The organism is Microbacterium sp. X-17 (assembly GCF_039615055.1).
Genome location: NZ_JBDHNI010000003.1, coordinates 1 through 222706 on the forward strand (window position 1 = coordinate 1; position 222706 = coordinate 222706).

The 222706-nt window shown below is 71.5% G+C and carries 221 protein-coding genes, 1 tRNA gene and 2 pseudogenes (1 of these 224 cut by a window edge); 101 read left to right on the forward strand and 123 right to left on the reverse strand.

Features of this window, described 5'->3' with window-relative positions:
• Nucleotides 1-22 precede the first annotated feature (22 nt).
• A complete protein-coding gene (locus ABCS02_RS14290) occupies nt 23-622 on the reverse strand; it encodes a general stress protein (RefSeq protein WP_345836339.1) in 600 nt (199 codons plus the stop codon).
• A gap of 57 nt (nt 623-679) precedes the next feature.
• Here ABCS02_RS14290 and ABCS02_RS14295 point away from each other — a divergent pair, with 57 nt between their 5' ends.
• Genes ABCS02_RS14295 through ABCS02_RS14305 form a run of 3 tightly spaced genes read left to right on the forward strand, consistent with a single transcriptional unit; the run spans nt 680 to nt 3660 of the window.
• Complete coding sequence (locus ABCS02_RS14295) at nt 680-1993, forward strand: CBS domain-containing protein (protein WP_345836340.1); 1314 nt, start codon at nt 680-682, stop codon at nt 1991-1993.
• Nucleotides 1980-2504 (forward strand): DUF1003 domain-containing protein, encoded by a 525-nt coding sequence (locus tag ABCS02_RS14300; RefSeq protein WP_345836341.1) that lies wholly within the window; start codon nt 1980-1982, stop codon nt 2502-2504. Before ABCS02_RS14295 ends, ABCS02_RS14300 begins: the two co-directional genes overlap by 14 nt.
• Nucleotides 2497-3660 carry a P-loop NTPase gene (locus ABCS02_RS14305; RefSeq protein WP_345836342.1) on the forward strand — a complete coding sequence of 388 codons (1164 nt, stop codon included), beginning with the start codon at nt 2497-2499 and terminating at the stop codon, nt 3658-3660. Before ABCS02_RS14300 ends, ABCS02_RS14305 begins: the two co-directional genes overlap by 8 nt.
• A 72-nt stretch (nt 3661-3732) precedes the next feature.
• Here the strand turns inward: ABCS02_RS14305 and ABCS02_RS14310 are convergent, their stop codons facing one another.
• The 3 genes from ABCS02_RS14310 to ABCS02_RS14320 form a co-directional block, all read right to left on the reverse strand.
• Entirely contained in the window at nt 3733-5202 is a 1470-nt protein-coding gene (locus tag ABCS02_RS14310; protein WP_345836343.1) for an aspartate aminotransferase family protein, read from the reverse strand.
• Nucleotides 5189-6565 (reverse strand): MFS transporter, encoded by a 1377-nt coding sequence (locus ABCS02_RS14315; RefSeq protein WP_345836344.1) that lies wholly within the window; start codon nt 6563-6565, stop codon nt 5189-5191. Before ABCS02_RS14315 ends, ABCS02_RS14310 begins: the two co-directional genes overlap by 14 nt.
• A gap of 76 nt (nt 6566-6641) precedes the next feature.
• Complete coding sequence (locus ABCS02_RS14320; protein ID WP_345836345.1) at nt 6642-6998, reverse strand: Sec-independent protein translocase TatB; 357 nt, start codon at nt 6996-6998, stop codon at nt 6642-6644.
• Nucleotides 6999-7079: 81 nt separating this feature from the next.
• On the opposite strand from ABCS02_RS14320, the gene ABCS02_RS14325 reads away from it, so the two are divergent.
• Nucleotides 7080-7712: a class I SAM-dependent methyltransferase gene (locus ABCS02_RS14325; protein ID WP_345836346.1), complete on the forward strand. Its 633-nt coding sequence runs from the start codon at nt 7080-7082 to the stop codon at nt 7710-7712.
• A 78-nt stretch (nt 7713-7790) separates the two neighbouring features.
• Here the strand turns inward: ABCS02_RS14325 and ABCS02_RS14330 are convergent, their stop codons facing one another.
• From ABCS02_RS14330 to dapE, 3 genes are all read right to left on the reverse strand, one after another.
• A complete protein-coding gene (locus ABCS02_RS14330; RefSeq protein ID WP_021764147.1) occupies nt 7791-7964 on the reverse strand; it encodes a DUF3117 domain-containing protein in 174 nt (57 codons plus the stop codon).
• Between the two features lie 119 nt (nt 7965-8083).
• Entirely contained in the window at nt 8084-9328 is a 1245-nt protein-coding gene (locus ABCS02_RS14335) for a hypothetical protein (RefSeq protein ID WP_345836347.1), read from the reverse strand.
• Complete coding sequence (gene dapE / locus ABCS02_RS14340; RefSeq protein WP_345836348.1) at nt 9297-10379, reverse strand: succinyl-diaminopimelate desuccinylase; 1083 nt, start codon at nt 10377-10379, stop codon at nt 9297-9299. Before dapE ends, ABCS02_RS14335 begins: the two co-directional genes overlap by 32 nt.
• 17 nt (nt 10380-10396) lie before the next feature.
• Between dapE and dapD the strand changes: the two genes are divergently transcribed.
• Nucleotides 10397-11374: a 2,3,4,5-tetrahydropyridine-2,6-dicarboxylate N-succinyltransferase gene (dapD, locus tag ABCS02_RS14345; protein WP_345836349.1), complete on the forward strand. Its 978-nt coding sequence runs from the start codon at nt 10397-10399 to the stop codon at nt 11372-11374.
• Nucleotides 11375-11452: 78 nt separating this feature from the next.
• On the opposite strand, the gene ABCS02_RS14350 is transcribed toward dapD, so the two are convergent.
• Genes ABCS02_RS14350 through pdhA form a run of 3 tightly spaced genes read right to left on the reverse strand, consistent with a single transcriptional unit; the run spans nt 11453 to nt 14963 of the window.
• On the reverse strand, nt 11453-12832 hold the full coding sequence (locus ABCS02_RS14350) for a dihydrolipoamide acetyltransferase family protein (RefSeq protein WP_345836350.1): 1380 nt from the start codon (nt 12830-12832) through the stop codon (nt 11453-11455).
• Nucleotides 12832-13842: an alpha-ketoacid dehydrogenase subunit beta gene (locus ABCS02_RS14355; protein ID WP_345836351.1), complete on the reverse strand. Its 1011-nt coding sequence runs from the start codon at nt 13840-13842 to the stop codon at nt 12832-12834. Before ABCS02_RS14355 ends, ABCS02_RS14350 begins: the two co-directional genes overlap by 1 nt.
• Nucleotides 13839-14963 carry a pyruvate dehydrogenase (acetyl-transferring) E1 component subunit alpha gene (gene pdhA / locus ABCS02_RS14360; protein ID WP_345837315.1) on the reverse strand — a complete coding sequence of 375 codons (1125 nt, stop codon included), beginning with the start codon at nt 14961-14963 and terminating at the stop codon, nt 13839-13841. The genes ABCS02_RS14355 and pdhA overlap by 4 nt, the downstream gene beginning before the upstream one ends.
• Before the next feature lie 188 nt (nt 14964-15151).
• Between pdhA and ABCS02_RS14365 the strand changes: the two genes are divergently transcribed.
• Complete coding sequence (locus ABCS02_RS14365; RefSeq protein WP_345836352.1) at nt 15152-15616, forward strand: Lrp/AsnC family transcriptional regulator; 465 nt, start codon at nt 15152-15154, stop codon at nt 15614-15616.
• 163 nt (nt 15617-15779) lie between these two features.
• Here ABCS02_RS14365 and ABCS02_RS14370 read toward each other — a convergent pair.
• Together ABCS02_RS14370 and ABCS02_RS14375 are read right to left on the reverse strand one after the other, a co-directional pair.
• Nucleotides 15780-18071 (reverse strand): annotated as a pseudogene (locus ABCS02_RS14370) (polyribonucleotide nucleotidyltransferase); the annotation flags it as partial.
• A 246-nt stretch (nt 18072-18317) separates the two neighbouring features.
• Nucleotides 18318-19112 carry a fructosamine kinase family protein gene (locus ABCS02_RS14375; RefSeq protein WP_345837316.1) on the reverse strand — a complete coding sequence of 265 codons (795 nt, stop codon included), beginning with the start codon at nt 19110-19112 and terminating at the stop codon, nt 18318-18320.
• Between the two features lie 54 nt (nt 19113-19166).
• On the opposite strand from ABCS02_RS14375, the gene ABCS02_RS14380 reads away from it, so the two are divergent.
• The 3 genes from ABCS02_RS14380 (at nt 19167) to ABCS02_RS14390 (ending at nt 22455) form a co-directional block, all read left to right on the forward strand.
• The gene (locus ABCS02_RS14380; RefSeq protein ID WP_345836353.1) at nt 19167-20399 is read left to right on the forward strand and encodes a GAF domain-containing protein; all 1233 of its coding nucleotides are present in this window, start codon (nt 19167-19169) and stop codon (nt 20397-20399) included.
• An 87-nt stretch (nt 20400-20486) separates the two neighbouring features.
• Nucleotides 20487-22067: an aldehyde dehydrogenase family protein gene (locus ABCS02_RS14385; RefSeq protein ID WP_345836354.1), complete on the forward strand. Its 1581-nt coding sequence runs from the start codon at nt 20487-20489 to the stop codon at nt 22065-22067.
• Between the two features lie 4 nt (nt 22068-22071).
• Nucleotides 22072-22455, forward strand: coding sequence for a DUF779 domain-containing protein (locus ABCS02_RS14390; RefSeq protein ID WP_345836355.1), 384 nt, complete (start codon nt 22072-22074; stop codon nt 22453-22455).
• A gap of 7 nt (nt 22456-22462) precedes the next feature.
• On the opposite strand, the gene ABCS02_RS14395 is transcribed toward ABCS02_RS14390, so the two are convergent.
• Complete coding sequence (locus ABCS02_RS14395; RefSeq protein ID WP_345836356.1) at nt 22463-22900, reverse strand: VanZ family protein; 438 nt, start codon at nt 22898-22900, stop codon at nt 22463-22465.
• A gap of 18 nt (nt 22901-22918) precedes the next feature.
• Between ABCS02_RS14395 and ABCS02_RS14400 the strand changes: the two genes are divergently transcribed.
• On the forward strand, nt 22919-24097 hold the full coding sequence (locus tag ABCS02_RS14400) for a low temperature requirement protein A (protein ID WP_345836357.1): 1179 nt from the start codon (nt 22919-22921) through the stop codon (nt 24095-24097).
• Nucleotides 24098-24183: 86 nt separating this feature from the next.
• On the opposite strand, the gene rpsO is transcribed toward ABCS02_RS14400, so the two are convergent.
• The 3 genes from rpsO to ABCS02_RS14415 form a co-directional block, all read right to left on the reverse strand.
• Nucleotides 24184-24453: a 30S ribosomal protein S15 gene (gene rpsO / locus ABCS02_RS14405; protein WP_055919394.1), complete on the reverse strand. Its 270-nt coding sequence runs from the start codon at nt 24451-24453 to the stop codon at nt 24184-24186.
• Nucleotides 24454-24596: 143 nt separating this feature from the next.
• Entirely contained in the window at nt 24597-25355 is a 759-nt protein-coding gene (locus ABCS02_RS14410) for a VOC family protein (RefSeq protein WP_345836358.1), read from the reverse strand.
• 26 nt (nt 25356-25381) lie between these two features.
• Nucleotides 25382-25990 (reverse strand): TetR family transcriptional regulator, encoded by a 609-nt coding sequence (locus ABCS02_RS14415; protein ID WP_345836359.1) that lies wholly within the window; start codon nt 25988-25990, stop codon nt 25382-25384.
• Between the two features lie 88 nt (nt 25991-26078).
• Here ABCS02_RS14415 and ABCS02_RS14420 point away from each other — a divergent pair, with 88 nt between their 5' ends.
• Nucleotides 26079-26837 (forward strand): SDR family NAD(P)-dependent oxidoreductase, encoded by a 759-nt coding sequence (locus tag ABCS02_RS14420; RefSeq protein WP_345836360.1) that lies wholly within the window; start codon nt 26079-26081, stop codon nt 26835-26837.
• Between the two features lie 98 nt (nt 26838-26935).
• Here ABCS02_RS14420 and ABCS02_RS14425 read toward each other — a convergent pair whose 3' ends face one another.
• Together ABCS02_RS14425 and ABCS02_RS14430 are read right to left on the reverse strand one after the other, a co-directional pair.
• Nucleotides 26936-27310 (reverse strand): FKBP-type peptidyl-prolyl cis-trans isomerase, encoded by a 375-nt coding sequence (locus ABCS02_RS14425; protein ID WP_345836361.1) that lies wholly within the window; start codon nt 27308-27310, stop codon nt 26936-26938.
• Nucleotides 27311-27456: 146 nt separating this feature from the next.
• Nucleotides 27457-28842 (reverse strand): FAD-linked oxidase C-terminal domain-containing protein, encoded by a 1386-nt coding sequence (locus ABCS02_RS14430; protein ID WP_345836362.1) that lies wholly within the window; start codon nt 28840-28842, stop codon nt 27457-27459.
• A 79-nt stretch (nt 28843-28921) separates the two neighbouring features.
• Here ABCS02_RS14430 and ABCS02_RS14435 point away from each other — a divergent pair, with 79 nt between their 5' ends.
• The 4 genes from ABCS02_RS14435 to ABCS02_RS14450 all read left to right on the forward strand — a co-directional run bounded on the left by ABCS02_RS14435 (nt 28922) and on the right by ABCS02_RS14450 (nt 33338).
• Nucleotides 28922-30562 (forward strand): AlkA N-terminal domain-containing protein, encoded by a 1641-nt coding sequence (locus tag ABCS02_RS14435; RefSeq protein ID WP_345836363.1) that lies wholly within the window; start codon nt 28922-28924, stop codon nt 30560-30562.
• Nucleotides 30563-30634: 72 nt separating this feature from the next.
• Nucleotides 30635-31399 carry a glycosyltransferase family A protein gene (locus ABCS02_RS14440; RefSeq protein ID WP_345836364.1) on the forward strand — a complete coding sequence of 255 codons (765 nt, stop codon included), beginning with the start codon at nt 30635-30637 and terminating at the stop codon, nt 31397-31399.
• Between the two features lie 96 nt (nt 31400-31495).
• The gene (locus ABCS02_RS14445) at nt 31496-32371 is read left to right on the forward strand and encodes a fumarylacetoacetate hydrolase family protein (RefSeq protein ID WP_345836365.1); all 876 of its coding nucleotides are present in this window, start codon (nt 31496-31498) and stop codon (nt 32369-32371) included.
• Between the two features lie 64 nt (nt 32372-32435).
• Nucleotides 32436-33338, forward strand: coding sequence for an alpha/beta hydrolase (locus ABCS02_RS14450; protein ID WP_345836366.1), 903 nt, complete (start codon nt 32436-32438; stop codon nt 33336-33338).
• Nucleotides 33339-33412: 74 nt separating this feature from the next.
• On the opposite strand, the gene ABCS02_RS14455 is transcribed toward ABCS02_RS14450, so the two are convergent.
• From ABCS02_RS14455 to ABCS02_RS14475, 5 genes are all read right to left on the reverse strand, one after another.
• Nucleotides 33413-34969 (reverse strand): aspartate ammonia-lyase, encoded by a 1557-nt coding sequence (locus ABCS02_RS14455; protein ID WP_345837317.1) that lies wholly within the window; start codon nt 34967-34969, stop codon nt 33413-33415.
• A 180-nt stretch (nt 34970-35149) separates the two neighbouring features.
• Nucleotides 35150-36574, reverse strand: coding sequence for an aldehyde dehydrogenase family protein (locus ABCS02_RS14460; protein ID WP_345836367.1), 1425 nt, complete (start codon nt 36572-36574; stop codon nt 35150-35152).
• Nucleotides 36575-36584: 10 nt separating this feature from the next.
• Nucleotides 36585-37268: a tRNA (guanosine(46)-N7)-methyltransferase TrmB gene (trmB, locus tag ABCS02_RS14465; protein ID WP_345836368.1), complete on the reverse strand. Its 684-nt coding sequence runs from the start codon at nt 37266-37268 to the stop codon at nt 36585-36587.
• 35 nt (nt 37269-37303) lie between these two features.
• Nucleotides 37304-37612 carry a hypothetical protein gene (locus tag ABCS02_RS14470; RefSeq protein WP_345836369.1) on the reverse strand — a complete coding sequence of 103 codons (309 nt, stop codon included), beginning with the start codon at nt 37610-37612 and terminating at the stop codon, nt 37304-37306.
• 90 nt (nt 37613-37702) lie between these two features.
• Complete coding sequence (locus ABCS02_RS14475) at nt 37703-39151, reverse strand: NCS2 family permease (protein WP_345837318.1); 1449 nt, start codon at nt 39149-39151, stop codon at nt 37703-37705.
• Between the two features lie 101 nt (nt 39152-39252).
• On the opposite strand from ABCS02_RS14475, the gene ABCS02_RS14480 reads away from it, so the two are divergent.
• From ABCS02_RS14480 to ABCS02_RS14530, 11 genes are all read left to right on the forward strand, one after another.
• The gene (locus ABCS02_RS14480) at nt 39253-40530 is read left to right on the forward strand and encodes a solute carrier family 23 protein (RefSeq protein ID WP_345836370.1); all 1278 of its coding nucleotides are present in this window, start codon (nt 39253-39255) and stop codon (nt 40528-40530) included.
• A 94-nt stretch (nt 40531-40624) separates the two neighbouring features.
• On the forward strand, nt 40625-42019 hold the full coding sequence (locus tag ABCS02_RS14485; RefSeq protein ID WP_345836371.1) for a mannitol dehydrogenase family protein: 1395 nt from the start codon (nt 40625-40627) through the stop codon (nt 42017-42019).
• A gap of 64 nt (nt 42020-42083) precedes the next feature.
• Nucleotides 42084-43202: an alcohol dehydrogenase catalytic domain-containing protein gene (locus ABCS02_RS14490; protein ID WP_345836372.1), complete on the forward strand. Its 1119-nt coding sequence runs from the start codon at nt 42084-42086 to the stop codon at nt 43200-43202.
• A 32-nt stretch (nt 43203-43234) separates the two neighbouring features.
• Nucleotides 43235-44557 (forward strand): RbtT/DalT/CsbX family MFS transporter, encoded by a 1323-nt coding sequence (locus ABCS02_RS14495; RefSeq protein WP_345836373.1) that lies wholly within the window; start codon nt 43235-43237, stop codon nt 44555-44557.
• Complete coding sequence (locus tag ABCS02_RS14500; RefSeq protein WP_345836374.1) at nt 44554-46329, forward strand: dihydroxyacetone kinase family protein; 1776 nt, start codon at nt 44554-44556, stop codon at nt 46327-46329. The genes ABCS02_RS14495 and ABCS02_RS14500 overlap by 4 nt, the downstream gene beginning before the upstream one ends.
• Entirely contained in the window at nt 46326-46781 is a 456-nt protein-coding gene (locus ABCS02_RS14505) for a ribose-5-phosphate isomerase (RefSeq protein ID WP_345836375.1), read from the forward strand. Before ABCS02_RS14500 ends, ABCS02_RS14505 begins: the two co-directional genes overlap by 4 nt.
• Nucleotides 46778-47521, forward strand: coding sequence for a GolD/DthD family dehydrogenase (locus ABCS02_RS14510; protein WP_345836376.1), 744 nt, complete (start codon nt 46778-46780; stop codon nt 47519-47521). Before ABCS02_RS14505 ends, ABCS02_RS14510 begins: the two co-directional genes overlap by 4 nt.
• A gap of 10 nt (nt 47522-47531) precedes the next feature.
• Nucleotides 47532-47828, forward strand: coding sequence for a hypothetical protein (locus tag ABCS02_RS14515; RefSeq protein WP_345836377.1), 297 nt, complete (start codon nt 47532-47534; stop codon nt 47826-47828).
• Complete coding sequence (locus tag ABCS02_RS14520) at nt 47818-49812, forward strand: alpha/beta hydrolase (protein ID WP_345836378.1); 1995 nt, start codon at nt 47818-47820, stop codon at nt 49810-49812. The genes ABCS02_RS14515 and ABCS02_RS14520 overlap by 11 nt, the downstream gene beginning before the upstream one ends.
• A 92-nt stretch (nt 49813-49904) precedes the next feature.
• Nucleotides 49905-50507, forward strand: a complete 603-nt coding sequence (locus ABCS02_RS14525) for a hypothetical protein (protein ID WP_345836379.1) — start codon at nt 49905-49907, stop codon at nt 50505-50507.
• A gap of 116 nt (nt 50508-50623) precedes the next feature.
• Entirely contained in the window at nt 50624-51226 is a 603-nt protein-coding gene (locus ABCS02_RS14530; protein WP_345836380.1) for a hypothetical protein, read from the forward strand.
• Between the two features lies 1 nt (nt 51227).
• On the opposite strand, the gene ABCS02_RS14535 is transcribed toward ABCS02_RS14530, so the two are convergent.
• From ABCS02_RS14535 to ABCS02_RS14545, 3 genes are all read right to left on the reverse strand, one after another.
• The gene (locus ABCS02_RS14535) at nt 51228-51560 is read right to left on the reverse strand and encodes a peptidase (RefSeq protein ID WP_345836381.1); all 333 of its coding nucleotides are present in this window, start codon (nt 51558-51560) and stop codon (nt 51228-51230) included.
• Entirely contained in the window at nt 51557-52771 is a 1215-nt protein-coding gene (locus tag ABCS02_RS14540) for an inorganic phosphate transporter (protein ID WP_345836382.1), read from the reverse strand. Before ABCS02_RS14540 ends, ABCS02_RS14535 begins: the two co-directional genes overlap by 4 nt.
• 121 nt (nt 52772-52892) lie before the next feature.
• Complete coding sequence (locus ABCS02_RS14545) at nt 52893-55448, reverse strand: DUF3516 domain-containing protein (RefSeq protein ID WP_345836383.1); 2556 nt, start codon at nt 55446-55448, stop codon at nt 52893-52895.
• Nucleotides 55449-55585: 137 nt separating this feature from the next.
• Between ABCS02_RS14545 and ABCS02_RS14550 the strand changes: the two genes are divergently transcribed.
• The 9 genes from ABCS02_RS14550 to ABCS02_RS14590 all read left to right on the forward strand — a co-directional run bounded on the left by ABCS02_RS14550 (nt 55586) and on the right by ABCS02_RS14590 (nt 64224).
• Nucleotides 55586-57142 (forward strand): molybdopterin-dependent oxidoreductase, encoded by a 1557-nt coding sequence (locus ABCS02_RS14550; RefSeq protein ID WP_345836384.1) that lies wholly within the window; start codon nt 55586-55588, stop codon nt 57140-57142.
• Between the two features lie 4 nt (nt 57143-57146).
• Nucleotides 57147-58316, forward strand: a complete 1170-nt coding sequence (locus ABCS02_RS14555) for a ThiF family adenylyltransferase (protein WP_345836385.1) — start codon at nt 57147-57149, stop codon at nt 58314-58316.
• 107 nt (nt 58317-58423) lie between these two features.
• Nucleotides 58424-59638 (forward strand): gephyrin-like molybdotransferase Glp, encoded by a 1215-nt coding sequence (gene glp / locus ABCS02_RS14560; RefSeq protein WP_345836386.1) that lies wholly within the window; start codon nt 58424-58426, stop codon nt 59636-59638.
• Complete coding sequence (gene moaCB, locus ABCS02_RS14565; protein WP_345836387.1) at nt 59635-60693, forward strand: bifunctional molybdenum cofactor biosynthesis protein MoaC/MoaB; 1059 nt, start codon at nt 59635-59637, stop codon at nt 60691-60693. Before glp ends, moaCB begins: the two co-directional genes overlap by 4 nt.
• Nucleotides 60690-61103: a molybdenum cofactor biosynthesis protein MoaE gene (locus ABCS02_RS14570; RefSeq protein WP_345836388.1), complete on the forward strand. Its 414-nt coding sequence runs from the start codon at nt 60690-60692 to the stop codon at nt 61101-61103. The genes moaCB and ABCS02_RS14570 overlap by 4 nt, the downstream gene beginning before the upstream one ends.
• Before the next feature lie 58 nt (nt 61104-61161).
• Nucleotides 61162-61563, forward strand: a complete 402-nt coding sequence (locus ABCS02_RS14575) for a TOBE domain-containing protein (RefSeq protein WP_345836389.1) — start codon at nt 61162-61164, stop codon at nt 61561-61563.
• A gap of 8 nt (nt 61564-61571) precedes the next feature.
• The gene (modA, locus tag ABCS02_RS14580; RefSeq protein WP_345836390.1) at nt 61572-62366 is read left to right on the forward strand and encodes a molybdate ABC transporter substrate-binding protein; all 795 of its coding nucleotides are present in this window, start codon (nt 61572-61574) and stop codon (nt 62364-62366) included.
• A complete protein-coding gene (locus ABCS02_RS14585) occupies nt 62363-63190 on the forward strand; it encodes an ABC transporter permease (RefSeq protein WP_345836391.1) in 828 nt (275 codons plus the stop codon). Before modA ends, ABCS02_RS14585 begins: the two co-directional genes overlap by 4 nt.
• Nucleotides 63187-64224 (forward strand): ATP-binding cassette domain-containing protein, encoded by a 1038-nt coding sequence (locus ABCS02_RS14590; RefSeq protein ID WP_345836392.1) that lies wholly within the window; start codon nt 63187-63189, stop codon nt 64222-64224. Before ABCS02_RS14585 ends, ABCS02_RS14590 begins: the two co-directional genes overlap by 4 nt.
• 75 nt (nt 64225-64299) lie before the next feature.
• Here ABCS02_RS14590 and ABCS02_RS14595 read toward each other — a convergent pair whose 3' ends face one another.
• The 3 genes from ABCS02_RS14595 to moaA form a co-directional block, all read right to left on the reverse strand.
• Nucleotides 64300-64635, reverse strand: coding sequence for a hypothetical protein (locus tag ABCS02_RS14595; RefSeq protein ID WP_345836393.1), 336 nt, complete (start codon nt 64633-64635; stop codon nt 64300-64302).
• 1242 nt (nt 64636-65877) lie between these two features.
• Nucleotides 65878-66129, reverse strand: a complete 252-nt coding sequence (locus ABCS02_RS14600; protein WP_345836394.1) for a MoaD/ThiS family protein — start codon at nt 66127-66129, stop codon at nt 65878-65880.
• Nucleotides 66122-67204, reverse strand: coding sequence for a GTP 3',8-cyclase MoaA (gene moaA, locus ABCS02_RS14605; RefSeq protein WP_345836395.1), 1083 nt, complete (start codon nt 67202-67204; stop codon nt 66122-66124). The genes ABCS02_RS14600 and moaA overlap by 8 nt, the downstream gene beginning before the upstream one ends.
• A gap of 61 nt (nt 67205-67265) precedes the next feature.
• Between moaA and ABCS02_RS14610 the strand changes: the two genes are divergently transcribed.
• From ABCS02_RS14610 to ABCS02_RS14635, 6 genes are all read left to right on the forward strand, one after another.
• Entirely contained in the window at nt 67266-67859 is a 594-nt protein-coding gene (locus ABCS02_RS14610; RefSeq protein WP_345836396.1) for a sulfite oxidase-like oxidoreductase, read from the forward strand.
• Nucleotides 67856-68608 carry a ferredoxin reductase gene (locus ABCS02_RS14615; RefSeq protein WP_345836397.1) on the forward strand — a complete coding sequence of 251 codons (753 nt, stop codon included), beginning with the start codon at nt 67856-67858 and terminating at the stop codon, nt 68606-68608. The genes ABCS02_RS14610 and ABCS02_RS14615 overlap by 4 nt, the downstream gene beginning before the upstream one ends.
• Before the next feature lie 5 nt (nt 68609-68613).
• Nucleotides 68614-68868: a DUF6510 family protein gene (locus tag ABCS02_RS14620; protein WP_345837319.1), complete on the forward strand. Its 255-nt coding sequence runs from the start codon at nt 68614-68616 to the stop codon at nt 68866-68868.
• 43 nt (nt 68869-68911) lie between these two features.
• On the forward strand, nt 68912-70405 hold the full coding sequence (locus ABCS02_RS14625; RefSeq protein WP_345836398.1) for an SDR family NAD(P)-dependent oxidoreductase: 1494 nt from the start codon (nt 68912-68914) through the stop codon (nt 70403-70405).
• Between the two features lie 106 nt (nt 70406-70511).
• A complete protein-coding gene (locus ABCS02_RS14630; RefSeq protein WP_345836399.1) occupies nt 70512-72509 on the forward strand; it encodes an amino acid transporter in 1998 nt (665 codons plus the stop codon).
• A gap of 45 nt (nt 72510-72554) precedes the next feature.
• Nucleotides 72555-72968, forward strand: coding sequence for a DUF1622 domain-containing protein (locus ABCS02_RS14635; RefSeq protein WP_345836400.1), 414 nt, complete (start codon nt 72555-72557; stop codon nt 72966-72968).
• Nucleotides 72969-72971: 3 nt separating this feature from the next.
• Here ABCS02_RS14635 and ABCS02_RS14640 read toward each other — a convergent pair whose 3' ends face one another.
• Nucleotides 72972-73358 carry a DUF5997 family protein gene (locus tag ABCS02_RS14640; RefSeq protein WP_345836401.1) on the reverse strand — a complete coding sequence of 129 codons (387 nt, stop codon included), beginning with the start codon at nt 73356-73358 and terminating at the stop codon, nt 72972-72974.
• A gap of 53 nt (nt 73359-73411) precedes the next feature.
• Between ABCS02_RS14640 and ABCS02_RS14645 the strand changes: the two genes are divergently transcribed.
• Nucleotides 73412-74101, forward strand: coding sequence for a LysR family substrate-binding domain-containing protein (locus ABCS02_RS14645; RefSeq protein WP_345836402.1), 690 nt, complete (start codon nt 73412-73414; stop codon nt 74099-74101).
• A gap of 91 nt (nt 74102-74192) precedes the next feature.
• On the forward strand, nt 74193-75503 hold the full coding sequence (locus ABCS02_RS14650) for an alpha-hydroxy-acid oxidizing protein (RefSeq protein WP_345836403.1): 1311 nt from the start codon (nt 74193-74195) through the stop codon (nt 75501-75503).
• Here the strand turns inward: ABCS02_RS14650 and ABCS02_RS14655 are convergent.
• Complete coding sequence (locus ABCS02_RS14655) at nt 75500-75907, reverse strand: hypothetical protein (protein WP_345836404.1); 408 nt, start codon at nt 75905-75907, stop codon at nt 75500-75502. The two genes, ABCS02_RS14650 and ABCS02_RS14655, sit on opposite strands and share 4 nt — an antisense overlap.
• A 138-nt stretch (nt 75908-76045) precedes the next feature.
• Between ABCS02_RS14655 and ABCS02_RS14660 the strand changes: the two genes are divergently transcribed.
• Complete coding sequence (locus ABCS02_RS14660; protein WP_345836405.1) at nt 76046-77338, forward strand: alpha/beta hydrolase-fold protein; 1293 nt, start codon at nt 76046-76048, stop codon at nt 77336-77338.
• Between the two features lie 8 nt (nt 77339-77346).
• Here ABCS02_RS14660 and ABCS02_RS14665 read toward each other — a convergent pair whose 3' ends face one another.
• From ABCS02_RS14665 to ABCS02_RS14675, 3 genes are all read right to left on the reverse strand, one after another.
• Nucleotides 77347-78273: an NADP-dependent oxidoreductase gene (locus ABCS02_RS14665; RefSeq protein WP_345836406.1), complete on the reverse strand. Its 927-nt coding sequence runs from the start codon at nt 78271-78273 to the stop codon at nt 77347-77349.
• A gap of 64 nt (nt 78274-78337) precedes the next feature.
• Entirely contained in the window at nt 78338-79366 is a 1029-nt protein-coding gene (locus tag ABCS02_RS14670) for a 6-phosphofructokinase (protein WP_345836407.1), read from the reverse strand.
• 80 nt (nt 79367-79446) lie between these two features.
• On the reverse strand, nt 79447-80067 hold the full coding sequence (locus tag ABCS02_RS14675; protein ID WP_345836408.1) for a CYTH domain-containing protein: 621 nt from the start codon (nt 80065-80067) through the stop codon (nt 79447-79449).
• A 75-nt stretch (nt 80068-80142) separates the two neighbouring features.
• Between ABCS02_RS14675 and ABCS02_RS14680 the strand changes: the two genes are divergently transcribed.
• Nucleotides 80143-80538: a DUF3224 domain-containing protein gene (locus ABCS02_RS14680; RefSeq protein WP_345836409.1), complete on the forward strand. Its 396-nt coding sequence runs from the start codon at nt 80143-80145 to the stop codon at nt 80536-80538.
• Nucleotides 80539-80595: 57 nt separating this feature from the next.
• Nucleotides 80596-80787 (forward strand): hypothetical protein, encoded by a 192-nt coding sequence (locus tag ABCS02_RS14685; RefSeq protein WP_345836410.1) that lies wholly within the window; start codon nt 80596-80598, stop codon nt 80785-80787.
• Nucleotides 80788-80821: 34 nt separating this feature from the next.
• On the opposite strand, the gene ABCS02_RS14690 is transcribed toward ABCS02_RS14685, so the two are convergent.
• From ABCS02_RS14690 to ABCS02_RS14700, 3 genes are all read right to left on the reverse strand, one after another.
• Nucleotides 80822-82990, reverse strand: a complete 2169-nt coding sequence (locus tag ABCS02_RS14690) for a DEAD/DEAH box helicase (protein WP_345836411.1) — start codon at nt 82988-82990, stop codon at nt 80822-80824.
• A gap of 206 nt (nt 82991-83196) precedes the next feature.
• Nucleotides 83197-83532 carry a DUF6804 family protein gene (locus tag ABCS02_RS14695; RefSeq protein ID WP_345836412.1) on the reverse strand — a complete coding sequence of 112 codons (336 nt, stop codon included), beginning with the start codon at nt 83530-83532 and terminating at the stop codon, nt 83197-83199.
• 112 nt (nt 83533-83644) lie between these two features.
• Entirely contained in the window at nt 83645-84073 is a 429-nt protein-coding gene (locus ABCS02_RS14700) for an RbsD/FucU domain-containing protein (protein WP_345836413.1), read from the reverse strand.
• 151 nt (nt 84074-84224) lie between these two features.
• On the opposite strand from ABCS02_RS14700, the gene ABCS02_RS14705 reads away from it, so the two are divergent.
• The 3 genes from ABCS02_RS14705 to ABCS02_RS14715 are packed head-to-tail and all read left to right on the forward strand — an operon-like array spanning nt 84225 to nt 86375.
• Nucleotides 84225-84503, forward strand: coding sequence for a metal-sensitive transcriptional regulator (locus ABCS02_RS14705; RefSeq protein WP_345836414.1), 279 nt, complete (start codon nt 84225-84227; stop codon nt 84501-84503).
• Between the two features lies 1 nt (nt 84504).
• Nucleotides 84505-85032 carry an O-acetyl-ADP-ribose deacetylase gene (locus tag ABCS02_RS14710; RefSeq protein ID WP_345836415.1) on the forward strand — a complete coding sequence of 176 codons (528 nt, stop codon included), beginning with the start codon at nt 84505-84507 and terminating at the stop codon, nt 85030-85032.
• Nucleotides 85029-86375 (forward strand): M20/M25/M40 family metallo-hydrolase, encoded by a 1347-nt coding sequence (locus ABCS02_RS14715; protein ID WP_345836416.1) that lies wholly within the window; start codon nt 85029-85031, stop codon nt 86373-86375. Before ABCS02_RS14710 ends, ABCS02_RS14715 begins: the two co-directional genes overlap by 4 nt.
• A 7-nt stretch (nt 86376-86382) precedes the next feature.
• On the opposite strand, the gene ABCS02_RS14720 is transcribed toward ABCS02_RS14715, so the two are convergent.
• Genes ABCS02_RS14720 through ABCS02_RS14740 form a run of 5 tightly spaced genes read right to left on the reverse strand, consistent with a single transcriptional unit; the run spans nt 86383 to nt 91429 of the window.
• A complete protein-coding gene (locus tag ABCS02_RS14720; protein ID WP_345836417.1) occupies nt 86383-86976 on the reverse strand; it encodes an SGNH/GDSL hydrolase family protein in 594 nt (197 codons plus the stop codon).
• A gap of 52 nt (nt 86977-87028) precedes the next feature.
• Nucleotides 87029-87889: an aldehyde dehydrogenase family protein gene (locus ABCS02_RS14725; protein WP_345836418.1), complete on the reverse strand. Its 861-nt coding sequence runs from the start codon at nt 87887-87889 to the stop codon at nt 87029-87031.
• Entirely contained in the window at nt 87886-89403 is a 1518-nt protein-coding gene (locus ABCS02_RS14730; protein WP_345836419.1) for an aldehyde dehydrogenase family protein, read from the reverse strand. The genes ABCS02_RS14725 and ABCS02_RS14730 overlap by 4 nt, the downstream gene beginning before the upstream one ends.
• A gap of 17 nt (nt 89404-89420) precedes the next feature.
• Nucleotides 89421-90461, reverse strand: coding sequence for a deoxyribose-phosphate aldolase (deoC, locus tag ABCS02_RS14735; RefSeq protein WP_345836420.1), 1041 nt, complete (start codon nt 90459-90461; stop codon nt 89421-89423).
• Nucleotides 90458-91429 carry a sugar-binding domain-containing protein gene (locus tag ABCS02_RS14740; protein WP_345836421.1) on the reverse strand — a complete coding sequence of 324 codons (972 nt, stop codon included), beginning with the start codon at nt 91427-91429 and terminating at the stop codon, nt 90458-90460. Before ABCS02_RS14740 ends, deoC begins: the two co-directional genes overlap by 4 nt.
• A gap of 80 nt (nt 91430-91509) precedes the next feature.
• Between ABCS02_RS14740 and ABCS02_RS14745 the strand changes: the two genes are divergently transcribed.
• Nucleotides 91510-92469, forward strand: a complete 960-nt coding sequence (locus ABCS02_RS14745) for an ROK family protein (protein WP_345836422.1) — start codon at nt 91510-91512, stop codon at nt 92467-92469.
• Here ABCS02_RS14745 and ABCS02_RS14750 read toward each other — a convergent pair.
• From ABCS02_RS14750 to ABCS02_RS14775, 6 genes are read right to left on the reverse strand one after another with little or no spacing between them, the layout of a single operon-like run.
• Nucleotides 92466-93704 (reverse strand): MFS transporter, encoded by a 1239-nt coding sequence (locus ABCS02_RS14750; RefSeq protein WP_345836423.1) that lies wholly within the window; start codon nt 93702-93704, stop codon nt 92466-92468. The genes ABCS02_RS14745 and ABCS02_RS14750 overlap by 4 nt on opposite strands.
• Entirely contained in the window at nt 93701-94645 is a 945-nt protein-coding gene (locus ABCS02_RS14755; RefSeq protein WP_345836424.1) for a bifunctional riboflavin kinase/FAD synthetase, read from the reverse strand. The genes ABCS02_RS14750 and ABCS02_RS14755 overlap by 4 nt, the downstream gene beginning before the upstream one ends.
• Nucleotides 94642-95121: a hypothetical protein gene (locus tag ABCS02_RS14760; RefSeq protein WP_345836425.1), complete on the reverse strand. Its 480-nt coding sequence runs from the start codon at nt 95119-95121 to the stop codon at nt 94642-94644. Before ABCS02_RS14760 ends, ABCS02_RS14755 begins: the two co-directional genes overlap by 4 nt.
• 33 nt (nt 95122-95154) lie before the next feature.
• Nucleotides 95155-95523: a hypothetical protein gene (locus tag ABCS02_RS14765; protein WP_345836426.1), complete on the reverse strand. Its 369-nt coding sequence runs from the start codon at nt 95521-95523 to the stop codon at nt 95155-95157.
• Nucleotides 95520-96443 carry a tRNA pseudouridine(55) synthase TruB gene (truB, locus tag ABCS02_RS14770; protein ID WP_345836427.1) on the reverse strand — a complete coding sequence of 308 codons (924 nt, stop codon included), beginning with the start codon at nt 96441-96443 and terminating at the stop codon, nt 95520-95522. Before truB ends, ABCS02_RS14765 begins: the two co-directional genes overlap by 4 nt.
• A complete protein-coding gene (locus ABCS02_RS14775) occupies nt 96440-97078 on the reverse strand; it encodes a TetR/AcrR family transcriptional regulator (protein ID WP_345836428.1) in 639 nt (212 codons plus the stop codon). Before ABCS02_RS14775 ends, truB begins: the two co-directional genes overlap by 4 nt.
• A 72-nt stretch (nt 97079-97150) precedes the next feature.
• Here ABCS02_RS14775 and ABCS02_RS14780 point away from each other — a divergent pair, with 72 nt between their 5' ends.
• Both ABCS02_RS14780 and ABCS02_RS14785 read left to right on the forward strand, forming a co-directional pair.
• Nucleotides 97151-98647 carry a DHA2 family efflux MFS transporter permease subunit gene (locus ABCS02_RS14780; RefSeq protein WP_345836429.1) on the forward strand — a complete coding sequence of 499 codons (1497 nt, stop codon included), beginning with the start codon at nt 97151-97153 and terminating at the stop codon, nt 98645-98647.
• Between the two features lie 95 nt (nt 98648-98742).
• Nucleotides 98743-99750 (forward strand): 2-dehydropantoate 2-reductase, encoded by a 1008-nt coding sequence (locus ABCS02_RS14785; protein ID WP_345836430.1) that lies wholly within the window; start codon nt 98743-98745, stop codon nt 99748-99750.
• Here ABCS02_RS14785 and ABCS02_RS14790 read toward each other — a convergent pair.
• Nucleotides 99747-100328, reverse strand: a complete 582-nt coding sequence (locus ABCS02_RS14790) for a hypothetical protein (protein ID WP_345836431.1) — start codon at nt 100326-100328, stop codon at nt 99747-99749. The two genes, ABCS02_RS14785 and ABCS02_RS14790, sit on opposite strands and share 4 nt — an antisense overlap.
• 39 nt (nt 100329-100367) lie before the next feature.
• On the opposite strand from ABCS02_RS14790, the gene ABCS02_RS14795 reads away from it, so the two are divergent.
• Complete coding sequence (locus ABCS02_RS14795) at nt 100368-101252, forward strand: A/G-specific adenine glycosylase (protein ID WP_345836432.1); 885 nt, start codon at nt 100368-100370, stop codon at nt 101250-101252.
• A 10-nt stretch (nt 101253-101262) separates the two neighbouring features.
• Here ABCS02_RS14795 and ABCS02_RS14800 read toward each other — a convergent pair whose 3' ends face one another.
• From ABCS02_RS14800 to nusA, 6 genes are all read right to left on the reverse strand, one after another.
• A complete protein-coding gene (locus tag ABCS02_RS14800) occupies nt 101263-101556 on the reverse strand; it encodes a YciI family protein (protein WP_345836433.1) in 294 nt (97 codons plus the stop codon).
• Between the two features lie 4 nt (nt 101557-101560).
• Nucleotides 101561-102529: a class I SAM-dependent methyltransferase gene (locus ABCS02_RS14805; protein ID WP_345836434.1), complete on the reverse strand. Its 969-nt coding sequence runs from the start codon at nt 102527-102529 to the stop codon at nt 101561-101563.
• A 48-nt stretch (nt 102530-102577) separates the two neighbouring features.
• Nucleotides 102578-103015 carry a 30S ribosome-binding factor RbfA gene (gene rbfA / locus ABCS02_RS14810; RefSeq protein ID WP_345836435.1) on the reverse strand — a complete coding sequence of 146 codons (438 nt, stop codon included), beginning with the start codon at nt 103013-103015 and terminating at the stop codon, nt 102578-102580.
• 74 nt (nt 103016-103089) lie between these two features.
• Complete coding sequence (gene infB, locus ABCS02_RS14815) at nt 103090-105861, reverse strand: translation initiation factor IF-2 (protein WP_345836436.1); 2772 nt, start codon at nt 105859-105861, stop codon at nt 103090-103092.
• 80 nt (nt 105862-105941) lie between these two features.
• On the reverse strand, nt 105942-106313 hold the full coding sequence (locus ABCS02_RS14820) for a YlxR family protein (RefSeq protein WP_345836437.1): 372 nt from the start codon (nt 106311-106313) through the stop codon (nt 105942-105944).
• A 15-nt stretch (nt 106314-106328) separates the two neighbouring features.
• Nucleotides 106329-107336, reverse strand: coding sequence for a transcription termination factor NusA (nusA, locus tag ABCS02_RS14825; protein WP_345836438.1), 1008 nt, complete (start codon nt 107334-107336; stop codon nt 106329-106331).
• A 117-nt stretch (nt 107337-107453) separates the two neighbouring features.
• On the opposite strand from nusA, the gene ABCS02_RS14830 reads away from it, so the two are divergent.
• Nucleotides 107454-108236, forward strand: a complete 783-nt coding sequence (locus ABCS02_RS14830) for a DUF1206 domain-containing protein (RefSeq protein ID WP_345836439.1) — start codon at nt 107454-107456, stop codon at nt 108234-108236.
• A gap of 136 nt (nt 108237-108372) precedes the next feature.
• Here ABCS02_RS14830 and ABCS02_RS14835 read toward each other — a convergent pair whose 3' ends face one another.
• From ABCS02_RS14835 to ABCS02_RS14850, 4 genes are all read right to left on the reverse strand, one after another.
• Nucleotides 108373-110388 (reverse strand): ABC transporter ATP-binding protein, encoded by a 2016-nt coding sequence (locus ABCS02_RS14835; RefSeq protein ID WP_345836440.1) that lies wholly within the window; start codon nt 110386-110388, stop codon nt 108373-108375.
• Nucleotides 110385-112118 (reverse strand): ABC transporter ATP-binding protein, encoded by a 1734-nt coding sequence (locus ABCS02_RS14840; protein ID WP_345836441.1) that lies wholly within the window; start codon nt 112116-112118, stop codon nt 110385-110387. Before ABCS02_RS14840 ends, ABCS02_RS14835 begins: the two co-directional genes overlap by 4 nt.
• Nucleotides 112109-112753 carry a TetR/AcrR family transcriptional regulator gene (locus ABCS02_RS14845; protein WP_345836442.1) on the reverse strand — a complete coding sequence of 215 codons (645 nt, stop codon included), beginning with the start codon at nt 112751-112753 and terminating at the stop codon, nt 112109-112111. Before ABCS02_RS14845 ends, ABCS02_RS14840 begins: the two co-directional genes overlap by 10 nt.
• 74 nt (nt 112754-112827) lie before the next feature.
• A complete protein-coding gene (locus ABCS02_RS14850; protein ID WP_345836443.1) occupies nt 112828-113799 on the reverse strand; it encodes an aldo/keto reductase in 972 nt (323 codons plus the stop codon).
• A gap of 131 nt (nt 113800-113930) precedes the next feature.
• Between ABCS02_RS14850 and ABCS02_RS14855 the strand changes: the two genes are divergently transcribed.
• Together ABCS02_RS14855 and ABCS02_RS14860 are read left to right on the forward strand one after the other, a co-directional pair.
• Nucleotides 113931-114428 (forward strand): methylated-DNA--[protein]-cysteine S-methyltransferase, encoded by a 498-nt coding sequence (locus tag ABCS02_RS14855; protein ID WP_345836444.1) that lies wholly within the window; start codon nt 113931-113933, stop codon nt 114426-114428.
• Nucleotides 114425-115051 (forward strand): DNA-3-methyladenine glycosylase I, encoded by a 627-nt coding sequence (locus tag ABCS02_RS14860; RefSeq protein WP_345836445.1) that lies wholly within the window; start codon nt 114425-114427, stop codon nt 115049-115051. Before ABCS02_RS14855 ends, ABCS02_RS14860 begins: the two co-directional genes overlap by 4 nt.
• 304 nt (nt 115052-115355) lie before the next feature.
• On the opposite strand, the gene ABCS02_RS14865 is transcribed toward ABCS02_RS14860, so the two are convergent.
• The 13 genes from ABCS02_RS14865 to ABCS02_RS14925 form a co-directional block, all read right to left on the reverse strand.
• Nucleotides 115356-116156, reverse strand: coding sequence for a peroxide stress protein YaaA (locus ABCS02_RS14865; RefSeq protein ID WP_345836446.1), 801 nt, complete (start codon nt 116154-116156; stop codon nt 115356-115358).
• Nucleotides 116157-116714, reverse strand: a complete 558-nt coding sequence (locus ABCS02_RS14870) for an ATP-binding protein (RefSeq protein WP_345836447.1) — start codon at nt 116712-116714, stop codon at nt 116157-116159. It abuts the gene before it with no gap.
• Between the two features lie 2 nt (nt 116715-116716).
• Complete coding sequence (locus tag ABCS02_RS14875) at nt 116717-116977, reverse strand: F0F1 ATP synthase subunit epsilon (RefSeq protein ID WP_345836448.1); 261 nt, start codon at nt 116975-116977, stop codon at nt 116717-116719.
• Nucleotides 116978-116979: 2 nt separating this feature from the next.
• Nucleotides 116980-118443: a F0F1 ATP synthase subunit beta gene (atpD, locus tag ABCS02_RS14880; RefSeq protein WP_345836449.1), complete on the reverse strand. Its 1464-nt coding sequence runs from the start codon at nt 118441-118443 to the stop codon at nt 116980-116982.
• A gap of 25 nt (nt 118444-118468) precedes the next feature.
• Nucleotides 118469-119368, reverse strand: coding sequence for a F0F1 ATP synthase subunit gamma (locus ABCS02_RS14885; protein WP_345836450.1), 900 nt, complete (start codon nt 119366-119368; stop codon nt 118469-118471).
• A 26-nt stretch (nt 119369-119394) separates the two neighbouring features.
• Nucleotides 119395-121032 carry a F0F1 ATP synthase subunit alpha gene (atpA, locus tag ABCS02_RS14890; protein ID WP_345836451.1) on the reverse strand — a complete coding sequence of 546 codons (1638 nt, stop codon included), beginning with the start codon at nt 121030-121032 and terminating at the stop codon, nt 119395-119397.
• Between the two features lie 33 nt (nt 121033-121065).
• On the reverse strand, nt 121066-121857 hold the full coding sequence (locus tag ABCS02_RS14895; RefSeq protein WP_345836452.1) for a F0F1 ATP synthase subunit delta: 792 nt from the start codon (nt 121855-121857) through the stop codon (nt 121066-121068).
• Nucleotides 121857-122414 carry a F0F1 ATP synthase subunit B gene (locus ABCS02_RS14900; RefSeq protein WP_345836453.1) on the reverse strand — a complete coding sequence of 186 codons (558 nt, stop codon included), beginning with the start codon at nt 122412-122414 and terminating at the stop codon, nt 121857-121859. Before ABCS02_RS14900 ends, ABCS02_RS14895 begins: the two co-directional genes overlap by 1 nt.
• Nucleotides 122415-122447: 33 nt before the next feature.
• Nucleotides 122448-122669, reverse strand: a complete 222-nt coding sequence (gene atpE / locus ABCS02_RS14905; protein ID WP_179607020.1) for a F0F1 ATP synthase subunit C — start codon at nt 122667-122669, stop codon at nt 122448-122450.
• A gap of 51 nt (nt 122670-122720) precedes the next feature.
• Nucleotides 122721-123518: a F0F1 ATP synthase subunit A gene (gene atpB / locus ABCS02_RS14910; protein WP_345836454.1), complete on the reverse strand. Its 798-nt coding sequence runs from the start codon at nt 123516-123518 to the stop codon at nt 122721-122723.
• 170 nt (nt 123519-123688) lie between these two features.
• A complete protein-coding gene (locus ABCS02_RS14915) occupies nt 123689-124177 on the reverse strand; it encodes a hypothetical protein (protein WP_345836455.1) in 489 nt (162 codons plus the stop codon).
• Nucleotides 124174-125433, reverse strand: coding sequence for an MraY family glycosyltransferase (locus ABCS02_RS14920; RefSeq protein WP_345836456.1), 1260 nt, complete (start codon nt 125431-125433; stop codon nt 124174-124176). The genes ABCS02_RS14915 and ABCS02_RS14920 overlap by 4 nt, the downstream gene beginning before the upstream one ends.
• Nucleotides 125434-125437: 4 nt before the next feature.
• A complete protein-coding gene (locus ABCS02_RS14925; protein ID WP_345836457.1) occupies nt 125438-126184 on the reverse strand; it encodes an L-threonylcarbamoyladenylate synthase in 747 nt (248 codons plus the stop codon).
• Nucleotides 126185-126258: 74 nt separating this feature from the next.
• On the opposite strand from ABCS02_RS14925, the gene ABCS02_RS14930 reads away from it, so the two are divergent.
• Nucleotides 126259-126885: an HAD-IA family hydrolase gene (locus ABCS02_RS14930; RefSeq protein ID WP_345837320.1), complete on the forward strand. Its 627-nt coding sequence runs from the start codon at nt 126259-126261 to the stop codon at nt 126883-126885.
• 9 nt (nt 126886-126894) lie between these two features.
• Here ABCS02_RS14930 and ABCS02_RS14935 read toward each other — a convergent pair whose 3' ends face one another.
• Complete coding sequence (locus ABCS02_RS14935) at nt 126895-127704, reverse strand: ABC transporter permease (RefSeq protein WP_345836458.1); 810 nt, start codon at nt 127702-127704, stop codon at nt 126895-126897.
• On the reverse strand, nt 127701-128612 hold the full coding sequence (locus ABCS02_RS14940) for an ATP-binding cassette domain-containing protein (protein ID WP_345836459.1): 912 nt from the start codon (nt 128610-128612) through the stop codon (nt 127701-127703). Before ABCS02_RS14940 ends, ABCS02_RS14935 begins: the two co-directional genes overlap by 4 nt.
• 118 nt (nt 128613-128730) lie before the next feature.
• Here ABCS02_RS14940 and ABCS02_RS14945 point away from each other — a divergent pair, with 118 nt between their 5' ends.
• On the forward strand, nt 128731-129645 hold the full coding sequence (locus ABCS02_RS14945; protein ID WP_345836460.1) for a TetR/AcrR family transcriptional regulator: 915 nt from the start codon (nt 128731-128733) through the stop codon (nt 129643-129645).
• A 63-nt stretch (nt 129646-129708) separates the two neighbouring features.
• On the opposite strand, the gene prmC is transcribed toward ABCS02_RS14945, so the two are convergent.
• Nucleotides 129709-130581, reverse strand: coding sequence for a peptide chain release factor N(5)-glutamine methyltransferase (gene prmC, locus ABCS02_RS14950; RefSeq protein ID WP_345836461.1), 873 nt, complete (start codon nt 130579-130581; stop codon nt 129709-129711).
• Nucleotides 130582-130643: 62 nt separating this feature from the next.
• On the opposite strand from prmC, the gene cysK reads away from it, so the two are divergent.
• Nucleotides 130644-131582 carry a cysteine synthase A gene (gene cysK / locus ABCS02_RS14955; protein WP_345836462.1) on the forward strand — a complete coding sequence of 313 codons (939 nt, stop codon included), beginning with the start codon at nt 130644-130646 and terminating at the stop codon, nt 131580-131582.
• Between the two features lie 4 nt (nt 131583-131586).
• Nucleotides 131587-132156 (forward strand): serine O-acetyltransferase EpsC, encoded by a 570-nt coding sequence (gene epsC / locus ABCS02_RS14960; protein WP_345836463.1) that lies wholly within the window; start codon nt 131587-131589, stop codon nt 132154-132156.
• A 96-nt stretch (nt 132157-132252) separates the two neighbouring features.
• Here epsC and prfA read toward each other — a convergent pair whose 3' ends face one another.
• From prfA to argS, 8 genes are all read right to left on the reverse strand, one after another.
• On the reverse strand, nt 132253-133329 hold the full coding sequence (gene prfA / locus ABCS02_RS14965) for a peptide chain release factor 1 (protein WP_345836464.1): 1077 nt from the start codon (nt 133327-133329) through the stop codon (nt 132253-132255).
• An 87-nt stretch (nt 133330-133416) separates the two neighbouring features.
• Nucleotides 133417-135633 (reverse strand): transcription termination factor Rho, encoded by a 2217-nt coding sequence (gene rho, locus ABCS02_RS14970; protein WP_345836465.1) that lies wholly within the window; start codon nt 135631-135633, stop codon nt 133417-133419.
• A gap of 260 nt (nt 135634-135893) precedes the next feature.
• Nucleotides 135894-136856, reverse strand: a complete 963-nt coding sequence (gene thrB / locus ABCS02_RS14975; protein WP_345836466.1) for a homoserine kinase — start codon at nt 136854-136856, stop codon at nt 135894-135896.
• A complete protein-coding gene (thrC, locus tag ABCS02_RS14980; protein WP_185277986.1) occupies nt 136853-137974 on the reverse strand; it encodes a threonine synthase in 1122 nt (373 codons plus the stop codon). Before thrC ends, thrB begins: the two co-directional genes overlap by 4 nt.
• Nucleotides 137974-139329 (reverse strand): homoserine dehydrogenase, encoded by a 1356-nt coding sequence (locus tag ABCS02_RS14985; protein ID WP_345836467.1) that lies wholly within the window; start codon nt 139327-139329, stop codon nt 137974-137976. Before ABCS02_RS14985 ends, thrC begins: the two co-directional genes overlap by 1 nt.
• Nucleotides 139326-140741 carry a diaminopimelate decarboxylase gene (lysA, locus tag ABCS02_RS14990; RefSeq protein ID WP_345836468.1) on the reverse strand — a complete coding sequence of 472 codons (1416 nt, stop codon included), beginning with the start codon at nt 140739-140741 and terminating at the stop codon, nt 139326-139328. The genes ABCS02_RS14985 and lysA overlap by 4 nt, the downstream gene beginning before the upstream one ends.
• Nucleotides 140742-140881: 140 nt before the next feature.
• The gene (locus ABCS02_RS14995) at nt 140882-141706 is read right to left on the reverse strand and encodes a DUF2993 domain-containing protein (protein ID WP_345836469.1); all 825 of its coding nucleotides are present in this window, start codon (nt 141704-141706) and stop codon (nt 140882-140884) included.
• Nucleotides 141707-141710: 4 nt separating this feature from the next.
• A complete protein-coding gene (argS, locus tag ABCS02_RS15000; protein WP_345836470.1) occupies nt 141711-143414 on the reverse strand; it encodes an arginine--tRNA ligase in 1704 nt (567 codons plus the stop codon).
• Nucleotides 143415-143513: 99 nt separating this feature from the next.
• Between argS and ABCS02_RS15005 the strand changes: the two genes are divergently transcribed.
• Complete coding sequence (locus ABCS02_RS15005) at nt 143514-144125, forward strand: iron ABC transporter ATP-binding protein (RefSeq protein ID WP_345836471.1); 612 nt, start codon at nt 143514-143516, stop codon at nt 144123-144125.
• A gap of 60 nt (nt 144126-144185) precedes the next feature.
• Nucleotides 144186-144258, forward strand: a tRNA-Arg gene (locus tag ABCS02_RS15010).
• A gap of 64 nt (nt 144259-144322) precedes the next feature.
• Here ABCS02_RS15010 and ABCS02_RS15015 read toward each other — a convergent pair.
• The 5 genes from ABCS02_RS15015 to ABCS02_RS15035 form a co-directional block, all read right to left on the reverse strand.
• Entirely contained in the window at nt 144323-145228 is a 906-nt protein-coding gene (locus ABCS02_RS15015; RefSeq protein ID WP_345836472.1) for a trypsin-like peptidase domain-containing protein, read from the reverse strand.
• 122 nt (nt 145229-145350) lie between these two features.
• Nucleotides 145351-145620 carry an HPr family phosphocarrier protein gene (locus ABCS02_RS15020; RefSeq protein ID WP_345836473.1) on the reverse strand — a complete coding sequence of 90 codons (270 nt, stop codon included), beginning with the start codon at nt 145618-145620 and terminating at the stop codon, nt 145351-145353.
• A gap of 55 nt (nt 145621-145675) precedes the next feature.
• Nucleotides 145676-147742, reverse strand: a complete 2067-nt coding sequence (locus tag ABCS02_RS15025; RefSeq protein WP_345836474.1) for a fructose-specific PTS transporter subunit EIIC — start codon at nt 147740-147742, stop codon at nt 145676-145678.
• Nucleotides 147743-147800: 58 nt separating this feature from the next.
• On the reverse strand, nt 147801-148766 hold the full coding sequence (locus ABCS02_RS15030; protein ID WP_345836475.1) for a 1-phosphofructokinase: 966 nt from the start codon (nt 148764-148766) through the stop codon (nt 147801-147803).
• Nucleotides 148763-149548, reverse strand: coding sequence for a DeoR/GlpR family DNA-binding transcription regulator (locus ABCS02_RS15035; RefSeq protein WP_345836476.1), 786 nt, complete (start codon nt 149546-149548; stop codon nt 148763-148765). The genes ABCS02_RS15030 and ABCS02_RS15035 overlap by 4 nt, the downstream gene beginning before the upstream one ends.
• A 130-nt stretch (nt 149549-149678) precedes the next feature.
• Here ABCS02_RS15035 and rlmC point away from each other — a divergent pair, with 130 nt between their 5' ends.
• Entirely contained in the window at nt 149679-150809 is a 1131-nt protein-coding gene (gene rlmC, locus ABCS02_RS15040) for a 23S rRNA (uracil(747)-C(5))-methyltransferase RlmC (RefSeq protein WP_345836477.1), read from the forward strand.
• On the opposite strand, the gene msrA is transcribed toward rlmC, so the two are convergent.
• The 4 genes from msrA to ABCS02_RS15060 all read right to left on the reverse strand — a co-directional run bounded on the left by msrA (nt 150806) and on the right by ABCS02_RS15060 (nt 154104).
• A complete protein-coding gene (gene msrA / locus ABCS02_RS15045) occupies nt 150806-151318 on the reverse strand; it encodes a peptide-methionine (S)-S-oxide reductase MsrA (RefSeq protein ID WP_345836478.1) in 513 nt (170 codons plus the stop codon). The two genes, rlmC and msrA, sit on opposite strands and share 4 nt — an antisense overlap.
• On the reverse strand, nt 151318-151788 hold the full coding sequence (gene msrB, locus ABCS02_RS15050) for a peptide-methionine (R)-S-oxide reductase MsrB (protein ID WP_345836479.1): 471 nt from the start codon (nt 151786-151788) through the stop codon (nt 151318-151320). The genes msrA and msrB overlap by 1 nt, the downstream gene beginning before the upstream one ends.
• Before the next feature lie 103 nt (nt 151789-151891).
• The gene (locus ABCS02_RS15055) at nt 151892-152707 is read right to left on the reverse strand and encodes a type IV toxin-antitoxin system AbiEi family antitoxin domain-containing protein (RefSeq protein WP_345836480.1); all 816 of its coding nucleotides are present in this window, start codon (nt 152705-152707) and stop codon (nt 151892-151894) included.
• A gap of 188 nt (nt 152708-152895) precedes the next feature.
• Complete coding sequence (locus tag ABCS02_RS15060; protein ID WP_345836481.1) at nt 152896-154104, reverse strand: mechanosensitive ion channel domain-containing protein; 1209 nt, start codon at nt 154102-154104, stop codon at nt 152896-152898.
• A 172-nt stretch (nt 154105-154276) separates the two neighbouring features.
• Between ABCS02_RS15060 and ABCS02_RS15065 the strand changes: the two genes are divergently transcribed.
• Both ABCS02_RS15065 and ABCS02_RS15070 read left to right on the forward strand, forming a co-directional pair.
• A complete protein-coding gene (locus ABCS02_RS15065) occupies nt 154277-155272 on the forward strand; it encodes an SDR family oxidoreductase (protein WP_345836482.1) in 996 nt (331 codons plus the stop codon).
• A 60-nt stretch (nt 155273-155332) separates the two neighbouring features.
• A pseudogene (locus ABCS02_RS15070) lies at nt 155333-155965 on the forward strand (protein-L-isoaspartate(D-aspartate) O-methyltransferase); the annotation flags it as partial.
• A gap of 64 nt (nt 155966-156029) precedes the next feature.
• On the opposite strand, the gene ABCS02_RS15075 reads toward ABCS02_RS15070, so the two are convergent.
• Nucleotides 156030-156770, reverse strand: coding sequence for a gamma-glutamyl-gamma-aminobutyrate hydrolase family protein (locus ABCS02_RS15075; RefSeq protein ID WP_345836483.1), 741 nt, complete (start codon nt 156768-156770; stop codon nt 156030-156032).
• A 126-nt stretch (nt 156771-156896) separates the two neighbouring features.
• Here ABCS02_RS15075 and ABCS02_RS15080 point away from each other — a divergent pair, with 126 nt between their 5' ends.
• The 8 genes from ABCS02_RS15080 to ABCS02_RS15115 are packed head-to-tail and all read left to right on the forward strand — an operon-like array spanning nt 156897 to nt 163824.
• Entirely contained in the window at nt 156897-157544 is a 648-nt protein-coding gene (locus ABCS02_RS15080) for a TPM domain-containing protein (protein WP_345836484.1), read from the forward strand.
• A 16-nt stretch (nt 157545-157560) separates the two neighbouring features.
• Nucleotides 157561-158208, forward strand: coding sequence for an NADPH-dependent F420 reductase (locus tag ABCS02_RS15085; RefSeq protein ID WP_345836485.1), 648 nt, complete (start codon nt 157561-157563; stop codon nt 158206-158208).
• Nucleotides 158205-159152 (forward strand): arginase family protein, encoded by a 948-nt coding sequence (locus tag ABCS02_RS15090; RefSeq protein WP_345836486.1) that lies wholly within the window; start codon nt 158205-158207, stop codon nt 159150-159152. The genes ABCS02_RS15085 and ABCS02_RS15090 overlap by 4 nt, the downstream gene beginning before the upstream one ends.
• A 22-nt stretch (nt 159153-159174) precedes the next feature.
• Nucleotides 159175-159960, forward strand: coding sequence for a crotonase/enoyl-CoA hydratase family protein (locus ABCS02_RS15095; RefSeq protein WP_345836487.1), 786 nt, complete (start codon nt 159175-159177; stop codon nt 159958-159960).
• Nucleotides 159961-160017: 57 nt separating this feature from the next.
• On the forward strand, nt 160018-161469 hold the full coding sequence (locus ABCS02_RS15100; RefSeq protein WP_345836488.1) for an NAD(P)/FAD-dependent oxidoreductase: 1452 nt from the start codon (nt 160018-160020) through the stop codon (nt 161467-161469).
• Nucleotides 161470-161486: 17 nt separating this feature from the next.
• Entirely contained in the window at nt 161487-161852 is a 366-nt protein-coding gene (locus tag ABCS02_RS15105; RefSeq protein ID WP_345836489.1) for a Fe-S oxidoreductase, read from the forward strand.
• Nucleotides 161849-162706, forward strand: coding sequence for an SDR family NAD(P)-dependent oxidoreductase (locus ABCS02_RS15110; protein ID WP_345836490.1), 858 nt, complete (start codon nt 161849-161851; stop codon nt 162704-162706). Before ABCS02_RS15105 ends, ABCS02_RS15110 begins: the two co-directional genes overlap by 4 nt.
• Nucleotides 162707-162753: 47 nt before the next feature.
• Entirely contained in the window at nt 162754-163824 is a 1071-nt protein-coding gene (locus ABCS02_RS15115; protein WP_345836491.1) for an ATP-dependent DNA ligase, read from the forward strand.
• 85 nt (nt 163825-163909) lie between these two features.
• Here ABCS02_RS15115 and ligD read toward each other — a convergent pair whose 3' ends face one another.
• The gene (gene ligD / locus ABCS02_RS15120) at nt 163910-164929 is read right to left on the reverse strand and encodes a non-homologous end-joining DNA ligase (RefSeq protein WP_345836492.1); all 1020 of its coding nucleotides are present in this window, start codon (nt 164927-164929) and stop codon (nt 163910-163912) included.
• A gap of 96 nt (nt 164930-165025) precedes the next feature.
• Here ligD and ABCS02_RS15125 point away from each other — a divergent pair, with 96 nt between their 5' ends.
• Together ABCS02_RS15125 and ABCS02_RS15130 are read left to right on the forward strand one after the other, a co-directional pair.
• Nucleotides 165026-165754, forward strand: coding sequence for an endonuclease/exonuclease/phosphatase family protein (locus tag ABCS02_RS15125; protein ID WP_345836493.1), 729 nt, complete (start codon nt 165026-165028; stop codon nt 165752-165754).
• Nucleotides 165755-165824: 70 nt separating this feature from the next.
• Complete coding sequence (locus ABCS02_RS15130) at nt 165825-167267, forward strand: lipase maturation factor family protein (protein ID WP_345836494.1); 1443 nt, start codon at nt 165825-165827, stop codon at nt 167265-167267.
• Here the strand turns inward: ABCS02_RS15130 and ABCS02_RS15135 are convergent.
• The 4 genes from ABCS02_RS15135 to ABCS02_RS15150 all read right to left on the reverse strand — a co-directional run bounded on the left by ABCS02_RS15135 (nt 167261) and on the right by ABCS02_RS15150 (nt 169629).
• Entirely contained in the window at nt 167261-167710 is a 450-nt protein-coding gene (locus tag ABCS02_RS15135; protein ID WP_345836495.1) for an HTH domain-containing protein, read from the reverse strand. The genes ABCS02_RS15130 and ABCS02_RS15135 overlap by 7 nt on opposite strands.
• A gap of 98 nt (nt 167711-167808) precedes the next feature.
• Nucleotides 167809-168387: a hypothetical protein gene (locus tag ABCS02_RS15140; RefSeq protein WP_345836496.1), complete on the reverse strand. Its 579-nt coding sequence runs from the start codon at nt 168385-168387 to the stop codon at nt 167809-167811.
• 129 nt (nt 168388-168516) lie between these two features.
• Entirely contained in the window at nt 168517-169143 is a 627-nt protein-coding gene (locus ABCS02_RS15145) for a hypothetical protein (RefSeq protein ID WP_345836497.1), read from the reverse strand.
• Nucleotides 169144-169233: 90 nt separating this feature from the next.
• The gene (locus ABCS02_RS15150; RefSeq protein WP_345836498.1) at nt 169234-169629 is read right to left on the reverse strand and encodes a hypothetical protein; all 396 of its coding nucleotides are present in this window, start codon (nt 169627-169629) and stop codon (nt 169234-169236) included.
• Nucleotides 169630-169735: 106 nt separating this feature from the next.
• Here ABCS02_RS15150 and ABCS02_RS15155 point away from each other — a divergent pair, with 106 nt between their 5' ends.
• On the forward strand, nt 169736-170038 hold the full coding sequence (locus tag ABCS02_RS15155; protein WP_345836499.1) for a DUF1905 domain-containing protein: 303 nt from the start codon (nt 169736-169738) through the stop codon (nt 170036-170038).
• Here ABCS02_RS15155 and ABCS02_RS15160 read toward each other — a convergent pair.
• The 3 genes from ABCS02_RS15160 to ABCS02_RS15170 all read right to left on the reverse strand — a co-directional run bounded on the left by ABCS02_RS15160 (nt 170035) and on the right by ABCS02_RS15170 (nt 173159).
• Nucleotides 170035-170976 (reverse strand): MBL fold metallo-hydrolase, encoded by a 942-nt coding sequence (locus tag ABCS02_RS15160; RefSeq protein WP_345836500.1) that lies wholly within the window; start codon nt 170974-170976, stop codon nt 170035-170037. The two genes, ABCS02_RS15155 and ABCS02_RS15160, sit on opposite strands and share 4 nt — an antisense overlap.
• Nucleotides 170977-171046: 70 nt before the next feature.
• On the reverse strand, nt 171047-172042 hold the full coding sequence (gap, locus tag ABCS02_RS15165; protein WP_345836501.1) for a type I glyceraldehyde-3-phosphate dehydrogenase: 996 nt from the start codon (nt 172040-172042) through the stop codon (nt 171047-171049).
• Nucleotides 172043-172202: 160 nt separating this feature from the next.
• The gene (locus ABCS02_RS15170; RefSeq protein WP_345836502.1) at nt 172203-173159 is read right to left on the reverse strand and encodes a helix-turn-helix domain-containing protein; all 957 of its coding nucleotides are present in this window, start codon (nt 173157-173159) and stop codon (nt 172203-172205) included.
• Nucleotides 173160-173213: 54 nt separating this feature from the next.
• On the opposite strand from ABCS02_RS15170, the gene ABCS02_RS15175 reads away from it, so the two are divergent.
• Nucleotides 173214-174500, forward strand: coding sequence for an MFS transporter (locus ABCS02_RS15175; RefSeq protein ID WP_345836503.1), 1287 nt, complete (start codon nt 173214-173216; stop codon nt 174498-174500).
• Between the two features lie 4 nt (nt 174501-174504).
• On the opposite strand, the gene ABCS02_RS15180 is transcribed toward ABCS02_RS15175, so the two are convergent.
• Both ABCS02_RS15180 and ABCS02_RS15185 read right to left on the reverse strand, forming a co-directional pair.
• Nucleotides 174505-174942, reverse strand: a complete 438-nt coding sequence (locus ABCS02_RS15180) for a type II toxin-antitoxin system VapC family toxin (protein ID WP_345836504.1) — start codon at nt 174940-174942, stop codon at nt 174505-174507.
• A complete protein-coding gene (locus tag ABCS02_RS15185) occupies nt 174939-175184 on the reverse strand; it encodes a type II toxin-antitoxin system prevent-host-death family antitoxin (RefSeq protein WP_345836505.1) in 246 nt (81 codons plus the stop codon). Before ABCS02_RS15185 ends, ABCS02_RS15180 begins: the two co-directional genes overlap by 4 nt.
• Nucleotides 175185-175312: 128 nt before the next feature.
• Here ABCS02_RS15185 and hpaH point away from each other — a divergent pair, with 128 nt between their 5' ends.
• The 7 genes from hpaH (at nt 175313) to ABCS02_RS15220 (ending at nt 182404) form a co-directional block, all read left to right on the forward strand.
• Entirely contained in the window at nt 175313-176098 is a 786-nt protein-coding gene (gene hpaH / locus ABCS02_RS15190) for a 2-oxo-hept-4-ene-1,7-dioate hydratase (protein ID WP_345836506.1), read from the forward strand.
• The gene (locus tag ABCS02_RS15195; RefSeq protein WP_345836507.1) at nt 176083-176895 is read left to right on the forward strand and encodes an HpcH/HpaI aldolase/citrate lyase family protein; all 813 of its coding nucleotides are present in this window, start codon (nt 176083-176085) and stop codon (nt 176893-176895) included. Before hpaH ends, ABCS02_RS15195 begins: the two co-directional genes overlap by 16 nt.
• A gap of 80 nt (nt 176896-176975) precedes the next feature.
• Nucleotides 176976-178409, forward strand: coding sequence for a fumarylacetoacetate hydrolase family protein (locus ABCS02_RS15200; protein WP_345836508.1), 1434 nt, complete (start codon nt 176976-176978; stop codon nt 178407-178409).
• Nucleotides 178391-179071, forward strand: coding sequence for a GntR family transcriptional regulator (locus ABCS02_RS15205; RefSeq protein ID WP_345836509.1), 681 nt, complete (start codon nt 178391-178393; stop codon nt 179069-179071). The genes ABCS02_RS15200 and ABCS02_RS15205 overlap by 19 nt, the downstream gene beginning before the upstream one ends.
• A 33-nt stretch (nt 179072-179104) precedes the next feature.
• Nucleotides 179105-180601, forward strand: coding sequence for a 5-carboxymethyl-2-hydroxymuconate semialdehyde dehydrogenase (gene hpaE, locus ABCS02_RS15210; RefSeq protein WP_345836510.1), 1497 nt, complete (start codon nt 179105-179107; stop codon nt 180599-180601).
• Nucleotides 180602-180614: 13 nt separating this feature from the next.
• A complete protein-coding gene (gene hpaD / locus ABCS02_RS15215) occupies nt 180615-181688 on the forward strand; it encodes a 3,4-dihydroxyphenylacetate 2,3-dioxygenase (protein WP_345836511.1) in 1074 nt (357 codons plus the stop codon).
• 137 nt (nt 181689-181825) lie between these two features.
• Nucleotides 181826-182404, forward strand: coding sequence for a hypothetical protein (locus ABCS02_RS15220; RefSeq protein ID WP_345836512.1), 579 nt, complete (start codon nt 181826-181828; stop codon nt 182402-182404).
• Between the two features lie 24 nt (nt 182405-182428).
• Here ABCS02_RS15220 and ABCS02_RS15225 read toward each other — a convergent pair whose 3' ends face one another.
• Together ABCS02_RS15225 and ABCS02_RS15230 are read right to left on the reverse strand one after the other, a co-directional pair.
• Nucleotides 182429-183013: a hypothetical protein gene (locus ABCS02_RS15225; RefSeq protein WP_345836513.1), complete on the reverse strand. Its 585-nt coding sequence runs from the start codon at nt 183011-183013 to the stop codon at nt 182429-182431.
• A 74-nt stretch (nt 183014-183087) separates the two neighbouring features.
• Nucleotides 183088-183423, reverse strand: a complete 336-nt coding sequence (locus tag ABCS02_RS15230) for a hypothetical protein (RefSeq protein ID WP_345836514.1) — start codon at nt 183421-183423, stop codon at nt 183088-183090.
• 123 nt (nt 183424-183546) lie between these two features.
• On the opposite strand from ABCS02_RS15230, the gene ABCS02_RS15235 reads away from it, so the two are divergent.
• A complete protein-coding gene (locus tag ABCS02_RS15235; RefSeq protein WP_345836515.1) occupies nt 183547-184665 on the forward strand; it encodes a hypothetical protein in 1119 nt (372 codons plus the stop codon).
• 19 nt (nt 184666-184684) lie between these two features.
• Here ABCS02_RS15235 and ABCS02_RS15240 read toward each other — a convergent pair whose 3' ends face one another.
• Nucleotides 184685-185227, reverse strand: a complete 543-nt coding sequence (locus tag ABCS02_RS15240) for a cysteine hydrolase family protein (protein WP_345836516.1) — start codon at nt 185225-185227, stop codon at nt 184685-184687.
• Between the two features lie 39 nt (nt 185228-185266).
• Between ABCS02_RS15240 and ABCS02_RS15245 the strand changes: the two genes are divergently transcribed.
• From ABCS02_RS15245 to ABCS02_RS15260, 4 genes are all read left to right on the forward strand, one after another.
• Entirely contained in the window at nt 185267-185704 is a 438-nt protein-coding gene (locus ABCS02_RS15245) for a (deoxy)nucleoside triphosphate pyrophosphohydrolase (RefSeq protein WP_345836517.1), read from the forward strand.
• The gene (locus ABCS02_RS15250; RefSeq protein ID WP_345836518.1) at nt 185701-186735 is read left to right on the forward strand and encodes an alcohol dehydrogenase catalytic domain-containing protein; all 1035 of its coding nucleotides are present in this window, start codon (nt 185701-185703) and stop codon (nt 186733-186735) included. The genes ABCS02_RS15245 and ABCS02_RS15250 overlap by 4 nt, the downstream gene beginning before the upstream one ends.
• A gap of 594 nt (nt 186736-187329) precedes the next feature.
• Nucleotides 187330-187935, forward strand: coding sequence for an HD domain-containing protein (locus ABCS02_RS15255; RefSeq protein ID WP_345836519.1), 606 nt, complete (start codon nt 187330-187332; stop codon nt 187933-187935).
• Nucleotides 187936-187963: 28 nt separating this feature from the next.
• Entirely contained in the window at nt 187964-188851 is an 888-nt protein-coding gene (locus ABCS02_RS15260) for a 3-methyladenine DNA glycosylase (RefSeq protein WP_345837321.1), read from the forward strand.
• Here the strand turns inward: ABCS02_RS15260 and ABCS02_RS15265 are convergent.
• Nucleotides 188848-191358, reverse strand: coding sequence for a transglycosylase domain-containing protein (locus ABCS02_RS15265; RefSeq protein ID WP_345836520.1), 2511 nt, complete (start codon nt 191356-191358; stop codon nt 188848-188850). The two genes, ABCS02_RS15260 and ABCS02_RS15265, sit on opposite strands and share 4 nt — an antisense overlap.
• A 135-nt stretch (nt 191359-191493) precedes the next feature.
• Nucleotides 191494-194040 (reverse strand): ATP-dependent Clp protease ATP-binding subunit, encoded by a 2547-nt coding sequence (locus ABCS02_RS15270; protein ID WP_345836521.1) that lies wholly within the window; start codon nt 194038-194040, stop codon nt 191494-191496.
• A 111-nt stretch (nt 194041-194151) separates the two neighbouring features.
• Between ABCS02_RS15270 and ABCS02_RS15275 the strand changes: the two genes are divergently transcribed.
• The 4 genes from ABCS02_RS15275 (at nt 194152) to ABCS02_RS15290 (ending at nt 198700) form a co-directional block, all read left to right on the forward strand.
• Entirely contained in the window at nt 194152-195237 is a 1086-nt protein-coding gene (locus tag ABCS02_RS15275) for an FAD-dependent oxidoreductase (RefSeq protein WP_345836522.1), read from the forward strand.
• A gap of 120 nt (nt 195238-195357) precedes the next feature.
• Nucleotides 195358-196899, forward strand: coding sequence for a glycosyltransferase family 39 protein (locus ABCS02_RS15280; RefSeq protein WP_345836523.1), 1542 nt, complete (start codon nt 195358-195360; stop codon nt 196897-196899).
• Nucleotides 196896-197573: a VTT domain-containing protein gene (locus ABCS02_RS15285; RefSeq protein ID WP_345836524.1), complete on the forward strand. Its 678-nt coding sequence runs from the start codon at nt 196896-196898 to the stop codon at nt 197571-197573. Before ABCS02_RS15280 ends, ABCS02_RS15285 begins: the two co-directional genes overlap by 4 nt.
• A 35-nt stretch (nt 197574-197608) precedes the next feature.
• On the forward strand, nt 197609-198700 hold the full coding sequence (locus ABCS02_RS15290; protein ID WP_345836525.1) for a crosslink repair DNA glycosylase YcaQ family protein: 1092 nt from the start codon (nt 197609-197611) through the stop codon (nt 198698-198700).
• Nucleotides 198701-198773: 73 nt separating this feature from the next.
• Here ABCS02_RS15290 and ABCS02_RS15295 read toward each other — a convergent pair whose 3' ends face one another.
• Nucleotides 198774-199550 carry an SDR family NAD(P)-dependent oxidoreductase gene (locus ABCS02_RS15295; protein WP_345836526.1) on the reverse strand — a complete coding sequence of 259 codons (777 nt, stop codon included), beginning with the start codon at nt 199548-199550 and terminating at the stop codon, nt 198774-198776.
• A gap of 101 nt (nt 199551-199651) precedes the next feature.
• On the opposite strand from ABCS02_RS15295, the gene ABCS02_RS15300 reads away from it, so the two are divergent.
• The gene (locus ABCS02_RS15300; protein ID WP_345836527.1) at nt 199652-200491 is read left to right on the forward strand and encodes a helix-turn-helix transcriptional regulator; all 840 of its coding nucleotides are present in this window, start codon (nt 199652-199654) and stop codon (nt 200489-200491) included.
• A gap of 10 nt (nt 200492-200501) precedes the next feature.
• Entirely contained in the window at nt 200502-201413 is a 912-nt protein-coding gene (locus ABCS02_RS15305) for a hypothetical protein (RefSeq protein ID WP_345836528.1), read from the forward strand.
• Here the strand turns inward: ABCS02_RS15305 and ABCS02_RS15310 are convergent.
• From ABCS02_RS15310 to ABCS02_RS15325, 4 genes are all read right to left on the reverse strand, one after another.
• Nucleotides 201410-203014 carry a SulP family inorganic anion transporter gene (locus tag ABCS02_RS15310; protein WP_345836529.1) on the reverse strand — a complete coding sequence of 535 codons (1605 nt, stop codon included), beginning with the start codon at nt 203012-203014 and terminating at the stop codon, nt 201410-201412. The genes ABCS02_RS15305 and ABCS02_RS15310 overlap by 4 nt on opposite strands.
• Before the next feature lie 19 nt (nt 203015-203033).
• Nucleotides 203034-205379 carry an arylsulfatase gene (locus tag ABCS02_RS15315; RefSeq protein WP_345836530.1) on the reverse strand — a complete coding sequence of 782 codons (2346 nt, stop codon included), beginning with the start codon at nt 205377-205379 and terminating at the stop codon, nt 203034-203036.
• A gap of 80 nt (nt 205380-205459) precedes the next feature.
• Nucleotides 205460-206182 (reverse strand): Fic family protein, encoded by a 723-nt coding sequence (locus tag ABCS02_RS15320; RefSeq protein WP_345837322.1) that lies wholly within the window; start codon nt 206180-206182, stop codon nt 205460-205462.
• Nucleotides 206183-206590: a hypothetical protein gene (locus ABCS02_RS15325; RefSeq protein WP_345836531.1), complete on the reverse strand. Its 408-nt coding sequence runs from the start codon at nt 206588-206590 to the stop codon at nt 206183-206185.
• Between the two features lie 171 nt (nt 206591-206761).
• Here ABCS02_RS15325 and ABCS02_RS15330 point away from each other — a divergent pair, with 171 nt between their 5' ends.
• Genes ABCS02_RS15330 through ABCS02_RS15340 form a run of 3 tightly spaced genes read left to right on the forward strand, consistent with a single transcriptional unit; the run spans nt 206762 to nt 210207 of the window.
• Complete coding sequence (locus ABCS02_RS15330) at nt 206762-207235, forward strand: SHOCT domain-containing protein (RefSeq protein WP_345836532.1); 474 nt, start codon at nt 206762-206764, stop codon at nt 207233-207235.
• Nucleotides 207236-207248: 13 nt separating this feature from the next.
• Nucleotides 207249-208997 (forward strand): SulP family inorganic anion transporter, encoded by a 1749-nt coding sequence (locus ABCS02_RS15335; protein ID WP_345836533.1) that lies wholly within the window; start codon nt 207249-207251, stop codon nt 208995-208997.
• A complete protein-coding gene (locus tag ABCS02_RS15340; RefSeq protein ID WP_345836534.1) occupies nt 208984-210207 on the forward strand; it encodes an AI-2E family transporter in 1224 nt (407 codons plus the stop codon). The genes ABCS02_RS15335 and ABCS02_RS15340 overlap by 14 nt, the downstream gene beginning before the upstream one ends.
• Before the next feature lie 19 nt (nt 210208-210226).
• On the opposite strand, the gene ABCS02_RS15345 is transcribed toward ABCS02_RS15340, so the two are convergent.
• The 7 genes from ABCS02_RS15345 to ABCS02_RS15375 all read right to left on the reverse strand — a co-directional run bounded on the left by ABCS02_RS15345 (nt 210227) and on the right by ABCS02_RS15375 (nt 217102).
• The gene (locus tag ABCS02_RS15345) at nt 210227-210490 is read right to left on the reverse strand and encodes a HigA family addiction module antitoxin (RefSeq protein WP_345836535.1); all 264 of its coding nucleotides are present in this window, start codon (nt 210488-210490) and stop codon (nt 210227-210229) included.
• Nucleotides 210491-210634: 144 nt separating this feature from the next.
• Nucleotides 210635-211192, reverse strand: coding sequence for a hypothetical protein (locus ABCS02_RS15350; RefSeq protein WP_345836536.1), 558 nt, complete (start codon nt 211190-211192; stop codon nt 210635-210637).
• A gap of 55 nt (nt 211193-211247) precedes the next feature.
• Nucleotides 211248-212102 carry an aquaporin gene (locus ABCS02_RS15355; RefSeq protein ID WP_345836537.1) on the reverse strand — a complete coding sequence of 285 codons (855 nt, stop codon included), beginning with the start codon at nt 212100-212102 and terminating at the stop codon, nt 211248-211250.
• A 10-nt stretch (nt 212103-212112) separates the two neighbouring features.
• A complete protein-coding gene (locus ABCS02_RS15360) occupies nt 212113-213210 on the reverse strand; it encodes an ATP-binding protein (RefSeq protein ID WP_345836538.1) in 1098 nt (365 codons plus the stop codon).
• On the reverse strand, nt 213207-215039 hold the full coding sequence (locus ABCS02_RS15365; RefSeq protein ID WP_345836539.1) for a glycoside hydrolase family 15 protein: 1833 nt from the start codon (nt 215037-215039) through the stop codon (nt 213207-213209). The genes ABCS02_RS15360 and ABCS02_RS15365 overlap by 4 nt, the downstream gene beginning before the upstream one ends.
• An 82-nt stretch (nt 215040-215121) precedes the next feature.
• Nucleotides 215122-216744, reverse strand: coding sequence for an MFS transporter (locus ABCS02_RS15370; RefSeq protein ID WP_345836540.1), 1623 nt, complete (start codon nt 216742-216744; stop codon nt 215122-215124).
• A gap of 64 nt (nt 216745-216808) precedes the next feature.
• Nucleotides 216809-217102, reverse strand: coding sequence for a hypothetical protein (locus tag ABCS02_RS15375; protein WP_345837323.1), 294 nt, complete (start codon nt 217100-217102; stop codon nt 216809-216811).
• 152 nt (nt 217103-217254) lie between these two features.
• Between ABCS02_RS15375 and ABCS02_RS15380 the strand changes: the two genes are divergently transcribed.
• Nucleotides 217255-218616, forward strand: coding sequence for a DUF2252 domain-containing protein (locus ABCS02_RS15380; RefSeq protein ID WP_345836541.1), 1362 nt, complete (start codon nt 217255-217257; stop codon nt 218614-218616).
• Nucleotides 218617-218704: 88 nt separating this feature from the next.
• Here the strand turns inward: ABCS02_RS15380 and ABCS02_RS15385 are convergent, their stop codons facing one another.
• The gene (locus tag ABCS02_RS15385; protein WP_345836542.1) at nt 218705-220084 is read right to left on the reverse strand and encodes an FAD-binding oxidoreductase; all 1380 of its coding nucleotides are present in this window, start codon (nt 220082-220084) and stop codon (nt 218705-218707) included.
• Between the two features lie 154 nt (nt 220085-220238).
• Entirely contained in the window at nt 220239-221015 is a 777-nt protein-coding gene (locus ABCS02_RS15390; protein WP_345836543.1) for an alpha/beta fold hydrolase, read from the reverse strand.
• Nucleotides 221016-221056: 41 nt separating this feature from the next.
• On the opposite strand from ABCS02_RS15390, the gene ABCS02_RS15395 reads away from it, so the two are divergent.
• Entirely contained in the window at nt 221057-221527 is a 471-nt protein-coding gene (locus ABCS02_RS15395) for a GNAT family N-acetyltransferase (RefSeq protein ID WP_345836544.1), read from the forward strand.
• On the opposite strand, the gene ABCS02_RS15400 is transcribed toward ABCS02_RS15395, so the two are convergent.
• Nucleotides 221473-222318, reverse strand: coding sequence for an ATP-binding cassette domain-containing protein (locus tag ABCS02_RS15400; RefSeq protein ID WP_345836545.1), 846 nt, complete (start codon nt 222316-222318; stop codon nt 221473-221475). The genes ABCS02_RS15395 and ABCS02_RS15400 overlap by 55 nt on opposite strands.
• Before the next feature lie 130 nt (nt 222319-222448).
• Here ABCS02_RS15400 and ABCS02_RS15405 point away from each other — a divergent pair, with 130 nt between their 5' ends.
• Nucleotides 222449-222706 carry the beginning of a hypothetical protein gene (locus tag ABCS02_RS15405; RefSeq protein ID WP_345836546.1) on the forward strand. Its footprint extends 453 nt past the window's final position, so 258 of the gene's 711 nt are visible here — the first part of the coding sequence; its start codon is at nt 222449-222451; its stop codon lies beyond the right edge, outside the window.

Consider the following 222706-nt stretch of genomic DNA (forward strand, 5'->3'; position numbering starts at 1 on the left):
AACGACGTGCCCCTCGATCGTGTTATGCGGTGGGTGGGGCGGGGGGCTGGTCGTCCGCGGGCGGCACCGGAGGCGCGGGCGGCGGGTCGGACGGGTGTGCGGGCGGCGCCCAGCCGGTGGGCGCGGCCTGGACGTCCTCCACGCCGCCGAGCAGGTTGCGCGCGCGGTTGACGAGGTCCGCGTCCACCAGCACCGAGTAGCTGGTCGCGATCACCTGCATCACCGACGTGTAGTCGCGGCGGCGCCGGTTGATCGCGTACGACACGATGCCGAACAGCATCCCGAACCCGGCGCCGATCAGCACGGCCGCGATCACGAACGCGTAGCTGACCGTCGGCGAGAAGATGAGCAGCAGCAGCCCGAAGAAGATGCCGAGCCACGCTCCGGAGGCCGCCCCGGCGAGCGCGACGCGCCCCCAGGTGAGCTTGCCGGTCACGCGCTCGACGCTCTTGAGGTCGCTGCCGACGATGGAGACCTTGTCCACGGGGAAGTCCGCGCGGGCCAGCACGTCGACCGCCTGCTGCGCGTCCACGTACGTCTCGTAGGTCGCCACGATCTCTCCCCGGGGCATGGTCGGGAAGAGCATCCGGTTGCGTCCGCCGAGCGGGCTGGGTGTGGTCATCCCGCCATTGTCCCATCCTCACCGTCCGCTCGGCTGGTAGGGCTTAAGTTATAAGACGTGAGCACCCGTATCTTCGTCGCCCGCTTGGCCGGCACCAGCGTGTTCGACCCGGTCGGCGACCGGGTCGGCAAGGTCCGCGACGTCCTGGTGGTGTACCGCAAGGACGATCCGCCCAGCGTGGTCGGCCTCATCGTGGAGATCCCGGGCAAGCGGCGCGTGTTCCTGTCGATCGGGCGCGTGACCAGCATCTCCAGCGGCCAGATCATCACCAACGGGCTCATCAACGTGCGCCGATTCGAGCAGCGCGGCGGGGAGGTCCGGGTCATCGCCGAGCTCCTCGGCCGCAAGGTCGTCTTCACCGACGGCACCGGCGAGGCGACGATCGAGGACGTCGCCATCCAGGAGTCCGCGACCGGCGAGTGGGCGGTGAGCCAGCTCTTCGTCCGGCGGCCCAAGTCCGGCGCGTCGCCGTTCGGCAAGGGCCAGACCACGTTCGCCGCCTGGAACGAGGTGCGGGAGAAGCAGGCCCGCGGCGAGGCGCAGTCCGCGGAGCAGCTCATCGCGGCGTACTCCGAGCTGAAGCCGGCCGACCTGGCGAACACGCTCCTCGACCTCCCGCAGCAGCGCATGCTCGAAGTCGCGGAGGAGCTCCCCGACGACCGGCTCGCCGACGTGCTGGAGGAGATGCCCGAGAGCGAGCAGGTGCAGATCCTCGCGAAGCTCGACGACGACCGGGCGGCCGACGTGCTCGACCAGATGCAGCCCGACGACGCCGCCGACCTCATCGCCCAGCTCTCCGACGAGCGCGGCGAGCACCTCCTGGAGCTCATGGAGCCCGAGGAGGCCGACGACGTGCGCATGCTGCTGAGCTACGCACCGGAGACCGCCGGCGGCCTGATGACGACCGAGCCGATCATCGTCTCGGCCGACGCCACGGTCGCCGAAGGCCTCGCCCTCATCCGCCGCCACGAGCTCGCCCCGGCGCTCGGGGCGGCCGTCTGTGTGACCCTGCCGCCGTACGAGGCGCCGACCGGGCGCTTCCTCGGCATCGTGCACTTCCAGCGGATGCTGCGCTACCCGCCGCACGTGCGCCTCGGCACCCTGCTCGACCCGAGCCTGGAGCCGGTCACCGCCGACACCTCCGCCGCCGAGGTGTCCCGCATCCTCGCCAGCTACAACCTCGTCTCCGTTCCCGTCGTGGACGAGAAGCACCGGCTCGTCGGGGTGGTGACCATCGACGATGTCCTCGACTACCTGCTCCCCGACGACTGGCGAAGTCAGGACGAGGACGAGCCCGTCAAGGCCCCGTCCGAGGAGACCGGCAGTATCCGCATCGTGAACGGAAGGAGGGGCGGAAATGGCACGAGTTAGGCAGGACACCAGCCTGGACGCCCCGAAGGGCCTCCGCACGTCGGTGATCCCCCGGCGCGACCCGCTGGAGCAGCGGGACACCTTCGGCCGGTTCACCGAGTGGATCGCGCGTGCGATGGGCACGCCGTGGTTCATTCTCGGGCTGACCGTCTTCGTCGCGGCCTGGATGCTGTGGAACACGCTGCTGCCGACCGCCTGGCGCTTCGACTCGGCGGCGCTCGGCTTCATCGCGCTGACGCTGGTGCTGTCGCTGCAGGCCTCGTACGCCGCACCGCTGATCCTGCTGGCGCAGAACCGGCAGGACGACCGCGACCGCGTGCAGATCGAGCAGGACCGGCAGCGAGCCGAGCGCAACCTGGCCGACACCGAGTACCTGGCGCGCGAGGTCGTGGCCCTGCGCCTGGCGGTCAGGGACATGGCGACGAAGGACTTCATCCGCGCCGAGCTGCGCGCCCTCCTGGAGGACCTGGACAAGGGCGAGCCGGCCGAGAACGGACGTGCGCGTGCCTGAGGCCGGTCCCTCCGGTCCGGGCGTCGCCGAGCTGATCGGGCGCGCCCTCTCCGGCGTGCTCGACCCGGAGATCCGCAAGCCCGTGACCGAGCTGGACATGATCGGCGGTGTGGAGGTCGACGCGGACGGCCATGCGACGGTGAGCGTGAAGCTGACCATCGTCGGCTGCCCGGCCGCCGACAAGATCGAGCGGGATGTCCGGGCCGCGACGGCGTCCGTGCCCGGCGTCAGCGGCGTGACCGTCGACGTCTCGGTGATGACGCCCGCCGAGCGCGCGGCGCTCACCGAGAAGCTGCGCGGCGGCCGCACGGCGCGCGCGCAGCAGTTCGGCCCCGACTCGCTGACCCGCGTCTACGCGGTGACCAGCGGCAAGGGCGGGGTGGGCAAGTCCACCGTCACCGCCAACCTCGCCGTGGCGCTCGCGGAGCGCGGCCTCCGGGTCGGCCTGGTGGACGCGGACGTGCACGGCTTCTCGATCCCCGGGCTGCTCGGCCTGACCGACGCCGAGGGGGTCGCGGTGCGGCCGACGCGCGTGGACGACATGATCCTGCCGCCGGTCGCCTACGGCGTGAAGGTCATCTCGATCGGGATGTTCGTGGACTCCTCGTCGGCCGCGGTCGCCTGGCGCGGGCCGATGCTGCACCGGACGATCCAGCAGTTCCTCGGCGATGTGTTCTTCGGCGACCTGGACGTGCTGCTCCTCGACCTCCCGCCCGGCACCGGCGATGTCGCGATCTCGGTCGGCCAGCTCCTGCCGCAGGCGGAGGTGCTCGTGATCACCACGCCGCAGCCGGCGGCGGCCGACGTCGCCGAGCGCAGCGGCGTCGTGGCGCGCCAGACCGGCCAGCGGATCGTGGGCGTCATCGAGAACATGGCCGGGCTCGCGCAGCCGGACGGCAGCGTGCTGGAGCTGTTCGGCTCCGGAGGCGGCGCCGAGGTCGCGCGGCGGCTCTCGGAGGGCCAGGACGAGCCGGTGCCGCTGCTCGCCAGCGTCCCGCTCAGCGTTCCGCTGCGCACGGGAGGCGACAACGGAGCGCCGATCGTGGTCACCGACCCGCAGGACCCGGCTGCGGCGGCGATCCGGGCGGTGGCGGCGAGCCTCGCCGTGCGCCCCCGCGACCTCCCCCGCCGCAAGCTCCCCCTCTCCACCCGCTAGCACCCGCCGAGTACGCGGATAATCTACGTACTCGGCGCTTTTCGGCTGAGAAATCGCGTACTCGGCGGTTGGTCAGGCGGGTTCGGCGAGGCGGGCTAGGAGCTCGATCAGGAGGCGCTCGGTGACGGGGCGCGGCAGCGCCTCGATCAGCGCCAGGAGGGGGGCCTGCTCGTCCGGGAGGCCGGGGGTCTCACCCGCGATCCCGACGGCGCGCAGGAGCCCCGCGGCCGTGTCGGAGTCGAGCGGCCGGTCGCCGAGCGGCGGGAGCGCCGACAGCGCGGCGGCGGCGTCCACGGGTGGCACGCCGCGCACGTCGTCCGCGGAGGCCCGCAGCGCGGCCTCCAGCTCGTCCACCCGGTCCCGGGTGACCGGGGTGATCGTCAGGTGCGTCGTGGGCGGCAGCCGCGTCCCGTCCGGTTGGGTCAGCCCCGGCTGGAGCTGGAGGTGCCAGCCGCGCGTGCGCGCCCGGTCGGCCCAGTGGTGCGGGTCGACCCTGCGGTCCTCCGGGACGGCGTCGTCGGTCGCGACCGCCAGCAGCGGCCCCGTCGGCTCCCCCACCACGCGCAGTCCCTCGATGTCGCCCACGATGTCGGCGAGCGTGCGCGTCGCCCGCAGGCACGCCTCCGCGAGCGATGCGAACCCGCGGGCTCCGAGCGCCTGGATGATCGCCCACGACGCCGCAAGCGCGCCCGCGGACTTGGAGCCGAGCAGCGTCGGGTTCACGACCGGGTAGCCCGGCCATCCCGTCGTCGCGAAGTACTGCAGCCGCTGCCGGTCGCGCCCGCGCTGCAGCAGGACGCTCGCGCCCTTCGGCGCATAGCCGAACTTGTGGAGGTCGGCCGACAGACTGGTGACCCCCGCCACGCGGAAGTCCCACGCGGGCAGCGCCGACCCGTCCGGCTCGCGCCAGAACGGCAGGATCCAGCCGCCGATGCAGGCGTCGACGTGGAGGTCCACACCGGCCTCGTCGCACGCCGCCGCGACCTCCTCGACCGGGTCGAGCGACCCGTAGGGGTACGACGGCGCGGAGACGACAGCGAGCGCGACGTCCGGCCCCAGCCGCTCGATCAGCCGCGCCGGGTCCAGCCGCCCGGTGTCCGCGTCCAGCGGCACCAGGTCGAGCTCCAGCCCGAAATACTCCGCCGCCTTGTGGAAGGCCGCGTGCACGGTCACCGGCGCGACGATGCGCGGCACGCCGGAGCCGCCGCGCGCCCGCCACGCCTCCCGCGCGGTCTTCACGGCCAGCAGGCAGGACTCGGTGCCGCCGGAGGTCACCGACCCGACCACGTCGTCACCGCCGTGCAGCAGCTCGCGTGCGAATCCGAGGACCTCGCGCTCCATGACCGCCACCGAGGTGAAGGTGGTCGGGTCGAGCCCGTTCACGGGCTGCACCATCCGCACCGCGGCGGCGGCCAGCTCGTCGAGCTCGGCGATCCCCGAGTCGTACACGTAGCTCAGCACGTGGCCGCCGTGCGTCGGCGCGTCCGCGGCACGCAGGGCGGCGAGCCGGCTCAGGATGGCGTTCCGGTCAAAGGAGACCATCGACGTCTCCCTTCCGCAGCCGGTAGCGCGCCAGCGGCGCGAGGCTCGCCGCGATGATCGCCGCGGGGATGAGGCTGAAGCTCAGCACGATCCCGACCACGGCCTCCGCGGGCTGCGTCGCGCCCCCAGCGGCGGCGTCCGAGGCCGAGCGGGCGATGTACCCGGTCAGCGCGAGCACGATGGTGAGGACGGTCGCGCCGAGCGCCATGCCCGTCGTCTCCCCCGCGGTCCACATCCCGCCGAACGTGCCGGCACGACCGGGACCGTTGCGCCGCGCGTCGTGCGAGATGACATCCGGCAGCATCGCCATCGGGAGGGACTGCATGCCCGCGTAGGCGGCGCCCGCGACCGCGACGGGCAGGTACACCCACGCTCCGGGGAACCAGACCAGCAGCACCATCGACAACGCCGCCGCCCCGAACAGCACGCTCGCCGCCCGGAATCCGCGCTCCTTGCCGATCCGCCGCGCCACCACGCCCCACAGCGGCGTCACGACCAGCGCAGGGCCGATCAGCGCGATGAAGAGGAAGGTCACGGCGTCCTCCGAGTGCAGCACCCAGGTCGCGACGTAGTTCGCGCCGGCGAGCATCATCCCGGTCGCCAGACCCTGCAGCAGGAACGTCAGCAGCAGCGCCCGGAACGGCTGACTGTCGCGCAGGGCGCCGATCCCGGCCGCGTAGTTCGTGCGCAGCGTCGTCAGCACGCCCTCCCGCGGCGGCAGGACCGCCGCGGGCAGCTGTCGCGGCGCGACGAACGCCGACACCAGCATGCCGCCGCCGATGACGACGCCCGCGACGAGCGCCATCAGGAAGTAGCCGGCGAAGTCGTTCCCGCCGCCGAGTGACCGCAGCGCCGGACCCCCGGCGCCGAACAGGAGGATCGCGAAGGTCAGCACCACCACGCGCCAGGTCAGCAGCCGGGTGCGCTCGTCGTAGCCGGAGGCCAGCTCGGCCGGGAGGGCGATGTACGGCACCTGGAACAGGCTGAACGCGGTCGCGGTCAGCAGGAACGCCACGAACACCCACACGGCCGCGGGGACGGCGCCGGTTCCCGACGGGACCGCGAAGGTGAGCAGGAAGAACACCGGCAGCGCCACCGCGCCCAGCAGCATCATCGGCCGCCGCGACCCGCGCGCGGCCAGCATCCGGTCGCTGCGCGCGCCGATCACCGGGTCGATGATCACGTCCCACACCTTGGCGACCGTGACGACGAGCCCGGCGGCGAGGGCGGCCACGCCCAGGCTGTCGGTCAGGTAGTAGACGAGGACCAGCCCGGGGAGCGTCGCGAAGCCTCCGGTGCCGAGCGAGCCGACGGCGTAACGGGCGACAATCGCCCGGGTCAGCGACTGCTGCGTTGCGATCATTCCCGCATCGTAGGGGATGCAGGGCTGTATCGGGGCGCGGCGCGTCAGCGACGCGCGCGCAATCCTGTACGAGCGCTCAGGTCGACTCGGGGTCGAACGGCGGCACCGTCCCGGGCGCGAGGCTCGCGCGCTGACTGTACGCCGACGGCGTCACCGGCTTGATCGCCGAGGGCGCGGGAGTGTCGTCCAGCAGCGCCTCGCGGATGATGCGGCGCGGGTCGTACTGACGCGGGTCGAGCTTCTTCCAGTCGACGTCGTCGAACTCCGGCCCCATCTCCTCTTTCATGCGGTCCTTGGCGCCGTCGGCGAAGTCGCGTACCGTGCGCACGAACTGCCGGAGCTTGCCCGCGTAGAGCGGAAGCCGTTCCGGCCCGATGAGGAACGCGGCGATCACAGCCACGATGAGTAGCTTCTCGAAGGTCAGGCCGAACACACATACAGAGTATCGCGCGCGGCTGCACGAATGCTGGATCGGCTGGGCCTATTCTGGACCGAGGCCACCGACGGGAGACACGTGTCTGACAAAGACTCCAACTGGAGATTCGCCGACGACGTCATCGTCGAGAGCGAGGTGATCGCCCGCGCCCGGCAGCAGTCCCTGGAGCTCGGCGTCGACCCGATCGCACCGAGCACGGGCGCGCAGGCGGCCGTCGTGGTCGCCGCGACGAAGGCGGAGAACATCGTCGAGATCGGCACCGGCGTCGGCGTGTCGGGGCTCTGGCTGCTGCACGGCGGCTCGGAGGCCCAGCTCACCAGCATCGACGTCGAGGTCGACCACCAGCAGCACGCGCGCACGTTCTTCACCGAGGCGGGCGTCGCGGCCAACCGCGTCCGGCTCATCACCGGGCACGCGCTCGACGTCCTCCCCCGGATGAACGAGAACTCCTACGACATCGTCTTCGTCGACGCCGACCCGCAGTCGGTGATCGAGTACGTCGAGCACGGCCTCCGGCTGGTGCGTCCGGGCGGGACCGTGCTGGTCGCCCGCGCGCTCTGGCGCGGCCGGGTCGCCGACCCCGCAGCGCGCGACCCGCTGTCGACCGGGTTCCGCACGCTCATCACCGAGACGGCGGCCTCCGGCGCCGTGATCAGCGCGCTGTCGCCGGCGGGCGACGGGCTGCTGCAGATCACCAAGCTGACCCCGTAAGCACTGCCCGGTAAACGAGGAAGGGGCCCCGATCGCTCGGGGCCCCTTCTCGGGTATCTCGTTCAGTCGGGTACGTCGTCAGGACGCGCTCACGACGCTCGCGAGAGCGTCGTGAAGCTCCTTGGCCTCCGCATCGTTGACGGAGACGACCAGACGTCCCCCACCTTCGAGCGGTACCCGCACGATGATGAGCCGTCCCTCCTTCACAGCCTCCATTGGCCCGTCCCCGGTCCTCGGCTTCATGGCCGCCATGCAGCTCCCCTTTCGTGGATGTCGTGTCCTATTATCCGTCATCCACGGCTGACGGGGGAAATCGCCGGTCTACCCCACGCGCAATGGGCCGCGGGCGACACGCCGCCACGGGCGCCGGATCACGGCGGCGACCAGTCGGCCCCGTCCACACCCCAGCAGATCGCGATCCAGCCGACCTGCAGCGCCACGAACAGCACGACCATCCCGGCCCGGTACACCCGGCTCCTCGGCATCGCGACGACGCCGAGCAGGGGGAACAGCGGCATCAGGAGGCGGAACGTGCTCGACTGCGGGAAGAACACCGCGAACAGGTAGAGCGAGTAGGCCGCGATCCAGAACCGGAGGTCGACGCCGAGCCGGCGCACCGCGGGCGAGAACAGCAGCACCGCGTAGACGGCGACGAGCAGCAGGAGCGCGATCACGCCGATCCAGCCGGGCACGCCCAGCATCACGCTCGCCCACCAGTTCGCGCCCTGGAACCACGGCGTGAACGGCACGAGGTGGGTGTAGCCGATGTAGGGCGCGCGCCAGGCGAGCTCGGTGTCGGTGTAGGCGGTCCACGATCCGGTGGCGACCGCGGCGATGGCCGGCCAGGCGATCCCGCCGATGGCGCTGAAGACGGCGAGCGACACGCTCAGCACGCGCTGCCGCACGGGGAATGGGTCCTCGCGCCGGTGCAGCCAACGGTGCACGACGTGGAGGCCGACCGCCAGCGCGAAGGCCAGCCCGCTCGGCCGCGTGAACGCCATCGCGAGCACCACGGGGAACAGCCAGCCGTACCTCCGCTCGACCAGGAGCAGCAGCGCGGCGGCGAGCAGCAGCAGGTAGAGCGACTCGGCGTAGGCGAGCTGGAACAGCGGGGAGACCGGCGAGAAGCAGAACAGCACCACCGCGAACATGCTCGTGGACGCGCCCAGGCCCACGCGCAGCATCAGGCGGTAGAACACCAGCGCGGCCCCGGCCGCGCACAGCACGGACACCAGCACCGCGGCGGGCGCCCACGGCAGCCGGGTGAGGAACATCACCGCGTCCACGACCCCGGGGTAGCCGGGGAGGAACGCCCAGGCGTTCTCGGTCACATGGAGGCCGTTCGACGGCAGCGACGCCGGGTAGCCGCTGACCGCGACGATGTTGTACCAGAAGCCGTCCCAGATCGTCGCGAAGGAGAAGTAGTCGGGGTGCGCGCCGGTCCACGGGTTCTTACCCTGGTTTGCCGCGAAGATCAGCAGGATGACGGTGGTGACGACCCGGCTGGCGAGGAAGACGCCGAGGACGCGCACCCACCAGCGCGACCACCAGGGTCCGCCCGGCGTCGGCGCCGCCTCCTGGGCCTCAGCGGGCGCCGGGACCGCTGAGCCAGGCACGGAGACCAGCCTCCACCGCGACGATCTGCTCGACGTCGACGCGCTCGTCGTCGGCGTGCGCCTTCAGCGGGTCGCCGGGGCCGTAGTTGACCGCGGGGATACCGAGCGCGCTGAACCGGGCGACGTCGGTCCAGCCGTACTTGGGCTTGGCGACGCCGCCGACCGCGGCGACGAACTCCTGCGCGAGCGGGGCGTCGAGTCCCGGGCGGGCGCCGTCGGCGCGGTCCACCACCGCGATCTCGTAGCCGTCGAACAGCTCGTGCATGTACGCGATGGCCTCCTCCGAGCTGCGGGAGGGGGCGAACCGGTAGTTGACGTGCACCATCGCCTCATCGGGGATGATGTTGCCCGCGACGCCGCCCGAGACGCCCACCGCGTTCAGGCCCTCGCGGTACACCAGGCCGTCGACCTCCACCTCGCGGGCGGAGTAGCCCGCCAGCAGGTCGAGGACCGGCGCGATCTTGTGGATGGCGTTCTCGCCGACCCAGCCGCGGGCCGAGTGCGCGCGCAGGCCGTACGCCCTGACCTCGACGCGGAGGTTGCCGTTGCAGCCGCCCTCCACGACGCCGTTGCTCGGCTCGCCCAGGATGGCGAAGTCCCCGACGAACAGGTCGGGACGGTTGCGTGCGAGGCGGCCGAGGCCGTTCAGCTCGGCGTTGACCTCCTCGTGGTCGTACCACATCCAGGTCACGTCGATCGCGGGGTCGGTGAGCTCGGCGGCGAGCTTGAGCTGCACCGCGACGCCGGCCTTCATGTCGACCGTGCCGCGGCCCCAGAGGTAGCGCACGCCGCCGTCCACCTCGAACCGGGTGGGGAGGTTGTCGTTGAGCGGCACGGTGTCGATGTGGCCGGCGATCAGCGCGCGGCGCTCGCGGCCCAGGTTCGTGCGCGCGACGACGGTGTCTCCGTCGCGGATGATCTCCAGGTGCGGCAGCGGTTCGAGCGCCTCCACGATCGCGTCGGCAAGCGTTCGCTCGTTCCCGGAGACCGACTCGATGTCGCAGATCTGCCGGGTGAGGTCGATGGACGTGGCGCTGAGGTCGAGAGGCACGCTACTAATCTAGGGGCATGCCTTCCGACTTTCCTGACGAGTCCGCCGCCCGTTCCGCCTGGGGGTACGGGCTGGCCACGATCGCCGGCGACGGCACGGTGCTCGACACCTGGTTCCCCGAGCCGCGCCTGGGCCGCCTCCCGGCTGGACGCGAGCGCTGGATCGCCCCCGCCGAGTTCGAGGAGCTCGCCGGCGAGGACGCGCGCCGCAACGTCCGCATCGACATCGTGACGGTGGAGATCGACGTCGACGCCGCCCCGGCCTCCACGCCGGACGCCTACCTGCGGCTGCACCTGCTGTCCCACCTGCTCGCTCGCCCCAACACGGTGAACCTCGACGGCATCTTCGCGCACCTGCCGATCGTCGCCTGGACCAACGCCGGGCCGGTCCTCCCGACCGACCTCGACCGCTTGCGGCCGGCGCTGCAGCGCGCGGGCATCCACGTGACCGGCATCGACAAGTTCCCGCGCCTGCTCGACTACGTGACGCCCGACCGGGTGCGCATCGCGGACGCCTCCCGTGTGCGGCTCGGCGCCCACCTCGCGCCCGGGACCACCGTCATGCACGAGGGCTTCGTCAACTTCAACGCGGGCACGCTCGGCTCCTCGATGGTGGAGGGCCGCATCTCGCAGGGCGTCGTGGTCGGCGACGGCTCCGACATCGGCGGCGGCGCCTCCATCATGGGCACCCTGTCCGGCGGCGGCACCCAGCGCGTCGCGATCGGCGAGCGCGCGCTGCTCGGCGCGAACTCCGGCATCGGCATCTCGATCGGCGACGACACCGTGGTGGAGGCCGGGCTTTACGTCACCGCAGGCACGAAGGTCGTCGTGGTCGACGGCCCCGTCACCGCGGACGGCCGCCCGCAGACCGTCAAGGCCGTCGAGCTCTCCGGCGTCCCCGGCCTGCTCTTCCGCCGCAACTCCCTCACCGGCGCCGTGGAGGTCCTCCGCCGCTCCGGCACCGGCGTCGAACTGAACCCCACCCTCCACGCCTGACCCCGCCTCCATCAATTCCGGACTTATGTACGCGACACGCCGTGTGTGCGCGTACACAAGTCCGGAAGAGATGGCTGCCTAGACGAGGGTGAGGACGGAGGCGGGGTCGGCCAGGATGCGACCGATGTCGGCGAGGAAGCGGGAGCCCTGCTCGCCGTCCACGATCCGGTGGTCGAACGTCAGCGCGAGCGTCAGCACGTCGCGCAGGGCGATCTCGCCGCGGTGCTCCCACGGCTGACGCCGCACGGCTCCGACGGCCAGGATCGCCGCCTCCCCCGGCGTCAGGATCGGCGTCCCCGCGTCGACGCCGAACACGCCCACGTTGGTGATCGTGATCGTGCCGCCGGTGAGCGCGGACGGCGGCGTCTTGCCCGAGCGGGCGGTCACCGCGAGCTCACGGATCGCGCCGGACAGCTCGGCCAGCGAGTGGCCGTCGGCGTCGCGGATGACCGGCACCAGCAGTCCGCGCGGGGTCGCCGCGGCGATGCCGAGGTTGATCGCGCGGGTCTGGACGATCTCCTGGGCGGCCTCGTCCCACTTGGAGTTGACCTCCGGCGTGCGCCGCGCCGCGAGGCACAGCGCCTTCGCGACGACGGCGAGGAGGCCGGGACGGGCGTCGGAGAGGTCCGGCCGGGCGCGCAGGCGCTCGATCAGCTCGCTGGTCGGCGTGACGTCGACCGTGAGGAACACCGTCGCCTGCGGAGCGCCGAACGCGCTGCGCACCATCGCCTCGGCGGTCGCCTTGCGGACGCCCTTGATCGGGATGCGGAGCTCGCCGGGTGCGGCCTCGGCGGTCGCCTGCGGCGCAGACGCGGGCTGCGTCGCGTAGGCGTCGAGGTCCGCGCGCGTCACCAGACCGCGGTCGCCGGTGCCGGTGACGGCGGCGAGGTCGATGCCGCGCTCGCGGGCCAGCTTGCGGACCGGCGGGGTCGCGCGCGGGCGCTCGCGCACCGCGGTGTCGAACGCGGGAGCGGCGGCCTGTGCCGGCGCCGCTGCGGCCGGCGCTGTGGCGACGGGCGCCGCCACCGGGGCCGCCGTCGCCACAGGCTGCGACGCCAGCCCCGGACGTGCACGCCGGGCGGGCCTCCCCTTGGCATCCGGACGAGCGCCGTAGCCGACGAGCACCGGCTCCCTCACCGGGGCGTCGCTCGACGCCGTCTCCTCGGCGGACTCGGACGCGGGTGCAGCAGGCGCCGCGGGCTCAGCGCCCGCCGTACCCTCCACCTCGAACGCCAGCAGCGGCTCCCCCACCGCCACCGTCACCCCGGGCTCGACGTACAGCCGGGACACCGTCCCCGCGTACGGGGCGGGCAGCTCGACCAGCGCCTTGGCGGTCTCCACCTCGGCGATGATCTGGTTGAGGTGCACGGTGTCGCCCACCGCGACGTGCCAGCTCACCAGCTCCGACTCGGTGAGTCCCTCGCCGAGGTCCGGGAGCGCGAACTCCTTGACCGCCATCAGTCCTCCACTCCGCTCAGCGAGTTCGGGCGGTCCATGACCCGGTCGATGCCGTCCAGGATGCGGTCGAGGTCGGGCAGGTGCGCCGCCTCCAGCTTGGCGGGCGGGTACGGGATGTCGTGGCCGGTGACGCGCACCGGCGCGTGCTCCAGGTGGTAGAAGCAGCGCTCCGTGATGGAGGCGGAGATCTCCGCGCCGAGGCCGCCGGACAGCGCAGCCTCGTGCGTGACGACCAGCCGCCCGGTCTTGCGGACCGACGCCGCGACGGTGTCGAGGTCGAGCGGCGACAGCGAGCGGAGGTCGATGACCTCCACCGAGACGCCCTCGTCCTCGGCCGCGAGGGCCGCATCCGCCGCCATCTGCACCAGGCCGCCGTAGGTCACCAGCGTGACGTCGCCGCCCTGGGTGAGCACGCGCGCGGTGCCCATCGGACGGGCGTCCTCCAGCGCGGCCTCCTCGTCCACCTCGCCCTTGGCGTGGTAGCGGCGCTTGGGCTCGAAGAACAGCACGGGGTCGTCGGAGGCGATCGCCTGGCGGATGAGCGTGTACGCGTCCTGCGGGGTCGACGGGCTGACGACCCGCAGGCCCGCGGCGTGCGCGAAGTAGGCCTCCGGCGAGTCGGAGTGGTGCTCCGCGGCGCCGATGCCGCCGGCGAAAGGGACGCGGATCGTGATCGGCATCCGGACGGCGCCCGCAGTGCGGTAGTGCATGCGCGCCACCTGGCTGACGATCTGGTCGAACGCCGGGTAGATGAAGCCGTCGAACTGGATCTCCACCACGGGACGCAGCCCGCGGTAGGCCATGCCGACGGCGGTGCCCAGGATGCCGGACTCGGCGAGCGGCGAGTCCATGACACGGCGCGGGCCGAACTCGGTCTGGAGGCCGTCCGTCACGCGGAACACGCCGCCGAGGGTGCCGATGTCCTCACCCATGAGCACGACGCGGTCGTCCTCGGCGAGGGAGCGGCGCAGGCCGGCGTTGATGGCCTTCGCCATGGTCAGTGCGGTCATCGGTCACCGCCCACGAACGTGCGCAGGTAGCGCGAGTAGTGGTCGCGCTCCCGGGCGAGGCCGGTGTGCGGCTCGGCGTACACGTTGTCGAACACGGTCATCGGGTCCGGGTCCTGCAGCGCGACGACGCCCTGGCGCATCTCGGCGGCGACGCGGTCGGCGTGCTCCTGGATGGCGGTCAGCCGCTCCGGGGTCAGCAGGCCCTCGGACGCGAGGTACGCCTCCACGCGCGCGATCGGGTCTTTGGAGCGCCACTCGTCCACCTCCGCGGGGTCGCGGTAGCGGCTCGGGTCGTCGGCGGTGGTGTGCGGGCCCATCCGGTAGGTGACGGCCTCGATGAAGGTCGGTCCGCCTCCGCTGCGGGCGCGGTCGAGGGCCGAACGGGTCACGGCCATGACCGCGAGGACGTCGTTGCCGTCGACGCGGACGCTCGGCACGCCGAAGCCCGGGGCGCGCTCGGCGATCGGGCGCTGCGCCTGGAGGCCGACCGGCTCGGAGATCGCGTACTGGTTGTTCTGGCAGAAGAAGATGACCGGCGCGGCGTAGGTCGCGGCGAAGATCAGCGCCTCGTTGACGTCGCCCTCGGAGGTCGCGCCGTCGCCGAAGTAGGCGACCGCCGCCGCGTCGGTGCCGTCGGCCTGGATGCCGATGGCGTAGCCGGTGGCGTGCAGCGTCTGGGCGCCGATGATGACCTGCGGGGTCGCCATGTTGATGTCGTAGGGGTTCCAGCCGGACTGGGTGGTGCCGCGCCACACGCGCAGCAGGTCGACGAGCCCGGCGCCGCGGCAGTAGGCCACGCCGTGCTCGCGGTAGCTGGAGAAGACGAAGTCGTCGCGGCGAAGGGAGCGGCCGGAGCCGATCTGGGAGGCCTCCTGGCCGAGCAGCGGAGGCCAGAGGCCCAGCTCGCCCTGACGCTGCAGGGCGGTCGCCTCGGAGTCGATGCGGCGGATGACGACCATGTCCTCGTAGAGGTCGAGGAGCTGCTCGGCGCCGATGTCGGAGACCCAGGCGTCGAAGCGGACGTCGCTGAGGCGCTCGCCCTCAGGAGTCAGCAGCCGGACCGTGTCGGCGCCGGCCGGAAGGTGGACGTCGTCCAGTCGGGTGTCGGGTTGATTGTCGATCGTCACGGTTCACGCAACCTTCACTCTCGCGTCCGGCCGCCCGCTTGTGGCAGGCATGACCGGCTTCCGGCCTCCTTGCCGGAATTACTCGAAAGGCTACGCTCCACGATCAGCGCGCACAACTGACGGCGTGTCGACCGTGCAGAGTGCACTGTCGCGGGTCGCGTCGAGATGCTAGCTTTCACACTATGCGCACGTTCGACAGCACCGACAGACGCATCCTCGTCGCCCTCGCCGACGACCCGCGATCGACCAACGTCTCCCTCGCCGACCGGCTCGGCCTGAGCCGCAACACGGTGCAGGCGCGGGTGGCCGAGCTGGAGCGGAACGGCGCCTTCCTGTCGTTCGAGCGGCGCATCTCGCCGACCGCCGCCGGCTACCCGTTGGCGGCGTTCGTGACCGTGCACGTGCAGCAGCAGAAGCTGGCCGCGATCGTGGAGCACCTGGCCGGCATCCCGGAGATCGTGCAGGCGCACGGCCTGTCCGGGCCGTCCGACCTGCTGCTGCGCGTCGTGTGCACGGACGCCGAGGACCTCTTCCGGATCACCGGCGCCATCCAGTCCACCGAGGGCGTCGAGCGCGCCGAGACCTCCCTCGACATGGGCGAGCTCATCCCCTACCGCCTCCGCCCCCTGCTCACCCGCGGCCCCTAAGCAACCGCCGAGTACGCGAATAGTCTGCGTACTCGGCGGTTTTCAGCGGATTATTCGCGTACTCGACGGTTTGCTGCGGGGCTGGGACGGCGAAGGCCGCGCCGACGGAGTCGGCGCGGCCGTCGGGCAGGGGGGGCGCTCCGCACTCGACGGGCGCCACGGCGCCCTCGGCGGGGGCCGCAGGGCCCTCGGAGGCGGCGTCGCGGCCCTGGGTGTCCGCGTCCTCTGCGAGCACCGGGGCGAGCGACAGCTTGCCGCGGTCGTCGATCTTGGTGATCTCCACCAGGATCTTCTGGCCGACGCCGAGGACGTCCTCGACGTTCTCGACGCGCTTGCCGCCGGCGAGCTTGCGCACCTCGGAGATGTGCAGCAGGCCGTCCTTGCCCGGGAGCAGCGAGATGAACGCGCCGAACGCGGCGATCTTGACGACGGTTCCGAGGAACTGCTCGCCGACCTCCGGGTTCGTCGGGTTCGCGATCGCGTTGACCTGGGCGCGGGCCGCCTCGGCCGACGGGCCGTCGGTGGCGCCGATGTAGACGGTGCCGTCCTCCTCGATGGAGATCTCGGCGCCGGTCTCGTCCTGGATCGCGTTGATCGTCTTGCCCTTCGGGCCGATCAGCTCGCCGATCTTGTCGACCGGGATCTGGACCGAGATCACGCGCGGCGCGGTCGGGGCCATCTCGTCCGGGGCGTCGATCGCGGCGTTCAGCACGCTGAGGATGGTCGTGCGAGCATCCTTGGCCTGCTTGAGGGCGCCCGCCAGCACCGACGACGGGATGCCGTCGAGCTTGGTGTCGAGCTGGATCGCGGTGACGAACTCGCTGGTTCCGGCGACCTTGAAGTCCATGTCGCCGAGCGCGTCCTCCGCGCCCAGGATGTCGGTGAGCGCCGCGTAGCGGGTCTCACCGTCGACGACGTCGGAGATCAGGCCCATCGCGATCCCGGCGACCGGGGCGCGCAGCGGCACACCGGCGTTCAGCAGAGACAGGGTGGACGCGCAGACCGAGCCCATCGAGGTCGAGCCGTTGGAGCTCAGCGCCTCGGAGACCTGACGGATCGCGTACGGGAACTCCTCGCGGGTCGGCAGCACCGGCACGAGCGCGCGCTCGGCCAGGAAGCCGTGCCCGATCTCGCGACGCTTCGGCGACCCGACGCGGCCGGTCTCACCGGTCGAGTAGGGCGGGAAGTTGTAGTGGTGCAGGTACCGCTTCTTGGTGACAGGCGACAGCGAGTCGATCTGCTGCTCCATCTTGAGCATGTTCAGCGTGGTGACGCCCAGGATCTGGGTCTCGCCGCGCTGGAAGATCGCCGAGCCGTGGACGCGCGGGATGACCTGCACCTCGGCGTCGAGCGGACGGATGTCGGTCAGGCCACGGCCGTCGATGCGGACGCCCTCGCGCAGCACACGGCCGCGCATGACCACCTTGGACACCGACTTGTACGCCGCGGAGAGCTGCGTGAGCACCTCCGCGTCGAGCACGCCGGCCTCCACCTTCTCGGTGAGGGCGACCTTGACGCGCTCCTTGAGGGCGTCGTCGGCGTTCTGGCGCTCGACCTTGTCGGCGATCTGGTACACGTTCACCAGCTCGTCGTAGGCGAGGCCCGCGACGTTGTCGTAGGTCTCCTGCGAGTAGGGCAGGAACACCGGGTAGTCGGCGATCGCCTTCGCGGACTGCGAGGCGAGCACCGTCTGCGCGGCGACCAGCTCGCGGATGAACGGCTTGGCTGCCTCCAGACCCTGGGCGACGACCTCCTCGCTCGGCTTGACGGCGCCGCCCTGGATGAGGTTCCAGCTGCCCTCGGTGGCCTCCGCCTCGACCATCATGATCGCGACGTCGCCCTCGGTGCCGTCCTCGTTGGTGAGGACGCGGCCGGCGACGACGAGGTCGAAGACGGCCTCCTCCAGCTGCGAGGCCTTCGGGAAGGCGATCCACTGGTCCTCGTGCTGGCCGTTGCCGGGGATGAGCGCGAGGCGCACACCGGCGATCGGGCCGGAGAACGGCAGACCGGAGATCTGGGTCGAGGCGCTGGCCGCGTTGATGGCCAGGGCGTCGTAGAACTCGTCCGGGGCGATGCTCAGGACGGTGATGACGATCTGGACCTCGTTGCGGAGGCCGTCGACGAACGACGGGCGCAGCGGGCGGTCGATCAGGCGGCAGACGAGGATCGCCTCGGTCGAGGGGCGGCCCTCACGGCGGAAGAACGAGCCGGGGATCTTGCCGGCGGCGTACGAGCGCTCCTCGACGTCGACGGTCAGCGGGAAGAAGTCGAAGTTGTCCTTCGGGTGCTTGCTTGCGCTCGTCGCGCTCAGCAGCATGGTCTCCTCGTCGAGGTAGGCGGCGACGGCGCCCTGCGCCTGCTGGGCGAGGCGTCCGGTCTCGAACCGGACGGTGCGGGTGCCGAAGCGTCCATTGTCGAGGACTGCTTCGGCGAACTTGATTTCGGGACCTTCCAAGAGGTCTTTCTCCTTTGTTTAACGTCGCAGCCCCGTCTGGGCGCGACTCCACAATGGAGCGAGCAGGCAGTTCGACACGTCTTTTCGTGTACGCGGCATCCCATGCGGATGCGTGGGCTGAGCCCGTCTGGCCATCAGTAGAAATACACGGTTACGTCGTGGCGACGCATCCGGATACCACCACCGAGGACCAGCTCCTGCCAGCCTGCTCCAGTGATCGGCATTCGGCCGACCAGCAGAATCCTATCAGTCGTGGTGCTGCGGAGGCCGGATTCGGCGGGATCGGAGCGCGAGCGTCGCCCGCGCGGCGTCGGCCAGCTCGGCGCCGTACGACGGCCCGTGCCCGGCGGCGTGCACGGCGAGCGGGTGGAGCTGGTGCAGCGGGACGCGCTCCCGCCACCCCGCGCGCAGCGGCCGGGCGGCGTCGTACCCGGCGAGGATGTCCTCCAGGTGCGGCGCGCCGAACAGCGCGAGCATGGCCAGGTCGGTCTCCCGGTGGCCGCCGTGCGCCGCGGGGTCGATGAGGACGGCGCCGCCCGGCGACCAGAGCACGTTGCCGGTCCAGAGGTCGCCGTGCAGGCGCGCGGGAGGCTCGCCGTCGTCGAAGTCGCCGGCCTCCACGCGGGCGAGGGCGGCCTCCACGACCTCCCGCTGCTGCGCGGTCAGGTTGCCGGCCGCCTCTGCCGGATCGAGGTAGGGCCGCACGCGGTCGCGGGCGTAGAAGCGGCCCCAGCTCGTCTCGTGCGCCACCGGGAGCGGGCGGCGGCCGATGAAGAGGGGGCCGTCCCAGCCGTCCGGCGGGGCGCCGAAGGCGGCGGCGCCGGCGGAGTGCGTCACGGCGAGGGCGGCGCCGAACGCGCGCGCGGCGGAGCGGTCGGGGCGGGTCTCGGCCACCTCCTCCAGCTCGATGCGCCCGGGCGACGCGCCGACCACCCGCACGACGCGGGCGCCGCCGTCGCTCTCGGCCTCGGCGAGCCAGCGGAGGCCGGCGGCCTCCGCCTCGAAGAACGCAGGCGGCGCGTCGGGGCGTTCCTTCACGATCGTGCGCACGGGGTCCACGGTACTCAGCCGCCCGCACCGCGTACGATGCTGCGCATGGACGACGCCGTCGACGGTCTGGAAGGCACCCGCCATCCCGGGCTGCGCCCCGTGGTGGACGCCTCCTGGCGTCGTGCCGAGCAAGCGCACCTCGACCCCGCCGTCGCCGCGCCGGTCGTCCTCGACGGCCCGGGGCTGGAGGACGCCAGGCGGTCGCATCCCATCGCCGCGGCCCTCCCGGTGATCCGGCAGCTCCTGGTGCGCGACGCCGAGCCGGACAGCCGCGTGGTCGTGGCCGTCGGCGACGCGCGCGGGAGGCTGCTCTGGGTGGAGGGCGACCCGGTGCTGCGCAGGCGCGCGGAGTCGATGCTGTTCGTCCCGGGGGCCGCGTGGGCGGAGGGCGACGTCGGCACCTCCGCGCCGGGCACGGCGCTCGCGATCGGCGGCGGCGTGCAGATCCGCGGGGCCGAGCATTTCGCCCAGGAGGTGAAGCCGTGGAGCTGCACCGCTGTGCCGGTGCGCGACCCGGAGTCCGGCGACATCATCGGCGTGATCGACGTGACGGGCGGCGACCAGGTGGCGGAGCCGCACGTGCTGCCGCTGCTGGAGGCGACGGCGGCCGCGGTGGAGCGGGAGCTGCTGATCGCGCGGCTACGGGACGCGCGGGCGCCAGGAGGCCCGCGCCGCGCGCGGCCGCGGCCGGCGATCGCCGCGCTGCGTGTGCTCGGTCGCGACACCGGGGAGCTCGCCGGCGCCGACGGCCGCGCCGGGACCCTGAGCGCGCGGCACAGCGAGCTGCTCACCCTGCTGGCCTGGCATCGCGAGGGGCTGTCCGCCGAGCGCCTGGCCGAACTGGTCTACGGCGACCCGGCCTCCACCGTCACCCTTCGCGCGGAGATCGTCCGGCTGCGGAAGGCGATCGCCGCGATCGCGCCGGAGCTCGGCCCGCTCGCCCGGCCGTACCGGCTGGCGGCGCCGCTGGAGACGGACCTCGGCGCCGTGCTCGACCTCCAGCGCCGCGGCGCGCACCGGGCGGCGATCGCGTCGTACGGCGGCGGGCCGCTGCCCGGCTCGGCCGCGCCCGGCATCGAGGAGCTGCGCGAGGATGTCATCGCCCGGCTGCGGGAGGCCCTGCTCGCGTCCGGCTCGGCCGACCTCCTGATCGCGTGGGGCGAGACCGAGCGCGGCTCCGCCGACGAGGACATCTGGCGTGCGGCGCTGCAGGCGCTGCCGCCGCACTCGCCGCGGCGCGCCCAGGTAGTCGCGCGGCTGCTCGCGCTGGAGTCCTGAGCGCGCAACCGGATGCAACCTCCCGCTGCGTAACCTCCCGGACCAGAGGCGTGCGATGGGCGCACGCGACAGTCAAGGGAGACTCGCATGACTCTGAGCCCGGAACAGACCGACGGCGTGGCGGAGGCCGCCACGACCGAGAAGCCGAGCGTCTACGCCCAGCCCGGAACCGCCGGCTCCGTCGTGAGCTACGCGACCCGCTACGACCACTTCATCGGCGGCCGGTACGTCGCCCCGGCGAGCGGTCAGTACTTCGATGACATCACCCCGGTCACCGGGAGGCCGTTCACCGAGATCGCGCGCGGCACCGCCGCGGACGTCGACCGCGCCGTCGACGCGGCGTGGGCGGCGTTCCCCGACTGGAGCAGGACGTCCGTCGCCGAGCGCGCGCTGCTCCTCACGCGCATCGCCGACCGCATGGAGGCCAACCTCGAACTGCTCGCCGTCGCCGAGACCTGGGAGAACGGCAAGCCGGTGCGCGAGACGCTCGCCGCCGACATCCCGCTCGCGATCGACCACTTCCGCTACTTCGCCGGCGCGATCCGGGCGCAGGAGGGCGGCATCAGCCAGCTCGACAACGACACGGTCGCGTACCACTTCCACGAGCCGCTCGGAGTCGTCGGGCAGATCATCCCGTGGAACTTCCCGATCCTGATGGCCACGTGGAAGCTCGCCCCGGCCCTCGCCGCGGGCAACTGCGTCGTGCTGAAGCCCGCTGAGCAGACGCCGGCCTCCATCCACGTCTGGCTGGACCTGATCCGCGACCTGCTGCCGGACGGCGTGCTCAACATCGTCAACGGCTTCGGCTTCGAGGCCGGGGCCCCGCTGGCGTCGCACCCGCGCATCCGCAAGGTCGCGTTCACCGGCGAGACGACCACGGGCCGACTCATCATGCAGTACGCCAGTGAGAACCTCATCCCGGTGACGCTGGAGCTCGGCGGCAAGAGCCCGAACATCTTCTTCGAGGACGTCGCGGCGCAGAAGGACTCCTTCTACGACAAGGCGCTGGAGGGCTTCTCGTTCTTCGCGCTCAACCAGGGCGAGGTGTGCACCTGCCCGTCGCGCGCGCTGGTGCAGAAGTCGATCTACGACGGCTTCGTGGCCGACGGCCTGGAGCGGGTGAAGCGCATCACCCAGGGCAACCCGCTCGACGTCTCCACGATGATCGGCGCGCAGGCCTCCAACGACCAGCTGGAGAAGATCCTCTCGTACATGGACATCGGCCGGCAGGAGGGCGCGAAGCTGCTGACCGGCGGCGAGCGCGCCGACCTCGGCGGAGACCTGGCGGGCGGCTTCTACGTGCAGCCGACGGTGTTCGAGGGCGTCAACTCGATGCGGATCTTCCAGGAGGAGATCTTCGGGCCGGTGCTCGCGCTGACCAGCTTCAGCGACTTCGACGACGCGATCGGCACCGCGAACGACACCCTGTACGGCCTCGGCGCGGGCGTCTGGAGCCGCGACGGCTCGCAGCTCTACCGGGCCGGTCGGGCTATCGAGGCCGGCCGGGTCTGGTCGAACACCTACCACCAGTACCCGGCGCACGCGGCGTTCGGCGGCTACAAGCAGTCGGGCATCGGCCGGGAGAACCACCGGATGATGCTGGATCACTACCAGCAGACCAAGAACCTGCTGGTGTCGTACGCCGACGGCCCGATGGGGTTCTTCTAGGCCGATGGAGACCGTCGCCTCACGCGTGGACGTCACGCCGGCCGCCGCTGCGATGCTGCGGCGGCTGGCGGCGAGCCACGGCCCGCTCATGTTCCACCAGTCCGGCGGCTGCTGCGACGGCTCGTCGCCGATGTGCTACCCGGTCGGCATGTTCCGGGTGGGCGCGTCGGACGTGCTGCTCGGCGCGCTGGAGGTCGACGGGATCGACCCGGTGCGCGTGTTCATGTCGGCATCCCAGTTCGAGTACTGGAAGTACACGCACCTCACGATCGACCTCGTGGACGGCCGCGGCAGCGGGTTCTCGGTGGAGGCGCCGGAAGGCAAACGCTTCCTGATCCGCTCGCGGATGCTCGACGAGGCGGAGCTGGCGGCGTTCGGGCTCGGCTGACGGCCCGTCACAGGCTGCGGGAGGGCGTCGCATCGGGGCGCGACCGGCGCCCTCCCGCGAACACCGCCACGATCCCGATCCCGATCAGCGTCCCGACCGTGTTGGCGAGCAGGTCGCGCGCATCGCTGACCCGCGCGGGCAGGAAGAGCTGCACGAACTCGATCGTCAGGGTCATCGCGACGCCGAGCGCGAACGCCAGCCACCACCGTCCGCGGCCCAGCCGCATCGCGAACAGGACGCCCACCGGCACGAAGAGCAGGACGTTCGCCGTGAACTCCACCACCTCGAAGTCGATCCAGGCGAGCAGGGTCGTGGAGGCGAAGGTTGCCAGCAGCCCCTCCAGCAGGGTATTGCGGTGTGGGTCGGCCGGGAACGGGTCGAGCGTGATCCACGCCACCACCAGGAGGTAGGCGGAGATGAGGATGAGCAGGACGCGGCGGAGCATCCTCCTATGCTTGCGCACATGAGCATCGCCTTCCGCATCCCGATGTCCGGGCGCTCGACCGATGAGGAGCATCGCGTCTCCAGTCCGCTCGAGCTGCTCTTCGATCTGACGTTCGTCGTCGCGGTCGCCCAGGTGTCCGCGCAGCTCGCGCACGCGGGCGAGCAGGGACACGCGCTGGCGAGCCTCGGCCCCTATCTGATGGTGTTCTTCGCCATCTGGTGGGCGTGGATGAACTTCACCTGGTTCGCCTCCGCGTACGACACCGACGACGTGCCCTACCGGCTGATGACGATGCTGCAGATGGGCGGCGTGCTGGTGCTCGCCGCGGGTGTGCCTGCCGCCTTCGACCGCCAGGAGTTCACCGCCATAATCATCGGCTACGTCATCATGCGGCTCGCCATGGTGGGCCAGTGGGTCCGCGCGGCGGTCGAGCATCCGGACGGGCGGGCGACCGCCACCCGGTACGCGATCGGGATCGCGGCGGTGCAGGTGCTCTGGGTCGCCTGGGGGTTCCTGCCGGTCGAGCTGAAGCTGTGGACCTTCCTGCTCGCCGCGCTGCTGGAGCTGCTGGTGCCGGTCTGGGCGGAGCGGCCCGGGATGACCTCCTGGCATCCGCACCACATCGCCGAGCGGTACGGGCTGTTCACGATCATCGTGCTCGGCGAGTCGGTGTCCGCCTCCGCGATCGGGGTGCAGAGCGCGCTCGCGGCGCACGGCGTCTCCCCCGCGCTGGTCGTCATCGCCGCGGCCGGGCTGGTGCTGCTCTTCGCGCTGTGGTGGCTGTACTTCTTGGAGCCCGCTGCGGAGGGCCTGGCTTCGAAGCGCGAGCGGTCGTTCTTCTGGGGCTACGGCCACTACTTCGTGTTCGCGTCGCTCGCGGCGCTCGGGGCCGGGCTGGAGGTCGCGGTGCAGCGCGGCGCCGCGCACGCGGAGGTGTCGGACACGGCGGTGGAGTACGCGATCGCGATCCCGGTGGCGGTGTTCCTGCTGATGCTCTACGTGCTGCACGCGCCGCTGGTGCCGGAGGTCGTCATCCGCCCACTGAAGACGGGCATCGCGATCCTGCTGGTGCTGCTTGCGCCGCTGGCGTCGCCGTGGATCGGGCTCACGGGCGTGGTGATCGTGGTCGCGATCGCGGCGGCCGGGCTGGTCGCGGCGACGCTCATCGACCGCACGCTGGCAGCGCGCCGCGCCTGAATCCGCGCCGCAGACGCGGAACGGGCCGCCACCCGGAGGTGACGGCCCGTTCGCAAGAAGATCGCGTTGTCGATCGACGCCTGACTTTATCGACGCAGACCGAGGCGCTCGATGAGCGCACGGTAGCGGTTGATGTCGATGTCCGACAGGTAGCCGAGCAGGCGGCGACGCTGACCGACCAGGAGGAGCAGGCCACGACGCGAGTGGTGGTCGTGCTTGTGCTCCTTCAGGTGCTCGGTGAGGTCCTTGATCCGCTTGGTCAGGATGGCGACCTGAACCTCGGGGGATCCGGTGTCACCGGGGTGGGTCGCGTACTCGTCGATGATCGCCTTCTTGGTCTCTGCATCCAGTGCCATAGAGGGGATCCCCTTTCTCTCGTTGCGCGGTGCCCGGGGCCGAATGCCTGGGCTCTCTTTCTCCGCGGCCGTTCAGACGGCAACCTGAAGAGTTTAGCAGACCGGGATGCGCGCGGAGTCCGCGCGAGCGGGGCCTCCCGGCCTCACCGCGCCTCCGGTTCGAGCAGCCCGAAACCGGCGCCCTGGGCGTCGGTGACGATCGCCCAGCGGCCGACGCCCGCGGCCGCAACCGGGGCCTCCAGGATGCTCCCGCCGAGCTCCGTCAGCCTCAGCACGGCGGCGTCCAGGTCGGCCACTCCGAAGTAGACGAGCCAGTGCGCCTGCACCCCTGCGACGGCGGTCGTCGCGCCCGCCACGTTCGCCGGTCCGACGTCGAGGAGGCCGTACGGCTCGTCGTTCACCCGCATCTCGCTGACCGCGACGCCGAGCACCTCCTCGTAGAACGGAAATGTGCTCTCGTAGTCGGGCGCGGCGAGCTCCAGCCAGTCGACGGCGCCCGGCTCGTCGCGCAGCCACGGGGAGTCCTGCTCGCGCTGCCAGAGTCCGTGCACGGCGCCGGCGGGGTCGGCGACGATGGCCATCCGCAGTCCGGGCATGAGCTCGCCCGGCGGGAGCAGGACCGCTCCCCCGGTCGCCGTCGCGGCGGCCGCGGACGCCTCGAGGTCCGCGACGGCGAAGTACACCGTCCAGACCGGGCGCTCCATCCCCGGCGGGAACGGGCCGATCGCGGCGACGGGCGTGTTGCGGAGCGAGGCGACCGCGTAGCCGCCGTGGGCGGGGTCGGCGTCGGGGACGTCCCACCCGAACAGCGAGCGGTAGAACGCGGCGGCGGCGGCCGGGTCGGCGGTCTGGAGGTCGGCCCAGACGGGCGTGCCGGACGGGTACTCGGTGACGATCGGCATGCCGCACAGGCTACTCGCGCGCCGGGTCAGGCGGGCAGCCCTCGCAGCACCTCGTCCAGCGCCTCCACCGCAACCGCCGCCGGCTCGTCGCCCTCGCCGCGCGACGCCCACCAGAGCAGCGCGGAGAAGTTCGCCGAGCTGATCGCGTCGGCGAGCACCTGCGCCCGCAGCGCCTCCGCAGACACCCCGAGCCGACGGGCGATGAACTCCGCGAGGAGGTCGCGGTTCGCGCCGAGCCGGGTCAGCCCGAACCCGATGAGCGCCGGGTCGGAGGCCATCAGCCGGAGGCGGAACCGGGTCGCCTCGACGCCCTCCGGGCCGAGGTCGAGCGACTCGGTGATGGCGCGCGCGATCACGTCGCGCGGGCGCTCGTCCGCCGGAGCCGCGTCCAGGACCGCGTGCATCCGGTCGACCACCGGCTCCAGGCCACCCCAGACCAGGTCGGGCTTCGACGGGAAGTAGCGGAACAGCGTCCGCCGCCCGATCCCGGCGAGCGCGGCGATGTCGTCCATCGTGGTCGTCTCGTAGCCGTGCTCGGCGAAGTGCCGGAGGGCCAGCAGCGCGACCCGGTCGGGGTCGACGTCGGCGGGCCGGCCGCGTTTACGCGGGACGGTTCCGGCTTCGAGCGAATTCATAGTCTCCATTATGGCACTCGGTGTTATAAATGCATCGACGCCCGAAATCGAGCGCCGACGATGTCATCGACTCAAGGAGTACAGCAGCATGAGCAGCAACGGAACCGGCCGCTTCGCCGGAAAGACCGCCATCGTGACCGGGGCGGGCTCCGGCATCGGCAAGGCGACCGCCCTCCGCCTCGCGTCCGAGGGCGCGCGCGTGGTCGGCAGCGACATCTCCGCCGAGCGCCTTGCGGCCCTGGTGGAGGAGAACCCCGGGCTGGACATCGTCACCGTCGCGGGTGACGTCTCCAGCGAGAAGACCATCGCCGCGGTCCTGGAGGCCGCGGGCGGGAAGGTCGACGCGCTCGCCAACATCGCCGGCATCATGGACGGCTTCCTCCCGGCGGCGGAGGTCGACGACGCGACCTGGGACCGCGTGTTCCTCGTCAACGTCACCGCGATCATGCGCCTCAGCCGCGCGGTCCTCCCGCTCATGGTGGCGGCCGGCAGCGGCTCGATCGTGAACGTGTCCTCGGAGGCCGGCCTGCGCGGCTCGGCGGCGGGCGCGGCCTACACGGCCTCCAAGCACGCCGTCATCGGCCTCACCAAGAGCACCAGCGTCTTCTACGCGCCGAACGGCGTCCGGACCAACGCGGTCGCACCGGGCGGCGTCATCACGAACGTGGACGGCACGTTCAAGTCGCAGCTGGCCGGCGAGCGCCTCGGCCCGATCATGCAGACCAACGTGCCGCCGGTGGCCCACCCCGAGCAGCTCGCGGCCGCGATCACGTGGCTGCTGAGCGACGACTCCGCCAACATCTCGGGCGTCGTGCTCGCCTCCGACGGCGGCTGGTCGGCGATCTGACCGGCCCCGCCTGACGCACCGAACGCCGAAGGGCACGTAAACGCCCCTAAAACAGCGTTTTAGGGGCACCTACGTGCCCTTCGAGCGTGGAGCGGAGGTCAGCTCACGCCGAGCAGGTCGATCACGAAGATCAGGGTCTTGCCCGACAGGGGGTGACCGCCGCCGGCGGGGCCGTAGGCGAGCGCCGGCGGGACGGTGAGCTTGCGACGGCCGCCGACCTTCATGCCGGGGATGCCGTCCTGCCAGCCCTTGATCAGGTTGTTGAGCGGGAAGTCGATGGACTGCCCGCGGCTCCACGAGGAGTCGAACTCCTCGCCCGACTCGTACTCGACGCCGAGGTAGTGCACGTCGACCTTGGAGCCGGGGGTCGCCTCCGGGCCGGAGCCCTCGACGATGTCCACGATCTCGAGGGTCGTGGGGGCCGGGCCCTCGGGAGCGTCGACCTCGGGCTTCTCATTGGTGTTCTCTGCCATGCACCCATCCAACCGGTGGAGGGCGTCCGCGTCAAAAGTCTTGCAATCCGGGCGAGCCTGGGGCAGGCTATAGCCATAACTCGACGACCCGGGAGCGTTGCAGGCATTGCCGCACCACCGGGCGTCGAGTCTTTTAACGCCTCTGTTCAGCCGAACACTTTGCCCGGGTTCAGGATGCCGAGCGGGTCGAAGACCGACTTGAGCTTCACCTGCAGCTCGTAGGAGTCCGGTCCCAGCTCCTCCGCCAGCCAGCGGCGCTTCAGCACGCCCACGCCGTGCTCGCCCGTGAGCGTGCCGCCGAGCGCGACCGCGGTGCGGAACAGCTCGCCCGCGGCCTCCCAGACCTCCGGGCCGACCTCGTCGCCCTCCGTGATGAAGTTCGGGTGAAGGTTGCCGTCGCCCGCGTGCGCGACAGTCGGGATGGCGATGCCGTGCCGCTCGCTGATCCGCTCGATCGCCGCGAACATCTCCGGCATCCGGGACCGCGGCACAGCGACGTCCTCGATCAGCACCGTCCCGCTCGCCGCGAGCGCGGGATGGAACGCCCGGCGGATCGCGAGCAGCCGCTCGCCCTCCCCGGCGTCGGCGGCGACGCGCACCGTGCCGCCGGTCTCCGCGATCAGGGTGCTCGCCAGCGCGGCGTCCGCGGCGGCGACGGGACCGTCGAACTGGACGAGGAGGTACGCCGCTCCTCCGGTCGCGCCCAGGGCCTCCCGGATGGCCTGCTCGCCGAGGTGGGCCGAGATGCGCTCCAGCGCCGGGCCGTCGAGCAGCTCCATGATCGCCGGGCGCAGGTGCGCGGCCGTCACCCGCGCGGCGGCGTCGGAGGCCGCGCGCACGTCCGCGAACAGCGCGCCGAGGGTCACCGGCTCGCCCTGCGGCACCGGGAGGACGCGGACCGTCGCGCCGACGATCACGCCGAGCGTGCCCTCCGAGCCGACCAGGAGCGATGTGAGGTCGTAGCCGGTGACGCCCTTGACGGTGCGGTGGCCGGTGCGGACGAAGCGGCCGTCGGCGAGCACGACGTCGAGGCCGAGCACTGCCTCCCGCGTCACGCCGTACTTGGCGCACAGCAGGCCGCCGGCGTTCGTCGCGATGTTCCCGCCGACCGTGGAGATCGCCTTGCTCGCCGGGTCGGGGGCGAAGAACAGCCCGAACGGCTCCAGCGCGGCGTTGAGGTCGCCGTTGACGACGCCGGGCTCGACGACCGCGAGCTGATCCTCCGTGGAGATCTCCAGGATGCGGTCCATGCGCGCCACGCTCAGCACGAGGGAGCCGGCGGTCGCGTTCGCGCCTCCCGCCAGTCCCGTGCCGGCGCCGCGCGGCACGACCGGCACCCGGAACTCGGAGGCCGCGCGCATCGTCGCCTGGACGTGCTCGACCGTGCGGGCGTTCACGATGGCGAGCGGGAGGCCGTCCGCCACCCAGCCGGAGTGGTCGCCGCGCGCGGCGTCCAGGTGGTCCGGGTCGATCGACAGCACGTCGTCCGCGTCCTCGCCGAGCGCCGCCGTGAGCCAGTCGATGACATCCATGACCGTCATGCTAGCGCCGGTCGCGCCCATGTCCGATTTCCGCTATCGGATGTCGGTGGCCCGTGGCACGCTGGGAGGCATGAGCAGCACCACGACGAAGGCGGGAGTCCACGACACGGCGGGCGACCGGCTCGCGGACCCGGTCTTCGCGCAGCGCTACCGGGCGATGAGCGCCAGGGACGCCCGCTTCGACGGCCAGTTCATCACCGGCGTCCACTCCACCGGCATCTACTGCCGGCCGAGCTGCCCCGCCGTGACGCCGAAGGCCGACAACGTGACCTTCTATCTGACCGCCGCCGCCGCGCACGAGGCCGGGCTGCGGGCGTGCAAGCGCTGCCTTCCCGACGCCGTGCCGGGCTCGCCCGAGTGGAACGTCCGCGACGACCTCGCTGCGCGCGCCATGCGCCTGATCGCGGACGGCACCGTCGAGCGGGAGGGCGTGCCCGGGCTCGCCCATCGCCTCGGCTACACGCCGCGGCACCTCGGCCGCGTGCTCACCGCCGAGCTGGGAGCCGGTCCGCTCGCGCTCGCCCGGGCGCACCGGGCGCAGACCGCGCGGCTGCTGCTGGCAGGCACGGACATGCCGGTCACCGATGTGGCGTTCGCCGCCGGCTTCTCCAGCGTGCGGCAGTTCAACGAGACGATGGCCGAGATCTACCACGTGACGCCGGGCGCGATCCGTGCGTCCGCGCGTCGCCGGCCCGGGATCGCGCACGGGCCGATGGTGGCCGGCGCGACGGCGGGCGCGTCGCTCACGCTGCGGCTCCCTGCGCGGGCGCCGTTCGACGGCGCGCGGGTGCTGGCGTTCCTGGGCGCGCGAGCCATCGAGGGCATGGAGGCCGCGGTGGCGGGGGCGGACGGCTCTGGCATCGCGCCCTCCTACAGCCGCGCCCTCCGCCTCCCGCACGGCCCCGCCGCCATCCGCCTCACCCTGGCGGGCGACGCCGACTCCCCCGCGATCGAGTGCGAGGCGAGCCTCGCCGACATGGCCGACCTCGCCCCGCTGGTGGCGCGGGTCCGGCGCCTCCTCGACCTGGACGCCGACGCGGAGGCGATCGACACCGCGCTCGCGGCCGACCCGGTGCTCGCGCCGTCCGTGGCCGCGGCGCCCGGGATTCGGGTCCCCGGAGCGGTCGATCCGGAGGAGATCCTGTTCCGCGCCCTGATCGGGCAGCAGGTGTCCGTGCCGGCCGCGCGCACCGCGCTCGCCCGCCTCACCGCTGCGCTCGGCGAGTCCGTGGCGATCGGCGGCTTCACGCGGCTGTTCCCGACCGCGGAGGCGATCGCGGAGCACGGCAGGGAGGTGCTGCGCGGCCCGGGCAAGCGCATCGACGCGATCGTGGGCGCGGCCGAGGCGCTGGCGGACGGCTCGCTCGCGATCGACGTCGGCGAGTCCCGTTCCGAGCTGGAGGCCCGGCTGGTCGCGCTCCCCGGCATCGGCCCGTGGACCGCCGGGTACGTCGCCCTGCGCGTGCTCGGCAGCCCGGACGTGCTGCTGACCGGCGACCTGGCGCTGCGGCAGGGGGCGGCACGGCTCGGCCTCCCGGCGGACCCGCGCGAGCTCGCCGCTCGCGGCGCGCTCTGGTCGCCGTGGCGCTCCTACGCCGGGATGCACCTCTGGGAGAGCGCGCACGAGGCGCAGCGGGAGGCGCGGGAGCAGAAGGGGGCGCAGCGGGCGACGCGGCCGAGTCGCAGCCCCGCGGGCACGCGCGAAGCGTAGGATCGCCCTCACGGGGCCACCGTGACGGCCCACCATTAATACGTGCATTTCGGTCGAGGAGGGAGCGCTCTCGTGCCCTCGATCACCGTCGTGATCCCCGCGCTCGACGACGCCGGGATGCTCGCCCGGTGCCTCTCCGACCTCGCCGCGCAACTGCGTCCGGCGGACGAGATCATCGTCGTGGACAACGGCAGCTCCGACGACACCGCTGCCGTCGCCCGCGCCGGCGGGGCGCGCGTGCTGGAGCAGCCCGTGCGCGGCATCTTCCCCGCGGCCTCCACCGGCTACGACGCCGCCACCACGGACATCGTCGCGCGCCTGGACGCCGACTCGCGGCCTCCCGTCGACTGGCTGCTGCACATCGATGCCGAGTTCGTGGACGATCCGGCGATCGGCGTGCTGACCGGCCCCGGCGTCTTCTACGACGGCAACACGTTCGTCGCGGGCCTCGGCCAGCTCCTCTACATCGGCGGCTACTTCTGGTCGATGGAGATCTGGCTCGGGCACCCGCCGATCTTCGGCTCCAACTTCGCGATGCGCCGGGAGGTCTGGCAGGAGGTCCGCGGGCGCGTGCACCGCGACCTGCGCGAGGTCCACGACGACCTGGACCTCGCCATCCACCTCGACCCCGGCGTGGTAGTGCGCTACGACGAGCGCCTGCTGGTCGGCATCTCGTCGCGGCCGTTCTCGACCTGGCGCGGCTTCGGGCGGCGCATCCGCTGGGCGTTCGGCACGCTGCGCATGCACCTGCCGGAGGAGACGCCGTGGCGGCGCAGGGCGGCGCGGCGGAGGTGGGAGGCCGAGCACACCGAGGAGGCTCCGGGCGCGATCGCCTGAGCGCCACGGCGGAGGCCCGGGTTCTGCGCGTTGTGGGCGTTCTCCGCGCCCGTCCCGGTTCGTGTCGGCGGGCTCCCGACCGATAGGTTGGACAGTGTGAGATTCTCGCACCTCAGCACCACCCCGGACTCGCACCCGCGCCTGGCGGCCGTCATCGGAGACGGCGCCCTCTTCCTCGACGAGCTCGTCGAGGGCGCGCCCCGCGACCTCCAAGACCTCATCGAGCGCGGCGACGCGAGCCTGGCGGAGGTGCGCGCCCTCGTGGACGAGGCCGTCGCCGCCGGCGCCCCGCTCGTCCCCGTGCACGAGCTGCGCCACGCCTCCGCCGTGCTGCGCCCGCCGCAGGTGATCGCGATCGGCGCCAACTACGCCGCGCACGCCTCCGAGCTGAAGCTGCGCAGCGAGAAGGCGGCCACCGTCTTCTCGCTCTGGCCGAACTCGCTCGCCGGCCACGGCGGCACCACGAGCTGGCCCGAGGACCTCACCACGCAGGTCGACTACGAGGCCGAGCTCGGCGTGATCATCGGCAAGCCCGCGCGCAACGTCTCGGTGCGCGACGCCCTCGACTACGTGTGGGGCTACACGGTGGTCAACGACATCACCGCGCGCGACCTCCAGTTCTCCGAGGCGCAGTGGTCGCGCTGCAAGTCGTTCGACGGCTTCACCCCCAATGGCCCGGTGGTCGTCACGGCCGACGAGGTCGCCGACCCGCAGGACCTCTGGCTCACCACGAACGTGGACGGCGCGATCCTGCAGGACGCCTCCACGGCGGACATGGTGCGCTCGGTCGCCGAGATCATCGAGTTCCTGTCGCGGTCGGCCACGATCCAGCCGGGCACGCTCATCTCCACCGGCAGCCCGGGCGGCGCCGGCTACTCGCGCACTCCCCCGGTGTTCCTGCGCGACCGCTCGACGGTCACGGTCTCCATCGGCGGGATCGGCTACCTGACGACGTACTGCCGCGTCACCTGAGGGCCGCGCCCAGGTATTACACGCATTGCAAGCATTAGTCGGCGCCGTCGGCTAGCGTGAGGGCATGTCGATCGGCGAGCGGCGGCCAGGAGTCTCGGGCGGGGACGACGAGGCGGCCCGCCTCGACGCGGTCCTGCCGGACATCGACTGGTCGGTCGCTCCCGTCGGCGCGACGTTCTCGACCTTCCGCGCGCCCAGCGGCGAGCTCGCCGTGGTGGCGCTCGGCGACCCCGCCGACCCGCGCGTCGTGCTCGTGCCCGGCGCCACCGGCTCCAAGGAGGACTTCTACCTCCTCGCGCCGATCCTCGTGGCGGCGGGCTACTACGTGCAGAGCTACGACCTGGCCGGCCAGTACGAGTCGGCGTCGGCCGGGCCTCCGGCGGGAGGCCACTACACCTACGACCTGCTGGTGGCCGACTTCGTGGCGTTCCTGCGCGACGGCGGCCCGGCGCACGTCCTCGGCTACTCGTTCGCCGGCATCCTCGCCGAGCTCGCGCTCGTGCGGCATCCGGAGCTGTTCCGCACGCTGACGCTGCTGACCTCGCCGCCGGAGCCGGGCCAGGCCTTCCGCGGTGTGCGCGTCATCGGCTGGCTGAGCTGGTTCCTGGGCGGCCGCCAGGGCGCCGGGCTGATGATCTGGGGCATCGTCACCAACAGGAACAAGGTCGGCCCGACGCGCCTGGCGTTCGTCCGCTCCCGGTTCGCGCTCACCCGGCGGTCGAGCGTTGACGACATCATCGGGCTGATGAAGCACGTGCCCGACGTGCGCGAGCGCATCGCCGCGATCGGCCTCCCGGTGCTGGTGGCGACGGGCGACCACGACCTGTGGCCGACCCACCTGCACGCCGCGAACGCGAAGGCGCTCGGCGCGCGGCTCGCCGTCTACCGCACTGGACACAGCCCGTGCGAGACGGCCCCCAACCAGCTCGGCCGCGACATGATCGCCCTCTTCCGCTCCGCCCACTGACGCCGAGGGGCACGTCGTTGTCACTTTCCGGGCTCGGAAGTGACAACGACGTGCCCCTCGGTGGATGGGTGGTGCTACTCGCGGGCCTTCTCGGCGGCCTCGATGGCCTCGGCCTCCACGATCGGGATGGAGGTGGTGATCGCCTCCAGGCCGCTCAGGCGGGCCGGGGACAGCAGGCGGGTGACCTCCTCGCGGCTCATCAGCTTGGCCTCCACCACCAGGTCGGCGACGTTGTGGCCGGTCAGCAGCGCGGACTTGGCGAGCGCGGCCGCGGCGGCGTAGCCGATGTGCGGGGTGAGGGCGGTGATGACGCCGACCGACGAGCCGACCATCGCGCCGAGGCGCTCCTCGTTGGCGGTGATGCCGTCGACGCAGTTGACGCGCAGCGTGTGGAAGGCCTGCGCCATCCAGGTGATGCTCTGCAGCAGCGAGTGCGCGATGACCGGCTCGAACGCGTTGAGCTGGAGCTGGCCGCCCTCCGCCGCCATGGTCACCGTGACGTCGGCGCCGGCCACGGAGAACGCGACCTGGTTGACGACCTCCGGGATGACCGGGTTGACCTTGCCGGGCATGATCGAGGACCCGGCCTGGCGCGGCGGGAGGTTGATCTCGCCGAGCCCGGCCTGCGGGCCCGACGACAGCAGGCGCAGGTCGTTGCAGATCTTCGACAGCTTGATGGCGCTGCGCTTGAGCGAGCCGGAGAACGACATGAAGGCGCCGGCGTCGGACGTCGACTCGATCAGGTCGGGCGCGGTCTCCAGGTTGAGGCCGGTGATCAGGTTGAGGTGCTTGACGGCCGCGGCCGCGTAGCCGGGGTCGGCGGTGATGCCGGTGCCGATGGCGGTCGCGCCCAGGTTGATCTCGGCGAGCAGCCACTTGGTCTCGGTGAGCCGGGCGTGGTCCTCGGTCAGGGTGGTGGCGAAACCGTGGAACTCCTGGCCGAGTGTCATCGGGACGGCGTCCTGCAGCTGCGTGCGGCCGACCTTCAGGATGTGGCGGAACTCCTTGCCCTTGTCGGCGAAGGAGTCGCGCAGCAGGGCGAGCTCGTCAAGCAGGTGGCCCAGCGCGAACGTGAGCGCGATCTTGATCGCGGTCGGGTACGTGTCGTTGGTGCTCTGGCTGCGGTTCACGTCGTCGATCGGGCTCATGTACGCGTAGTCGCCCTTGGGGCGGCCCTCGAGTTCGAGCGCGACGTTCGCGATGACCTCGTTCGCGTTCATGTTCGTGGACGTGCCCGCGCCACCCTGCATGACGCCGACGACGAACTGGTCGTGGTACTTGCCGTCGATGATGAGCTGGCAGGCCCGGTCGATGAGGTCGGCTTTGTGCTTCTCCAGCACGCCGATCTCCAGGTTGGCGCGCGCCGCGGCCTGCTTGACGGCGGCGAGGGCGACGATCAGGTCCGGGTAGACGGAGATGGGCCGCTTGGCGATCGGGAAGTTCTCGAGGGCTCGCGAGGTGTGGACGCCCCAGTAGGCGTCGGCCGGGATCTCCCGGCTGCCCAGCGAGTCGGTCTCGACGCGGGTCGGGCGCCCTTCGGCGCTCGGGGTGGGGACGTCGGAGACGTTCTCGGACGCGTCGACGACCGCGGTGTCGATGACGGGGATGGGGTGAGTCTTCGGTTCGTCCATCGTTGCTGTGGAATCCACGCTTGGCTCCATTGCCTCTCGTTGTGCGTTGGCTTTTCGGGGGTGCGCCGGCCGTTCGTGGCGCCCGGCACAGCCGAGCCTACCCCTGGTGACTGCGCGGGTGATGGACACATCGTCCGGTATCCCGGACACCGTTCGACAGCCTGTCGAGACGGCCTCCGCTCAGCCCAGTTTGCGCAGCAGTCCGCGCGCGAACCGGTCCTTGCCCTCGGAGTACGGCGGGTAGATGAGCTGCAGGGTGTCCGGCGTGAGCGCCTTCGACAGCACGGCCTTCTCGTGGCTGAAGGTCTCCAGCGACCGGCGGCCGTGGTACGCGCCGGAGCCGCTCTCCCCCACCCCGCCGAAGGGGAGGCCGCCGACGGCGAGGTGCGCGGCCGGCACGCCGAAGCCGACCGCTCCGGAGCTGGTCTCGGTGAGGATGCGCCGGCGCACGTCGCGCCGCTCGGTGAAGACGTAGAGGGCAAGCGGCTTGTCGCCGGAGCGGATGAACGCGATGGCGTCGTCCAGCCCATCGACGGCGACGATCGGCAGCACGGGGCCGAAGACCTCCTCGTCCATGACCGCGGAGTCGCGTGGCACGTCCACCAGCACGGTGGGGGCGAGGTAGCGGGAGGCCGCGTCCGACCCGCCGCCGACCGCCGCCGTCCCCGAGCCGAGCAGCCCGGTGAGCCGCTCGAAGTGGCGGTCGTCCACGATCCGGCCGTAGTCGGGACTGTCGGCCGGGTCGTCGCCGTAGAGCGAGCGCACGGCGTTCGCGAGCTCGGCGGCGAGCCGCTGGGAGACGGCTTTGGTGGCCAGGATGTAGTCGGGCGCGACGCAGGTCTGCCCCGCGTTCATGAACTTGCCCCAGGCGATCCGGCGCGCCGCAGCGGCCAGGTCGACGGAGTCGTCCACATAAACCGGGGACTTGCCGCCCAGCTCCAGCGTCACCGGGGTCAGGTGCTCGGCCGCCGCCGCGGCGACGATGCGGCCGACGCGGCCGTTGCCGGTGAAGAAGATGTGGTCCCAGCGCTGGGCGAGCAACTCGGTGGTCTCGGCGACCGCGCCCTCCACGACGGCCACGGCCGAGCGGTCGAGGTACTGCGGGATGAGCCGCGCCATCGCGGCCGAGGTGGCGGGCGCGAGCTCGCTCGGCTTCAGCACGACCGCGTCGCCCGCGGCCAGCGCGCCGACGAGCGGCGCCAGCAGCAGCTGCACCGGGTAGTTCCAGGGGGCGATCACGAGCACGACCCCGACCGGCTCCAGCACGACCCGGGCCTTCGCCGGCATCAGAGCGCCGGGGACCGCGACGCGACGGGGCCGCAGCCAGCGCCGGAGGTTGCGGCGCATGTGGTCGATCTCGCCGACGACGAAGCCGACCTCGGCGATCTGCGACTCGGTCGGGTTCTTAGCGAGATCCTCCAGCAGCGCGTCCTCGAACTCGGCCGCGCGCTCGGTGAGCATCCGGCGGAGGGCGTCGAGCTGGGCGAGCCGCCAGGAGAGCGGTTTGGTGCGGCCGCTGTCGAACGTGGCACGCAGGGTCGCGACGGTGTGCGGGATGCTGTCGCCGGCGACGCTGCCGGACGTGAGCGTGGACTCCGAGGTCATGCGCCCATCATCACACGCGCGGCCGGTACTCCAGGTCGAAGATCGCGTGCCCGAGTCGCTCGCCGCGCCGCTCGAACTTGGTCACCGGCCGGTCGTCGGGCCGAGGGATGAAGCCGCCGGCGCCGGCGACGTTCACCAGGGCGGGCTCGGCGTCCAGCACCTCGATCATGTGCTCGGCGTACGGCTCCCAGTCCGTCGCGAGGCGCAGCACGCCGGCCGGCTTCAGCGCGGCGACGATGAGTCGGACCACGTCGGGCTGGACGAGGCGCCGCCGGTGGTGCCGGGCCTTCGGCCACGGGTCGGGGAAGAAGATGAGCACCTCGTCCACGCTCGCGGCGCCGAGACCCTGCTCGAAGACCTCCACCGCGTCGTGCCGGACGACCCGGACGTTCGTCAGCCCCTGCTCGTGCGCGGCGGCGAGCACGCGGCCGACGCCGGCGCCGTGCACCTCCACGCCGAGGAAGTCCCTCTCGGGATGCCGCGCGGCCAGGGCGAGGAGGTTCTCGCCGTTGCCGAAGCCGATCTCGACCACGCGCGGCGCCGAGCGCCCGAAGATCGCGTCGAGGTCGAGCGGCGAGCCGTCGAACTCCACGCCGTAGACCGGCCAGAACTCGTCGATCGCCCGCCGCTGGGCCTCCGTCTTCCTGCCACGGATGACGAAGCTGTGCGGCCTGACGAGGGGGGACGGTTCCATCCCTCCATTCTCGCAGGCCGCACGGGCGGCAGAGGTCAGAGGTGCGCACCCACGACGTGCCACGGCAGGAACGCCAGCCCGAAGCCCACGCCGACCACCGCGATCAGCAGCCCGATCAGGATGCCCGCGAGCATGACCGCGTTGAGCACGATCCCCCAGATCGCGAAGGTGCGGCCCTGCGGTTCCCGGCTGAGCGCGAGCACGCCGAGCACGAGGCCGGCGATCGGGGCGAGGAAGGTCCAGCTGAAGACGATGGACGCGAGGCCGAGCGCGAAGCTCGTGACGCTGAGCGTGCGGGCCGGAGCGGCCGGGTACGGGTTCGGTGAGGTGCTGGTGGATGTCATGGATCCAGTCAAGCGAACCGCGCGGGCCGCGCACATCCGGGTAACCCCCGGTTGCGGTCAGGGGTTACCCGGGACGTGCGACTCAGCCGCTCAGTGCGGGAGCATCGCCTCGATCGGCCCGCGCGCGAAGTACACCAGGAAGCCGGCCGCGACGATCCAGAGCAGCGGGCTGATCTCGCGCGCCTTGCCCGACAGTGAGCGCACCAGCACCCAGGAGATGAAGCCGACGCCGATGCCGTTCGCGATCGAGTACGTCAGCGGCATCACGATGATCGTGAGGAACACCGGCAGCGTGCTGGAGAACTCGTGGAAGTCGATGTGCCGGATCTGCACCACCATCAGGGCGCCGACGATGACCAGCGCGGCCGCGGCGACCTCGCTCGGGACGACGCTCGTGAGCGGCGTAAAGAACATGGCCAGCAGGAACAGCACACCGGTGATGACGCTCGCGAAGCCGGTCTTCGCGCCCTCGCCGATGCCGGAGGCCGACTCCACGAACACCGTGTTGGACGACGCCGAGGTGCCACCGCCGACGACCGCGCCGACGCCCTCCACGATGAGCGCGGACTGCAGGCGCGGGAAGGTGCCGTCCTCGTTGGCGAGGCCGGCGCTGCGGGCGAGGCCCGTCATCGAGCCCATCGCGTCGAAGAAGTTCGTGAACACGAGAGTGAAGACGAGCATGATCGCCGCGAGGCCGCCGATGCGGGCGAACGAGCCGAACAGGTCGAACTGCCCGACGAGGCTGAGGTCCGGGACGGACACGAACGAGGTCGGCAGCTGCGGGACCGAGAGGTTCCAGCCGTCCGGGTTCTTCGCCGACGAGCCGAGGTGGAAGATCGCCTCGATGACGATCGCGACGACCGTCGCCGCGACGATGCCGATGAGCAGCGCGCCCTTCACCTTGCGGGCCATGAGCACGCCCATGATCACCAGCGCGACCAGGAACACCAGGGTGGGCAGGGTGGCGATGGACCCGGCCTCCCCGAGCTGCACGGGAGGCGAGGCCGCCTTGGTGCTCCGCACGAAGCCGCTGTCCACGAAGCCGATGAAGGCGATGAAGAGGCCGATGCCGACCGTGATCGCGGTCTTGAGCTGCGGCGGGACCGCGTTGAAGATCAGGCGGCGCAGGCCCGTGGCGGCGAGCAGCACGATGATCAGTCCGTTGATGACGACGAGGCCCATGGCCTCCTGCCAGGTGAGGACCTTGACGACGTTCACCGCGAGGAAAGAGTTGATGCCGAGGCCGGCCGCGAACGCGAACGGCAGCCTGGCGACCAGGCCGAACAGCACGGTCATCACGCCGGCGCTCAGGGCGGTGACGGCCCCGACCTGGTCGAAGCCCAGCGAGTGCCCCGCCACGTCCGGCGTCGAGCTCAGGATGATCGGGTTGAGGATGACGATGTACGCCATCGTCACGAAGGTCAGCAGGCCGCCGCGGATCTCCGTGGCCCACGTGGTGCCGCGTGACGTGATCTCGAAGAACCGGTCCAGGCGACCTGTGACGGTCGGCTTGGGCGTGGAAGTCGAAGCGGAAATGATGGTCTCCCGTAGTATCGGTGGGGTTTGGTTCGAGGCGCATTCGAAGCGATGTCACAGCGCCGTACCAGCCTAATTCCCCTCGCGACACGATAAGGACACGCATGGCTCTGCCCTGGAAGCTGCACGGCGACGGAAAGAAGGTCGGAGCACGGGAGGTCGTGCTCCCCGGCGAGCGGCTGACCTGGCCGCGGACGATCGGGCTCGGCGCCCAGCACGTCGTCGCGATGTTCGGCGCGACGTTCCTCGTGCCGCTGCTCACCGGCTTCCCGCCGAGCACCACGCTGCTGTTCTCGGGCGTCGGCACGATGCTGTTCCTGCTGATCACGCGCAACAAGCTGCCCAGCTACCTGGGCTCCTCGTTCGCGTTCATCGTGCCGATCGTCGCCGCGACGAAGGCGCACGGGATGCCGTCCGCCCTGTTCGGCATCGTCGTCACCGGCCTCCTGCTCGCCGTCGTCGGCCTGATCGTGGTGGGGACCGGCACCACGTGGATCGACGGCCTGATGCCGCCGATCGTCGCCGGTGCGATCGTGGCGCTGATCGGGTTCAACCTCGCGCCCGCCGCGAAGAACAACTTCATGCAGGCGCCCGTCACCGCACTGGTCACCCTGGCCGCCGTCATCCTCTGCACCGTGCTGTTCAAGGGGATGCTCGGGAGGCTCTCGATCTTCCTCGGCGTCGTCGTCGGCTACGTCTTCGCCGCGCTCGCCGGCCAGGTCGACTTCAGCAAGATCGACAAGGCGGCGTGGATCGGCCTCCCGCAGTTCACGTTCCCGGCGAACCCGTTCACCGACGCGGCGTCGACCTGGGGCATCCTGCCCGCGTTCCTCCCCGTCGTGCTCGTGCTGATCGCCGAGAACGTCGGCCACATCCGCGGTGTCGCGCAGCTGACCGACCCGGCGGTCAACACGCTCACCGGCCGCGCGCTGTTCGCGGACGGTCTGGCGACGACGATCGCCGGCTTCTTCGGCGGCTCCGGCACGACCACCTACGGCGAGAACATCGGCGTCATGGCCGCGACCCGCGTCTACTCCACTGCCGCGTACTGGGTCGCCGGCATCGTCGCGGTGCTGCTCGGCCTCTCCCCCAAGGTCGGCGCCGTCATCAACACCATCCCGGCCGGAGTCCTCGGCGGCGTGACGACCGCGCTGTACGGCCTCATCGGCGTGATCGGCGTGAAGATCTGGCTGGACAACAAGGTCGACTTCTCCAAGCCGGTCAACCAGTTCACGGCGGCGACCGCGCTCATCATCGGCATCGGCGACTTCACGCTCAACCTCGGCCAGCTCACGTTCAACGGGATCGCGCTCGGCGCCATCGCCGCGATCGTCGTGTACCACGTCATGAACTCGATCGCCCGCGTGCGCGGCACCGCGTAGCCGCGGCGGCCGCCGCGGGGGCGGCGCGTCGCATCTGGTATTGCACACTCTCTGTCATCTGTCCTAAGCTGCACAATGTCAGCGAGAGGAACCTGTGCAGAGCATCCACACCCCCGGCTACGACCGCTCCGGCGTCGAGTGCGGCATCGCGCACCTCGGCGTCGGAGGCTTCCACCGCTCCCACCAGGCCCTGGCGATCGACCGGCTGCTCGAACAGGGCCTCGCCCGCGACTGGGGCATCCTCGCCGTCGGCGTCCTCCCCTCCGACGCCGGGATGCGCGACGCATTGGGCGTCCGCGACGGCCGCTACACGCTGGTCGAGAAGCACGCCGACGGGCACTGGGACGCGAGGGACGTCGGCTCGATCCTGGAGTTCGTGCACGCGCCGGACGACCGGAGGGCGGCGATCGAGCGGCTCGCCGACCCGGCCATCCGCATCGTCTCGCTCACGATCACCGAGGGCGGCTACCCGGTCGACCGGGAAACCCGGGCGTTCGTGCCGGGGGCGCCCGCTCCGGCGTTCGACCTGATCGTCGCGGCGCTTCGCCGTCGCCGTGAGCTCGGCCGCGCGCCGTTCACCGTGCTCTCCTGCGACAACATCCAGGACAACGGCGCCGTCGCGCGCGCCGCCGTGACCGGCTTCGCCCGGCAGACCGATCCCGAGCTCGCCCACTGGATCGACGCCGAGGTCGCCTTCCCCTCCTCGATGGTCGACCGGATCACCCCGGCGACGACCGACGCCGACCGCGCCGGGATCGCGCGCCGCTTCGGAGCGGACGATCCCTGGCCGGTGGTCGCCGAGCCGTTCTTCCAGTGGGTGATCGAGGACGACTTCCCGCAGGGCCGGCCTCCCTGGGAACGCGCAGGCGCCCAGCTCGTGGCGGACGTCGAGCCGTACGAGCTCATGAAGCTCCGGCTGCTGAACGCGAGCCACCAGGGCCTCTGCTACTTCGGCCGGCTGCTCGGGTACGAGTTCGTGGCGGACGCCGCGCGCGACCCGGACATCGCCACGCTCCTGCGGCGTTACATGCGGGAGGAGGCGATGCCGACGCTGCGCCCCGTGCCCGGCGTCGACCTGGCGGCCTACACGGAGAGCCTGATCGAGCGGTTCGCGAACCCGGAGGTGGCCGACACGGTCGCCCGGCTCTGCGCGGACTCGTCCGACCGCATCCCCACCTGGCTGCTCCCCGTCGTGCGCGAGCGCCGCGCCACCGGAGCCCGCACTCCGCTCGCCGCCGCGATCGTCGCGAGCTGGGCGCGCTACGCCGAGGGCGTCGACGAGCACGGCCGGCCGATCGACGTCGTCGACCGCCGCCGGGAGGCCGTCCTCGCGTCGGCGCGCCGGCGCACCGACGAGGCGGCGTTCCTCCGCCAGCACGAACTCTTCGGCGACCTCGCCGACGACCCGGTCTTCACGGCCGACTACCTCGCCGCGCTCCGGAGGCTCCGCTCCGAGGGGGCGCGCGCGGCGCTCCGCGCACTCCGCTGACCGGAGCCGGCGCTCCGCCGGTCCCGGCACGAACACACCTCACCAACCGATCCCGAGGAGAACCATGTCCACATCACCGTCCCCGACCGAGCAGAGTGCCGCCGCTGCGCTGCCCGAGACCATGACGGCCGTCGTCGTCCACGGCCCGGAGGACTACCGGCTCGAGACCGTGCCGGTGCCGCAGCCCGGCGCCGGCGAGTTGCTGCTGCTCGTGGAGGCCGTCGGCGTGTGCGCCTCCGACCTCAAGTGCTACCACGGCGCCGCCAAGTTCTGGGGCGACGAGAACCGGCCGGCCTGGGCGCAGACCGGCCGCATCCCCGGGCACGAGTTCGTCGGCCGCGTCGTCGCGGGCGACCCGGCGGCTCTCGGCCGCCGCGGGTTGACGCTCGGCGACCGCGTCGCGTGCGAGCAGATCGTCCCGTGCGGCGACTGCCGCTACTGCGAGCGCGGCCAGTACTGGATGTGCGCCCCGCACGCCATGTTCGGCTTCAAGGAGTTCGACGGCGCGATGGCGGAGTACGCGCTCGTCCCGGCGCGGGCGCTGACGCATCCGGTGTCCTCCGCCCTCGCGCCGCAGCACGCGGCCTACGCCGAGCCGCTCTCCTGCGCCATGCACGCGGTCGAGCGCGCCGATGTGAAGTTCGGCGACGTGGTCGTGATCGCGGGTGCGGGCCCGATCGGCCTCGGCGCCATCGCGGGCGTCCGCCAGAAGAACCCGCTGAAGGTCATCGCGCTCGACATGAGCGACGACAAGCTGGAGCTCGCCCGGAAGTGCGGCGCGGACCTCACGATCAACATCACGACGGAGGACGCCGTCGCCCGCGTCAAGGAGCTCACCGACGGCTACGGCGCGGACGTCTACATCGAGGCGACCGGCCACCCCTCGGCGGTCGGCCAGGGTCTCAACCTCCTCCGCAAGCTCGGCACCTACGTCGAGTACTCGGTCTTCGGCTCCGACGTGACGGTGGACTGGTCGATCATCAGCGACGACAAGGAGCTCGACGTCCGCGGCGCCCACCTCGGTCCCGGCTGCTGGCCCGCCGCGATCAAGCTCCTGGAGTCCGGCGTGCTGCCGATGGACGAGATCTGCACGCACCAGTTCCCACTCGAGAAGTTCCAGAGCGCCCTCGACCTGGTCGGCGACACCGCGGGCGCGTCCATCAAGGTCACCATCCTGCCCTGAGGCAGCCGACCAGACGATCACCGGAGTTCCTGATGACCACCACAGCACCAGCCGCCCGCGAGACCTTCCTCGACCGGATCGGCATCCCGCATCCCCTGCGCTGGGGATTCCTCGGCGTCCTCGTCTTCATGACGGGCAACGGGGTCGAGTCCAACTTCCTCTCACCGCACATGACGCACGCGCTGGGCGAGGACAAGTTCGCCATCGTCGCGCAGATCATCGCCATGTACAGCCTGGCCGTCCTGATCGCGTCCTACCTGTCAGGCGCGCTCGCCGACCTGTGGGGCCCGCGGCGGGTGATGACGCTCGGCATGATCCTCTGGATCGTGTTCGAGGGCGCCTTCCTGTTCTCGCTCTCGGTCGAGAGCGTCCCGCTGCTGTTCGTCAGCTACTTCCTGCGCGGCTTCGGCTTCCCGTTCTTCGCGTTCGCGTTCCTGGTCTGGATCAACCAGATCGTGCCGAAGAAGCGCAACGGCACCGCGGTCGGCTGGTTCTACGTGATGTTCACCGGCGGCCTGCCCACCCTCGGCTCGCTGTTCGCGGTCTTCGCGATCCCGGCGTTCGGAGGCGGCGCGGGCGGTGAGACGTACACGATGGTCGCCTCGGCGGCGCTCGTGCTCGTCGGCTGGGCGATCGCGCACTTCGGCGTCCGTGAGCCGCACGGGAAGCGGCGTCTCGCTCCGGCGACCGACTCGGCCGCCCGCGTGCTGACCTCGGGGATCGTGCTCACCGCTCGCAACCCCAAGGTGCTGATGGGCTTCCTCATCCGCCTGATCAACACCGCGCCGGAGTTCGGGATGTTCATCGTGCTGCCCGCGGTCATGGCCGACCAGCTCGGCTGGGGGCAGAGTCGGTGGCTGATCATGACGGTGGTGATCTTCGCGGGCAACATCGCCTTCAACGCGGTGTTCGGCGCGATCGGCGACCGGATGGGCTGGGGCCGCACGGTCCGCTGGTTCGGCATCGTCGGCTCCTCCATCGGCCTCCTGCTGTGGTGGTACGTGCCGCACTGGGTGCCGGCCGGCAGCGACTGGGGCTTCGTCGTCGCGACGATCGCGGGCACCGTCTTCGGCATCATGCTCGCCGGCTTCGTCCCGATGGGAGCGATCATGCCGGCGCTCGCCCCGAAGCAGAAGGGCGCGGCGATGGCCATGTACACGACCGCGGCCGGTGGGGCGACCTTCCTCGGCAGCGGCGTGGTCGCCCTGGTGTTCCCGCTCGCGGGCGCGGTCGGCGTGGTGTGGGCGTTCGTCGCGCTGTACGCCTGCGCGTTCGTGATGATCGGCTTCCTGAAGGTGAATCAGCACGCCGAGGACGAGCCGACGGCCGAGCCGGAGCTGGAGAGCGTCCGATGACCCGCATCGCCGACGTCCCCGCGGACTTCGCGGAGGACCAGCTCGACGGCTTCGTCGCGCTCTACGGGGACCGGCTGCGCCGCGTCCCGGGCGGCGTGGTCGCCAGAGCCGCGGGCGAGCCGGCCGTCGCCGTCGTGGTCGGCGGCGGCTCCGGCCACTACCCGGCCTTCGCCGGGCTCGTGGGCCCGGGGTTCGCCACGGGCGCCGTCGTGGGCAACATTTTCACCTCGCCGTCCGCGGCGCATGTGTACTCCGTCGCGAAGGCCGCACACCGCGGCCGCGGCGTCGTGCTGACGTTCGGCAACTACGCGGGCGACGTGATGAACTTCGGGATCGCCGCCGACCGGTTGCGCGCGGAGGGCATCGACACCCGCATCGTGGTCGTGACCGACGACGTGGCGTCCGCTCCCGCCGAGGACGACCGCCGCGGGATCGCGGGCGACTTCACGGTGTTCAAGGCGCTCGGCGCCGCAGCGGCCGCCGGGCTCGACCTCGACGCCGTGGAGCGCGCGGGGCGGGCGGCCAACGCGGCGACGCGCACGCTCGGCGTCGCGTTCTCGGGCTGCACCATGCCCGGCGCGCGCGAGCCGCTCTTCCAGGTGGAGCCGGGCATGCTCGGCCTCGGCCTCGGCATCCACGGCGAGCCGGGAATCCGGGATGTCGCGATGCCCACCGCGACCGGCCTGGCGGAACTGCTCGTGGCCGGCGTGCTGGAGGCCGCCCCGCGCAGCGGCCCCGGGCGGGTCGCCGCGATCCTCAACGGCCTCGGCACGACCAAGTACGAGGAGCTGTTCCTGCTCTGGGCGCGTGTCCTCCCGCTGCTGGAGGCCGCCGGGATGGAGGTCGTGGAGCCCGAGGTCGGCGAGCTCGTCACGAGCCTCGACATGGGCGGCTGCTCGCTGACCCTGATGTGGCTGGACGACGAGCTGGAGGCGCTCTGGAGGGCGGACGCGTACGCCCCGGCGTACCGGAAGCAGGCCGCGCCGCTCGCGGCGACACGGGCGTCCGGCGCCGAGGCGGACGACGCGGTCGTGGACGAGGCGCAGGCGTTCGTCCCGCCGTCCCTCGCCGCGGCCGGCCTGGCGGCGCGCGTGGCCGAGGCGGCAGAGCTCGTGCGCGAGCTGCTGCGCGAACGGGAGGACGAGCTCGGCGCGATCGACGCGGTGGCCGGCGACGGCGACCACGGCCGCGGGATGCTGCGCGGCGCCGAGGCGGCCACGGCCGCGATCGACCGCGCGGTCGAGCGCGGCGCCGGAGCCGGCGCGGTGCTCGCCGCCGGCGGGCGTGCCTGGGCCGAGCTGGCCGGGGGCACCTCCGGCGTGCTCTGGGGCGCGGCGCTGGAGGCCGCCGGCGCGACGCTCGACGACACGGCGACCACGTTCGCCGACGACGGCGCCGGGACCGCCATCGCCGCCTTCACCGCGGCGATCCTCGACCTCGGGCGCGCGGAGCCGGGCGACAAGACGCTCGTGGACGCGCTGCTGCCGTTCCGCGATGCGCTGGCCGACCGGCTCGACGCGGGCGCGCCGCTGGCGGTCGCGTGGCGGGACGCGGCGCAGGATGCCTCTCGCGCGGCGGACGCGACCTCCGCGCTGCGCCCGAAGCGGGGCCGCGCGCGGCCGCTCGCCGACAAGTCGGTGGGCACGCCGGACGCCGGCGCGACCTCCCTCGCCCTGATCGTGACCGCGCTGGGCGCGCAGCTGGCGCGCGGCGACCTCCCGACCGACGACCACCAGACGAACCAGCACCGGACCGAAAGGACCACACCATGACCGCACTGCGCGTCGTGATCGGCAGCGATGACGCCGGCTTCACGCTCAAGGAGACCCTCCGCGACGACCTGGAGGCCCATCCGCTCGTCGCATCGCTCGTCGATGTCGGGGTGGACGCCGACGGCCACACCGCCTATCCGGCGGTCGCGGCGGCCGCCGCCGAGCTGGTCGCCTCGGGCGAGGTCGACCGCGCGCTGCTGGTGTGCGGCACCGGGCTCGGCGTCGCCATCGCGGCGAACAAGATCCCGGGCATCCGCGCCGTCACCGCCCACGACTCCTACTCGGTCGAGCGGGCGGTGCTCTCCAACGACGCCCAGGTGCTCTGCCTCGGGCAGCGGGTCATCGGCACGGAGCTGGCCCGTCGCCTCGTGAAGGAGTGGCTGACCTACCGGTTCGACACCTCCAGTCCCTCGGCGCGCAAGGTCGAGCTAATCGGGGAGCTGGAGCGATGAGCGGGGCGTTCGAGGGACGCGTCGCGATCGTCACCGGCGCGGCGAGCGGCATCGGTCTCGCCGTCGCCGGCTGGTTCGCCGAGCGCGGCGCCACAGTGGCGGGAGTCGACCGTGACGAGCGGGTCGCCGACGCGCTCGCGGGGCTGCCGGGATCGGGGCACCTGCCGGTCGTCGCCGACCTGACCGAGCCGGGAGCGGCGGAGGCCGCTGTCGCGCGCATCCAGGCGGAGGCCGGCGTCCCGCACATCCTGATCAACTCCGCCGGCATCGCCCGCCTCTCCCCCGCGCTCGCGACGACGGCCGCAGACTGGGACGGCACGCTCGCGGTCAACCTCACGGCGAGCTTCCGGATGGCGCAGGCCGTGGGCGCGCGGATGGTGCCGGCCGGCTTCGGCCGCATCGTCAACCTGGCGTCGCAGGCGAGCGTCGTGGGTCTGGACGAGCACGTCGCCTACTGCACGAGCAAGGCGGGACTGCTCGGGATGACCCGCGTGCTGTCGCTGGAGTGGGCGCCCCACGGCGTCACCGTCAACGCCGTCTCGCCGACCGTGGTGGAGACCCCGCTCGGCCGGGAGGCCTGGAAGGGACCGAAGGGCGACGAGCTGCGCGGGCGCATCCCGGCGCGTCGCTTCGCCCAGCCGGAGGAGGTGGCCGCGCTGATCGGCTACTTGGCCTCCGACGAGGCGGGGATGGTCACCGGCGAGAACATCCTGATCGACGGCGGCTACGCGTCCGTCTAGTGGAGGGCAGATGACCAGGGTGGTCGCCGTCGATACGGCGCAGCTGAGGAGTGGCGCGAAAGCGCTGAAGGGGGCCGTCACCGGTTCTCGGCCGTCGGCGGACGAGTCCGACGGGTTCGGCTCGGCGGTGGCCCGGGGTGCCGTGAGCCGGTTCGAGGGGTATTGGGTTCGCGGTCAGTCGACGGTTGACGAACTGGTCACCGGGTTGGCCGGCGCGCTCTCCCAGGCGGCCGATGCGTATCAGCGCCGGGACGCCGAGGACGCCGAGGCGTTGCGGAAAAACCGGGACGGCTTCTATGGGTTCTAGGTGGGCGGACTGGTCACCGGTCGGCTTCGAGACGGATCCAACGCCGGGCGATCCGAAGCTGGTGGAGGCGCTCGTCGTCCACCTCCGGAAATGGTCCGGCCGGCTGGAGGACCAGTCGACCGCGGCGCGGCAGGTGCTGGACACGAATCTGGGGGCGTCCTCGTGGTCGGGACTGACCGCGGAGGTGTTCTCCGACCGGCTGCGTGAGTTGACGGCCGGGGCGCTGAAGGCCGCCGAGCAGCACAATGAGGGCGCCGTGGCGGCGATCGCGTGGTCGATGGCGCTGGAGTACACGCAGCGCGAGGCGGATCGGGCGTTGCAGGACGCCGAGGACGCGCTGGCGGACCTGGAGACGGCGGAGGCGCTGGTGGTGACGCTGGGTGCCGAGCAGGCTGCGCTGTTGGCCGCGCTGCGTGCGCTGGAGGCGGCGTATAACTCGCGCGAGAAGCCGCCGCCCGGGTCGTCGGCTCCGGCCCATGTGGATGTGACGAGTGCACGGCGGCGGGAGCAGGACGCCAGCGAGAAGCTGGCGACGGCGCGGTTGACGATCCGAGACGCGCAGGAACGGCTGGACGACGCGAAGCGGCGGGCCGAGCGGGCGAAGCAGGAGTACGCCGCAGCCGAGAGGACGTTCGCCAAGAAGCTGGACGACGCGTTGCACGGCGCCCTGGCCCCGACGCCGCAGCCGGAGCTGAAGGCTTTCGCGTCGATCGTCGGCAAGCTGTCCGGCATCTCGGTCACGGCGAGCGTGAACGCGTCGCTGATGGACACGTTGAAGCGGTTGACGCCGGAGGAGCTGGCGGTGCTCGTGGCGGAGGACCCGGACCTGGTGCAGGAGTTCTGGAAGCATCCGCCATCGCCGGACACGGTCGCGAAATGGTGGGCGCGCCTCGGGGAGGCGGCGAAGGAGGCGTTCCAGGCGGCGGCGCCGGGGGTACTGGGGAACCTGGCGGGGTTGCCGTACGCGGTGAGGCACCGCTGCAATCTGGACGTCTATCTGAGGCTCAAGGACAGTCCGGGTCATACTCCGGAACAGCAGAAGATGCTTGATGCGCTCAAGGAGGTTCTCTCCGATCCGTTGGCGTCGTTGGTGTGTTTCAACCTGGACGCATCGGTGCCGATGGTGGCGGTCGGGTACGGGGATCTGGATACGGCGGACACGGTGACGTGGGCGGCACCTGGGATGAACTCCGACGCGGCGGACGGCGCCGAAAGCTGGTCTCGGGCCGCGCAAAACCTGTATCGCGAGCAAGGCAAACTCGACAAAGGTCGTTCGCACGCTGTGGTGGGCTGGCTGGGGTACGACACCCCGGACCTGGTGAGTGTGAACACTCCTGCGCTGGCCCAGGACGGATCATGGCGGTTCGCGAACGAGCTGGACGGGACGCACGCCACCCGGGCCGCTCACCCATCGGTGCCGTTCCCGTACGTGTCGGTGGTGGCGCACTCGTATGGCACGACGATGGCCGCGGACGCGTTGACGCACGTCAAGCACACGGTGGACTCCTTCACGATGCTCGGTTCGGCGGGCATCGACACCCAGGTGGTGTCCTCACTGTCCGACCTTCACGTGAAACACGCCGGCGGGCGGCCCTCGATCTTCACGACCGCGGCCGAGTTGGACTTCCTCGCGCCGTTCGGCTCGGCGATGGGCGGACGCGCGGAACCGAACCCCGAGACGCTCTCCAACCTCGGCACAGCGGTGGCAATGCCCCTCAAAGGAGTACTGAACCAGCCGCAATCGATGGGCGGCGCCCAGTCGTTCTCCTCCGAAGGCGCCGTGCTACCCAGCGGCGAAGTGCTGAAGCAGACCAAAGGCCACAGCACCGTGGGCGAGCACATCGACGGGTTGAACCCCCTTAACGGGATCGCACCGGAAGGGTACGGCTACCTCGACACGGGCACGGAGGCCTTGCGGAACACGGGCTTCACGACGATCGGTCAGTCCGGGAGCGTCGTCGGTGGGTTGAAGGCCACCCGATGAACCAAACGTCGGGTGTCGTTGCGGGGCGAAGAGTGAGAAAGTACGCTGCGGCGGCCGTCGCAGCGCTGACGGTATCGGTATTAGGAGGATGCATGTCTGTTCCCGCTCTGAGTGATCCTGCCCCGCAAAGCCCGGGCACCCCGCAGAAGACGATCGATGAACTCCTGACCCAATGGGCGGACCTCACCAACGCCGCCATCGCCGCCACCGGCGTCACCGACGGCTGGTTCCGCGGCCCGATCCAGAATGGGAGGCCCTGGGACCCGGCCGCGGAAGAAGTGAGCCTGCCGCCATGTGGGGCTGTCGGGTCGAAGCGCGCCCACCAGGTCGACAACATGGTGACGCACGATGCCTTCGAGTACGACCCGCACCCGATCGCGGACAAGCTCACCGCGTACTGGGAGAGCGAGGGGTTCACCGTTCTCCGGACGGTCGACTCGAAACTCTCCTCCGGCTGGATGGATATCGCGATCCGCGCCACACGGCCCGACGGGGTGTTCTACGGACTCACCGCGACCAGCGACCTTGTGGCCATCGACGTCTCCTCCGAGTGCTCCACCCATCCCTCCATCGACACCTGGGCTGAAAAGCGCGTCGAGGACAGATGGAAGTCTCTGCAGCCCACGCCGAGCGAGTCGTCGCCGTCCCCGGCCGCCGACGCCGTCACCGACGACGACCGGTTCTGGGGATTCTGATCCGTGCCCAGGCCCACAGCATCGACCGGAGATCGCGCGGCTTCGTGGGTCGAACGGTGAGAATTCGCGCGGCGGCGACCGTCGCGGCCGTGACGGTATCGGTACTAGGAGGGTGTATGTCTGTTCCCGCTCTGGGTGATCCTGCCCCGCAAAGCCCGGGCACCCCGCAGAAGACGATCGATGAACTCCTGACCCAATGGGCGGACCTCACAAACGCCGCCATCGCCGCCACCGGCGTCACCGACGGGTGGTTCCGCGGCGCGATCCTCGACAACAAACCCTGGGACCCGGCCGCGGAGGATGTAGCCCTGACGCTGTGTGGGACCGTCGGGTCGAAGGACGCTCACCAGGTCGACAACGAGGTGACGCATGATGCCTTCGAGCATGACCCGCACCCGATCGCGGACAAGCTCACCGCGTACTGGGAGAGCGAAGGGTTCACGGTATTGCGCACGGTCGATTGGAAGTCCCCACAAGGTGAGATGGATATCGCGATCCGCGCCACGCGATCCGACGGGGTGTTCTACGGACTCACCGCCACCAGCAAGATCGTGGCCATCGGTGCGGCGTCGGAGTGCTCCACCCATCCCTCCATCGACACCTGGGCCGAAAAGCGCGTCGAGGACAGATGGAAGTCTCTGCAGCCCACGCCGAGCGAGCCGTCGCCGTCCCCGGCCGCCGACGCGGCACCCGACGACGACCGGTTCTCGTGGATGTAGGTCACCCGTGGAAGTACGGGATGATCAGATACAGCCCGTACAGGACCGCCAGCGCGCACAACGCGAAGCACGCGTACGCGCCGGTCAGCGCCGCGCGCTTCCGTCCCTCGCTCACCGGGCTCTTGCGCTGGGCCTTCTCGGCCTTCCGCTGGGCCTTGGCCGCCTGCTCCGGGGTGATCACGGTGATGGCGTCGGTGAACTCCGCCGGCTCCACGAACAGTGCGCGGCCGGCCACCGCGAGGAGACGGGTGCCCAGGGAGTAGAAGCCGACGACCACGCACGCGCCGAGCAGCGACGCGACGAACACCGTGAGGAACTGGAGGACGGCGCTCATGCGGGGTTCCTTCCGGTGCGCTCGCGCTTGAGCGGCTTGACCTTCCGGATCTTCACGACCCGGCCGGACTCGGCGACGTCGCTCTGACCCTGGACCGGGACGGGCTCGACCGCGTTGGCGCTGGAGACCCGGTTGCGGCGCGAGCGCCAGAAGATGAACGTGATCACCAGGGCCGCCACGACCGTGTCGATCAGGATGCCGATCGGGCCGAGCAGGCCGACGAGGGCGGCGATGGCGCCGACGATTCCGGCCGCCGGGAGGGTCAGCACCCAGCCGACGGCGATCCGTCCGGCGGTGCCCCAGCGCACCGACGCGCCGCGGCGGCCGAGGCCGGAGCCGATCACGGAGCCGGAGGCGACCTGGGTCGTGGAGAGCGCGAAGCCGAGGTGGCTGGAGGCGAGGATGGTCGCGGCCGTGCTCGTCTCCGCGGCGAAGCCCTGCGCGGGCTTCACCTCGGTGAGGCCGCGGCCGAGCGTGCGGATGATGCGCCAGCCGCCGGAGTAGGTGCCGACCGCGATGGCGAGCGCGCACGCGACGACGACCCACAGCGGCGGGCCGCTCCCGGCCGGCAGCAGGTTGGCGGAGATCAGCAGCAGGGTGATGACGCCCATCGTCTTCTGCGCGTCGTTGGTTCCGTGCGACAGGGCCACGAGCGACGACGAGAAGATCTGGCCGTAGCGGAAGCCGCCGCGGCCGTCCGGACGGCCGTCGTAGCGGCGGGTGATCCAGTACGCGAGCTTGGTCGCCGCCCAGGCGACCACACCGGCGGTGAACGGAGCGATGACCGCGGGGAGAACGACCTTCTGCACGACCACCGGGAAGTTCACGGACGCGAACCCGGCGCCGACGATCGCCGCGCCGATCAGGCCGCCGAACAGGGCGTGGCTGGAGGACGACGGGAGGCCGTAGAGCCAGGTCACCATGTTCCAGACGATCGCGCCGACCAGTCCGGCGAAGATCAGCTCCGGCGAGATCAGGACGCCGCCGGAGCCCTCGTTGATGATGCCGCCCGAGATGGTCTTGGCGACCTCCGTCGAGAGGAACGCGCCGACGAGGTTCAGGACCGCGGCGAGCGCGACCGCCACCTTGGGCCGCATGGCGCCGGTCGCGATCGGCGTCGCCATCGCGTTCGCGGTGTCGTGGAACCCGTTGGTGAAATCGAAGAAGAGGGCCAGCGCGATGACCAGCACGATGATGAGGGTGAGATCCACCGGCTTCTTTCTCGTGTGTCGACGGACGGCCGGCGAGTTCACCGGACGTTCATGCGGAGTGCCTGGCGCCGTTCAGACACCGCTGACATGTTTTCACGGCCTTCTCGGGTGCGTCAAACCGTCAGAGCCGGTCGACCGCCGTCACGCGCACGACCGCGACGCCGGTGCGGGCGGAGTCCGCCAGCAGCACCTCCGCGGCGATCCCCCAGTCGTGGTCGCCCGCCGGGTCGGCGATGATCTGCCGCACCCGCCAGATGCCCTCCGCGGCGGCGGGCGTCTCGTCCACGACGATCATGGCCGCGGCCCGCGCCGACGCGTCGGTGAGGATCTCGTCGTGCTCGGCGTAGTAGGCCTCCAGCGCCTCGTCCCACTGCAGCTCGGTGAACGACGGGGTGGCGGCTTCGGCGAGCCCCGCCGCCTCGTTCTCGAGCGCGCCGAGCTCCTGGACCTTATCGAGTGCCGCGAGCTGCACGCGCCGGAACAGCTCGTTGCGCACCAGCACGAAGAACGCGCGGCGGTTGGTGGTGACGTTCCGCGGGGCAGGCGGGGCGAGCTCGCCGCTCTCGGCCGCGTGCCGAGCGGCGTCGGGGTGCACCAGCTCCTCCCACTCGTCCAGGAGGCTGGAGTCGACCTGGCGGACCAGCTCGCCCAGCCACTCCACGATGTCGCGCAGCTCCTCGGTGCGGAGGTCGAGCGGCACGGTCTGGTTCAGCGCGCGGTAGGCGTCGGAGAGGTAGCGCAGCACGACGCCCTCCGAGCGGGCGAGCTTGTAGAAGGCGATGAACTCACCGAAGGTCATCGCGCGCTCGTAGAGGTCGCGGACCACGGACTTGGGGCTGAGCTCGAAGTCGGCCACCCAGGGCTGGCTGGAGGCGTAGGTGACGAACGCCTCGTGCAGCAGCTCGTCGTGCGGCTTGGGGTGTGTGACGGTCTCCAGCGCCTCCATCCGCTCGTCGTACTCGATCCCCTCGGCCTTCATCGAGGCGACGGCCTCGCCGCGCGCCTGGAACTGCTGGGCGGAGAGCACCGGCCGCGGGTCGTCGAGGGTGGCCTCCACGACCGAGACGATGTCGAGGGCGTAGGTCGGCGACTCGGCGTCGAACAGCTCGAACGCGGCGAGCGCGAACGGCGACAGCGGTTGGTTGAGCGCGAAGTTGGGCTGGAGGTCGACGGTCAGGCGGATCTCGCCGTCCACGACCTCCACGACCCCGGCGGTGAGCAGCGAGCGGTAGAGGCCGAGCGCGCGACGGGCGAGCGCGAGCTGGCGCTTCCAGGGCTCGTGGTTGTCGAACACCAGGTCGCGGACGTGCCCGAAGACGTCGCCACCGCGCCCGATGACGTTGATGAGCATGGCGCTCGTGATCTGCATGGAGGACGTGAGCGTCTCCGGCTCGGCCTCTACCAGCTTGCGGAAGGACGGCTCGCCCCAGGAGACGAAGCCCTCCGGCGCCTTCTTCCGCACGATCTTGCGGCGCTTCTTGGGGTCGTCGCCGGCCTTCTCCAGGGCCTTCGCGTTCTCGCTCTCGTGCTCGGGGGCCTGCACGACGACGGTGCCCGCGGTGTCGTAGCCCGCGCGGCCGGCGCGGCCGGCGATCTGGTGGAACTCGCGGGCGTTCAGCTGGCGCATCCGGGTGCCGTCGAACTTGGTCAGCGCGGTCAGCAGCACGGTGCGGATCGGCACGTTGATGCCGACGCCGAGCGTGTCGGTGCCGCAGATCACCCGCAGCATCCCGCGCTGGGCGAGCTGCTCGACCAGCCGGCGGTACTTGGGCAGCATCCCGGCGTGGTGCACGCCGATGCCCTGGCGCAGCAGCCGGGACAGCGTCCGCCCGAAGGAGGTCGTGAACCGGAACTCCCCGATCAGCTCGGCGATGACGTCGCGCTGCTCGCGGGTGGCGATCTTGGCGCTGGAGAGCGCCTGGGCGCGCTCCAGGGCGGCGAGCTGCGAGAAGTGCACGATGTAGATCGGCGCCTGGCCGGTGTGCAGGAGGTCCTCGACCGTGTCGTGGATGGGCGTCAGCTCGTAGTAGTAGTGCAGCGGCACCGGGCGCTCGACGCCGGTGACCGACGCGGTATCCCGACCGGTGCGGCGGCTGAGGTCCGCGGCGAGCGCCGTCACGTCGCCGAGGGTGGCGGACATGAGCACGAACTGCGCCCGGTTCAGCAGCAGCAGCGGCACCTGCCAGGCCCAGCCGCGGTCCGGGTCGGCGTAGAAGTGGAACTCGTCCATGACGACCTGACCCACAGGCGTGTCCGCTCCCTGGCGCAGGGCGAGGTTGGCGAGGATCTCGGCGGTGCAGCAGATGATCGGCGCGTCGGCGTTGACCGCGGAGTCGCCGGTCATCATCCCGACGTTCTCGGCGCCGAAGATGTCGACGAGGGCGAAGAACTTCTCGGATACCAGCGCCTTGATCGGCGCGGTGTAGAAGCTGCGCTCGCCGCGGGCCAGTGCCGCGAAGTGCGCGCCGACGGCGACGAGCGACTTCCCGGTCCCGGTCGGTGTCGACAGGATGAGGTTCGAGCCGCCGACGATCTCGATCACCGACTCGTCCTGCGCCGGGTAGAGGCTGATGCCGGTCGACTCCGCCCAGGCGACGAACGCCTCGTAGACGGCGTCCTCGCTCACCGAGGAGGGGCCGGCCCAGCCGGGGAGGTCGTCGACGCGCAGGGAGGCCATAGGGTCCAAGCCTGTCACAGGCCGGGATGCTCGGCATATCCACCGGATCGCGCGCTTATCCTTCCGCTATGGGATCGCCTGTGTCTGCGGGGCCGGCCCGGCCCGAAGGGTCGGGGGCCGAGGGTTCGGGAGGTGCCGTGCCGTCGCGGTCCGCGGGGCCGGTGCGGGCCGCGTTCTGGCCCTCCGCGGCCGTCGGCGCCGCGAGCGTCGTGGCCGGGGTCGGCGCCGCCGAGCTGCTGAGCGCGTTCTTCGTGCAGGACGGCAGCCCCATCCTGGTCGTCGGCGCGCTCGTCATCGACCTCACCCCCGCCTGGCTGAAGAACGCCGTGATCGGTGTGTTCGGCACCGGTGACAAGGCTTTCCTCATCACCTCCCTCGCCGTCGCGCTGCTCATCGGGGGCGCGCTGGCGGGCTGGGTCGAGCTGCGGAGGCCTCCGCTGGGCCGCATCCTGATCGGGATCGGAGGGGCGCTCGGCGTGTTCGCCGCGGTCACGCGCGGGGGCTCCTCGATCGTCAACGTCGTGCCGTCGGCGCTCGCGGCGCTGATCGCGATCCTGATCCTGGGCTGGCTGGCCGACCTGCTGCGCGGCACCCGGCCGACCCGGATCGCTCCGGAGGGCGAGGTCAGCCGGCGGCACTTCGTCACCGCGACCGCGGCGACCGCCGCTGCCGGCATCGTGGCGACGATCGTGGGCCAGGCCATCGCGACCGGCTACCGCGCGGCCTCGGCCGCGCGGGCCGCCTTCCACCTCCCGAAGCCCGCCCTCACCGCCCCGCCGGTGCCGGCCGGTGCGTCGTTCGACATCGCGGGGCTGTCGCCGATCATCACGCCGAACGCCGACTTCTACCGCATCGACACCGCGCTGCAGATCCCCGGCATCGACCCGTCGGCGTGGCGGCTGCGGATCACCGGCATGGTCGAGAAGGAGGTCGAGCTGACGTTCGCCGAGCTCCTCGCCCTTCCGCTGGAGGAGTCCATCACCACGCTCACCTGCGTCTCCAACGAGGTCGGCGGCGACCTGATCAGCAACGCGACCTGGCTCGGCTACCCCATCCGGCACCTGCTCGCCCGGGCGAAGCCGTCCGCCGACGCAGACATGGTGCTCTCCCGCAGCCAGGACGGCTGGACCGCCGGGACGCCGCTGGAGGCGCTGACCGACGACCGCAACGCGATCCTGGCGGTCGGGATGAACGGCCGGCCGCTGCCGCTGGAGCACGGGTATCCGGTGCGGATGGTCGTCCCGGGGCTGTACGGCTACGTGTCCGCGACCAAGTGGGTGGTCGAGCTGAACGTCACCCGCTTCGACAAGGCGACCTCGTACTGGACCGACCGCGGCTGGTCGGAGCGCGGCCCGGTCAAGCTGGAGTCGCGCATCGATGTGCCGGCGGACGGGCACCAGGTGAAGGCGGGCACGGTCGCGGTCGCGGGCATCGCGTGGTCGCAGCACGTCGGCGTGAGCGCAGTGCAGGTGCAGGTCGACGGCGGCGCCTGGCAGGAGGCCACGCTCGCCGACGCCATCTCCGCGGACACCTGGCGGCAGTGGAAGTACGCCTGGGACGCGACGCCCGGCTCCCACACCATCAAGGTCCGCGCCACCGACGCGCACGGGACGGTGCAGACCTCGAAGCTGCAGGACGTCGTGCCGGACGGCGCGACCGGATTGCACACCATCGGCGTGACCGTGGTTGGCTAGCGCCATGCCCTCCCCCGATCGTCCCGCCCCGCTCGTCGCGCCCGGCCCTGCGCTGCCGCCGGAGCAGCGCGCGCGCTACGCCAGGACCGTCCAGCTCCCGGGCTTCGGGGAGGTCGCCCAACGCCGCCTCCGCGCCGCGCGCGTGCTGGTGGTCGGCGCCGGGGGCCTCGGCTCGGCGGTGCTGCCCCTGCTGGCGGGGGCCGGGTTCGGGACGATCGGGATCGTCGACGACGACAGCGTGGAGCTCAGCAACCTCCCGCGCCAGACCATCCACCGCGAGCGCGACCTCGGCCGGCAGAAGACCGCGTCGGCCGCCGACGCGATCCGCGCCATCGACGCCGGCATCGAGGTGCGGGTCTTCGCAGAGCGGCTCACCTCGGCGAACGCGCTCGGCATCCTCGACGGCTTCGACCTCGTGCTCGACGGCAGCGACAACTTCCCGACCAGGTACCTCGTGGACGACGCGGCGCTGCTGGCCGGCGTGCCTGTGGTGTGGGGCGCTGTGCACCGGTTCGGCGGCCAGGTCGGACTGAGCTGGACGGCGCACGGGCCGCACTACCGCGACCTGTTCCCCGTTCCGCCGGAGCCCGGCAGCGTGCCGAGCTGCGCGGAGGCGGGCGTGCTGCCCAGCGTGTGCGGCGTGATCGGGTCGCTGATGGTGAGCGAGGCGACCAAGGTCGTGACCGGGGAGGGCGACCTCCTGCTCGGGCGGGTGCTGGTGCACGACGGGCTGCGCGGGACGTTCCGCGAGCTGCCGTACGCGTCCGACCCTGCCGCCGAGCCGGTGACGGAACTGATCGACTACGAGCTGTTCTGCGGACTGGCGCCGGTGGAGGCTGCGCCCGCGGCGGCCACCACCGTCTCCCCCGCCGACCTGGCCGCGCGGCTGGCCGCCGGGCAGCCGCACATCCTCCTCGACGTGCGCGAGCCGTGGGAGGCCGACATCGCCGAGCTGCCCGGCTCGCTGCTGGTGCCCCTCGACGTCGTGGTGCGCGACGCGCAGGGCGTGGCCGAGCGGCTGGGCGACGACCCGCTCGTGATCATCTGCCACCTCGGCGTCCGGGCGGAGACCGCGCGGAGGCTGCTGGCGGCGGCCGGCGCCCCCGGCGTGGTCCTGGAGGGCGGCCTCGACGCCTGGTCCCGCCAGGTCGATCCGTCCCTCCCCCGCTACTAGGCGCAGCGGGGACGCGACATGCCGTGTCGCCGCGCGCGGAACGGCGTGTCGCGACCCCTCGTGCGCGGGGCCTCGCACGGCTGCGGGCCGCGCGGGATACTGAACCCATGACCCCACCGCGCAGCGTCGAGGAGCACGTCGAGCACGTCAACCGCCTGCTGGAGCCGCTGTCCGCGGAGCCGGACGTGGAGACCGTCCTGCTCGCCGACGCCGCCGGGCGGGTCGCCGCGACGGACGTGCGGTCGGAGGTCGACCTCCCGCTGTTCCGCAACTCGCAGATGGACGGGTACGCGGTGCGCGCCGCCGACGTCGCCCGCGTGCCGGTCGCGCTGGAGGTGACCGGGGACGTCCCGGCCGGCCACGAGGTGCCGCTGACGCTGACGCCCGGCACCGCCATCCGGATCATGACCGGCGCGCCCGTGCCCAGCGGCGCGGACGCGATCGTGCCGGTGGAGGACACCGAGCTCGTCCTCGGCCGGGACGACGACCTGGCCGGCGCGGTGGTCGAGATCCGGCGCTCCCGCAAGCACGGCGAGTTCGTGCGCGAGCGCGGCAGCGACCTGGAGCGCGGCGACGTGCTCGTCACGGCCGGCACCCGGCTGGCCGCGCGGCATCTGGCGGCGCTCGCGGCCGCGGGCGTCAGCTCGGTGGCGGTGCGGGCGCGGCTGCGCGTCGCCGTCCTCACCACCGGCTCGGAACTCGCGGCGCCAGGCCGGGGCGTGCGCTTCGGGCAGGTCTTCGACGCGAACGGCGTCGCCCTCGCCGCGCTGGTCGAGGAGTCCGGCGCGGTCGTGTCGCTGCGGGCGAGCAGCAGCGACGATCCGGCGGCCTTCGCGCGCGTGTTCGACGCCGCGGTCGCCGCCTCCGACTTGGTCGTGACCTCCGGCGGCATCTCGAAGGGCGCCTACGAAGTGGTGCGGGAGGTGCTGCTGCCGCGCGGAGCGGAGGTCACGACGGTGGCGATGCAGCCCGGCGGCCCGCAGGCGACGGCGGTGGTGGACGGCGTGCCGGTGCTGTGCTTCCCCGGCAACCCGGTGAGCACGCAGGTGTCGTTCGCGGTGTTCTTGCGCGGGCCGCTGCGCGACGCGGCCGGGCTGCCCGCGCTGCCGGTCCGGCGCGTGCGGCTGGCGGAGTCTGTGCGGTCGGTGCCGGGCAAGCGCCAGTTCCTGCGCGGACGGGTCGGCGCGGACGGCGTCGCCCCGGTGGCCGGTCCCAGCTCCCACCTCGTCGCGGCGATGGCCACCGCGGACGTGCTGATCGACCTGCCCGCGGAGGCGGAGGCGGTCGAGTCGGGCGCGGACGTGACAGTCTGGACCCTATGAGCGAGCTCACCCACCTGGACGCCGACGGTCGCGCCCGCATGGTCGACGTCGGCGCGAAACCGGAGACCGACCGGGACGCCGTCGCCCGCGGCCGGCTGGTGACGACGCCGGAGGTGGTCCGCCTCGTCGCCGCGGACGACCTCCCGAAGGCCGACGTGCTCGCGACCGCGCGCATCGCCGGGATCGCGGGAGGCAAGCGCACGAGCGACCTCATCCCGCTCTGCCACCCGCTGGCGCTGAACTCGCTGCGCGTCGACTTCGCGCTGGACGAGGCGGCGGGCTCGATCGCGATCGAGGCGGTCGCGCGCACGCACGGACGCACCGGCGTCGAGATGGAGGCGCTGACCGCGGTGGCCGTGGCGGGGCTGACGCTGCACGACATGGTGAAGGCCGTGGACCCGGCGGCGAGCCTGTCGGACGTGCGGCTGGTGGCGAAGAGCGGCGGGAAGCGCGGGGATTGGCGGCGGGAGGGCGAAGCGGACGCGATCACCTCGCAAGCCGCCGAGGCATCGGCCGCCGCCGTACCGGTCGCCGCCGGATCTACCCCTGTCACGCCGCTCGAGCGCACGGACGCCGCGGTCGTGCTCGTGGCCTCCACGCGCGCCGCCGCCGGCAAGGCGCCCGACACCACCGGCCCGGTCATCGCCTCCTGGCTCGAAGCCCGCCACCTCCACGCCGACGTACGGGTCGTCGCGGACGCCGACATCGCGGTCGCGCTGACCGCGGCCGTCGCCGAGCGCCCCGCTGTCGTCCTCACCACCGGCGGCACCGGAGTCGCCCCCGGCGACCGCACCCCGGAGGCCACCGCCGCCGTGCTCGACCGCGAGCTGCCGGGACTCGCGGACGCGTTGCGGGCCAGGGGCGCAGCCTCCACGCCGCTGGCCGCGCTGAGCCGCGGCCGGGCGGGCGTCGCCGGACGCACGCTGGTCGTGAATCTCCCCGGCTCCCGCGGCGGCGTCGCCGACGGGCTCGCCGTGCTGGACGACGTGCTGACGCACCTCCTCGACCAGCTCGGCGGCGACACCGACCGCGGCCACGACGGAGCGCGCCGATGACCGCCGTCTTCGCCGACGTCTCGGACCGGCCGCTCGACCCGACCACGCTGGACGAGTTCGTCTGGCGCCGCGAGGCCGGCGCCGTCGTGTCCTTCCAGGGCATCGTGCGCGACCACGACGGCGGCCGCTCCGTCGTCTCGCTCGACTACCGCGCGCATCCCGACGCCGCCGACTTCCTGCGGCGCTGCTGCGAGGAGGTCGCCGAGCGCACGGGGCTCCGGGTCGCGGCCGTGCACCGGGTGGGCTCACTGACCATCGGCGACCTCGCGCTCATCGCCGCGGTCGCGGCCCCGCACCGGGCGGAGGCGTTCGCGGCGTGCGCCGAGCTGGTGGAGCGGATCAAGGCCGAGGTGCCGATTTGGAAGCGCCAGCACTTCGGCGACGGCGCGTCGGAGTGGGTCGGACTCTGAGGCGCCGACTCCACCAGGGACTCGATTTCCACGCTCCTGCCGTTCTAGAGTGGCTTTCGTGCCGCAGATACGGGTAAGAGACGCAGCGAGCTTCCTCGGGGTGAGCGACGACACCGTTCGTCGCTGGATCGACGCCGGGGTGCTCTCCAGCGCCAAGGACGACGCCGGCCGCACGGTCGTGGACGGTCTGGAGCTGGCGCAGCTCGCCAAGCAGAACGCGGTGCTGCCCGCCGACCCGTCCGGCGTCGGCCGGTCGGCGCGCAACCGCTTCGTCGGGATCGTGACGGACATCGTCATGGACAAGGTCATGGCGCAAGTCGAGCTGCAGTGCGGCCCGCACCGCGTCGTCTCGCTGATCAGCAGCGAAGCCGTCCGCGAGCTCGGCCTGGAGCTGGGCTCCGTCGCCGTCGCGGTCGTCAAGGCCACCAACGTCATCGTGGAGACGGCAGGAACGGAATGAGGAGCCGCATGCGCACGAGGATCGCCGTCGCCGGGGCCGCGCTGGCGGCGGTGCTGCTCGCGGTCACGGGATGCTCCGCCGGCGCCGGGTCGGACTCCCCGACGCAGACGCCGACGAAGCACGCCGTCTCCGGCACCGTCACGGTCTTCGCCGCGGCCTCCCTCACCAAGACGTTCACCGAGCTCGGCACGGACTTCGAGAAGGCTAACCCGGGCAGCACCGTCAGCTTCAGTTTCGGCGGGTCGTCCGACCTGGTCACCCAGCTCACCGCGGGCGCCCCGGCGGACGTGTTCGCCTCCGCGGACCAGAAGAACATGGACAAGGCCGTCTCCGGCGGCGTCGTCTCCGGCGACCCCGTCGACTTCGCGACGAACGTGCTCGCGATCGCCGTGCCTCCCGGGAACCCGGCCCACGTCACGGGGTGGGCCGATCTCGCGAAGCCCGGCCGGAAGGTGGTCGTGTGCGCGCCGCAGGTCCCGTGCGGCGCGGCGACGGCGAAGGTGGAGGCCAACACGGGAGTCACGCTCACGCCGGTCAGCCAGGAGTCGTCGGTGACGGACGTGCTCGGCAAGGTGTCGTCCGGGGAGGCCGACGCCGGCGTCGTGTACGTGACCGACGTGAAGGGCGCGGGAAAGAGCGTCGACTCGGTGGCGTTCCCGGAGGCGAAGGACGTGGTCAACACGTACCCGATCGCCGCGGTCAAGCAGGGGCAGAACTTCACGGGGGGCGCGGCCTTCATCGCGTACGTGACCGGCCCGGAGGGCAGGAAGGTGCTCGAGGCCGCCGGCTTCGGGAAGCCGTGACGCGGCGGGCGGCCGTCGGCACGGGGATCGGCACGGGGATTCCCGGCTGGGTGCTCGTCGTCGCCGCCGTCGGCGCGCTGTTCGTCCTACTCCCGATCGTCGCGATGATCACGCGGGTGGACTGGACGCACTTCGTCGCGCTGATCACGTCGCCCTCCTCCGTGGACGCACTCCTCCTCAGCCTGCGCACCTCTCTCGCGGCCACGATCGGCTGCCTGGTGCTCGGCATCCCGATGGCGATCGTGCTGGCGCGGGTGCCGTTCCGCGGGCGCGCCCTGGTGCGCGCGATCGTGCTGCTGCCGCTCGTGCTGCCTCCGGTCGTCGGCGGGCTGGCCCTGCTCGCGCTGTACGGCCGGCGCGGGCTGCTGGACGGAGCGATCCCGATCGCGTTCTCGACGCCTGCAGTGGTGATCGCGCAGACGTTCGTGGCGCTGCCGTTCCTGGTGCTGAGCCTGGAGGGCGCGCTGCGGACCACGGGCCGGCGCTACGAGGCCGTCGCCGCCACCCTCGGCGCACGGCCGTCGAGCGTGCTGTTCCGGGTGACGCTGCCGCTCGTGCTCCCCGCGATCGTCTCGGGCTCGATCCTGTCGTTCGCGCGCGCGCTCGGCGAGTTCGGGGCGACGCTGACCTTCGCCGGGAGCCTGCAGGGGACGACGCGCACGCTGCCGCTGGAGATCTACCTGCAGCGGGAGACCGACCCCGACACCGCTGTCGCGCTGTCGCTGGTGCTGGTCGCGGTCGCCATCGCCGTCGTCGCCGTGGCGCACGGCGCGGGCGAGCCGCTGCGCCGGAGGCCGCGTCCGGGGCCCGAGGCGACCTCGTGAGCCTCGACTTCGCGGCCACGGTCGCCGTGCGCGACGTCGAGGTGGAGCTGCGCCTCGGCACGGGCGAGACGCTGGCGCTGCTCGGGCCGAACGGCGCGGGCAAGTCAACGGTGCTCGGGGTGCTGGCCGGCCTGATCCGGCCGGATGCGGGACGCGCGACGCTCGCGGACGAGACGCTGTTCGACCTCCCCGCGGCCTGGCTGCCTCCGCACCGCCGCGGGATCGCACTGCTCGCCCAGGACGCCCTGCTCTTCCCGCACCTGACCGTGCGCCGGAACGTCGAGTTCGCGTCGCGGTCGTCAGGCGCGTCCCGGCCGGAGGCGCGCGCGAAGGCGGACGAGTGGCTGGAGCGCACGGGCGTCCGTGCGCTGGCCGAGCGCCGGCCGGACGAGCTCTCCGGCGGCCAGGCGCAGCGCGTCGCCATCGCGCGGGCGCTGGCCGCCGAGCCCGACCTGATCCTGCTGGACGAGCCGCTCGCCTCCCTCGATGTGAGCGTGGCGGGCGAGCTCCGCGGGGTGCTGGCCGAGGTGCTCGCGGACCGCACCGCGGTCGTCGTGACGCACGACGCGCTCGACGCCTACCTGCTCGCGGATCGCGTCGCGGTCCTCGGCGGCGGCCGGGTGGTCGAGGAGGGCGCGGCGCGCGACGTGCTGACGCAGCCGCGGCATCCGTTCACCGCCGAGCTGACCGGTCTCAGCCTCCTCACGGGACGGCGGACGGCGACGGGCCTGCTGACCGACGACGGGCTGGCGCTCGACGGCACGCCGACGACGCCGATCGCCGAGGGCCGGTCGGTGACCGCGGTGGTGCGGCCCTCGACGGTCGCCGTGCGGGTCGGCGCGCCGATGGAGGGCGCGGCCGGCATCGGCGCGACCATCACCGCCCTGGAACCGCGCGACGACCTGGTGCGGGTCCGGACGGACAGGCTGACGGCGCTGGTCCCTGCCGCGGTCGTCGCGGAGCTCCGGCTCACCGCCGGCGCGCGCGTGACCCTGACGGTGCCGCCCGCCGAGGTCCGCATCTCCCCCGCCTGACCGCAGGATTCGGCACGAATGGCGTGTTCGGCGCTGCGATAACGCACATTCGGCACGAATCTCGTGCCGCGGGACCTACGAGCCGAGCTTCATCCCCGCGGTGGAGTAGCCGCTGTCGGGGTTCGCCGACGGCCGCGGCTCGCCGAACGCCGGGTTGGGCTTGCCCGGGAGGCTCTCCGGCGCGACCCGTGCCCGCGCCGCTCCGACGATCGCGACGACGCACGCCGCCAGCAGCACGACCCCCGCGACCACCAGCGCCAGGCCGAACACCGCCCCGCGGGTCAGCAGGACGACGCCGAACGGCAGTGTCAGCCAGGTCCCGATCGCGGTGAGCACGGCCGCGACCACGAGCGCGGCGAACCTCCCCTGCCGTCGCCGTACGGCCTCCAGGTCCCGCAGATGCACGCTCATGGTGTCCCCCTTCGCCGCAGCCCCGTTCGCTGAAGCTTAGCCGCCGAGATACAGCGAGGAGATCCCCAACACTAGGAAGGAGGATTTCCCACTCGCCTCGTTCGGAAGCGGCGAGGGATCCGCCGAGGGGCTGTGTGGACCTTGGATACGAACAGAAGCCCGATAAGTGGACTCGCAAAAACCCCTATCAGTACGCCGTAGAGCGTTTGCTGGTTGGAGCGCCCTTGGACGGCTACTTGATCCTCGAAAGCCCACATTGCACTGCGAAGAGTGACTGTTGGCTGCGCATATTCGTCAGCCTCACGATCACAGCCCTCAGTTCGAATCTCACCGAGTTGAAACTGGTACTCGCGATTAGTGAGACCTATGTAGTTCCAATTTCCAGGGTGTCGAACCCGATAGCAGCGCGCTCCCCGGACCTCACGCCCCGGCACCAGGGCCGTGACGGCCGGAGTGAGTATGTTGCGTGACGTTTGAGCTTCGAGAGGAAACGGTTCCTGGTCCAGCATCTTGGCCATTGCGCGGTAACCGTTCTCGGAGTCAAGTTCGGCTGCATATCGGCCGTCCGCCGGACGTCGACATTCAATACCGCTCAGAGCGTCAGTCGTTTCGTATGGAATGAATGCCCCACTGGCGTCGACCGTTCCGGCAGTCCCCTTGGAAGGGCGAAGCGTGACATCTGACGCATTGAACACTGCGACTCCGCGCCATCCGTCTGCCGCCCACGGCATCTTCGCTTCGATGGTCTTGTGCATTTCAGCGTCAATTTTCGAGGGTCGAAGCGACTGTCCGTAACGATAAAGCGGTGCGGACGCGTCGGATTTGTCTGAGATGCTGCTTTGCGTTGGGCTGCAGAACCAGGAACGCTCCGCCTCGGTTGAATCGAACAGCACGGCTACCCGCCACAACCCGGTTGCGTCACCAATTGTGCCGACCCGCACTGAGAACCAGTCTTGGCGGGGAGCCTCGACCTCATAGTCAATGCGTGCCTCGGTTACAGGCGCGCCGTCATACCGGTACAACACGACACCAAAACCCGAGCCGGCAGGCGGAGTCGGCTTGACCAGTGCGGGAGCAAACAGACTAACGGCGTCTAGAACCGTGAACACGACAATGCCCGCCACGCATATCGACCATCCGACCAAGGCGCGGCCGGTTAGATTGTTAGATCTTAATTTCACACCTAAATCTAACTTCACCTGCACGGGCGGTCCGCAGCTTAGCGGAGCGCCTGCCGCGGAATCAGCCGCCGGCGAAGGGGGGCAGCACGTCGACGCGCTCGCCGATCGCGGCGTCAGGGTCGCGCGACACGACGCCGTCGACCAGGAAGGACCCGTTGCGCAGCACCAGCCGCATGGCCTCCCCGTAACGCGCGTCCAACAGCTCGCGGAGGGCGCCGACGGTCGGCGTGTCGAGCGAGACCCGCTCCTCCTCGCGTCCCGCGGCCTCCTCGGCGGCCGCGAAGTAGCGCACGAGGACACTGCGCTCAGCCACCGATCGCCCCCATACTCCTCACCGGCGGCACGAAGCCCGCGGCGTCCATCCCGTGCCCGGACTGCTTGCCCCACATCGCGCCGCGCCACCAGCGGGCCAGCTCGGCGTCGTCCGCGCCGCCGCGCAGCAACCCGCGCAGGTCGGTCTCGTCGTCTCCGAACAGGCACGAGCGCACCGTGCCCTCGGCGGTGATCCTGGTGCGGTCGCAGGCCGAGCAGAACGAGCGGGTCACCGAGGCGATGATGCCGACCGTGGCGGGGCTGCCGTCGACCAGCCACTCCTCGGCGGGGGACGACGGGTCGTCCGGGCGGCCGGCCTCCACCAGGTCGAACCGGGTGCGGAGGACGGCGAGCAGCTCCTCGGCGGACACCATGTTGTCGCGCAGCCAGGTGTGGTCGGCGTCGAGCGGCATCTGCTCGATGAAGCGCAGCCGGCAGCTGTTCTCCAGCGCCCAGGCGAGGAGGTCGGGGGCGCCGGCGAGGGTCTGGCGCATCATCACGGCGTTCAGCTTGAGCGGCGTCAGCCCGGCGGCGTGCGCGGCGGCGATCCCGGCGAACACGGCGGGCAGCCGGTCGCGGCGGGTGAGCGCGGCGAAGTGCTCGCGGTCGACGGTGTCCAGCGAGATGTTCACCCGGGTCAGCCCGGCGGCGACCAGCTCGCGCACGCGGTGGTCGAGGCCGATGCCGTTGGTCGTGATGCTGAGGTCGATGCCGGGGGCCGCGGCGGCCGAGAGCCCGATGATCTCGGCGAGGTCGGCGCGCATCAGCGGCTCGCCTCCGGTGAAGCGCACCTCGCGGATGCCGAGGTCGCGCACGCCGATCCCCACCAGCCGGGCGATCTCCGCCGGGGTCAGCAGGTCCTCGCGCGGGATGGCGGGCAGGCCCTCCGCGGGCATGCAGTAGGTGCAGCGCAGCGAGCACTTCTCGGTCACCGAGACGCGCAGATCGCGGGCGACACGGCCGAACCGGTCGATGAGGCCGGGAACGCGCGGGCGACCGGCGAGGCTGGGCGCGGCAGCGCTCGGCTCATCCCGCAGCGACGCGCTGCGCGGGAGTCCGAGATTGACCGCGGCCATGACCTCACCCTAGACCGACCGGCCATAGACCGGCGCACCGTGACGGGAATAAGCTCCGCGCATGGGAATCATCTCGTCCGGCTTCCTCGGCCGGCGCAGAACCGAGGACCCGCGCCTCCCACCGGGGCAGTACGTCACGGAGGGCTTCCCCGTGCTGTCCGCCGGGCCGACCCCGCGCGTGGCGAAGGAGGACTGGGCGTTCACCATCACGACCGAGAAGGGCGTGGTGCACCGCTGGAGCTGGGACGAGTTCCTGGCCCTCCCGCAGGCCGACGTCGCCACCGACATCCACTGCGTCACGAGCTGGTCGAAGCTCGGGACGTCGTGGCGCGGCGTGGCGCTCGACACGCTGTTCGAGAAGGTCGACACAGACTACGAGTACACGATGGCGCACTCCTACGGCGGCTACACGACGAACGTGCCGCTGAAGGACCTCCTCGACGGCAAGGCCTGGGTGGCGCACACGTTCGACGGCGCCGACCTCCCGCCCGAGCACGGCGGCCCCGCGCGCCTGCTGGTGCCGCACCTGTACTTCTGGAAGAGCGCCAAGTGGGTCAGCGGGCTGGAGATGCTGCCGCAGGACCAGCCCGGCTTCTGGGAGCAGAACGGCTACAACCTGTACGGGGACCCCTGGAAGGAAGAGCGCTACTGGTGAGCACCGCGTGGCGGGTGGCGGAGGTCGTGGCCGCGCACGAGGAGACCGCGACGGCCCGCACGATCCGGCTGCGCATCCCGGGGCTGGCCGGGCACCTCGCCGGTCAGCACGTGGACGTGCGGCTGACCGCGCCGGACGGCTACCAGGCCGTGCGCTCGTACTCGATCGCGTCGGCCTCCGGCGCGGGCGGACTGGCGCCGGACGAGTTCGAGCTGACGGTGGAGGAGCTGCCCGACGGCGAGGTCTCGCCGTACCTCGTCCACGGCCTCGCGGTCGGCGACCAGCTGGAGGTGCGCGGTCCGGTCGGCGGCTGGTTCGTCTGGCGGGCGGGCGACGACGGGCCGGTGCAGCTGATCGCGGGAGGCTCCGGCGTCGTGCCGCTGATGTCGATGGCCCGCGCGCACGCGGCCGCGGCGAGCGCCGCACCCTTCCGGCTGCTCTACTCCGCCCGCACGCCGATGTCGGTCTACTACCGCGACGAGCTGATGGCGCTCGGCGAGGAGACCGCGCCGCTGCACGTCGATTACGTCTACACGCGCGAGGCGCCGGCCGGCTGGCCGGTCGCGGCGGGACGGCTGACGGCGGAGGGGCTCGGCGCGCTCGTCCTGCCCGCCGCGGACGCCCCGAGGTTCTACCTGTGCGGGTCCACCCCGTTCGTCGAGGCCGTCTCGGGCTGGCTGGTCGACGCCGGGCACGACCCCGACCGCATCCGCACCGAGCGCTACGGCGGGATCGGAGGCGCAGCGTGAGCGACATGGACTACCTGGACGGCAACGCCGCGGCAGGACTCCTCTCGGAGGTCTTCGCGGTCGACGTGACCGTGGCGCGCGGCAAGTGCGCGCACTGCGGGAACGTGTCGGTGATCGCGCAGGCGCACCTCTGGCCCGACGACCACGGGATGGTGCTGCGCTGCCGGATCTGCAGCGACGTCATCGCGATGGCCACCGAGCGCGACGGCAAGCTGTGCCTCGACCTGCGGGGGCTGGACTGGCTCGAACTGGAGGTGTAGCACCCTCAGCGGGCGGTCATCCGATCCCCAGTACAATCGTCCGGTGCCAGAATCACCTGCGAGCCTCGACCCCGACGACCTCGCGACCACACTCCGCGTCCTCGCGCAGCTCCACGAGCTCGACCAGGAGCACCCCGACTTCGTCTCGGTCCGCCGCGCGACCGCGCACATGTTCAAGGCCGTCAAGCAGGCCAGGCGGCGCGAGCTGCGGGAGGCCGAGCTCGCCGCCGACCGCGCCGTGATCGCGGCGACCGCCACCGGCGCGCCCGACCGCATCGACGACGAGACCCGCGGTCGCGACCTGACCTCCCCCACCACCGGTTCCGCGACGGCCGGCACGCTGATCAACTCGCAGGCCTGCTACATCTGCAAGCAGCACTACACCGAGGTGGACTGGTTCTACCACCAGCTCTGCCCGTCCTGCGCCGCCTTCAGCCACGCCAAGCGCACCGCGCGCACCGACCTGACCGGCAAGCGCGCGCTGCTCACCGGAGGCCGCGCCAAGATCGGCATGCACATCGCGCTGCGCCTGCTGCGCGACGGCGCCGACCTCACCATCACCACGCGCTTCCCGCGCGACGCGGTGCGCCGGTTCTCCCAGCTGCCCGACGCGAAGGACTGGCTGCACCGCCTCCGCGTCGTCGGCATCGACCTCCGCGACCCGGCCCAGGTGATCGGCCTCGCCGACTCCGTCGCCTCCCGCGGCCCGTTGCACGTGCTCATCAACAACGCCGCGCAGACCGTGCGCCGCTCCCCCGGCGCGTACTCGCTGCTGGCCGAGGCCGAGTCGCACCCGCTGCCCGACGGCCCGCTGCCCGAGCTGGAGACCTTCGGCCACACCGCCGACCCGCACCCGCAGGCGCTGGAGGCCTCCGTCGCCGCGCACCCGCTGCTGTCGTCGGCGAACGTCCACGGCACCGTCGCCGAGCTCGTCGGCGCCGCGGCCCTCACCGCGAACGACCTCGCCTCGGCCGCGATGGCCGCAGGCTCGTCGTCGCTGGAGCGTCACCACGACGGCACCGCGATCGACGCGGGCGGGCTGGTGCCCGACGTCCAGCGCGTGAACACCTGGACCAGGGCCGTCGGCGGCATCGACCCGCTGGAGCTGCTGGAGGTGCAGCTCTGCAACACGACGGCCCCGTTCATCCTGATCGACCGCCTCCGTCCGTCGCTCGCCGCCGCGGGCCGCTCGTACGTGGTGAACGTCTCGGCGATGGAGGGCGTCTTCGGCCGCCGCTACAAGGGCGCCGGTCACCCGCACACGAACATGGCGAAGGCCGCGCTCAACATGCTCACCCGCACGAGCTCGCTGGAGATGTTCGAGACGGACAACATCCTGATGACGAGCGTCGACACCGGCTGGATCACCGACGAGCGCCCGCATTACACCAAGGTCCGCCTCGCCGAGGAGGGCTTCCACGCCCCGCTCGACCTGGTCGACGGCGCCGCGCGGGTCTACGACCCGGTCGTGCGCGGCGAGGCCGGGGAGGACCTGCACGGAGTGTTCTTGAAGGACTACCGCCCCTCCGCCTGGTGACCTCACCGAAACGGCGGAAAGTCGGGCCTAGAGTGCCGAGACGGCGGATTATCCGCCGCCTCGTTCGCCTATTAGACTGACGCTCGCATTGAACGAAGGGCAGCCGATGTCGAGCACCATCCCGTCGCCCAAGGAGCCCGTCCCGATCCCCGGGCAGGCGCATCCCCTCGCTGCGGCGCCACACGGCGGCCGGTTCAAGCACTGGCTGCTGCGCGGCATGGTGGACGAGCGCGGCACCCAGCAGGGCCCGCACGGCCAGAACCCCGAGCGCACGCACTCGTGGTGGCAGGTCATGTGCCTCACCGGTGTCGACTACTTCTCCACGCTCGGCTACCAGCCCGCCATCGCAGCCCTGGCGGCCGGGCTGGTCTCGCCGTTCGCGACGCTCGTGCTCGTCGCCCTGACGCTGCTTGGCGCCCTCCCGGTCTACCGCCGGGTGGCGCGCGAGAGCTTCCGCGGCTCCGGCTCGATCGCGATGCTGGAGCGGTTCCTGCCCTGGTGGGCCGGCAAGCTGTTCGTCCTCGTGCTGCTCGGGTTCGCCGCGACGGACTTCATGATCACGATCACGCTGTCCGCGGCCGACGCGACCGCGCACGCGATCGAGAACCCGTTCGCGCCCTCCTGGTTCCACGGCAACAACGTCATCATCACGCTGGTGCTCCTGGCTCTGCTCGGCGCGGTCTTCCTCAAGGGCTTCCGGGAGGCCATCGGTATCGCCGTCGTGCTCGTCGGCGTGTACCTGGCGCTCAACGTCGTCGTGGTGACGACCTCCATCATCGAGGTGTTCCAGCACCCGACGGCCGTCACCGACTGGTGGGACGCCCTCTTCGTCTCGCACGGCAACCCCCTGCTCATCGTCGGCGTGGCGCTGCTGGTGTTCCCGAAGCTTGCGCTGGGCCTCTCCGGCTTCGAGACCGGCGTCGCCGTCATGCCGCAGATCAAGGGCAAGCCGGACGACGACCCGAACTACCCGACCGGCCGCATCCGCGGCGCCGGCCGCCTGCTCACGACGGCCGCGCTCATCATGAGCGCCTTCCTCATCACGTCGAGCTTCACGACCACGCTGCTGATCCCGCAGAAGGACTTCCAGGCCGGCGGCCCCGCCAACGGCCGCGCGCTGGCGTACCTGGCGCACGAGTACCTCGGCAACGCCTTCGGCACCGTCTACGACATCAGCACCATCCTCATCCTGTGGTTCGCGGGCGCCTCGGCGATGGCCGGCCTCCTCAACCTGGTGCCGCGCTACCTCCCCCGCTACGGGATGGCGCCGCAGTGGGCGCGCGCGGTGCGGCCGCTCGTGCTGGTGTTCACCGCGATCGCGTTCCTGATCACGGTGATCTTCGACGCGAACGTCGACGCGCAGGGCGGCGCGTACGCCACCGGCGTGCTGGTGCTGATCACCTCCGCGTCACTCGCGGTGAGCCTGTCCGCCTGGCGCAAGAAGCAGCCGAAGCGCACCGTCGTGTTCGCGATCATCACGGCGATCTTCGTCTACACGACCATCGACAACATCATCGAGCGCCCAGACGGCCTCCGCATCGCGACGCTGTTCATCATCGGCATCCTGATCGTGTCGATCGTGTCGCGCATCGGGCGGTCGTTCCAGGTGCGCGCGACGAGCGTCACCTTCGACGTGTCGGCGCTGGACTTCATCCTGGAGGACGCCGAGGAGGGCGAGATCCGGATCATCTCGCACGAGCCCGACGTGGACACCACGAAGGAATACGAGGAGAAGAACAAGGACGAGCGCCGCTTCAGCCACATCCCGCAGCGCTCGCGGACCATCTTCCTGGAAGTGATGAAGTCCGACTCCTCCGACTTCGAGGAGGACCTGGTCGTGCACGGCGTCGTCAAGTACGGCTACCGCGTGCTGCGGGTGAAGAGCGGCAACGTGCCGAACACCATCGCGGCCATCCTGCTGGAGATGCGCGACATCACCGGGGTGGTGCCGACCATCTACTTCGAGTGGACGGAAGGCAACCCGATCTCGAACATGTTCCGCTATCTCATCACCGGCGTGGGCGAGGTCGCCCCGGTGACCCGTGAGGTCTTGCGCGAGGCCGAGAAGGACGTCAAGCGGAGGCCGGCCGTCCACGTGGCCTGAGCGCGCCCTCTCTCCACTGCTGCGGCGCTGTGGCACCATGTGCGCATGGACACCCACGCGGTCTTCGAGGCGGTCGGGGTCGCCTTCGAATTCGCGGGCGTCGCCGCCCTCGCGGTCGGCTTCGTCGTGGCCCTCGTGATCGCGGTGGCGGTGTGGGCGCGCACACGCAGCGGGGCCGACGCCTTCCGCACGCTGCGGGAGGCCTTCGGCGGCGTCATCCTGCTCGGCCTCGAACTGCTGGTGGCCGCCGACCTCGTCAAGACCGTGACATCCAGCCCCACCCTCACCGACGCGGTGGTGCTCGGCATCATCGTGCTCATCCGCACCATCCTGAGCTTCTCGCTGCAGGTGGAGATCGACGGCGTCGCTCCCTGGCGCCGGGCGTTCGTCACCGGGCCGGAGGTGCTGGCGCACGCCGTCAAGAAGGCCGGCTCGCTGGGGACGCCGGACCAGCCGTAGGGCTCAGTCGCGCTCGGCGCGCGCCGCCCGCTCGGCGTTGCGCTGCTTTACGCGCGCGTTCTCGGCGTGGACCTGCGCCTGCGTGGCGCGCTCGGCGACCAGCCACTCCGGCTTCTGCTCCAGCAGCGCCTTGATCTCAGCGGTGGTGAGCGGCTCGGTGACGCCGGCGCGGGCCAGCCCCGAGTTGCTCACGCCGAGCTTGTGGGCGACGACGTCGCGCGGGTGCGGGCCGTCGGCACGGAGGGCGACCAGCCAGGCGGGCGGGTTCGCGGTCAGCTCGTCCAGCTCGGTGCGGCTGATCTCGCGGTCGCGGAACTCCTCCGGGGCCGCCGACAGCAGGATGCCGAGCTTCTTGGCCGCGGTGGCCGCCTTCATGGTCTGGGGCTTCATGCCTTCAAGGGTATCGTCCGCGGGCCATCCGGCCGGACGGTAGCCTGGCGTGCATGGCCTCCCGCTTCGCCCTCGCCTTCCCGCTCGGTGTCACGATCGGCAAGTGGACCCGCGCCTTCGCTGAGCGGCAGCCTGACGTGGAGCTGGTGGTGCGGCCGTCGGCGGACCCGCTGGCCGCGCTGGCGGCGGGCGAGGCCGACATGGCGTTCGCCCGCGACGCCCCGGCCGACGACGACCGGCACCTCATCCCGCTCTACACCGAGGACGTCGTGGTCGTGATGCACCACGAGCACCTGCTGACGCTGGAGGAGAAGCTGCACCTGGCCGACCTCGACGGCGAGCCGCGGGTCGGCGGGGAGCCGTCGGAGGCGTTCATGCGCAGCGTGGCCGAGGGCGACGGGATCGCCCTGCTGCCCGCCTCGGTGGCGAAGGCCCTGCGCCGCAAGGACGTCACCGCGATGCGGCTGGAGGACGGGCCGACCTCCCAGGTCGCCCTCACCTGGCCGCGGGAGGGGCAGCATCCCCTCGTGGACGAGTTCATCGGGATCGTGCGGGGACGCTCGGCGCACAGCTCGCGCAACCCGGAGGTGGCGGCGACGGAGGCCGAGCGCTCCGCCCGGGACGCCAAGGCCGCCAAGGCGGCGAAGATCGCCGCCACGCAGTCCGCACGCGCCGCCAAGCACGCCAAGCGCGCCGCCGCCGCCAAGCGCTCCACCGGAAAACGGCCGCGCCCCAAGCGCTGACCGCGCAGCTACCTGACAGGACACGCCGTCTCGCCGCCGCGCGAGACGGCGTGTCCTGTCAGATGGATGGGGTGCGGGGCAGAATGGGCGGATGACGGCGAGCATCGCGACGAGCATCGGCCGGACGGCGCAGAGCGTCGTGTACCGCGCGGGCGTGAGCGGGCGGCGGCCGGCCGTCCCGGTCGCGTTCCCCGAGCTGGAGCGTGCGGCGCGCCGGCGGATGTCGCGCGCGGCCTTCGCGTACATCGCGGGCTCCGCGGGGCTGGAGCGCACCGACCGGGCCGACACCGAGGCGTTCGCGCGGCGCCGGATCGTGCCGAGGGTGCTGCGGGACGTCTCGACACGGGACCTCTCGATCGAACTGTTCGGCCGCCGCCTGCCCACTCCCCTGCTGCTGGCGCCGATCGGCGTCCTGGAGCTCGCCCGCCGCGACGGGGACCTGGCCGCCGCGCGCGCCGCCGCCGCGCACGGCATCCCTGCGGTGCTGTCCACCCAGGCCTCGGCGCCGATGGAGGCCGTCGCAGCCGCGATGGAGGACGTCCGGCCGGGCGCCGCGCGCTGGTTCCAGCTCTACTGGAGCTCGTCGCGCGACCTGGTCGCAAGCCTGGTGGCGCGGGCGGAGGCGAGCGGCTGCGAGACGATCGTGGTCACCCTGGACACCCATGTGCTCGGCTGGCGCCCCCGGGACCTCGACCTCGGCTACCTCCCGTTCAGCCGCGGCCTCGGCATCGCCCAGTACACCAGCGACCCGGTCTTCCGCCGGCTGGTGCGCGAGCGGATGGCGGGTGCGGGCCCCCGCGAGCGCACCGCGATCACCCCGGCTGCGGTCGCCTCCTTCGCGAGCATCCTGCGCCACCATCCCGGCGACCTGCGCGAGAACCTGCGCTCCGGCGAGCCGCTCGCGGCGGTCGAGACGTTCCTCGACGTGTTCGCCGACCCGTCGCTCGGCTGGGACGACCTGGCGTTCCTGCGCGAGCACACCAGCCTCCCGATCGTCCTCAAGGGCATCCTGCACCCGGACGACGCCCGTCGTGCCGTCGACGCGGGCGTGGACGCCGTGCAGGTGTCCACGCACGGCGGCCGGCAGATCGACGGCGAGGTCGCGGCGCTCGACGCGCTGCCCGGCGTCGTGGACGCGGTCGCCGGCCGCCTCCCCGTGCTGTTCGACAGCGGGATCCGCGGCGGCGCGGACGCCGTGATCGCGCTCGCCCTCGGCGCCAGGGCCGTCGCGGTCGGGAGGCCGTACGCATACGCGCTCGCCCTGGCCGGCGAGCGCGGCGTGAGGGAGCTGCTCCGCAACCTCCTGGCCGAGCTCGACATCACGCTCGGACTCTCCGGCGTCGCCAAGGTCGCCGACCTCGACCGCTCCGTGCTGGCTACGCCACAGCCCCGTACCGGCTAGGCGACAGCCCGGGCGATGAGCGACAGCAGCGCCTGCGCGTAGGCGGACGCGGCGTCCTCCTCCTCGAAGAAGCGCTCCACGCCCTCCAGCTCCAGCGTGACCCGGTAGCCGTCGGCCGTGCGCGCCAGGTGGCGGAAGGAGCCGCCCAGCAGCTCCCGCAGCTGGTCCTCGCGCGGGATCCAGAGCGCGTCCTCGACGGCGAGCGAGTCCAGCGCCCACTCGGTGGTGCCGTTGAAGCCGAGGATGGTGCCGGTGTCGAAGTGGTGCGGCTCGATCGTCATCTCGCTCACGGTGAAGCGCTCGCCCGCCATCCCCGGCCGGTCGATGGCGAAGGTGTCCCCCGACTCCGGCTGCCAGCGCAGGCCGGCGGCGCGAAGCAGTCGCGCGGTGTCCTCGTCGATCATGGCCGCTCCTCTCGCCGTGACGGCTCACCCCCAGTTCGGGGGAACGGCCCGAGAATACGCCCCGGTCCCGGGGTCTCGTTCACCGTTCGTTCGATTGTCAGCCATAGATTGCTCGTATGGGAATCCCGCCGGCGCGCCGTGTTTGACGCACTGCTCTCGATCGACGTGCTCGGCGGCCCCGTCCCGATCCTGGTGTTCGCCGCCTCCGCTGCGCTGCTGGCCGCCCTGCTGGCGCGCCGTCCGTCGCTCGCGCTGCTGCGCCGCCTCGGCCTGGCCGGCGCGATCGGCCTCCTCGGCGCGGTGATCACCTGGCTCGTGTGCATCCGCTGGCTGAACCTGTTCGGCGAGTCCCTGGGCGCGGGCAACTACCTCTGGGTCGCAGCGCTGTTCTGCGGGGTGGCGCTCTGCGTGGCGAGCATCGGCCGCGCCCCGCGCTGGCGCACAGCCGTTGCCATCGTCGCCGTGCCCGCCTTCGTCCTCGCTGCGGCCTTGGGCATCAACCTCAACTACGGTCTCGACCGCACGGTCGGCAACGTCCTCGCGATCACGATCCCGAACCCGATCAAGTCCAAGCCGCTCGCCCACCAGAGCACGGCCTACGACGTCGCGCTCTGGAAGGACTGGAAGGCGCCGGCCGACATGCCGCTCAAGGGCAAGACCGGCACGGCGCACATCGCGGGGACGATCAGCGGGTTCCACGCCAGGGAGGCCGGCGTCTACCTGCCTCCCGCCGCCCTGGTGGCGCACCCGCCCGCGCTGCCGCTCGTCGTGATGATGATGGGCCAGCCCGGCAACCCGGACCCGGAGCCGATCGCCTCGGTGCTGAACGTGCTCGCCGCCCAGCATCACGGCCTCGCGCCCGTCGTCGTCGTGGCCGACCAGCTCGGCGCCGGGATGCCGGACACACTCTGCCTGGACACGCCGCGGTACGGCAACGTGGCGACCTACATCACGCGGGACGTGACCGACTGGGCGACCCGGCACCTCCCGATCACGCACGACCACCGGTTCTGGTCCATCGCCGGGTACTCGAACGGCGGCCTGTGCGGGCTGTCGTTCGGCATCGACCATCCCGAGCTGTTCTCGAACGTGCTCGACATCTCCGGCGAGGAGTTCCCCGGCGCCGAGCATCCCGCCGCCACGCTGAGCGAGGTCTTCCACGGCGACCAGGCCGCCTACGACCATGCGAAGCCGCTCAACCGGCTCGCGCCCGGGGCGTTCCCCGGCAACATGATCTTCACCGCCTGCCGCGACGATCCGGGCTACCACCGCGTGGCCGAGGTGGAACTGCGGGCCGCGCAGCGCGCCGGGGTGGCCAGCACGTTCATCGACCTCCCGACCGGAGGCCACGGCATGGGCGCGCTGATGGGCGGGCTGAACGGCGGCCTCCCCTTGCTGTTCGCCACGCTGGGGCTGCAGAAGCCGGGCTGAGGCCGCGCTCAGTCGGTGACGATCACGATCTTGCCGCGCACGTGGCCGGTCTCCAGCCGCCCGTACGCCTCGGCGGTGCGCTCGATCGGGAAGATCGAGTCGATCGGCAGGACCAGCTCGTTCTGCGCGAGGAGGTCGGCGAGCTCCGCCAGCTCGGCGTTGCCCGCCGTGCGTCCCCCGACGGTGCGCGCTCCGCGGGCCGCCGGGCCGAACGCGGCGATCGTGTTGATCCGCTCCGGAGGCACACCGAGCTCGATCGCGGCGTCGATGGTGTCCGGCCCGTGGTTGTCGAGGACCGCCGTCACGCGCTGCCCGTCGTCCAGGACCTCCCGCACCCGGTCGGCCAGACCGTCCCCGTACGCGACGGGGATGATGCCCAGCGTCTCCAGGAACTCGTGGTTCTCCTCGCTCGCCGTGCCGACGACCGTGGCGCCGCACCGGATCGCGAGCTGCGCTGCGAGCACCCCGACCCCGCCGGCCGCCGCGCTCACCAGCACGGTGTCGGCCTCGCCGAGGTCGAGGGAGGCCGCGGTCGCCATCGCCGTGCGCCCGACCACGCCGAGCGATCCGGCCACCTCGAAGGTGAGCGGGTCGGGCTTCTCGACGATCTGGCCGTCCTCGGCGACGACGACGAAGTCCGCGAGCGCGGCGAACGGAGCGGTGCCGAGCACGGCCTGGCCGAGCCCGAAGCGCACGGCGCCCTCACCACGCTCCTCCACGAAGCCGGCGAAGTCCTGGCCCATCCCGCTCGGCAGGGTCACGCCCATCCGGGCGGCCGCCTTCTCGCTGCGGTACGCCTTGTAGTCCATCGGGTTGAGGCCCGCGGCCATCACGCGCACCAGCACCTGTCCCGGCCCCGGCCACGGGCGCTCCCGCCCGACGAGGTGGAGGAAGTCGCGCGAGCCGAACTCCTCCAGCTGGACGAATCTGGGCACCGTCGGGCTCCTTCCGCTCATACGGTGGAGCCTAACCCCGCTCCTCGCGGGAAGGGAGGGGCGGTCAGCCGAAGAGCAGCTCCGCCTCCTCGTACCGCGCCGGCGGCACGGTCTTGAGGCCGCCGGTCGCGTCGGCGATCGACACGTTCACGACGTCGGTGCCGCGCAGCGACACCATCGAGCCCCAGCGGCCCTCGTAGGCCGCGTCGACCGCCGCCATGCCGAGCCGGGTCGCCAGCACGCGGTCGTAGGCGCTCGGGACGCCGCCGCGCTGCATGTGGCCGAGGACCGACGCACGCGACTCGATGCCGGTGCGCTCCTCGATCATCGGCGCCAGCATCTCCCCGATCCCGCCGAGGCGCGGACGGTTGAACGCGTCCAGGCCCTTGTGCGAGTGCGCCTCCTCCATCGTGTCGAGGTGGAAGCCCTCGGAGACGACGATCACCGGCGCGCGGCCGCGGTCGCGCACCGACTCGACCCACTCGCAGATCTGCTCGATGGACTTCGGCTGCTCCGGGATGAGGATGGCGTGCGCACCGCCCGCCATACCCGAGTGCAGGGCGATCCAGCCGACGTGGCGGCCCATGACCTCCACGACCATGCAGCGCTGGTGCGACTCGGCGGTGGTGCGGAGGCGGTCGATGGCCTCGGTCGCGATCTCCACCGCGGTGTCGAAGCCGAACGAGTAGTCGGTGGCGGCGAGGTCGTTGTCGATGGTCTTCGGCACGCCGACGATCTTGAGGCCGGCGTCGGTGAGCCGGCGGGCCGCGGTGAGCGTGCCCTCGCCGCCGATCGCGATGATCGCGTCGATGCCGTTCTCGTCCATCATCCGCTGGATGTTCTCCGGGCCGCCCTTGTCGCCCTCGAACGGGTTCGTGCGGCTGGAGCCGAGGATGGTCCCGCCCTGGCGCGAGAGGCCGCGGACGCTGTGCCGGTCGAGCGGCATGATGTCGCCCTCGACCACGCCGCGCCAGCCGTAGCGGAAGCCGGCGAACTCGGACCCGTACACGCGGTCGCCCTTGAGGACCGCGCCGCGGATGACCGCGTTCAGTCCGGGACAGTCGCCGCCACTGGTCAGGATGCCGATCTTCATGCTGCTCCGTTTCTTATTGCGCCCCTGAGCATCATGCCCGAGGTATACCGGAGCACCAAAATCCCGGCCGCCCGGGAGGCTCAGAGGCCGAGCGCGCGCTGGAGCTTGGACGAGCTCGCGGAGGGCCGAGCGCCCGCCGCCAGGAGCTCCGCCTCGATCCCGTCCAGGAGCGCGGTGCGGCGCTCGCGCGAGTCGGGCGCCCCGCTGAGCAGCTCGACCTCCCACTCCCGCCAGGCGTCGGTCGCGCCGGTCTGCAGGTTCTCGCCGCGGACGTGGTCGTCGCACAACTCGGCGAGCTCGAAGCCCGCCGCGTCCTTGAGGATGGTGGTGTCGCGCCGGTTGGTCACGCGGGCGACCGGGACCAGCACGCCGTCGCCGAGCTGCTCGCGGATCACCTCGCGCAGGTCCGCCGGCGGCTCCACGCCGTCGCCGAGCGGCCAGTGCAGCTCCGGCCGCCCCTCCTCGGTGGGCGGGAGCTTGACGTGCCAGCCCTCGTCGGAGCCGCCGCGCCGCGCGCGCACCGCGACGCGCTGCCGGGCGAGCCGCAGCTCGGCCGTGTCGTAGTAGGTCGCCACCAGTTCGGCGGTCTCGGGCTCGCTCTCGACGGCGATCGCCCCGATGCCGACGAGCTGGGGTGGGCGGAGGTCGCCGTCCACGTCGTACTTGCGCTCGATCTCGAGCTGGGTATGGTGCTGCGCCATGTCCCCTGTCTAGTCCACTTCGGCGCTGTCGCGAAATTGCAAGCAGTGCGCGGGCGCACTCGTTAAGCTCCCGGCATGGACACCGGCAGCATCGTCACCGCCCGCTTCGACGTCACCGGCTGGGACCCGGAGGAGCTGCCCGGCATCCCGGGCGACTGGCTGGGCGCGGTGGTGATGCGCAAGACGTACACGGAGGGCCTGGTCGGCGAGTCGGTCGCGCACTTCATCTCGTCCGGCACGGAGGAGGGCGGCCGCGGCTACCTCGCCGCGGAGCGGATCACCGGCACGCTGCCGGACGGCCGCTCCGGCTCGTTCACGGTCCATCACGGCGCGCTGCAGCACCCGGACGACCCGTCGGCGTTCGGCTACATCGTCCCCGGCACCGGGACGGACGACTTCGCGGACGTCAGCGGCCCGGCGCGCATCCGGCACGACGACCGCGGCGCCTACTTCGAGTTCGACCTGGGCTGAAGCGGGCGCTCGCGAACCACTCTCGTGCGGGGTCCGCCTGCGCGGTACCCTCGTGGCATGAGCGAGACGGACCGCAGCCGGGAGGACGACGACGACTTCCTCGAGGCGCAGGAGGGCGACTACGAGCCCAGCGACGTCATCCGCGACGAGGACGACCTCCCTGTGGACGACGACGAGGCCGACGACCGCATCCTGCCGGACGACGAGCGCCCGGTCCCGCTCGACCCGGACGACGCCGAGATCGCCTGACGCCGAGATCGCCTGACGCCGAGGGGCCCAGCGCCTACGCGTCGAGCGCGTCCTCCAGCAGGTGGATGAGGGCGTCCAGCTGCACCGAGTCGGCCGAGCCGAGCTCCACATCGCTGCCGTCCAGTGCGCGGGCCGCGAGGCCCTGCTTGGAGTCGATCAGCTCCGCGATCTTGGAGTCGATGGTCTGCGCGGCGATGATCCGCCACGCCGTGACCGGCTCGTCCTGGCCGATGCGGTGCACGCGGTCGATCGCCTGGGTCTGCTCCGCGGCCGTCCAGGACAGCTCGGCGAGCACGACGTTCGATGCGGCCTGGAGGTTGAGCCCGACGCCCGCCGCGGTGAGCGAGCAGACCGCGACCGCGACCTCCGGGTCGTTGTTGAAGGCGTCGATCTCCTTCTGCCTGGCGAGCGCGGACTGGTCGCCGCGGATGGAGATGGTCTTCAGGTCGCGGGCGGCGAAGGCCTCCTCCGCCGCGTCCATGACGTCGATGTGCTTGGCGAAGAAGACCACCTTGCCGACCGAGCGCGCGAGCTGCGCGGTGTAGTCCGAGGCCAGCCCGGCCTTCGCCTGGCCGATCTTGCGGACCATCGTGAAGACGTTGTCTCCGATCTTGGCCGACTTCGACTCCTCCAGCTCGGACTGCGCGACCAGGCGGATGAGGTGCTTCCTGTGCGCCTCGTCGTCGCCGTCGAACGAGTCGGGACGGCCAGCGGCGGCGGCGCGGTGGAAGCGCGCGACCAGCCGGGCGGCCAGCTCCTTCTCGGCCTGCATGATCGAGCGGCCGAGGTCGTCGTCCAGCTCCACCGGCAGGTCGACCACGCGGCGGCTCGGGAGGTCGGCGGCCACGTCCACCTTGCGGCGGCGGACGATGCCGAGGTCGATGACGGACTCGCGGGCGGCGGCGTAGAAGCCGAAGTCGGCCGGGGTGAGGCCGGTCTCCTCCAGGCTCTCCATGAGCTCGGCGGTCGGCTTGTTGCCGTCGATCCAGCCGAGGAACTGCCAGATCGCCTTGAAGTCGTCGATGTCGTTGATCAGCGGCGTACCGGTGAGCGCGATGAGCAGCGGGTCGGCCGCCTTCTCCCGGATCGCCTCGGCCAGGCCGAGCACGAGCCGCGAGCGCTGCGAGTGCAGGTTCTTGATGAAATGCGCCTCGTCGACGACCATGCCCTTGAAGCCGAGCGTGCCCAGCCAGGACAGGTGCCGGTCGAGCACCTCGTAGTTGACGATGACGACGTCGGCGAACGCGTCCAGGCCCTCGCCGTCGCCGTGGATGACGGTGGCGCGGCGGTGCGGCGTCCAGCGCTCGACTTCGCGCGCCCAGTTCATCTTGACGACGTTCGGCACGACGGCCAGCAGCGGGTAGGCGCCGGCGACGGAGGCGGCGAGGACGGACTGCGCCGTCTTGCCGAGACCGGGCTCGTCCGCGAGCAGGAACCGGCGGTGGCCCTGGCGCACGCTCTCGATGAAGCGCGACTGGTGGTGCATGAGCTCAAGGCCCTGCGGCGAGTAGCGGTCGATCTTCGGGGCGGGCGGGAGCTCCATGCTCGCGGCCTGGCCTCCCGCGCCGTACTCGAACGACTTGAACAGGGGGCCGAGCAGCTCCCACGAGTCGAGCCGGCGGCGCGGCGCGGGGGCGACGGCAGCACCCTTGCTGAAGTCGGGCGCGAGGAACGGGTTGGAGAGCTGTCGCGCCTTGACCGAGGCGGGAACGACCTGCTTCTGGGCGAGCTCCGGCGGGATGATGCTCTCGGGCGCGACCACGCGCTCGGTGGTGATGATGAGATCGTCCGGGCTGAGCTCGGTGCCGGACTCCAGCAGCCAGTCGCGCCGGATCTTCTGCGCCGTCGCGGTCGGCGGGGCGGCGCTCTCCAGCAAGGAGATGAGCGACGTGTCGCGGGCCGCGGTCTTCGCCAGGATCGTGGCGATGCCGTCCAGCCGCTTGAGCTGCTCGGCGCGCGCGGCGTCGCTCAACTCCGGATCGGCCTTGGCTCGGGCGCGCTCCTCGCGCATGAGGAACGCGATGACCTGGAATTTGGTGCGGTTCGTCGGGCCGAGCTTCTTGCCGTCCGCGGCCTTCGCCTCCACCTCGCGCACCTTGCGCGCGAGGACGGGGATGAGCCCGTCGTTGTTGGCGTGACGGTTGCGGCGCTGCTGCTGCTGCGGCCGCGACGAGGCGCGCTGCGACGCGCCTTGGCCCGACATGCGCTGTTGCGACGTGCGCTGACCCGAACGAGACATGGTCCTCCAGTGGAGGCGCCGCGCGCTGACAGAGGACGCGACGCCGTTATGGCGTGAGGGCCGGCGCGGCGGCGGGGAACGGAACCGAGTGGTCCGACCGAGCATCGCAGAACGCCGGGCGCACGGCGCAGGATGGCCGTGCAACCGTCATTTTACCGTATCGGGGCGGATCAGCGGCGTGTGTCGGCCGGAATCTTGATCAGGATGCCCGCGGCGACGAAGACGGCTGCCGCCGCGAGGCTCAGCAGCGGCAGCGCCGGGGTGAGCCCCGGCACCGGGAAGATCGGGTTCCAGAGCACGGCGATCGGGATAAGCCCGGCCAGCCACCACCGGCTCTTGGCCTGCCAGGAGAACACGCACAGGATGAGCGCCAGGATGCAGACCGCGTACTCCACGTAGGTGTACCAGTCCGCGAACGCGAGCCCGAAGAGCAGCACGAGCGCGCCGAGGATGCCAGGCGCCAGGGCGGCGCGGTTGTAGGCGGGCGGCTGCGGGGTGTATGGCACCGTCCAACTCTAGGCGACCGCGAAGGAGGCGACCGGCCGCCCCCCAGAACGGTCCGCGCCCCTGGGACGAGACCTCATCCCCGGGGCGCGGACGGCTGCTGGCGCAGGGTGTTCAGAGAGCGCCCCTGCGGAACAGGAACGCGCACGGCGGCGCGTCCGATCCCACACGGACGATGACGGCGGAATTGCGGGCCAGTGCGATGAACGGCTCGAGGTCGAGCCGGCTCATCGGGATGCGACGCAGTTCAGCGTCCGAAGCGATGCCGTTGACGGCGAAGGCGACGTCGGGGACCTCGTAGGGCTCTCCTGCGAGGTCGTGGAACACGATCGGCGACGGGTCTGCGGTGTCGAGCGGGAACACGCTGAGGATGGCCTCGGCGGCCGCTTCGGTGGTGACGTCCTCCCCCAGGTGGACGACGGGCGCGGTGAGTGCTTCTTCGGGATAGCCGCTGCCGACAAGGGTAAGCGTGTCGCCATCGTGCATGGCGTCGAGAGCGCTCAAGAGCGCACCGGACAGCAGCGGGCTGAGGTTCTTCAGCAAAGTCGGGCCTTTCCTGTAAAACGAATATTTCTCAACCCCTGTTGGGAGGATAGACCCGCCGGTATGTCCTCTCACACCCCCCTTTAGGGGGTGCACTTCCCGCTCCGCATACCTGGCCGGGGTATCCGGTTTCCGCGGTATCCTTGGTCCCGTGATCGCAGACATCAAGAAGAGGGCGCTGCACCGCACGCGCATCCTCGAGGGGCAGCTGCGCGGCCTCGAGAAGATGATAGAGAACGAGGACTACTGCGTCGACATCATCACCCAATCGCTCGCCATCCAGAAGTCCCTCGGCTCGCTCAACAAGCTGCTCGTCGAGAACCACCTGAAGACGCACATCTCCACGATGTTCGAGGAGGGCGGGGACCAGCGCGACGACGCCATCCTCGAACTCCTGAAGGTGTACGAGCTCTCGAACAACCGGGGCTGACGTGGCGGACCCCATCGAGATCGTCCGCGGCGACATCACCGACCAGGCCGTGGACGCCGTGGTCAACGCGGCCAACAGCTCCCTCCTCGGCGGCGGGGGCGTCGACGGCGCCATACACCGCCGCGGCGGCCCCGCCATCCTGGCCGCCTGCCGCGAGCTGCGCGCCACCACCCTGCCCGACGGCCTCCCGACCGGCCAGGCCGTCGCGACGACCGCGGGAGACCTCCCCGCGCAGTGGGTCATCCACACGGTCGGCCCGGTCTGGGCGCAGCGCGAGGACCGCACGCCGGAGTTGCAGAACGCCTACCGGTCGTCGCTGCGCGTCGCCCGCGAGCTCGGCGCCGCGACGGTCGCCTTCCCCGCCGTGTCCGCCGGGATCTACGGCTGGCCGATGGAGGACGCGGCGCGGATCGCGGTGAGCACCGTGCGCGCCGTGCTGTCGTCCGGCGTCGGCTCGGTCGAGCTGGTGCGCTTCGTGCTGTTCAACGACGACGCGCTGGCGGCGTTCCGCACGGCGGCCGGCGAGTGAGCGACGCCGCCCGCCTCGACGGCGACGCCGCCGTCGAGCGCTTCCGCACGCTCCTGCGCATCCCGACCATGTCCCGCAACGCGGTCGGGGAGACCGACTGGGCGGCGTTCGACGCGTTCGTGGCGGCGCTCCCGGAGCTGTACCCGCGCCTGCACGCGGTGCTCGATCGCGAGCAGCACGGCCACTCGCTGCTCTACCGCTGGCGCGGAGCGGGCGACGGCGCCCCCACCGTCCTGATGGCGCACTACGACGTCGTCCCCGCCACCGGCGAGGGCTGGGAGCACCCGCCGTTCGGGGCCGAGCTCACCGGATCGGGCGAGGACCGCGTGCTGTGGAGCCGCGGCACGCTGGACGACAAGGGAGCCCTCGTCGCCATCCTGGAGGCGGTGGAGTCGCTGGTCGCCGCCGGCCACACCCCCGCGGCGGACGTGTACCTCAGCTTCGGCCACGACGAGGAGACCGTCGGCTCCGGCGCGCAGGCCATCGTGGCATCCCTGGCCGAGCGCGGCGTGCGGCCGGCCCTGGTGTTGGACGAGGGCGGCGCCGTGGTCGAGGGCGTCTTCCCCGGCGTCACCAAGCCCATCGCCGTGGTCGGTGTCAGCGAGAAGGGCATCACGAGCGTGCGGCTGACGGTCGAGCAGCTCGGCGGCCACGCCTCCACCCCGCCGAAGCTGGCGGCGACCGTGCGGCTCGCGCGCGCGATCACCCGGCTGAACGCCAGGCCGTTCCCCGCCCGCCTCACGGAGACGAACCTCCGGATGGTGGAGACGCTCGGCGCCCACGCGACCGGCCCGCTGCGCGCGGTGTTCACGCGCGCCAGGCGGCTGAAGCCGGCCCTGGTCCCGGTGCTCGGCCGGCTGAGCGACGAGACGCGCGCGATGGTCCGCACGACGACCGCGGTCACGCAGCTCAGCGGCAGCCTCGCCGCGAACGCGCTGCCGGAGACCGCGACGGCGGTGCTCAACGTGCGCATCGCGGTGGGATCGAGCGTCGCCGAGACCGTCGCCCACCTCCGCCGCGCGATCCGCGACCCGCTCGTGCGCATCGAGACGATCGACCCGGCGGAGCCGTCCCCGGTCTCCCCCACGACCGGCCCGGAGTGGGACGCTGTGGCGGGGGCCGTCGCTGCCGTGCACCCGGACGCGGTGGTGACGCCGTACATCATGCTGGCCGCGAGCGACGGCCGCCACTTCACCGCGATCAGCGACGCGGTCTACCGCTTCACGCCGTTCGAGATGAACGCAGACGAGCGCGGGACGCTGCACGCGCGGAACGAGCGGATCCGTGTGGCGACGTGGCTGCGGGGGATCCGGTTCTATGAGGAGGTGCTGCGGGGGCGGTAGGCCGCCCCTACCCCGCCCCACCCAGGTCCGGCAACTGGATCGCCCGGCTGTTCGGCGGCAGCTGCCGCGCCCGCTCCAGCCCCGGCACCAGCTCCCCCAGCCACACCCGGTACCCCTCCGCGTTCAGGTGCAGGCGGTCGTCCGTGTACGCCGGGTTGAGCTCGCCGTCCTCCAGCGCCAGCGCCGGCCAGAGGTCGAGCCAGGCGGCGTGGACGGTGGGGGCGAACTGCCACAGGTGGCGGTTGATGTCGCGGATCTGGTCGGCGAACTCGTGGCCGCGCGGCATCACCGACTGCACCAGGATGCGCACCTCCGGCAGCTCCTTGCGGAGCGTGACCAGGATGGTCTCCACGTTGCGGACGACGTGCTCGACCGAGCGGCGCCAGGCCAGGTCGTTGGTCCCGATGAGGAGCGCGACGAGCGCGGGGCCGGCCTCCACCACGGCGTCCAGCCGGGCGACCACATCGTCGGAGGTGTCGCCCGCGACGCCGAGGTTGACGATCTCCTCGCCGGGCATCCAGGACTCCCAGTCGCCGCCCTGGGTCAGGCTGTCGCCGACCAGGACGAGAGTTCCGTGCCCAGATCCCCACCCGTCGCTCATCCTCCCATCCTCCCTCACAAGGAGGGAGGCGGGAAGGGCGCCTCAGGCGACTCTAAAGGAGCGACTTGGTATGCCAGACCGTCTTCGTCTCGGTGAAGAACGCGATGCGGTCGAGCGACGGGGCGGCGGCGTCCGGGCCGTTCTCCGGGGCCAGGACGCGCTTGAGCGTGTCGGCCGCGCCGATCTGCAGGTCCACCCACTCCAGCGCTCCGGCGCCGACCAGGTCGAGCGCGTTCACGTCGGCGTGGGAGGCCAGCCACGGGGCGATCTCCGCCGGCGAGCCGGTGAGGATGTTGACCACGCCGCCCGGCACGTCGCTCGTCGCGAGCACCTCGCTCAGGCTGATCGCCGAGAGCGGGAAGCGCTCCGAGGCGACCACGACGACCGTGTTGCCCGCGACCAGCGCGGGGGCGACGGCGCTGACGAAGCCGAGCAGGCTGGAGTCCTGCGGGGCCACGATCGCGACCACGCCAGTCGGCTCCGGCACCGAGATGTTGAAGTACGGGCCCGCGACCGGGTTGGCGTTGCCCGCCACCTGGGCGAACTTGTCGGCCCAGCCGGCGTACCAGACCCAGCGGTCGATCGCCTCGTCCACCTGCGCGCCGGCGACGGCGGCGGTGACGCCCTCGGCGTTCTGGATCTCGTCCACGAACTGCGCCCGGCGGCCCTCCATCAGCTCCGCGATGCGGTACAGCACCTGGCCGCGGTTGTACGCCGTGGCCCCGGCCCATCCGGACAGCGCGCCGCGCGCGGCCACGACCGCGTCACGGGCGTCCTTGCGGGAGGCCTTGGCGGCGTTCGCGAGGAACCCGCCCTTCGCGGAGACGACCTCGTAGGTGCGGCCCGACTCGGAGCGCGGGAACTTCCCGCCGATGTAGAGCTTGTAGGTCTTCGGCACGGCCAGGCGGCTCATTTCGTCGCTCCCTTGCGGGTCGTGGTGCGGGTGGAGGTGCGGGACGCGGTGACCGCGGGGCGAGCCGCCGGCAGCGAGCGCCCGGGCACCAGGTAGGCGCCGAGGCCATGCCTGCCGCCCTCGCGGCCGTAGCCGGACTCCTTGTAGCCGCCGAACGGGCTGGCCGGGTCGAACCGGTTGAAGGTGTTCGCCCAGATCACGCCGGCGCGGAGCTGGTCGGCGACGGCCAGGATGCGGCTGCCCTTGTCGGTCCAGATGCCGGCGGAGAGGCCGTACGGGGTGTTGTTCGCCTTGGCGATGGCCTCGGCCGGGGTGCGGAAGGTGAGCACCGACAGCACGGGCCCGAAGATCTCCTCGCGGGCGATCCGGTGGCTGGTCGACACGTTGTCGAAGATGGTCGGGGCGAACCAGAAGCCGTTCTCCGGGATGGCGCACTCGGCGGTCCAGCGGTCGGCGCCCTCGGCCTCCCCGATGTCGGAGAGCTCGCGGATGCGCTGCAGCTGCTCCGCGCTGTTGATCGCGCCGATGTCGGTGTTCTTGTCGAGCGGGTCGCCGAGGCGCAGCGTGGAGAGCCGGCGCTTCAGGCGGTCCACGACCTCGTCGTGCACGCTCTCCTGCACCAGCAGGCGGCTGCCGGCGCAGCAGACGTGACCCTGGTTGAAGAAGATGCCGTTGACGATGCCCTCGATGGCCTGGTCGATCGGCGCGTCGTCGAAGACGATGTTCGCGGCCTTGCCGCCGAGCTCCAGCGTGAGCTTCTTCTCGGTGCCGGCCACCGAGCGCGCGATCTCGCGGCCGACGGCGGTGGAGCCGGTGAAGGCCACCTTGTTGACGTCCGGGTGCGCGACCAGCTCGCGGCCGGTCTCGCCCGCGCCGGTGACGATGTTGACGACACCGGCGGGGAGGTCGGCCTGCTGCACGATCTCGGCGAACAGCAGCGCGGTCAGCGGCGTGGTCTCCGCAGGCTTGAGGACGACCGTGTTGCCGGCTGCGAGGGCCGGGGCGATCTTCCACGCCAGCATCAGCAGCGGGAAGTTCCACGGGATGACCTGGGCGGCGACGCCGAGGGCGCGGGGCGCGGGGCCGAGGCCGGCGTGCTCCAGCTTGTCGGCCCAGCCCGCGTAGTAGAAGAACCAGGCGGCGACCAGGGGCACGTCGACGTCGCGGCTCTCCTTGATCGGCTTGCCGTTGTCGAGGCTCTCGGCCACGGCCAGCTCGCGGGAGCGCTCCTGGATGAGGCGCGCGATGCGGAACAGGTACTTGCCGCGGTCGCTGCCGCTCATCTTCGACCAGACCCGGTCGTAGGCGCGGCGGGCGGCGGCGACGGCGCGGTCGACGTCGGCGGAGTCCGCGGTCGCGATGGTCGCGATGCGCTCCTCCGTCGCCGGGGAGATGGTCTGGAACGGCGTGCCGTGCCCGTCGACGAACTCGCCGTCGATGAAGAGCCCGTACTGGTCGCGCAGGTTGAGGATCGCGCGCGACTCGGGGGCCGGGGCGTACTCGAGGAAGCTCATGGTGTTGTCGTCCCGTCTCAGTCGATCGTCACGTAGTCGGCGCCGGAGTAGTGCCCGGTGCTCAGCTTCTGGCGCTGCAGCAGCACGTCGTTGAGGAGGCTGGAGGCGCCGAACCGGAACAGATGCGGCTGCAGCCAGCGCTCGCCCACGGTCTCCGCGACCGTGACGAGGTACTTGATGGCGTCCTTGGACGAGCGGATGCCGCCCGCCGGCTTCACGCCGATCTCCTCGCCGGTCAGCCGGTGCCAGTCGCGCACGACCTCCAGCATCAGCAGCGTCACCGGGAGGGTCGCCGCGGGCGACACCTTGCCGGTGGAGGTCTTGATGAAGTCCGCGCCGGCGAGGATGCTCAGCCAGGACGCGCGGCGCACGTTGTCGTAGGTGTTCAGCTCGCCGGTCTCCAGGATGACCTTGAGGTGGGCGAAGCTGCCGTCGTCGCGGCGGCAGGCCTCCTTGACGGCCACGATCTCGTCGAACACGAGGCCGTAGCGGCCGGAGAGGAACGCGCCGCGGTCGATGACCATGTCGATCTCGTCCGCGCCGGCCGCGACAGCGTCGGCGGTGTCGGCGAGCTTGACGGGCAGGGAGGCCCGGCCGCTCGGGAAGGCGGTGGCGACGGCGGCGACGTTGATGCCGCCGTGCTGGCCGGTCTCGCGGGCGACGCGTCCGGCGTGGGAGGCGCCCAGCGCCTCGACCGCGTACGGGACCATGTCGCCGTACACGCACACCGCGGCGGGCCGCGGGGCGGTCAGGTCGCTCGGGTCGGGCGTGAGAGCCTTGGCGACGAGCGAGCGCACCTTGCCGGGGGTGTCCGCGCCCTCCAGGGTGGTCAGGTCGATCAGCTCGATGATCTTGTCGAGCGCCCAGGCCTTGCTGGTGGTCTTGATGGAGCGGGTGCCGAGGCCGGCCGCGCGCTGCTCCAGTCCGACGGCGTCCACGCCGGGGATGCCGCCGAGGTAGCGCCGGAGCGAGCCCTCGGTGAGGTCGCCGCCCAGCACCTCGACGGCGCGGGCCGCCGGCGCGAGCGTGCGCACGGGCGGGGTCGTTTCGATGGTCATGACGTCTGCTTTCTCATGTTCGGCGCGCGGCCGAGGAGGTCGTTGGCGGTCGACTCGTCGGTGATCAGGGTGGTGCACAGCCCGCTGGCGACGACAGCGTGGGCGATGCCGTGCTTGGCCTCCCCCGCGATGACGGCGATGGAGGTGCCCGCGTTGCGGAGCTCGTCCAGGCTGAGGCCGAGGGTGCGGCCGTCGAGCTCGGGATCGGCGACCTGGCCCTCCTCGTTGATGAAGCGGCCGACGACGTCGCCCACCGCGCCCTTGGCGGCCAGCGCGAGCACATCCTCCGCGGAGAGGTAGCCGGAGTCGACGTGGACCGAGCTGGTGTCGACCACGCCCGCGCTGAACAGGTACGCGTTCGCGCTGCGCGCGAGCTCCAGCACGGACTGCACGGACCGGTCGGCCTCGATCGCGCGGCGGGTGGCCGCGTGCTCGAAGATCGCCGGGCTCGGCAGGAGGGTCGCGGTGCCCTGAGCCTTGCGGGCCATCACGACGGCGGTGTCGGCGGCGGCCGTGGCCTGCCGGGTGCTCGACACGCTGCCGTTGATCTGGACGGGGTTCACGCCGACCGCCCAGCCCGGGCGCAGCCGCGCGGCGACGGCGTGGAGGGTGCGGCCCCAGCTCACCCCGAGGGTGCGCGGGACCGGGCGCAGGGTCGTGAGGTAGTCGGCCGCGGCCTGCGCGACGCGGGCCTGCGAGTCGGAGTCGGACTCCGCTGCGGGCACGACGACCGCGTCCTCCAGCCCGTAGAAGCCGCACAGCTCGCGCTCCAGCGAGAACTTCCTGGCGCTCGGGTGCACGATCTCGATGCGCACGAAGCCGTGCTCGCGCGCCGCCACCAGGAGCCGGCCGACCTTCCAGCGGGAGACGTTGAGGGCGACGCCGATCTCGTCCTGGGTCTTCCCGGCTTCGTAGTACAGCTCTGCGGCTTTGACGGCGAGGATCTCGTCGGTATCGTTCAGGGCCACGCGTCCAGCATAGGTCGGTGTGCAACGGTTGCGCGTTCTCCGCTCAAATGAGCAGGCCCGGTTTCGTTTATCGTTGGGTCGTGTCTGCCACTCCCCTCGCACTCGCCGTCGACTTCGGCGGAACCAAGGTCGAAGCCGCCCTCGTGGATGCGGACGGCGTCCTCCTCCCCGGCTCCCGCCACCGCCTCCCGACCGGCCGCACGGCGACGATCGCCGACCTGGAGGCCTCGGTCGGCGGTGTCGTGCGCGACACGCTGGCCGCGCTCCCGCACGGCGCGACGGTCGTCGGCGTCGGCATCGGCTGCGCCGGCCCGATCGACCGCAGGCGCGGCCTCGTCTCGCCCCTGAACGTGCCCGACTGGCGCGACTACCCGCTCCGCGACTTCATCGGCTCGGTGGTGGCCTCCGCGGGCCTCGACGTGCCGGTGACGCTGGAGATGGACGGCGTCGCGATCACGATGGCGGAGCACTGGGTGGGCGCCGCGCAGGGCGTCGACAACGTGATGGGGATGGTCATCTCGACCGGGATCGGCGGCGGCCTCATCGTCGACGGCCGGGTCATCACCGGCCCGACCGGCAACGCCGGGCACATCGGGCACGTGGAGGTGGGCGACACCAGAGGCGAGGACACCTTCGGAGCGCCGTACGCGCTGGAGGCCATCGCCTCCGGCCCGCACACCGTCGCCTGGGCGCGCCGCCAGGGCTTCACCGGCGGCACGGGCGAGGAGCTGGCGGCAGCGTACGCCGCGGGCGACGAGGTCGCCGTCGCGGCGATCACCCGCACCGGCCGCGCCGTCGGCCACGCCATCGCCTCCGCGACCGCCTTGCTCGACCTGGAGCTGGTCGCGATCGGCGGCGGCTTCTCGCACTCCACCCCCGACCTGTTCACGCACATGCGCGAGGTGATCGAGGCGCACTACTTCCCGTTCGTGCGCAAGGTCCGCATCGTCCCGAGCGCCCTCTCCTCCGAGGGCCCCCTCATCGGCGCCGCCGCCCTCATCCACCGCAACGCGATGCTGCCAGCGAACCCCCGCGACTAGCGGTCTTCGAGGGGGACCGGGCGGGCGACGACGGCGCCGGCGGCCGCAGCGGCCAGCGCGGTCGCGGTGAGGACCACGAGCGGCACGGTCCAGCCGCCGGTGACCTGGTGGAGGATGCCGACCATCAGCGGCCCGAGCGCGCCGAGGGTGTAGCCGAGGCCCTGCGTGAAGCCGCTCAGCGCGACCGAGCCGGCGTGGGTGCGCGTGCGCACGTTGATCAGCACCAGGCTCAGCGGGAACAGCAGCGGGCCGAGGCCGGCGAACGCCACCCACAGCCAGGTCGCCGTCGCCGGGGCGAACACCAGTCCGGCGTAGCCCGCGACGAAGAACGCGACGCCGGCGTAGATCAGCAGCGACACGTTCCGCATCCGGGCGGCGAGCAGCGGGACCAGCAGGCCGGCCGGGATGCCCATGCCCGCGTAGATCGACAGCAGCGCGCCCGCCTCCGCCGGCGGCGTCCCCGCGACGTCGTGCACGAGCTGCGGCAGCCAGGCGAACATCGCGTACGCGTTGAGGCTCGACACCGCGAACACCACTGCCATCGCCCAGGCCAGCCCCGAGCGCCAGATCCGGCGGACCATCGAATGGTCGGACCCCTCGACCGCCACGTCGTGCGCGGGATGGGCCGGCCGGTGGGTGATCAGGATGCGCAGCCAGGGCACGATCGCCAGCACGCTGACCAGCGCCCACATCCCGACCGACACGTGCCAGCCGGCGGCGTCCGCGACCGGCACCGCGACCAGCGGCGGCAGCAGCGTGCTGACCGACATCACGGTCGCGTAGAGCGCCGTCACCAGGCCGATCCGGTCGGGGAAGTAGCGCTTCACCAGCGGGGGCAGCAGCACGTTGCCGACGCCCATCCCCGCGAAGGTGACCGCCGACCCGACGGCGAGCATGACGAACGAGCCGGCCGTCGCGCGCAGCAGGTGCCCGGCCAGCATCACGCCGAGCGCGATCAGCAGCACCGCCTCCAGCGACACCCGCCGGGTGAACGTCGGCGCGAGGAGCCCGAACAGCGCGAAGCAGACCGGCGGCAGCATCCCGAGCAGCCCGACCCCGACGCTCGACACCGGGAACTCGACCCGGATCTCCGCGAAGATCGGCGACAGCGCCGCGACCGCCGTGCGCAGGTTCGCCGCGACCAGCAGGATGCCGAGCAGCGCGACGGTCCGGCCGCGCCAGAGCGGGCGCGGCGCAGCGACCGACGGCGCGGTGTCCGGGGCGGCCTCGCTCACGCGCGCTCGGCCGTCAGGATGCGGCGGGCCTGCTCCACGTCGGCGGCGATCTGCGCGATCAGCGGCTCGATCCCGGCGTACGCGACCATACCGCGGATGCGCTCGGAGAACGCCACGTCGACCGTGTGCCCGTAGAGGTCGAGCTCGCGGTCGAGCACGTAGGCCTCCACCTGCTTCTGCGGCACGCCCTCGAAGGTCGGGTTGTTGCCGACCGAGATTGCGGCGGGATAGCGGGTGCCATCGTCGTCCGTCAGCCAGCCCGCGTAGACGCCGTCCGCCGGGATGAGGCCCTCCGACTCCGGCGACAGGTTCGCGGTCGGGAAGCCGAGCTCGCGCCCGCGGGCCGCTCCGTGCACGACGATCCCGCGCACCGTCGGGACGGTGCCGAGCAGCTCGGCGGCGTGACCGACGTCGCCGGCGGCCAGCAGTTCCCGGATCCAGGTGGAGGACACCCGGCGGCCGTGCTCGGGCCGCACGTCGTCGATCAGCTCGACGGTGAAGCCGTGGCGCTCCCCCAGCTCGCGCAGCAGCGTCACGTCGCCGGCCCCGCGCGCGCCGAACCGGAAGTCGCTGCCGACCAGCACGGCGGCGGCGTGCAGCCGGTCGACGAGGATGTGGCGGACGAACTCCTCGGGAGGCAGGTCCGCGAGCGCGCGGTCGAAGGCGACCATGAGCGTCGCGTCGATCCCGGTCTCGGCCAGCAGCTCCAGCTTCTGCCGGTTGCTCACCAGCGAGGCCGGACAAGTCTCCGGCGCGAGCACCTCCAGCGGGTTGCGGTCGAACGTGATGACCGCGGAGGTCAGCCCGCGCTCGGCGGCGACCGCGCGCAGCCGCTCGATCACCGCGCGGTGGCCGGTGTGCACCCCGTCGAACTTGCCGATGGTGACCGCGCTCGGCCCGAAGCCGTCCGGGATCTCCGCGACGGAGCCGAACACCCTCACGAACGCGCTCCGTCCAGCGGCTTGTGCTTCGACAGGTAGAGCAGGCCGAGGATCGGCAGGGTCAGCGGGATGAACAGGTAGCCCATGCCGTAGACGGACCACACGGTCGCGTCGCGCCCGAACGGGTCGATGTCGTGGAGGCCGAGCGTCGCCGGCGCGAACAGGCTGAGCGTCCCGATCACGAGCACGCCCACCAGCTCGAAGGTGATCGTGATCCACGCCACCCGGTACCAGACCCGTCCCGGCGCGACGAGCGCGATGGTCGCGACGATGTAGACGGCGGCCGACAGCGCGGACAGCGTGAACGCGACCGGCGCCTCGTGGAAGCGGTCGATGATCTGGAAGACGCTGCGGCCGGTCGCGGCCAGCGCCAGCACGCCGTAGACGAAGACGAGGACGCGGCCGACGCCGGTGATGCGGCGCTTCGGCGACTCGTCACCGCTCTGCTCACGGGCGGACATGGTGTGGTGGGACATCGCTAACGATTCTATTCGCGCGCGCGGAGCCGCTTACGCCCCCTGCACGAACCAGATCTGCCCCATCCGGTACACCATCACCGCGATCGCCAGGCAGACCCCGCCCAGGATGACGGTGCTCCACCGGTTGCGCTCGATCAGCGCCCAGAACCCGCCGGCGAGCGGCAGCAGCAGCGCAGAGATCAGGTAGATGTAGAACTCGGCGAGGCTGCCGGTCGGCGGGTTGCCGACCAGCGGGGCCACGATCGCCATCACGAACTGAACGATCAGCAGCAGCTCGACCAGTGCGACGGCGCCCATCGTGAGGTCGCCGGGGACTCGCCCGGCGAGCCCGAGCACCAGGCAGAGCACGCCGGCGATCACGGCGACGCCGACCTGCAGCGCCACGAACCATTCGATCATGCGGAGGCGATCTCGTCGGTCGGGAAGTTCACGAGGGTCCTGGCTTCCTTTCCGCGGAACTCGATGAGCCCCACGAGGTGGCCGCCGGGGGCGATGGCCGCGACGGGTCCGCCTCCCGGTCCCTCCCGATCGGCGATGTGGATGCGCCGGCCGTGCGTAAGGTCGATCGCCTGCTGCTCGGTCAGCTCGAGCGTCTCGAAGAGCTCCGAGACGGCTCGCGCGGCGGGGATGAGGGCCGTCGCGGGATCGAGCGTATCGAGTTCGCCGGCCTCCCGCACGTCGAACGGGCCGACCCGCGTGCGGCGCAGCGCCGTGAGGTGGCCGCCGACGCCGAGGCCCGCGCCGAGGTCGCGCGCGAGCGAGCGGATGTACGTGCCGGAGGAGCACACCACGCGCACATCGAGCTCGATCGCGACCGGCGCCGCGGGATCGGGCAGCCGCCGGGCCGCCAGCAGCTCGAACTCCGCGATGGTCACCGCGCGCGGCTGGAGGACGACCTCCTCGCCCGCCCGCACCCGCGCGTAGGCGCGCTTGCCGTCCACCTTGATCGCGCTCACCGAGCTCGGGATCTGCTCGATCTCGCCGGTGAGCGCCTGGATGCCGCGGGCGATCGCGTCGTCCTCGACCGCCGCGACGTCCGCCGGGTCGGCCTCCACGTCCACGTCGCCTTCCGCGTCGTCGGTCGTCGTGGTCGCGCCGAGCCGGATCGTCGCCAGGTACTCCTTGTCGGCGCCGACGATGTAGGTCAGCAGCCGCGTCGAGGAGTTGAGGCCCAGGATGAGCAGCCCCGTCGCCATCGGGTCGAGCGTGCCCGCGTGACCGACCTTGCGGGTGCCGGCCAGCCGGCGGACGCGCGCGACGACGTCGTGGCTCGTCCAGCCGCCCGGCTTGTCGACCAGGATCAGACCGCTGCCGCTCATGCGCTCTCGCCGGCGACGTCGAGGACCAGCTGCAGCTTGCTGCGGAAGGTGGACTCGATGATCTCGGTGGCGCAGACGTCCTTGCCGTACTCGGCGGGCAGCTTGAGCCCGAGCAGAGTGTTCAGCAGCATCCCCTCGGCGAGGAAGGTGCGCGCCTCGTCCGGCGAGAAGCCGACCTCGTCGCGGACCAGCTTGTAGATCGCGAGGAAGCCCTCACGGGCGCGCCCGCCGATGACGGCGTCGTTGCCCATCCCGAACGCCTGCATGAGCGAGAGCAGGATGCCGCGGTCCTCGATCAGGTTCACGTACGCCAGGCCGAGCCGGCGGCCGATCTCGTGGTGCTCGCCGCCCGCGCCGTCCTCCCCCACGGGCGAGCCGTCCGCGCGCCACTCGTCGATCGTGGACTGGAAGCTCGCCATCAGCTTGTCGAGGGCGCGCTGCAGGACCTCCACGAAGAGGTTCTCCTTGCTGCCGAACATCCGGACGACGTAGGGCTGGCTGATCCCGGCCGCCTTGGCGATCTGGTCCGTGGTCGCACCGAAGTAACCGCGCTCCCCGAACACGAGGCTCGCCGCGCCGAGGATCTGCTCGCGCCGCTCGGCCGAGGGGATCCGTTCACTGATCGCCGAAGTCATGCTTGACAGGTTATCAGTCGATTACTAAAGTGCGTTGTAATCATTCGATTACTAACAATCCAGGAAGGGACCATGACCTCATCCCGTCCCGGCGCAGCCCGCCGGATCCCCGTCTGGCTCGCGATCGTCGCGGCCTCCCTGCCGATGTTCATGGCGACCCTCGACAACCTGGTCGTCACCAGCGCCCTCCCCGTCATCGCCCGCGACCTGAGCGCCTCCATCGAGCAGCTGCAGTGGGTGGTCAACGCCTACACTCTCAGCTTCGCGACGCTCATGCTGATGGCCGTCGGGATGGGCGACCGGCTCGGCCGCCGCTCGGTGTTCCTCGGCGGCATCGTGGTCTTCACCCTCGCCAGCGCCGCCAGCGCGCTCGCGACCGAGCCGTGGATGCTGATCGCTGCGCGCGCCGTCCAGGGCGCGGGCGCCGCCGCACTATTGCCGCTCTCGCTCACCCTGCTCGCCGGCAGCGTCAGCAAGAAGCTGCGCCCGGCGGCGATCGGCATCTGGGGAGGCATCTCCGGCCTGGGCGTCGCCCTTGGCCCGCTGATCGGCGGCGCGGTCGTGCAGGGCTGGAACTGGCAGGCCATCTTCTGGCTGAACGTGCCGCTCGGCGTCATCGCCGTGCCGCTCGTGCTCCTGGCCCTCCCGAACAGCTTCGGCGACCGCGTGCGCGCGGACATCGTCGGCCTGCTGCTGGCCGCGCCCGGCGTGCTCGGACTCGTCTACGGCATCGTCCGCGGCAACGACGCGGGCTGGGACAGCGCCGAGGTGCTGTTCTCGTTGATCGCCGGCGGCGCGCTGCTGGTCGCGTTCGTGTTCCGGGAGACGCGGACCTCCGCTCCCCTGCTGCCGCTGCGGCTGTTCCGCGACCGCAGCTTCACCGTCGCGAATCTCGTCGGCGTGACCTTCAGCTTCGGGATCTTCGGAGCGATCTTCATCCTCATCCAGTTCCTCCAGGTGGTGCAGGGCCACACCCCGCTGGAGGCCGGCGTGATGACCATGCCGTGGACGCTGGCGCCGATGGTCGTCGCGCCCCTCACCGGGCTGGTGTCCGGCCGGACGGGAACGCGCCTCCCGATCGTCATCGGCCTGGTGTTCCTCGCCGGGGCGATGGCCTGGATCGCCGCGACACTGTCGGCGAGCCTGCCGTACTCGCAGATGTGGCCGCCGTTCCTGCTGGCCGGCGTCGGGATGGGCCTGGTGTTCGCGCCGAGCTCGACCGCGGTGCTGGCGAACATGCGGCCGGCCGACCACGCGAAGGCCTCCGGCGCGAACTCGACGCTGCGGGAGATCGGCGTCGCGCTCGGCGTCGCCGTGCTGACCGCGGTGTTCACCGGAGCGGGCGGGACGCTCACCCCGACCGGCTACGTCGACGCGGCCATCCCGGCCGTCTGGGTCGGCGCGGGAGCGCTGGCGGTCGCCGCCGTCATCTCGCTCGCGCTGCCGAGCCGCCGCCGCGCCGCGGAGCTGGCGGCCGCACACGCCGCCGACACGGCCGAGGAGGACGCCCTCCCCGCCGCCGCGGCCGCCGAGGCGACCGCCGAGCCCACCCCCGTCCTCGCCGACTGAGGAACTAGCTGACAGGACATGCCGTCTCGCGCGAGGCCGAGGCGGCGTGTCCTGTCAGTTCGTTCGGGATCGACGTGCGGCCTAGGCTGGAGGGCGTGCGAATCGGCGTGATCGGAGCAGGGGCCATCGGCGGCACGATCGCGGCGCTGCTCGACCGCGTCGGCCACCTCGTGGAGGTCACCGCCCGCGGCGAGCAGCTCGCCGCCATCCGTGCCGACGGCCTCCGGCTCGACGGCGGATGGGGCGCCCACACCGCGCGGGTCGCCGCCGCCGAACGGCTCCAGACCCGTCCCGAGCTGGTGTTCGTGTGCACCAAGGCCCAGGACGCCGAGGCCGCGATCCGCGACAACGCCGCCCTCCTCGACGGCATCACGGTCGTGGTGGTCCAGAACGGACTCGCCGGCCTGCGCGTCGCGACTCAGCTGCTCCCCAGCTCGGACTGCGTCGGCGCGCTCGCCCTCTACGCCGCCAGCTACCTCTCCCCCGGCCGCGTCACCGTCACGACGACCGCGAACACCTACCTCGGCGCCGGCGACGGCGAGCCGCCGGCGAGCGCGGTGGAGGCCGCCCGCATCCTCGACGCCGCCATGCCCAGCTTCGCCGTGGAGAACTTCACCGGCTGCCAGTGGACCAAGCTCATGGTCAACCAGGTCAACGCCATGCCCGCCATCACCGGCCTCAGCGCCCAGGAGACCCTCGGCAGCCGCGAACTGCGCCCGATCATCACCGCCAGCCTCCAGGAGGCCGTCCGCGTCGGCATCGCGCGCGGCGTGCGCTTCGGCAGCATCCAGGGCCTCGACGACCGGATCCTGCGCTTCGTGGCGTCGTCCCCGCGCTGGCTGGCGCAGGTCGTCCCGCTGCTGATGCGGCGCAGGATGGGGTCGACGCCCAACCCCGGCTCGACGCTGCAGAGCATCCGGCGCGGCCAGCTCAGCGAGATCGACTACCTGAACGGCGCGGTCGTCGCCGAGGCGCGCGCGAGCGGCCAGGAGGCTCCGGTCAACGCGGCGCTGACCGGCCTGGTGCACGAGGTGGAGGCCACGAAGGCGTTCATCGCGCCGGCCGACGTCGCGCGCAGGCTCGCCCCGCTGCTGGCCCGCTAGCCTCTCGGGACGCGCACCGGCGCCTGCGGGTCCGAGTCGTCCACCAGGAACGTCGCGAAGTCGCGCGGCCGCGCATCCTCCTCGTAGACGGCGCGCTGCGGCGTGTTCACCAGCAGGATCGACGCGTTCCACTCCCGGCGCAGCTCGGGCCGCAGCAGGAACTCGCCGTCGAACACGAGCAAGGCGTCCGGCCCCGCCGTCTCCCACCGCGCGACGACCGGCGCGTCCCGCACCTCGTCGAACGCCCGCGTCTGGAACCCGGTGCTGCCCGCCATCCGGAACGGGTCGAGCAGCACCCGCCGCAGCGTCGAGTAGTCGAACGCGTCCCGATAGAAGCGCTCCGGCGTCTCCGGCCCGAACAGGGTGCGCTCGAAACGCGGCCGGTGGAAGTCACCGACCGACGCCCGATGCGTGTCGACGCCGGACTCCCGGAACACCACGGCGAGGTCGTCCGCGAAGCCCGAGGTGGCGCTGCCGCCGTCCACCGCGACCACCACCCGGCCGCCCGGCGTGAGCGCGCGCACCTCCGCCACGATCTCGCGGAGGAGGAGGACCCGCGGCGTCGGAGGCAGCATCATGGGACGAGCATAAGCCGCAGCACCGGGTAGCCTCGATACATGCCAGACGCGGACAGACCCGACGCGTTCGCGACGGCGGTTGTGGACTGGTATCACGCCAACCGCCGCGACCTCCCCTGGCGCCGCGACGGCTTCACCGCGTGGGGCACCCTGGTCAGCGAGTTCATGCTGCAGCAGACGCCGGTGGCGCGCGTCATCCCGCGTCTCGAGGAGTGGCTGACCCGGTGGCCGACGCCCGCCGACCTGGCCGCCGTCCCGCCCGGGGAGGCCGTGCGCGCCTGGCAGTCGCTCGGCTACCCGCGCCGCGCGCTCTGGCTGCACGCCGCGGCCGTCGCGATCACCGAGCGGCACGGCGGTGTCGTTCCGGACGACGTGGAGGCGCTGCTCGCGCTCCCGGGGATCGGCGACTACACCGCGCGCGCCGTCGCGGTGTTCGCGTACGGTGCGCACCATCCCGTCGTCGACACCAACGTGCGCCGTGTCATCGCGCGCGCCGTCGACGGCCAGGGCGAGCCGGCCCCGCCGAGCGCCCGGCGCGACCTCGCGGCCATGACCGCGCTCCTCCCCGACGACCGCCCGGCGGCCGCCGCCTTCAACGCCGGGATGATGGAGCTCGGCGCGATCGTGTGCGTCGCGCGCTCGCCGCGCTGCGAGGCGTGCCCGCTGGCGGCGACCTGCGGGTGGCGCGCGGCGGGTTATCCGGCCTACGCCGGCCCGCGCAAGGCCGTCCAGAAGGCGTACGAGGGCAGCGACCGGCAGGTGCGCGGCAGAATCCTCCGTGAGCTGCGCGGCTCGCACATCCCGGTCACCGCCGCCGAGCTGGAGGACGTCTGGCCCGACGCCGAGCAGCGCGACCGCGCGCTCCGCGGGCTGGTTGCCGACGGCCTCGCGGTCGCGGAGGGCGACGGCTACACCCTGCCCTGAGACCGAACGCTCAGCTCTCCGCGAAGACGACCGGGTTCCAGTCCAGGATCCGCGACCGGTACACCAGCCCCTCGGTGAAGAACGGGTCGCCGTCGCGGAACCGCTCCGCGGCCTCCCGCGAGCGGAACACCGCCATCGAGCCCTGTGTGCCGGGGTCGCCGAAGGTGCCGATCATCAGCACGTCCCCGGTCTCCGCGGCGAACGCGTCCAGGTAGGCCTTGTGGCGCGGGTAGGCCTCCACCACGCGCTGGAAGCGCTCCGGGGTGGTGTCGGGGTCTGGGTCGTAGAACGAGACGGCGTACATGGTCTCAGCGTACGAAAGTCTCGGCGAACGACGCCAGCAGCTTTCGGCGCATGGCCGTCGCGCGCGGGCGCTCGCGCAGGTCGCGGAGCTCCGCCCAGCCCGGCCAGGCGATCAGGTCGCGGCCATCGACGGCGCGCGTGCGCTCGATCACGTGATCCGGGACGTCCTGCGGGTCCGCGGAGGTCAGCCCGGCCAGGAGGTCATCGTAGCGGTCGCCGAGCACCGTCGAGGCGGGGTCGACGGCCATCACCAGCACGACGCCGGTCGGGAACGTGTTCACCGGCACGACGATCAGGTCGGGCCGCTCGGTGCGGAGCAGCTCCACGACCTTGTAGACGTCGCCCGCCCAGGAGTCCGTGTAGCGGTCGCGGGCGGCCTCGTGGACCGTCCGCGGCATCATGTCGTCCAGCACCACGACGCTCAGCGGGCTGCAGAGCTTCTCCACGTTGACGAAGTCACGGTAGGCGAACTCGGCCCAGTGCATCCCGTCGACGAACGCCAGGTCCAGCGGGGTGCCGGCCAGGTGGTCCGCCGCCTGCGTCGACGCGAAGAAGTCGTCGCTGGTCTCGCGGGCGAGCAGCAGGTCGGACCGCAGCGGGCTGACGATGTGGAAGGCCGGATCGACGCCGATCGTCTTGGTGTGCGAGAGGGTCAGCGACCGGCCGTCGTCGACGCCGATCTCCAGGTACGCGCGCGGCTGGAGCGCCTCGTGCAGCCCGGTGAGGAACTCGTGCCGCGTCAGCGTGGGCTCCGGGAACCGCGAGGCGTCGAACGGATAGATGCGGTAGCCGTTCGGCGCGAGCGGGTACTCCGACCCGGGCGCGGCCTCCTCGACCGGGGCCGGCCGCTCCGCCGGGGCGATCCAGGAGGCCAGCGAGGCGCGGGCCTTCGCCTCCCCGTCCACGAGCCTGTCGACCCGTTCCGAACCGATGACGGGCGCGAGCCCCTTGCGCACGATGTTCCTGACAGTCACACCCGCCACCCTACCGGGGCGGGGCGAACGGCTTCGCGCGTGCGCCGGTCAGTCCTCGTCCTCGTCCTCGCGCGGCTTCACGTACGGGTCCTCCTCGCCGGCGTAGCTGGCGCCGGCTGCGAGCCCCGCCACCTGGGTGTCGTGGTCGTGGGCCTGGCGCAGCAGGTCCTCGATGTGCGCGGCGTTCTCCGGGATGGCGTCGAGCTGGAACGCCAGCGTCGGCGTCAGCCGTGCCGTGATGTTCTTGCCCACCTCGCTGCGGAGCATGCCGGTCGCTGCCTGCAGGGCCGCGGCGGTGTCGGCGCGCTCCTGGTCGGTGCCGTACACCGTGTAGAACACGGTGGCGTGCTGGAGGTCGCCCGTCACCTGCACGTCGGTGATCGTCACGAAGCCGAGCCGCGGGTCGCGCAGGCCGCGATCCAGCCGCTTGGCGATGATGACCTGAATTCTGTCCGCGAGCTTCCGCGCGCGTGCCGGGTCGGCCATGTGGTCCTCCTAGGGATGTTCTGAGCGGAAGCCGAAGGCCCGGCGGTCTCCCGCCGGGCCTCACAGGCTACCGATTAAGCGCGGGGCTTCTCCCGCATCTCGGTGGTCTCGATCTCGTCGCCGATCTGGATGTCGTTGTACTTTCCGAGACCGATACCGGCCTCGAAGTCCGTACGGACCTCCGTGACGTCGTCCTTGAACCGGCGCAGCGACTCGATGGCGAGGTTGTCCCCCACCACGACGCCGTCGCGGATGACGCGCGCCTTGGCGTTGCGCGTGATCGTTCCGGACCGGACGATGACACCGGCGATGTTGCCGAACTTGGAGGAGCGGAACACCTCGCGGATCTCGGCCACACCCGACTGGACCTCTTCGAACTCGGGCTTGAGCATGCCCTTGAGCGAGTTCTCGATGTCCTCGATGGCGTTGTAGATGACCGAGTAGAAGCGGACGTCCACACCCTCGCGGGCCGCACGCTCGCGCGCCTTCACGTCCGGCCGGACGTTGAAGCCGATCACGATCGCATTGTCGATGGTCGCCAGGTCGATGTCCGACTCGGTGATCGCGCCGACGCCGCGGTGCAGGATGCGGAGGCTGACCGAGTCGTCGACCTCGATCTTCATGAGCGACTCCTCCAGCGCCTCCACGGCACCGGACACGTCGCCCTTGATGATGAGGTTGAGCGCCTCGACCTTGCCCTCTTCCAGAGCACGGGTGAAGTCCTCGAGCGAGATGCGCTTGCGGGCCTTCGCCAGCTGCGCGTTGCGCTCCGCGGCCTCGCGCTTCTCGGCGATCTGCCGGGCGGTGCGGTCCTCCTCGGTGACGATGAAGGTGTCGCCGGCGCGCGGGACGCTGGAGAGACCCTGCACCTGGACCGGGCGGGACGGCGCAGCCTCGAAGACGGCGTCGCCGTTCTCGTCGGCCATCGCACGGACGCGGCCGTAGGCCGTGCCCGCGACGATCGCGTCGCCGACGCGCAGCGTTCCGGACTGGATGAGCACGGTCGCCACGGCGCCGCGGCCCTTGTCGAGCTTCGCCTCGATCGCGACACCGCGCGCGTCCTTGTTCGGGTTCGCGCGGAGGTCGAGACCCGCGTCGGCGGTCAGGAGGACCGCGTCGAGCAGGGCGTCGATGCCGATGTTGTTGCGGGCCGACACGTCGACGAACATGACGTCGCCGCCGTACTCCTCGGCGACCAGGCCGAACTCGGTGAGCTGCTGGCGCACCTTGGCCGGGTTGGCGTCGGGCTTGTCGATCTTGTTGACCGCGACCACGATCGGCACGTTGGCCGCCTGGGCGTGGTTCAGCGCCTCGATCGTCTGCGGCATGATGCCGTCGTCCGCCGCGACCACGAGGATCGCGATGTCCGTCACCTGCGCACCACGGGCACGCATGGCGGTGAACGCCTCGTGACCAGGGGTGTCGATGAAGGTGATGGCGCGCTCGATGTCGTCGTGCTCGGTCCACACCTGGTAGGCGCCGATGTGCTGGGTGATGCCGCCGGCCTCGCCCGCGACGACGTTCGCGTTGCGGATGGCGTCGAGGAGGCGCGTCTTACCGTGGTCGACGTGACCCATGACGGTGACGACCGGGGGCCGGATCTCGAGGTCCTCGTCGGACTCTCCCTCCAGCTCGGCGTCGAGGTCGATGTCGAAGCCCTCGAGGAGCTCGCGGTCCTCGTCTTCAGGGGAGACGACCTGGATCTTGTAGCCCAGCTCCTCGCCGAGGATCGCGAAGGTCGCCTCGTCGAGCGACTCGGTCGCGGTCGCCATCTCGCCCAGGTGGAAGAGGACGGTGACCAGCGACGCGGGGTTCGCGTCGATCTTGTCGGCGAAGTCCGAGATGGAGGAGCCGCGGCGCAGGCGCACAACGGTGCCGCCGTCGCCGCGGGGAACGCTCACGCCGCCCAGCGACGGAGCTTCCCTCATCTCGAATTCCTGGCGCTTCGCGCGCTTCGACTTGCGGGCCTTGGACTTGCCGCCGCCACGGCCGAACGCGCCGGCCGTGCCGCCGCCGGGTCCACGGCCGCGGCCACCGCCGCCGGCCGGACGCGGGGCGCCGAAGCCGCCGCCCGGAGCGCCGCCGGGACGCTGGAAGCCGCCGCCTGCCGCACCGCCACCGGCGCCGCCCGGGCGCTGCTGGAAGCCGGGACGTCCGCCGCCGCCCTGGCGCTGGCCGGGACGGTTGCCGCCGCCACCCTGGCCGGGCGCGCCGATGCGCGGCGAGCCGGGACGCGGCGGGGCCGGACGCGGGATGTTGCCGGGGCTCGGGCGCGAGCCCATGCCCTGCGAGCTGGAGAACGGGTTGTTCCCCGGCCGCGGGGTGCTGGGCCGGGAGCCCATGCCCTGGCTGGACGAGAACGGGTTGTTGCCGGGGCGGGCGTTGCCCGGGCGCGGGATGCTGCCGGAGCCGGAGCCGGGCGCCGTGCCGGGGCGCGGCGAGGCCGGCTTGGCGGCGTCGGTCGTGCTGGACGCGGCGGGAGCGGCCTGCGCGGCCTTCTCGGCGGCGGCCTTCTCCGCAGCGGCCTTCTCGGCAGCCGCCTTCTCGGCGGCGGCCTGACGCTCGGCGACGGACAGCGGCGCCTGCGGCTTGGGACCGGCGGACTCGCTGGACGCCGGCGGGCGCGGCGCGGCCGGGCGGGGCGCCTCGGCCTTGGGAGCCGACGCCTTGTCGGCGGTGAAGCCTTCAGCCTCCAGGGCGGCGCGCAGCTTGCGGGCTACCGGGGGCTCGATGCTGGAGGACGGTCCCTTGACGAACTCGCCCATCTCCTTGAGTTTCGCGAGCGCGACTTTGCTGTCGACGCCGAGCTCGCTCGCGACCTCGTGTACGCGTGGTTTTGCAGCCACAATTCTCCTGTCTGGGGCCCACCCCGGACAGGGCAGGCGTTAGTAGTGGACGGCACTCATTTCGAGCCGCTCATTTGTTGTCACTCATGTGAAGTCACTGCTTCTTCAGCCTGTTCTCTCGGTGCCGTCCGGGGTCGCAGTGCGGCCCGGACAGCCGTCGGGTCGAGTGCCTCCTGCACCTTCAGCGCCCGCCCGAAGGCCCTGCGCTGGAGTGCGAGATCGAGACACTCGTCGACCGGATGCAGCCACGCGCCCCGTCCGGGGAGAGTGGCGGACGGGTCCGCCACGAGTTCCGAATTCCGGAGTACGACCCTCAGAAGAGAGGATCGGGGAGCGCGAGAACGGCATCCGACGCACGTTCTGACGGCTTCCATCTTACCCCTCACGCATCTCTGCGCCGAATCAGGACGGAGCGCCGCCTCTTCGGACAACGCTCCGTCGCAGCTTCGCATTCCCTCGGCGGGCTTCTACTTCTCGTCCAGGATCGAGTCGGGCTGGATGTCGATCTTCGCGCCGGTGAGCTTCGCCGCCAGGCGCGCGTTCTGACCCTCCTTGCCGATCGCGAGCGAGAGCTGGTAGTCGGGCACGAGCGCGCGCACGGCCTTGAGCGACTCGTCGATCACGAACGCGCTGGTCACCTTGGCCGGCGAGAGGGCGCTCGACACGAACGTCGCGAGGTCGGGCGAGTAGTCGACGATGTCGATCTTCTCGTTGTTCAGCTCGGCCGTGACCGCGCGCACGCGCTGGCCGAGCTCGCCGATGCAGGCGCCCTTGGCGTTCACGCCGGGCTCGGTCGCGCGCACCGCGATCTTGGTGCGGTGGCCGGCCTCCCGGGCGAGCGAGACGATCTCCACGATGCCGCTGGCGATCTCCGGGACCTCCAGCGCGAACAGCTTGCGGACGAGCGCGGGGTGCGTGCGCGAGACCGTGATCGACGGGCCCTTGGGGCCCTTCGCCACGCTCGTGACGTAGACGCGGATGCGCGAGCCGTGCGTGTACTCCTCGCCCGGCACCTGCTCCTCGGGCGGGAGGATGGCCTCCACGCTGCCGAGGTCGATGTGCACCATGCGCGGGTTCGGCCCCTGCTGGATGATGCCGGCGACGATGTCGCCCTCCCGGCCGCGGAACTCGCCGAGCACCGCGTCGTCCGCGATGTCGCGCAGCCGCTGATTGATCACCTGCTTTGCGGCGAACGCCGCGATGCGGCCGAAGTCGCTGGGGCTGTCCTCGGCCTCGCCGATGACATTGCCCTCCTCGTCGCGCTCCGGGACGTAGACGGTGACATGCCCCGTCTTGCGGTCCAGGTGGACGCGCGCGGCGGGCGGCTGGTCGCTGTGCCCGTGGCGGTGGTCGGCCTGGTTGGTGTGCTTGAGATACGCGGTCAGGATCGCCTGCTCGATGATCTGCACCAGCTCATCGAACGGGATCTCCTTCTCACGCTCCATGAGACGCAAGACGCTGAGGTCGATGTCCATGCCGGCCTCCTCTATTCAGCTATTCAGATCCTCGCCGCCGCGCGATGGCGCGGCGGACTCAGCTATCTACGGTACCGGAGATTCCGCCGGCCTGGGACCCCGCGTACCGTGCAGGGCATGAGCTCGCCATCCCGAACAGCCGCCCGGCTGGAGCGCAGCACCACCGTGCGGGTCCTCACCCGCGTGGGACTGGCCTCGATCGGCCTCCTGCACATCCTCATCGGCGTCATCGCCCTCGCCGTGGCAGCGGGGTCCGGCGGGAAGGCCGACCAGTCCGGCGCCCTCCAAGCGGTCGCGTCCGCTCCGGGCGGCGTCTTCGTCCTGTGGCTGATCGTGATCGGGCTGATCGTGCTCGCCCTGTGGCAGCTCCTGGTGGCGGTGACGGCGCACGGGGCATGGACGAAGATCCTGGAGGTCGTCAAGGCCGTCGTCTACGGCGCGCTCGCGGTCATCACCATCTCGGTCGCCGGCGGAGGCAGCCGCAACTCGACCTCGACGGAGAAGTCGTCGAGCGCCCATCTCCTGGGGCTCCCGGGCGGCGTCTTCGTGCTGGGCCTGATCGGGCTGATCATCGTCGCGGTCGGCGTGGAGTTCATCCGCAACGGCGTGACGAGCAAGTTCGAGCGCGACCTGAAGCTCCCGCCGGATCGCTGGGCGGGGGCGATCAGCGCCCTGGGCAGGGTCGGCTACATCGCCAAAGGGGTGGCGCTGCTGCTGGTCGGCGGCTTGGTGATCCTCGGCGCGATCACGTACGACCCGTCGAAGGCCACGGGGCTCGACGGGAGCCTCAAGACCCTGGCGAGCGTTCCCTTCGGCGTCATCGCGCTGATCCTGATCGCGCTCGGCCTGATCGCCTACGGCCTGTTCTGGTGCGTCAGGGCCGTCCGCGCCCGCCTCTGATCGCCCCCGATTCGTGGGGGGGGGGGGGGGGGGGGGGGGGCGGGGCGGCCGAGGGCCCGCCCACGCACGGGTGCCCCCCCTCGGCGGCCCCTCGGGCGCCGCGCGGGGCGCGCCCCCCCCCCCCCCCCACGAATCGCTAGGCTTCCTCCTCCGCCGGCGCCGCGAACTGGGCGTTGTACAGCGTGTAGTACGCGCCGCCCTTGGCGAGCAGCTCGGCGTGGGTGCCCTGCTCCACGATGCGTCCGGCCTCCATCACCAGGATGAGCCCGGCGTCGCGGATCGTGGACAGCCGGTGGGCGATCACGAACGACGTACGGTCGGCGCGCAGCGCGCTCATCGCCTTCTGCACCAGCAGCTCGGTGCGGGTGTCGACCGAGGAGGTCGCCTCGTCCAGGATGAGCACGCTCGGCCTGGCGAGGAACGCCCGCGCGATCGTCAGCAGCTGCTTCTCGCCCGCGGACACGTTCGAGCCCTCGTCGTCCAGCACCGTGTCGTAGCCGTCCGGCAGCGAGTGCACGAAGCGGTCGACGTACGTCGCGCGCGCCGCGTCGAGGATCTCCTCCTCGGTCGCGCCCGGCCGGCCGTAGGCGATGTTCTCGCGGATCGTGCCCTTGAACAGCCAGGTGTCCTGCAGCACCATGCCCATCCGCTCGCGGAGGCCGTGCCTGGTCATCGTCGCGATGTCCACGCCGTCGAGCGTGATCCGGCCGGAGTCCAGGTCGTAGAAGCGCATCATCAGGTTGACCAGCGTGGTCTTGCCCGCGCCGGTCGGGCCGACGATCGCGACGGTCTGGCCCGGCTCGGCCACCAGCGAGAGGTCCTCGATGAGCGGCTGGTCCGGAACGTACCGGAACGACACGTCCTCGAAGGCCAGCCGGCCGCGGGTGCCCTGCGGGTCGACGGGCTCGGCCGGGTCCGCGCTCTGCTCGTCGGCGTCCAGCAGTTCGAACACACGCTCGGCGCTGGCGACGCCCGACTGCAGCAGGTTGGCCATCGAGCCGAGCTGCGTGAGCGGCTGCGTGAACTGGCGCGAGTACTGGATGAACGCCGTCACGTCGCCGAGCTGCATCGCGCCGTTGGCGACCTGGAGGCCGCCGACCACCGCGATCGCGACGTACATCAGGTTCCCGACGAACATCATCGACGGCATGATCAGGCCGGAGATGAACTGCGCGCCGAAGCTCGCCTGGTACATCTCCTGGTTCTTGGAGCGGAACCGCTCCTCCACCTCGCGGTGCCGGCCGAAGACCTTCACGAGCGAGTGCCCGGTGAAGGCCTCCTCGATCTGGCCGTTCAGCTCGCCGGTGTTGCGCCACTGGGCGACGAACAGCTTCTGCGAGCGCTTGGCGATCAGCATCGTCACGACGAGGGTCAGCGGGATGGTGATGAGCGCGATCAGGGCGAGCAGCGGCGACACCACGAACATCATCACCGTCACGCCGATCACCGTCAGCAGCGAGGTGAGCAGCTGGCTCATCGTCTGCTGGAGGGTCTGCGAGATGTTGTCGATGTCGTTGGTGACCCGGCTGAGCAGCTCGCCGCGCTGCATCCGGTCGAAGTAGGTGAGCGGGAGGCGGTGGATCTTGGCCTCCACGTCCTGGCGCAGCCGGTAGACGGTCCGCTGGGTGATCCCGTTGAGCACGTAGCCCTGGAGGTAGGCGAACAGCGAGGACGCGATGTACAGCGCGAGCACCCACATCAGGATGTGGCCGACGGCGGTGAAGTCGATGCCCGCTCCAGGCGTCAGCGTCATCCCGGAGATGAGGTCGGCGAGCTGGCCCTGACCGCTCGCCCGCAGCCCAGCGATGGCCTGCTGCTGGGTGATGCCCGCCGGGAGGTGCGCGGAGATCGCGCCCGCGAACACGAGGTTGATCGCGTTGCCGAGCAGCTTCGGCCCGAGCACCGCGAACACCACGCTGACGACGGCGAGGAGGGTGACGAAGACGATGCCGATCCACTCGGGTCGCAGCCGCGCGGCGAGCCGCTTGGCGGACGGGCCGAAGTTCAGCGACTTGTCGCCCGGCATCGTCATGCCGCCGAACGGGCCGCCTCCGGGGCCGCGGCGGACCGGGGTCCGCACGGGCGTCTGCGTCGCGGTGGGAGCACCGGCCGGCGCCGCAGCGGGACGACGGGCGCTGTCTTCGCGGGTCATGCCGCCTCCTCCGCGGTGAGCTGCGACGAGACGATCTCGGCGTAGGTCGGATTGGTCTCCACGAGCTCGGCGTGGGTGCCGCGGCCGACCACGTGGCCGTCCTCCAGGACGACGATCTGGTCGGCGTCGACGATGGTCGACACCCGCTGGGCCACGACGATCATCGTGGCCTCCGCCTCGTGCCGGGCGAGCGCGCTGCGCAGGCGCGCGTCCGTCGCGGTGTCGAGCGCGGAGAACGAGTCGTCGAAGATGTAGATCTCCGGCCGGCGCACGAGCGCGCGAGCGATGGCCAGCCGCTGCCGCTGGCCGCCGGACACGTTCGTGCCGCCCTGGGCGATCGGCCCGTCCAGCTTCTCGGGCATCTCCTCCACGAAGCCCTTCGCCTGGGCGATCTCCAGCGCGCGCCAGAGCTCCTCGTCCGTGGAGTCCGGGTTGCCGTAGCGGAGGTTGCTGGCGACCGTGCCCGAGAACAGGTACGGCTTCTGCGGCACGAGCCCGATGCGCGACCAGAGCAGCTCGGGGTCGAGCTCCGCGACATCCACGCCGTCGACCAGGACGATGCCGCTCGTCGCGTCGAACAGCCGCGGGATGAGGTTGACCAGCGTCGTCTTGCCTGCGCCGGTACTGCCGATCACGGCGGTGGTCTTGCCGGCCTCCGCGAAGAACGTCACGTCGCTGAGGACCGGCTGCTCGGCCCCCGGGTAGGAGAAGCCGACGCCGACGAACTCGACTGTGCCGTGCGCGGAGACATCGGTGATCGGGTTCTCCACGGCGCCCACCGACGGCTCCATGTTCAGCACCTCGCCGATGCGGTCGGCGCAGACCGCGGCGCGCGGCACCAGCACCGCCATCATCGTGGACATCATCACGCCCATCAGGATCTGCGCGAGGTACTGCAGGAACGCGGTCAGCGTGCCGATCTGCATCGACCCGTCCGCGACGCGGTAGGCGCCGAACCAGATCACGGCGACGCTCGACACGTTCAGCACCAGCATCACGATCGGGAACATCAGCGCGAACAGCCGCCCGGCCCGGATCGCGGTGTCGGTGACCTGGTCGTTGGCGACCGTGAACCGCGCCGTCTCGACGTCCTCCCGCACGAACGCGCGCACCACGCGGATGCCGGTGAGCTGCTCGCGCAGCACCCGGTTGACCCGGTCGATCCGCTCCTGCATCTTGCGGAACAGCGGGACCATCCGGACGATGATCATGCTCACGGCGATCAGCAGCACCGGCACGCTCACCGCGATCAGCCACGAGAGCTGGAGGTCCTGCCGCATCGCGAGGATGATGCCGCCGATCGCGAGGATCGGCGCCGACACCAGGAGGGTGCAGGTCATCAGCACGAGCATCTGCACCTGCTGGACGTCGTTGGTGTTCCTCGTGATGAGCGACGGGGCGCCGAAGTGCGTCACCTCGCGCTCCGAGAACTCGCCCACGCGGTGGAAGATCGCGCCGCGGAGGTCGCGGCCGACCAGCATGGCCACCTTCGCGCCGAAGTACACCGCGGTGATCGAGCAGGCGATCTGGACGATGGTCACGCCGAGCATCTCGGCGCCGGTCGACAGGATGTAGCCGGTGTCGCCCTTGGCGATGCCGTTGTCCACGATGTCGGCGTTCAGCGTCGGCAGCCACAGCGACAGCAGCGACTGCGCGAGCTGGAAGACCACCACCCCGATGAGCAGCGGCCAGTGCGGCCGGAGGTACCGGCCGAGGAGTTTCAGGAGCATCCGGGCTCTCCCAGGTCTGCCGCGTCCGCGGCGCTCGTGACGGGTGTATAGATGGCGAACGGCCGGCCCGCGACGCCGACGAGGGCGATCCGGGCGAGGTCGTCGACGCTGAACTCGATGCCGTCGTTCAGGGCGGGGAACGCGGACGAGAAGCTGATCAGGCGCAGGATGTGGGCGACCCGGTCTGGGGGCCAGTTCAGCTCCTCGGCCTCCGGCGCGAGGATCCGGGCGATGATGGCCGCGAACTCGGTGCGCTCGTGCGGGATCGGCGGGCGCTGATGACCCACCACCGCCATGATGCGCATGACGTTCTGGAAGCGCTCGCGCAGCAGGTAGACGATCGCGCGGACCTTGTGCTCCAGCGGGAGGCCGGGGTCGATGGAGCGCAGCGCCTCGCGCAGCGGCTCCGGATCGAGGTACTTCTCGACGGCCGCCTGGACGAGCGTCTCCTTGTCGCCGAACGCGCGGAAGATCGTCCCCTCGGCGATCCCGGCGGCGTCGGCGATCTGGCGGGAGGTCACGCCGCGGCCGTGCTCGATCAGCAGCGGGATGACCGCGTCGATGATCATCGCCTTGCGGTCCTCCGGCGGCAGCGGCTGGGCGCGGTTGCGCGTCGTCTCCAACTCGGTTTCCACGGAGGAATCGTAAGCGGAGTGAGTGCTCACTCACAATGACGAGGCTGTTCGCCCTGAGCGAACGACTCACCTCCTCAGCGGTCGAGCGGGAAGAACCCAGAGATCGTCGCAAGGTCGTCCGCCGACGGCGTCCACGCAGTCGCCGCCTCGGCGTTCGCCGCGATCTGCTCCGGGCGGGTCGCCCCCGCGATCACGCTGGTGAGTCCCGGCTGGGCCAGCAGCCACGCGAACGTCGCCTGCAGCATCGTGACGCCCCGCTCGTCGCAGAACGCCTGGTACCGCTCGATCGCGTCCCACGGCGCGTTGTCGAGCAGGTGCTTGCGGAGCATCATGATGCGGCTGTCCGCCGGGCCGCCGGAGCGGCTGAACTTGCCCGTGAAGAGCCCGTTGTAGAGCGGGAAGAACGGCAGGAAGCCGAGACCGTAGGCGTTGACCGCCGGCAGCACCTCCCGCTCGGCGCCGCGGACCAGCAGGCTGTACTCGTTCTGCGCGGAGATGAACTTCGGGTGCCCGGCGAGCCGGGCGGTGAACTCGGCGTCCGCGATCTGCCAGCCGGTGAGGTTCGAGTGGCCGATGTAGCGGATCTTGCCCTCGGCGATCAGGTCGTCCAGCGTCTCCAGGGTCTCCTCGATCGGCGTCACCGGGTCGGGCTGGTGCAGCTGGTAGAGGTCGATCCAGTCGGTGCGCAGCCGGCGCAACGACGACTCCACGGCGAGCCGGATGTAGCGGCGGGAGCCGCGCACGCCCCAGTCGGGGCCGTTCGCGCCCGCCATGTCCATGCCGAACTTGGTGGCCAGGACGATCCGGTCGCGCCTGCCCTGCAGGGACGAGCCCATGAGGGTCTCCGAGAGCCCGCGCTCCTTGCCGTAGATGTCGGCGGTGTCGAAGAACGTCACGCCCGCGTCGATGGCGGCGCCGATGACGGCGTCCGTGCCCTCCTGCGTCTCGGTCGCCGTGCCCGCGCGGCCGAAGTTGTTGCAGCCGAGGCCGATGGTCGAGACGACCAGGCCGGAGGTGCCGAGGGTGCGGTATTCGATGTTCGCCATGCTGTCGAGTCTAGGCAGCGTTCGGAGGCGGATCGGACCGATTCGTCCTCCACAGGAAGGCCGGAATGCGACTTATCCCCGATGTCCGATTTCCGCGAGTGGCTGTCGGTGGCCGGCCGTAGAGTCGTTCCATGAGCAGTTCCACGATCACCCTCCTCCGGATGCCGAGCCCCATCGGCCGCATCGAGCTGACCGGCGACGGCGACGCCGTCACGTCCCTCTCGATCGCACGCGACGACGTGCTCCCCCACGACGACCTCCCCGAGAACCGCGACGCCGTGCTCGAACGCGCGGCCGCCCAGCTGGACGAGTACTTCGCGGGCACACGGCGGGAGTTCGACGTCCCCGTCCGCCTGAACGGCACCGCGTTCCGCACCGCCGTCTGGGAGCGACTCACCGCGCTGGAGTACGGCACGCTCACCACGTACGGCGAGCTCGGGCTGTCGCTCGGCCACCCCGGCTACGGGCGCGCCATCGGCGGCGCCGTCGGGGCGAACCCGGTGCCGATCATCATCGGCTGCCACCGCGTCCTCTCCTCCTCCGGCAAGATCACCGGGTACAGCGGAGGCGAGGGCATCCCCACCAAGCTCTGGCTGCTGGAGCACGAGGGGATCACCCTCGCGGCATGAGCACGACGGATCAGACCGAGACGACGTCCACCCTCCCCGCCGAGACGGTCGCGCGCGCGGCCCTCGTGACCGGCGACGACGGCCGCGCCCGGTGCTCGTGGTCGGCGAACGACCCCGAATACCGGCGGTACCACGACGAGGAGTGGGGCACGCCGCAGCACGATCCCCGCGCGCTCTACGAGAAGCTCTGCCTGGAGGGCTTCCAGGCCGGGCTGTCGTGGATCACGATCCTCCGCCGCCGGCCGGCGTTCCGCGAGGTCTTCCACGGCTTCGTGCCGGAGCGCGTGGCGGCGATGACCGAGACCGACGTGCTGCGTATGCTCGGCGACGAGCGCATCATCCGGCACCGCGGCAAGATCGAGGCGACCATCTCGAACGCACGCGCGACGCTCGCGCTCGACGTGCCGCTGGAGGAGCTGATGTGGGACTTCGCGCCGACCGGCTCCCGGCCGCGACCGCGCGAATGGCAGGAGGTCCCGGCGGTCACCGCGGAGTCGACGGCGATGAGCAAGGAGCTGCGGCGCCGAGGCTTCCGCTTCGTCGGGCCGACCACGATGTACGCGCTCATGCAGGCGACCGGGATGGTGGACGACCACTTCGAGGGCTGCTTCCGCGCAGCCTGAGGCGAACGGGAGCAGCGGGCATGAGAGAGTCGGGCCGGCGAAGTCGATCTCGGAACCGTTCTCGCTGGTGACGGCGCGTCCGCTCGTGCCCGACCGCAGGCGGAATCACTGTGCTGCCGCCACACCGGTTCCGGACTCGGCACATCCGAATGATGTGTCCGCGATCTGCGCGTCGGCCCGACTGGTATGTGGGTCTTCCGGCGTTCACGGCGCCGGGACTGCGGGATTGTCCCCTCTCTCGTGAGATGAGCTTATCTCACTTACACCCCGAGCACCACAGTCCCATGCACTCCGAAGCAGATGCTCAGCCTGCTGAACGCAGCACCGCGCTGAGCTTCCCCGGCACGCCGACGACCTCCGGGACGACGAGGTCGAGCTCGCCCGCCCGGTCAGCCGACCGCGTGAGCTCGTAGCCCTCGCCGGCGGCCCAGGCGAGCAGGGCGTCGGTGGAGGCGAAGTCCTCGCCGCGCTCGATGAGGGCGCGCGCGAACAGGCCCTTGGCCTGCTTGTTGAAGTGGTTGAGCGCGCGCACGGTCCCGCTCTCGTCCCGCGCGAGCACGCGGAGGTAGTGCACCCCCTCGCGCTCGGGCAGCGGGCCGAGCGCGGCGTAGCCCTCCGAACGGAGGTCGAGGATGACCCCGTCGACGACCGCGAGCTCCGCGGCGCACGCCGCGGCCCAGCGCTTCTTGAGCGCCGGCGACAGCCGCGAGTCGAACGACAGCCGGTAGGCCGGGATCGGGTCGTCCGCGCGCACCAGCCCCAGCAGCGCCGACTGCACCGCGACGGAGCGCGCGGCGAACCGCCAGTCCTCCTCCATCAGCGAGGGCGCGTCGAGCGCGTCGTACAGCACGCCGGTGTAGCGCAGCAGCGCGGGCATGGTCGCCGCCCGGCGCAGGCCGCGGTTCCGCTGGACCTCGTGCGCCTGCTTCGGGCCGAGCTTGAGCGCCTTCGCCGCGGCCTCCGGGGTGCGCGACAGCGCGACCGTGTCGGCGACGACGCCCCTGCGCGTCGCGTTCAGGCGAGGGAAGCCGAGCGACTTCAGGGCGAGCGGCTCCCCCTCTCCCCCGTCGCGCTTGGTCTCGGACGGGGGCAGCAGGACGAGCACTCAGCCCTCCAGGAAGGCGAGTGCCGCGTCGACGTTCTCGCCGAGCGGGCGGGAGGTGTCGAGGGTCACCCGAGGGAGCGACGCCGCGGCGCCCTTCCACTCGCTGTACTCGTCGATGCTCTGCTCGACCGCGTACGCGGCGATGAGGCCGGTGCGCTTCGCGAGCCGTTGCTCGTGCAGCTCGTCGTCCGTGCACACCGTCTCGATCACGCGCAGCTTCACTCCGCAGCGCTGGGCCAGGTCGCGCCACTGCAGCCGCGCGGGCTCGACCGCGTTGACGGCGTCCACGACGACCGAGTGCCCGCTGATGAGCACCTGCTCGGCCATCCGCTCGGCCACCAGGTACGCGGCGAGGCCGGTCGGCTGATCGGAGTCGATGCCGGCCTCGAGGATCGCGCCCTCGATCGGGTCCACCGAGATCGCCGTCGCGCCGAGCCGGCCCGCGATGATCTCCGCGATGGTGGACTTGCCGGAACCGGGAAGCCCCGCCGTCACGATCAGCACGGGGACGCGGACGTCGCCGAACTGCCGTTCGAGCGGGGCTTTCGGGTCGGACATCGTCAGACCAGCTCGGCCTGACGGGCCACGATCGTGACCGTGTTGTTCTCCACGGAGAGGAAGCCGTCGTCGGCCTGCGCCCGGATCGACTCCCCGCCGTTCAGGGTGACGCGCACCTCGCCCTGGGCGAGGATGGCGAGCAGCGGCTCGTGGCCGGGCAGGATACCGATCTGCCCTTCCACGGTCCGCGCGACGACCATGCTCGCCTCGCCCGACCACACCTCGTGGTCGGCGGCGACGACGCTCACGTTGAGGACAGCCATGCTCAGCCGTTCTCCTTCTGGATCTGCGCCCACTTCTCCTCGACGTCGGTGATCGCACCGACGTTGAAGAACGCCTGCTCGGCGACGTGGTCGAACTCGCCCTTGGCGATGGCGTCGAACGACTCGATGGTGTCCTTCAGCGGGACGGTCGAGCCCTCGACACCGGTGAACTTCTTCGCCATGTAGGTGTTCTGCGAGAGGAACTGCTGGATGCGACGGGCCCGCGACACGGTGATCTTGTCCTCTTCGGACAGCTCGTCGACACCGAGGATCGCGATGATCTCCTGCAGCTCCTTGTTCTTCTGGAGGATCTGCTTGACCGTGGTGGCCACGCGGTAGTGGTCGGCGCCCAGGTAGCGGGGGTCGAGGATGCGCGAGGTCGAGGTCAGCGGGTCGACGGCCGGGTACAGGCCCTTCGACGCGATCTCACGGGAGAGCTCGGTCGTGGCGTCGAGGTGGGCGAACGTGGTCGCCGGCGCCGGGTCGGTGTAGTCGTCGGCCGGCACGTAGATCGCCTGCAGTGAGGTGATCGAGTGGCCGCGGGTGGAGGTGATGCGCTCCTGGAGGAGGCCCATCTCGTCGGCGAGGTTCGGCTGGTAGCCCACCGCGGACGGCATGCGGCCGAGCAGCGTGGAGACCTCCGAGCCGGCCTGCGTGAAGCGGAAGATGTTGTCGATGAAGAGCAGCACGTCCTGCTTCTGCACGTCGCGGAAGTACTCCGCCATCGTCAGCGCGGACAGGGCGACGCGCAGACGCGTTCCCGGCGGCTCGTCCATCTGGCCGAAGACGAGCGCGGTCTTGTCGAAGACGCCCGCCTCCTCCATCTCGTGGATGAGGTCGTTGCCCTCACGGGTGCGCTCGCCGACACCGGCGAACACCGACACACCGCCGTGGTCCTGCGCGACGCGCTGGATCATCTCCTGGATGAGGACGGTCTTGCCGACGCCCGCGCCGCCGAACAGGCCGATCTTGCCGCCCTGGACGTACGGGGTGAGGAGGTCGATGACCTTGATGCCGGTCTCGAAGAGCTGGGTCTTGGACTCCAGCTGGTCGAACGACGGCGGCTGGCGGTGGATCGGCCAGCGCTCGGTGATCTCGATGGTCTCGCCCGGCTCGGCGTTGAGCACGTCGCCGGTCACGTTGAAGACCTTGCCCTTGGTCACGTCGCCGACGGGCACCGAGATGGGGGCGCCGGTGTCGCGCACCTCGCCGCCGCGGACCAGGCCGTCGGTCGGCTTGAGGGCGATGGCGCGCACGAGGTCGTCGCCGAGGTGCTGCGCGACCTCGAGCGTGATCTCGGTCGACTGCTCGCCGATCGTGATGGTGGTCTTCAGGGCGTTGTAGATGCCCGGGATCGAGTCGTGCGGGAACTCGATGTCGACGACCGGACCGGTGACGCGGGCGATGCGTCCCACGCCGGCCGGCTGCGCGGTCGAAGCCTGGGCTTCGGCGGTAGCGGTAGTCATGATTCGTTCTCTCTCGTTTGGACGATTATTTTGCCGAGCTCAGCGCGTCCGCGCCGCCCACGATCTCGGAGATCTGCTGGGTGATCTCCGCCTGGCGGGCGTTGTTGGCCAGTCGCGTGTAGTCGGTGATGAGCTTGTCGGCGTTGTCGCTCGCGGCCTTCATGGCCTTCTGCGTGGCCGCGTGCTTGGAGGCGGCGGATTGCAGCATCGCGTTGAAGATGCGGCTCTCGATGTAGACCGGCAGGAGCGAGTCGAGCACGGTGTTGACGTCGGGCTCGAACTCGTAGAGCGGCAGGACCTGCGTGCGGTCCGGCTCCTCCATGCCCTCGACGACCTCCAGCGGAAGCAGGCGGACGATCTGGGGCTCCTGGGTCAGCATGCTGACGAAGCGGTTGTAGATGATGTGGATCTCGTCCACACCGCCGTCGGACGCGTCACGCAGGAAGGACTCGAGGACCGCGTCGGCGACCTCCTTGGCCTGCTCGAACTCGGGGCTGTCCGTGTTGCCGGTCCACACCCGCTCGAACCCGCGGCGGCGGAAGCTGAAGTAGCCCTGCGCCTTGCGCCCGATCAGGAAGTAGACGACCTCCTTGCCCTGGCTCCGGAGCAGCTCGGCGAGCTTCTCCGACTCCTTGAGCACGTTCGAGTTGAACGCGCCGGCAAGACCGCGGTCCGACGAGAAGATGACGATCGCGGCGCGCTCGATCTTCTCCGGCTCCGTGGTGAGGACGTGCTCGACGTTCGAGTAGGTCGCCACCGCCGACACCGCGCGCGTGATCGCGCGGGCGTACGGCGTGGACGCGGCGACCCTGGCCTGCGCCTTCTGGATGCGTGAGGCGGAGATCAGCTCCATCGCACGGGTGATCTTCTTGGTCGTCTGGGCAGACTTGATCTTCTGCCGGTAGACCCGAAGCTGTGCTCCCATGTGTCTTCCTCAGTACCTATCCGTGCTCAGCGCTTCGCCTTGACGATGCGCTCCTGGTTGACGTCCTCTTCGGCGCTGGCCTCGAACTCCTCGCGTCCGACCGAGGCGAGCGGCTTGCCCTCGCCGGTCTGGAACTCGAGCTTGAACTTGTCGACCTCCTCGCCGAGCTTCGACACGGTGTCGTCGTCGAGGACGTTCGTCTCGCGCAGGGTGGTGAGGATGTCGGTGTTGCGGCGCAGGTGGTCGAGCAGTTCGGCCTCGAAGCGGAGGATGTCCTCCACCGCGACCTCGTCGAGCTTGCCGTTGGTGCCGGCCCAGATCGAGACGACCTGCTCCTCCACCGGGAACGGCGAGTACTGCGGCTGCTTGAGCAGCTCGGTGAGGCGGGCGCCACGGGCGAGCTGACGGCGGCTGGCCGCGTCGAGGTCGGACGCGAACATCGCGAACGCCTCCAGCGAGCGGTACTGGGCCAGTTCGAGCTTCAGCGTGCCGGAGACCTTCTTGATCGACTTGACCTGCGCGTCGCCGCCGACTCGGGAGACCGAGATGCCCACGTCGACCGCGGGACGCTGGTTGGCGTTGAACAGGTCGGACTGCAGGAAGATCTGGCCGTCGGTGATCGAGATCACGTTGGTCGGGATGTACGCCGAGACGTCGTTGGCCTTCGTCTCGATGATCGGCAGACCGGTCATCGAGCCGGCGCCCAGCTCGTCGGAGAGCTTGGCGCAACGCTCCAGCAGTCGGGAGTGCAGGTAGAAGACGTCGCCCGGGTAGGCCTCGCGTCCCGGCGGACGGCGGAGGAGGAGCGAGACGGCGCGGTAGGCCTCGGCCTGCTTCGACAGGTCGTCGAAGATGATCAGGACGTGCTTGCCGCCGTACATCCAGTGCTGGCCGATGGCCGAGCCGGTGTAGGGGGCGAGGTACTTGAAGCCCGCGGGATCGGAGGCCGGGGCCGCGACGATGGTGGTGTACTCCATCGCTCCGGCGTCCTCGAGCGCGCCCTTCACCGAGGCGATGGTCGAGCCCTTCTGGCCGATCGCGACGTAGATGCAGCGGACCTGCTTGTTGACGTCGCCGGACTCCCAGTTGGCCTTCTGGTTGATGATCGTGTCGATCGCGATGGCCGTCTTGCCGGTCTGGCGGTCGCCGATGATGAGCTGGCGTTGGCCGCGACCGACGGGGATCATGGCGTCGATCGCCTTGATGCCGGTCTGGAGCGGCTCGTGCACCGACTTGCGCTGCATGACGCCGGGGGCCTGGAGCTCCAGCTCGCGGCGGCCTTCCGTGGCGATCTCGCCGAGGCCGTCGATCGGGTTGCCGAGCGGGTCGACCACGCGGCCGAGGTAGCCGTCGCCGACCGGGACGGAGAGGACCTCGCCGGTGCGGGTCACCTCCATGCCCTCGACGATGTCGTCGAACTCGCCGAGGACCACGACGCCGACCTCGTTCTCGTCGAGGTTCTGCGCCAGGCCCAGGGTGCCGTCCGCGAAGCGGATGAGCTCGTTCGCCATCACGCCGGGGAGGCCCTCGACGTGCGCGATGCCGTCGGAGGCGTCGAGCACGTGCCCGACCTCGGTGGTGGTGGCGCCGGCCGGCTCGTACTTCGAGACGAAGTCCTTGAGCGCGTCCCGGATCTCATCGGGGCTGATCTGAATGTCTGCCATCGTTGTTCCCTATCTGGGTTCTATCTCGGGCGGTCAGCCCGCGAGCTGAAGTCGGAGTTCGGTGAGGCGCGACGCGACGCTTCCGTCGATGACGTCGTCGCCGATCTGCACGCGCAGGCCGCCGAGGATCGCCGGGTCGACGACCTCGTTGAGCTTGAGGTCGCCGTACTTGGCGGCGAGGCTCGCGCGGAGCCGCTCGGCCTGCGCGGCCGGGAGCGGCGTGGCCGTGACGACCGTGGCGATCGCCTGGCCGTACTGGGCCGCCACGATGCGGGCGGCCTCGCGGAGCGACTCGCGGACGCTGCGGCCGCGCGGCTGCAGTACCAGCTGGCGCGCGATCGCGACGGTCTGCTTCGACGCCTTGCCCGCGAGCAGGCGCTCGGCGAGAGCGGCCTTGGCCTCGGGCGCTGCGAGCTTGCTGCGGAGCGCGAGCTCGAGCCCGGCGTCGGAGGTCACGGCGCCTCCGAACGCGAAGAGCTCGCCCGGGATGTCGACGTTGCGCGGCGCGGAGGCGGCGATCGAGCGGATGCCGAGCTCCTCGATCGCGGCCAGGACGTCGTCCGGGCCGGACCAGCGCTCGCCGGCGACGACGGTCAGCAGCTCGACCGCGGGCGCCGAGAGCGACGCGAAGACGCGCTGGACCAGCACGGTCTTGCCCTCGGCGGATGCCGAGGGGTCGCTGAGGACCGCACGGAGCTGGGCGGAGTCGGCGACGACTCGTCCTGCGGCGAACAGGTCTTCAGCCGTCGCCAGATCGGCCTTGGACCCGATCCCGGCGAGCGCCTGGACGGATCGGGCCAGTGCTTCTCTGGAGGCGCTTCCCATCAGTTGCCCGACCCTGCCTTCTGGGCGTCGCTGGACTCCAGGTCGGCCAGGAAGCGATCGACGATCGCCTGGGCCTTCTTGTCGTCCGTGAGCACCTCGCCGACGACGCCGGAGGCGAGGTCGATCGCGAGCGAGCCCACCTCGCCGCGGAGCGAGACGAGCGCACCCTGGCGCTCGGCCTCGATCTGGGCCTGGGCGTTCGCGGTCACGCGGGCGGCCTCGGCCGTCGCGTTCTCCTTGGCCTCCGCGACGATCTGCTGACCGTCGGTGCGGGCCGTCTCGCGGATCTTGGCCGCCTCTGCGCGCGCGTCGGCGAGCTGGGCGGTGTACTCCTCCAGCAGCGCCTCGGCCTTGTGCTGAGCCTCGTCCGCCTTGGCGATGTTGCCTTCGATCGCTTCGGCGCGCTCGTCGAGGAGCTTGCGCATGCGCGGCAGGACGAGCCTCCAGAAGAAGACCAGGATGATGATGAAGCAGATCAGCGACCCGATGATGTCAGGCCAGGCCGGAATGATCGGGTTGTGCTCCTCCGCGGCGGCGAAAACCACACCGTTGAGCATCAGTTCCTCCTTATGGGGATGGGATAAAGAGGATTACTGGAAGATGAAGCCGACGGCGATACCGATGAACGCGAGCGCCTCGGTGAACGCGATACCGATGTACATCAGGACCTGGAGACGGCCGGCCAGCTCAGGCTGACGGGCGACGCCCTCGATGGTCTTGCCGACGACGATGCCCACGCCGATGGCCGGGCCGATGGCGGCGAGGCCGTATCCGACGGTGGCGATGTTGCCGTTGATAGCAGCGATGTCCACGTTATGTGTTTCCTTCCGTGATAGCGGGACGCGCGGTTGCGCGGACCGTTGTTAGTGTTCCTCGGCGACTGCGAGCTGGATGTAGACAGCCGTGAGCAGTGCGAAGACGTATGCCTGGAGGACGGCCACCAGGATCTCGAACAGGGAGAATGCGAAGCCGAAGGCGAAGGTCACCACGCCGAACAGCGACCAGAGACCGCTGAGCGTGAAGATGAAGAACGCGGTGCCAGTGAAGAACAGCACGAGCAGCAGGTGGCCGACGACCATGTTCATCAGGAGTCGGAGCGTCAGCGTGATGGGACGCAGGATGAAGGTCGAGACGAACTCGATCGGCGTCACCAGGATGTAGAGGAACCACGGCACGCCGGGCGGGAACAGGGCGTTGCGGAAGAAGTTCTTCGGGCTCTTCTTGACACCGGCGTAGATGAACGCGATGTAGGAGGCGACGGCCAGCACGAGCGGCGTTCCGATGACCGCGGTTCCCGCGATGTTCAGGAACGGGATGATACCCGTGATGTTGAAGAACAGCACCATGAAGAAGATGGTGGTCAGCAGCGGGAGGAAGCGGCGGCCGTCCTTGCGGCCGAGCAGGTCCTCCGCGATGTTGACGCGGACGAAGTCCAGGCCCATCTCGACCACGGACTGGAAGCGCCCGGGGATGATCTTCATCTTGCGGGTGCCGAGCCAGAAGATCAGGATCAGCGCGAGGGTCGAAATGAGCCGAACCACGGTGATGCGGTTGAACTCGAGTCCTGCGATGGTGAACAGAGTCGGTGGGAAGAACTCATCGATCGAGGGCCCCTGGAAGCTTCCTCCATCGGAGCTTGCGGCCTGGACCAGCAGGTTCACAGCGTTAGCTAACAGCGCTATCTCCTGTTTCGGGGCGTCGAGCTGAAAGCTCTCGCGACGACGAACGGTGGACACCCGGCGTGTGCGTTCCGATGCTGCGTGGGCGCGGCGGGTGGGGGATCACTGACAACTCTACAAGAGTTTTCAACCGGTAACGAATCGGATAAGGTTCAGCGTTTGTCCCCCGGCAGCGTGACGTCGCTGGCGTAGGGGATGCGGGATCGGAAGACCACGATCATGTCCACGACGAGGGACCCGATCACGCCCGCGATCAGGCTCAGGAACAGCACCACGGGGTTGATCCAGGGCTGGTCGCGCAGCAGCAGCGCGAGCACGATGAACAGCACGAACTTGACGATCCAGCCGCCCAGCACGATGCCGAAGAACAGCCCGACGAAGAGGTCGGAGCCGATGAACCGGTTGGCGATCAGGATGCTGAGCGCGGTGATGCTGAGGAACACGGCCGCCATGAGCGTGCCGATGAGCGCGCTGGTGACGCCGACCCAGCCGGCGAAGATGCCGCCGAGCACCATGCCGACGACGGCGATGCCCGCGGCGAGGATGAACCCGTACTTGAGCACGTCCTTCAGCACCGGCGTCGAGGTGGGCTGCTGCGCCGCGCGCTTGGCGTCGGGCGCCCCGTCCTGGTGGTCGGTCATCGGGTCTCCTTGGTGGTGGGGTCGTCGGTCTCGCCCGGCGGGATCGTGACGGGGATGCTCTCGCTCGCGATGTCGAGCTGGTCGTACTTCGCCGTCTCCTCGGCCTCCTTGCTCCCCGCGGGGGCGAGCTCGGCGACGGCCTCGTTGAGTTTGCGGCGGCTGAGCGGCGCGAGGGTGATCGCGGTGCAGATCACCAGGCCGATCGCGACGAACACGATGGCCATCCAGTACGGGTCGAAGAAGAACAGCAGGCAGCCGATCGACAGCACGGCGGTCCACGCGTAGAAGATCAACACGGCGTGCAGGTGGGAGTGGCCCATGTCGAGCAGCCGGTGGTGGAGGTGCTTGCGGTCGGCGCTGAACGGCGACTTGCCCGCGCGCAGGCGGCGCACGACGGCCAGCCCGAAGTCGAGCAGCGGGATGACGAGCACCGCGAACGGGATGGTGACCGGGATGAACGCGGGCACCAGCGACGACTTGCCGAGCGTCTGCAGCGCCTCCGGGTTGATCGTGCCGGTCACCGAGATGGCGGAGGTGGCCATCAGCAGGCCGATGAGCAGCGCTCCGGCGTCGCCCATGAACATCTTGGCCGGATGCCAGTTGAGCGGCAGGAAGCCCGCGCACGCGCCGACCAGGATGGCCGCGATCACGCCCGCGAGGCTGAAGTAGTTCTGCGGGCTGATGTCGCGCTGCAGCAGGTACGTGTAGACGAGGAAGGTGCCGTTGGCGATGAGCGCGACACCGGCGACGAGCCCGTCCAGGCCGTCGATGAAGTTGATCGCGTTCATCACCAGGACGATCGCGAACAGCGTGATCACGATGCTCATCACCGGCGAGCCGATGGTGAGGCCGCCGATCGGCAGCGAGTAGATCTGCACGCCCAGCCAGGCGACGATCCCGGCCGCGACGAACTGACCGGCGAGCTTGGTCATCCAGTCGAGGTCCCACAGGTCGTCGGCCACGCCTAGCACGACGATGAGCAGGGCCGCGCCCAGGATCGCGATGATGGGGCCGGCGTCCGAGAAGATCAGCGAGAGCACGCCGAACTGGCTGGACAGCAGCCACGAGACGCCGAACGCCACGAGGATCCCGAGGAACATCGCGACGCCGCCGAGCCGGGGCGTCGGCCGGGTGTGGACGTCACGCTCACGGATCTTCGGGTAGAGCTTGAAGCGCATCGCCACCCGGTAGACCACCAGGGACATCCCGAACGTGATGACGGCCGAGATGAGTGCGAGGGCGAGGAAGAGCGTCACGGGCTCAGGTGTCCGCGGCGGTGTCGGCGACCGCCTCGGCGTCGTCGGCCGCGGCCTGCTCGCCGTCGTCGTCGGCGAGCGCGTCGCCCACGACCGCGCGGAGCTGCTCGGCCGTGATGACGCCGTGCCGGAGGATGCGGAGCTTGCCCGCGCCGGCGGCGAGAGCGGTCGCGTCCACGATGGTGGAGGAGGAGTCCTTGCCCTCGACGCGCTCGTACGCGGTCCCGGCCTCTCCCCCGTCGAGGTAGACGGACACGGACTCGCCGAGCATGGCCTCCGCCTCCGCGGCGGTGCGGGCGGCCGGGCGGCCGGTGAGGTTGGCGGACGAGACGGCCAGCGGACCGGTCTCGGAGAGGATCTCCAGGGCGATCCGGTCCTGCGGCATGCGCAGCGCGACGGTGCCCTTGGTCTCGCCGAGATCCCAGACCAGGGAGGGCGCGGCGGGCAGGACGATGGTCAGGCCGCCCGGCCAGAACTCCTGGACGAGCGCGTCGACCTCGGCGGGGACGTGCTCCGCCAGCGCCGCGAGCGTAGGGATGCCGGGCACGAGCACCGGCGGCGGCGACTGCCGGCCGCGCCCCTTCGCGTCGAGCAGCCGCTGCACCGCGGCCGGGCTGAACGCGTCGGCGGCCACGCCGTAGACGGTGTCGGTGGGGATCACGACGAGCTCGCCGCGGCCGATGGCGCCTCGGGCGAGGCGCATGCCGGTGAGCAGTTCGGAGTCGACGGAGCAGTCGTAGATGGGAGCCATGACGGCACCCATGATAGTTGAGCCACTGCAAGGTTCCCTGCGACAGTGCCCCGCGCGGGACGATACTGGTGGCGATGGACGTCTACTTCTTCGACTGCGACAAGACCCTGTACGACTACGACTTCCACAAACGGCTCCCCCGCCTCGCCGAGCTGAGCGGCGTGAGCCAGTACCGGCTCGCGTCGAGCTGGTGGGCGGGCGGCCACGAGCGCGCCGCCGAGATCGGCGAGTACGCCACGAGCGAGGAGTACCTCGCGGCGTTCGCGGAGGTGACCGGGGCGCACCTCACCCTGGAGCAGTGGCAGGAGGCCAGGAAGGCCGCCATGACCCGGATCGACGGGTCGGTGGCGGCACTGCGCGTCGCCGCGGCGCTCGGCACGGTGTCGCTGCTGTCGAACAACCCGATCCCGTTCAAGGACTCGCTGCCCGTGCTGATGCCCGACGTGGCGGACATCCTCGGCAGCAACGACCTGGTCTCGGCGGTGCTCGGAGCCCGCAAGCCCGAGCGGCGAATCTACACCAGGGCGCTCGGCCGGTTCGGGGCGCGGCCGGAGGACGCCATCCTGTTCGACGACTCGCTGGCCAATGTCGAGGGCGCGCGTGAGGCGGGAATGCACGCCCACCACTTCACGCGCGCCGACGACGGGACGTTCGACACGGACGGGATGCTCACCGCGATCCGCGCGTTCGCGGAGCGGTGAGCGACCGCCTCAGCGCCTCCCGGCCTTGCGGCGGAACAGCCACACCGCCCACACGTACGCCCCGGCGATGATCACCGCGCACCAGCCGAGCGCCCACCAGAGCTCGCTGCCCGGGTCGCGACCGAACAGGAACGCGCGGATGGTCTCGATGATCGGCGTGATCGGCTGGTTCTGGGCGATCCACTGCAGCCAGCCCGGCATCGTGTCGGTGGGCACGAACGCGCTCGACAGGTACGGCAGGAACAGCAGCGCGAAACCGTAGCCGCTGGCGGCGGTCGGGTTGGCCGCTGCGAGGCCGATCGCGGCGTACAGCCAGGTGATGGCGAGGATGAAGAGCGCGACCATCCCGAGCGCGCCCAGCCATTCGAGCACGTTCGCGGTCGGACGGAAGCCGACCGCGAGCGCGACGCCGATCACGACGCCGGTCGCGAGCAGGTTGCGCAGCAGGCTGGCGACGACGTGCCCGGTGACCACGCCGCCGGCCTGGAGCGGCATGGTGCGGAACCGGTCGACGATGCCGTTGCTCAGGTCCTCCGCCACGTCGACCGCGGTGCTGGAGGCCCCGAACCCGGCGCAGAGCAGGATGATGCCCGGCACGACGTAGTCGACGTAGCCGCCCTCCTTGTCGAGCGCGCCGCCGAACACGAACGTGAACAGCAGCATCAGCATCACCGGGAGGACGATCGCCATTGTCAGCGCCTCCACGTTGCGGAGGGAGTGCCGCACGCTGCGGCCGATGAACACCGCGGTGGCGGTGGCCCGGCCGACGCGGCGCGTGGGGACGGCGCCCGGCAGGGCGGGAGCGGTGAGTGCGGTCATCGGACGGCCTCCTTCTGGAGTTCGGTGTTCTGGGGCTCGGTGCGGGTGCCGGTGAGCGCGAGGAACGCGTCGTCCAGGCTGGGCTTGCGGATGGAGATGGACGCGCCGGCGACGCCGAGGCGGTCGAGCACGTCGATCGCGTCCCGGAGGCCGTCGACGGTGCCGTCGGTGGGCAGTTCGCGCACGATCTCGTCGGCGGCGTCGCGCAGCTCCACGACCTCACCGCCGACGCGCGCCTTGAGCTCGACGGCCGTGCCCTCGGCGACGATCGTGCCGTGGTCGAGGACGGCGATGCGGTCGGCGAGCTGGTCGGCCTCCTCCAGGTACTGGGTGGTGAGGAGGATGGTGACGCCGCCCGCCGCGAGGTCCCGGATGATCGCCCAGAGCGCCTGCCTGCTGCGGGTGTCGAGCCCGGTGGTCGGCTCGTCGAGGACGATGACCGGCGGCGTCGCGACGAGGCTGAGCGCCAGGTCGAGCCGGCGTCGCATGCCGCCGGAGTAGGTCTTCACGCGCCTGCGCGCGGCGTCACGGAGGTCGAAGCCGTCGATCAGCTCGGCGGCGCGCTGTGCGGCCTCCGCCCGGCCGAAGCCGGAGAGCCGCGCCATCATCCGGAGGTTCTCCTCCGCCGTGAGGACTTCGTCCACCGCCGCGGACTGGCCGGTGAGGCTGATCGACTCCTTCACACCCTCCGGGTCGGCGACGACGTCGTGGCCGCAGATCACCGCGCTCCCGCCGTCGGGCGCGACCAGGGTGCTGAGGATGTTGATGAACGTCGTCTTGCCCGCCCCGTTCGGGCCGAGCAGGGCGAACACGCTGCCGCGCTCGACGCGCAGGTCGACCCCGTCGAGGACGGTCTGCGCGCCGAAGGACTTGCGCAGTCCGGCGACCTCGATCGCTGGTGCTGTCATGATCCGGTTCCTTCCGAGTTCTGTGTACGTTGCAAACTGTTTATAGCGCATACCATTTCGTTTAAGTGATACACAGTTCTAGGATGGGTGTCAACACCGAACCGGGAAGGCGTGCTCAATGGCGGACGAAGTCGAGGAGGCGCTCCCCCGCGCCGTCGCGCTGAGCTGGGGCGTCGCCGAGCGGCCGCAGCGCGGACCCAAGCGCGAGCTGAGCATCGAGCGCATCGTCGACACCGCGATCGGCGTCGCCGACCAGGAGGGCCTCGCCGCGGTCTCGATGAGCCGCATTGCGACGGAGCTCGGCTTCACCACGATGTCCCTGTACCGCTATGTGACGAGCAAGGACGACGTCCTCGCGCTCATGCAGGACGCGGTGTGCGAGGTCCCGATCCCGGCCGAGGACGACCGCGGGGCGGACTGGCGCGCCGGGCTGCGGCGCTGGTCGATGGCCACCATCGAGGTCATCCAGGCGCACCCGTGGTTCCCGGACATCCCGATCTCCGGCATCCCGCTGATGCCGAACAACCTCGCCGTGCTCGACTGGGGGCTGCGCGAGATGCGCGACCTGCCGCTGACCGACGCGGAGAAGATGTCGACGGCGCTGCTGTTGTCGTCGTACGCGCGCGCGGTCGGGGTGGTGGAGCGCGACGTGCGCCAGGCGCGCGAGAAGGGCACGACGCCGCCGCAGAGCGGGGAGGCGTTCACGGCCGCGCTCGCGGAGCTCGTCACGCCCGAGCGGTTCCCCGACCTCGCTCCCCTGGTCGCCTCTGGCGGGTACTCCGACGCCGAGGACGAGCAGGACGACTTCGCGTTCGGGCTGGAGCGCATCCTGGACGGGATCGAGCGCTACGTCACCGCCCGCGCCGCCGGCGAGCCGGTCGTGGCGTCCGAGCCGCGGCCGGAGCCGCTTCCGCGCGACAAGGCCGTCCGCGAGGCGACGAAAGCCCGCCGCGAAGCCGAGAAGGCGCTGCGCGAGGCCCGCAAGCGCGAGCGCGAGGCCGTCGCACGCGCCCACGAGCGGGCCGCGCGCTAGCGATTTGTGCCGAATGGCGCGATTCGCGGCGCGAATCGCGCCATTCGGCACAAATCTGCGAAGCTAGCGCAGCGCGGTCGTCGCCCGGTCGCGGGTCGTGAGGTCGCGGTGCGTCGCCGCCGCGCGCCAGCCGTCGGCGGTCAGCAGCTCGCGGATCTGCGCGCCCTGCAGCTCGCCGTGCTCCAGGACCAGCGTCCCGCCCGGGCGGAGCAGCCTCCGCGCGACGCCGGAGATGACGCGCACGACGTCCAGCCCGTCGGCGCCGCCGTAGAGCGCCGCGGCCGGGTCGAAGAGCCGCACCTCCGGGTCGCGCGGGATCGCGTCGTCCGGCACGTATGGCGGGTTGGAGATGACGACGTCCACCGCGCCGTCCAGCTCCGGGAGGGCGTCGGCGAGGTCTCCGAGCACGGCCTGGAGGTTGGCAGCGCCCACCGACTCGACGTTGCGGCGCGTCCAGGCGAAGGCCTCCGGGGACTTCTCCACCGCGTAGACGCGGGCGTGCGGGACCTCCGTCGCCATCGCGAGAGCGATCGCGCCGCTGCCCGTCCCGAGGTCGACGCCGACCGGCTCGGCGGACGGCACGGCCCGGAGGGCGTCGATCGCGAACTGGACCACCTGCTCCGTCTCCGGCCGGGGCACGAACACGCCGGGGCCGACCGCGAGCTCCAGGGAGCGGAACGGCGCAGTGCCGGTGATGTGCTGCAGCGGCTCCCGGGTGGCCCGGCGGGCGGCGAGCTCGCGCACCCGGCGGGCGTCGTCCGCGTCGATCGCGGCATCCATGACCACCAGTGCCTGCACCCGGCCGCGCCCGACGCCGAGCACGAAGGCGAGGAGGAGGTCGGCGTCCACCTCCGGATCGGGCACCCCCGCCTGAGCGAGGGCGGCGACCGTCTCGTCGCGGAGGGAGCGGACGGTGGAGGGCGCGGCGTCAGACATGGCCCGACGAGCTTACCGTCACAGGCCGCCACCGAGGCCCCGGGCGGAATAGAGTGGAGGCCATGCCAGCACAGGTCTACGAGAACATCACCGAAACCGTCGGACGCACTCCCCTCGTCAAGCTGAACAGGATCGCCGCCGACGCCGGTGCGACCGTGCTGGCGAAGCTCGAGTTCTTCAACCCCGCCGCCAGCGTCAAGGACCGCATCGGGGTCGCGATCATCGACGCCGCCGAGAAGTCCGGCGAACTGCGCCCGGGCGGCATCATCGTGGAGGGCACCAGCGGCAACACCGGCATCGCCCTCGCGATGGTCGGCGCGGCCCGCGGCTACCGGGTCATCCTGACCATGCCGGAGACGATGTCGAAGGAGCGGCGGGTGCTGCTGCGCGCGTTCGGCGCGGAGATCGTCCTCACCCCCGGCCCCGACGGGATGCGCGGAGCGGTGGAAGCCGCCCAGAAGATCGTCGCCGAGAACGACAACGCCATCTGGGCGCGCCAGTTCGCCAATGAGGCCAACCCCGCCATCCACCGCGCCACCACGGCCGAGGAGATCTGGGCCGACACCGACGGCGGCGTGGACATCTTCGTCTCCGGCGTCGGCACCGGAGGAACCATCACCGGCGTCGGGCAGGTGCTCAAGGAGCGCAAGCCCGAGGTGCAGGTGATCGCGGTTGAGCCGGCGGACTCCCCCATCCTCAACGGCGGCAAGCCCGGCCCGCACAAGATCCAGGGTCTCGGCGCGAACTTCGTCCCCGAGATCCTCGACACCTCCGTGTACGACGAGGTCATCGACGTGTCGTTCGACGACTCGATCGCCGTGGCCAAGCAGCTCGCCAGCGAGGAGGGCATCCTCGCGGGCATCTCGTCCGGCGCGATCATCTGGGCCGCCCTCCAGGTCGCCAAGCGGCCGGAGAACGCAGGCAAGACCATCGTCGCGATCGTCTGCGACACGGGTGAGCGGTACATCTCGACGGCCCTCTGGGCCGACCTGCTGGACTGACGGCGTGCCCCTGTTCCGGGCGCGCGAGGACATCCGCAACGCGCGCACCCACGACCCCGCCGCGCGCGGGGGCGCCGAGGTGGCGCTGGTCTACTCCGGCCTCCACGCCGTCTGGTCGTACCGCGTCGCCCACCGCCTCTGGCGGGCCGGCTTCCGGATGCCCGCACGGATGCTCTCCCAGTTCACGCGCTTCCTGACCGGCATCGAGATCCACCCCGGCGCCCGCATCGGCCGCCGCTTCTTCATCGACCACGGGATGGGCGTCGTCATCGGCGAGACCACGTGGATCGGCGACGACGTGATGCTGTACCACGGCGTGACCCTGGGCGGACGCGGCAGCGGCCACGGCAAACGCCACCCGACCATCCACGACCACGTCACGGTCGGCGCCGGCGCCAAGGTCCTCGGCGCGATCGAGATCGGCACGCGCACCGTCATCGGCGCGAACGCCGTGGTCGTCCACGACGCACCCCCGGACTCGGTGCTGACGGGCGTGCCGGCGCGGGCGCGCCCGCGCTCCGGCCACGAGCAGATCGCCGGCGACGAGTGGGAGCACCCCGCCCTCTACATCTGACCCACTCGAGAGGGCGCAAAGTGGGCCCCTGAGCAGCGAAACGGCGGAGAATACGCCGCCTCGGCGCTCAGAGCCGCACTTTGGGCCGTCTCGGCGTCAGTCGTTGCCGAGGTCGGCCAGGCGGGCCTCCTCGTCGGCGAGGATGTTCGACTCGATGACCGGGTCGAGGGCGCCGTTCATCACCGAGTCGAGGTTGTACGCCTTGTAGCCGGTGCGGTGGTCGGCGATCCGGTTCTCCGGGAAGTTGTAGGTGCGGATGCGCTCGGAGCGGTCCATCGTGCGGATCTGGCCCTTGCGGAACTCGGCCGCCTCTGCGTCCGCCTCCTCCTGCTGCTTCGCGAGGAGCCGCGCCCGGAGCACGCGCATCGCGGCCTCCCGGTTCTGGAGCTGGCTCTTCTCGTTCTGCATCGACACCACGATGCCGGTCGGCACGTGGGTGATGCGCACCGCGGAGTCCGTCGTGTTGACGGACTGGCCGCCGGGGCCGGAGGACCGGAAGACGTCGATCTTGAGGTCGTTCTGGTTGATGTCGACCTCCTCCGGCTCGTCCACCTCGGGGAACACCAGCACGCCGGCGGCGGACGTGTGGATGCGGCCCTGCGACTCGGTCGCCGGCACGCGCTGCACGCGGTGCACGCCGCCCTCGTACTTCAGGTGCGCCCACACGCCCTCGGCCGGATCGCTCGACGACCCCTTGAAGGCGACCTGGACGTCCTTGATGCCGCCGAGGTCGCTGGAGGTCTGCTCGATGATCTCGGCCTTCCAGCGCTTCGAGTCCGCGTAGTGCAGGTACATGCGCAGGAGGTCGCCGGCGAACAGCGCGGACTCTGCCCCGCCCTCCCCCATCTTGATCTCCATGATGACGTCGCGGCTGTCGTTGGGGTCCCGCGGGATCAGCAGGCGGCGCAGCTTCTCGCCGGACTCCTCCAGGCTCTGCTCCAGCCCGGGGATCTCCTCGGCGAACGCCTCGTCCTCCGCGGCCAGCTCACGCGCGGCCTCCAGGTCGTCCGACAGCTGCTTCCACTGGTGGTACGAGGCGACGATGCGCGACAGCTCCGCGTAGCGGCGGTTCACCTTCTTGGAGCGCACCGGGTCGCTGTGCAGCTCGGGGTCGGAGAGCTGCTGCTGGAGGTCGTCGTGCTCGGCGATGAGGCCGGTGACCGACTCGAACATGCGTGACTTCTTTCTGGAGGCGCGGCTGGAAACGAGAAAGCGCCCGCCCGCCGCGCACAGTGGCGCGGCGGACGGACGCTTCGTCAGCTAGCGGTGGTCGTTCTCGTGGCCGTGCGAGTGCGCGTTGCCGTGGCCGTTGGTCGGCGCGGGCATCGACTTCTGCACCTGCATGAGGAACTCGACGTTGCTCGAGGTCTCCTTGAGGCGGCCGAGCACGATTTCCAGGGCCTGCTGCTGGTCGACGCCGGCGAGGGCGCGACGCAGCTTCCAGGTGATCTTGACCTCGTCCTGGCCCATCAGCATCTCCTCGCGGCGGGTGCCGGAGGCGTTGACGTCGACGGCCGGGAAGATCCGCTTGTCGGCGAGCTGGCGCGACAGGCGGAGCTCCATGTTGCCGGTGCCCTTGAACTCCTCGAAGATCACCTCGTCCATCTTGGAGCCGGTCTCCACCAGCGCCGAGGCGAGGATGGTCAGCGAGCCGCCGTGCTCGATGTTGCGCGCGGCGCCGAAGAAGCGCTTCGGCGGGTACAGCGCGGACGCGTCCACGCCGCCCGACAGGATGCGACCGGAGGCCGGAGCCGTCAGGTTGTACGCACGGCCGAGGCGGGTGATCGAGTCGAGCAGCACGACCACGTCGTGGCCGAGCTCGACCAGGCGCTTGGCGCGCTCGATCGCGAGTTCCGCGACGGTGGTGTGGTCCTCGGCGGGACGGTCGAAGGTGGAGGCGATGACCTCGCCCTTCACCGTGCGCTGCATGTCGGTGACCTCTTCGGGACGCTCGTCCACCAGCACGACCATGAGGTGCACCTCGGGGTTGTTGGTGGTGATCGCGTTGGCGATCTGCTGCATCACGATGGTCTTGCCGGCCTTCGGCGGCGCGACGATGAGGCCGCGCTGGCCCTTGCCGATCGGGGCGACCAGGTCGATGATCCGCTGGGTGACCTTGCCGGGCTCGGTCTCCAGGCGCAGGCGCTCCTGCGGGTACAGCGGCGTGAGCTTGCCGAACTCGACGCGGGTCGCGGCCTCCTCGACGGTCTGGCCGTTGATCGAGTCGACCTTCACCAGCGCGTTGTACTTCTGGCGGCTGTTGTTCTCGCCGTCGCGCGGCTGGCGGATGGCGCCGACCACGGCGTCGCCCTTGCGCAGGTTGTACTTCTTGACCTGGCCGAGCGAGACGTAGACGTCGCTGGCGCCCGGGAGGTAGCCGGTGGTGCGGACGAACGCGTAGTTGTCCAGCACGTCGAGGATGCCCGCGACGGGGATCAGCACGTCGTCGTCGGCGATCTCGGGCTCGAGCTCGTCGCCGCCCACGCCGCCGCGGCGCTTGCGGTTGCGGTCGCGGTAGCGGGAGGCGCGGTCGCCCTCGCCCTGCTGCTGCTCCTGCGGGCCGCGGTTCTGCTGGCCGCGCTGCTGGCCGCCGTCGCCCTGGAGGTCCTTCGGCTGGTTCTGCTGACCCTGCTGGCCGCCCTGCTGGTTCTGCTGGCCGCCCTGCTGGTTCTGCTGACCGCCCTGCTCGCCGTTCTGGGCGTTGCCCTTGTTGCGGTTGCGGTTGCGGCGGCTGCGGCCGGAGGGCTGCTGCTCGCCGCCCTGCTCGGCGGCGTCGCCCTGCTGCTCGGCGCCCTGGTCGCCACGGTTCTGGTCGCCACGGGCCGACTCGGTCTGCGCAGCCGTCTCGGCCGACTGCTCGTCGGCCTCCTGGCCCTGGCCGTTCTGCTGGCCCTGGCCGTTCTGGCCGCGGCCACGGCGACGGCGTCCGCCGCCCTGGCCGTCGCGCTGCGCCTGCTCGCGGGAGGCGAGCGCGGAGTCGAGCAGAGCGTCGACGTCCGGGATGAGCGACTCGACACCGGTCTCGCCGGTGTTGACGTGGGTGCCGGCGCCGACGCTGGTCGACGGGGCGATGCCCGTGCCGTCCGGGCTGGAGACGCGGCGCGAGCCGCGGCGACGCGGCTCGGCGACGACCTCGGCGAGGAGGGCGTCGCCCACGAAGGGCTCGTCGGCCACGGGCTCGGCGATGAGCGGCTCGATGAGCACCTGGGAGGCCGCGGTCGCGTGGTCCGCCTGCTGCTCGGTCTCGGCCGCGGCCGTCTCGATGGAGACGGGCTCAGCCGCTTCCGGCTCGGCGGGCGCCTCGGTTCCGGCAGCCGCGGCGCGAGCCGCCGCGATCGCCTCGACCAGCTCGCCCTTGCGGAGCCGGGTCGCGCCCTGGAGGCCGAGCTCGGCGGCGAGAGCCTGGAGCTCCGCCACCTTGAGCGAGGTCAGGTCGCTGGTGTCCACGCCCCCGGCGTGGAGTTCGACATCAGTCACTGAAGAGGATTCCTTTCCCCCGGCGCGCACTCTGCGCGCCGCTGTGGAGCACTCGTCACGTGAGCCTGCCTTACCGTGCTGCGTTCTGATCCGCGCTACGGTGCGCTCTGGATCTCCGGATGCTCCGGAGAACCGAAAAGCGCAGGCAGGAGTGACGGCATGATTGCTAAGAGATCACCCGGAAGCTGGATTCGCTCGTGACGCGGGTTCTTCACGGGTGCACTCGGTAGTTTACCACCTCGCGACAGGCGCTTCTGACGCTACGCCGCCGGTGTGTCCGCGTCCTCGGTGGCCACCGCGATGACCGTCGCCCCCTTGAAATCGACCGCGAGCATCAGGGGCTGCCAGGCCGTCTGTGCCTCGCGGGCGACGAGCTCCGCCGCGGCGAGCCGCTGGCTCGGGTCGCTGCAGAGCACGAGGATGGACGGGCCCGCGCCCGAGACCACGGCCGCGAAGCCGTTGGACCGCAGCAGCGTGATCAGCCGGTCGGTCTCCGGCATCGCCGAGGCGCGGTAGCTCTGGTGGAGCTTGTCCTCGGTCGCCGCGTGCAGCAGCTCGGGGCTCTGGATGAGCGCGGCGACCAGCAGGGCCGAGCGCGAGACGTTGAAGACGGCGTCCTCGTGGGGCACCGACTGCGGCTGGAGGCTGCGGGCGAGCGCCGTCGACATGACGTGCTCCGGCACGAGCACGAGCGGCGAGACGCCGCGGTGCACGATCAGCTTCTTGAAGCGCGGACCGTCCGGGGTGACCCACGCGATCGTGAGGCCGCCGAAGAGCGCGGGCGCGACGTTGTCGGGGTGCCCCTCCATGTCGTTCGCGAGCGCGAGCAGCGCCTGGGCGTCGAACTCGACCACGCCCTCCAGCAGCCCCTTGGCGGCCATGATGCCGGAGACGATCGCCGCTCCCGACGAGCCGAGGCCGCGGCCGTGCGGGATGCTGTTGCGCGCGAGGAGGTTCAGCCCGGGCAGCGCGACGCCGACCGACTCGAAGGTGTGCGCGATCGCGCGCACGACCAGGTTGCTCTCGTCCGTCGGGACCTCCCCCGCCCCCACACCGACGACCTCGACGGTCGCGCCCGGCTCGTCGCGCACGCTGACGCGCAGCTCGTCGTAGAGGGCGAGCGAGAGCCCGAGCGTGTCGAAGCCGGGACCGAGGTTCGCGCTCGTCGCCGGGACCTTGACCGCGACCGTGCGGCCGCTCAGGTCTGCGGCGCGCAAGGTCATGCGGACGCCCCGGCGGTCGGGACCAGGCCGAGCACGTCGGCGATGGCGTTCGTGTCGACCGGCACGCTCGTGGGCTGCACGTCGGAGCCGTCGGCGGTGCGGAGGGCCCACTGCGGGTCCTTCAGGCCGTGGCCGGTGACGGTCAGCACGACGGTGGCGCCGGCCGGGATGACGCCGGCGGCCGAGCGCTCCAGGAGGCCGGCGACGCTGATCGCGCTCGCGGGCTCCACGAAGATGCCGACCTCGGCAGAGAGGATGCGGTGCGCCTCCAGGATGCCGGCGTCGTCGATCGCGCCGAAGTAGCCGTCGCTGTCGTCGCGCGCGTTGAGCGCGAGCTCCCACGACGCCGGGTTGCCGATGCGGATGGCGGTGGCGATGGTGTCGGGCTCCTTGACGGCGTGGCCGAGCACGATCGGGGCGCTGCCCGCGGCCTGGAAGCCGAACATCCGCGGCAGCTTGGTGGCCTCGCCGCGCTGCAGCTCCTCGGTGTAGCCGCGGTGGTAGGCGGTGTAATTGCCGGCGTTGCCGACCGGGACGATGTGGAAGTCCGGCGCGTCGCCCAGGACCTCGACGACCTCGAACGCGGCCGTCTTCTGGCCCTCGATGCGGTCGGGGTTCACGGAGTTGACCAGGTGCACCGGGTAGTTGGTGGCCAGGTCGCGGGCGATGTCGAGACAGTCGTCGAAGTTGCCCTGCACCTGGAGGAGCTGCGCGTTGTGCGCGATGGCCTGGCTGAGCTTGCCCATCGCGATCTTGCCCTCCGGCACCAGCACGACGGCCTGGATGCCGGCGTGCGTGGCGTACGCCGCGGCCGAGGCGGAGGTGTTGCCGGTGGAGGCGCAGATGACAGCCTTGGCGCCGTGCTCGACGGCCTTGGAGATGGCCATCGTCATTCCGCGGTCCTTGAAGGAGCCGGTCGGGTTCATGCCCTCGAACTTCACGAAGACGTTCGCACCCGTGCGCGCAGAGAGCGCCGGGGCGGGGAGCAGCGGCGTGCCGCCCTCGCCGAGCGTCACGATCGGAGTCGCCTCGGAGATGTTCAGGCGGTCCGCGTACTCGCGGAGCACGCCGCGCCACTGCCGGCTGTACGACTTCGGCCCATTCGACGACTGGGGCATTACGATCCTTCGACTCGGAGAACGGAAGAGACGGCGGTGACCACGTCGCTCGCGGCGAGCGCCTCCACGGTGGCCGCCAGCGCGGCCTCCTCGGCTTCGTGGGTGCCGATCACCAGGGTAGCGGTGGGTGCGCCCGCGCCGTGAATCGGGGCGTTACCCGGTATTACGACGGAGCTGGTGGTGCTCGGCACGGACTGCTGCACCGTCTCCACGCTCACGCCGCCGTCGCTCAGGATGCGGGCGACGGTCGCGAGCACGCCCGGCTGGTCCTCCACCGACAGGGTGATCTGGTAGCGGGTCACGACGCGGCCGATGTCGAGCACCGGGAGGCCCGCGTGCGTCGACTCGGCGACGCCCGGTCCGCCGACGACGTGCCGGCGGGCGGCGGACACCACGTCGCCGAGCACGGCGGAGGCCGTCTCCACACCGCCGGCGCCGGCGCCGTAGAACATGAGGTCGCCCGCGGCCTCGGCCTGGACGAAGACCGCGTTGTGCGCGCCGCGCACGGCGGCGAGCGGGTGCTCGCGGCTGATCAGGGCCGGGTAGACGCGGGCGGACACGCCCTCCTCGCCGGTCTCCGGATCGACCAGCCGCTCGCAGATCGCCAGCAGCTTGATCACCCAGCCGCCCGCGCGGGCGGCCTCGACCTGCTCGCGCGTGACCGCGGTGATGCCCTCGCGGTAGACCTGCTCCAGCGGCACGGTGGTGTGGAACGCGAGGCTGGCGAGGATCGCGGCCTTCTGCGCGGCGTCGTAGCCGCCGATGTCCGCGGTCGGGTCGGCCTCCGCGTAGCCGCGCTCGGTGGCGGTGGCGAGCGCGTCGGCGAGGGTCTCCCCCGTCGCGTCCATCCGGTCGAGGATGAAGTTGGTCGTGCCGTTGACGATGCCGAGGATGCGGGAGACGGTGTCTCCGGCGAGGCTGTCGCGCAGTGGCCGGATGATCGGGATCGCGCCGGCGACGGCCGCCTCGTAGTAGAGCTGCGCGCCGACCTGCTCCGCGGCCTCGAACAGCTCGGGGCCGTGCGTGGCGAGGAGGGCCTTGTTCGCCGTGATGACGTCGGCGCCGGAGTTCAGCGCCTCCAGCACGTAGCCGCGCGCCGGCTCGACGCCGCCCATCAGCTCCACGACGATGTCGGCGCCGAGGATGAGCGAGGTGGCGTCGGTGGTGAACAGCTCCTTCGGGAGGTCGGCGTCGCGCGGCGCGTCCACGTCGCGGACGGCGATGCCGACGAGCTCCAGCCGTGCGCCGACGCGCGAGGCGAACTCGTCGCCCTGCTCCAGCAGCAGCCGCGCCACCTGGGAGCCGACGGAGCCGGCGCCCAGCAGCGCGACGCGGAGGTTGCGGTATTCGATCATCGGCGGGTGCTCCCGTCTTCGTACGCGGCGTCGCGTGCCAGCAGGTCGGCCTCGGTCTCGCCGCGCACGATGACGCGGGCCGCGCCGTCCTTCACGGCGACGACGGCGGGACGGCCGAGGTAGTTGTAGTTGCTGGCAAGCGACCAGCAGTAGGCACCGGTCGCGGGCACGGCGAGGAGATCCCCCGGCGCGACGTCGCCCGGCAGGTACTCGGCGTCCACCACGATGTCGCCGCTCTCGCAGTGCTTGCCGGCGACCCGCACGAGCGCGGGCGCCGCGGCGGACTCCCGGCCGGCGATCCTGGCCGAGTAGTCGGCGCCGTAGAGCGCGGGGCGGGCGTTGTCGCTCATCCCGCCGTCCACGCTCACGTAGCGGCGGACGGCGGTCTCGCCGTCGTCCTGGGCAGCGACGGTCACGTCCTTGGTCGTGCCGACCGTGTAGAGCGTGAGGCCTGCGGTCCCGATGATCGACCGCCCCGGCTCGAACGCGACCGCCGGGATCGGGATGTCGAGGTCCTCGCAGCCGGCGGCCACGGTCTCCGCGATGCTGCGGGCGAGCAGGTCGATCGGCGCCGGGTCGTCCACGGCGGTGTACGCGATGCCGAAGCCGCCGCCGAGGTTCAGCTCGGGGACGTCGCCGCCCGCGAGCAGCTCCTTGTGCACGGCGAGCAGGCGCGCCGCGGACTCCGCGAAGCCGTCGGCCCCGAATATCTGCGAGCCGATGTGGCAGTGCAGGCCGAGGAAGGCCAGCCCGGCGTGCGAGCGGATGCGCGCGACGGCGTCCGCGGCGTCGGCCAGGGCGATGCCGAACTTCTGGTCCTCGTGCGCGGTGGCCAGGAAGGCGTGCGTGTGCGCGTGCACCCCGCTGTTCACCCGCAGCCGGACGCGCTGGACGACGCCGTGCCGCTCGGCGGCCTCCGCGACGCGCTCGATCTCCTGGAGGCTGTCGATGATGATCGCGCCGACGCCCTCCGCCACGGCCCGGTCGATCTCGGCGAGCGACTTGTTGTTGCCGTGGAACCCGAGCCGCTCGGCCGGGACGCCCGCGGCGAGGGCGACCGCCAGCTCGCCGCCCGAGCAGACGTCGATGTTGAGCCCGGCCTCCGTCATCCAGCGCGCGACCTCGATGGAGAGGAACGCCTTGCCCGCGTAGTAGACCCGGGCGGCGGAGCGGACCTCGGCGAACGCGCGCTGCAGCGCAGAGCGGACCTCGACGGCGCGCTCACGCGCCTCGGCCTCGTCGACGACGTAGAGCGGCGTGCCGAAGCGCTCCGCGAGCTCGGCGACGGGGACGCCGCCGACGACGATCGCGCCCTCCTCACGGTGGACGGTGCGCGACCAGAGACCGGGAGCGAGCGCGTTCGCGTCGGCCGGCTCCCTCAGCCACGGAGGGGCGAGCGGATTCGATGCCATGGGGACAACCTCACGAGTACGGAAAATCACGAGTGGGGTTCTCTCTGGCGAGCGGACCCGGATTGGCCCCTGAAGCCGGTGGAGAAGCTGAAAGCAGTCTATCGACGCGGCGCACACGGGTTCGCCGTGTTACGGGGTCGCTACGAGCAGCTGCCCTTGCTGTGCAGGAACTTCTCGTCCATCACGAAGTTCGAGGCGGTCAGCGTGACGGTGGCGCGATTCGGCGTCACGTGGATGTCGCTCACCTGCACGCCGTCCGGGAGGTACTGCGCGGCGCACAGCGGGAAGGGCCCGCTTGCCGTCAGCGCCTGGATCAGCTTGGTGATGCTCACGTTGCCCGACCCGGCCGAGACGCTGGCCTTGCCCGGGGTGAGCAGGACGGTGGTCCCGTTCGCCTTGGCGGTGGCGCTGACGGTGTAGTCCACCGGGAGGCCGAGCAGGTCGATGCTCCCGTCGTAGCCGAGCACGCCGTCGCCGAGCGTGATGTCGCCCTTCGCGCCGGGGATCGTGACGAGCTTGTTGAGCGAGTCCTGCGATATGGTCAGCGTGCCCGTGGCCGACTGGATCGGCTTGCTGAGGTCGGCCGGCACCCCGGTGGCGTGGATGGCCGCGCTCAGCGGAGCGCCGTTGACGGTCGCGTGCGGCGCCACCAGGTCCACGTCCGAGAAGCTGCCCTCCAGGAACTGCGCGAGCACGGAGAACCCGCCGATGTGCACCGTGACGTCGGCCTTCACCGAGGAGGGCAGGTTCTTCTCGATCTCGGCCGCGACCCGCTGCTCCGCGACCGCGCGCGTCACCGCGTCGGCGACCACCAGCAGGAGGACGACGACCACGACCGGGATCACGATCCACAGCAGGGTCTTCAGCCAGCGCGGGCGACCCCGGCGCACGGGCGCGGCCGGACCTCCCGCCGGCGGCTGCGCGCCGGACAGGACCTCGGTGGACTGATCGCGCTGATCGCTCATGCCGTCACATCCTCTCCGGAGCGGACACCCCCACCAGCGTGAGGCCGTTGCGGACGACCTGGCCGGTCGCGTCGTTCAGCCACAGCCGGGTGCGGTGGGCGTCGGTGACCGGCTCGTCGCCGTGCGGGAGCACGCGGGTCGAGCCGTCGCGCACGGCGTACCAGGCGTGGTACAGCCCGGCGAGCTCCTCGACGTAACGCGCGACGCGGTGCGGCTCGCGCAGCTCCGCCGCCTGGGCGACGACGCGCGGGAACTCCTGGAGGCCGCCGAGCAGGGCGCTCTCGGTCTCGTGGGTGAGCAGCTCCGGCTTGAAGACGCTGCGGTCGACCCCGGACTTGGCCGCGTTCGCCGCCACCGAGCGGGTGCGGGCGTGCGCGTACTGCACGTAGTAGACGGGGTTCTCGTTGCTGCGCTTGGTGAGCAGGTCGAGGTCGATGTCGAGCTGCGAGTCGGTGGAGGAGCGCACCAGCGAATAGCGGGCAGCGTCCACGCCGACGACGTCGACCAGGTCGTCGAGCGTGACGATGGTGCCAGCGCGCTTTGACATCTTGACCGGCTCGCCGTCCTTGACCAGGTTGACCATCTGGCCGATCAGGATCTGGAGGTTGACGTGCGGCTCGTCGCCGAAGGCCTCCACCATCGCCATCAGCCGGCCGATGTAGCCGTGGTGGTCGGCGCCCAGCATGATGATGTTCTGCTCGAAGCCGCGCTCGCGCTTGTCGAGGTAGTAGCCGAGGTCCCCGGAGATGTAGGCGGGCTCGCCGTTCGAGCGCACGATGACGCGGTCGCGGTCGTCGCCGAAGGTCGTGGTGCGCAGCCAGATCGCGCCGTCGGCCTCGAAGATGTGGCCGAGGTCGTCCAGGCGCTCGATCGCGCGCTCGACGGCGCCCGACTCGTGCAGCGAGTCCTCGTGGAAGTACACGTCGAAGTCGACGCCGAACGCGTGCAGCCGGTCCTTGATCTCCTGGAACATCAGCTCGGTGCCGAGGCTGCGGAAGACCTCCTGCTGCTGCTCGCGCGGGAGGGCGGCCAGGTCGCCGACCTCCGGGTCGCCGGCGGCACGCGTCGCGACCTCGGCCGCGATCTCCCCGATGTAGGCGCCGCCGTAGCCGTCCTCCGGCGTGGCCTCGCCGAGGTAGGCGGCGAGCAGGCTGCGCGCGAACCGGTCGATCTGCGAGCCGTGGTCGTTGAAGTAGTACTCGCGCGTCACATCGGCGCCCTCGGCCTGCAGGATGCGGGCGAGGCTGTCGCCGACGGCCGCCCAGCGCGCGCCGCCCAGGTGGATGGGGCCGGTCGGGTTCGCGGAGACGAACTCCAGGTTCACCAGGAGGCCGTCGTAGAGGTCGCCGCGGCCGTACGCGTCGCCGGCCTCCAGGATGGTCTGGGCGAGCTTGCCGGCGGCCGCGGCCTCCAGGCGGAAGTTGATGAAGCCCGGGCCGGCGACCTCGGCCGAGGAGACGCCCTCGATGCCGGAGGCGCCCTCGGCGATCTCGCCCGCGAGCTCGCGCGGGTTGGCGCCGAGCCGCTTGGCGAGCCGCATCGCGACGTTCGACGACCAGTCGCCGTGCTCGCGGTTCTTCGGGCGCTCCAGCGGGATGTCCTCCGCCGTGATCGTCAGCTCGGGGATGCTCTCGTCGGCCTCGCGTCGGCGGCTCACCACGGTCGTCACGATGGCGAGCAGGGCGGCGGAGAGGTCAGCGGGAGTCATGAAGAACTAGTCTACTGGCGCTTCCGAGGCAACCCGTTCCCGCTCTTGATAGGGTGCGATGCGACACGCACCGGGACGACACGGAAGACGCACAACCGCATGCAGCAGCACACAGCACGGACCCTCGCCGCCCTCGCGATCGCCGCCGCCGCCGTCACGCTCGTGGGCTGCACGCCTGCCGCGAAGCCGAACGCCACGGCGTCCTCGTCGGCGCACGCGGGCGGCTCCACGGCCGACCCCGCCGCGACGCCCACACCGACGCCGACCCCCACCCTGCCGCCGACGCCGGTCACCCTGACCTGCGACCAGGTGGTCACGGCCGACCAGCTCTACGCCTACAACCCCAACTTCTCGACCGACCCCGGCTACGCCCCGGGCGACGGGACGCTGGAGAAGCAGGTCGCGGACTGGAAGGGCGTCACCTGCGCCTGGAAGAACCAGACCAGCGGCGACGTGGTCCAGATCGCCGTGGCGATGCCGCCCGCAGACAGGCTCGAGGGGCTCAAGAACACCGCGATCACGGTGGCCCAGCCGGTTCCCACCTACGGGACGCCGCCGCAGGTGGAGGGCTACTTCAAGCCGGGCACGGCCGGCCAGGTGCAGATCTTCCGCGGCAAGTACTGGGTGGTCGCCGAGTCGACCGCGTTCTTCGAGCCGGGCGACGCCGCGCCGCTGATGCAGAGCGTGTTGGGCAACCTGCCCGCGAGCTGAGCGGGGCCCGGCCTGGACGGGCGCCGCGCGAAAGGATGCTAGCCTGGACGGGCACTCCTGGCCCCCATAGCTCAGGGGATAGAGCGTCTGCCTCCGGAGCAGAAGGCCGTAGGTTCAAATCCTACTGGGGGCACCGAAAGCAGAATGAGAAGGCCCCTCCCGCGGGAGGGGCCTTCTGCTGTACTCAGCGCGTCGGCTCAGGCGCCGGCGACCGCATCCCGGAGCGCGTACACCGCCTGCGGCAACGGAGCCGCGAACAGCGCCGTCCCCGCGCACGCGCCTCCCCCGCCCGGCGCGCTCTCGCAGCGGGAGGTCACGGCCCAGATCGAGCCCACCCCCGACGACTGCACGTCCTTCAGCCACGGGCCTCCGCTCGCGCCGTGGGTGAAGGCGCAGGCGGCCCTGGCGTCGGGGGCGTAGCTGTTCACGCGGGTGGTGGAGACGTCGCAGCGCTGGGCGGTCTGCCCGGTGTAGGGCGCGAGCACGGGGTAGCCCCAGATCTGCACGTTCGCCTGAGCCTGGGCCGCCCCCGCCACGACGGCGTTGCCGCCCACCCGGTTCGCGAGCTGCTGCCCTCCATTCGCTGCGAGCCGGACGAAGGCGTAGTCGTGGTCCCACTTCTTGCTCTGCGTCCACTCGGCGGAGGCGCCCACCGCCGTGCCGGACCAGTAGCCGTGCGCGGACGGCCCGTTGTTCCAGCCGGGGGCGAACAGGAAGTTCGTGTAGTACGCGTTGCCCGGGCCGCCGGGGTGCACGCAGTGCCCGGCGGTGATGAGCAGGTTCTTCGTCGCGCTGTTGACGACGGTCGCGGTGCAGGAGGTGTCGCCGCCCGGCGTGCGGAGGAACAGCCTCCCGACCGTGTGGTTGACGGCCGTGGTGATTCCCCAGACCAGCGCCCGCTCGCCTGACGGAGCGGGCGATCCCTCGTCGGCCGGGAGCTCGTCGGCCGGGAGTTCGTCGGCCGCCGCCGCACGCAGCCTCTCCTCCGACCAGTAGCCGTGCGGATCGATCACCGGCTCCGCCGCTGAGGCGGGCACGAGACCTCCCGCCGTCAGCGCGGCAGCCACCGCGATCGTGGCCAGTCCTCGAGTGAGCGTGCGCATCCTGTTCCCCCTTCCCGCTCCTGCGTCCCTGTCGGACGCGACTGCGGAGCGGTCGTGTCCTTCGACGCTAGGGCGGGGAGGCGGCGGGCCGCGTCGGCCCTGCGAGGGTGCCGGCTCAGCCGCTACTCGGTGTCGAGGTCGGTCTCCAGGAGCACGACGAGCTCGTCGAGTGCGACCTCCGCGCCCGGGGCGTCCGACTTGAGGGTGACGACGGTGCCCTTGCTCGCGGCGAGCCCCATCAGGGAGAGGATGCTCGCCGCGTTCAGGTCGGGGCCGTCGCCGGCGGCGATCGTCACCGGGATGCCCTTCTCCTGGACGGCCTGCACGAACAGCTTGGCGGGGCGGGCGTGGAGCCCGGAGGTGCTGGCGACGGTGGCGCTGCGCTGGGTCATGGTTCTCTTCTTCGGTGGTCGTGGGTGATGACGGAGGTGAGGGCCGCTGCGCCGGTCAGGCCGCGACGGTCGCGGGGACGGGCTGCTCGGCCTCCGCTGCGGCGCGGGTCACGGTGCGGGGCGCCGCGAACCGCTTCAGGCCGACCACGAGGACGGCCGTGACGAGCGTCCCGGCCGCGAGCGCCAGGAGGAAGCCCCAGACCGGGTCGATCGCGAAGAACACGAAGATCCCGCCGTGGGGCGCGCGCGACCCGACCCCGAAGGCCATCGCCAGCGCTCCGGCCACGGCGCCGCCGGCGAGGTTCGCCGGGATGACGCGCAGCGGGTCGGCGGCGGCGAACGGGATGGCGCCCTCCGAGATGAACGACAGGCCGAGCAGCCAGGCGGCCGCCCCGTTCTCCCGCTCCACCTGGGTGAACCCGCGGCGGTAGAGCACCGTGGAGGCCAGCGCCATCCCGAGCGGCGGCACCATGCCGGCGACCATGACCGCGGCCATGATGTGGAAGCTGGCATCGGTCTGCGCGGCGAGGCCGGCGACCGCGAAGGCGTACGCAACCTTGTTGACCGGGCCGCCCAGGTCGAAGCACATCATCAGGCCGAGGATGACACCGAGGAAGATCGCGCCGGCCCCGGAGAGGCCGTTCAGGAAGGCGGTGAGTTGGGTCATCAGCCAGGCGATCGGCGCGCCCAGGATCAGCAGCATCAGGCCGGAGGCGATGATCGAGGCGCCGAGCGGGATGATCACGACCGGCATCAGGCCGCGCAGCCAGCGCGGCACGGCGGGGCGGCCGATCAGCCACGCGGCATAACCGGCGAGGAGGCCGCCGATCAGGCCGCCGAGGAAGCCCGCGTTCATGAAGACCGCGATGGCGCCGGCGACGAATCCGGGTGCGATGCCCGGCCGGTCGGCGATCGCGAAGGCGATGTAGCCGGCCAGCGCCGGGACGAGGAAGCCGAGGCTCACGCTCCCGATCTCGAAGGCGATCGCGCCGAGGTAGTAGCCAAGGCCTTCCGGTGGGAGGTTCCAGATCGCGTAGTGCGTCAGCGTGTAGACGGCGTTGTTCATGCCGGAGCTGCCGTGCGCGAGCGCGATGCCGTAGCCGCCGAGGAACGGCAGGAAGCTGATCGCGATGAGCAGGCCGCCCCCGGCGACGAACGGGATCATGTAGCTGACGCCGGTGAGCAGGATGCGCTTGAGGTTCGCGCCCCAGGAGAGGTTCGCCGCGGGCGACGCGGCGGACGAGCCGCCCGACGCCGTCACGCGTGCGCCGTTCGGGTCGGCCGCGACGGCGACCGCCTCGGCGATGAGCTGGTCGGGCTGCTCGATCCCGCGCTTGACGGTGGAGCGCACCACAGGCTTGCCGGCGAAGCGGGCCTCCTCGCGCACATCCACGTCGTTGGCGAAGATCACCGCGTCCGCGTCGTCGATGATGCTCTGCGGGATGGCCTGGTAGCCGCTGGAGCCCTGCGGCTCGACGGTCAGAGCCACGCCGTTCTTGGTGCCGGCGGCGGTGAGCGCGTCGGCGGCCATGAAGGTGTGGGCGATGCCGGTGGCGCACGAGGTGACGGCGACGATGCGGGCCGGGCGGCCGTCGATCAGGAGGGCGGCGTCGGCCTCGGCTGCGGCGGCGGTGGATGCCGCAGCGGGCTTCGTCGCAGTGGTCGCGTCGCCCTCGCCGATGGCCTCGTCCACGAGCGTCACGACGTCCTCCGGGGACTTCGCGGCGCGCAGGCCCGAGGTGAACTCCTCGGTCATCAGGCTGCGCGCGAGCTTCGACAGGACGGCGAGGTGGGCCTCGGCCGCGTCCGCGGGCGCGGCGATCAGGAACACGAGGTCGGCGGGGCCGTCCGGCGCCCCGAAGTCCACGCCGGGCTCCAGCCGCGCGAACGCGAGCGTCGGGACGGTCACGGACGGGCTCTTGGCGTGCGGGATGGCGATGCCGCCCGGCAGGCCGGTCTCGTCCTTCTGCTCGCGGGCCCAGGCGTCCGCGTACAGGGCGTCGGCGTCGGTGGCGCGGCCTTCGGCGACGACGCGCGCGGCGAGTGCGCGGATGACGTCGCTCTTGTCGCCGGCCGCGTTGTCGAGGCTGACGAGTGCGGGGGTGATGGTCTTCAGTGACACGGTGTCCTCCAGGTCGGGGGATGAACTCCGCCGGGGATGGGTTCCGGCGCGTTCGGGTTCAGGGATGGAGTGCGGCGACCCGGAGGTCGCCGGTGGGCAGGTCGGCCGGTCGGGGCGCCTGGGTGCCGGGCAGCGAGGCCGCGGCCGAGCCGTAGCGGATCGCGTGCACGAGCCGCTCGGAGGGGGTGGCGCCGGCGACGTCGGCCAGCAGGAAGCCGGCCAGCGCGCTGTCGCCCGCGCCGACGGTGCTCCGCACGCGGATGCGCGGGGCGTCCGCCACGAAGCCGCCGTCGGCGGTCACGAGGACGGAGCCGAGGGCGCCGAGCGTGACCAGTGCGGCGCCGGCCTGCTCGGGGACGAGCGTGCGGGCGACGGCGAGGACCGCCTCCGGGAGCTCGCCGGACTCGCCGAGCTCTCCGGACGTGAATGGGGAGCCGGTGAGCTCGGCGAGCTCGTCCTCGTTGGGCTTGATGAGGTCGGGGTGGCCATCGAAGACCGCGGCCCGCAGTGCCTCCCCGGATGTGTCCACCGCGATCAGCGGCGCGGCGTCCGCCCAGCGCTCGCGCACGGCGCGGATGACGGTCACGTAGAAGTCGTCGCCCGCGCCGGGCGGCACCGAGCCGGCGAGCACGAGCCAGCGCGCGCCGGCGCAGGCCTCGACGACGGCCTCCACCAGCGCGGTGGCGTCGGCGGCGTCGAGGGCGGCGCCGGGGAGGTTCAGCTTGGTGGTGACGCCTGCGGGGTCGGTGATGGTGAGGTTGGCGCGGGCGTGGCCGTGGATGGCGACCGTGCGGACCGGGACGGCGGCCGAGCGGAGCACGACGCCGAACGGGTCGTCCGCGGCGAGCGGGAGCACGGCGAGCGCCGGCACCCCGGAGGCCGCGACGACGCGCGCCACATTGATCCCCTTGCCGCCGGCGTCCTCACGCGACGACGCCGCGGACTGCACCTCGCCGGGACGCAGCGGCGCGCTCAGCGTGACGGCCCGGTCGAGGGACGGGTTGGCGGTCAGGGTGACGATCATGCCTGCACGACCTTCACGCCGGAGGCGGCGAGCGCGTCGGCGAGCTCGCCGTCCGGCGCCCGGTCGGTCACCAGCACGTCCACCGCGTCGAGCGGCGCGAACGAGACCAGCGACTCCTGCTGGAACTTGGTGGAGTCCGCGACGACGACGACGCGCCGCGCGGCCCGGACGATGGCCTCCTTGACGGCGGCCTCCTCCGGGTCGGGGGTGCTGAGTCCGAAGCCTGCGGAGACGCCGTTGACGCCGACGAAGACGATGTCGGGCCGCAGCGACTGGATGGAGCGGACCGTCGCCGCGCCGACCGCCGCTGCCGTGACCCCGCGGATGCGGCCGCCGACGACGGTGAGGGCGACGCGATCGGCCGCCGCGAGGGCGGGAGCGAGGGTGAGCGAGTGGGTGACGACCTCCGCCTCTCCCCCGGTGGCGGACAGCCGGGCGGGCAGAAGCTGGGCGACGGCCGCGGTCGTGGTGCCCGCGTCGAGATAGAGGGAGCCGCGGAAGGCGTCGCCGAGGACGTCGAGGGCGCGGGCGGCGATGCGCTGCTTGGTGTCGGCGCGCAGGCCCGTGCGCTCGAAGACGGAGGCCTCGGCGGTGCTCACGCGCTCCAGGGCGACGGCGCCGCCGTGAACGCGGCGCAGGGCGCCCGCGGTCTCCAGCGCGTCGAGGTCGCGGCGGACGGTCTCGGTGGTCACCCCGAACCGCTCGGCGAGCTCGACCACGGCGACGCGGCCCTCCTCGAGCAGCAGCCGCTCGATCAGCTCTTGACGCTCCGTTGCATACACGCGGGACCTCCTTTGGTTTCCCACACATTACAACACGAAACAACATCTTGCAAGAGAATTCTTTGTGGTTGTTTCTGTGTTTTCGTGCGGCGATGTGGGAATCGCGGGGCCACGTACAATCGTTCGCGGAATGGACTGCTCGTACTTCGACGCCGGCGTGTGCCGCTCGTGCACGCTGATGGGCGTCCCCTACGCCGAGCAGCTCGCGGGCAAGGACCGCCACTCGCGCGAGCTCCTGTCCCCGTTCGGAGACGCGGTCTGGCTGCCGCCGGTCGCGAGCGCCGAGTCCGGGTACCGCAACAAGGCGAAGATGGTCGTCTCCGGCACCGTCGACGCGCCGACCATCGGCATCCTCGACGAGGCGGGACGCGGCGTCGACCTGCGCGAGTGCGGGATCTGCGCGCCCGGCGTCCGGGCTGCGCTGCCCGTGCTCGCCGACTTCGTGACCCGCGCCCGGATCGAGCCGTACAGCGTGCCCGACCGCCGCGGCGAGCTCAAGTACGTGCTGGTGACCCTCTCCCCCGACGACGAGCTGATGGTGCGGTTCGTCGTCAGGTCGGAGGAGTCCGTCGGCCGCATCCGCGCCCTGCTGCCCGAGCTGCTGGCCGCGCTGCCCCATGCGCGGGTCGTGACCGTGAACCTCCAGCCGGAGCACAAAGCGGTGGTGGAGGGCGAGCGCGAGATCGTGCTGACCGCCGAGTCGTCGCTCGTGATGCGGGTGGGCGGCATCCCGCTCCGGCTGCGCCCGCAGAGCTTCTTTCAGACCAACACCGCCGTCGCCGAGGCGCTGTACGCGCAGGTCGCCGCCTGGGTGGACGAGGTGTCGCCGGCGAGCGTGTGGGATCTGTACTGCGGCGTCGGCGGCTTCGCCCTGAACGTGGCGGCGCCGGGCCGCCGGGTGGTCGGCGTGGAGACCAGCACGGAGGCCGTGCGGAGCGCCCGCGCGACGGCCTCCGCGGCCGGGTTGCCGTTGGTGGCGTTCCGGGCGGGTGACGCGACCGCGTTCGCGCTGGGGGCGAAGACCGCGCCCGAGCTGGTCATCGTCAACCCGCCGCGGCGCGGCATCGGAGCCGAGCTCGCGGGCTGGCTCGAAGGCTCCGGCGTTCCGAGCGTGGTGTATTCGAGCTGCAACCCGAAGAGCCTCGCCCACGACCTGGCGCGGATGCCGTCGTACCGCATCCGCACCGGCCGCGTGCTCGACATGTTCCCGCAGACCGGGCACCAGGAGGTGGCGGTGCTGCTGGAACGGGCCCGGGACTAGCTCGCCGCGGCCTCTCGGCGCGGGAGCTTCCAATCCGGGCGGGCGAAGTGGCAGGTGTAGCCCCACGGGATGCGCTCCAGGTAGTCCTGATGCTCGGGCTCGGCCTCCCAGAACGGCCCGGCCGGCTCCACCTCGGTGACGACCTTGCCCGGCCAGAGACCGGACGCGTCCACATCGGCGATGGTGTCCTCGGCGACGCGGCGCTGCTCGGCGTCCTCGTAGTAGATCGCCGACCGGTAACTGGTGCCGACATCGTTGCCCTGCCGGTTCTTCGTCGACGGGTCGTGGATCTGGAAGAAGAACTCCAGGAGGTCGCGGTAGCTGACCTTCTTCGGGTCGAACTCGATCTCGATCGCCTCGGCATGGGTGCCGTGGTTGCGGTAGGTGGCGTTGGGCACGTCGCCGCCGGTGTAGCCGACGCGGGTGCTCACGACGCCGGGGCGCTTGCGGATGAGGTCCTGCATGCCCCAGAAACATCCTCCGGCCAGGATGGCCTTCTCGGTCGTCATCAGTGGTTCTCCTCGTTCTCGTTCTCGTTCTCGAAAAGGTGGCGGTAGTCGCCGTAGCCCTGCTCGTCCAGCTCGGAGAGCGGGACGAACCGGAGCGCGGCGGAGTTGATGCAGTAGCGGAGTCCGCCGGCCTCGGCGGGCCCGTCGTCGAACAGGTGCCCGAGGTGGCTGTCGCCGTGGGCGGAGCGCACCTCGGTGCGGACCATCCCGTAGGTGCGGTCGGTCTTCTCCACGATGTTGCCCGGCTCCACCGGCACGGTGAAGCTCGGCCACCCCGAACGGCTGTCGTACTTGTTCACGGACGCGAAGAGCGGCTCCCCCGACACGATGTCGACGTAGAGCCCCGCCTCGTGATTGTTCCAGAACTCGTTGCGGAAGGCGGGCTCTGTCGCCGCCTCCTGGGTGACCGCGTACTGCGCGGGGGTGAGCCGCGCGACGGCGTCCTGGCTCTTGCGGTAGTCCTGTGTCACGTTTCCTCCTGAGTGCGGCGAGCGCTGGCTGCGGCGCCGTCAGTAAGGAGAACAGCGGAGGGCGCCGGGTTGGTCCCTGGGTTGCTGTGAGTTCGCTGAGGGGCTACACCACCTGCACGATGCGGTCGATCGCGGCCTCCACCCTCGGCCAGTCTCCGACCACCTGGCGCGCGGTCACCCGGAGCCGGCGGTGCCCGAGCTCGGCGAGCGTGGAGTCCCTCAGCCGGTCGCGCTCGAACGCGCCCGCGACGCTGTGGAAGGCGTAGCCGTCGACCTCCAGGTACAGCTCGCCGTCGACCCGCATGTCCACCCGGCCGACGCCGCGCACGTGCACCTGCTGCTCGACCCGGTGCCCGCCACGCTCCAGCCGCTGCCGCACGAGCGACTCGACCCCGGAGTCCGAGCCCGGCCGCGCGAGCGCCGCCCGCTCGCGCGCGTCCCTCGGCGCGTCCTCCAGGATCCGGCGCAGTCCGGAGGGGCTGACGAGCCCTGCCGTGAGCGCCGTGTCGAACGCCGCGACCGCCGTCTCCTCGTCGGCGCACCGCGCCACGGACCGCAAGCAGTCGGCGAGCGACACCCGCCACAGTTCGGGATGCTCCTCGGCCGGCCGCCAATGGCAGACGAGGCCGGGCGGCGCACCGCGCGACTGCGGCGACAGCGTCACGTGCGTCCGCCGATCCGAGCCGGACCAGAGCCCGTAACTGGCGCAGGCCGAGACGCACGACAGCCGCGCTCCCGCTCGGACGGCCTCCAAGGCCACCCCGCCGAGGAGCGGAGACGCGTAGACGCCCCTGCGGACGCGATCCACCGCGCCGCCGCGCACGGCGCGCTTCAGGTCCTCGGGCGTCGCGCCCGCCATCCGGAGCTGGTGGGTGGTGGCCGCGCCACCGAGTTCTCTGAGCCGATTCATCCAGGTCATGGACCGATCCTGGACGCGGGAGGGCGGTGACGGGGCCCATTGCGCGAATCTGTGGAGAACCCGCTGGCGCGGGCGGGTGGTGTGAACAGGAGACACGATCTGAATCTCCTTCCGATGGGGGTTCGGAAGGAGGTTGAGGGGGTGTCGCAGGAATTCCTCCTGCTGGCGGGGCGGGTGGGGGGCGGGGGTTAGTCGGCGGGGTCGGCTTGGCGCTCGTCGGTGCGGGTGGGGTCGGGGAGGATGGGGATGGCGTCGGTGAACTGGGAGGCTCGCTGCTCCTTCTCGGGGGTGCCGCCGAAGAGGCGGCCCTCGCCCTCCTGGGCGGTGCGGGCGCGGGAGCTCGGCACCTGGGTCTCGGGGGTCTCCACGATCTCCACGCGCTTGCGCGGCAGCGCGGCGTCGGAGTAGCGCTGCATCCAGTCGATCAGGCGCTCCCGCACGTGGCAGCGCAGGTCGAACAGGGTCGGGGCGTCCTTGCCGGTGACCAGGACGCGCACCCGCACCCAGCCCTGCGTGGCGTCGGTGACCTGGAGGACGCCGGTACGGCCGTCCCACAGGTCCGTCGCGGCCAGGATGCGGTTCAGCTCCGCGCGCATCCCGGACGGCGACACCCGCCAGTCGAGGTCGAACTCCACCGAGCCGAGGAGCTCGCTGTGCTGGCGCGTCCAGTTCTCGAACGGCTTCGTCGTGAAGTACGTCGACGGCAGCACCAGCCGGCGGTCGTCCCAGATGTGCACCACCACGTACGTGAGCGTGAGCTCCTCGATGGTCCCCCACTGCTGCTCGACCACCACGACATCGTCGATCCGGATGGCGTCGCTGAAGGCGAGCTGGATCCCGGCGAACAGGTTCGCCAGGCTCGACTGCGCGGCGACACCGGCGATCACACCGATTATCCCCGCCGACGCCAGCAGGCTGGCCCCCGCCGCCTGCAGCACGGGGAAGGTCAGCAGGATCGCGGCCAGCCCGATCACGACGGCCGCCACGACCGTCAGCCGCCGCAGCACGAGCACCTGCGTGCGCACCCGGCGGGCGTACCGGTTGTCCGGGACGTCGACCCGGTAGCGGGTGAGCCCGAGGTCCTCCGCGAAGACCACCAGCGCCGCGAGGAACCAGGTGCCGGTGGCGATGGCGAGGATCAGGAAGGTGTGCTGGATGACGCCCACCCAGTCCGGCGGCACGTCCGGCGGCAGGGTCAGCGTGACCGCGATCCACAGCACGATCACCGCCAGGAACAGCCGGAACGGCACCCTCGCGCGCTTCACCAGCACAGCGGGCCATTGGCGATGGCGGCCGACACCGCGCAGGATCGCCCCGACGATCGCCGTCACCACCACGGCGGCGACGATGGCGATGAGGCACGCGATCACGAGTGAGGGCCAGGTTCGCAGTGGCACGGCGGGAGGGCTCCTTCCCTGGTCGGCGGGGTGGACGACCTGCACTGTACGCGGGAGGCGACGGGACCTTAACCTCGGGGGCCGTCGGGGCGTTAGTCTGGGTCGTCTGGGGGCGTGGCCGGCGACGGCCGCGAACCTGTCGGGACCGCCGGCGACGATGCGAGGAGCAGGGATGACAGCGACACGGACACTCTTCATCGGCGGCACAGGGGTCATCAGTTCCGCGTGCGTCGCCCGGGCGCTCGACCAGGGCCACGAGGTCACGGTCGTGAACCGCGGGAACAGCGACCTGCGTCCCCTCCCGGACGGCGTGGAGGTGCTGCACGCCGACATCCGCGACCCGGAGAGCGTCCACAGCGTGCTCGGCGAGCGCAGCTTCGACGTCGCGGCGGAGTTCCTCGCCTTCACGCCGGAGCACATCCGCACCGACTTCGACCTGTTCGAGGGCAGGGTCGGCCAGTACGTGTTCATCTCCTCCGCGTCGGCGTACCAGACCCCGCCCGCGCGGATGCCGGTGGTCGAGTCCACGCCGCTGCGCAACCCGTTCTGGCAGTACTCCCGCGACAAGATCGCCTGCGAGGACCTCCTGGTCGAGTCGTATCGCGAGCGCGGCTTCCCGATCACCATCGTGCGCCCGTCGCACACCTACGACCGCACCATGATCCCGACCAGCGGGCACTGGACCGACCTGGAGCGGATGCGCCGCGGGGCGCCGGTCGTGGTGCACGGCGACGGCACGAGCCGGTGGACGATCACGCACAACACGGACTTCGCGGTCGCGTTCGTCGGGCTGCTCGGCCGTCCGGAGGCCGTGGGCGACTCCTTCCACATCACCTCGGACGAGGCGCCGACCTGGGACCAGATCTACTGCTACCTCGCCGAGGCGCTGGGCGTGGAGGCCGAGCTCGTGCACGTCGCGAGCGAGACCATCGCCGCCGTCGTCCCCGACCTCGGCCCCGGCCTCCTCGGCGACAAGGCGCACTCCATGCACTTCGACAACGCCAAGGTGAAGGCGCTGGTGCCCGAGTACCAGGCCAGGGTCACATTCGCGCACGGCGCGGGCGAGATCGTGGACTGGTACCTCGCCGACGCCTCCCGCCAGCGACTCGACCCCGACCTCGACGCGGCCTTCGACCGCCTCGTCGACCACGCGCGCTCGGTGGTCTGAGCGGGCTTCAGGACCGGCGCCCCGCGGTGGTTCAATAGCCGTACGAACAGGGAATTCAGCGCCGAACGCGAGCGGATGGTCGAGGAGCAACTCCGCCTCCGCGGGATCGAGGACCAACGGGTGCTCGACGCGATGAGACGCGTGCCACGGCACGAGTTCGTCCCGGAGGGCGCGGAGCGGTACGCCTACGAGGACCACCCGATGCCGATCGGCGACGGCCAGACCATCTCGCAGCCCTACATCGTCGCGCTCATGCTGGAGGCCGCCAGGATAGGCCCGGAGGACGCCGTGCTCGACGTCGGCACCGGCTCCGGCTATGCGGCAGCGGTCGCCGCGGAGCTCGGGCACAGGGTGGTCAGCATCGAACGCCATGCCGAGCTGGCCGTCACTGCGGCGGCGACGCTGGAGGCGCTCGGCTATCGCGTGAACGTCGTGACCGGCGACGGGACGCTCGGCTGGCCCGCGGGCGCGCCGTACGACGCGATCGTCGCGGCGGCGACCGGTCCGACCGTGCCGCGGGCGTGGCCCGAGCAGCTCGCACCGGGCGGCCGCATCGTGATGCCGGTCGGGCATCCGGGAGGCGCCCAGCACCTGGCCGTGTTCGAGCGCGCCGCCGACGGCTCGCTGCGCGAGCGCAACCTCGGCGCGGTCGCGTTCGTCCCGCTCATCGGCGACGACGGCTGGACCGTCTGACATTCGTGCCGAATGGCGTGTTTCGCCCCGGGATTCGCGCCATTCGGCACGAATGCGCGGCGCGTCAGGCGGCGAGGGAGGCGCGCACGGGGGCGCGGAGCGCTCCGAGCAGCGCGGCGAGCTGACCCGCCGGGGCGGCCGGGTCCTCCGGGTGCCACTGCACCGCGAGGATGGGGGCGCTCTCGTGCTCGATCGCCTCGACGTGACCGTCCGGCGCGCGCCCGGTGACGCGGAGGCCCGCTCCGACGACATCCACCGCCTGGTGGTGCGCGCTGCGCACGGCGACCACGGGGCCGCCGAGCAGCTCCTCCACGCGGCTGTCCGGCTCCAAGAGCACGGGATGCGTGGTGAGCACCTCCGGGATGGGGACGCCGCGGCGCACGTGGTCGGACTCCCCCAGGTCCTGCACGAGCGTGCCGCCGAGCGCGACGTTGACGATCTGCAGGCCGCGGCAGATGCCGAGCAGCGGGAGGCCGCGCTCGATCGCGCGGTGCACGAGCGCGAGCTGGGCGGCGTCAGCGGTCTCGCGGTGCAGGCTCTCGTGTGGGTAGCCCGCCGAGCCGCCGTAGAACCGCGGTGCGATGTCCTCGCCGCCGACGATCACCACGGCGTCGGCGCGCTCGGTCGCGGCGAGCAGGGCGTCCGTGCCGCCGTCGGCCGCGAGCCGGGAGACGGTCCAGCCGTCGGCCTCCACCGCGCGGACGACTCCCCCGACGAGCACCTGCACGTACGCGTGGTACTCCGGGTCGTGGCCGCGGAAGCGCGTCGCCTCGACGACGGCGAGGGTGCGGGCGGCCGGGGACATGACAGCCATTCTGCGGCGGCCTCCGCCTGCACGCACCCGGGCGCGTAACAGGTCGAAACAGTGACACGGCACGGAGCGCGCTCCTAGACTCGGCTCGATGACAGGAAAGCTCGGGAGAGTGGGTGAATGTCTGTGCACCGTTCGCTGATCGGGCGTCGCGCGCTCATCGCCCTCCTGCTCGTGGCGGGCGCGGTGTCCGCGCCGCTCGTCCTGTCCGCGCCCGCAGCTCACGCGGTGCGCACGGCGGACCCGGTCGACTTCGGCTCCGGGCATGTCGTGGACCAGGCGAGCGTGCTCTCGGACGCCGACGTGGACACGATCGAGGCGGCGTCGGCCTCCCTCTATAAGGACCACGGCGTCCGCCTCTACGTCGCGTACGTCGACCAGTTCACCAACCCGACCGACGAGGAGGACTGGGCCAACGAGACCGCCGCCCGCAACGGCCTCGGCCCGACCGACTACCTGCTCGCGGTCGCGACGGACGGGCAGACCTACTACCTGTCCGGCGACAGCAGCGGGCCGGTCAGCGATCGCGAGCTGACCACCATCGAGCAGACGCAGGTCGAGCCGAAGCTGCGCACACAGGACTGGACGCCCGCCGCGGTCGCCGCCGCGCAGGGACTCGGCGCGGCGGTCGGCGACAGCGGCGGGGCCCTGATCTTCTGGGTGGCGCTGGCGGTCGTCCTGGTCGTCGGCGGAGTGGTGCTGTGGCTGGTCTTTCGGCGTAGGCGCGGCGCGGCGCAGATCGTGGAGCACAGGGAGGGCGCAGCATGACGACGACGGGTGCATCATGACGACGTTGGGCCTGGTCGGGGCCGGCCGGATCGGCAGCCAGCTGGCGCGCCTCGGGATCGCGCACGGCTACGACATCGTCATCAGCAACTCGCGGGCGCCGCAGTCGCTCGCCGCGCTGGTCGGCGAACTCGGCCCGCACGCGCGCGCCGGGACCGTGACGGAGGCCGTCCAGGCCGGTGACATCGTCGTCGTCGCCATCCCGCTGCGCTCGATCGCCTCGCTGCCCTCCGCCGCGTTCGCCGGCAAGGTCGTCATCGACACCGGCAACTACTACCCGGCCCGCGACGGCGTCATCCCCGAGCTGGAGGACGGCCGCGAGACGGTGTCCGGGCTGCTGCAGCGCGTCCTGCCGCAGGCGAGCGTCGTCAAGGCGTTCAACCACATCCCGGCGCCGAACCTGACAGCGGACGCCGCGCCGCCCGGCACCCCCGGCCGCCGCGCCCTCGCGATCGCGGGCGACGACGACGACGCGAAAGCCCTCGTCTCCGAGCTGCTGGACGAGTTCGGCTTCGACGTGGTCGACCTCGGCCCGCTCGCCGAAGGCTGGCGGTTCGAGCGCGACATGCCCGCCTACGGCCAGCACCTGACCGCCTCCGGCCTGCGCAGCGCGGCCGCGGCGGCGACACGGAAGGAAAAAGGATGAGCCCGGCATCGTTCCTCGTCGTACCGCAGTGGCAGGGCTCCGGCTCCTCCCGGGCGATGCGGCTGATCGACGGCGCGGAGGCCATCCGCGGCGACCTCCCCGCGAACGCGACCCACGCTGTGGCGGTCCCCGCAGCGGCGGGAGAGGCGCTGGGGACCGGCGTGCTGCGGTATTCGTCGCTCAGCCTGGTTCGCGAGCTCGCGGCGGCGGAGCTGGCGGTGCTGGAGGCGCCGGTCGTCACGATCGGCGGCGATTGCGGCGCCGACCTCGCCGGAGTGCAGCACGCGGTTCAGTCGCATCCGGCCGGGTCGGTCGCCGTCGTGTGGTTCGACGCGCACGGCGACCTCAACAACGTGTCGACGTCGCCGTCCGGCGCCTTCCACGGCATGGTCGTGCGCTCCCTCCTCGGCGACGGCCCGGACGGGCTGGCGTCGACCGGGGCGGCGCGCCTGCACCACGAGCAGCTCGTCCTCGCGGGCACGCGCGCCCTCGACGACGGCGAGTCGGCGTTCGTGGAGCGGATGGGGATCCGGGTGGTCGCGCCGGGCGAGTTCGACGACCCGGAGGCACTGGTGCGGGCGGTGGAGGCGACCGGCGCCACGTCCGTCTACCTGCACATCGACCTCGACGTGCTCGATCCGTCCGCGATCGACGGCATCGGGTTCCCCGAGCCGTTCGGGGTGTCGCCGGAGCAGCTCACGGATGCCGTCCGGGCGCTGCGCTCGCGGTTCGAGCTGGCCGGGGCCGCGATGACGGAGTTCGCGCCGGAGTCGCCGGACGCGGCGGGGCGCGACCTGAGCGTGATCCTGCGGGTGCTCGGCAGCCTGACGGCGCCGTTGAAGAACGGCGCGGCGGCCGGCAGCCCGGTCGGCGGAAGTTCCTCCACAGATCACCGGCCGCGCCACTTGTCCACGGATACCGCGCCGCCGGATGACGTCCGGTGATCCCGCCGGTAGCTTGAGAGGCATGAGCGAACCGAAGATCCTGACCGAGCGGCGCGGCCACGTGCTGCTGATCGGCCTCAACCGTCCCGACAAGCGCAACGCGGCGGACTACGAGCTGCTGAACGCGCTGGCGGAGGCCTACGGGGAGCTCGACCGCGATCCCGGGCTGCGGGCCGGCGTCGTCCACGCGATCGGCGACCACTTCACCGGCGGGCTCGACCTCGCCGACGTCGGACCGCGCATCGGCCCGGAGGGGCTGTCGTTCGTCGGCGACACGGGCGTCGACCCCTGGGGCGTCTCCGGCCCCCGCGTCAGCAAGCCCGTCGTGGTCGCGGTGCAGGGCACCTGTCTCACACTGGGCATCGAGCTCATCCTCGCGGCCGACGTCACGGTCGCGGCGCGGTCCACGACGTTCGCGCAGATCGAGGTCGCCCGCGGCATCCTGCCGTTCGGCGGGGCGACCATCCGGTTCCCGCGCGCGGCCGGGTGGGGCAACGCCATGCGGTACATCCTCACGGGCGACCCCTTCGGCGCCGACGAGGCGTACCGGATGGGGCTCGTCCAGGAGGTGGTCGACGACGGCGCGCAGCTCGGCGCCGCGCTCGCCATCGCCGAGCGGATCGCCGCCCAGGCTCCGCTGGCCGTGCAGGCGACGCTCGCGAACGCGGTCACCGCCGTGCGCGACGGCGACGCAGCGGCCGAGGCCGCGCTGCAGCCGGCGCTCGTCCGGCTGGCGGGCAGTGAGGACTCCCGCATCGGCATGCAGGCCTTCCTCACCCGCACCACTGCGGAGTTCGTCGGGCGCTGACGCTGCCCGGCCTTCCGGCCACGGACCCCCAAGACCACCGAGCACTGTGGAGGACACATGACCGCAACGACCGAGTACGACGTCATCGTCATCGGAGCCGGCACCGTCGGCGAGAACGTCGCCGACCGCGCCGCCCAGGGCGGCATGCGCACGGTGATCGTCGAGGCCGAGCTGATCGGGGGCGAATGCTCCTACTGGGCCTGCATCCCGTCGAAGACCCTGCTCCGCTCCGCTGCCGCGCTCCGGGCGGCGCAGCGGGTCGGCGGCGCCAGGGAGGCCGTCACCGGGCCGCTCGACGTCGCCGCAGTGCTCCGCCGGCGCGACTACATGACCAGCGACTGGACGGACGACGGGCAGGTGAAGTGGCTGCAGGGAGCGGGGATCGACCTGGTCCGCGGCTGGGCCACCATCTCCGCGCCCCGCGAGGTCACCGTCACGGGTGCGGACGGCGTGACGACCGTCCTCACCGCGAAGCACGCGGTCGCGGTGTGCACCGGCTCCGCGTCCCTCCTGCCCGACATCCCCGGCCTCCGCGAGAGCGAGCCGTGGACGAGCCGGGACGCGACGAGCGTGCAGCGGGTGCCGGTGTCGCTGGCGATCCTGGGCGGCGGGACGGTCGGGAGCGAGATGGCGACCGCGTACGCGGGGTTCGGAACCGAGGTGCACCTCATCGCGCGGCACGGGCTGCTCGGCGGAGCCGAGCCGTTCGCCGGCGAACGTGTCGCGGCCGCCCTCACGGCGCTCGGCGTCACCGTGCACCTCGATGTCGCGACCGAGTCCGTCGAGCGCACCGACGACGACCGGTACCGGGTCCGTCTCGGCGACGGCACGGTGGTCGAGACCGACGAGCTCCTGGTCGCGACCGGCCGGCTGCCGCGCACCTCGGGTCTCGGGCTGCAGAGCTTCGGGCTGGAGGACGGCGGCTGGCTCACCGTCGACGACAGCATGCGCGTGCTCGACGCGGCGGGCGAGCCGGTCGACGGCGGCTGGCTATACGCCGCGGGCGACGTCAACCACCGCGCGCTGCTCACCCACCAGGGCAAGTACCAGGCCCGCGCGGCCGGTGACGCGATCGCCGCCAGGGCGAAGGGCCACGAGGTGTCCATGGCGCCGTGGGGCGCGTTCGTCGCGACCGCCGACCACCAGGCGGTGCCGCAGGTCACCTTCACCGAGCCGGAGGTCGCCTCGGTCGGGCTGACCGCGGCCGCGGCCGACAAGGCCGGGTATCGCATCCGCGTGGTGGACTACCCGATCGGCTCAGTGAGCGGCGCCTACGTCCTGGCCGACGACTACGACGGCATGGCGCGCATGGTCGTGGACGAGGACCGCGGCGTCGTCCTCGGCGCGACCTTCGTCGGGCAGGACGTCGGCGAGCTGCTGCACTCGGCGACGGTCGCGATCGTCGGCGAGGTGCCGCTGGAGCGGCTGTGGCACGCCGTCCCGTCCTACCCCACCGTCAGCGAGGTCTGGCTGCGGCTGCTCGAGACCTACGGCCGGCCGACCACGTGACGGCGCGCGGAGATCTGGTGCGCTCGCTGTCGGCGGTCTTCCTGGACTCGCCGGTCAGCCGGCTCGGCTACCTGTACGCCACCGCGGTCGGGATGGTCTGGGGCTTCGCGTGGAGCACCGGGCGGGTCGAGCGCCGCGCCGGGCTGTTCGTGTTCCGCGGCATGCCGAAGCGGACCTTCGGCCGCGGCGGGTCGTGCGTCGGAGCGTGCTACCTCACCGACCGGAACGTGAGCGACGACGTCCTGGAGCACGAGGCCGTCCACAAGCGGCAGTGGCAGCGCTACGGCATGCTCTTCCCGTTCCTCTACCTGCTGGCCGGGCGCGACCCGCTGCGCAACCGGTTCGAGATCGAGGCCGGCCTCGAGAAGGGTGGCTACCGATGAACGCGAAGGAGCGTCGCACCGTCGTCGTCACCGGCGCCAGCTCCGGCATCGGCGCGGTCGCTGCGGGCCGGCTCGCCGCGGCCGGCGACGATGTCGCGGTGGTCGGCCGCGACCCGGAGCGGACGCGCGCGGTCGCGGAACGGGTCGGGGCCACACCGTTCCTCGCCGACTTCGAGCGGCTGGACGACGTCCGCGCGCTCGCCGCCGCCCTCCTCGACCGCTACGACATCATCGACGTGCTCGCGAACAACGCGGGCGGCCTGTACCACGAGCGGCGCGTCACGGTCGACGGGCACGAGCGCACCATCCAGCTCAACCACCTCGCGCCGTTCCTGCTCACCCGCCTCCTGCAGCCGCGATTGCTGGAGTCGGCGGCCGCGGGGCGGGACGTCCGCGTGGTGTCGACCGCGAGCATGGCCAACCAGTTCGGGCGCCTGCGGCTGGACGACCTCGACTGGGAGCGGCGACGTTGGCGCGGCGGCTGGCGGGCGTACGGCACGTCCAAGATCGCGACCATCCTGTTCGTCGCCGAGCTCGCGGAGCGGCTCACCGGCACCGGTGTCACGGCCTACTCGTTCCATCCGGGAACGGTCGTGACCCGGTTCGGCGCGAGCTCCCCGCTCATCCGGTTCGGCGGCGCCGTGACCGGCGGCCGGTACGGCGTCACCCCGGAGGAGGGCTCCGCCCCGCTGGAACGGCTCACCGGCCCGGTCCCGGTCGGGGCGCCGAGCGGCACCTACTTCGACAGGTTCACGGCCAACGGCCGGGTGACCGGGCAGGCGAAGGACCCGCAGCTCGCCCGCGACCTGTGGACGCTGAGCGAGGGGCTCACGGGGGTCGCGGAGCGGAGCTGACGTCCCGCGCCCTTCCGGACGGCTGCGTGTCACGGCATGATCGAGACATGCGTCCGACCTCCGGCTCCCCCGTCGCTCCCATGCTCGCCAAGGCGCTGCCCGCCGTCCCCGACCAGGACAGCGTCCCCGGCGGCCTCAGCTTCGAGCCCAAGTGGGACGGCTTCCGCGCGCTCGTCTACGCCGACGACGCCGGGGACGGCACGATCGGCGCGATCGAGATCGGCAGCCGCGGGTCCAAGATGCTGACCCGGTACTTTCCCGAGCTGATCGCCGCCTTCCGGGAGCTGCTGCCCGGGCCGTGCGTCCTCGACGGCGAGATCGTCGTCCCCACCGGCGAGCCCGGCGCCCAGCGGCTCGACTGGGAGGCCCTCTCGCAGCGCATCCACCCGGCCGCCAGCCGCGTGAAGCTGCTCTCGGAGCAGACCCCCGCCACCTTCGTCGCGTTCGACCTGCTCGCCCTCGGCGCCGAGTCCTACCTCGACCGGCCGTTCTCCGAGCGGCGCGCGGCCCTGGAGGAGTTCGCCGGCGACCTCCCCGACCCCATCAAGGTCACCCGGACGACCGTCGACACCGAGCGTGCCCGGCAGTGGCTGGTCGAGTTCGAGGGCGCAGGGCTGGACGGCGTCGTCGCCAAGCCGCTGGACGGCGTGTACGCCCCGAACAAGCGGACAATGCTCAAGATCAAGCACCACCGCACCGCCGACGTCGTCGTGCTCGGCTACCGGGTGCACAAGAGCGGCCAGGGCGTCGGGTCGCTCCTCGTCGGGCTCTACGGCGACGACGGGGTGCTGCGCAACGTCGGCGGGGTGTCCGCGTTCAGCGACAAGGTGCGGCTCCAGCTCGTCGACGACCTGGAGCCGCTGGTCGAGCGCGACGACAGCGGCGCGGCCGTCACCGGCGAGACCGACCGCAGCCGGTTCTCGGCCAGCAAGGACGTGTCGTTCGTGCGCCTGCGCCCGGAGCGCGTCATGGAGGTGCGCTACGACCAGATGGAGGGCTGGCGCTTCCGCCACACCGCGCAGTTCGAGCGCTGGCGCCCCGACCGCGACGCCGCCTCCTGCACCTACGACCAGCTCGACCGCCCCATCGCCTACGACCTGGCCGACGTCATGTCCTAACCCCCTAAACCCCCGCCATGAATTCCTGAGTTGCGTACGCGACACGCCGGAGTCGGGCGTACACAACTCCGGAACGGATGGCTGGTCAGGCCTTTTTGGCGCGGGAGGGTTGGACGCGCGGGGGCTCGCCGGGCATCTTGGGGTAGTCGGGTGGGAAGGGGAGCTCGCCGAGGCCGTTGTCGAGGTCGCGCTGCCACCAGCCGAGCAGCGTGTCGATCGTGCCGGGACGCTCGCCGAAGTCCTGCCACGGGTCGCCCGTGCTGCGCAGCCGCTCCGGCACCGTGCGCACCGTGAAGTCGCGCGGGTCGACCTCCGGAAGCTCGTCCCAGGTCACCGGCGTGGAGACCGGCGCGTGGGCCAGCGCCCGAGGGCTGTAGGCGCCCGCCATCGTGCGGTCGCGGTTGGCCTGGTTGAAGTCGACGAAGATCCGCTCGCCGCGCTCCTCCTTCCACCACGCCGTCGTCACCTTCTCCGGCATCCGCCGCTCCAACTCGCGCGCCGCCGCGATGACCGCGTGCCGCACGTCGAGGAACTCCCGCTTCGGCTCGATCGGCGCGAACACGTGAAGGCCGCGGTTGCCCGAGGTCTTGATGTACGCCTCCAGCCCCGCCTCGAAGAGCACCGCGCGCAGCTCGATCGCGGCCGGGATGGCGTCGGTGAAGTCTGTGCCGGGCTGCGGGTCGAGGTCGATCCGGAGCTGGTCCGGGTTGTCCGAGTCCTCCGCCCGCGACGGCCACGGGTGGAAGACCACCGTGTTCATCTGCGCCGCCCACACCGCGGCGGCCGGCTCGTCGATCACGAGCTGCGGGTGCGACCGCGCGCTCGGGTAGACGACCATCACCGAGCGCACGAAGTCCGGCGTGCCGCGCGGCGGGTTCTTGGAGAAGAACTGCTCGCCGTCGATCCCGTCCGGGAAGCGCTGCAGCGACAGCGGCCGGTCGCCGTTGGCCCGGACGAACGCCTCCCCCACCTCCACCAGGTAGTTCGCGAGGTCGAGCTTCGTGATCCCGAGCTCCGGGTAGAGCACCCTGCCCGGGCTCGAGATGCGGATCTCCCGATCCCCGTGCGGCCCGGGGACCGTGAGGATGACTGCGTCGCCTGCCATGCGACCACCGTACCGGCACAACGGGCGATGACCAGGGTGTGAATTCCGTGTGGGATGTCGGAGGTCATCGTTGCGCACCCTGCGGGTTGGGCCACAATGAGCGGTGACCCGGGTGTTCCCCGGCGACCCTACGACGCGAGGAGGTGCAGGACACTGAGACTCATCAGCTACAACCTGCGCAAGCACGCCGCCGGTCACGAGCTCGAGGACATCGCCAAGACGTACGACGTCGACGCGCTGTGCCTGCAGGAGTGCGACAGCGAGGCGCTCGCGCCGCGGCTGCACGACCTCCAGCTCGCCGACGCCACCAGGGCCAACCGGCTCGGCCTCGCCGTGTACGTCCGCGACGAGCGGTGGGAGGTGCTGGACACGCAGGTCTTCGCCGTGCAGAAGTCCCTCCACGACCGCGTGCTCGCCCCCGCCAGCGAGCGGCTGCTCGCCGTGCTGCTGCGCGACCGCGACTCCGGCGAGCGCGTGCTGGTCGGCTCGTTCCACGCCGCCCCGCTGACGGCCTCCAACTCGCTGCGCCGCAAGCAGATCGCGGCCGCCCACGAGGGGATGCGCTCGCTCGCGCCGGAGACGCCCGCGATCATGGTCGGCGACTTCAACTACCCGTGGTTCATCCGCGGGCTGGAGCGGCACCTGACCACCTCCGGCTACACGCTCAAGCGCAGCGACGAGCCGACCTACCTGCGCTACAAGTTCTTCAGCGGCTACTTCGACTTCGTGACCTCCACGGGCTTCGACGTGGAGCGGGTGGATGTGCTGCCCGCGGGTGCGTCCGACCACCGGGCCATCCGGCTGGACGCGGAGCTGGCGGCCTAGCCCCGGCTCGATCCGCCCCGTCCCGATCCAGCGTTCGCCCGCCGCCGCGGCGAGCGTACGGTGAGGTCCGATGGATGCGCTTGGCTGGCTGGCCGGGACCGACTACACGATCGCGCGGGAGATCCTGCAGCGCGGTGTGGCGGCCCTGTATGTCGTGGCGTTCCTCTCGGCCGTCGCGCAGTTCCCCGCGCTGCTGGGCGAGCACGGCCTCCTGCCCGCGCCGCGCTTCCTGCGGTCGACCTACGCCAGGAGGCAGCCGACGCTGTTCCGCTGGCGGTACTCCGACCGGCTGCTGCGCGCCGTCGCCTGGACCGGCGCCGCGCTCGCCGCGCTCGCTGTGTTCGGTGTGCTGCAACTCACCCCGTCGTACGTGTTCGTGCCGGTGTTCCTGATCATCTGGTTCCTGTACCTCTCGATCGCGAACATCGGGCAGACCTTCTACGGCTTCGGCTGGGAGAGCCTGATCTGCGAGGCCGGCTTCACCGTCGCCTTCCTCGGCTCCTGGGACACCGCTCCCCCGATCACGATCGTCATCCTGCTGCGCTGGCTGGTGTTCCGGCTGGAGTTCGGCGCCGGGATGATCAAGATGCGCGGCGACCGGTCCTGGCGCGACCTGACGGCGCTGTACTACCACCACGAGACCCAGCCGATGCCGAACCCGCTGAGCCGCACCGCGCACCTGCTGCCGAAGTGGTGGCACCGCGTGGAGGTGCTCGGCAACCACTTCGCGCAGCTGGTCGTGCCGTGGCTGCTGTTCCTCCCGCAGCCGGTCGCGAGCGCGGCGGCGGTGGTGGTCATCCTGACCCAGCTCTGGCTCGTCGCGACCGGCAACTTCGCCTGGCTCAACTGGATCACGATCGTGCTCGCGTTCGCGGGCGTGAGCGACGGCGCGTGGCGGTGGATCAGCGGCGGCGTCATCCACGGCGGGATCGGCGCGGCGGAGGTGCCGCTCTGGTACGCCGTCGTCGCGCTGCTGGTGAGCGCGTTCCTGGTGGCGCTGAGCTGGTGGCCGCTGCGGAACCTGTTCCGCCGGCGCCAGCTGATGAACGCGAGCTTCAACCGCTGGCACCTGGTCAACGCCTACGGCGCGTTCGGGAGCGTCACGAAGGAGCGCTACGAGGTGGTCGTGGAGGGCACGGCCGACGACCCGCACGATCCCGGCGCCGAATGGCGCGAGTACGGCTTCAAGGGCAAGCCGGGCGACGTGCGGAGGCTGCCCCGCCAGTACGCGCCGTACCACCTGCGGCTGGACTGGCTGATGTGGTTCCTGGCGCTGGGCTCCCGGGACTCGCCGTGGTTCGAGGTCTTCCTGCTACGGCTGCTGGAGGCCGACCGGCCGACGCTCCGGCTGCTGCGGGACGACCCGTTCGGCGGCGCGGCGCCGCGGTCGGTGCGGGCGCGGATGTTCCTGTACCGGTTCGCGACGCACGCGGAGAAGCGCGCGACCGGGGATCGCTGGGTGCGGTCGGAGGTCGGGACGCTGGTGCCGCCGGTGGCGCTGCGGGGTCAATAGGGTCTGGCGTTAGCGATTGCGAGGCTCAGATAGGAGGCCCGGACAGCAAGCCGGTACTTCCGCTCGGGAGCCACCGCCGCCGGGTCTACGAGACAGGCCTCGATGTCATCCAGGTTCGTGGCTGTGAGCAGGGCGATGTTGTGCGTAGTCAACGCGAACTCGATGGTGAGTCCTTCGAGAATCGCCTTCAGGCGTTCATCGTCTCCGATCTCCATCCCCTGGGTCAGTTGCGCAGCAAGGCCGGATAAGCGGATGCTTTCGTCGCTTGACAGCGGGAACACCGCCGCTGACATCCCCACCTCGTCACGATTCGATTCCTCGAGAACCGCCCCGAGGCGTTCTCCGGCGATTCCTGTGATTGCCTCCAATGCGGTCTGTGACACGCGGCCCTCCGCGACGATGCGCCGCAGCTCAGCCACAGTGTTGAAGGTGGTTCCGCCCATCGGATAGTTCCTTCCCGCATTGTCTTGTCGACGCGCACCCGATCCCGCTCGAACACTACGCGGGTGCTCCGATTCACACACGCGATGACAGGGTTTCGCTAGTTCTTGAACGTCGTGTAGTTCGGCATGGTCTTGGCAGCGGCCGCACCCAGAAGGAATGCCGTTCCTTCGAGAACGCCGCTGTAGGTGTGGCCGCGCAAGTTGCTGGTAGGGACGGAGCCGGAGAATCCGAGTACCGGTGTCCGACCCCCGGATCCGCCGTGGGAGATGTCAGTCACCGTGAAGACGCCCACGAAGGTCGTCACCGGGATGGACATCGCGATTCCATAGCGGAACGCGCCATTTGAACCAGTGACTGTCAGCGTGCCTGCGTTGCCGTTGAAGACAGCGCGCGACAAGATCCCGGCGCCAGATTCGTCCGGAGCGATCCGCTCCATTCCGACCGTCACAGTCTCACCCTCGGCGAATGTGATGGTCTCACCGCCGACTGTGAGTTCATAGCTCGGCTCGCCAGCCTCGGCCGCGTTCGCCGGCGGCGCAGTCACCCCGATCGCGAAGATGGCGGCGACGAAGGCGACGAGGACAACTGAGAGTCCGCGCTTGGGTCGAGTTGGAGCCGTGTGCGCTACGTACGCGAGCTCGTTTTCATCCCGACCGACATTGGTTGATTCACTCATGGTGGCTCCTCTTTGAGATCCGAACCGACGAAACGGTTCAGGCCACATCTAACCATGTAACTCTCAAATATCTCAACTGGAGTGCGGAACAAATCCGCGCCCTGAGGTCGTACTCGAGAGGCGGGAGCCTCAGTACCCCGTGTGCTGCTCCTCCAGCCGGGCCAGGTCGCGCCAGATCAGCAGCTTGAGCCGGCCCGGCTTCTCGCGCTCGTAGTCGGCCTTCAGCGCCTCCGCCCCGGAGAAGGCGTCCAGCCCGGCCTCGATCGCACGGCCGACCTCGTCCCAGGCGTCCACCCGGCCGCGCTCCACCAGCGCGAGCAGCTCCTCCTCGGAGTCGGCCTTCGCCCGCAGCGCGCTCGCCAGCGCGACCGCCGCGTCCCGGCGCAGGCGCAGGTTCGCCACGTCGACGTCGCGGTAGTCGTGCGGGTGGGTCGCGTCGCCGCGGAGCCCCTGCGCGACCTCCAGGTCGGCGTCGATCCGGCCGGCGGCCTCGCCCTGCTCGGAGGCGAGCTCGCGCAGCAGGTGCGCCGCCTCGCCGGTGTGCCTGGCCGGGTCGAAGTCGTTCCCGTACTGCAGCGTGTCGACCACGATGTGGTTCTTGACCGCCATCCTCGTGGCGTATTCCGCCAGGAGCATACCTTCGTCGACGGTCTGCTCCAGCGTGGGCGCGGCGGGCTCCGGCAGGGCGTCCTCGTCGAAGGGACGCGTGCGCACGGTCTTCACCGTGGGCCTCCTGAGCCAGTTCGGCCAGCGCATGGCCACAGCCTTTCGGGTCGGTCGGGGACGCCGGGCGTCGGCGCCACCTCCCATTCTGTCCGATCGCGCCGACAGCACGGCGCGTCGGGCTCAGCCGCGGCTCGCGAAGAACGCGTTGGCGCGCTGCGTGTAGAGCAGCGACAGCATGACCACGGCCCAGAGAAGCTCGAGAATCGCGCTGAAGAACTGCCCGCTGAACAGCAGGAGGAACCCGCCGACCGCGTTGAGGATCATGACGACGGTGACGATCCCGCGCGCGAAGCGACTGCCGTTCAGGAGGCCGCGGGCGACGACGAGGATCACGATCCCGAGGATGATCACCAGGATCGCGGACGTGGTGATCCCGGCGATCGCGCCCGCGTTCGACGCGCGCACCATCTGGTCGCGGGTGAACAGGATGACCACGCCCCCGACGATGTTGAGGACGCCGTTGATGTAGGCGAGCACGGCGACGAACGTGACGGTGCCGGGGCGGGTGGCTGGCATGGATCCTCCTGACGGTCGGTGCGAGGATAGCGCCGCGGGTGCGCCGCCGGGCAGGGGCGTCGGCGCGATCCAGGCGGATGTCGGCGGTCGGTGGCAGGCTGGGGTGATGGCCGGCGTGCGTTACGAGTTCGAGACGGAGCTGTTCCGCTGGGAGGCGCGGCGCGACCTGTGGGTGTTCGCCCGCCTGCCCGACGACATCTCGGAGGAGATCCGCCTGCAGCCGCATCCGCCCGCCGGGTGGGGGTCGGTCAAGGTGATGGTGACGCTCGGCGGCTCTCGTTGGTCGACGTCGGTGTTCCCGGAGAGTGCGGACGGGGCGTACGTGGTGGCCATCAAGGGGGACGTGCGGAGGCGTGAGGGTGTCGGGCTCGGGGATCGGGTGACACTGGGCGTGGAGACGATGCTTTAGGCCCGTCGGGCGACGAACTCCCGGTGCTGTGCCGTCTGACGCAGCGCGGAGAGCAGGGTGAACCCGGCGAGCCCGTCCCAGCCGCCGGTCCAGGTCAGGGTGCGTGCGACCTCCCACACCGTGCCGCCGGGGTGGGCGGCGACCTCGTCCGCGCGGCGGAGGTGGTGGGCGGCGAGGGCCGAGCAGCGCTCGCGTAGGCCGGTGAACGGGTCCTCGTGGCCGGGGAGCGCGCGGAGGCCGTCGCGATCGAGGAGCGCGACCCGGTCGAGCGATGCGAGGTAGTCGGCGATCGGGTTGCTCTCGGTGGGGCCGCCCAGTCCCAGACCGGAGTTGATCGTCGGCAGCACATGGTCGCCGGTGAGGAGGAGGCCGGCCTCCTCGTCGTGCAGGCAGAGGTGGCCGCCGGTGTGGCCGGGCGTCCCGACGACGCGGAGGCGGCGGCCGGGAAGGTCGAGCACGTCGCCGTCCGTCAGCGCGCCGGTGATCACCGCGTCCACGAGCTGAGTCGCCGGACCCGTCGGCACGGCCGCGGCGGCGAGGAGTTCGGGGCGGCGCTCGGCGGGTACGCCCCAGGCCTCCAGGTCGGGAGCGGGGAGGCCCGCGGCGATCAGTCCGAGCGCGGCTCGCTCGCGCTCGTGGACGAGGACGGAGGCGCCCGTCTCTGCCGCCAGCGCCGCAGCACCCCCGGCGTGGTCGGCATGCAGGTGGGTCAGCACGATCGAGGCGACCGGGGCGCCGCCGAGGGCCGCCCGCAGGGTCTCGTGAGCCTCCGGGGTCGCGGAGCCCGGGTCGATCACGTGGACGCGGTCGTCCGCGTCCTCGATCAGGTAGGCGTTGCTGAACGGGAGGCCGGTGCCGGGCGGCATGAGGATGCGCACGCGGCGGACGCCCGGCGCGATCGACTCGGCAGCGTGGTCGGCGGCGGAGTGCGACGGCATCCCCTCACGGTAGCCGACAGACAACGGACCGCGCCCCAGCGGGACGCGGTCCGTCGGCACTGCGGAGGACTCAGCCGGCGAGCAGCGCCAGCGAGTCGACGACGCGGTTGGAGAAGCCCCACTCGTTGTCGTACCAGGCGACGACCTTCACGTGGCGGCCGTCCACGCGGGTGAGCTCCGAGTCGAAGATGGACGACGCCGGGTTGCCGGTGATGTCGGAGGAGACCAGCGCGTCCTCCGAGTACTCCAGGACGCCGGCGAGCGCGCCCTCGGCGGCGGCGCGGTACGCGGCCAGCACCTCCTCGCGGGTGACATCGCGGGCGACGACGGTGTTCAGCTCCACGATCGAGCCGACCGGGACGGGCACGCGGATCGAGTCGCCGGACAGCTTGCCGTCCAGGTTCGGCAGGACCAGGCCGATCGCCTTGGCGGCGCCGGTCGTGGTCGGGACGATGTTGACCGCGGCGGCGCGGGCACGGCGCGGGTCGCGGTGCGGGCCGTCCTGCAGGTTCTGCTCCTGCGTGTACGCGTGCACCGTGGTCATGAAGCCGTGCTCGATGCCGGCCAGGTCGTCCAGGACCGCGGCGAGCGGCGCGAGCGCGTTCGTGGTGCACGAGGCGTTCGACACGATCGTGTGGACGGCCGGGTCGTAGGCGTCGGTGTTGACGCCGTAGGCGAGGGTGACGTCCGCGCCGTCGGCGGGGGCGCTGACGAGGACCTTCTTCGCGCCGGCCTCCAGGTGGGCGCGCGCGGCGGTCGCGGAGGTGAACCGGCCGGTGGACTCCAGCACGATGTCCACGCCGAGCTCGGCCCACGGGAGCTGCGCCGGCTCGCGCTCGGCGAGGACGCGGATGCGGTGGCCGTCGACCACGAGGACGTCGCCGTCCACAGTGACGGGGCGGCCGAGGCGACCCGCGGTGGAGTCGAAGGCCAGGAGCTTGGCGAGCGCGGCCGGCTCGGTCAGGTCGTTGACGGCCACGACCTCCAGGTCGGTGTCGCGCTCCAGGAGGGCGCGGAGGACGTTGCGACCGATGCGGCCGAAGCCGTTGATGGCGATGCGGGTCATGCGGAGGGGATCCTTTCGTTCCCCTCAAGGCTCGCCGCTGCGCTGCCGCGCCGCCAGCGGCGCGATCGCCACGCTTCACAAGGATCCCGCCAGCCGACATTCGTGCCGAATGGCGCGAATGCGTTGCTGATTCGCGCCATTCGGCACGAATCGGGGTGGCTCAGCCGGCGTCGCCGCTGAAGGTGCGGCGGTACTCGCTCGGCGTGGTGCCGAGGATGCGCTGGAAGTGCAGGCGCAGGTTCGCGCCGGTGCCGAGCCCGACGTCCGCCGCGATCTGCTCGACGCTGAGCTCGGAGCGCTCCAGCAGCTCGCGGGCCACGTCGATCCGCGCCCGCATCACCCACTGCATGGGCGTGTAGCCGGTGTCCTCCACGAAGCGGCGGGAGAACGTGCGCGGCGACACGGCGGCCCTGCGGGCGAGCACCTCCAGCGTGAGCGGGTCCCCGAGCCGGTGCAGCGCCCACTCGCGGACGGCCGCGAAGCGTTCGCCGAGCGGCTCCGGGACGCTGCGCGGGACGTACTGCGCCTGTCCCCCGCTGCGGTACGGCGCGGCGACCAGGCGGCGGGCGGCGTGGTTGGCGGCGGCGATGCCGAGGTCGCCGCGGAGGATGTGCAGGCAGAGGTCGATCCCGCTGGCCGCGCCGGCCGAGGTGAGCACGTCACCCTCGTCGACGAACAGCACGTTCTCGTCCACCCGGATCAGCGGATGGCGCTGGGCGAGCGCGCGCGTGTAGTGCCAGTGCGTCGTGGCGCGCTTGCCGTCGAGGAGGCCGGTCGCCGCGAGCGCGAAGGCGCCGGTGGAGATCGCGGCCAGCCGGGCGCCGCGCGCGTGCGCCGCGAGCAGGGCCTCCACCACCGCGGCCGGCGGGTCGTCGCGGTCGGGATGCCGGTAGCCGGGCAGGAACACGATGTCCGCCCAGCCGAGCGCCTCCAGGCCGTGCGCCACATGGTACGAGAGCCCGTCGCCACCGGTCACGAGCCCGGGGGCCGCGCCGCACACCCGGACCTCGTACGGCATGCTCGCGCGCGTGGTGAACACCTGCGCCGGGATGCCGACGTCCAGCGGCTTGGCGCCCTCCAACACGAGGACGGCGACGCGATGCAGACGGTCCGACACGGGTTCAGGCTAGCGGGGCGGGCGGGGTCCTACGCTGAAGCCCATGGAGTTGTCGTGACGTCCGGCGATCGGGTCCTCGCCGCGGACGAGGCGCTGCGCCGCCGGGTCCAGCGCCGCACGCTCGCCGTGGTGGTCGCCAGCCAGGTGCTCGGCGGCGCGGGTCTCGCCGCCGGTGTCACGGTCGGCGCCCTGCTGGCCCAGGAGCTGGTCGGGGCGGACTCGCTCGCCGGCCTCCCCGCCGCGCTGTTCACGCTGGGTTCGGCCGGCGCCGCGTTCGTCGTGGGCCGGGTCAGCCAGCGGCGTGGACGGCGGATCGGGCTCGGGATCGGCTTCGGCGCCGGCGGCCTCGGTGCGCTCGGTGTCGTCCTCGCCGCGGCCACCGACGACGTCCCGCTCCTCTTCGTCGCGCTCCTGGTCTACGGCGCGGGGACCGCGACGAACCTGCAGGCGCGCTATGCCGGCTCGGACCTGGCCGCGCCGTCCTCCCGGGGCACGGCGGTGAGCGTGGCGCTGGTCTCAACGACGCTGGGTGCGGTCGCGGGACCGAACCTCGTCGCGCCGATGGGCTCGGTGGCGGTCGCGCTCGGCATCCCCGCGCTCGCCGGGCCGTTCCTGCTCGCGGCGGCGGCGTACCTCCTGGCGGGGCTCGTGCTGGTGCTGCTGCTGCGGCCGGACCCGTTGCTGCTCGCGCGGCGACTGGCGGCGGACGCGGCGTCCGCGGCGTCTGCGGCGTCGGCCGAACGGGACGCAGCGGCGCCGGCACCGGTCCCACCGGTCGGCCGCGGCGCGATCGTCGGCGCGGCCGTGATGATCCTGACCCAGATCGCCATGGTCGCGATCATGACCATGACGCCGGTGGAGATGCGCGCCCACCACCACGACCTCTCCGAGGTGGGCGTGGTCATCGGGATCCACATCGCCGCGATGTACCTGCCGTCGCCGCTCACCGGACTCCTGGTGGACAGGGTCGGCCGCATCCCGATGGCTGTCGCCGCCGCCGTCACACTGCTCGCCGCCGGCATCGTCGGCGCGATCGCCCCCGCGGACTCGCTCGGGCTCCTCGTGCTGGCCCTCACGCTCCTCGGTCTCGGCTGGAACTTCGGCCTGATCTCCGGCACGGCCCTCGTCATCGACGCGACCACTCCCGCGAACCGCGCCAGGACGCAGGGCACGATCGACGTGCTGATCGCACTGGCGGGCGCGGGCGGCGGCGCGATGTCCGGCGTCGTGATGGCGAGCGCCGGCTACGCGCTGCTGTCGATCGCGGGCGGGGTGCTCTCCGCGCTGCTGGTGCCGGTCGTGTTCTGGGCGCTGCGGCCGCGGTCGACGGCGCGGCCGTGAGGGCCTACCGGCTGGGGATCTTGGCGAACCGGGTGATCCACGGATTGAACATGCTGACGCCGAACGGCTCGAAGTCGCGCTCATTGCGGGTGACCAGCGTCAAATTGCCGATCTCGGCCGTCGCGGCGATCAGCGCGTCCCGCTCGGGGCGCGGATCGGGTACGTGGTAGCCGGCGGCCAGCCCGGCGACCTCGGCGTCGACGGGGAGGATGCGTTCGTGGAAGATCATCATCACGTCGTCCTGCCATCGCCTGAGCATGATCCCCTGCGCGGGGTCGACGCGCTCCTTGCGCTGGATGCCGAGTTCGAGCTCGAAGATCGTGATCGCCGAGAGATAGAGCGAGAACGGGTTCTGCCGTTCGAGCCAGCGGATGACGTCCGGGTCCTCACGCTCGGGACGGCGGGTCGCCGACAGCGTCATGGTGTCGAGCAGCCACTTCACAGGTCGATCTCTCTCGCCTGGAAGGTCATCGGCGGGAACTCGACGTCGAAATCTGCGTCGTCGTCCTGGCGGAGGAGGTCGACGATGTTGTCGGCCGTCCCCGTGATCTGCCTGTACGTCGCGTAGGTCAGCAGCACGAACGACGGCTCGCCGCGGTCGGTGATGATCAACGGCTCTGTGGCCGCCTCCCGCTTCGCCGCCGAGGTGTCCTGATTGAACGCCCTGGCCGTCATGATCGCCATGCTCGCCTCCCCAAGGTAGCTACGTAGCTACAAACGCTACCACACGGGAGGAGATGGATGATATACGATCCAGAGCGGGTCTCCTCCGGGCCCGGATGACGCCCTCCGACGACGACAGGGAGCCGCCGATGCTCGACACCTCCACCATCCACGCGATCGCGGACGAGCTCGCGGACGCCGAACGCGAGCGCGCGACGGTCCCGCTGCTGACGGCCCGCCACCCCGGCATGACGGTGGACGACGCCTACGCCGTGCAGGGCGTCTGGGTCGAGCGCGGGCTCGCCGCAGGGCGCAGGCTGGTCGGCCGCAAGATCGGGCTGACCTCGAAGGTGATGCAGCAGGCGACGGGGATCACCGAGCCGGACTACGGCGCGATCTTCGCGGACATGGTCTACGAGACGGGGGCGGTCATCCCGTTCGACCGGTACTCGAACGTGCGGATCGAAGTCGAGCTGGCCTTCGTGCTCGCCGAGCCGCTGGCGGGGCCGGACGTCACGCTCTTCGACGTGCTCGACGCGACCCGGTACGTCGTGCCCGCGCTGGAGATCCTGAGCTCTCGCATCGAGCTGGCGGGCCGCACCATCGTCGACACCATCTCCGACAACGCCGCGATGGGCGGCATGGTCGTCGGCGGCCGCCCGGTCGCGCCCGACGCGGTCGACCTGCGCTGGGTGTCCGCGCTGCTGTACCGCAACGAGACCATCGAGGAGTCCGGCGTCGCCGCCGCGGTGCTCGACCATCCCGCCGCCGGCGTCGCGTGGCTCGCGAACAAGCTCGCGCAGCACGGGACGCGTCTGGAGGCCGGGGACATCGTCCTCGCCGGCTCGTTCACCCGCCCGCTCTGGGTGGAGCGCGGCGACACCATCCACGCCGACTACGGGACCCTGGGAGCCGTGACATGCCGATTCGCCTGACCCCCGCGCCCACCTTCGCCGACCGCCTGCGCGCGGCCGACCGCACCCTGTACGGGATGTGGTCGTGCGCGGGCAGCCCGCTCGTCGCCGAGATCTGCGCGGGCAGCGGGCTCGACATCCTGCTGATCGACGGCGAGCACTCCCCCGTCGGGCTGGAGTCGATCCTCGCGCAGCTGCAGGCGGCGGCCGCCTACCCGGTCGTCCCGGTAGTGCGCGCGCCGATCGGGGACGCCGTGATCCTCAAGCAGCTCCTCGACCTGGGCGCGCAGAACGTGCTCGTGCCGATGGTGTCCAGCGTGCGGGAGGCCGAGGAGATGGTGCGGGCGGTGCGGTATCCGCCGCTCGGCGTCCGCGGGGTCGGCAGCGCACTGGCGCGGTCGTCGCGCTGGAGCCGCATCCCGGACTACCTGGCGCGCGCCCACGAGCTGGTGTCGCTGACCGTGCAGATCGAGACCACCGACGGGCTCCGTGCCGCAGGCGCCATCGCGGCGGTGGAGGGCGTGGACGCCCTGCTCGTCGGCCCCGCGGACCTCGCCGCGTCGATGGGCCTGCTCGGCCAGCAGGACCACCCGGACGTGGTGGCCGCCGTCGAGAGTGTCATCCGCGCGGGGCGGGAGGCCGGGACGCCGGTGGGCGTGAATGCGTTCGACCCGGCGATGGCCGCCCGGTACGCGGAGGCCGGCGCCGCCTATGTGCTGGTCGGCAGCGATGTGACGCTGCTGGCGCGCGCCTCGGAGGGGCTCGCGTCGCGGTTCATCGGGGACGCCGACAGCGGTCCGGCCCCGGCGTCGTACTGACGCCCTTCCCCACGTCAGCCAGATCGTATACAATCTCGAATACGTTCCACCCCATCCCCGACGACGAGGAGACCTGAGCTGTGAGCGACACCGGCCGGCCCGGCAAGATCATCGCGGTGCACCTCAACTACCGCTCGCGCGCCGCGCAGCGCGGACGCACCCCGGTGCAGCCTTCCTATTTCTTCAAGCCGGCCTCCTCGGTCGCGGTCTCCGGCGACGTGCTCGAACGTCCGGCCGGAACCGAGCTCCTCGCGTTCGAGGGCGAGGTCGCGCTCATCATCGGCCGGCCCACCCGCCGGGTCTCCCCAGACGAGGGCTGGGCGGCCGTGTCCGGCATCACCGCCGCGAACGACTTCGGCCTCTACGACCTGCGCGCCGCCGACAAGGGCTCCAACGTCCGCTCGAAGGGCGGCGACGGCTTCACCCCGCTCGGCCCCGCGATCATCCCGGCCGCCGCCGTCGACCCGGGCGCCGTGCGGGTGCGCACCTGGCTGAACGGCGAGCTGGTGCAGGACGGCACGAGCGACGACCTGCTCTTCCCGTTCGGCCGCCTGGTGGCCGACCTCTCGCAGCTGATGACGCTGGAGCCCGGCGACGTCATCCTCACCGGCACGCCCGCGGGGTCGTCGGTCACGCAGCCCGGCGACACGGTGGAGGTCGAGGTCGACGCCCCGACCGCGCCGGGCGCGCCGACCTCCGGGCGGCTGGTCACCCGGATCACCGAGGGCACGGTCGCGTTCGGCGACTTCGGGTCGAAGCCGAGCGTGGACGACGTACAGCGGTCCGATGCGTGGGGCACGCCTCCCGAGCCCGCTTTCCTACTCACCGACGAACTCCGCGCGCAGCTGTCCTCTGTCTCCACCGCCACCCTCAGCTCCCAGCTCCGCAAACGCGGGCTGAACGCCGTCTCGATCGACGGCCTCACCTCCACCCGTCCCGGCGCCCGCCTGGTCGGCACCGCCCGGACGCTCCGCTACCTCCCCGGCCGCGAGGACCTCTTCGCGTCGCACGGCGGCGGCTACAACGCCCAGAAGCGCGCGTTCGACGCGGTCGGCGCCGGCGAGGTGCTCGTGATCGAGGCCCGCGGCGAGCGCGGCAGCGGCACCGTCGGCGACGTCCTCGCGCTGCGCGCCCAGGTCAACGGCGCGGCCGGGATCGTCACCGACGGCGGCGTCCGCGACCTCGCGGAGGTCGCCGCCCTCGACATCCCGACCTACCACGTTGGCCCGCACCCCGCGGTGCTCGGCCGCAAGCACGTGCCGTGGGACGCCGACGTCGCGATCGCCTGCGGCGGTGCCACCGTGCTGCCGGGCGACGTCATCGTCGGCGACGCGGACGGCCTCCTCGTCATCCCGCCCGCGCTCGTGGCGGAGGTGGTCGCGGACGCCATCGAGCAGGAGCGCGAGGAGGAGTTCATCGCGGAGATGGTGCGGGCCGGCGAGAAGGTCGACGGCCTGTTCCCGATGAACGCGGCCTGGAAGGAGAGGTACCGGGCATGGCTGACGCAGCAGTGAGGCAGGCCGCCGCGCCGAGCAAGTCCCAGCTCGCCTACGACTTCATCCGCGCCCGCATCGACGACGGCCGCTACGTGTCCGGGTTCCGGCTCGTCCTCGGCCAGATCGCCGGTGAGCTCGGCGTCAGCGTCGTCCCGGTGCGGGAGGCGATCCGGCGGCTGGAGGCCGAGGGGCTGGTCACCTTCGAGAAGAACGTCGGCGCCCAGGTCGCCCTGCTGCACGACGCCGAGTACGCGTACACGATGGAGACCCTCGCGCTGGTGGAGGGCGCTGCCACCCGGCTGTCCGCCCCCCTGCTCACCGGCGACCACCTCCAGCGCGCCCGGCTGATCAACCGCGAGCTGATCGCGTGCCTGGACGACTTCATCCCGCACCGCTTCACGGAGCTCAACCAGCGGTTCCACTCCGTGCTGTTCGAGGAGTGCCCGAACCCGCACATCCTCGACCTCGTGCAGCGCGGCTGGAACCGCCTGACCGTGCTGCGCGACTCCACGTTCAGCTTCGTCCCGGGCCGCGCCCGCGAGTCGGTGGCCGAGCACGAGCAGCTCCTCCGGCTGATCGAGACCGGCGCCGACCCCATCGACATCGAGCTCGCCGCCCGCGACCACCGGCTCGCGACGCTGGACGCGCTCCAGCACTACCAGGCCGAGCGCCAGCACTGACGTCCCACCGATCCACGTAACAGGAGGCCGCGCATGCCGCACCACCACATCCCCGCCGATCTGCCGGCGACGATCCAGCACTTCATCGACGGGAGGTTCGTCGACAGCGTCTCCGGGAAGACGTTCGACGTGCTCGACCCGGTGTCCAACGAGACGTATGCGCAGGCGGCAGCCGGGCAGAAGGAGGACATCGACCTCGCCGTCGCCGCCGCTCGCCGCGCGTTCCGCGAGGGGCCCTGGCCGCGGATGAAGCCGCGCGAGCGCGCCCGCGTCCTGAACCGGATCGCCGACGCCGTCGCCGCACAGGACGCCCGCCTCGCCGAGCTGGAGACCTTCGACACCGGCCTCCCGATCACCCAGGCGCTCGGCCAGGCGCAGCGCGCGGCCGAGAACTTCCGGTTCTTCGCCGACCTGATCGTGGCGCAGGCCGACGACGCCTACAAGGTGCCGGGCAGCCAGCTCAACTACGTCAACCGCAAGCCGATCGGCGTCGCCGGGCTGATCACGCCGTGGAACACGCCGTTCATGCTGGAGAGCTGGAAGCTGGCCCCGGCGCTCGCGACCGGCAACACCGTCGTCCTCAAGCCCGCCGAGTTCACCCCGCTGTCGGCGTCGCTCTGGGCCGAGATCTTCCGCGACGCCGGCGTGCCGGACGGCGTGTTCAACCTGGTCAACGGCCTCGGCGAGGAGGCCGGCGACGCGCTGGTGAAGCATCCCGACGTCCCGCTCATCTCCTTCACCGGCGAGAGCAGCACCGGGCAGCTCATCTTCGCGAACGCCGCGCCCTTCCTGAAGGGCCTGTCGATGGAGCTCGGCGGCAAGTCCCCCGCGATCGTCTTCGCCGACGCCGACCTGGACGCCGCGATCGACTCCACCCTGTTCGGCGTGTTCTCGCTGAACGGCGAGCGCTGCACCGCCGGCTCCCGCATCCTGGTCGAGCGCGCGGTCTACGACGAGTTCTGCTCGCGGTATGCCGAGCGGGCGAAGCGCATCGTCGTCGGCGACCCGCACGACCCCGCCACGGAGGTCGGCGCGCTCGTGCACCCGGAGCACTACGACAAGGTGATGAGCTACGTCGAGCTCGGAAAGCAGGAGGGCCGCCTGCTCGCCGGCGGCGGCCGCCCGGAGGGCATCGACCACGGCAACTACATCGCGCCGACCGTCTTCGCCGACGTCGCGCCGGACGCGCGCATCTTCCAAGAGGAGATCTTCGGCCCGGTCGTCGCGATCACCCCGTTCGACTCGGAGGCCGAGGCGCTGGAGCTCGCCAACGGCGTGAAGTACGGCCTCGCCGCCTACCTCTGGACCAACGACCTGACCCGCGCCCACACTTTCGCCCAGAACGTGGAGGCCGGGATGGTCTGGCTCAACTCGCACAACGTCCGCGACCTCCGCACCCCGTTCGGCGGGGTGAAGGCCTCGGGCCTCGGCCACGAGGGCGGCTACCGCTCCATCGACTTCTACACCGACCAGCAGGCCGTCCACATCACGCTGGGCCCGGTCCACACGCCGCGCTTCGGCGCCGAATGACGAAGGAGTCAGCATGAGCACGCCCATCCCCACCCCCGCCTCCGCGCCGCCGGACGTCGTCCGCGCCGCCTACATGGAGCTCGTCGTCACCGACCTGCAGGCCAGCCGCGACTTCTACGTCGACGTGCTCGGCCTCCACATCACCGAGGAGGACGAGGACACCGTCTACTTGCGCAGCCTGGAGGAGTTCATCCACCACAACCTCGTGCTGCGGAAGGGCCCGGTCGCCGCCGTCGCCGCGTTCGCCTACCGGGTGCGGACCCCGGAGGACCTCGACCGCGCCGTCGCGTTCTACACCGAGCTCGGCTGCCGGGTCGAGCGTCGGGCGGAGGGCTTCACGAAGGGCGTCGGCGACAGCGTCCGCGTGGAGGACCCGCTCGGCTTCCCGTACGAGTTCTTCCACGAGGTCCAGCACGTCGAGCGGCTGACCTGGAGCTACGACGTCCACACCCCGGGCGAGCTGGTGCGCATCGACCACTTCAACCAGGTGACCCCGGACGTCCCGCGCGCCGTGAAGTACATGGAGGACCTCGGCTTCCGGGTGACGGAGGACATCCAGGACGAGGCGGGCACGACGTACGCCGCGTGGATGCGCCGCAAGCCGACCGTGCACGACACCGCGATGACCGGCGGCGACGGCCCACGCATGCACCACGTCGCGTTCGCCACCCACGAGAAGCACAACATCATCGCGATCTGCGACAAGCTCGGCGCCCTCCGGATGAGCGACGCCATCGAGCGCGGCCCGGGACGCCACGGCGTCTCCAACGCGTTCTACCTCTACCTGCGCGACCCCGACGGCCACCGCGTGGAGATCTACACGCAGGACTACTACACCGGCGACCCGGACAACCCGGTCGTCACGTGGGACGTCCACGACAACCAGCGCCGCGACTGGTGGGGCAACCCGGTGGTGCCGTCGTGGTACACGGACGCGTCACCGGTGCTCGACCTGGACGGGAACGTGCAGCCGCTGACGGCGCGCACGGACGACTCGGAGATGGCGGTGACCATCGGGGCGGACGGGTTCTCGTACACGCGGAAGGACGATACGGAGCACGGGTTCAAGTTGGGGGCGCAGCTGTAGCTGGGGCGGCTGGTTCAGCTCGGCCTGAATCGCGGTCGTAGTGCGAGTAGAAATATCTATCTCACATCTAGCGTCTGTAGTAACCTGAATCGGTGCTCACACATGGGAGCACGCTTTCAACGACGAAGGGAACTCACATGCGCATTCGACGTGCCGCGATTCGAGCCGGGATAGCAGCAGCCGCGACGGGAGCTTTCGTCCTTTCCGGCGCTCTCGCCGCCTCGGCCGACGAACCGTCACCGCAAATGGAGACGGTCACACTGGCCATGGTTCCGTCCGGCTTCGATGTCGCTGTCGCGGAAGCCAACGGGTATCGGGTAGTCACGGACGCTGATGGTGCACAGCGGTCCGTCGCCGTCAGCCCGGAAGCGATCGACTTCGAGCGGGCGCTCGCGAGAGCGCGGACCACCTACGTCAGTGGACCCTGCGGCAACTCGTGGATCAACGCGGTCAGTCGCGGCAATTCGAAGTTCGTCTCAACCGGCTATGTCGTCCCGAGACCGGTGATAGCCAAGAACTGGACGGTTCAGGTGTGGGGGTGGTCCGGGATGCCGTCGACCTGGTGGGGAGGCGCGAGCGGACCCTCCTGGAGCAGCAGTTGGTCGTTCTCGATGCCCGGGGACGGCTTCGCGAACGTCCTGCCCGGCTCCAACGTCGTCATGAGCGACGGCACGGTCTGCGCTTCCGGGTCACCGGGAGAGAACTTCCATTCCTGATCGCGCCGATCGCCTGAGCGGGCGTCATCGCCGGGAGGGCGCCCGCTCCGGATTCCGTCCGAATGAATCCAGCGCTGCCGCGTATGCGACGTCATCGCGACGCGTCGCGCTCGACACCAGGAAGGTCTGCCGCGAGAGCTCCCGGGCATAGGGGCCGACCAATGGGAGTTCGAGAACCACCCGCAGTCCCCTCTCCCACGCACCACGTGTGCTGACGGTCACTGTTCTCTCCGCGTCATGGAAGGCGAGCGACTCTCGCCAGGACCCAGCACCCGAACGCGCGTCCACTCCGAGCTCCGCCGCGAGCGGCGCGATGTCAGGCGCGCTCCAGAGGTCCGAGGATTCAGGGATCGCGAGCGGATCGACCTCCTGGACGCGACGCGAGTGCTCCAGGGCTCGCTTCCACGACGCCTCCCACAGGCCGACGAGTCGGTAATCGTCGGAGGCGACGGGATCACCGACCAACGCCGCCGCCGGGAGCGACGGTTCCGCATTCGCGACCGCAACGTGGCGCAGCCACAGCAGTTCGAGCAGATTCGACCCGTCGGAGACGCGGATGAGCATCTCGCGGGGCCACCCGTCCACCTCGTGCGCACCTCCGAAGAACATGCCGACTCCTCCCCGGTCGCCTGACCGTTCACGCGCCCATCAGAAATCTAAGCATATCGGCCTAGCGTCAGGCGTCAGGCGGTCGCCGCCGCCCCCTGCACGTGCTCCAACCCCAACCCCCGCTCCCCATACGTGCTGAGCACCTCCGCGATCACCACGCGGTACGCCCCGATCCACCGCTCATGGACGCCCTTGGCCTCCTTGTGCACCGGCATCCCGATCAGCTGTTGCAGCGCCTCCAGGGTCTCCCAGTAGTACACCTCCGCGTGGAGGCCCGTGGTCTCGTTGTGCCACTCCTCCTCGCCGAGGAAGCCCGGGATGACGCGGGCGCGCGCCGCGATCTCGTCGTTGAACCGGTGGAACTCGTCGTCGTAGGGCTTCGCCTCGAAGATGAAGGTCGACGTGTACACGGCACTCCCCTCGCCGACGGAAAAGTACCACGAATCGGCCAGCCCGCAGCGGCCCGCACGCGCCTACCCTGGGTGCTGTCGACGCCGACTCCCGACGCCGACGCCGCACGAACGGAGCGGATCATGGGTTGGAGACTCAAGAACCTGACGACGGCCACCTCCGGGGCGCCGCACGCCGTGTACCAGCCGACCGCATGGCTGTTCGCACAGTTCACGCGCCACGTCGTGTTCCAGGGCTACAACTCGCTCACCGGCGGCGACGGCCAGCTCCATGAGCTGTACTGCAGCGCGAGCGACGACTGGAACGTCAAGAACCTGGTCTCGGAGGCGGGAGGCGCGGCTGCGGCGACCAACGCGAACGGCTACATCTGGGCGCACCAGGGCTCGCAGCATGTCGTGTACCAGGGCCAGCGGTTCGACGGCCACGTCCACGAGCTCTGGTACACCGAGGACGACGGCTGGAACGCCAACGACCTCACCGAGGCGGCGGGGGCGCCGCTCACCCTCTCGCAGCCGTTCGGCTACGAGACGTACTACGACGGCACGCAGCGCGTCGTCTACCAGGCGCGCGGCGGGGGTCACATCCACGAGCTGAGCAACTCCGGGAACGGCTGGCACCACCTCGACCTGACCGCCGCGACCGGGGCCCCGCCCTGCGCCCCGGATGCCGCACCGACCGGGTACTCGTTCGAGGACCAGAAGACCGCGCACGTGCTGGTGCGCACCGACGTCGGGCACCTGCTGGAGTTCTGGAGGGACGCCTCCGCCTGGCACTGGGGCGACCTCACCGCGGTCACCGGCGCGCCGATCGTGAGCGACGCGGAGACCGTGACCGGGTACGTGTTCCGCGGCCAGGGTACGCAGCACATCGACTATGTGAGCGGCAACGGCCGGCTGATCGAGCTGTGGTGGGATGCGTCGGGCTGGCACACCAACGACCTCACGACCGCCGCCTCCGCGGTCACGCCCTACGCCACCTCCAGCCCGGCGGGGTACGCGTTCGAGGCGGGACTGTTCCAGCCGGTCGCGACCCAGCACGTGATCTTCACGGGGCACGACAACGCGGTCCACGAGCTCTGGTGGCGGGAGGGCGTCTGGCACACGAACGACATCGGGCCGCTGGTCGGCGCCCCCGCGATCGTCGGCGACCCCGTCGCGTTCGTGGAGGTGGACGAGGGCACGCAGAACGTGTTCTACCTCAGCGACGCGCACGAGATCATCGAGCTGCGCTGGACGCCCTGAGCGCGGACGGCCGGAGCGCTCAGAGCTCCACGTCGGCTGCCGCCGCGACCGCGAACTCCTGACCCGGGTAACGCAGCCCGGAGAAGTAGCGGTTGGTGTGCGCGACGATCTGCTCCGCGCTGATGGTCACGCCCTCCCACTCCGCGTCGGTCGTCGTGTGCGCGTCGCCGACGAGAACGACGTCGAAGCCGCGCACGGCCGCGCTCTGCGTCGTGGTGCGGATGCAGAAGTCCGTCTGCGCGCCGGCGACGACCAGGCGGGTGGCGTCGAGGGACTCCAGCACCTCGTCCAGGTCGGTGCCCGCGAACGCGTCGCGGTACTCCTTGCGGACCAGCGGCTCGCCCTTCGCCGGGACCAGGCCGTCGGCGAGCTGCCACGGGGCGCTCTCCCACGGGAGGTCCTCCTCCTCGTGCTGCACCCACACCACCGGGGTGCCGGCGGCGCGCGCCCGCTCGACGAGAGCGGCGGTCCGGGCGACGACGCCGTCCGCGTCCAGGCAGCCCGGGAGCACCCCCTTCTGCAGGTCGATCACGAGCAGGACGGTCGGGTTCGAGTCGGTCACGTGACCATCCTGGCATCCCGGACAGGGCAGGATGGGACGGTGACCACACCGAGCCGCCCCCTCCCCGTCGTCGCCGCGGTGATCGTGCGCGACGGCGCCGTGCTGGCCTGCCGGCGCGCCGCGCACAAGGACGCGGCGGGGCGGTGGGAGTTCCCGGGCGGCAAGGTGGAGGCCGGCGAGACGCCGCAGGACGCGCTGCGCAGAGAGCTGCGCGAGGAGCTCGGGGTCGCGGTGCGGGTGGGCGTGCTGCTCGACCGGACGGTCACCGGGCGGGTGGACCTGGCGTGCTACGCCGCGACCCTCGTGGGTGCGGCGCCGACGGCCTCCACCGACCACGATGCGCTGAAGTGGCGCGCGACGGACGACCTGGCGGGCCTCGACTGGGCTGATGCCGACCGGCCGGTGGTCGCGCTGCTGGGGAGGATGGGAGCGGCGGAGCTGGCCGCTGCGACAGATCTTGCGGAGGAGGCCCGATGAAGGCGCTGCACTACGAGAAGTTCGCCGGGCCGGTCGGCGTCGGCGACCTCCCGTCGCCCGAGGTGCCGGACGGCGGCGCGCTGATCCGCGTCGGCGCCTCCGGGCTCTGCCGGAGCGACTGGCACGCCTGGGCCGGCCACGACGACTCGGTGCGGCTGCCGCACGTCCCCGGACACGAGTTCGCCGGGGTCGTGGAGGCGGTCGGAGCTGGCGTCGAGGGCTGGCGGCCGGGCGACCGGGTCACGGCGCCGTTCGTCAACGGGTGCGGAACGTGCGAGTGGTGTTTGTCGGGCCAGGCGCAGGTGTGCCCGCAGCAGACCCAGCCCGGCTTCACGCACTGGGGCTCGCACGCCGAGCTCGTGGCCGTGCGGGCGGCCGACCTCAACCTGGTGGCGGTGCCCGACGGCCTCCCGGACTCCGCCGCGGCGGCGCTGGGCTGCCGGTTCGCGACGGCGTACCGCGCGCTGACCGCGCGAGCCGTCCTCCGGCCCGGCGAGTGGATCGCGGTCTACGGCGCGGGCGGCGTCGGGCTGAGCGCGATCGCGATCGCCCGCGCACTGGGCGCACGTCCGATCGCGATCGACCGCTCGGCCGACGCGCTCGACGCGGCCGCCCGCCTCGGTGCCGAGCACACCGTCCCGGCCGGCCCGGACGCGCCGGAGACCGTCGCGGCCCTGACCTCCGGCGGCGCGCACGTCTCGGTCGACGCGGTGGGCTCGGCCGAGACCGCCGCCTCGAGCGTGCTGTCGCTGCGCCGCCGCGGCCGGCACGTCCAGATCGGCCTCCTGGCCGGCGGGATGCCCGTGCTGCCGCTGGACCGCGCGATCGCCTGGGAGCTGGACCTCCTCGGCAGCCACGGGATGGCGGCGGCCGACTACCCCGGGATGCTGGCGCTCGTGGCGTCGGGCGCCCTCCGGCCCGAGCTGCTGGTCAGCCGCACGGTCGGCCTGGCCGAGGCCGCGCGCCTCCTCCCCCTCGCCGAGACCGCCACCAGCACCGGCATCACCGTCCTCGACCCCACCCTCCCGTAACCACCCCACCCGCCCCACCTGCGCCTAACGGAGGACATCCACCCCGAATCCCCCCGAATCTCCTCCGGTAACCGACTTTCGTGTGCCCGCCGCCGCCGATCTCCTCCGTTCACGACGGGAGTGGCTAGCGGAGGAGATCCGATGCGACAGACCGGGAGTGGGCGGCTAACGGAGGATCTCCGCGAGGTCCGGCGCCGGGACTCCTCCGTTGGCTGCGGGGTGGCGGGTGTGGGGTGGTATCCATCCAGCTCGGCCCCATCCCGCGGCTAACGGAGGAAATCCAGCCCAGAGCCCCGCGAATTCCCTCCGGTAACCGACTTTTGTGAGCCCGCCGCCGCCGATCTCCTCCGTTCGCGACGGGCGCGGCGAGCGGAGGAGATCCGAGGCGACACGCCGGTGGAGGGCTGCTAACGGAGGAGATTGAGGAGGTCTGGGGCCGAGACTCCTCCGTTAGCCACGGGGTGTGGGTGCCTGGTGGCGGGTGTGGAGGCGGGAAGGGTGGGCAGGCGGAGGGTGCCGGGCCGGCCGGGAAGTCGGCCGGAAACGGGTGGTGGCGGGCCGGATCTGTGCGGTCGCGGGCGGCAGGATGGAGGCATGCGCCTCGCCGACATCCCCGCTCCCGACTCCGCCGCCGCCCGGGCCGCGCTCGAGCTCGCCACCGAGTACCACACGCCGTCCCTGCTCAATCACGTGATCCGGTCGTGGCTGTGGGCGGAGGGCTTCGCGACGGTCGAGGGCCTGCACGGCGTCGACCGCGAGCTGCTCTACGTGTCCGCCGTGTTGCACGACATCGGGATCGTGCCCGCTTTCGACAACCACACCCTCGCCTACGAGGACGCCGGCGGCCACGTCGCGAACGCGCTCACCGCGGGCGCCGGCTGGCCCGCCGCGCGCCGGACCCGAGCGCACGAGGTGATCGTCCGGCACAACTGGCCGGAGGTCGATCCCGCTTTCGACCCGGAGGGCCACCTGCTGGAGGTCGCGACCGCGCTCGACATCTCCGGCGCGCGGCCCGACGTGCTGCCGGCGGACTTCCGGCGGGAGGTCGTCACGGCGTTCCCGCGGCTCGGCCTCGCCGCCGAGTTCACGGCCTGCGTGACCGACCAGGCCGAGCGCAAGCCGGACACCGCGGCGAAGCGGATCGTGGATCGCGGGGTCGCCGAGAAGCTGCGGCGCAACCCGCTGGAGTCCCTCGGCTGACCCGGCCGCGTATCCTCGTCTGGTGACCCTGCAGCTCCCCGCCGCCGACTGGCGCGCCCGCGAGGCCGCGCACGTCGAGCGCGCCGACGCGCTCACCGCCGGTCACCGCGCCCGCGCCTCCCGCGGCGAGAAGCACCCGATCGAGGACTTCCTCTTCACCTACTACGCCTACTCGCCGTCGGTGCTGCGCCGATGGCATCCCGGCGCCGGGGTGGAGCTGCTGGAGGCCGCCGGCGAGCCGCGCGCGTCCTGGCGCTGGTACACCGCAGGCGCGACGCCCGGCGGCCTCGTCGTCGACCGCGCCGCGATGGAGCGCGAGAAGGCGCCGCTGCTCGGCACGATCGAGCGCATCCTCCGCTCGACCGCCGCGCGGCCGGGACAGTTCGGCTGCTTCGGCCTGCACGAGTGGGCGATGGTCTACCGGCAGGACGAGCACCGCCACGACGTCCCGCTGCGGCTCGGCCAGGGCGGCACCGACGCCGTGGTGGAGGCCGCCGAGCTGCGCTGCACGCACATCGACGCGTTCCGCTTCTTCACGCCGGAGGCCGTGCCCCGCAACCGCTTCGCGCCGACGCGCGAGACGCAGCCGGAGCTGGAGCAGCCCGGCTGCCTGCACGCCGGGATGGACGTCTACAAGTGGGCGATGAAGCTCGGCCCGCTCGTCCCGGGCGAGGTCCTGCTCGACGCGTTCGAGCTCGCGCGCGACATTCGGATGCTCGACATGCAGGCCTCCCCCTACGACATGCGGCCGTGGGGCGCGGAGCCCGTGCGCATCGAGACCGCGGAGGGCAAGGCCGAGTACGTGCGCAGGCAGCGCGCGTTCGCCGAGCGGTCGAACGCCCTGCGCGCGCGGGTGCTCGACGCGTGGCCGGGCGGGCGTCCGGTCACGCCCGCCCCGGACCGCGTCCCGGCTTAGCCGCCGTTGCCTCCGCCGCCGCCCTTGCCTCCGCCGGTTCCTCCGCCGAGGAGGCCGCCGCCGGTCGGCGTGGGCGTCGGGGTGGGGGTCGGCGCCGGCGTCGAGGTGTTCTGACCCGAGCTGAGCTGGATGGTGATGCTCGACCCGCCGTCGACGCTGGAGCCCGACGACGGGTCCGTGCCCGCGACGGTGCCGGCCGGCTGGTCGCTCGGGACCGGCGTCTGGTCGACGGTCACCGTCAGCCCGAGCCCCTGGAGCAGCGTGGTCGCCTGGTCGGGCGTCTTGCCGCTCACGTCGGGCACGGTCACCTGGCTGCCGTACAGCACCGAGCTGTCCGGCTTCGGGAACGAGTCGCCGCCGTAGAAGGCGTCGAGCGCCTTCAGGATCGGCTTGGCGATCGAGAACTTGACGTTGCCGCCGCCGATGCCGTCGAAGTCGAGGCTCCGCAGCGGCACGGACCCGGACACGTTGCCCACCCAGGTGGCCTGGGCGACCTTCGTGGTGGAGGTGATCATCCAGTTCTGCAGCGAGTCGTCCGTCGTACCGGTCTTGCCCATGATCGGGGTGCCGTCGTACGGGTTCGCGCTGGCCGCGGTGCCCCCGCCGCGCATAACGCCCTGCAGGGCGTAGGTGATGCCGGACGCGATGTTCTTCTGGAGGCCCTGCGTGCAGGTCGACGGGCTCACCTTGTGCGGGGTCCCGTCCGCGTTGAGGACCTTGTCGATCGCGATCGGCGTGCAGACCGTGCCGCCGTTCGCGATGCCCGCGTAGGCCGTCGCCATCGTCAGCGGCGCGATGTTGTTCGTGCCGAGGATCATCGACGGGTACGAGTTGAGCTGGGCGCCGCTCTTGGCCGGGTGCACGCCGAGGTTCTGCGCCGCCTTGAGGATGGAGCACAGGTCGGTCTTGGTGGCCATCATCGCGAACGCGGTGTTGACCGACTGGGCCGTCGCCGACATCACCGAGAGCCTGCTCGCCGAACCTTCGTCGTTCGACACCGGCCAGTCCGGACCGGACACCGTGCCGCACGAGCTGTGGAACTCGGACATCGGGAAGGTGTGCTGGGAGGCGTTGATGGACTCGTACAGGCTGTGACCGCCTTCCAGCCAGCCGGCGAGGTCGAACGCCTTGAACGTCGAGCCGGTCTGGAAGCCCTGCGAGCCTCCATAGGCCTCGTCGGTGTTGTAGTTCACCGCCGTCGTGCCCGGCTGCGGCTGGTCGGTGTTGTTGAACGACTTGTTCTGCACCATCGTGACGATGCGCCCGGTGCCGACCTCGACGGACACGTTCGTCGCTCCCACGTCGATGTCGGGCCGTGAGGCCGGGATGTACTTGGAGATCGACTGCTGGGCCGCGGCCTGGAGGTCGAGGTTCAGGGTCGTGTAGATCTTGAGGCCGCCGCGGTTGAGCGTCGTCCAGCGGTCGGCGCTGGTCTTGCCGTACGCCGGGTCGTTGAGGACGACGTCGCGGACGTAGTCGCAGAAGAACGCGGCGTTGACGTTCTGGGCGATGGCGCAGCCCGACGGCGTCGACGTGATCGTCGGCTGGATGGGCGTCTTCTTTGCGGCATCCCGGTCGGCAAGCGAGATCTTGTGGTTCACGTACATCCGGTCGAGCACGTAGTCGCGCCGCGCCTTGGTGAGCTTGTACCCGTTGGCGGCGCCGTTGTCCTTGTTGTTCGGCTCGTCGATGCGGAGGTTCGACGGGTTGTTGACGATGGCGATCAGGGTCGCCGCCTGCGGGAGGGTGAGGTTGGCGGCGCTGGTGTTGAAGTAGTACTCCGACGCGGCCTCGATGCCGTACACCTGGCCGCCGAAGCCCACGACGTTGAGGTAGCCGAGCAGGATGTCCTGCTTGCTGTACTTCTTCTCCAGCCCGACCGCGTAGCGCATCTCCTGGATCTTGCGCTGCAGGGTCACACCCGCGGCGTCGTTGTAGCAGGCCTGGACCTTCTTCTGGTCGGTGAGCCCCTCGCAGTGCTCGACCTCGACGTTCTTGACGTACTGCTGGGTGATGGAGGACCCGCCCTGGACGTTCCCGCCGACGACGGTGGAGAGCGCGCCGCGCACGGTGCCGAACAGGTCGACGGCGCCCTCGCTGTAGAACCGGGGGTCCTCGGCGGAGGTCGCGGCGTCCTTGGCGACGTTCGCGACCTGAGCCCAGGCGACGTCCTTGCGGTTCTGCGCGTAGAACTGGGCGATCGGGACGTCGTTGCCGCCCTGCTTGGCGAACACGGTGGAGTTCTGCGCGAACTGCCCGATGTTCAGGTCGGCGGGCAGTTTGTTGAAGTCGCTGATGCCCGCAGCGGCCGCTACGCCGGCTCCCAGGAAACCCGGAAGAAAGAACAAGGTCGAGAGCACCGCGGCGACGAGCGCGAGCGCCACCCACTGCACGATCGCGGCGTTCCGCGACCGCGGAGCACGCAGCTCGAACCGCTTGAGGGGCTCGAGACGCTCGTCGATCGCCTGAAGGCGCGGGGAATTTGGGAATCTGTCCGGGTTGGGCACGTATCCACGCTTCCAGGGTCTGCTGTGGGACGGGTTGAGACATGCACTGTACCCCTATGGGGACTTTCAGGAAGGGCCGGGCGCGGAAAGGCGCCGGCCCCCGAAGGAGCCGGCGCCTCGCACCGCTGAGCGCGCTTACGCCGCCGCCGCGTACACCGCCCGCGGCCGCACCTGCAGCGCCCCGTCGACGGCGTCGACCACGACGGTCCCGCCGTCCGCGACGCTGCCGGCCACCATCAGCTCGGCGATCCGGTCGTCCACCTCGCGCTGGATGACGCGGCGGAGCGGACGGGCGCCGTACTCCGGCTCGTAGCCGGCCTCGGCGATCCACGCCACGGCCGCGTCCGTCACCTCGAAGCGGATCGAGCGGTGTGCCAGCCGGGACGCCGTCGCCTGCAGCAGCAGGCGGACGATGTCGCGGAGCTGCTCGGCGTCCAGCTTGCGGAACAGCACGATCTCGTCGATGCGGTTCAGGAACTCGGGGCGCATGGCCTCCCGGAGTTTGCCCATCACGCGGTCGCGGATGTCCTTGTCGGACGCGAAGCCGTCACTGCCCGCCGCCACGAAGCCGAGGGCGCCGCTGCGAGAGGCCAGGAACTCCGAGCCCAGGTTGGAGGTCATGATGACGACCGTGTTGCGGAAGTCGACCGTGCGGCCCTGGCCGTCCGTCAGCCTGCCGTCGTCCAGCACCTGCAGCAGCAGGTTGAACACATCCGGGTGCGCCTTCTCGATCTCGTCGAACAGCACCACCGAGTACGGGTTGCGGCGCACGCGCTCGGTGAGCTGGCCGGCCTCGTCGTAGCCGACGTATCCGGGAGGGGCGCCGACCAAACGGGCGACCGTGTGGCGCTCGCCGAACCCGCTCATGTCGAACCGGATCATCGCCTTGTCGTCGCCGAACAGCGACTCCGCCAGCGACTTGGCCAGCTCGGTCTTGCCGACGCCGGTCGGGCCGAGGAACAGGAACGAGCCGACAGGGCGGCGCTCGTCGCCGAGGCCGGTGCGGTTGCGGCGCACCGCCTTCGCGACGGCCGTCACGGCGTCGTCCTGGCCGATGACCCGGGCGTGCAGCTCCGACTCCAGCGCGGCGAGGCGCTCGCGGTCGGCGTCGCCGATGCGGGACACCGGGATGCCGGTCGCCCGGGACACGATGGCCGCGATCTCGGGCTCGTCCACGACCGCCTCCGCAGCGTGGCGCGGGGCGTTGCCGAGCTCGTCGATCCCGTGCTGCACGGCCTCCATCTCGTCGCGCAGGCGGGACGCCTCCTCGTAGTGCTCGGCGGCCACGGCGGAGTTCTTCTCGGACTCCAGGGTCGCCAGCCGCTGCATCAGCTCGGACGCGTCGACGCGCTTGCCGAGCGACAGCCGCAGCCGCGCGCCGGCCTGGTCGATCAGGTCGATCGCCTTGTCCGGCAGGAACCGGTCGGAGATGTAGCGGTTGGACAGCTCCACGGCCGCGCGGATCGCCTCCGGCGTGTACGTGACGGCGTGGTGCTCCTCGTAGGCGGAACGCAGGCCGTCGAGGATGAGCACGGCGTCCTCGACGCCCGGCTCGCCGACCATCACCGGCTGGAAGCGGCGCTCCAGCGCCGGGTCCTTCTCGATGCGGCGGTACTCCTTGAGCGTGGTGGCCCCCACCAGGTGGAGGTCGCCGCGCGACAGGCGCGGCTTGAGGATGTTGCCGGCGTCCATGCCGCCGGACTCGCCGGACCCTCCGGCGCCGACCACGGTGTGCAGCTCGTCCACGAACACGATCAGCTCGTCCTTGCCCGCGCTGATCTCGTCCATGAGCTTGGTGAGCCGCTCCTCGAAGTCGCCGCGGTACCGGGTGCCGGCGACCATCCCGGCGAGGTCGAGCGCGACCACCTTCTTCTCCAGCAGCTGCTCGGGGACGTCGCCCGCCACGATCGCGCGGGCCAGGCCCTCCACGATCGCGGTCTTGCCGACGCCGGCCTCGCCGACCAGGACGGGGTTGTTCTTGGTCCGGCGGGAGAGGATCTCGACGGTCTGCTCGATCTCGTCGAGCCGGCCGATGACCGGGTCCAGCTTGCCCTCGCGCGCGAGCGCGGTCAGGTCGGTGCCGAACTGGTCGAGCATCGGGGTCTCGGAGTCGCCTGCCGCCTCGGCGGCGTCCTGGCCTCCCGCGCCGACCGTGGCGGACTGCCGCATGGCGTTCGTGAGGGAGTCCGGAGTGACGCCCGCAGCCTGGAGGACCTGCCCGGCGGGCGCGTCCTGGCCGATCACGAGCGCGAAGAAGAGGTGCTCGGGGTCGATGTAGGTCGCACCGGAGGCGCGGGCCACCTGGTAGGCGTGGAACAGCACGCGCTGGGCGGACGCCGTGATCGAGGCACCGTCGGCGTCGATGGGCTCGCCGGAGGCCGGGAGGCGCTGCTCGGCGGCGTCGGCGACCGCGGACGGGTCGACGCCGATGCGGCGCATGGCCTCGGACGCAGGCTCCTGGCCGGCCATCACGCGGAGGATGTGCAGGGCGTCGAGCTCGCGGTGGCCGTGCTCAAGCGCGTAACGGCCCGCCTCCGCGAGGAGTTCCTGCGTGCGCCGGCTGAGGAACCGGCTGATGTCGATGGAGCGCGCGGCGCGGGCGCGCTCCCCCGCGAGGTAGCGCGAGAGGAACTCGTCGAACGAGTTCTCGCTGCCGCTCTCGGGGGTGAAGTTCTCGGGCACCTGATCTCCTGTTTCATAAAGTTGAGTTGGTTGCACTCAAGTTCAACGATCCGGCGGGAGGTTTATTCCGGGACGCGGGGACGAATTCGGTGCGGTGGTACCGTCGCCCGCATGGGGAAGCACGGCGTCTCGAACAGTCCCGGTCCGGCCGTCGTGGTGATCGGCGACGGCGTCGCGGGTGCGGCCACCGCCTTCGCGCTCGCCCGGCGCGGCGCCGCGGTCACGATCGTGGACGCCGGCCTCCCCGGACGCGCCACCGACGCGGGGGCGGGGATCGTACAGCCGTGGAGCACCGGCGCTGGCGGCGACTTCTACGAGTTCTACGCGGCCGGGGCCGACTTCTATCCGGAGCTGATCGACCGGCTGGCGGAGGCGGGCGTGCACGACATCGGCTATCGGCGCTCCGGCGCGCTCGTCGTCAACCGGGAGGCGGCCGTCATCGACGAGGTGGAGGCGAGGGTCCGCGGACGCGCCGCCGTCTCCCGCACCGCCGGCGAGGTGCGCAGGGTGGCCGCGGCGGAGGCGCGCGAGCTGTTCCCTCCGCTGGCCGACGACCTCCACGCCCTCCACATCGCGGGCGGCGCCCGGGTGGACGGGCGCGCGCTGCGCACCGGCCTGCTCGCCGCGGCGACCTCGCTCGGCGCGACGCATCTCGACGCCGCCGCGGCACTCGACGCCGACCGGGTCGTGACCGTCGACGGGGAGACCGTTCCCGCCGACGCCGTCGTGGTCGCCGCCGGCGCCTGGACCGACCACGTGCTCCTCCCGCTCGGCGTCCGCGTGCCCGTCGAGCCGCAGCGCGGACAGCTCGTGCACCTGCGCGTCGACGCCGACACCCGCGCGTGGCCGTCCGTGCACCCGGTCGCTGCGCACTACCTTGTCGCGTTCGACGCCGGGCGGATCGTCGCGGGCGCCACCCGGGAGGCCGGCTCCGGGTTCGACGCCCGGGTGACGGCGGCGGGCGTCCGGCAGGTGCTGGACGACGCGCTGGCCATCGCGCCCGGCCTGGCCGACGCGACGGTGATCGAGACGCGGGTCGGGCTGCGCCCCGCGCCGGAAGGCGACCTCCCGACCGCCGGACCGGTGGACGACCGGCCCGGCCTGTTCGTCAGCACCGGCTTCGGCGCCGGCGGCCTCACGATGGGCCCGCTGATCGGCGACCTGCTCGCGGAGCGCATCCTCGCAACGCTCGCCTGACCGGCTCTTCACCGGCTATCCTTCCGGCGTTCACCGCCGTCTTGGACTTTTCTGGGGACGACGGGGATTGACTGGGAACGGACGCTGATTCGGAAGGACGGTGCCGACCTGTCTGTCACGATGCTGCGGCCGGCCCCGACCAGGAGTGCCGCCACGCTCACCCGCCCCGCGGTGCTCGCCGCGCTGTTCGGCGTGCTCGCGACCGCGCTCTCAGCCATCGGCTCCGGCATCCCATCGCTGTGGGGCGACGAGGCCACCAGCATCATGTCCGCCCAGCGCCCGCTGCCGTCGCTGTTCACGATGCTGGGCAACGTCGACGCCGTGCACGGCACGTACTATCTCGGCCTGCACTTCTGGGGCGCCCTGTTCGGGTTCTCCCCGTTCGCGGTCCGGCTGCCGAGTGCGATCGTGGTCGGGCTCGCCACCGCGGCCGTCGTGCTGCTGGCCGCGCGGCTGCGGGACGCCCGCACGGCGGTCATCTCCGGCCTGGTCTGCGCGATCCTCCCCCGCGTCACCTACATGGGCGAGGAGGCGCGGTCGTTCGCGTTCTCGGCCGCGGTCGCCGCGTGGCTGACCGTGCTGCTGGTCGCCGCGCTCGACCGCCGGCGCCCGCGGGCGGCGTGGTTCGTCGGCTACGGCCTGCTGCTCGCGGCCGGGACGTACATCTTCCTCTACACGATCCTGTTCGTGGTGGTCCACGGCGTGATCGTCGCCGTGTGCCGGCCGCCGCGGCGCACCGTCCGCGGCCTGCTGATCGCGGCCGGCGCGGCGGTGCTGGCCGTCGCTCCGCTGCTGGTCTTCGCGATCGGCCAGCACCACCAGATCTCGTACCTGGGCGCGGTGCCGCAGCTCGCGCCGCAGACCCTGTTCAGCGGGCTGTGGTTCGGCGACTCCTGGCCGCTCGCGATCGCGGCCTGGGCGCTCATCGTCGTGGCCGTGGCGGTCGCCATCCGGCAGCGGATGGGTGCTGCGGGCGCCGGCGGAGAGCGGTTCTTCGGCCGCACGGAGTCGCGCCTCCCGACCCTGGTCGGCGTCGCCCTGCTCTGGCTGCTGCTGCCGCCGGTCATCCTGATCGCCGTGCAGTCGTTCGTGCCCGACTTCACCGCCCGGTACGTGTCGTTCTGCGCGCCGGCCGCTGCGCTGCTGATCGCGTGCGGTGTGGACGACCTCCTCCGGTGGCGACGCTGGGCGGGCGCGGTCGCCGGCGTGGTCGTGCTCGCGCTGTGCGTTCCCGTCTATGTGGCGGAGCGCACGCCTTACGCGAAGAACCAGAGCGACTGGCCGGAGGTCTCGGCCGCGATCGGAGCGCATGCCCGCCCCGGCGACGCGGTCGTGTTCGACGAGTCGGCCAAGCCGTCCAAGCGCCCGCGCCTCGCCGAGCACACCTACCCGGCGGGCTTCGAGGACACGACAGACGTCGCCCTCGACCTCCCGGCCGCCAAGACCACGTCGTGGCACGACAGCGCGTACAGTGTGCGCCAGGCCGCCGCCCTCGGCCGGTTCGACAGGGTCGACCGGGTCTGGCTGATCGAGTACGCCTCCTCCCCCGGCTCCGTCGACGACTACGGCGTCGCCGACCTCACGACTCTCGGCTTCCACGAGACCACCACGCGGATCGCGACGCATCGCGAGCTGATCTCGCTGTACGAAAGGACCCCATGACCCCCCACGCACTGGCCGCCGCCGGCGCCCTCGTCCATACCGGCCTCCTCGACCCGCAGGGCCTCATCCAGGCCGCAGGACCCTGGGCGCTGGTCGGCATCTGCGCGATCGTCTTCGCCGAGACCGGCCTGCTGCTGGGCTTCTTCCTGCCCGGCGACACCCTGCTGTTCTTCGCGGGCGTGCTCACGCTCACCGGGCACATCCCTCAGCCGCTCTGGCTGGTGATCGTGGCCGTCGCCATCGCCGCGATCGTGGGAGGGGAGGTCGGCTACCTGATCGGCTGGAAGTCGGGCCCCGCGGTGTTCGACCGGCGCGAGTCCGGCGTGTTCAGCCGGGCGAGCGTGGCCCGCACGCAGGCCTTCTTCGACAAGTACGGCAGCGGCGCGGTCGTGGTCGCCCGCTTCGTCCCGGTGGTGCGCACCTTCGCGCCGGTCGCGGCGGGCGTCGGCCGGATGCGCCACGGCGTGTTCAGCCTGTTCAACGTGATCGGCGCCGCGGTCTGGGCCGCCGCCGTGACGCTCATCGGCTTCGGACTCGGCCACATCCCGGGCGTCGCGGACTTCGTGTCGAAGTACCTGGACATCGTCCTCATCGGGATCGTCGTCATCTCGGTCGGGCCGGTGCTGGTGCGGGCGATCGCGCTGCGGCGGCGGAAGTCGCGCGTCGAGTCGTAAGGCGCGGCGTCGGCGGCCGCCGCTAGCGTAGGGGCATGGTCGTCACCCTGGACCGCGACGAAGCGCGCCGGATCGCCGTGCGCGCGCAGCGCCTGGACGCCGACCGGCCCGCCGGGCTCGTGCCGCTCGCCGAGAGCCTGACCTTCCTCCAGCTCGACCCCACGGCCGCCATCGCGCCGAGCGCGGACCTCATCGCGTACACGCGCCTCGGCGCGGCCTACCGGCCCGAGACCCTCGTGGCGGCGCTGGAGACCGACCGGCTGCTCTACGAGGTGAAGGCGATGGACGATCCCGTCACACCGCCGTTCGCGATGGTCCGGCCGGTGTCCGACCTCGGCCTGCACCTCGACCGGATGTCGCGCTGGCCGGAGCGCCTGAGCGGGGCTCACGCCTGGCTGGAGGCCAACGACTCCTTCCGCCGCGACGTGCTCGCCCGGCTGCGCGACAGCGGCCCGACGCTGTCCAAGGACATCCCGGACACCGCCGCCGTGCCGTGGGTGTCCACCGGCTGGACGCACAACCAGAACGTCACGCGGCTGCTCGAACTGCTGCAGGGGCGCGGGGAGGTCGCGGTCGCGGGCCGTATCGGGCGCCAGCGCACCTGGGACCTGGGCGAGCGCGTCTACCCCGCGGACATCGTGGTGGTGCCGGAGGCCCAAGCCGGCCCGCTGCGCGACGAGCGGAGGCTGCGCTCCCTCGGCATCGCCCGCCGCGCCCTGGTCGGCGAGGCGGGCGAGCCGGCCCGCGTGGACGGCAGCACCCTGGAGTGGCGGGTGGACCCGGCAGCCGTCGGCCTCCCCTTCGCCGGCCGCACCGCGCTGCTGTCGCCGTTCGACCGGCTCGTGCACGACCGGGTCCGGACGAAGGAGGTGTTCGGCTTCGACTACCTGCTGGAGATGTACAAGCCCGCCGGCAAGCGCCGCTGGGGCTACTTCGCGCTGCCGATCCTGCACGGCGAGCGGCTGGTCGGCAAGCTCGACGCGGCCGCCGACCGCAAGGCGGGAGTCCTTCGGGTCGAGGCCGTCCACGAGGACGAGCCGTTCACCCCGGAGGTCCGGGACGAGGTGCGCGCCGAGATCGCGGCGCTCGCGATCTGGCTGGGGCAGACTCCGGAGTACGCGCGCTGACCAGCTCGCCGAGGGGCACGTAAACGCCCCTAAAACGGCCGTTTAGGGGCGTTTACGTGCCCTTCGGCAGCGGTCAGGCGGCCGACTCGCGCGCGTGCGGGTCGGAGCCGTTCAGCACCTCGACCACGCGGTCGTAGTCGCCGCGGGCCTCGCCGTAGCGGAGGAACTTCACCCGCTCCACCTGCAGCTCGGTCGCGTCGGGCTGCGTCTCGATCAGCTCCATGACCTCCGCCACGAACTCGTCGAGCGGCATCGCGAAGTCGCTCTCCTCCTGGCCCGGCATCAGCGCCGTCCGCACCGCGGGCGGCTCCAGCTCCACGACGCTCACCGAGGTGTCGGCGAGCTGGAGGCGGATGCTCTCGCTGAGCATGTGGATGGCCGCCTTGCTGGCGTTGTAGCTCGGCGTGACCCTCAGCGGCGTGAACGCCAGACCCGAGGAGACCGTCACGATCGTGGCGTCCGGCCGGGTCTGCAGGTGCTCCACGAACGCGGCGATCAGGCGGATCGGCCCGAGCACGTTCGTGGTGACGATCGACTCGGCGGAGGCGAGGAAGGCCTCCGGGCGATGCCAGTCCTCCGCCCGCATGATGCCGGCCATCGTGACCAGCACGTTCAGGTCGGGGTGGGCGGCGAGCACGGTGTCGGCGGCCTGGCGGATGCTTCCGGCGTCGGCGGTGTCGATGCTGACCGTGTCGATGCCGGGATGCTCGGCGGCGATCCGTTCGAGCAGCTCGGTGCGGCGGCCTCCGACGATGACGGTGTTGCCGCGCTCGTGGAGGGCGACGGCGAGGGCGAGCCCGATTCCGCTGGTGGCGCCGGGGATGAAGACGGTGTTCCCTGTGATGTCCATGGCCTCCACTCTGCGGGCGTTCGTCCGCGGCGGGAGCGGAGCGCTCATCGGGGGATCCGCGATCCCTGGCTCGGCCGGGCGCGACGACGGATGATGGTGTGATGGACCGCACCGCCCTCGCCGACTTCCTCCGCCGCCGCCGCGAGGCCCTGCGCCCGGAGGACGTCGGCCTGCCCTCCGGTCCCCGCCGCCGCGCTCCCGGCCTCCGCCGCGAGGAGGTCGCGATGCTCGCCGCGATGTCGAACGACTACTACACCCGACTGGAGCAGCGCCGCGGCCCGCAGCCGAGCGACCAGATGCTCGCCTCCCTCGCCCGCGCCCTCCGGCTGTCCGCCGACGAGCGCGACTACCTGTACCGCGTCGCCGGCCACAACCCGCCCGACCGCCTCGGCGGAGCGCACGTGCCTCCCGCGCTCCAGCGCGTGCTCGACCGGCTGGAGGACACCCCGGCGCTCGTGCTGTCGAACCTCGGCGAGACCCTCGTGCAGAATCGGCTCGCCGTCGCGCTGCTCGGCGACCGCTCGCACTACACGGGGCTGGAGCGCAGCGAGTACTACCGCTGGTTCACCGACCCGGCAACGGCGCGGGCGATGTACCCGGAGGCCGACCGCGACCGACAGAGCCGCGCCCAGGTGGCCTCCCTGCGCGACGCGTACGGCGCGCTGGGCCCGCAGTCGCGCGCGGGCGAGCTGGTGCGCGCGCTGCTGGAGCGGAGCCCCGAGTTCGCGGAGCTGTGGGAGCGGCACGAGGTCGCCCGCCGGTTCGAGGATCACAAGACCCTCCTCCATCCGGAGCTCGGCGCGATCGAGCTGGACTGCCAGGCCCTGTTCACCGAGGACCAGTCGCAGTGCCTCCTCGTGCTGACGGCCGCGCCGCGCACGGAGGCGGCGGAGAAGCTGGCGCTGCTGGCGGTACTGGGCACGCAGTCGTTCGCCGGGTAGCGTGTGCGCCGTGGATGTCATCGGCTGGCTTCTCGACGGCGACCCGGCGATCCGCTGGCAGGTGCGCCGCGACCTCCTGCACGAGCCGGACGCCGCGGTCGCCGCTGAGCGCGCGAACGTGGAGACCGAGGGCTGGGGCGCACGCCTGCTCGACCTGCAGCACGAGGACGGCACCTGGGGCGAGGGCGTCTGGACCCAGCGCGACCGGGTGGGCGTGGACGACGCGATGCTCATGCTCGCGGTGCTCGGCGCTCCGGCGGACGGCGAGCGCACCCGGGTCGCGGTCGACCGGGTGGTGCGCCAGGTCGATTGGGGCGAGGAGTGGTGGAACGACGCCTTCTTCGACGGCGAGGTGGAGCCGTGCATCAACGGCCGGGTGCTGGTTGCGGGAGCGGAGTTCGGGCATCCCAGCGAGCTGATCGTGGAGCGCCTCCTGAACGAGCAGCAGGACGACGGCGGCTGGAACTGCTACGCGGAGACCCGCCAGGAACCCGGATCGTTCCACAGCACGATCTGCGCGCTGGAGGGCCTGACCGCCTACCGCGACGCGGGCGGCCCGACCGACGTGTCGGCCGCGGTCGCGCGCGGCCACGAGTACCTGCTTGAGCGTGGACTGATGCGGCGCCTGAGCGACGGCTCGCTCATTCGCGAGAGCTGGCTCCGGTTCTCGTTCCCCTATTACTGGTCGTTCGACGTGCTGCGCGGCCTCGACCATCTGCGGGCGGCTGGCGTCCCGGCGGACGAGCGGGTCACGGAGGCCGTGGCGGTCGTCTCCTCGCGCCGGCAGCCCGACGGCCGCTGGCTGCTCGACCACGAGCACTCCGGCCGCGCTCTCCTGGACATGGAGGCCGTGGGCGAGCCGAGCCGGTGGAACACGCTTCGGGCGCTGCGGGTGCTGGAGTGGGCCGGAGTAACGGACTAGTCCGCGACCCGTCCCTCTGCCTCCAGCTTCTGGAACCACTTGGTCCGCGCGGCGACCGCGTGCGCGGCGGAGGGGATGCCGCGCACGCGGAGCTGGATGCCGCGACCGGCGAGCTCCTGGTCGAGGTTCTGCAGGGCGAGGATGACGGTGATGGAGATGTCCTGGAGCGGTGAGCAGTCCAGGGTGAGCTCGGTGACCTCCCCGGCAGCGCCGGCGGCATCCGCTGCGTCGAGGATCGTCTGCTCGGTCGCGAGCACATTCGCTGTGTAGAGCGGGCCGAGGAGGCTGACGCCCAGGCGGCCGCCGGACGCCTCCTCCACCCGGACGCGCGGCTTGTTGAGCGCGGCCAGCACCAGCACGAGGGTGAACAGCACCCCGACTCCCACGGCGGCGAGCAGCCCGGCGGTCAGGCCGATGACCGCGGTCGCCATGGCGATGGCGAAATCGCGCCTGCTGATCCGCCAGAGCAGCACCAGGTCCTTCACGTCGATCAGCCCGAACACCGCCACGAACACCAGCGCGGCGAGCGTCGCCTGCGGCAGGAGGCTGATCACCGGCCCGAGGAACAGCCCGATCAGCAGCGCCAGCACCACCGTGACGAGCGCCGCGAGCTGCGAGCGCGCTCCCGCCGCCTTGTTGACCGCGCTCTGCGAGAACCCGCCCGCCGCCGGCAGGGTCTGGAACCAGCCGCCGATCAGGTTCGCCATCGCTGTCGCGAGCAGTTCGCGGTTGCTGTCGATGCGCGGGTCGTCCAGTTCGCGGATGCCGCGCGCCACGGCCGCGGACTCCAGGAAGGCCATGACCGCGATCGCCAACGCGCCCGGGATCAACTGGAAGACGTGGTCGAGGCTCGGCAGCGCCGGCAGCGGGAACGCCCGCGTCACCGGGGTGATCAGCTCGACGCCCGCGGAACGCAGCCCGCCGAACGCCACCAGCAGGATCCCCGCCGCGACGACGATCAACGGGCCGGGCACCCTCGGCAGGAAGCGCTTGAACAGGAACAGCGCCGCGACCGACACCAGCGACAGGACCGCCGTCACCGGGTTGGCGTGCGGGATCGCCGCGACGACCGCGTTGACGCTGTGGACGAAGCCGCCGCCGGTCGGGGCGTCCGTCTCCCCCAGCAGCTTCGGGAGCTGCCCGACCGCCACCGTCGCCCCGACGCCGATCTGGATGCCGAGCAGCGTCGGCTTGTTGATGATCTCGACCAGCGTGCCGAGCCGCAGCAGCCGCGCCAGCAGGAGGGCGACGCCGACGAGCAGGGTCAGCGTCACCAGGTCGCGCGGGATCGCGTGCGAGTTCGCGACGACCCCCGCCGACACGAACGTGGTGGCGGTGAGCGTCGCGATCGTGGAGGTCGTGGACACGCTCATCGCGCGCGATCCGCCCAGGAAGGCGTACACCGCCATCGGCACCGTCGCCGTGTAGAGGCCGGCCTCCACCGGCAGGTTCGCGATGGTCGCGTACGCCATCGCCTGCGGGACGACCACCGCGCCCGCGGACACCCCGGCCAGGATGTCGCGGCCGAGCCACTCCCGGCGGTAGCCCGCCAGGGTCGGCAGCAGCCACGACCGCCGGACGGCCGGGGGCGCGGTGGTCACGGTCGCCTCCGCGTCGCTGTCAGTCCCGCGCCATCGCGGCGGCCAGGTGCGCCTCCACATCCACGTAGGCGTCGTCGGCGATGTCGAAGACGACCTTCACGATCTCACCGCCGCTGTACTCGAAGCGCGAGCCCTCGTACAGCTTCGACACCGCGTCGCCGGAGTCGTAGCCGATGCAGAGGCCCTCGCCGCACAGCGAGAAGTGGCCGAGGATCGTCCGGATCTCCTGCTCGGCGACCTTCTCGTCGTCGATGTAGAGCGCCAGCGGGCCGATGCTCTCCCGGTACTGGCCGATCCGCTCCTTCGTGAACGAGACGCCGAAGATGTGACGTCCCGGGCCGGGGACCGGCGCCGAGATGACGTTCTCCGGCGGGATGCCGAGGAAATTGTAGACGTAGGTCAGCCTCCCGTCCTTCACGAACAGGCTGTGGCCGCCGAAGCGCGAGCCGTGAGCGAAGATCACGCCCTCGGTGTCCGGCGTGGTGTCGACCTCCGCGAGCACCTTGTACGAGACGCCGTGCGTGTTCGCCGCCGACCGCTCCGGGACCTCGCTCGTGCCCGGATAGTAGGTGTACTGCCCGCTGGCCGGCACCGGGACCCGGAACTCCATCGACATGAACGTCTCGAAGTCCTTCGGGTTCCCGATGATCTGGAGGTCGTTGAGCGGGAGCACGTCGTTGCGCTTCGCCTCCTCCAGCCACAGCGCCTTCAGCTCCTCCACCTTGTCCGGATGCTCGGCCGCGAGGTCGTGGGCCTCCGACCGGTCGACGTCGGTGTGGAAGAGCTGCCAGGTGTCGCTCGGGAAGTCGCCACGGCCGCTGACCGGCCCGTGCTCGGTCACCGCCTTCCAGCCGTCGTGCCAGATCCCCCGGTTGCCGAACATCTCGAAGTACTGCGTCCGCTTCGTGGTCGCCCCGTCCGGGCCGGCGTCGAAGCTGTACGTCATCGGCACGCCGTCGAGCGGGCGCTGCTCGACGCCGTTGTAGGTCTCCGGCAGCTCCACCCCGCAGACGTCGAGGATCGTCGCGACGATGTCCGTCGAGTGGTGGTACTGGTTGCGCACCTCCCCCCGGGCCGCGATGCCCTTCGGCCAGGAGATGACCAGCGGGTCGCACACGCCGCCCTGGTAGACGTAGCGCTTGAACATCCGGTACGGCGTGGAGAACGCGGCCGCCCAGCCGGTCGGGTAGTGGTTGTAGGTGTCGGGCGAGCCGAGCTTGTCGACCATCGTCAGGTTCTGCTGGAGGTCGTCGGGGTAGCCGCCGAAGACCTTGCCCTCGTTGACCGACCCGTTCGGGCTGCCCTCGCCGGAGGCGCCGTTGTCGGCGCAGTAGATGATGAGCGTGTTGTCGAGCTGCCCGGACTCCTCCAGGTAGTCGACGATGCGGCCGACCTGGGCGTCGGTGTACTCGGAGAAGCCGGCGTAGACCTCCGCGAGCCGGCAGAACAGCGCGCGCTCCTCCGCGTTCAGCTCGGCCCAGGGGCGCACCTCGTCGGATTCGGAGAACGTCCCTGGCGGCATCGGATTCAGCTCGGTGAGCTCCGTGCCCTCCGGCAGCAGGCCGCGCTCGATCATCCGCGGCAGCACCCACTCCCGGTACGCCTCGTAGCCGTCGTCGAAGACGCCCTTGTACTTGTCGATGTACTCCTGCGGCGCGTGGTGCGGCGCGTGGTTGGCGCCGGGAGAGAACCACAGGTACCAGGGCTTGTCCGGCTCGGTCTGCTTGACGTCGCGCAGCATCCGGAGCGCCTGGTCGGCGAGATCCTTGGACAGGTGGTAGCCCTGCTCCGGGAGGGAGGGCTGGTCGATGTAGTGGTTGTCCTCCGCCAGCGCCGGGTACCAGTTGTTGGTCTCGCCGCCGATGAAGCCGTAGAACCGGTCGAAGCCCTGCGCCAGCGGCCAGTTCTTCTTGCTCGCGCCCGCCGTCCACTCGTCGATCGGGACGTTGTGGTTCTTGCCCACCCAGAAGGTCGCCCAGCCGGCGTCCCGCAGCAGGTTCGCCATCGTGGCGTTGGAGGCCGGGATGTGCGAGTTGTAGCCGGGGAACCCGGTGGACGACTCGGAGATGGTGGCGAACCCGTTGGAGTGGTGGTTGCGCCCGGTGAGCAGGGTGGACCGCGTCGGCGAGCACAGGGCCGTGGTGTGCCACTGCGTGTAGGTCAGGCCGTTCTTCGCGAGCCGCTCCATCGTCGGCATCTGGATGCGGCCGCCATACGTGGACCACGCCGCCTGCCCGGTGTCGTCGTAGAGAACGAGCAGCACGTTGGGCGAGCCCTCCGGCGCCGTCGGCGGCAGGAAGGCGTCCCAATCGGACACCGAGTCCCGCACATCGAGTTCGATCTTTCCCTGGAAATCCCTGGTCACAGCGTGTACCCCCTCGATTCAGGGGTCACGCTAGCCATCAAGGGGCGGCAGCGTCTAGGAGGGTGTCGCGGAGGACTCGGTCAACGCCTGCGGGGTCGCGCCGCCTGGTCGGCGAACGCGTCGAGCGCCTGGATCATGTCATCCGCGATCCACAGCCGGTTCCGTTTCCGCGAGTTGGCGGAGCGCAGCACGCCGCGGTCGACCAGCGCGTCGAATGCCCGGTAGGCGCCGGGCGCGGACAGGCCGAGCCTGGCCTCCACGACCGCCGCGTTGAGGACGGGCTGCTCCAGCGCGAGCGCCAATACCCGCCTGGCGGAGCTGTCCGAGCGCAGCCCGGTCAGCGCCTCCCCCCAGCGCGCCCGGATCTCCCCGATGGCCGTCGCGAGCTGCCGGCCCGTGCGCACCGCGAACCCCGCCGCCTCGGTGAACGAGCGCACGATCGGGTCGACATCGCCCGCGCGGTAGGCGGTGAGCGCCGCGTAGTAGCCGTCAACGTCGTGCAGGAGGCCGGCGGAGACGGGCACGACAACGGTCGCGGTCGTGCGGGAACGCCGCAGCATCACCTGGACGATCGCACGCCCGGTGCGGCCGTTCCCGTCGGGGAATGGGTGGATGGTCTCGAACTGGGCATGCGCGACCGCGGCGTGGATGAGCGCAGGGACGTCCCACCGCCGCATGAACCGGACCAGATCGGTCATCGACCCCGGAACGCGATCGTGGTGCGGAGGGACGAAGGCGGCGCCGTGCGGGCTCACGCCCGAGCCCCCGATCCATACCTGCTCCCTGCGGTATCCACCGGTCAGCTAGGGCGCATGATCCTCCAGGAGGGCCGCGTGCATCGCGATGATGCCTCCGTCGTCGAGCCCGTCGGAGAGTTCGAGCGCCGCCTGCATAGCGTGGACGTTGCGGACGATCTGGGGCGCGTTGCCGGTGTCGCGCTCGCCGAGCTCAGTCTCAGCAATGGCCCGGGCGCCGCTGGTCAGGTTCTCGATCTGCGACGACGAGGCGGACTCGCTCCGGAGCAGGATCGACGCGAACGGGAGGACGGAGAGGCCGAGCTCGGCGTCGAAGCGGGTCAGCAGCGACGCGGCCTCGGCGGCTTCCGCGGCGACGTCGGCGCTGACGTGCACGTCGAGTTCGGCGATCGAGGGCGCGACGGCGGACTGGTAGGGTCCCCTGCTCGACGCAGGCCAGGCTCGAACGTCGGACATGAGAACAACCCTACCCCTTATTTACACTTAATGGCCTAAGTGTAAATAACGCCCTCCCTTATTTTCACCTCCTCACCACCCCAACGACCTCTAGACGCATCTCCCCCCGCGGCGTTACTCTCAGCGCACATCCAGGCTCGGACCCGAGCCCAGGGGGAAAGGTAAAACGACATGGATTTCTGGAACAACTTCTGGAACATCATCTGGCTGTTCTTCTGGAGCTTCGCATTCATCGCGTACCTGTTCGCGCTGTTCGCGATCATCAGCGACCTGTTCCGCGACCACAAGCTCAACGGCTGGTGGAAAGCGCTGTGGATCATCTTCCTGATCTTCGTTCCGTTCCTCACCGCGCTCGTCTACCTCATCGCCCGCGGGCCGGGGATGGCGGAGCGCAGCCAGAAGGAGGCCCGCCAGGTGCAGCAGAGCACCGACGCCTACATCCGCGAGGTGGCGTCCTCCAGCCCGTCCGACGAGATCGCGAAGGCGAAGGCCCTCCTCGACGCCGGCACCATCACCCCCGAGGAGTTCGCGCACCTGAAGAGCGTCGCCCTCGGCCACCAGGCCGGAGCCGGGGCGCACGCGGCGCCCGCGGCCCCCGCCGCCCCGTCCGCGCCGACCCCGCCGCCGGCAGCGCCCACGGCGTGATCGAACGGGATCGGTGACCGACGTGACCGACCCGACCGCGACGGCGCCGGAGTCCTCCAGGGCTCCGGCGCCGTCGCGCACCCGCATCCGGCCGCTGGCCGGGCTGACCGCGAGGAACGCGGTCCGCGAGGTGCTCGGCGGGGTCACGCTGCTGGCCATCGCCATCCCGCTCAACATCGGCTACGCGCAGATCGCCGGCCTCCCCGCCACCGCCGGGCTGTACGCGCTGGTCATCCCGGCCGTCGTCTACGCGCTCACCGTGTCGTCGCGGCAGCTGGTCGCGTCGCCGGACGCCGCGGCCGCTGCGCTGGTGGCCTCCTCGCTCGGCGGCCTCGCGGTCGCCGGCCACCAGGACCTGTATTCCCCCGGCGGATATGGAACGCTGGCACTCGCTCAGGCCCTGATCAGCGGCGTGATGTTCCTGCTGTGCTCCTTCTTCAAGCTCGGGTTCCTCGCCAACTTCCTCTCCAAACCGATCCTGGTCGGCTTCGTCGGCGGCCTCGCCCTCGACATCCTGGTGTCGCAGGTCGCCAAGATGCTGGGCGTCAAGATCGACTCCGGCGGGGAGTTCCTGGAGAAGGTCGGCGGGCTCATCACCGGACTGCCGACGCTCAACGTCTGGTCGCTGCTCATCTCGCTCGGCGCCCTCGTCGTCCTGCTGGTCGGGCGCCGGCTCGCCGGCGCCATGCCCTGGGCGCTCCTCGTCCTCATCGTCGCGACCGTCGTGGTCGTGTTCACCGGCGCGGAGAGGGCCGGCGTCGCTGTGCTCGGCCACGTCGACGCCGGACCTCCGACCCTCACCTGGCCGGTCATCGCGTGGGGCCAGTGGCTCGCGCTCATCCCCTCGGCCATCGCCCTCACCGTCGTCGCGATGGGCGAGGGCCTGCTCGTCTCGCGCTCCTACGGCGAGAAGCGCGGCTACCCGACCCGTCCCGACCGCGACCTGTTCGCGTTCGGCGCCGCCAACATCGCCGCGGGCGTCAGCGGCGGCTTCGCGGTCGGGTCGTCGACCTCCCGCACCGCCGCCATGGACCAGTCCGGCTCCCGCACCCAGCTGCCCTCCCTGATCACGGCCCTCGGCACCCTGCTGCTCCTGATCTTCGGGACCGCCCTGCTGGCGGACATCCCCTCCCCCGCCATCGGCACGATCGTCGCCGTGGCGGTCGTCCCGCTGCTCGGCATCCCCGACTTCATCCGGCTCTGGCGGCTCGACCGGTTCGAGTTCGCGATCGGCGCCGCCTGCTTCCTCGGCGCCCTGATCGTCGGGCCGATCGCCGGGATCGTGATCGCGTTCGTCCTCGCGGTCATCAACGTCACGCGCCGGGCGGCCAACCCGCCGATCGACACGCTGGCCGCGGACGGCGACCCGGAGCACTCCCTCCTGGAGGCCGCCCCCGCCGGGGAGCCGACCGTCCCGGGCGTCGTGGTCGTCCGGCTGGCCGCGCCGCTGTTCTTCGCGAACTCGACCTCCTTCGAGAAGGCGGTGAAGCGCGCCGTCCAGGACACCGGCGCCACCCACGTCGTGCTCGACATGGAGGCCGTCACCGACGTCGACGTGACCGGCGCCGAATCGTGGGAGGCCGTCCAGACCTTCCTGGCCGCGCACGCGGGCGACCTCGCCCTCAGCCGGGTGCGCCCCGGCATCCGCGACCGCCTCCACCACCTCGAACTCCTCGACGGGGTGCGCTTCTTCGACACCAACCGGGAGGCCATCATGGCGCTCCAGACACCGATCGCGGAAACCGATCATGTCCACGACTAGCGGGATCTGGCCGTTCCGCCGCCGCACCCGCGCGCCGGAGCCGCCGCCGCCGGCCGGACCCGACCCCGACCAGGAGGCCACCGCCGCGAACGGCCGCAGCGTGCGCATCCTCCTCGCGCTGGCGGGCGGCGTCGTCATCCTGATCGGGATGCACGCGATCGCCGGCATCCTCGCCCCGACCCTGCTCGCGCTGGTGCTCGTCATCTGCGCGCAGCCGGTGCGGGTCTGGCTGGAGCGGCACGGCACCCCGAGCGGCGTCGCGACCGGCGCCGTCGCGCTGACGACGTTCGCCCTGCTGGCGGGGTTCGCCGCCCTCCTCATCATCGCGATGGCCCAGTTCGTCTCGATGCTGCCCCAGTACAAGGAGCAGTTCCAGCAGATCGGCCAGCAGTTCGCGAGCTGGCTGACGAGCATCGGCATCAGCCCGCAGGACCTCCAGGTGGTGACGCAGGGCTTCGACCCGACCAAGCTGCTCAACTTCTTCAGCGGCCTGCTCGGGGGCGCCTTCGGTCTCATCACCTTCGGCGTGATCGTGCTGACCATGCTCATCCTGATGCCCGCCGACGCCGCCTACACGCCGACCCTGCTGCGCCAGCTCGAACCGACCAAGCCCAACCTGGTGTACGCGCTCACCGGCTTCGCCCACAGCGTCCGGCGATACATGGTCGTCACGACCGTGCTCGGCCTCGTGCAGGGCGTCATCAACGGCGTCGCGCTGTTCATCCTCGGTGTGCCCGCGGCGCTGCTGTGGGCGATCCTGTCCTTCCTGTGCAGCTTCATCCCCAACGTCGGCTACTTCCTGGCGCTGGTGCCTCCGCTGGTGTTCGGCTACCTGATCGGCGGCTGGGGCACCGTCATCGCGATCATCGTCATCTACGGAGTCGTCAACGCCGTCGTGCAGTCGGTCGTGCAGCCGAAGGTGGTCGGCAACGCGGTGGCGCTCAGCCAGACGCTCACCTTCTTCTCCGTGCTGCTCTGGGCGATCGTGCTCGGCGCGATCGGCGCCATCCTCGCCATCCCGCTGACGCTGCTGGCCCGGGCGATCCTGGTGGACTCGGACCCGCGCGCCCGGATCTGGCGTGCCGTCATCGGCGACCTCCGGGAGACGAAGGACCTGATGAAGGTGGAGTCCGACGCCGCGAAGGCGGAGCGGAAGTCGGCGAAGGACGCGAAGCGCACTCCCGCTGTCGACGAGCGGAAAGAGGAGTAGATGGGGAGTGGGAGTGCGATCAGCCCGCCGCCGCGGCCCTGGCGTGCTCCAGCTCGTAGCGCATCTGCATCCTGAGCCACAGCTCGGCGGTACCGATGCTGTTGGCTTCCAGGGTGAGAGCGAGCTTGGTGCTGATCGCGGCGTGGCCGTTGAGGACCCGCGACAGGGCCGGGCGGGACATCCCCAGCTTCAGCGCGGCCTCGCCGACGGTCAGCCCGAGGCCCTCGGGTCCGAGCTGCTCCGCGAGCACCTCGCCCGGGTGCGGTCTGTTGTGCATCGTCATCATCCGCTCCTTCTTGGTCAGTGGTAGTCGCACGACTGTAACGTGAAACGGCACACGTCACAACTGAAACTGAAACGTGAGTAATTGCGGAATTCGTACCGGCGATTTCCGCAACGACTCACGTCTCGCGGACCCGGCGGGGCCTCAGTGCTGCAATGTCGTCTTGAGGACGATTACGACGAAGCCGAAGAGGCCTGTCACGGCTGCGCCGGTCAGGCAGACCAGGACCGACCTTCCGCGGATCAGGAAGACCAGGTAGCCCAGCAGGGCCAGCAGCAGCACCGTCAGCCAGAGCGACACGAACACGCCGACCTCGGCGGGGAGGAGGCCGAGCGCCGCCAGCAGCAGCGGGATGCTCGGGACGACGGCCGCCTCCAGCATGCCGCTCGACTCGAACAGTGCGTGCCGGAGGGAGTCGACGATCCGCCCGCGGACACTGTCGTCGTCGGCGTGGAAGCCGAGGGCGGTGGAGTAGACGTGGGCCAGCCAGAACACCACGATGCTCACCAGGCTGAAGACCAGGACGTGCAGGGCGTCCGCCTGGTCCGACGCACCTCCCGAGCTGGCGGCGACCACGCTCGCGTAGACGATGGTGCCGTAGATGCCCGCGGGCGTGCCCCAATGCCGCCACAGCGCGCGTTGCACCCGGACTCCGCCGCCCGCAGCGGCAGCACCCGGCTGGTTGAGGTCCATCGAGTCCATGAGGACATCATGGTCCGCGGCCGGTCGCGGCGTCAGCCCCGTCGCGGCACGCGCCTCACTCCTTGTCCGGGAAGCGCGCCTCCGTCCCGAGCCCGCCCTGCGCCGCCGCCGAGCCGGCCAGGCCTCCCCCGCGGCCGCGCAGCAGGAACGCCGCGCCGACCGCGATCACCGCGCCCGCGACCGGGCCGACGATGTAGACCCAGTAGGCGTCCCAGTGCCCGCTCACCAGGTCGGGCCCGAACGTGCGGGCCGGGTTCATCGAGGCGCCGGAGATCGGGCTCCCCCACAGCCCGGCCAGCGCGATGTAGGCGCCGACGCCGAACGCGCCGATGATGCCGAGGTTCTGGGCTCCGGAGGCCGTGCCCAGGATGACGCTCACCAGGCCGAACGTCAGCACCGTCTCCATCAGCAGCGCGTCCCACGAGCTGAAGCCGGACGCCGGGTAGTTCGAACCGTACCGCGCCGACACGTGGGTGACGCCCTCCAGGAACCACGCCGCGAGGGAGGCCCCGCCGAGTTGCACGATGATGTAGCCGGGCACGCGCGACCACGGGAAGTCCCCGCGCAGCGCGAACGCCACGCTGACCGCCGGGTTGAGGTGCGCGCCGGAGACCTTGCCCATGAAGAGGATGATCGCGAACACCATCAGCGCCGGCGCGGTCACGGCGGCCGTGCGCGAGATCGTGTTCGGGAACGCCTGGCCCATCATCCCGCCGCCCGCGGCCACCAGCACCAGGAAGAAGGTGCCCAGCAGTTCGGAGAACAGCCGCCGCCACTCCTGCGAGGTGTCGTGGAAGTCCTCGATGGACTGCTCGATCGACGCGGGCACGTGCATGAGCCGCCCGTGCACCACGTCGTTCATGATCCCGCGCGCCTCCGCGGCGTCCCTGCGGGTCTGCTCCTGGCTCATGGCGCCTCCTCTACACTTCCACCGCGCTCGGCTCCACCGAGAGGTCGCTGCCGCCCTCCACGGTGATGCGCCGACCGACCCGGACGAGTTGCGGCTCGTCCGAGAACGCGCCCGCGAACAGCGCCTCGCCCTTCCGGAACGTGGGCGACTGCTCCAGCAGGTGCTGCGGGACGAACCCGAACACGTCGCCGATCTCGTCGATGTCGCGCGGCGAGTTCATCCGCATCAGGCCGAGGTTGTCGCACTGGGACAGCACGTTCGGGTGGATCTTGGTGGGCCGCTGCGTGGAGAGGAACAGCCACAGCCCGAACTTGCGGCCCTCCGCGGCGATCTGGATGAGCTGCTCGGTGAGCTGCGCCTCCACGCTGTTCCGCGGCACGGGCGGGCAGAAGTTGTGCGCCTCGTCCAGGACGATCAGCAGCGGGTTGCGCTCCATCCGCTTCTCCCAGAGGTGCTCCAGCACGCACAGCGCTGCCGCCTGGGGCTCGGCCTGGTGGGCGAAGCCGCCGACGTCGAGCACGGTGACGCGCGGGCGCTCGTCGATGGTGTCCACGACCGAGGAGCGGCCGAACGACCAGAGCGGCCAGTCCAGGATCTCCAGGTTGTCGATCCGCATCCCGAGCCGCTGGCGCGCCGGGTCGTCCGAGGAGGCGAGCGCCTCCAGGAACCGCTCCTTGTCGAAGTGCTGCCCCGGCGACTTGTCGAGGTGCAGGAGGGCGTTGTACTCCTCCTCGTCGGCGATCGGGTCGAGCCGGCCGACCGCGGCCTGCGAGCGGACGCTGAGGTCGACGTACCGGGCGTGGAGCTGCGGCTCGGTGCGGGTGCTGGAGTGGAAGACCCGGATGTCGAAGGCCGCGAACCGTTCGCGTTCCTCGGCCGACGCGTCGTCCCGCGTGCGCGACACCCGCACGAAGTCGGCGTTCGGGTCGAGCACCGCCATCGGCAGCGCGGTCTGCAGCAGCAGTTGCTCCAGCACGACGCCGAGCGCGTAGGTCTTGCCCGACCCGCTCTGCCCGCACCAGAACGTGTGCCGGTTGAAGCGCGAGCCGTCGATGACGGCGGGACGCTCGGGCGCGTCGACGGTGGCGCCGATGGTGAGCGGGATCATCGTGCGGCCTTCCGGTTGGTGGCGCTCTGGGCGGTGAGTGCGGCGTCGAGCGCGATCGCCGCCCGGATGAGCGCGAGGTGGGTGAACGCCTGCGGGAAGTTGCCGAGCTGGAGGCCGGCGGGGTCGATCTCCTCGGCGAACAGGCCGACATGGTTGCCGTAGGTGAGCATCTTCTCGAAGGCGTACTGCGCCTCGTCCAGCCGGCCGGCGTCGGTCAGGGCGCAGACGTAGAAGAACGAGCACAGCGAGAAAGTGCCCTCCTCGCCAGGGAGGCCGTCCGGCGACGCCGACGGGTTGTAGCGGTAGACGAGGCTGTCGGTCACCAGCTCCTCCCCGATCGCGTCGAGCGTCGAGAGCCACATCGGGTCCGTCGGCGAGATCATCCCGACCAGCGGCATCAGCAGCGTGATCGCGTCCACGACGTCGGTGCCGGGATGCTGCGTGAAGGCCTTCCGCTCCGGGTTCCAGCATTTCGTGAACACCTGCTCGTAGATCGCGTCGCGGGTGCTGATCCAGCGCTCCAGCGGCGCCGGGCGGCTGCGCTCGCGGGCGATTGTGATGGCGCGGTCGAAGGCGACCCAGCACATGATCCGGCCGTAGGTGAAATCCTTGCGGCCTCCGCGGGTCTCCCAGACGCCCTCGTCGGGCTGGTCCCAGTTGTCGGCGAGCCAGTCGAGGATGCCGACGAGCTTCATCCAGCCGGGATGGCCGATCGGGTGATGGTCCTCCGCGATCGACAGTGCGTCCATCGCCTCGCCGTAGATGTCGAGCTGGAGCTGGTCGGCGGCGCCGTTGCCGATGTGCACCGGCGTCGAGCCCGCGTAGCCCTCGAAATGGTCGAGGGTGAGCTCCTCCAGGTCGGACGAGCCGTCGATGCGGTACATGATCTTGAGCGGGCCTGAGCTCTCGCCCACCTGCTCGGAGACCCGGTCGGCGGTCCACAGCGCGAAGGAGATGGCCTCCTCCTCGTAGCCGAGGGCGAGCAGCGAGTACACCGAGAACGAGGCGTCGCGGATCCAGGTGTAGCGGTAGTCCCAGTTGCGCACGCCGCCGAGCTGTTCGGGGAGCGCGGCGGTGGGAGCGGCGACCAGCGCTCCGCTCGGCGCGTACTGCAACAGCTTCAGCACCATCGCGGAGCGCTCCACGTCCTCCCGCCAGCGGCCGGAGTAGCCGCTGCGGCCGATCCAGTCCCGCCAGAACGCCACCGTCTCGCGGAACAGCCGGTTGCCGCGCGCCCGCCCGATGTCGCGGGGCTCGCCGCGCGGCTCGGTCTCGAACGCGAAGATCCGCAGGTCGCCGGCGCCGAGCGCGAACTCCAGGTCGACGTCGCCGTCCACCAGCGCCTCCGCCGGCACGCCGTGCAGGGCCGCGCTGGTGGTGTCGTCGGCGAACAGCACGCCGTTGTCGGAGGCCGTGGCCGTGTGCGCGCTGCGGCCGTAGTCGAACCGCGGGCGGCACTCCAGCCGGAAGGTCAGCTCGCCGCGCACCACCCGCACGGCGCGCACGATGATGCGCCGGGCCGTGGCGATCCGCGGCTCGTCGGCGACCGGCATGAAGTCGATGACCTCCCCGACCCCCGCCGACGACATGAAACGGGTGATCAGCACCGCGGTCTGCGGGAAGTACATCTGCCGGATGCGCACGTCGTCGGCCAGCGCGTGGATGCGGAAGAAACCGCCCTTCTCGCGGTCGAGCAGCGATGCGAACATCGTGGGCGAGTCGAAGCGGGGCGCGCAGAACCAGTCGATGGAGCCGCCCGTCGAGACCAGCGCGACCGTCTGCAGGTCGCCGATCAGCCCGTGGTCCGCGATGTCGGGGAACGCCTCCATGCCGGTCTCCTCCCGTCGTGCCGCGCCGGGCGGCGCTGACGGCCGCATGCTAGCTCCGGGCGCGAGCGCGGCACCAGACCTGTCAGCGGGACGGAGTTTCCTCCTCCGCCTCCTCGCTCGCCTCGCCGTCCGGCTTCCCCAGCACGCTCGACGGCAGGTTGCGCGAGAAGAACACCGCGCCGAGCGAGACCATCGCCAGCGCCGCGAACGACAGCCGCAGTGCGTCGAGCTGCGACGTGCTGTAGATGGACGAGAGCTCGTTCGCCTGATCCTGGGAGAGGCCGGCGTCCGTCGCGATCTTCGGCACGTCGGCCACCGGCACCACCGCGACGCCGGCCTGCGTCTCCGCCGCGATCTGCTGCTGCACTGAGCTCGGGAGGGTGCTCGCCGCCACCCCGCCGCTGAACAGTGTGGTGAGCGAGGCGATCATCACCGAGCCGATCAGTGCCGTCCCGAGCGACGATCCCAGGTTCTGGTAGACCCCCTGGACTCCGCCCGCCTCACTGAGCTCGTCGTCCCCCACCGCCGACATGGTCACGTTGCCGAGCTGGGACGCGAGCAGGCCGAGGGCCGCTCCGGCCAGGAACATCCCGGTGCCGAAGATCCAGTTGTCGAGCTTCGTGTCCACCGAGCCGAGCAGCACCAGGCTCGACAGCACGAGCCCGTACTGGCCGATCCGGGCGATGAGCTTCGGCGACAGCCGCCGCGCGAGCGCGGTCCCGAGGATGGAGAACAGCACGAGCGCGACCGACAGCGGGAAGATCCGCAGCCCGGTCGACAGCGCGTCCAGCCCCAGCGAGAGCTGCAGGAAGATCGGGACGATGAAGAACAGGCCGGCGGTCACCGTGTACTGGATGCCGAGGCTCCCGACGCCCGCGCGGAGCTGCCGGAGCCGCAGGATGGCGGTGTTCAGCAGCGGAGGCCTCCCGAGCCGGATCAGCCGGCGCTGACGGAGGAAGAACAGCCAGAGCAGGACGGCCCCGAGCCCGACGATGAACGGCACCGGCGAGATCCCGAGGATCTTGATGTCCTGCTGGGTCGGCAGAATCCAGCCCCAGGTCTTCGTCTGCAGGAGGCCGTAGACGATGAGCACGAGCGCCGCGGCGGACAGCACGACCGAGAGGATGTCGATCCGGATGCGCAGGCGCTCGCCGTTGTCGGAGACCACGTTGCGGAACAGCAGCACGATCGCCATGATGACGACCTCGCCCGCGAACACGTACCGCCAGCTCGCGTAGGTGGTGAGGAAGCCGCCGATCAGCGGCCCGACCGCGACGGCCACGCCGGACGCGGCGCCGATCGTGGCGAACGCCGTGACCCGCGCGTGCCCCGAGTAGTTATCCGCGATGAGCGCGGCGATGGCCGGGATGACCAGCACGGCGCCCAGCCCCTCCACCACCGACCAGCCGAGGAAAAGCACCACGATGTTCGGCGCGAGCGCGGTGGTGCCGGAGCCGACGGCGTACACGATCGAGCCGATGACGAGCGCCCGCCGGCGGCCCCAGACGTCCCCGAGCTTCGCGCCGAGCAGCATGAAGGCGGCCATCGTCAGCGTGTAGAAGGTGATGCACGCCTGCATGGCGGAGATGGTGGTGTGGAGGTCCTTGACGACGGTCGAGATGGAGACGTTCATCACGGTGCTGTCGAGCGTCATCACGAACTGCGCCGACGCGAGCACCGTGACCGCGCCCCACCGATTCGCCATGCCGCCACCTCCGGAAAATCTGCCCGATGGTAGCCCGCGGCCGTCGCGCCGCACCAGCCCCGGCTCAGCGCCGCAGCACGCGCAGGCCCTCCGGCGCCGGGAACGGCAGCGGGTAGTAGAGCTGGGGTGCGCCGACCGCGCCGAAGTCGTCCTTCTTCGCGACGATCCGCTCCGGCGAGACCTCCGCCAGCCGGACGCGCAGCCACGAGCCGTCCGGCTGACGCAGCTCGTACAGCTCGGCGAGGTAGCCGATGCCCGCGGCGTCGAGCGCCTCCTCCGCCTCCAGCCAGCCGACCGGGCCGCCCAGGTCGCGGCCGAGCAGGTCGACGGGGACGAAGAGGTCGCCGGACGGGCGCATCCAGCCGACGCGCTCGCCGTCGTGGCGGCGGTGCTCGATCCAGTCGCCCCGGTCTGTCCCGTCCGTGTGATCCACGGCGTCCAGACTAACGGGAACCGTCTACCCGCCCGCCGCCCACCGAGCTACCATGAGCGCCACCCAGGAGGTGCGTCATGACGACCATCGCGACCCCGCTCACCGAAACCGAGCTCTACGACGCCGGCCGCGCGGCCCGCTCGCAGGTGCCGCGGTCCGCGCAGGCGGAGTACACGCCGCCGCCCGGGCGCGACCCGCTCGGCATCCTGCACGAGCAGAACGAGTCGCGGCTCCCGAACCTCGTGCAGTTGCGCATGCAGCGGATGAGCACCGACCCGTTCGCCTTCTACCGCGGCACCGCCGCCCTGCAGGCCGCCGACATGCGCGAGGCCCCGACCTCCGGCGCCGAGGTCGTGATCTGCGGCGACGCGCACATCAGCAACTTCGGCATCTACCGGTCCCCGGAGCGCGCGATGGTGTTCGACATCAACGACTTCGACGAGGCGTCGGTCGGCCCGTGGGAGTGGGACGTGCGGCGGCTGCTGGCCAGCGTCGTCCTGGCCGGGCGCTCGCTCGGCATGGGCGGCTCCGACCTGCGCTCCATCGTGGTCTCGGCGGCCGCGATGTACCGCAACTCCCTGCGGAACGCCCTCCAGCAGACGCTCATCGGCCGGTACTTCCGGCCGACCAGCCTGGTGGACAGGCAGATCCTCAGTCCGGACAGCGAGCGCATGATCAAGAGAACCCTCAAAGAGTCGGAGAAGCGCACGAGCGAGCGCGTCGCCCGGCGCTCCCTGGAGGAGGGCGGCGACGGGGGCGTGCAGTTCGTCGAGAACCCGCCCGTGCTCACCCGGCTGGAGCCGGAGATCCGCACACTCATCGAGTCGGTCTTCACCGCGTATCGGGCAACGGTCCCCACGAACCTCGCGCTGATGCTGTCCCAGTACACGGTGCTCGACGCCGCGCGCCGCGTGGTCGGCGTCGGCAGCGTCGGGACGCGCTGCTTCATCATCGCGCTCGGCGACCCGACCGGCGACGTGCTCATCCTCCAGCTCAAGGAGGCCAGCCGCTCCGTCATCCAGCAGTACGGCGGAGTCGTGCCCGTGGTCGGCTACCTCGACCCGGACCTGGAGGCGCTGCACCAGGGCTACCGGGTCGTCGGCTGCCAGCGCATCCTGCAGGCGGTGTCCGACCCGTTCCTCGGCTACCTGAATGTGGAGGACTACAGCTTCTACATGCGCATCTTCCGCAACCGGAACGCGTCGTTCGAGATCGCCGACATGAACCGCGTCCAGTTCGGCGACTACGCGCAGTCGTGTGCCGTCGTCCTGGGCCGTGCCCACGCGCGCTCGCCGAAGGCGCAGTTCGCCGCCGGGTACATGGGCACGGGGGGCTCGTACGTGCGGGCGGTGGCCGAGTGGGCGCACTCGTACGCGAACCAGTCCGAAGCGGACTACGCGACCTTCGTCGACGCCGTCCGCGCCGGCGACTTCAGCTGAACCCTCCAAGCACCTCGCCGAGGGGCACGTAAACGCCCTAAAACCGCGTTTTAGGGGCGTTTACGTGCCCTTCGGCGGGCGGTCGGGGTCAGTCGAGCGGGTGGGCGGTGCGGATGACGCGCTCCGGGTCGTACGCCTGCTTGATCGCGCGCAGCCGCTCCAGCGTCGCCGGGTCGTAGAACCGGGACGGCGAGGCTGGGGCCTCGCGGAAGTTGGAGTAGTCGCGCGCGCTCATCCACGGCTCCAGCGCCGCGCGCATCGCGGCCACCTGGGACATGAGCACCGGGGCGAGCGCCGGGTCGGGCAGCATCCCGACGGCGTAGGCGAGGAAGCGGCCGGGGAAGTGGTCGACCGCTCCCCCGTCCTCGGCCGGACGGCCGGCCGCTCCGCCGAGGTGCCGCAGGTCGATCGCCAGCAGCGCGGTGTCCGCCCCGGGGCCGGCGAGCGCGAGCAGCGCCTCGATCGCGGCCTCCGGGAGGTCGTCGAGGATCAGGCCGTCGCCGATTGCCGGCACCGGCTGTGGCGGGTCCATGTGGACGAGCCCGAGCTGCGCGGCAGGGAGGACGCCGAACGTGTCGATGGCCGGGCCGAGCGCGCGCAGCGGCTCCAGGACCGCCGCGGCCTCGTCCTCCGGCAGGTCGATCGCGCCGTCCACACCGACGAACGCCTGCCCGCGCAGGAAGTCCGGGAGGTCGGGCAGCGGCGGGATGTGCAGCAGCCGCACGCAGGTCGTCGCCGCCTCGGTCAGGTCGCGCGTCCACCCCTCGTAGGCGCGCAGCACCTCCCCCGCGCGCGCGATCGGGTAGAGAAGCATCCCCGCGTACACGGTAGCGACCGGGAACACGGTGAAGGTAAGCGCCGTGACGATCGCGACGTTGCCCCCGCCGCCGCGCAGCGCCCAGAACAGGTCGGGCTCGGTGCTGGCCGTCACGTGCCGCTGCCGGCCGTCGGCCGTGACCACGTCGATCGCGGTGACCGCCGAGCAGCCGAGACCGCGCTCCCGCGCCATCCAGCTGTAGCCGCCGCCGAGCAGGTAGCCGGCGACGCCGACGTCCGGCGAGGAGCCGGCGAGGGCGGCGAGGCCGTGCGGCGCGAGGGCGGCGGTGACCTCGCCCCACAGCACGCCGGCGCCCGCGCGGACGCTGGAGCCCACGACGTCGACCTCCACCTCCCGCAGCCGGGACGTGCGCAGCAGCACGGAGCCGGCGAGGTCGCCGAGCGGCGCGGCGAGGTGGCCGGTGCCCTGCGGCACGACGCGCAGGCCGCGGTCGCGCGCGAACCCGACGACCACTGCGATGTCGGAGGCGTCGGCCACCACGACCACGGCCTCCGGGCGCTGGTCGGCGGCGAGGTTCCAGCCCTGCCGTTCGAGGTCCCAGTCGGGATCGGCGGGGGTGACGACACGGCCGGTCAGCCGGGCGGCGAGATCGCGGAAGCGATCCGAGACGGCGGTCTCGGTGAGAGACATAGTGGTGCTCCTGTTCGGGTACGGGTTTCTGGTGAGTGCCGCCGACGGCCGGGCACGCACGGCGACGGGAGCAAGGATGCTCCTCCCTCCGGGTCTCGCACCACCCCGAAGTGACAATTGCTCATTTGAGCACGTGCCCCTCGGCGGGTGGTTTTCAGGGGGTGGCGAGGAAGGCGCGGACGGCGGCCAGGACCTCCGGCGTGTCCAGGTGCAGCCCGTGCCGCGCGTCCAGCTCCAGCAGCCGGGCGTGGGGGATGCCGTCCGCGAGCAGCCGCGCGTGCGCCACCGGCGTGAGCGCGTCCCCGCGGCCGTGGATCACGAGGGTCTCCGCGCGGATCCGGCCGAGCTCCTCCCGCGCGTCGTGGTCGCGGCTCGCGGCGAAGTGCCCGCGCAGCGCCGGCCGCGACGCGACCCGGTCGAAGAACCCGGCCACCGCCCCCGGGTTGGCCCGCGCCCAGTCCGCGTCGAAGAACAGCGGCAGCATCCGGTCCCGGTCGCCGCTCAGGAGGTCGCCGACGACGGCCGGGTCGCGCCGGTCGTCCGCTCCCCCGGCCCGGTCGCTGGCCGTCGTGCCGATGAGCACCAGCCGGCGGACCCGGGACGGATGCTCGGCCGCGAGCCACTGCGCCACGCGCCCGCCCATCGAGTGCCCGAGGACGTGCGCGGCGGAGACCCCCGCCTCGTCCAGCACCGCGAGCGCGTCGTCGGCGAACTGCCGCGTGCTGTAGGCGGCTGGGTCGCCCGCGCCGCTGTCGCCGATGCCGCGGTGGTCGAACACGATCACGCGGAAGCCCTCGGCGAGGGCGTCCGCGAACGGTCCCCAGCCGTGCATCCCGGTCGCCTGCCCGGCGATGAGCAGCAGCGGAACGCCGCTCCCGCGCTCCTCGAACGCGATCGGCACACCGTCGTCGGCGGTCGCGAGAGGGGGCACGGCGTGTGAGTCTACCGGCCGCCACCCGCTAGCATCGCGGCATGCGTGTGCGACTGCGGCCGGTGACCGACGCCGACGCCGACGCCGCCTTCGAGATGATGCGCGACCCGGAGGCCGTGCGGATGGCGGCGTTCACCGCCGCCGACCCCGACGACCGGGCCGACTTCGACGCCCGGTGGCGGCGCCACCTCGGCGATCCGGCGATCACGATGCGCGCGGTGGAGGCCGACGGCGGCTTCGCGGGGACGGTCGCGGCCTTCACCCTCGACGGCGACCGGGAGGTCACCTACTGGATCCGCCGCGAGCTCTGGGGCAACGGCATCGCGACCGCTGCTCTCCTCCTGCTCGTCGCGGCCGAGCCCGGGCGGCCGCTGCACGCGCGGGTCGCCGCGGCCAACATCGGCTCGCAGCGGGTGCTGGCACGTGCCGGGTTCGTGGAGACCGGCCGGGAGACGTCCTACGCGGCGGGCGCCGGGAGGCCCGTGGAGGAGCTGCTGCTCGAACTGCGCTGAGCGGCCTCGCTCCGCACCGCCCGCGCGCTCCACCGCCCCTCCTCGCGCTCCACCCGGATCGGGTGCTCGAACGCCGCGCTCACCGTCCCGGTGGTCACGGCCTCCGCGATCGGGCCGGCCGCGACGATGCGCCCGTGCGACAGCAGCAGGGCGTGCGAGGTCGTCTCCGGCAGCTCCTCCAGGTGGTGGGTGACGAGAACGCTCGCCAGGTCCGGCACCGCGACCGACAGCCCGTCGATGGTCTCCAGGAGCTGCTCCCGCGCGGCGACGTCGAGGCCGGTCGTCGGCTCGTCCAGCAGCAGGAGCCGCGGCTCGGACACGAGCGCCCGCGCGATCAGGGCCCGGCCGCGCTCCCCCTGCGAGAGCGTGGGCCAGCGGGCGTCGCGCAGCCCGTCCAGGCCGATCGTGCGGATCAGGTCGCGGGCGCGGGCGACCTCCCCGGCTGCGGGCTCCCAGCGCATCGGCGGCTCCAGCGTGCCGGTGATCCCGGTGAGGACGACCTCCGTCACGGTGAGCGGTGAGCGCACGGGATGACGCGGGTTGACGTGGCCGATGTGGCGGCGGAGCTCCTGCAGCTCGACCCGTCCGAGCCGCCGGCCGAGCACGTCGACCGTTCCGGAGGTCGGGAACGCGACGGCGCCGCAGAACCCGAGCACCGTGCTCTTCCCGGCGCCGTTCGGGCCGAGCAGCGCCCAGTGCTCCCCCGCGCGCACGGCGAAGCCGATGTCCTCCAGGATGTGGCGGCCGTCACGCCGGAAGGTCACGTCCCGCAGTTCGAGCACCGTCTCCATGCGTCCATCCTGCCCTGTCCGGCACGGTCGTCCCGCGCCCTCCCGGCGCAGGTCACAGTTCGGTCTCACACGGCACATCGTCACCGGAAACGTAGGAAGCGCTCAGCATCGCTTCGTACGCTCCCCCGCTATGGGGACCCAACCGCTCCGCCTCGGACCGTTCGCCCGGCGCCGGCTGGAGCGTCGGGCGCGCCGTGACGCGGAGGCCGTGCGACCGCGGAGCGCGGAGCCGGCCGGGGCCCGCGGGTTCACCGATCCGGCGGACGAGGCCGCCTTCGGCGCCGAGCCGACGCCGACCGTCGCCGCCCTCCAGGCCAGGGCGAACGCGTATGCCCATCGCGAGGAGCAGCGCTTCCTCGCCCGGTCCCGGCGGGACCTCGCCGAGCAG

Excerpts from the sequence above, each read along its gene's own strand:
- ABCS02_RS15370 (WP_345836540.1), bottom strand. The coding sequence starts at position 216,744 with ATGGCGAATCGGTGGGGCGCGGTCACGGTGCTCGCGTCGGCGCAGTTC.
- ABCS02_RS14520 (WP_345836378.1), top strand. The coding sequence starts at position 47,818 with ATGGGTTCTAGGTGGGCGGACTGGTCACCGGTCGGCTTCGAGACGGAT.
- ABCS02_RS15340 (WP_345836534.1), top strand. The coding sequence starts at position 208,984 with ATGTCCACGACTAGCGGGATCTGGCCGTTCCGCCGCCGCACCCGCGCG.
- ABCS02_RS14655 (WP_345836404.1), bottom strand. The coding sequence starts at position 75,907 with ATGATCGACGAGGACACCGCGCGACTGCTTCGCGCCGCCGGCCTGCGC.
- ABCS02_RS14885 (WP_345836450.1), bottom strand. The coding sequence starts at position 119,368 with ATGGGAGCACAGCTTCGGGTCTACCGGCAGAAGATCAAGTCTGCCCAG.
- ABCS02_RS14940 (WP_345836459.1), bottom strand. The coding sequence starts at position 128,612 with ATGACAGCACCAGCGATCGAGGTCGCCGGACTGCGCAAGTCCTTCGGC.
- prfA (WP_345836464.1), bottom strand. The coding sequence starts at position 133,329 with ATGTTCGAGTCGGTCACCGGCCTCATCGCCGAGCACGACGACCTCCAG.
- ABCS02_RS15030 (WP_345836475.1), bottom strand. The coding sequence starts at position 148,766 with ATGATCGTCACCCTGACCGCCAACCCGTCCCTCGACCGGGCCGTCACG.
- ABCS02_RS14840 (WP_345836441.1), bottom strand. The coding sequence starts at position 112,118 with ATGCTCCTGAAACTCCTCGGCCGGTACCTCCGGCCGCACTGGCCGCTG.
- ABCS02_RS15280 (WP_345836523.1), top strand. The coding sequence starts at position 195,358 with ATGCTGCGGCCGGCCCCGACCAGGAGTGCCGCCACGCTCACCCGCCCC.
- ABCS02_RS14850 (WP_345836443.1), bottom strand. The coding sequence starts at position 113,799 with ATGGCGAACATCGAATACCGCACCCTCGGCACCTCCGGCCTGGTCGTC.
- ABCS02_RS15385 (WP_345836542.1), bottom strand. The coding sequence starts at position 220,084 with ATGTCTCTCACCGAGACCGCCGTCTCGGATCGCTTCCGCGATCTCGCC.
- ABCS02_RS14525 (WP_345836379.1), top strand. The coding sequence starts at position 49,905 with ATGTCTGTTCCCGCTCTGAGTGATCCTGCCCCGCAAAGCCCGGGCACC.
- ABCS02_RS14985 (WP_345836467.1), bottom strand. The coding sequence starts at position 139,329 with ATGATCGAATACCGCAACCTCCGCGTCGCGCTGCTGGGCGCCGGCTCC.
- ABCS02_RS15185 (WP_345836505.1), bottom strand. The coding sequence starts at position 175,184 with ATGGCGATCATGACGGCCAGGGCGTTCAATCAGGACACCTCGGCGGCG.
- ABCS02_RS14495 (WP_345836373.1), top strand. The coding sequence starts at position 43,235 with ATGACCACCACAGCACCAGCCGCCCGCGAGACCTTCCTCGACCGGATC.
- ABCS02_RS14675 (WP_345836408.1), bottom strand. The coding sequence starts at position 80,067 with ATGGCGCAGCACCATACCCAGCTCGAGATCGAGCGCAAGTACGACGTG.
- ABCS02_RS15150 (WP_345836498.1), bottom strand. The coding sequence starts at position 169,629 with ATGCCAGCCACCCGCCCCGGCACCGTCACGTTCGTCGCCGTGCTCGCC.
- rlmC (WP_345836477.1), top strand. The coding sequence starts at position 149,679 with ATGGACTGCTCGTACTTCGACGCCGGCGTGTGCCGCTCGTGCACGCTG.
- ABCS02_RS15400 (WP_345836545.1), bottom strand. The coding sequence starts at position 222,318 with ATGGAGACGGTGCTCGAACTGCGGGACGTGACCTTCCGGCGTGACGGC.
- gap (WP_345836501.1), bottom strand. The coding sequence starts at position 172,042 with ATGACCCGCATCGCCATCAACGGCTTCGGCCGCATCGGTCGCAACGTC.
- ABCS02_RS14775 (WP_345836428.1), bottom strand. The coding sequence starts at position 97,078 with ATGACTTCGGCGATCAGTGAACGGATCCCCTCGGCCGAGCGGCGCGAG.
- ABCS02_RS14680 (WP_345836409.1), top strand. The coding sequence starts at position 80,143 with ATGGACACCGGCAGCATCGTCACCGCCCGCTTCGACGTCACCGGCTGG.
- ABCS02_RS15020 (WP_345836473.1), bottom strand. The coding sequence starts at position 145,620 with ATGACCCAGCGCAGCGCCACCGTCGCCAGCACCTCCGGGCTCCACGCC.
- ABCS02_RS15145 (WP_345836497.1), bottom strand. The coding sequence starts at position 169,143 with ATGCGCTGGCCGAACTGGCTCAGGAGGCCCACGGTGAAGACCGTGCGC.
- ABCS02_RS14455 (WP_345837317.1), bottom strand. The coding sequence starts at position 34,969 with ATGGACGAACCGAAGACTCACCCCATCCCCGTCATCGACACCGCGGTC.
- ABCS02_RS14895 (WP_345836452.1), bottom strand. The coding sequence starts at position 121,857 with ATGGGAAGCGCCTCCAGAGAAGCACTGGCCCGATCCGTCCAGGCGCTC.
- ABCS02_RS14470 (WP_345836369.1), bottom strand. The coding sequence starts at position 37,612 with ATGACATCCACCAGCACCTCACCGAACCCGTACCCGGCCGCTCCGGCC.
- ABCS02_RS15290 (WP_345836525.1), top strand. The coding sequence starts at position 197,609 with ATGGTCGTCACCCTGGACCGCGACGAAGCGCGCCGGATCGCCGTGCGC.
- ABCS02_RS15015 (WP_345836472.1), bottom strand. The coding sequence starts at position 145,228 with ATGCGCACGCTCACTCGAGGACTGGCCACGATCGCGGTGGCTGCCGCG.
- thrC (WP_185277986.1), bottom strand. The coding sequence starts at position 137,974 with ATGCCCCAGTCGTCGAATGGGCCGAAGTCGTACAGCCGGCAGTGGCGC.
- ABCS02_RS15300 (WP_345836527.1), top strand. The coding sequence starts at position 199,652 with ATGGACCGCACCGCCCTCGCCGACTTCCTCCGCCGCCGCCGCGAGGCC.
- ABCS02_RS14545 (WP_345836383.1), bottom strand. The coding sequence starts at position 55,448 with ATGGCCTCCCTGCGCGTCGACGACCTCCCCGGCTGGGCCGGCCCCTCC.
- ABCS02_RS14620 (WP_345837319.1), top strand. The coding sequence starts at position 68,614 with ATGGACTACCTGGACGGCAACGCCGCGGCAGGACTCCTCTCGGAGGTC.
- ABCS02_RS14515 (WP_345836377.1), top strand. The coding sequence starts at position 47,532 with ATGACCAGGGTGGTCGCCGTCGATACGGCGCAGCTGAGGAGTGGCGCG.
- ABCS02_RS15295 (WP_345836526.1), bottom strand. The coding sequence starts at position 199,550 with ATGGACATCACAGGGAACACCGTCTTCATCCCCGGCGCCACCAGCGGA.
- ABCS02_RS14685 (WP_345836410.1), top strand. The coding sequence starts at position 80,596 with ATGAGCGAGACGGACCGCAGCCGGGAGGACGACGACGACTTCCTCGAG.
- ABCS02_RS14290 (WP_345836339.1), bottom strand. The coding sequence starts at position 622 with ATGACCACACCCAGCCCGCTCGGCGGACGCAACCGGATGCTCTTCCCG.
- rbfA (WP_345836435.1), bottom strand. The coding sequence starts at position 103,015 with ATGGCCGACCCGGCACGCGCGCGGAAGCTCGCGGACAGAATTCAGGTC.
- ABCS02_RS14425 (WP_345836361.1), bottom strand. The coding sequence starts at position 27,310 with ATGGCAGAGAACACCAATGAGAAGCCCGAGGTCGACGCTCCCGAGGGC.
- ABCS02_RS15365 (WP_345836539.1), bottom strand. The coding sequence starts at position 215,039 with ATGGAGGCGTTCCCCGACATCGCGGACCACGGGCTGATCGGCGACCTG.
- ABCS02_RS14380 (WP_345836353.1), top strand. The coding sequence starts at position 19,167 with ATGGACGACGCCGTCGACGGTCTGGAAGGCACCCGCCATCCCGGGCTG.
- hpaE (WP_345836510.1), top strand. The coding sequence starts at position 179,105 with ATGCCGCACCACCACATCCCCGCCGATCTGCCGGCGACGATCCAGCAC.
- ABCS02_RS15005 (WP_345836471.1), top strand. The coding sequence starts at position 143,514 with ATGCAGCAGCACACAGCACGGACCCTCGCCGCCCTCGCGATCGCCGCC.
- truB (WP_345836427.1), bottom strand. The coding sequence starts at position 96,443 with ATGAGCGGCAGCGGTCTGATCCTGGTCGACAAGCCGGGCGGCTGGACG.
- ABCS02_RS15140 (WP_345836496.1), bottom strand. The coding sequence starts at position 168,387 with ATGAGTGAATCAACCAATGTCGGTCGGGATGAAAACGAGCTCGCGTAC.
- ABCS02_RS14635 (WP_345836400.1), top strand. The coding sequence starts at position 72,555 with ATGGACACCCACGCGGTCTTCGAGGCGGTCGGGGTCGCCTTCGAATTC.
- ABCS02_RS14415 (WP_345836359.1), bottom strand. The coding sequence starts at position 25,990 with ATGAATTCGCTCGAAGCCGGAACCGTCCCGCGTAAACGCGGCCGGCCC.
- ABCS02_RS14500 (WP_345836374.1), top strand. The coding sequence starts at position 44,554 with ATGACCCGCATCGCCGACGTCCCCGCGGACTTCGCGGAGGACCAGCTC.
- ABCS02_RS15220 (WP_345836512.1), top strand. The coding sequence starts at position 181,826 with ATGCGCATTCGACGTGCCGCGATTCGAGCCGGGATAGCAGCAGCCGCG.
- ABCS02_RS14430 (WP_345836362.1), bottom strand. The coding sequence starts at position 28,842 with ATGGATGTCATCGACTGGCTCACGGCGGCGCTCGGCGAGGACGCGGAC.
- ABCS02_RS14355 (WP_345836351.1), bottom strand. The coding sequence starts at position 13,842 with ATGACCGCACTGACCATGGCGAAGGCCATCAACGCCGGCCTGCGCCGC.
- ABCS02_RS15130 (WP_345836494.1), top strand. The coding sequence starts at position 165,825 with ATGGATGCGCTTGGCTGGCTGGCCGGGACCGACTACACGATCGCGCGG.
- thrB (WP_345836466.1), bottom strand. The coding sequence starts at position 136,856 with ATGACCTTGCGCGCCGCAGACCTGAGCGGCCGCACGGTCGCGGTCAAG.
- atpD (WP_345836449.1), bottom strand. The coding sequence starts at position 118,443 with ATGACTACCGCTACCGCCGAAGCCCAGGCTTCGACCGCGCAGCCGGCC.
- ABCS02_RS14315 (WP_345836344.1), bottom strand. The coding sequence starts at position 6,565 with ATGATCGCAACGCAGCAGTCGCTGACCCGGGCGATTGTCGCCCGTTAC.
- ABCS02_RS15100 (WP_345836488.1), top strand. The coding sequence starts at position 160,018 with ATGACCGCAACGACCGAGTACGACGTCATCGTCATCGGAGCCGGCACC.
- ABCS02_RS14860 (WP_345836445.1), top strand. The coding sequence starts at position 114,425 with ATGAGCACGACGGATCAGACCGAGACGACGTCCACCCTCCCCGCCGAG.
- ABCS02_RS14730 (WP_345836419.1), bottom strand. The coding sequence starts at position 89,403 with ATGAGCTTCCTCGAGTACGCCCCGGCCCCCGAGTCGCGCGCGATCCTC.
- modA (WP_345836390.1), top strand. The coding sequence starts at position 61,572 with ATGCGCACGAGGATCGCCGTCGCCGGGGCCGCGCTGGCGGCGGTGCTG.
- ABCS02_RS15375 (WP_345837323.1), bottom strand. The coding sequence starts at position 217,102 with ATGCGCCCGTCCGGCGACCTCTTCGTCCCCGTCGACCTGCTCGGCCGC.
- hpaD (WP_345836511.1), top strand. The coding sequence starts at position 180,615 with ATGAGCACGCCCATCCCCACCCCCGCCTCCGCGCCGCCGGACGTCGTC.
- moaCB (WP_345836387.1), top strand. The coding sequence starts at position 59,635 with ATGAGCGAGCTCACCCACCTGGACGCCGACGGTCGCGCCCGCATGGTC.
- ABCS02_RS14670 (WP_345836407.1), bottom strand. The coding sequence starts at position 79,366 with ATGAAGATCGGCATCCTGACCAGTGGCGGCGACTGTCCCGGACTGAAC.
- ABCS02_RS14510 (WP_345836376.1), top strand. The coding sequence starts at position 46,778 with ATGAGCGGGGCGTTCGAGGGACGCGTCGCGATCGTCACCGGCGCGGCG.
- ABCS02_RS15135 (WP_345836495.1), bottom strand. The coding sequence starts at position 167,710 with ATGGGCGGAACCACCTTCAACACTGTGGCTGAGCTGCGGCGCATCGTC.
- ligD (WP_345836492.1), bottom strand. The coding sequence starts at position 164,929 with ATGGCAGGCGACGCAGTCATCCTCACGGTCCCCGGGCCGCACGGGGAT.
- ABCS02_RS14925 (WP_345836457.1), bottom strand. The coding sequence starts at position 126,184 with ATGGCTCCCATCTACGACTGCTCCGTCGACTCCGAACTGCTCACCGGC.
- ABCS02_RS15160 (WP_345836500.1), bottom strand. The coding sequence starts at position 170,976 with ATGCCGTCGCACTCCGCCGCCGACCACGCTGCCGAGTCGATCGCGCCG.
- ABCS02_RS15080 (WP_345836484.1), top strand. The coding sequence starts at position 156,897 with ATGTCTGTGCACCGTTCGCTGATCGGGCGTCGCGCGCTCATCGCCCTC.
- ABCS02_RS14790 (WP_345836431.1), bottom strand. The coding sequence starts at position 100,328 with ATGATGCTGCCTCCGACGCCGCGGGTCCTCCTCCTCCGCGAGATCGTG.
- trmB (WP_345836368.1), bottom strand. The coding sequence starts at position 37,268 with ATGGAACCGTCCCCCCTCGTCAGGCCGCACAGCTTCGTCATCCGTGGC.
- ABCS02_RS14645 (WP_345836402.1), top strand. The coding sequence starts at position 73,412 with ATGGCCTCCCGCTTCGCCCTCGCCTTCCCGCTCGGTGTCACGATCGGC.
- ABCS02_RS14935 (WP_345836458.1), bottom strand. The coding sequence starts at position 127,704 with ATGACCGCACTCACCGCTCCCGCCCTGCCGGGCGCCGTCCCCACGCGC.
- deoC (WP_345836420.1), bottom strand. The coding sequence starts at position 90,461 with ATGACCATCGAAACGACCCCGCCCGTGCGCACGCTCGCGCCGGCGGCC.
- ABCS02_RS15065 (WP_345836482.1), top strand. The coding sequence starts at position 154,277 with ATGACAGCGACACGGACACTCTTCATCGGCGGCACAGGGGTCATCAGT.
- ABCS02_RS15345 (WP_345836535.1), bottom strand. The coding sequence starts at position 210,490 with ATGACGATGCACAACAGACCGCACCCGGGCGAGGTGCTCGCGGAGCAG.
- ABCS02_RS14725 (WP_345836418.1), bottom strand. The coding sequence starts at position 87,889 with ATGAGCCGCCTGGCCGTGCCGAAGACCTACAAGCTCTACATCGGCGGG.
- hpaH (WP_345836506.1), top strand. The coding sequence starts at position 175,313 with ATGCTCGACACCTCCACCATCCACGCGATCGCGGACGAGCTCGCGGAC.
- ABCS02_RS14720 (WP_345836417.1), bottom strand. The coding sequence starts at position 86,976 with ATGAGCGACGGGTGGGGATCTGGGCACGGAACTCTCGTCCTGGTCGGC.
- ABCS02_RS14535 (WP_345836381.1), bottom strand. The coding sequence starts at position 51,560 with ATGAGCGCCGTCCTCCAGTTCCTCACGGTGTTCGTCGCGTCGCTGCTC.
- ABCS02_RS14870 (WP_345836447.1), bottom strand. The coding sequence starts at position 116,714 with ATGTCCGACCCGAAAGCCCCGCTCGAACGGCAGTTCGGCGACGTCCGC.
- ABCS02_RS14390 (WP_345836355.1), top strand. The coding sequence starts at position 22,072 with ATGGAGACCGTCGCCTCACGCGTGGACGTCACGCCGGCCGCCGCTGCG.
- argS (WP_345836470.1), bottom strand. The coding sequence starts at position 143,414 with ATGACTCCCGCTGACCTCTCCGCCGCCCTGCTCGCCATCGTGACGACC.
- msrA (WP_345836478.1), bottom strand. The coding sequence starts at position 151,318 with ATGACGACCGAGAAGGCCATCCTGGCCGGAGGATGTTTCTGGGGCATG.
- ABCS02_RS14595 (WP_345836393.1), bottom strand. The coding sequence starts at position 64,635 with ATGAGCGTGCATCTGCGGGACCTGGAGGCCGTACGGCGACGGCAGGGG.
- ABCS02_RS14930 (WP_345837320.1), top strand. The coding sequence starts at position 126,259 with ATGGACGTCTACTTCTTCGACTGCGACAAGACCCTGTACGACTACGAC.
- ABCS02_RS15330 (WP_345836532.1), top strand. The coding sequence starts at position 206,762 with ATGGATTTCTGGAACAACTTCTGGAACATCATCTGGCTGTTCTTCTGG.
- ABCS02_RS15090 (WP_345836486.1), top strand. The coding sequence starts at position 158,205 with ATGAGCCCGGCATCGTTCCTCGTCGTACCGCAGTGGCAGGGCTCCGGC.
- ABCS02_RS14800 (WP_345836433.1), bottom strand. The coding sequence starts at position 101,556 with ATGTACGCCGTCTCGTTCTACGACCCAGACCCCGACACCACCCCGGAG.
- ABCS02_RS15155 (WP_345836499.1), top strand. The coding sequence starts at position 169,736 with ATGGCCGGCGTGCGTTACGAGTTCGAGACGGAGCTGTTCCGCTGGGAG.
- ABCS02_RS15360 (WP_345836538.1), bottom strand. The coding sequence starts at position 213,210 with ATGATCCCGCTCACCATCGGCGCCACCGTCGACGCGCCCGAGCGTCCC.
- ABCS02_RS14480 (WP_345836370.1), top strand. The coding sequence starts at position 39,253 with ATGGCTCTGCCCTGGAAGCTGCACGGCGACGGAAAGAAGGTCGGAGCA.
- ABCS02_RS14350 (WP_345836350.1), bottom strand. The coding sequence starts at position 12,832 with ATGGCGGTCAAGGAGTTCGCGCTCCCGGACCTCGGCGAGGGACTCACC.
- ABCS02_RS15285 (WP_345836524.1), top strand. The coding sequence starts at position 196,896 with ATGACCCCCCACGCACTGGCCGCCGCCGGCGCCCTCGTCCATACCGGC.
- ABCS02_RS14995 (WP_345836469.1), bottom strand. The coding sequence starts at position 141,706 with ATGAGCGATCAGCGCGATCAGTCCACCGAGGTCCTGTCCGGCGCGCAG.
- ABCS02_RS14505 (WP_345836375.1), top strand. The coding sequence starts at position 46,326 with ATGACCGCACTGCGCGTCGTGATCGGCAGCGATGACGCCGGCTTCACG.
- ABCS02_RS14365 (WP_345836352.1), top strand. The coding sequence starts at position 15,152 with ATGCGCACGTTCGACAGCACCGACAGACGCATCCTCGTCGCCCTCGCC.
- ABCS02_RS14690 (WP_345836411.1), bottom strand. The coding sequence starts at position 82,990 with ATGTCGGGCCAAGGCGCGTCGCAGCGCGCCTCGTCGCGGCCGCAGCAG.
- atpA (WP_345836451.1), bottom strand. The coding sequence starts at position 121,032 with ATGGCAGACATTCAGATCAGCCCCGATGAGATCCGGGACGCGCTCAAG.
- cysK (WP_345836462.1), top strand. The coding sequence starts at position 130,644 with ATGCCAGCACAGGTCTACGAGAACATCACCGAAACCGTCGGACGCACT.
- ABCS02_RS14490 (WP_345836372.1), top strand. The coding sequence starts at position 42,084 with ATGTCCACATCACCGTCCCCGACCGAGCAGAGTGCCGCCGCTGCGCTG.
- ABCS02_RS14915 (WP_345836455.1), bottom strand. The coding sequence starts at position 124,177 with ATGACCGACCACCAGGACGGGGCGCCCGACGCCAAGCGCGCGGCGCAG.
- ABCS02_RS15325 (WP_345836531.1), bottom strand. The coding sequence starts at position 206,590 with ATGTCCGACGTTCGAGCCTGGCCTGCGTCGAGCAGGGGACCCTACCAG.
- ABCS02_RS14820 (WP_345836437.1), bottom strand. The coding sequence starts at position 106,313 with ATGCGAAGCTGCGACGGAGCGTTGTCCGAAGAGGCGGCGCTCCGTCCT.
- dapD (WP_345836349.1), top strand. The coding sequence starts at position 10,397 with ATGCCTTCCGACTTTCCTGACGAGTCCGCCGCCCGTTCCGCCTGGGGG.
- ABCS02_RS15125 (WP_345836493.1), top strand. The coding sequence starts at position 165,026 with ATGAGCGGTGACCCGGGTGTTCCCCGGCGACCCTACGACGCGAGGAGG.
- ABCS02_RS14760 (WP_345836425.1), bottom strand. The coding sequence starts at position 95,121 with ATGTCCCACCACACCATGTCCGCCCGTGAGCAGAGCGGTGACGAGTCG.
- nusA (WP_345836438.1), bottom strand. The coding sequence starts at position 107,336 with ATGGACATCGACCTCAGCGTCTTGCGTCTCATGGAGCGTGAGAAGGAG.
- ABCS02_RS15095 (WP_345836487.1), top strand. The coding sequence starts at position 159,175 with ATGAGCGAACCGAAGATCCTGACCGAGCGGCGCGGCCACGTGCTGCTG.
- ABCS02_RS14385 (WP_345836354.1), top strand. The coding sequence starts at position 20,487 with ATGACTCTGAGCCCGGAACAGACCGACGGCGTGGCGGAGGCCGCCACG.
- lysA (WP_345836468.1), bottom strand. The coding sequence starts at position 140,741 with ATGGCATCGAATCCGCTCGCCCCTCCGTGGCTGAGGGAGCCGGCCGAC.
- ABCS02_RS14610 (WP_345836396.1), top strand. The coding sequence starts at position 67,266 with ATGGGAATCATCTCGTCCGGCTTCCTCGGCCGGCGCAGAACCGAGGAC.
- ABCS02_RS15235 (WP_345836515.1), top strand. The coding sequence starts at position 183,547 with ATGGGTTGGAGACTCAAGAACCTGACGACGGCCACCTCCGGGGCGCCG.
- ABCS02_RS14435 (WP_345836363.1), top strand. The coding sequence starts at position 28,922 with ATGAGCAGCACCACGACGAAGGCGGGAGTCCACGACACGGCGGGCGAC.
- ABCS02_RS15380 (WP_345836541.1), top strand. The coding sequence starts at position 217,255 with ATGACGACCATCGCGACCCCGCTCACCGAAACCGAGCTCTACGACGCC.
- ABCS02_RS14395 (WP_345836356.1), bottom strand. The coding sequence starts at position 22,900 with ATGCTCCGCCGCGTCCTGCTCATCCTCATCTCCGCCTACCTCCTGGTG.
- ABCS02_RS14310 (WP_345836343.1), bottom strand. The coding sequence starts at position 5,202 with ATGGTCTCCTTTGACCGGAACGCCATCCTGAGCCGGCTCGCCGCCCTG.
- ABCS02_RS14530 (WP_345836380.1), top strand. The coding sequence starts at position 50,624 with ATGTCTGTTCCCGCTCTGGGTGATCCTGCCCCGCAAAGCCCGGGCACC.
- ABCS02_RS15350 (WP_345836536.1), bottom strand. The coding sequence starts at position 211,192 with ATGGACTCGATGGACCTCAACCAGCCGGGTGCTGCCGCTGCGGGCGGC.
- ABCS02_RS14450 (WP_345836366.1), top strand. The coding sequence starts at position 32,436 with ATGTCGATCGGCGAGCGGCGGCCAGGAGTCTCGGGCGGGGACGACGAG.
- ABCS02_RS14630 (WP_345836399.1), top strand. The coding sequence starts at position 70,512 with ATGTCGAGCACCATCCCGTCGCCCAAGGAGCCCGTCCCGATCCCCGGG.
- ABCS02_RS14835 (WP_345836440.1), bottom strand. The coding sequence starts at position 110,388 with ATGACCCGCGAAGACAGCGCCCGTCGTCCCGCTGCGGCGCCGGCCGGT.
- ABCS02_RS14330 (WP_021764147.1), bottom strand. The coding sequence starts at position 7,964 with ATGGCGGCCATGAAGCCGAGGACCGGGGACGGGCCAATGGAGGCTGTG.
- ABCS02_RS15250 (WP_345836518.1), top strand. The coding sequence starts at position 185,701 with ATGAAGGCGCTGCACTACGAGAAGTTCGCCGGGCCGGTCGGCGTCGGC.
- ABCS02_RS14460 (WP_345836367.1), bottom strand. The coding sequence starts at position 36,574 with ATGACCTCGGAGTCCACGCTCACGTCCGGCAGCGTCGCCGGCGACAGC.
- ABCS02_RS15195 (WP_345836507.1), top strand. The coding sequence starts at position 176,083 with ATGCCGATTCGCCTGACCCCCGCGCCCACCTTCGCCGACCGCCTGCGC.
- ABCS02_RS15085 (WP_345836485.1), top strand. The coding sequence starts at position 157,561 with ATGACGACGTTGGGCCTGGTCGGGGCCGGCCGGATCGGCAGCCAGCTG.
- prmC (WP_345836461.1), bottom strand. The coding sequence starts at position 130,581 with ATGTCTGACGCCGCGCCCTCCACCGTCCGCTCCCTCCGCGACGAGACG.
- ABCS02_RS15275 (WP_345836522.1), top strand. The coding sequence starts at position 194,152 with ATGGGGAAGCACGGCGTCTCGAACAGTCCCGGTCCGGCCGTCGTGGTG.
- ABCS02_RS14780 (WP_345836429.1), top strand. The coding sequence starts at position 97,151 with ATGACCTCATCCCGTCCCGGCGCAGCCCGCCGGATCCCCGTCTGGCTC.
- ABCS02_RS14410 (WP_345836358.1), bottom strand. The coding sequence starts at position 25,355 with ATGCCGATCGTCACCGAGTACCCGTCCGGCACGCCCGTCTGGGCCGAC.
- glp (WP_345836386.1), top strand. The coding sequence starts at position 58,424 with ATGACCCCACCGCGCAGCGTCGAGGAGCACGTCGAGCACGTCAACCGC.
- ABCS02_RS14650 (WP_345836403.1), top strand. The coding sequence starts at position 74,193 with ATGACGGCGAGCATCGCGACGAGCATCGGCCGGACGGCGCAGAGCGTC.
- moaA (WP_345836395.1), bottom strand. The coding sequence starts at position 67,204 with ATGGCCGCGGTCAATCTCGGACTCCCGCGCAGCGCGTCGCTGCGGGAT.
- ABCS02_RS14795 (WP_345836432.1), top strand. The coding sequence starts at position 100,368 with ATGCCAGACGCGGACAGACCCGACGCGTTCGCGACGGCGGTTGTGGAC.
- ABCS02_RS14640 (WP_345836401.1), bottom strand. The coding sequence starts at position 73,358 with ATGAAGCCCCAGACCATGAAGGCGGCCACCGCGGCCAAGAAGCTCGGC.
- ABCS02_RS14765 (WP_345836426.1), bottom strand. The coding sequence starts at position 95,523 with ATGATCGAATGGTTCGTGGCGCTGCAGGTCGGCGTCGCCGTGATCGCC.
- ABCS02_RS14570 (WP_345836388.1), top strand. The coding sequence starts at position 60,690 with ATGACCGCCGTCTTCGCCGACGTCTCGGACCGGCCGCTCGACCCGACC.
- ABCS02_RS14945 (WP_345836460.1), top strand. The coding sequence starts at position 128,731 with ATGGCGGACGAAGTCGAGGAGGCGCTCCCCCGCGCCGTCGCGCTGAGC.
- ABCS02_RS14400 (WP_345836357.1), top strand. The coding sequence starts at position 22,919 with ATGAGCATCGCCTTCCGCATCCCGATGTCCGGGCGCTCGACCGATGAG.
- ABCS02_RS14555 (WP_345836385.1), top strand. The coding sequence starts at position 57,147 with ATGCCCTCCCCCGATCGTCCCGCCCCGCTCGTCGCGCCCGGCCCTGCG.
- ABCS02_RS15355 (WP_345836537.1), bottom strand. The coding sequence starts at position 212,102 with ATGAGCCAGGAGCAGACCCGCAGGGACGCCGCGGAGGCGCGCGGGATC.
- rpsO (WP_055919394.1), bottom strand. The coding sequence starts at position 24,453 with ATGGCACTGGATGCAGAGACCAAGAAGGCGATCATCGACGAGTACGCG.
- ABCS02_RS14900 (WP_345836453.1), bottom strand. The coding sequence starts at position 122,414 with ATGCTCAACGGTGTGGTTTTCGCCGCCGCGGAGGAGCACAACCCGATC.
- ABCS02_RS14420 (WP_345836360.1), top strand. The coding sequence starts at position 26,079 with ATGAGCAGCAACGGAACCGGCCGCTTCGCCGGAAAGACCGCCATCGTG.
- ABCS02_RS15110 (WP_345836490.1), top strand. The coding sequence starts at position 161,849 with ATGAACGCGAAGGAGCGTCGCACCGTCGTCGTCACCGGCGCCAGCTCC.
- ABCS02_RS15255 (WP_345836519.1), top strand. The coding sequence starts at position 187,330 with ATGCGCCTCGCCGACATCCCCGCTCCCGACTCCGCCGCCGCCCGGGCC.
- ABCS02_RS15055 (WP_345836480.1), bottom strand. The coding sequence starts at position 152,707 with ATGACCTGGATGAATCGGCTCAGAGAACTCGGTGGCGCGGCCACCACC.
- ABCS02_RS14300 (WP_345836341.1), top strand. The coding sequence starts at position 1,980 with ATGGCACGAGTTAGGCAGGACACCAGCCTGGACGCCCCGAAGGGCCTC.
- ABCS02_RS14830 (WP_345836439.1), top strand. The coding sequence starts at position 107,454 with ATGAGCTCGCCATCCCGAACAGCCGCCCGGCTGGAGCGCAGCACCACC.
- ABCS02_RS14855 (WP_345836444.1), top strand. The coding sequence starts at position 113,931 with ATGAGCAGTTCCACGATCACCCTCCTCCGGATGCCGAGCCCCATCGGC.
- ABCS02_RS15205 (WP_345836509.1), top strand. The coding sequence starts at position 178,391 with ATGGCTGACGCAGCAGTGAGGCAGGCCGCCGCGCCGAGCAAGTCCCAG.
- ABCS02_RS15395 (WP_345836544.1), top strand. The coding sequence starts at position 221,057 with ATGCGTGTGCGACTGCGGCCGGTGACCGACGCCGACGCCGACGCCGCC.
- ABCS02_RS14875 (WP_345836448.1), bottom strand. The coding sequence starts at position 116,977 with ATGGCTGTCCTCAACGTGAGCGTCGTCGCCGCCGACCACGAGGTGTGG.
- ABCS02_RS15115 (WP_345836491.1), top strand. The coding sequence starts at position 162,754 with ATGCGTCCGACCTCCGGCTCCCCCGTCGCTCCCATGCTCGCCAAGGCG.
- ABCS02_RS15225 (WP_345836513.1), bottom strand. The coding sequence starts at position 183,013 with ATGTTCTTCGGAGGTGCGCACGAGGTGGACGGGTGGCCCCGCGAGATG.
- ABCS02_RS15075 (WP_345836483.1), bottom strand. The coding sequence starts at position 156,770 with ATGTCCCCGGCCGCCCGCACCCTCGCCGTCGTCGAGGCGACGCGCTTC.